The sequence below is a fragment of the Nocardia arthritidis genome (assembly GCF_011801145.1).
Classification (GTDB): domain Bacteria; phylum Actinomycetota; class Actinomycetes; order Mycobacteriales; family Mycobacteriaceae; genus Nocardia; species Nocardia arthritidis_A.
The window spans coordinates 4,473,588-4,702,492 of the sequence record NZ_CP046172.1; the positions used below are offsets into that span (position 1 = coordinate 4,473,588).

Below are 228,905 nucleotides of genomic sequence, written 5' to 3' on the forward strand. Positions count from 1 at the left end.
CGCAGCCGCGGGCGCTCGGGCGGTTCCGCACCGACGCCGTCGCGATTGTGGCGCTGTATGCGGTCGCGTTCGCCTGCTACGGCGGGCGCGGTTGGATGTTGCTCGCGGCGATCGGCGGCCGGGCGCTGATAATTTCCTTGTCCGACAACGCCTATCACTACGGCACCGAACTCGACCGGCCGCTGGAGGCGATGAATCTGCGGCTGCCCCGCGTGCTGGAACGCTTCGCGCTCAGCTTCAACCTGCACGGTGTGCACCACCGGCATCCGGGTCTGCGCTGGTATGAGCTGCGCGCCGCGTTCCGCCGGGAGGGCGGCCGCTATCACCTCGGCTGGTTCACCGCCGCGGCCCGGCAGCTGCGTGGCCCGATCGCGCTGCGCTGATCGCGAAACACGGTAGATGCCAGTATGTTTCGTCGCATGTCCAGATCGAGATACTTGGCCGCGATCCTGGTTGTCATGGCCGTCACCTTCGGCGAGTCCGCCGCACCCACCGCGTCGGCGGCCGCCTCGACCGAGGTCGAGGTGAAATTGAATCTTGTTGCGGCGGCGCTCGATTCGTCGGGCGCGCCGAATGCCGACGTGCGCTCGGCATTCGGCCTCGGCGCCGATTCGCGTGAGCTGTCCTACGAATTCTTCGACACCGATCCGCTGGAGTTGAAGGGCGCGGGCTGGAGTGTGCGGTTGCGGCACAAGGCGGGCGGCAAGCTGGATCTCAACTACAAGAAGCGGTTTCCGATCGATGGCGGCGCGGTCGATGCCGCACTCGCCGCCGCCCGGCAACAGGGTTTCGGCTCACCATTCGAGGCCCAGGTGGACTGGACCTACGACCGGCTGACGCTGAGCATGGCCACCAACGCCACCGAATCCGCGAAACACTATGCGGGGACCACGCTTCCGGACGAACCGGAGGCGCGCACCATGCTGGTGGGCGATATGCCCGGCAAATTGGCCGACTGGACCGCACCGGACTGGGGCCGGAACAAACTCCGCGCCGCGCGCGGGCACGGCCCGGTCACCGCGAAGGAATGGAAGGGCAACTGGCAGGGCGTCGAACTCGGTATCGAGGTGGTTCCGGTGCGCGACAGCTCCGGCGCGGGCACCGAGACCGTCATCGAGCTGTCGTTCAAGACCGATGGCATCGACTCGGCGAAAAGACTTCGCAATCAAGCGATTTCGACCCTCCAGGCGAAAGGGCTGCTCGCGCCGGTGGACATCTTGAAGACGGACCTGATCCTCAGCCGCTACTGATCCGGCATCGGCGGTGAATGATGGTGCGCCGTTTGCCGATTCAGGCGGGCGCGGCCGTCGTTGCGTATGGTGTTGTGGCGGGGATGCCGGGGCCGGTCCGTCCCGGATCGTGCTTTCCGGTCGCCGACCGAACAGAGGGGTGGTCTGGATGGTTGCTCGGAATGCGGATCCTGCCGTCGGGATGGTCCGGAACTCGTTCGTGCGCGGGGAGGTGCTGCCCGCCGGTGACCGATCGGCCGGGAGCTAGCGGTGCGGCCGGACCCGACCGCCGACGCGCTCGCGCGGGAGTGGCAGGCGGCGCTCACCGGAACCAGCTTCGTGCCGCTGCGTCCGGACGAGTTACATGCGCTGCTGGCGGGTTTCGTCGCCGAGCTGAGCGCCGCACTGGCCGCCGAGCCGTTCGATCCATCGGTGGCCGCGCGGGTCGGCGCCGGATTGGTGTCGGCCCATCTCACGAATCCCGATGTGCTGTCGCGCACCACGCCGACGCTGCTGGCGCTGACCTCCGACTCCCGGCGGCTGATCGCGCTGCTCGGCGAGTTGTCCGCCGGTTACACCGCCGCGCTGCTCGCCCAGCGCGAAGCCAGCAAAGAGGCGCTGCAGCTGGCGGTGATCGCCGCGCAGCGCGCCGCCGAGAGCCGGTTCCGCGCGGTCTTCGACAACGCCGGGGTCGCCATCACGGTCGTCGACACGGCGGGCCTGATCGTCGACGCGAACCCGACGCTGGCGCGGATGCTCGATCGGCCGATCGACGCGCTGTACGGCCTGGACCTGCTCGACTTCGCGCATCCGGAGGAGCGCGTCGAGATCCCGGCCCGGGTGCGGAAGGAGATCGCCGCGGGCACGGTCCGGCTGGAGACCCGCTATCGCCGCGGCGACGGCGATTACGGCTTCGCGAGCTGGACGGTCTCGCCGGTCCCGAATACGGTCGCCGCGGGCACGCATCTGCTGGTGGTCGGGGAGGACACCACCGAGCGCCGGGTCTTGCAGGCCAAACTGGACTGGCAGGCCCGCCACGATCCGCTCACCGGTCTGGCCAATCGGGCCGAACTCATCGAGCGGCTGGAGACGATGCTGGAGTCCGGCGATGCGCGATCGCGACTATCCCATGTGCTGTTCGTCGACCTGGACCGCTTCAAACAGATCAACGACAGCCTCGGTCACGCCGCCGGTGACGCGGTGCTGCAGGTGATCGCGCAGCGGTTGCGGCGGGTGCTGCCGCCCGGCGACGCCATCGCCCGGCTCGGCGGCGACGAATTCGCCGTCCTGCTCGGTCCCGGCGCACCGCGACCGGATCTCGGGCAGTTGCTGGGCAGGCTGGAGGATGCCGTCGCCGAACCGGTCGTGCTGGACGGCGGCCACCGGGTGGCGGTGAGCGCGAGCATCGGTGTCACGGCGGTGCGCCCGTTCGAGCGCCGCGGCCCCGAGCAGTTGCTGCACGACGCCGATCTCGCGATGTACCGGACCAAGACCCGCCGTGCCCGCGGGCGGCCGCGGACTTACGCCGAACGCCCACGTTCGTGATCAGGACCGCTTGATGCCAACGGCGCCAACATAATTCGTGCGACGAGCCGCTTCGAAGTCGACCTCGGCGGCGGGACGCCACGCGTCCAGCGGCACGACTCCGGGCTCCAGCAGTGTGTAGCCGTGCATCAGCTCGGTGACGTCGCCGACGGTCTTGAATCCCGCACCCGGCGTATTGGTGCGCCGCATCACCGACAACACCCGCTCCTGTTGTTCGGCGGTGAGCGTGAAGGCGACCGCATGCGAAATCCCCAGTGCGCTACCGGTACTGCACGCGTCACGGTAGGCGGCCACCAGCTCGGCGGGTTCGATGTCCTCCAGCAGGTCGAGCACCGCCATCGCGAGAATCGCGACCGGACGGGCGAAGTCGATGCCGGCGGCGCTCGCCGCGTTCAGCACACCGTCCACATCGCGCAGATCCGCCCGGATCATCGACGCCTGCGGCTCATCGGCCAGCACGATGCGCGCGTATTCGACGGCCACCAACTCCCGCTCCACATACACCACCCGGGCATTCGGGTTGTGCCGCAACGCGATCTCGTGCGGGTTGCCGACCGTCGGTGCGCCGGAACCGAGGTCGAGGAATTGATCGATACCCAGTTCGCACAGCGCGGTGACGGCCCGGCCGACGAAGGCCCGGTTCGCCTGCGCCCACATCCGGCTGCCCGGCATATCGGCGGGTATCGCCTCGGCGGCCTGCCGATCGATCTCGAAATTGGCTCCGCCGCCGAGCACATAGTCGTACATCCGCGCGATATTCGGCGTATCGAGATCCACCGTATCGTCGAGCTCGTACCGCTGACCCATCCTGCGCCTCCTCGAAATATCTTGTCGCATAAGCAGACTGAAGGAGGGCGCGCTCGGCCGCAACCGAGTGGGATGTTCAGCTGCCCGCCGAACCGCTCGCGGGCCCGCCGAGCACGGCGTTGAGCAGCTGCCCGAGACGCTCACCGGCCAAGCGCAATTGAGCCTCGGCCACCGGCAGGAACTGCCGGGTGTACTCGTCCCCGATGGTGGAATCGGCCGGATACACACCGGGACTCGTCGCGATCCGGCAACTGTCCTGCGCCCAGCGCGCGGGATCGGTGTCCGGCCGCGGCGCGGGCAGGTCGGGGGCGGGCAGCGCCAGCAGGCGCCGCACCTCCTCGTCGTCGGTGGACCGGCGGGTGTCGAGCATGCGGCTGTCCCACACCGAATGCAGGTTGGTGTCGCGGCCGAGATAGTTGACGGTGAACTCGTTTCCGCCGCGATCGCCCGCGTATCCGGCGTGCATCGGCTGATGGATATCGCCGACGAAGTGGACGACGAATTTCAGCGCCTGGCCGCGGTCGGCGTCCGGGCGGGCACGGTCGGCCAGGATCGCGGTCTGGGTGCGCAGGGCCTCGATGATGTTCTGGCCGTCGTTGCCGTTCACCGCCGGATCGTATACACAGCCGTTTTCCGCGATATTGACGTAATGCCAAGGCGCCGAGTGCTTTCCGAGTTCCGGATCGTTGGCGCGCAGCTGGTCGGCCCAGTTGGCGACGCCGGCGAGCGTCGGATCCGGCTCGCCCGCGAGCAGCCGATCGACCTCGGCGCGGGCCGCCGCGGTCAATCGCGTATCCGCGATGGCGGCGGAGGTGTTATGGCCTTGTCTGCCCCAGGCATTCGCCGCCGGCGGGGCCACCGACATGGTCGCGGCGAGTGCGCACGCACCGATCACGGCCGCCTTGAATCGCATCGAGAACAACCTCTCCGTTCGCGCGGCGGTCCGTATCCTGTTGCCGCGCTGCGAACCTACCCGGAGATAGTTTCCGAATGGAAGGATATGCGGGTCGAATTCACGACGTTGTCACCTGGGCGACCATCACGGTCGCTACCGTCGGCTCGCACGGCTTGACACGCGAGCGCCGTTGCCCCCGAGAGCGACGGCGGGAAAGTGTCGGCGCGAGTGCGTAGAGTCGGGTGCATGCCCGAAGTTGCGCATCCACCATCAGAGGTGCGTGTCGGAGCGGCCGCAACTCCCGGCCCGGCCGTCGCAACCGCCGGGGGGTCGGACCACGACCTGCTCTCGCTCACCTCGCAGCTGTGTTTCGCCCTGTATTCGACGTCGCGCTCGATGACGGCGGCCTACCGGCCGTTCCTCGACGCGATGGAGATCACCTACCCGCAGTACCTCGCGCTACTAGCGCTATGGGAGCACCCGGGTATGACGATGAAGGAACTCGGCGAACAGCTCCGGCTCGATTACGGTACCGTCTCGCCGCTGATCCAGCGCCTGCAGGCGCACGGGCTGGTGGAGAGCGTGCGCAGCCCGCACGACCGCCGCGCGGTCGAATTGCGGGCCACCGACGCGGGTTTGGCGCTGCGTCAGCGGGCCAGACATATGATCGAGTCGGTGCTCGCCGCCGTCGACTACCCGATCGACACGCTGATCACGTTGCGGGACCAGATAAATGCGCTCGGCGAGCGGCTGGACAGCGTGGTGTCCGAACGAGTCGCGCAACCGTGACCCGCCGGGCTATCAACGTGTTGCCGAAATTGCATGAGTCGGTTGGGTCGTGGCGTGGTACTCCGTGGGGGAATAAGTCGACGCCGAAGTGACGGGAGGGTGCCGGTCCTGATGATCGCGCCGGATCACGTCCGCTCGGTGCTGCCGTCGAAAGACGAGTTGCTGGCCGCATTGCGCGGCCACTATCTGCAGGGGCCGCTGTGCGTGCAGGCGTACGGGCTGTCCGAACTGCATCGGCTGCGGCGCGTCGAACCGACCCGCGCCGCCGAGATCGATTGCTTCCGTAGCGAACTCGTCGCCGAAATCGACGACTGGGTCGGCAGCCAGGTGGCGCCGGGAGCGCGCGGGTGGCCGGAATCGCTCGGCGCCATGTTCGACCGGATGGCCGCGGCCTCCGATCACGCCTTCAATCTGCTGATGACGATCGATCCGGGCAGTCCACGGATGCACGCGGCGTGGACCCGGCTGGCCGAACTCGAAATCGCCTACGGCGAATTGGTGGCCGCGGTGCAGGACGGCCGCAGCCGCCTGCCGGGTTGACTACGCCTCCAGCACCTTCGGTGTGCGGTGCGCGACCGGCGGTTCGGTCGACCACGGGAAGTTGATCCAGCGATCGGTGTGCCGCCAGACGTATTCGCAGTCCACCTCCGAACGCGGCTTCTGATAGATCACCGCGCAGCGGACCTCGGCCACATGCTTCGAACAGAAGTCGCGCACCAGTTTCAGGGTGGCGCCGGTATCGGCGACATCGTCGGCGACCAGTACGGTCGCGCCGGCCAGGTCGACGGCCTGCGGCACCGGCGGCAGCATCACCGGCATGTCGAGGCGCTGATCGATACCGGTATAGAACTCGACGTTCATGACGTGCAGGTTCTTCACGTCCAGCGCGTAGCCGAGCGCGCCGGCCACGAAGAGTCCGCCGCGCGCGATCGATAGGATGAGGTCGGGTTCGAATCCGTCCTCGGCGATGGTCGTCGCCAGCTCCCGGCTCGCCTTGCCGAACAACTCCCAGGTCAGCACTTCCCGATCGGCCACCGGGCCCTCCACTTCTCTCGATACCGCTGCGCACCAGAGCATAGTTACGGGCCGGTTGCCTACTGGACGGTGGTCCCGGGGTGGTCCTGATCACGAATGTCGCGGGCGCGGTGGAGTTGCGTATTCGCGATCCTTTACATTTGCTTTGCCTTTTGGTTCGCGGTGTGCTCGTTTTGTCCGGATAAATCCTTCGGAAGTCGATGGCCGGGTGCGTGCAGGTGCTTTGTAATTCTGAATTCCGCCGGTGTGGTTCAACCAAGATTGAACTGTCTCCGGATTGGGTGGACAGAGAGTTGCCCTCTTTTAGCATCCGGTTTGCCGGACCTACACTCCGGCTATGTCAACTGTCGCATCCCTTCCCGTTGCGCCTGGGGCTCTGCCTTTGATAGGTCACGCGTTCGAGATGATGCGTGATCCGCTGAAGTTCTTGGCCTCACTGCCGAGATATGGGGACCTGGTAGTCATCAGATTGGGTCCTGTTCCGGCCGTGGTCGTCTGCGATCCAGAATTGACGACGAAAATATTCAGAAACGAGAAATATTTCGGCAAAGGGGGATTCGTCTACGAGAAGGTCCGGGAGTTGCTGACCGGAGAGTACGGGCTGGTCACCTGTCCCTACGAAAGTCACATGCGATTGCGTCGCATGATCTCGCCCGTCTTCGGCAGCAAGACGATCGGCTTGTACGAGAGCGCGATGCGGGAGGAGTGGGCAGCCACCTGCGACTCTTGGAGCAACGGTCAAGTGGTCGATCTACTGCACGAGGCCACGCGGACGAATGTCAGAATCGGCGAACGCTCGCTGTTCTCCGGCAGTCTCACTCCAGAGCAGTCCGCGCGGTGGAGCGAAGACCTGTCCACGCTCTTGGACGGGGCCTTCGCCCGGATGATCCTCCCCGATTTCGTTCGGTGGGTTCCCTATCCCGCAAATATCAGATTCAATCGGGCGCGAAAAAGGCTGGACGCTTCGTGCCGTGAGATCATCGCCAATCGAAGGAATTCGGGAAAGTCGTATCATGACCTTCTTGCCGAGTTGATGACCGTTCGAGAGGGTGGTTCCTTAACCGATCAAGAGTTGAAAGATAACATCATGACGTTCTTTTTCGGCGCCACCGATACCGCATCGTCGTCCATCGCCAACACCCTGTATCTCGTATCCGTCGACGCCGCGCTGGAGCGGGATGTGGTGTCGGAGATACGTTCGGTCGCCGATCCGCGGGAACGTAAGTTGGTCTCGCTGGCGTTGACCGAAACGCTCCGCATGTATCCGCCGGTCTATCTGCTCACGAGACAGGCCGAAGGCGATGACGTATATCTGATGAATTGCCATATACCCGCAGGCACCACGTTGGTCGTCAGTCCGTTCGTCCTGCATCATCGTGCCGACCTATTTCCCGAGCCCGAGGTGTACAACCCCGAGCGGTGGGTCGATTGGAAGGAGAAACGTCCGGGTTCCATGGTTCCGTTCGGTGCGGGCGCGCGTAAGTGTCCCGGCGACGACTACGGGATGCTGGATTCGATCATCGCGGTGTCCACGATTCTGTCCCGATTCAGACTCCATCCCGTTTCGGCGTTCAAACAATCGCCACGAACCGTGCTCAACCCGGGAGATCTACGGATGCGGGTCGAGGTGAGATAGCAATGCCGAATCCGATTGACATTCCATTTCCGTGCCGGGCGAACCCCCACGTCGAACGTGTGAAGGCGGCCAACCTTTCGTGGATGATCGGATACGAACTCATCGACCCGAAGATATCTCTGGACCGATACCACTACAGCGACTTCGCCGACCTGTACGGGTACGTCTACCCGGACATCGCCTATGCGGATCTGAAACTTCTCGTCGACTTCGAGATGTTCATGTTCCTCTATGACGACCAATTCTCCGGCGATAAGGGGGCGACACTGGACGGTCCCCTGGAGTCCATGCACGAGGTGCTGACCGTCATGCATTCGATGCGGACCCCGGAACCCGCCACCCCCTTCGGACCCGCCTTCTACGACATTCTCAACCGCATGTCCGAAGGTATGTCGCCGGTGTGGTGCCGTCACTTCAGATGGGATATGCAGCGATTCTTCGCCAGCTACGTGCACGAGGCGGAGAACAGGGCGCGGCGCGACGATCCACTCCCGATAGATCTCTATCTGAAACAGCGGCAGTGGGCGCTGGGGGTGGAACCGTCCATAGACGCGATAGAACGTGGCGGACATTTCGAGATACCGGCAACCATGCGGAGCGACCCATACATTCTGGGGATGCGGGAGGATGTCAACTATTTCATCGCCCTCACCAACGATGTCGACTCCGTGCACAAGGAGCGTCTACTGCGTGATGTGAACAATATCGTGCTGCTGTTGGAGCGGCGGGGGTTCGGCACGGCGGAGGCCATGGACCGGGCCGCGGTGATGGCCGAGGAGACCCTGGTCAGATTCTGCCGACGGGCCACGCTGCTTTCCGATTCACCCGGGTACAGATCGCTGACCCATTCCGAGCGGATCAGCGTGGATCGGTATTTGATCGGCCTCCAGAACTGGATCGCGGGCTATTACGAGTGGACGGGTAAGACCGGCCGCTACGCGCGCCGCAATGCCGAAGCCGAATCGGCGGAGTGGGCCGGCCCGGAGTGACCCGGTCACCTACCGGCGAGCGGGCCCTGGAGTCCGCCGCCCACCGAGGTGATCTTCCAGTCCTGATTCCGGTCGACGGTGATGTCGTATGCCACGGTGTTGCGGCCGCCCTGCGGCGCCTGCGAACTGGTGGACGCCACATCGAGGAAGGCGTCCACCCGGTAGACGCCGCCGGATTCCGAGGCGACCACCGCGCGGATCGGCTTCGCGGTCGATGTCCACTGCAACGGGGTGATCACCTGCTCCAATTGCGGTGCGGTCGCGGCGAATTTGGCGGCGAGCTCCTTGGTGGTGTTCGCCTGCAGCCGGGTGAGCCAGGCCTTCGGGTCCCGATAATCGATCGTCGACGAGCCGACCGCGTAATCGATGGCCACCTGTTCGGCGTGCCGGTCGTCGGCGGCGCGGACGTCGCGGTCGTGCAGCTCGCTGCGGGCCAGCGCCCAGAGCGTCACGAAGGTGACGGTGGTGGCGAGCAGGACGGTGACGGCGAGTGCGGTGAGGATCGTCGAGATCCGGAGGGAGATCTGGCGCGTCATGGGGCCATCCTGCACCGGACGGCATCGGGGCTCACCGGGCGGGGCGGCGGATTACCCTCGACGGCGTGCGTATCTTTCTGGCCGGCGCGACCGGCGTGATCGGAATTCGCTTGGTGCCGCTGCTGATTGCGGCCGGGCACGAGGTCGCGGGTATGACCCGCTCGCCGGATAAGGCGGGCGCGTTGCGGGCCGCCGGGGTCGAGCCGGTGGTCGTCGATGTCTACGATCCGGCGGCGCTGTCCGCCGCGGTGGTCGCCTACGCGCCCGATCTGGTCATGCATCAACTCACCGACCTGCCCAACGATCCGGCGCGGTTGGATGCGGCGCGGGCGAACAACGCGCGCATCCGGACGGAGGGCACCGGGAATCTGATCGCCGCCGCGGTGGCCGCGGGCACGAAACGCTTTCTGGCGCAGAGCGTTGCCTTCGAGCCCGCGGTGAGTAGCCCGGCGGTGCGCGAGCACGAGGCCGCGGTGCTGGCCATCGACGGCGTCGTGGTGCGCTACGGCGAGTTCTACGGTCCGGGGACGTATTACGAGAACGAGCTGCCCGGGCATCCGCGCATCCACGTCGATCAGGCGGCGGCGCGGACCATTCCGCTGCTCGACGTGCCCAGCGGCGTCGTTATCGTCGCCGACGAGCCGTGATCGGCGCGTCTCGCCGATGAAACGGACGCTGCCGTGGAGTCTGGAGAAGCCCGATGGGAACGCGGTGTTCGTCAGCGCGATCGCGGGCGGGCGGTAGCCGTCGCGGTTCAGGCCGAGCGGCCGAGCAGGGCGGCTTGAACCGCGCGCAATCTGTCGATATCGCCGCGGATTCCGGCGACCGAATCGTTGTACAGGAACGCCTCGCACAGCCGGACCAGCGCGTACGCCAACAGCCCTCGGTCCAGCGGCGGCCGGTAGCCATCCTGTTCCTCGGCGCGGGCGATCAGATCCTCCACCGCCGCAACGACTCTCGGCTGCACCGGGCCGTCGCCCGCGGTGAGCACGCGCAGCCCGGAAACCGGTTCGTTGTCGAAGTAGTGCCGGAACGCCTCGCTGGCCACCATCCACCGATCGACCCGGTTGAGCACGTCGACGATGCGTTGCGCGCCCTTGGTACGCCGATGCGCGTCGGCGCGCGCGATCATCGTCTCGTATTCGCCCGCCATGACCGCGCCGAGCAGTCCGTCCCGGGAGCCGAACCAGCGGTAGACCGAGGCGCGGCTGAGCCCGAGTTCGGCCGCGATGGCCTGCACATCGACCCGCTCACCCGCCAGGAACGATCGTCTGGCCAGGTCGAGGACCTGCTCGCGGGTGGCCGATGCGGGCCGCCCCGGCGATCGGGGCGGGTTACGCGGTGCTGCGGGCATCACCGAATGATACGTGCGGTGATAGCTGTCCCGAATTCAGAACCAGGCGTCGCGCATCTCCCGAGTGGTCGAATCCGCGCGGGCCAGCAGATCCAGCGCCGGCCCGGTCTTGGGTAGCTCGTGCCGGTAGAAGTACCGGGCCGCATGGCGTTTGCCCTCGTAGAAATCGCCCGCGCCGGTGCCGGCGGCGAGGAACTGCTCCAGCCAGATCCAGGCCAGCACGATATGCCCGAACGTCTCGAGATAGACCGAGCTGTTGGCCAGCGCCGCCTCGACATCGCCGGTGGACCACAGCGCCGCCGTCACCTCGACCAGCCGCTGCCACGCCGAATCTAGTTGCGCGGCAAGGGCTGCCGCCTCCACGCCGCTGGCCCGCGCGGCCGCGACGGTCGCGGTGACGCGGGCGCCGAGCTCCAGCAGACTCGCCCCGCCCTGCTGGGTGACCTTGCGCCCCAACAGATCCAGGCCCTGGATGCCGTGCGTGCCCTCGTGGATCGGGTTCAGCCGGTTGTCCCGGTAGTGCTGTTCGACATCGTATTCGCGGGTGTAGCCGTAGCCGCCGTGCACCTGGATGGCGAGATCGTTCGCGACGACGCACCACTGCGATGGCCAACTCTTGGCGATGGGGGTCAGCAGGTCGAGCAGCAGTGTGACACGGCGCTTTTCGTCGGCCGACTCGGTGGTGCGCTGTTCGTCCACCAGCCGCGCGCAGAACAGCACCAGTGCCAGCGCGCCCTCGGCATAACTCTTCTGCGCCAACAGCATTCGCTTCACGTCGGGATGTTCGACGATCGGCACCTGCGGTTCGTTCGGATCGCCGAGTGCCTTGGACCGGCCCTGCGGACGGCCGCGCGCGTAGTCGAGCGATTTCAGGTAGCCGGTGTAGCCGAGCGAGGCGGCGCCGAGCCCGACGCCGATCCTGGCCTCGTTCATCATGTGGAACATGTAGCTGAGCCCGCGATGCGCCTCGCCGACAAGGTAACCCACCGCGCCGGGCGCACCGCCGGGAGTGAATTTGCCCTCGCCGAAGTTCAGCAGTGTATTGACCGTGCCGCGGTAGCCCATCTTGTGATTGAGCCCGGCCAGCACCACGTCGTTGCGTTCACCGAGCGCACCGTCCGCGCCGACGAGATAGCGCGGGACGATGAACAGCGATATCCCCTTGGTACCGGCCGGGCCGCCCGGAATCTTCGCCAGCACCAAATGCACTATGTTCTCGCCCATTTCGTGATCGCCGCCGGAAATCCACATCTTGGTGCCGAACAGGCGGTAGGTGCCGTCGGGGCGCGGTTCGGCGCGAGTCACGATATCGGCCAACGAGGATCCGGCCTGCGGCTCGGACAGCGCCATGGTGCCGAAGAACCGGCCATCCAGCATCGGGCGGACATACCGCCGCACATCCTCCGCGGAGCCGTGCGCGACAAGCAGATTCGCGTTGGCGGCGGTGAGGAAGGCGTAGCCGGTGGTGCCCGCGTTGGCCGCGGTGAACCAGGCCGCGCTGGCCTGCGCGACCGTGGTGGGCAGCTGACTGCCGCCCAATTCGTAATCCAGTGTGGCGCCGACGAGTCCGGCCTTGGCGAAAACGTCCAGTGCCACGGCGACCTCCGGGATGATGGTCACCTTGTCGCCGTCGAAGCTGGGCTCCTGCGCGTCGGCCCGTTTATTGTGTGGCGCAAAGTATTTGGTGGCCAGCTGCTCGCTCAGCTCCAGGATGTCGTCGAATGTTTCGCGCGAGTGGTCGGCGAATCTCCCGCGCTTGGTCAGTTCCTCGACATCGAGCCATTCATAGAGCAGGAAATCGAGGTCGCGGCGCGAGAGCAGGGTGGAACGCATCGGGCCGGGTCCTTTCGAGCCAAAGGTCTTCGGTGTTGCGGTACATCGTTGGCGGTGTTGTGGGTTGGCGGTGTTGTGGTGGTCACAGCGGTGCCGAGGATACACGCGCTCGGGCGTGTCTCGATCCGGTGCGGTCGGGCGGTGTCGATCTTGCCGCGCGCGGGTCGCGCGCCCGGTCGGTGAACGGGTAGAACCGTCCAAACCTGTCCCGAGGATCGTCGTTACCGGTGATACTGGCCGTGATTCACCGAAGTCAAGTGAATCACGGTTAGCACGAGCTGCCGGTGGATTCGGCGGAAAGGTAGTACCAAATGGGAACGCTCGACGGCAAGGTGGCCATCGTCTCCGGCTCCGGCCGCGGCATCGGCCGCGAGATCGCGATGAAGCTGGCGGGTGCGGGCGCGCAGGTGGTGGTCAACGACCTGGACGCCGATCCGGCCAAGGAGACCGTCGCCGCCATCGAGGCCGCGGGCGGGCGCGCCCTCTCGTGCGTCGGCAGCGTCACCGCCGAGGGTTTCGCCGAACGCTTCGTGCAGACCGCGGTCGACGGATTCGGCGGACTCGACATCATCGTCAACAACGCGGGCTACACCTGGGATTCGGTGATCCAGAAGATGACCGACGAACAGTGGGACGCCATCCTCGACGTACATCTCAAGGCGCCCTTCCGGATTCTGCGCGCCGCCCAGCCGGTGATCTCGGCGCGGGTGAAGCAGGCGCGCGCGGCGGGCGAGCCGGTGCCGTGCCGCAAGGTGGTGAACGTTTCATCCATGGCGGGCACGGGAGGCAATGCGGGACAGGCGAATTACTCCTCCGCGAAGGCGGGCCTGCTCGGGCTCACCAAGACGCTGTCGAAGGAATGGGGCCGCTACAACGTGACGGTGAACGCCGTCGCATTCGGCTTCATCAGGACCCGGCTCACCGAATCGCCCGCGGGCGGCGGCGACACCATCGATATCGAGGGCCGGGAAATCAAGGTCGGCGTGAACCCGAACCTGTTGAGCGCCATGGAACAAATGATCCCGCTCGGCCGCGCGGGCCTGCCGAGCGAAGCCGCCGGAGCGGTATACCTGTTCTGTATTCCGGAGTCGGACTACGTCAGCGGGCAGACGCTGCTCTGCAACGGCGGCCTGGCGCTGTAGTCGGCGTTATTACATCGCGCCGCCGGGCGGCATTCCGCCCCAAGCATTTTGCGGGCCGGACATACCGGGGGAGCGGTACTCGCGCAAATACTCGGCCTGCCAGCGTGGCCAGTCCAGGTATTGTGCGCCTGCGCTCGCCCGGTATCGGCGGTACTGCGACCGTGCCGTTCGCGTCACAGACCGCCGCGCCTCCCGCGCCGCCCGTCGAGCTCGCGCCAACCCGTGCTCCAATTCCCCCAGCGACAAGGTTACGGGCGGGTCGGTGAACGGCGCCCGCTCCCGGAAAATTCGCATCGAAACCCCCTCGGCTCCAGCCAATTATGTGCAGACCATCCGAAGCCGACAACACCGCGCTTTCCCGGGCACCGGCAGCGGGCAAAGGGGTGGCGTTTTCGGCTCGAGGATGGTCGCTTATCCGGCTCGGTCCGGTTCGAGCAGGCCGTGGGCGGAGGCGATGGCGGCGGCCTCGGTGCGGGAGGCCGCGCCTACCTTGGTGAGGATGCGGGAGACGTGGACGCCCGCGGTGTTGCCGCTGATGAACAGTTCGGTGGCGATCTGGCGGTTGCTCAGGCCGCGGGCGACCAGACGCAGCACGTCGAGTTCGCGGGTGGTGAGCCCGAAAGTTCTTGGTGCCGTGGAGTTATCGGTGTGGTCGGATGCGGCTATGGTGAGCCGGGCCCGGGTGGCCACCTGAGCGATCTCGTCGAGCAGCGGTGCGGCGGCGAGTTCGGTGGCGCGGGTGGCGGCATCGCGCAGTGCGGATTCGGCCGCGGCACGGTTTCCTGAGGCGAGTTCTGCTACGGCGCACGATAATTGGGCTTGGGCGGCATCGTAGGGCCGTCGCAGGTCGTGCCATGCCGTGACGGCCTGCCGCCAAGCATCGGTGTGACCGGACGTCACGGCCGTGAAGGTCGCTCGATAGGCAGCGTCCACGGGCGACGCATAGGGGAGCCCATCCGCGAGATCGCCGGTGTCCGTTGGGATCCGGGCGGCGAGCGTGAGCAGCGGCCAGGCCTCGCGCGGATGCCGGGTCGGCCCGTCGATCGCGAACGCCGCGGCGACGATCTCGGCGGCCCGTTCGAGTTCCCCGTATTTGATGGCCAATCGTGCTCGCAGCCACGCGTTTTCGAGGCGGTACTGGCCCGCCCACGCGGTGTCGCCCAGCACCGCTGCCGCGCTGTCGGCGTCGCTCTGTGCCTCGGCGAACGCGCCACGCGCCAGCATGACCCGGCCGTGGCACAGGCGCAGCGCCGCGGTGCTGAGCGGCGGCAGCGTATCGGTGAGTGCGTCGTCGACGAGTTCGACGGCCTCGGCCCAGCGGCCGAGCGCCTCTAGTGCCTGCGCCCACTTCACCAGCAGGATCGGGCCGCGCTCGGCGAAGTGGAAACTCGCGTGCGCGGCGCGCAGCGCCTCCCGGATCACCTCGATCGACCGTTCGTAGTTTCCCGCGGCGACGAGTGCGGCCGCCTCCCAGGTCAGGACGGTGAGCAAGGTGTCGGGATCGGCGGTCGCCGCCGCGGCGTGCGCGGCGGTGAAATGCTCGTCAGCGGCCGGTGAATCCGCTTGGGATAGAGCAAGATACGCGTGCGCACGGGCCGCGAGCGGAAGCAAATCGAGTTGGTCCGCGATATCCAGTGCGGCTCGGGCGGCAGCCCCGGCCTCCGCGGATCGCCCGGAGAACACCAGCGCGCCCGCGAGTTCCGCATCGAGCTCACCGCGCAACGCGTTGGGCGGATCGATCGGCACCAGCTCGAGCGCGCGATCCAGATCCTCCCTGCCGCCCACACCAGTCTGATTGCGCAGCTGAGCGCGCCGCCGATACAACCGCGCGGCCCGCAGCGGATCATCGACCGTGGAGACCAATTCCACTGCGGCATCCGCGAATTCGATACCGCGCCGAATATCCGCGCCACGGCAGGCGGCGTCGACGGCGGCTTCGAGCACCGTGAGCCGGTCCACCCCGAGCAGGTCGGCCGCGCCGGAAACCTTGTGCCACAGTGCGAGTACCCGCGCCGATTGTTCCAGCCGTTCCGGATGGGCGGCGCTGCGTTCGGCGGCGGTCGCGGCGGACCAGGCGGCGGTCAACGCGAGCCGGAGATCACCCGCCGCCTCGGCATGCCGGGCCAGCTCCGCGCCGAAGCGCTCGGGCGCGACGAGATCCGGTTGCCCCCGCAACACCTCGGCCAGCCTGCGATGCAGTGCGATCCGTTCGGCGGGCAGCAGCTCGCCGGATACGGCCTGCCGAATCAGGATGTGGCGGAACTCGTATCCGGTGTCGACCGCGATCAACAACTGATGATCTATCAGCTGCCGAATCGCGGACCGGCAGGCGGCCGGGGTGAGATCGGTTGCGGCTTGCAGGAGTTCGTGCGGCACCGGGGAGCCCGCGGTCGCGGCGAGCCGGAGCAGGTCGCGCACCTCCTCGGGCAGCCCGTGCTGGGCGGCAAGCAGTAATTCGGGCAACTCGGCGAGCGGTTCGTCCGGGGCCCCGCCGATCGCCTCCACGAAGAGCGGATTGCCCGCACTGCGCTCGAAAACCCTACCGACCGAGCCTGGTTCGGGTTCCCGTCCGAGTAGCGCGGCCAGCTGCCGCCCCACCTCGTGTTTGGTGAGCGGCCCGAGCGCGATGGTCTCGACACCGGGATGACGGCGCAATTCCGCGACCAGCCCGCGGAATTCGGATGCGCCCGCCGGACGATAGGTGCCGACGAGCAGCACATCGTGTTCGGCGAGATTCGCCACCAGGAAGGTGAGCAGTTCGCGGCTGGAGTCGTCGGCCCAGTGCAGATCCTCCAACACCACCACGAGCGGTCCGCGCGCCGCGAATTGTTCCAGCAGCGTGAGGATTTCACCGAACAGCCGCAATCGGTCGGCGGTGCCGGATCCGGTCCTGGCGGCCAACTCGGGCAACCAACCGGCCAGCGCGGGCGCGGTGGACAGCAGCGCGGCCACGTCGTCGATCCCGAACCGGCGCAACAACGCTCGCATGACCGCGACGAATGGCGCGAACGGCACCACACCCGCATTCCCGAATTCCGGGCACCGCCCGCCCAACACGACCGCCGACCCACCCAACCGCCCGGCGAACTCGCCGATCAACCGCGTCTTACCGATCCCGGCCTCGCCAGCCACCAGCACCAAGTGCGTCCGCCCCGCCCCGACCGCCGCCAGCAGCGCCGACAATTCGCCCGCCCGCCCGACGAAGACGCCGCTACTCCTACCCGCTACCACCCGTCTGATCATGCCCGCCTCCGTGCGGCGTGTCCCGCGGCAGCCCGGAGCCCTTCTCTTCGGATACTCGTTCGAGCGGCCGGAGGATCTCGCGCCGCGTGAGATCGTCGGGCAAATCTTCCGATAAAGAAGCGCCGACCGGCGGGAATAACGAATTCTCGTGATTCGGCGGCACCCTCTTTACCCGAAATATCTGTTCCATGACGAACACCGAAATCCGCCCCTTCCGCATCGAGATCCCGCAGGCCGAGCTGGACGATCTGCGCGAGCGGCTGGCCCGCACCCGCTGGATCGACGACCTGCCCGGTACCGGCTGGGAGCGCGGCGTTCCCGGCGCGTACCTGCGCGATTTGGCCGCGTACTGGGCTGAGAAGTTCGACTGGCGCGCGGTGGAGGCGGAACTGAACGCCCACCCGCAGTTCAGCACCACGATCGACGGTCAGGACGTGCACTTCCTGCACATCCGCTCGGCGCGGGCCGAGGCGACGCCGCTGCTGCTCCTGCACGGTTGGCCGAGTTCGATCATCGATTTCCTCGACGTGATCGGTCCGCTCACCGCACCGGAAGATTCCGACGCACCCGCCTTCCACCTGGTGATTCCGTCGCTGCCGGGGCACGGGTTCTCCGGCCCGGTCAGTGCGGCGGGCTGGAATGACGGCCGGGTCGCGGCCGCGCTGGCCGAGCTGATGGCGCGCCTCGGCTACGACCGGTACGGCGTGCAGGGCGGCGATCACGGCGGGTTCATCGCGCAGCGGCTCGGGCAGCTCGATGCCGCGCACGTGCTCGGCCTACACATCAACGCGCTGGTGACTTTCCCGACCGGCGATCCGGCCGACATGGCCGCGCTCACCGAGGGTGAGCGGCAGCGGCTGGCCGCGATGAAGAAGTTCCAGGACGACGGCTCGGCATATATGAACCTGAGCGGCTCCCGGCCGGCCACGCTGGCCCAACTGGTGGCGGATTCGCCTGCGGGACAACTAGGTTGGATCGTGGAGAAGTACAAGGAGTGGGTCGATCAGTCGCATGAGCTGCCCGAACAGGCGATCGCGAAGGACCGCATCCTGGCCAACGTGAGCATCTACTGGTTCACGAATACCGCACGCAGCGTCGCGAATTATTACTACGAGCGGTTCCACGACGCGACCATGTTCGCCCCGAAGCCGAAGGGTACGGTCCCCACTGGTGTGGCGGTGTTCAAGGACGGCGACTACGCCATCCGCCGATTCGCGGAGAAGGCGCACAACATCACCCATTGGTCGGAATTCTTTGCGGGCGGCCACTTTCCGGCCCTGGAGGTGCCCGATCTGCTGGTGGGCGATATCCGTGAATTCTTCCGCGGCCTCGTCTGACCTTCCTCGAAGGGGCCGACAGCTCGTCGCTGTCGGCCCCTTCGGGAGCGGCGTATTCTGCCTGGTCGCAGGCGATTTCGCCGAACAGTGCAATGACTGCCGGTCAGTTCGAATCCAGGTCGAAGGTAGTGCTGGCACTACCGCCGTTCGGGGCGGTAGCAGGCTGCCCGTCGCCGGTCGTTTTCCGTAGTTTGATGCCGCGGGTTGGGATTTCGATGTCCTACGTCGATCCCACTGTGTAGTAACAGGTTTCGGCTGACGGAGGATGCGGAAGGGATGTCGTGGTGAGTGGCAGGGTCGGTGCGGCGGCGTGGTTGGCCGGTGCGGCGCAGTTTCTGGTCGTACAACTGGTTGTCGGAGCGGCGTGGGCGACGCCTTACAGTTGGGCGGACGACAACATCAGCGATCTGGGGAATGTCGGCTGTGGAATGTGGGACGAGTCGCGTCCCCGGTATGTGTGCTCGCCCCTGCACGGGGTCATGAATGCGTCCTTTGTCGCACAAGGAATTCTGTTGCTGGTGGGTGTGGTGCTGACCGGAGCGTACTGGGGGCGGGGCGCATTCGGATGGACTGCGCGCATTCTGCTGATGGTCGCCGCCGCCGGATGGATCGTGGTGGGGCTGACCCCCGCGGATGTCGATGAAAACCTGCATCTGCTGGGAGCGCTGTTCATCATGGGATTGGGCAATATCGGGCTGATCTGTGCGGGATGGCTGCCGCGGACCGCCGCGTTCGGCCGAATGCGGTCGGCGACCCGGGTCCTCGCCGTCGTCGCGGTCCTGTCCGCGGTGCTGTTCTTCGCCCAGCGGGGTCCGGTCATCGGGATGGGTGGGATGGAACGCGTCGCGGCGTTCACGGTCTCGGTGTGGACGGTGCTCGTGGCGGTCACCGTGCTGCGTGCGCGCCGTACCAACTTCGCGTCGATGGCTCGATCCGACGCCGGGTAATCGGCTGTACAGCGGCGCAAAATGTATGCGGCATCGGTGTCGAGCACCCCGTATTCTTCCTGGTCTCAGGCGAGTTCGCCGATCAAGCCGAGGATGGCCGCCGCCATGGCGGCCGGGTCGCCGTCATCGGGGCGCAGGACGATCTCCGGGTGCTCCGGCGCCTCGTATGGGTCGTCGATGCCGGTGAATCCGCGAATCTCGCCCGCCCGGGCCTTGGCGTACATACCTTTCGGATCGCGTGATTCGCAGATCTCCAGCGGCGTATCGACGAAGACTTCCACGAACGGCAGCCCGGCCGTTCGGTGTGCGACCCGGACCTTGTCGCGGTCGCGGCGATAGGGACTGATGAGCGAAACCACCGCCACCACACCGGCTTCGGCGAACAGGCGCGCGACTTCGCCTACCCTGCGCACGTTCTCGACGCGGTCCGCGGCGCTGAAGCCGAGATCGGCATTGAGCCCGTGCCGCAGATTGTCGCCGTCGAGGAGGAAGGCGGGCCGTCCCACCGCCACCAGCCGTCGCTCCAATTCGACTGCGACGGTAGACTTTCCGGAGCCGGAAAGCCCGGTGAGCCATACGGTCAGGCCGCGAGTCGCGCGTTCCTCCCGGCCGACGGCCGTGCTGTGCCAGACCACCCGGGACGACGGCAGGGTAGGTCCGGTGATCATCCCCGCCGCGACGGTGTTGTTGGTGGTGTCGTCGACGAGGATGAAGCTGCCGGTGGCCCGGTTGCGCCGGTAGGGATCGAACAGCAGCGGCTGCCTGGTGCGCAATTGCACGCGCCCGATCTCGTTGAGCGACAACGATTCCGCGTGCTCATCCCGATGTAGCGTATTGACGTCGAGCCGGTAGTCGAGGCTGCGCACCTCGGCGGTCGCGGTGCGGGTGGTGTGCCGCAGCGTATAGGTGGCGCCGGGGGATAGCGCGGAATCGTCGGCGAACCAGCAGACCATCGCGTCGAGGTCGCGCCCGACGTGCGGCCGGTTGTTGGGGCGGCAGATCAGGTCGCCGCGCGAGATATCGATTTCGTCGGCCAGCTGGATGGTGACCGCCTGCGGCGGAAAGGCTTCCGCGACCGGAACCCCGCCGGGGCCCCAGATGGCGGCGACGCTGGTGGTGAATCCGGAAGGCAGCACCGCGACCTCGTCACCCGGCTTGAACACCCCGCCCGCGACCGTACCCGCGTAACCGCGGAAATCATTGGCGTGCCTGCGGATTACGTACTGCACCGGGAAACGCGCGTCGATCAGATTGCGGTCGGAGGCGATGTGCACCTCTTCCAGGTGATGCAGCAGCGGCGTGCCCTCGTACCAGGGCATGCTGGCGCCGCGGTGCACGATATTGTCCCCGTGCAGGGCCGACATCGGCACGAAGGTGAGGTCGGCGACATCGAGTTTGGTGGCGAATCCGGCGAATTCCTCCCGGATTTCGAGGAACCGCTGCCGCGACCAGCCCACCAGATCCATCTTGTTGACGCACAGCACCAGGTGTGGAATGCCGAGCAGCCCGGCCAGGAAGGCATGGCGCCGAGTCTGTTCCACCACGCCCTTGCGCGCGTCCACCAGGATCAGCGCCAGATCGGCGGTGGACGCGCCGGTGACCATATTGCGGGTGTACTGGATGTGCCCCGGGGTGTCGGCGATGATGAATTTCCTTCGCGGCGTTGCGAAGTAGCGATGCGCGACATCGATGGTGATGCCCTGTTCGCGCTCGGCGCGCAGCCCGTCGGTGAGCAGGGCCAGATTCGGGTAGTCGTCGCCGCGGTCGCGGCTGGTCCGTTCCACGGCGGCGAGCTGGTCGGTGAAGATCGTCTTGGAATCGAAGAGCAGCCTGCCGATGAGGGTGGATTTGCCGTCGTCGACGCTGCCCGCGGTGGCCAGGCGCAGCAGGGTGGTCGTCATCAGAAGTAGCCCTCTCGCTTGCGATCCTCCATGCCCGCCTCGGAGATTCGGTCGTCGGCCCTGGTCGCGCCGCGCTCGGTGACGCGGGCCGCGGCGACCTCGGCGACCACCTCGGCGGGGTGGTCGCGGTGGACTGCACGCAGCCGGTGCATGTCGCGTCGCCGACGGTGCGGAAGCGAACGGTGGCCTCGTAGGGCTGTTCACCGTCGAGAAGTTGGAGAAATCTGGTGTGCGCCAACAACATTCCATCTCGTTGCACGACGGGGCGGCGGTGCGCGTAGTACAGTGACGGCATTTCGATGTCCTCGGCGGCGATATAGCTCCAGATATCGAGCTCGGTCCAATTGGAGAGCGGGAAGACCCGGATGTGTTCGCCGGGGCGGTGGCGCCCGTTGTACAGGTTCCACAGTTCGGGGCGCTGGCTGCGCGGTTCCCACTGGCCGTATTCGTCGCGGAAGCTGAATACCCGCTCCTTGGCGCGGGCCTTCTCCTCGTCGCGGCGCGCGCCGCCGAATACCGCGTCGAACCGGCCGTCCGTGATGGCCCGCAGCAGCGTGGTGGTCTGCAGCCGGTTGCGGGAGGCGCGCGGTCCCGTCTCCTCGGTCACCCGTCCCGCGTCGATATCGTCCTGCACCCGGCCGACGATCAACCGCAGGCCCAACCGCCGGACGGTGTCGTCGCGATAGTCCATCACCTCGTCGAAATTGTGCCCGGTGTCGATGTGCAGCACCGGGAACGGCACGGGCGCGGGCCAGAAGGCCTTTGCCGCGAGGTGCAACATCACCACCGAATCCTTGCCGCCGGAGAACAGCAGCACCGGCCGTTCGAAAGTGGCTGCGACTTCACGGAATATGTGCGCCGACTCGGCCTCGAGTGCGTCCAGATGCGCCAGCTCGTAGGTGTTCGCCGTCGACTTCACGTACTGGCTCACGCCCCAAAACTAGAACAAGTTGCTGTCACTGGTCAATGGTGTGTTCCGGTTTCGCACACCGCCCGAATCCGCCGTCACATTATCCGCCGCCGCGACCAATTCCGCACCGCGCCTGGTGATTTCGGCTCCGGTGATGGGTTTGCCGACATACATGGTGAGCACCATGTTCTGCCTGCCGTCGGCGCCGTAGGTCGGCGCGGCCAGCAGGCTCACCGGATGTTCCTTGCGCGGTCGCAGATCGGCGCCCAGATACACACGTTCGCCCAGGCTCGTGACCAGTTCGCCGACGAGTCTGCGCAGCTCATCGGGTAAATCGTGGGCGGCGACGCCGGCCAGCAGCGAATACAGCCTGCGGCCCGCCGCGGTCATGCTCTCGATCAGGTACCCCCGTTCGCGGCATTCGGCGACCACCTGCCGCAGCCGGGATTCGTCCTGGTTCAGCGGCACCGACGGCGGCGTCGCCAGCCAGGCGTCGAGGGCGGCATCGGTATCCCACAGCACGTACATCAGGCCGACGGGCGGCGCGAAATCGTATGTGGCGCCGACCTTTACCATGCCGGGCCCGGTGCTCTCCAACACCACGATCTGCGACCCGACCACCGCCGATGCGGTGCACGTGGTCCGGTACCGCGCGCTGAGCTCCTGCAATCGGGTCCTGGCGAGGGCCGCGACGGTGAACCCGTCCTGGGCCACCCGGCCCGCGGCGATCAGCGCGGGACCCAGGCCGTATGTGCGGGTCTGCTGATCGCGCACGAGGTAGCCGCCGGCGCTGAGCTCGGTGAGTATGCCCAGGCAGGTGGGCTTCGCCATATCCAGTTCGCGGGCCAGTTCGGAGAGGCCGAAGCGTTTGCCGCGGTGCTCGACGAAGTAATCCAGCAGCTGGACGACCCGGGCGGTCGGCGCGGATCTACGGGCGACCATGGACAACTCCTAGAACAGGTTCTAATCTTGCTCGTATCGAAATGTACCAGAGCGGTACATATTTGGAACAGTCGACCGGAGCGCCTCTTGCTGACACAACCGTTCGCGGAAGCCATCGCCGCCGCCGAGCAGATAATCACCGCCGCCCCGCACATCCGGACCGAACAGGATCTCGTCGAGGGTTACGACTATCTGGCGGGCAGCATCCGCGCGGCCATGCAGATGGCATGGGCCTACGAGCGGGACTTCCCGTTCTTCGTGCAGTCCACCGGCCCGTACACAAAGATGGGTCTCGACAATCCGGACACCCTCTACTTCCACTCCTATCTGCGGCCCGACGCCGAATACGTCGTCACCGGAAGGCGGGGCAGCACAAGGGATCTCAGCTTTCAGGTGCTGAACGGCGACTATTCGCCGGTGGACGTGCCGGACAGCCTGACCGCGTTCGACGACCGCGCCGTCGACATCCGCCCGGACGGGACCTACGAAATCCGTTTCGGCCCAGGCGAAGCCGGCCCCGGGTACGTTCCGCTCGCCCCCGATTCCGCCATGCTGGTGGTGCGGGAGGTGTTCAGCGATTGGGGCGCGGAACGCCCGGGCACGATCCGCATCCAACGGGTCGACCGGATCGGTGCCGCGCCACCGCCTTTGAGCAAGGATCTGCTCACCAAGCGCTACGGCGTCGCGGGCAAGATGTTGATCTCCCGGCTGAATACCTTTCTGGCCTTTCCGAAATGGTTCTATCTGAACCTGCCGGTGAACACCATGACCGAACCGCGCTCCACCCCGGGCGGTCTCACCACCCAGTTCTCCTCGGCCGGGCACTACGAACTCGCCGACGATCAGGCGATGATCATCACGGTGCCGAAATCCGATGCGCCGTACCAGGGTTTCCAGCTCGGCAGCATGTGGTATCTGTCGCTGGACTACATCAACCACCAGACCAGCCTCACCGCCGACCAGGCCCGCGTCGATCCGGACGGGATGATCCGGCTGGTGGTGAGCGAACGAGATCCCGGACTGGTCAACTGGATCGAGCGCACCGGGCACGATCGCGGCTACCTCCAGTTCCGCTGGCAGCGGCTGTCCCGCGAGATGAAGCCGGAGGACGGCCCGGCCGTCGAGGTGGTGCCGTTCGGCGAATTGCCGCGACGGCTGGCGTATTACGAACAAGCGCGCATCACGCAGGCGGACTGGCGGGCGCGGATCGCGGCGCGGCAGGCCGCCGTCGCGGAAAGGATGCTCGGCTGATGTTGTTGCGGGACAAGGTGGTCGTGGTTTCCGGGGTCGGCCCCGGGCTGGGCCGGGCGATCGCGGTGCAGAGCGCCCGGGCCGGCGCCGACGTGGTGCTGGCCTCGCGCACCGAGGCGCGACTCACCGAGGTGGCCAAGGAGATCGGCGAGCTGGGGCGGCGCGCGGTGGTGGTGCCCACCGATATCGACGACGAGGCGGCGTCCGCGCACCTGGCGGAATCGGCGGTCAGCGCGTTCGGGCGGGTGGACACGCTGGTGAACAACGCGTTCGCCATACCGCCGATCGTGGATCTCGCCGAGGTCGACCTGGATCAGGTGCGGGCCGGATTCGAGACCAATGTGCTTGCGGCGCTGCGGCTCACCCGGCTGTTCATTCCGGCGCTCACCGAATCGAAGGGTTCGGTGATCATGATCAACTCGGCGGTCTTGCGGCATTCCCGGCGCACCTTCGGTCCGTACAAGATGGCGAAGGCGAGCCTGCTCGCGCTGGCGCAGAGCCTGGCCACCGAGCTCGGGCCGCAGGGTATTCGAGTGAATACCGTTGCGCCCGGCTATATTTGGGCCGACAACCTGAAGTGGTACTTCAATTACCTCGCCCAGCAGCGCGGCATCTCCGCCGACGAGGTCTACGCCGAGACCGCGCGCACCATCGACCTGCGCAAACTACCGGAACCCGACGAGATCGCCGACGCCGTAGTCTTTTTCGCCTCGCATCTGGCGCGGGCGATCACGGGGGCGTGCCTCGACGTCAACGGCGGCGAATACCACCACTAGGAGTAGGACCGTGATCGGTAGGGACGACGTCGGCACCGTCGACGATCTGCACGCCTCGGCGTCGAAATTCATCGGGCTGGACGATTTCGGCGACGACGAGTACCGCGAAGGGCTCGCGGTACTGCTGGACTCCTATGCGAAGGACGCGGAGCTCACGCCGTTCGGGAACAAGGTCAATCGCGCCTTCCTGCGCGGCGCGCTGGTCGCGCGGCTGCTGAGTGAGGCTGCCTGGCAACGGTTTCCGGAATACGCGGCGACGCCGATCGAGCGGCCCATCTTCGTGACCGGGCTGCCGCGATCCGGCACGACGGCCGTGCACCGGCTGCTGAACGCGGATCCGGCCCATCAGGGTTTGGAAATGTGGCTCACCGAGATGCCGCAGCCGCGGCCGCCGCGGGAAACCTGGGGCGCGAATCCGGTGTATCAGCGGATCGCGGCGGCGTACGAGAAGCACCACGTGGAGCATCCGGAATTCATGGGCGTGCACCACATTTCGGCCGACCAGGTGGAGGAGTGCTGGCAACTGCTGCGGCAGTCGGCGAAATCGGTGTCCTATGAATGCCTCGCCTATCTGCCCGGGTACTCGGAGTGGCTGCGCGAGCAGGACTGGACCGGCGCCTATCGCAGGCATCGGCGCAACCTCCAGCTCATCGGGCTGCCCGATGCGAAAAAGCGCTGGGTGCTGAAGAATCCGAGTCATCTGTTCGCACTCGACGCGATCTTCGCGGTCTATCCGGACGCGCTGGTGATCCAGATGCATCGCGATCCGCGCACCATCATCGCATCGGTGTGCAGCCTCAACGAGCAGGCGTCGGCCGGATGGTCGGCGAAGTTCCGCGGCCCGGTCGTCGGCTCGACGCAGCTGGACCTGTGGGCCCGCGGTGCCGCGAGATTCATCGCGGATCGCAAGCGGCACAACCCCGCCCAGTTCTGCGATGTGGATTATGGTGCGTTCGTCCGCGATCCGCTCGGCACGGTGGCATCGATCTACCGACACTTCGGGATTCCGTTCAGCGACGAGGCGCGGGCGGCGATGGAGGAGCTGCACGCCGAAAGCACCTCGGGTGCGGCCCGTCCGGTGCACCGGTACGAGCTGGCGGATTTCGGTTTGAGCGCGGAACAGGTGGACCGGCGTTTCGAGGAGTATCGGGCGGTCTATTTCCCCGAATCGCCTACTGCTGGCCGGGATTGAGCACGATGAACAGCCCGTTGGCTTCGGCGCACAACCGGTCGCCGTCGTGCAGGGTCGCGCGCAGGAAAACCTTTCGCCCCTCTCGGCGTTCGGCCCAAGCCCGCAGCCGCAGCCGGGTATTCAGCGGCGTGATGGATCGGTAGTCGACGGTCAGCGACGCCGTCCTGGTGACCGCGCCCGCGTGCACCGCCGCCGCCATGCCGATCAGTTCGTCGAAGCCGACGGCGATCTGGCCGCCGTGCGCGGCGGAATTACCGCCGAGGTGGTAGTCGCGGAAGGTGATCGTGGCGTCGATGCCGTCCGGGCCGACATGGTGCACGGCGTACGGCGGCACGGTGATATTGCCGCGCGCGGGAACGTCGTAGCGGGTCCAGAGCGGCGTCGACCATTCGTCGACCACCGCGGCGTCGAGCTTGTCGTTGAGCTCCTTCAGCGTCGCGATGGTTTCGAGCGCGAGCTCGTCGGACGGGTTCGCCAGCCGAACCCGGTCCATCAGACCGCGGACCTGCGAGATGAATTGCCGATAGTGCGGTCCGCCGCGCGCGATATCGGCCTCCGGCACCCCGCGCACCTCGTCGGCCAGCTCGGATATCGGCCGGAATCCGCCCTCGTGGTGATCCTCGGTCGGCAGTCGATCACCGCCGGTCTGCTCAGCGCTCATAAGAACAAGTTATCGGTAGCTCGCCGGCAGCCCGATCCGGGAGGTCGCGAAATTGACAGCCGGCGGCGCGGGCGGGCATGTTGGCGAGGGTGCCCCGAGGTGAAAGGCTGACTGGATGGCGATCGCGGCGGTGGTCTTCGATATGGACGGCGTTCTGATCGATTCCGAGCCGGTGTGGGAGCGGGTGCGCCGCGGCTACGTGGCCGAACGCGGCGGCACCTGGCTGCCCGACACGCAGACCCGGCTGATGGGGATGAGCACGGGCGAGTGGTCGGCGTACCTGAGCGCGGATCTGCGGGTCGGCGCCGAACCCGGCCAGGTGGCCGCGGATGTCATCGCGCGCATGGCCGAGCATTACGACACCGAGGTGCCGCTGTTGCCCGGCGCGGTCGACGCGGTGCGCCGCCTGCGCGAACGCTGGCCGCTCGGGCTGGCCAGTTCGTCGCCGCGCACGCTCATCGATGTCGTCCTGAAGCACACCGGGCTGGCCGACTGCTTCGACGTCACCTGTTCGACCGAGGAGGTCGAGCGCGGCAAGCCCGCACCCGACGTCTACCTGACCGTCACCGCCGCCCTCGGCGTGCGCCCGGAAGTCTGTGCCGCCATTGAGGATTCGAGCAACGGCCTGCGCGCCGCACACGCCGCGGGCCTACGGGTGATCGCCGCACCGCGCCCCGAATATCCTGTCGCCGCGGACGCGGCCGATCTCGCCGCGGCCACCATCGGCTCACTCGACGAGCTGACCGCCGAACTGGTCGCCGGGTCGGCCTGAGCGCGGCTGCCTCGGAAGCCGCTGTCGCATGGCAATTCCCTGTCATAGGGGTTGGCTCGGCGCGGTTGCGCTGGTTCGATCGATGTCATTGTCCCCGTTGACATTCTGCGAGGTTGCCATGTTCGACGTCCCCGCTGATCCGATCGAATGGTTCCTGTACTGGTTGCGGGCGATCGCGTGCACGATCTCCTACAGCGACAGGGTCTGCCCGTTCCGGTAGCGACCGCTCAGCGCCGATACGACTCCAGCAGGGTGCGCGCCGCCTCGGGGAGGTCGGTGTCGAGCCAGGCCGGGAGGGTCGGCGCGTGGGCGTGGCGGCGTAGGGCGGCGTAGGGGAGGTCGACCACGGCGCGGCTGACGGCGTCGATGGCGCGCTCGTCGGCGCTGCCGAACAGCGCGTGGGCGATCCGGCGCAGGTGGGCGATGAGCGGCGCGTTCATCAGGTCGAGCCGGGCCCGGAATTCGTCGTCGGGTCCGCCGTCGAGTAGGTCGCGCGGGCGCAGGTTGAGCAGAAGCCTTGCGTCGTCGGGCAGTTCGCGGCCGAAACCGACCGCGGCGGCGGCCATCGCGACGCCCGCCGCCACCGGGTCCGGATCGTCGGCGGCGGCTAGGGTGCGGGCCTGGAATCGTTCCAGCGCGCGCAGCCATGCGGCGGTGAGCACCCCGTTCCGATTGCCGAAGCGGTGGTAGAGGGTGCCGACGGGGGCGCCGCTGGCTTCGGCGATGGCGGCCACCGACGCCGCGCGCGGGCCGTCGGTGAGTACCAGCGTCCGCGCCGCGTCCAGGATCACATCGGTGTCGTGCTTGCGAGGTGGGGCCATGTAATAGTACGTTCCTTCTATATGGAGCGACTGTCCTATATTGACGAGCATGCCAGATGGATCGACTCGGATCGCGAAAGGGTCTGGCGGGCACTGCTTCGAACAATGTGCAAAGACCCCCAGGATCCATCGACCCTGCCGACGGGTTGGTCGCTCGAATCGGCCGAACCACCCGGACGGCTGGCTTTGCAAGGGCACCACTGGTTTTCGCGCTACGCGCTGGTTTTCGAACTCGATGCGGACGGCCCGGGCGCGACCCGTATCCGCGCCAGATCGTGGGCGGACTTTCCTGGCCCGCACGGAAGGATCTACCGTGCGCTGGTCATCGGGTCGGGCGGCCACCGGGTAGTGGTACGCGGACTGCTGCGCAGAATCGCGAACGCGGCGTGAACCCCGGACTGGTCTGGGGTGCCACGCCCGCCGAACGCGCGCGGCGGTTACCGTGCGACGAACTGGAACCCGGTGGGCTGCAAGCGGATAGAGCCATCAGCATCGATGCGGCACCTTACCTCGTATATGCGTGGTTATGTCAATTGCGGGTCGCGCCTTACAGTTACGATCTGATCGACAACCTCGGGCGGCGCAGTCCCAGGACGCGTGATCCCGGGCTGACCACACTCGCGGCGGGGCAGCGGTTCATGTCCGTCTTCGAGCTGGTCGAATTCATTCCAGGCCAGTGCATTACCCTGCGGGCGGACCGGGTATCGGTCACCTACGCGGTGTTTCCGGAAGGGGCGGGTACCCGACTGGTGGTCCGCGTCCGATTCCGGCTCCCGCGCCCGATCGCCCACCCGGTGGCGTTCGGAGATCTGCTCATGACGCGCAAACAGCTGCTGACCCTGAAGGAATTGGCGGAGGCCGAACAGCGCGGGCAATCGACCGAATCGGGCGGTCAGTCCGGATAGCCGAGGCGGTCCACCCTGGCCCGCGCGGTCCAGCGTCCCTGATCGTGGCGCACCTCGACCGGGTGAGCGAAAGCGGCGCTGACGTTCTCGGTGGTGACCACATCGCGGGCCGATCCCGCGGCGACGGTGCGGCCGTCGGCGATGAGCAGCGCATGCGTCGTGGTGCTCGGCAACTCCTCCAGATGGTGGGTGACCAGGATCGATGCGACATCGGGATGGGTTTCGCCGAGTGAGTCGATGGTTTCCAGAAGTTGTTCGCGGGCAGCGAGATCGAGGCCGGTGGACGGCTCGTCGAACAGCAGCAGCCGCGGTTCGGCGATGAGCGCGCGGGCGATCAAGGTGCGGCCACGCTCGCCCTGGGACAGGGTCGGCCAGATCTCGTCGGCCTTACCCTTCAGCCCGAGCGTGTCGATCATCGCGTCGGCGCGGCGGATTTCGTCGGCGGTCGGCGTCCAGCGCATCGGCGTATCGATCGTCGCGGTGATGCCGGTGAGCACCACCTCGCGCACCGTCAGCGAATACCGCAGGGGATGGCGGGGATTCACATGCCCGATGGAGCGGCGCAGCTGGGCCAGGTCCACCCGGCCCATCTGTTCGCCGAGCACCCGGACCGTGCCGGTGGTGGGAAACGTTACGGCGCCGCAGAATCCGAGCAGGGTGCTCTTGCCCGCGCCGTTCGGGCCGAGCAGGGCCCAGTGCTGGTCGGAGCGCACGGTGAGCGAGATGCCGTCGATGATCTGCTTGCCCTCGCGGCGGAAGGTCACCTCGGTGAGTTCGAGCACGGGCCTGCGGTAATCGTTCACGAGAACGCTGCTTTCAGTGAGGTCAGATGGGTTCGGCTGAATTCCGCGGCGGCCGAGGCGTTTTTGGCGACGATGGCGTCGAGCAGCCGCTGGTGGGCGGCGTGGTCGGCGGATTCGGAAGGGACCGGCCGGATTTCGAGCATATCGATCATCGCGAGCCGGAGCCGGGGGAGGAAACTGTCGAAAAGCTGGGTGAGCACCTCGTTGTGCGCCGCGACGATGACGGCGCGGTGGAAGGCCATATCGGCGTCGACGTGTTCGGCGACCGGTTCGCCGTTCGCCTCCCGCGCCGCCAGCGTGCTGCGCAGCACCCGCAGATCGGCGCGGGTGCGGCGATGCGCGGCGAGGGCCGCGGCCTCCGATTCGATGGCGATGCGCGCCTCGATCACCGAAACGATATCGGCCTGGCGCAGCACGACATCCCAGTTCTCGGTGGCCTCCAGCGCGGTGACGTAGACGCCCGCGCCCTGGCGGCTGTCGAGTACACCCTTTCCCGCGAGTTCGCGGACCGCCTCGCGCAGCGTCGAACGGCCGACGCCGAGCTGGGCGGCCAGCGTCGTCTCGCCGGGTAGCCGGTGACCGAGCGGCCATTCACCTGCGCGAATGCGGGTCATCAGCAGTTCGGCGGTTTGCGCGGCGAGCGGGTGCCTGCGAACTTGCGCTGCCATCGAACCTCTCTACTTGTCTGAGGAGTTGTGTATAGTCTAGGACACCATGATCCACTGCCTGCTTCTGCTTAGCCGCCACGGCGGGGCCCGATAAGACCGGCCGCCCGCCGTGGGGCTCCGTCGTGGCCGGTCATCTCGTCATCGAGCAGCCAGGAAGCAGCACATGCGCACCTTTCCGACCATCGACACGCCCGTCGGTGAAATTCCCGCCGCCGCACCGGTATGGAACCGGCAGCGGCATTCCCAGATGCCGTCGCACCGCTACCGCGATATCTACTCCCGCGTGGAAGTACCACTCACCCAGCGGAATTGGCCGGACAACCGGATCACGAAGGCGCCGCTGTGGGTGCCGGTCGATCTGCGCGACGGCAACCAGGCGCTGGCCGAGCCGATGGACCCGGCCCGCAAACGCCGTTTCTTCGAACTCCTGATCGCCATGGGCTACAAGGAGATCGAGGTCGGATACCCGTCGGCGTCGCGAACCGATTACGACTTCGTCCGGCTGCTCGCCGAAACCGGCCTGGCCCCAGCGGATGTCACCATCGTCGTATTCACCCCGGCCCGCAGGGATCTGCTGGAACGCACCGTCGAATCGGTGCGCGGCATCCGCAACGAGGTGGTGGTGCACATGTACACCGCGACCGCGCCCGCCTGGCGGAATATGGTGCTCGGCAAGGATCGCCGGGAACTGCGCGAGCTGATCCTGGACGGCGGCCGGGTGCTGCGTGAGCTCGCGGGCGATCTGCCGAACGTCCGATTCCAGTTCTCCCCAGAGGTTTTCAACCTCACCGAACCCGACTACGTGCTGGAGATCTGCGATGCGATGACCACGCTGTGGGATGCGACGCCGCAGCGGCCGGTGGTGCTGAACCTGCCCGCCACCGTCGAGGTCGCCACCCCCAACGTCTACGCCGACCAGATCGAATACATGCACCGCAACCTGGCCCGCCGGGACAGCGTGATCCTCTCGGTGCATCCGCACAACGACCGCGGCACCGGCATCGCCTGCGCCGAACTGGCGGTGCTCGCCGGGGCCGAGCGGGTCGAGGGCTGCGTCTTCGGCAACGGTGAACGCACCGGGAATGTCGATATCGCGACGCTGGCGTTGAATCTGCATGCGCAGGGCGTGGATCCGATGATCGACTTCTCCGATATCGACGAGATCCGCCGCACCGTCGAATACTGCACCCGGCTGCCGATCCACGAAAGGCACCCGTACGTCGGCGATCTCGTGCACACCGCGTTCTCCGGAACCCACCAGGACGCGATCAAGAAGGGTATGGCCGAACATCGGGCCAGGGCGGCCGAGACGGGGCGCCCGGAACGCGAAATCGACTGGCAGGTACCGTATCTGCCGATCGATCCGGCCGATGTCGGCCGCAGCTACGATGCGGTGATCCGGGTGAATTCGCAATCCGGCAAGGGCGGCATCGCCTACCTGCTGCAGGCGGAATACGGGCTGGACCTGCCGCGCAGGCTGCAGATCGATTTCGCGAAACACGTGCAGCGCCGCGCCGACGACACCGGCCTGGAGATCACCGCGACGGAACTGTACGACCTGTTCGCCGCCACCTACCTCGACGACTCGGAACCGGCTGTGGTGCTGAAGGATTGGCGCACCTCCGGCGACGGCGACGCGGCGTGCACGGAGATCACACTGGTCGTGGACGGCGCCACCGCCGTATCCGAACATCACGGGATCGGGCCGGTGGCGGCGCTCACCGCGGCGCTGGCGAAGACCGGCCGCGCGGTGGAGATTCTGAGCCTCACCCAGCAGTCTATCGGCGGCGGGAACGCGAGCACGGCCATCACCTATCTGGAATACCGGATCGGTGCGCGTACCGGATGGTCTTGCGGCCGTTCCGATTCCGTACTCGCGGCCTCGCTCGCCGCGGTGCTGCGGGCGGCGAACGCTTAGTCCCCGGTCGCCCCGTCGATGCGCTCGCGCAGGAAGTCGGCGTGGCCGTTGTGGCGGGCGTACTCCTCGATCATGTGGATGTATACCCAGCGCAGGCTGTACTCCGATTCGGGCCTGCGCGGATGCTTGAAGGTGGCGTCGAGGGACATATCGGCGACGGCGGCGTCGGCGAGTTCGATCTCACTGCGGAACGCGGCGAAGGTCGCGGCCGGATCGGCATCGGCGATATCGTCGAGGTCGCCGTCCCAGTTGTCCTCGGAGCAGTAGATGTAGTCGATCGACTCGCCGCGCGCGGTCCGCCGGAACCAGCCGCGCTCCACCTCCGTCATATGCCGGACCAGGCCGAGCAGCGACAGCGTCGACGGTGCGACACACCGCTGGCGCAGCTGTTCGGCCTCCAGACCGGAGCATTTCCACAGCAGGGTCTGCCGATGGGTGTCCAGCCAGGCCTGCAGCATCGGGCGTTCGTCGGCGATCAGCGGCGGCGAGGTGCGTTGGATATCGGGTGCGATCCACGTCATCCGGCGACTGTAGCGCCGCCGTGCGGGTGGGGTCGCATGGATTTGCCGGAATCCGACGGGGCGCATGCCGATTCCGTCGGCGTCCACTGAGTGGGACAGTTCCGGAATTCCGCTGACACGGATACGCGATGCCAGTGCACTATTCCCACCTGGCAGGTTTGTGGGAGGCGCCATGCGAATCATGATCACCGGAGCCACCGAGCCGAGCGGGCTGGCGGTGGCGCGGATGCTGACCGCGGCCGGACATGACGTGATCGGGTTCGACAGGCCGGGACGCGGACCCATCGATTCGGAAATACCGCTGCTGACCGGGGATTTCGCGGATCCGGCGGATTGCGCTCGGGCGATGGCGGGCTGCGTGAGCGTGTTGCATCTCGCCGATCGCGGCCTGGCCGGGGTCGCGGCCGCCGCGCGGAAGTCCGGTGCGCGCGTTGTGGTTCCGGTCGTCGCGGGGGCGCGCGTCGCGGGACGCACCGAATCCGGAGTTTCGGCGCTGCTGCGCGGCGTCGACGGCCTGATGCTCCGGATACCCGCCGTCGCCGGGCGTCGCGTCGGCCGGGAGACCTGGCGCGCGCTCGAACCCCTGCTCGGACCCGATACCGCGGAGGGTTTCCAGCTGCTGCACACCGACGATCTGGAACGCTTCCTGGTGGCGGCCGCCGCCTCGCAGCGCACCGGAATCGTCGAACTGACCGCGCCGGGCCTGGTGACACCGACCGAGGTGCGAAAGCTGCTGCGCCGTGCCGGAATTCGGTATTCGGCCTGGGTGCCAGGCTGGTCCGGCCGTGCACCACTGCTGGATCCGACGGCCGCGCAACGGGATTGGGGGTTCCGCTACGGTTGGTCGGCGCGGGAGGTCGTGGAGGACCTGGTGCGCGGACTGCTCGGCCGGAAACCGGACTGTCGCGGATTCCACGCGCGCCTCGGCGCTATCCCGGTGCCGGTACGCGGCAGCCTGTCGTCGCCTGAGCCGCGAGCCGGAGGGCCTGGTGCGGCAGGCGAATTCGCGGATCACTACCCGTCGGCCGCGGCTCGGCACACCCGATACGCCACCCTGCCCGAGTCCCCGACACCACTGACGGCCGACCTACATCTGGGCGCGCTGCGGCTCGCGGACAAGTCGGTGGCTACTTTGCTGGGCCCAGCACTCCGATATCGCCTGTCGGCCCCGAGGCACGGTTGCGGCTGTTTCTCGGTGGCGGCTGAGCGCGACGGCGCGGCGACGGCACGGCATGGTTGCGGCTGTTCTTCGGCGGTAGACGAGCGCGACGGCGCGGCAACCGTGCGGCACGGTTACGGCGGCCTCCCGCTCGCGGGCGAGCGCGGCAGTGCGGCAACCGCTTTCAAGGGCATGGCCCGACTATTGATTGTCGCGCGCAGATACCGGGCCTCGGTCGCGCGGATCGACGCCGCCGCCCGTGCCGAGGCGTTGGATGCCGACGATATCCGTGCGCTCACCGACGCGCAGCTGCATGTGCGCGCGCTGCTGTCGCGGGACCGCCTCGCGCAGGCGTGGCAGGCCGTCGCGGTCGGTGATGTGCTCACCCGATGGGCGGGGCTGGACGATGATGTTTCGGATCCGGCGAAATCCCTACCGGCCGTTGCGCGTTTGGCACGGCAGTGCCGTGCCGATATTGCACTGCATGCCATTGCGCGCCGCGGTGACGTGCGCGCGGCGCGAGCGGCGTGGCCCGCATTCGACTCCGTGATCGACGAGATCGCCCATCGCGGCCCCGACGAATACGAGCTGATGGAGCCGACTTTCGGAGACCGCCCGGACCTCCTCTTGACCGCTGCGGCCGAATTCGCTTCACACACAGCATGTTTGCCGAATATGCAAAGTGGCATCGAATGCATAATTGCCGAGGATGCCATTGCTGACGCGGATCGGCCCGGCGGGCGGCGATACGTCGCCGATCGTGACCGATCCCGCGACGCGGTAGCCCGGATCACCCACTGCCTACGCCTACTGGTGCGGGAACGCGCGACCCGGCTGGTACGGTCCGGCCGACTCGTCGACCCCGATGATGCCTGCTACCTGACCTTCGACGAACTGTTCTGTCCGCCCAGGGATTACGCCGAGCGGATCGTATCCCGCCGCACGGCGGTATCCGCGCCGGGCGCGCAGGCCATCGGGCGAGAAACGGAACCGCGCACCGCCTTCGGGCCCGCGGATCGGCCGTAATCCCGCGGACCCGCACCGCGGCGGTTCAGGCCCCTTCCCGCGCGTTGTGCACATGCGAAGTGCGGGCGGACCATTGACTCGGACACGGCGTTCGGAGCGTGCGGCTACATCGAAAAGCCGCGACGGCGCCGGTCATCCCTGGAGGGAAGTCGCATGGGTTGGCTGCGTCGGCTCGAGAAGAGGCTGGAAAAGCAGAACGAGGAGTATCTGAAGGCTCGCCGGGAACTGTCGGAGGCTCGGCTGCGGGCGGCGCTATCGATGACCGGCGCGGAGCGGGCCGAGGCGAAGCTGCGAGCGGACGACGATTTCGAGCGGCGACGGCGGCGCAGGAATGAGCAGGCGCGGGCAATGAGCCGCAACACGTCCGCCGATACCTCGACGGGCAGTGCCTCGATATGGCGGCGCACGCCGACCAGCCGGGTCGAATACCCCGATAGTGGATGGCATTCACCCGGCAGCGGACTGTGGAGCGATCTGGACCATCGAGATTGATCGCGCCCCAACCCTTGCCAGGCTGAGCGAACCGGGCCGCTCCCGGCCGAACGCCGGGAACTGGGCGCGGCCATGCTCGCCGAAGCGGCCGCCCTCGAACCCGGCTCCGATCGGCGGCGCTGGTTGCGGAATGCCTGCTGGCCGTGCGAATTTCCCAGGAAACCGGATGCTACCGTGCCGCGAGGAAAGAGCCCGCATGCAGCGTGGTGCCGAATCCCGGTGCGAACTCACCGTATTCGTAGAGGATGTGTCCGCCGACGAGGGTGGCGGCGACGGCTCGGTCGTTGCGGTTCACCATGCGCGACAGGCCATCGATACCGGGTACCGGCGCCTCGGCGTATTCCGCGCTGGCGCCGTCGAATCCGGCCGGATCGAGCACCGCGATATCGGCCCGCGCGCCCTCGGCCAACCGGCCCGCGTCCAGCCCGTACCAGTCGGCCAGTTCACCGGTGAGGCGGTGCACCGCCGTTTCCACCGGCATGAACCCGCGCCGGTGCACCCGCTCCAGCATCCGCAGCCCGAAGTTGTAGAAGGCCATATTCCGCAGGTGCGCACCGGAATCCGCGAAGCCGACCTGCATCACCGGCGACCGCTGCAACTCGTCGAGCACGGCCTCGCGATCGTTGGCGATCACCGTGCGCCAGCGCAGGGCCTTGCCGTGCGCGACGGTGAGATCGAGCAGCGCGTCGGCCGGGTGGATACCGCGCTCGTCGGCGACCTGGCCGAAGGATTTCCCGATGACATCGGCGTCCGGGCAGGCCACGATCTGCGCGTCGTAGAGGTCGCGGTGCCAGACCCGAGGCCCGAAACGCTTCGCGAGATCTTTTCGGAACTGCCGCCGATACGTCTCGTCGGCGAGCAGTTCGCCGCGCTTCATGACATCGCGGATGTTCAGCGCCGCGGAGCCGGACCCGAATTCCTCGAACACCACCAGATCGACGCCGTCGGCGTAGAGCTCGAACGGCACCGGTAGGTGTTGCCACCGGAACTGTGCCGCGCCAACGGTATTCGCGATCCGCGCGGCAATGGTCGCGGCGCGGGCGGTGGTGCGGTCGGCCTTCACATCCATACCGGCGATGAGGGTGGTCTTGAGCGGTTTGCGCAACCGCCCCGCGCTCTGTGCGAAATAGCGGGCGATCTCGGCCCGGGCGGTGAGGTTCGGTGTGCTCTGATGGATCCGATTCCGTTGCCGCAGAATGTTGTTCAGCGCCCGGTACTCGGCCCAGGTGGCATATGTCGACGGCAGCTGCCGCGCCGGGAAGCGCGACCCTTCGAGTTTGGAGAACGAGCTGCGGATGGTGGACAGTCCGAGGAAGCCGGCGTCGAGCGCCTCGGTGAGCATGTGCCGCATGCGATTCAGCTCGGCCGGGGTCGGTCGCGTCTGCGCGTCCACCGCGCGGGCCAGGCCCATCACCGCCACCCGGATATCCGAATGGCCGAGCAGCGCGGCGATATTCGCGCCGAGCGGGCGGCCGGCCAGCGAGCGGACGTAGGACCTGGGATCGTCCCAGTCCCGGTGCTCCTTCACGGCCGAATGCACCGCGTCCCACGGCAGCGCCTCGACCCTGGCGAACATGTCGGCGCAGTCCTCGGCGCCGGAGTACACCGTGGACAGCGAGCAGTTCCCGATGACGACGGTGGTGACGCCGTGCCGCACCGATTCGCCGAGTCCGGGATTGCCGAGCACCTCTGCGTCGTAGTGGGTGTGCACGTCGAGCATGCCCGGAATGACCCATTTGCCCGCGGCGTCGATGGTGCGCGCGCCGTCGGGCAGTCCGGTGGCGACGGCGGCGACCCGGCCGTCGGCGATGCCGACATCGGCCGTCCGCGGCCGCGCCCCCGAGCCGTCGAATACGCTTCCGCCCCGGATCACCACGTCGTAGCGCGTCATTGTCGCTCCCTCGGTCCGTCTTGTGCAGTACTGCCGGGGTTCGGCGGGCCGTGGTCGCCACGGCGCGAGGCGACCGCGGTCTGTCCACGGCAGTTATATCTGGTACTGCTGGTATCCACTACATGGTGGCACGAGGTCGCCGCGGTCTCTACCGGTCGAGGAACTCGTCTACCGCCCGCAGTACCGCGGTCGGGTCGGCGAACCAGTCCATATGTCCCTCGTCGGCGATTTCGACGAGGCGGCTGTTCGCGATGGCGGCGTGCAGATCGCGCGAACTCTCGATCGGCACCATATTGTCCCGGCCGAGGCCGATCACCAAGGTGGGCGCCTGAATTCGGGGCAGCAGCGGTCGCAGATCGAGGGCAAGGCCGAGATCCAGTTGCCGGGCGATGCCCGCGGGCGGCCAGTCGTCGGCGAGCGAGGCGGCCAGGCCCGCGTGCCCGAACCGGTCGACGGCGGCCGGGCCGAAGCCGGTGAGCGTCGAGAAGCGCTTGAACATCTCGCGGTCGACGTCCAACAGGTTGCGCCAGGTCTGGAAGTAGAAGTGATCGCGCGGTCCGGTGGTGTGCGCCCACCCGGCGACCAGGATCAACTTGCGCACCAGCTCCGGGTGTTCGGCCGCGACGCCGACCGCGGCGGCAGCGCCGAGCGAGAAGCCGAGCAGGTCGACCGGACCGTCGGTCGCGGTGCGGATGGCGGCGGTGACCTGTTCGGCAATGAGTTCGACGGTGAGCGGGCCGCCGTCGTCGCTGGTCTTGCCGCTGCCGCCGAGGTTGGGCCGCACCACGGTTCGATGTCCGGCGAAATGGTCGACCACGTGGCCGAAGACCTTGTCCGCATCGCCGCCGGTGCCGTGCACCAACGTCAGTCCTGGCCCGTGGCCATCGATCTCGTAGTGCACCTCGGACGCACCGGTCGCCACGAAAGGCATGACTTCCTCCATTGCCTCAGCGCTGATAATCTCAGCGCTCAAATAACTAGCGCTCAGATAAAAGCATCCGAAGAAGCGTCGCGTCAAGGGGGCTTTTAGACTGGGCATTCGTGAGGTGGAGCGCATGACCGACGCGGTGGGCGGGGTAGTCGAACAGTGGCGGCGCGAGCGCCCGGATATCGATCCATGGCCGATCGGCGTTGTCGGGCGGCTCATGCGGCTGTCCCGGTTGTGGGACAAACAGATCAAGGACTACCTGACCGAAAACGGTTTGGAGCCGGGCGAATTCGACGTGCTCACGGTGCTGCGCCGCAGGGGCGAGCCCTACGAGCTCACCGCGGGCGACATCCTCGGCGCCTCGCTGGTCACCTCGGGTGCGATCACCCTGCGCATCGACCGGATGGAGGCCAAGGGGCTGGTCGAACGGATCCGCGACAGCGGCGACCGCCGGGTGGTCCGGGTGCGGCTGACCCGAAAGGGCCTGTCCGCCATCGACAAGATACTGCCCGGCCACCTCGCCAACGAGGCCGCGCTGCTCGACGGCATCGACCGGGAGACCGCCGACCGGCTCGCGGACATCCTCAGCGCGCTGCTCGTCGCCAGGGGTGATATCGGCTGAGCCTCACGCCACCTTCAACACCACATACGTCACCAGCAGCAGCGCGAGAATGAGGGCCGCACCCGCGGGCCCGCCGATCAGCAGCACGCTCAGCCAGCCGAGCCCGGCCAGTGTGCCCGCCGCGAGCCAGGTGCCGATCGGCGCGAATCGCGAGATCATGCCGAAGGTTTCGGTGGGCGTCACGAGATCGGTTTCCGGCGCGCACTTTCCGCTGCGCACATACTCGGCGATGTTCGGAAGCCGTTGCGGCACAAGCGCCGCACCGTGCCCGCCCTGAATCGAGCGCACCTGCACGGCGTTCGGCGGCACCGAGTCGAATCCGGTGAATCCGCCGACCCCGATATCGCGCATGCCGAATCCGCGCAGCGCGCTGCACAGCCAGGCCACCGGCTTGTCCGCGCTCGCGCAGACGTTCACCAGCTCACGGACCTGCCCGCGGTCGGTGGCGCGCAGCCAGTCGTATTCGCGGGGCAGCACGCTGCCCGCCAGGAAGACATGATCGAAGCGCAGCGCCGGAATCTGTTTCAGCGATTGCCCGAACAGATATGTCCCGTTGCTGTGCCCGACGAAGTGGAACGGCTTGCCGGGATGCCTGGCCAGGTAGTAGCTGTACTGGTCGGCGAACCAGCGCAGGTTGCGCCGCCGGGTGAACGGCAGCGCGAAATCGTATGCCGAGAGCCTGCCGTAGGACGGCGTCACCACCAGCGCGGCATGATCGTGATTGGCCAGCTGGTCGGCCAGTTCGGCGGGCCAGTCGCCGCTGCCGGAGCGAATTCCGTGCAGCGCGAACACCACCGACTTCTTCGCCGCCTCGCTCGGCGGCACCGGGGTGGGCTCGGTGGCCTGGATCGGTTCGGTGATGGCCCAGCACAGGATGTCGAACCGCTGGCCGGGATAGTCCTCCCGGACCGAGTCGACGGCGACGATATCGTCGTGGGTGGCCAGCGGCACCACCCGCTGGGTCCCCGTCGGCAGCGCCTCCAGATCCCGGCTGTCCTCGTCGGCCACCGTGACGTCGTCGTCGGCGCGCAGCTGCACGACCTTCGGCGCCCGATGACCGAGCTCGGCGAATTCGCGCATCCACTGGATCCGCAGATTGGTGACGAACGGCGTGCCCATCACGAGTTCGGCGATGGTGTACCGGCGCAGCAGCGGTGCGAACAGCCACAGCAGGATTCGCTGCGGCCAGGCCTGCCGCGCCGGGTCGAAGCCGCGGTTCGGCGTCGCGAGCAGCACGATCCGGGTGACGGCCCGCGCCCAGGACAGTGCGGGTCCGTCGATGCCGCAGCGCGCCTGCAGATACGCGTAGCGCACCAGCAATCCGCCGATGCCGTGCCCGATGAGAACGACCTCGCGGGTGCGCCGCGGACCGATGCGGTAGCTGTCGATGCGGTCGGCCAGATCCCGCGCGTGCGCGGCGAGTCCCGCGCGGGAGAACCGGCGCACCGGATCGGGAAACTCCCAGTAGATGGTCTCGTCGTCGCTGTAACCCGGCACTGTTCGCAGTCGTTCGAACAGGCCGGCGACGGCGCCGGGACGCTCCGACGTGCGTCCGACGTAGATGATGAGTCGCTTGTGGCTGCTTGCGGATGTCACCGCGTCCCCCCGGATCGGCTGCTGTCGATTCTAGGCCCTGCCTTGAAATCCCGTGCGGCGCGCCCCGGCCGTCGCCTCCCACGCGCGACGGACTCATCCGACTGGACTACGAGTCAGAACCTAGGTCCTACCAGCAATATCGATTGCGGCGCGCGGTTCGTTTCGGTGAGTGGGATCGCGGCGTCAGTAGAGCGCCTGCCGGGCTCGGCGATACGCGGCCCGGATGTCGGCGCCGATCGTCGCATCGGCGGGCGCCGGGATCTCGGCCGCGGTGCGCGCGGGCCAGTTCGGCGGATCGGCCTTGCCGGACAGCGCCCACGCCGCCTGCCGCGCCGCGCCGAGCGCGACATATTCCCCGGGTTCGGGCACGGTGACGGTGACGCCGAAGATCTCGGCGGCCAGCCGGGCGACCAGCGGTGAACCGGCCGCACCGCCGATGAGCAGCACCCGGCGCGGCGCGGCGCCGAGCGCGTCGAGCGCATCGGCCATATTGCAGAGCATGCCCTCGTATGCGGCGCGGGCAATGTTGCGGGGGCGCATGGTATCCGGGCGCAAACCGTGCAGGCTGCCCGCGACGTGCGGCAGGTTCGGGGTGCGTTCGCCGGTGAGGTAGGGGAGCAGCACGATCCCGCCCGCGCCCGGATTCGCCTGCGCGGCAAGGTCTTCGAAAGTCCGCTGGTCCACGCCGAGTAGATCGGCGACCGAGCCGAGCACCCGGGCCGCGTTGAGGGTGCACACCAGCGGCAGGAAAGCGCCTGTGGCGTCGGCGAATCCGGCGACAGCGCCGGTGGGGTCCGCGCTCGGCACGGTATTTCTGGCGAAGACGGTGCCGCTGGTGCCGAGGGAGACGACGACATCGCCGGGCCCGATGGCCAAACCCAGTGCGGCCCCGGCATTGTCGCCGGTGCCCGCGGCCACCGGCACCCCGGCCGGGGTCCAGCCGACGATCTCCGCGGGCGCGGCGACCCTGGGCAGCTCGGGCTCGCGTCCCCGGAAGGCAAGCGACAGAATATCTTTGCGGTATTCGCCGGTGACGGGCGACCAGTAGCCGGTGCCCGACGCGTCGCCGCGATCGGTGGTCGGTTCGGCGTCGGCGCCGCGCAACCGCCAGGTCAGGTAGTCGTGCGGCAGCATGATGCGGCGGGTGCGGTCGGCGAGTTCGGGTTCGTGGTCGGCGAACCAGCGCAGCTTGGCGACGGTGAACGCGGCCAGCGGAACGCTGCCGACGGCGTCGGCCCAGGCCCGCGGCCCGCCGAATTCGGTGACGAGCTGTTCGGCGGCGGCCGCGGAGCGGGTGTCGTTCCACAGCAGCGCGTCGCGCACCGGGCGGTGCGTCCCGTCCAGGGCGACCAACCCGTGCTGCTGGCCGGCGATGGCGATCGCGTCGACCCGGTGGAACCGGCCATTGCCGACGGAATGCAGTGCCTGCCACCAGGATTCGGGGGAGACCTCGGTGCCGTCGGGATGTGGGGCGGTGGCCCGGTCCAGGATTTCGCCGGTATCGGCGTCGCAGACGACCACCTTGCACGACTGTGTGGAGCTGTCCACGCCCGCGACGGTCGTCATCGGCGGCCTCGATTCGGATAACGCATGCCACCCACCTTGCACCCCGGCGGGCCGGACCCGGGGTAATTCGGCGTGATCGGTTCCGGGACACTGGGTTCGTGACCGAAGTCGATGTGACCGTCGGCGACGAGCAGCTGCCCGAGCCGATCACCAATGCCCGGCTCACCGAACTCGTCGCGGATCCGGGCTGCCCGTACATCACGGTGAGCCGCGGCGATGACGAGTACATCCAGGCGCGGCTGCTGGACGACGGCGTATACGAACTCGAATACCGCGAGGCCGCGGACCATTTCCAGGTCTACACACCGGATCCGGTGCTGGTGCGCGACACCATGTGGTCGTGGATCGATGGCGACGACCGGTGGCGAAAGACGGTGGCGTGGTACCGAATAGATCCGGCGATACTCGAATTGTCGGCGCTGCGTGGTGAATTGACCGACATGCTGGACGGAATCGCGGCGCTGCGCGATCTTTCGCGCGAGTCGTACGCGTTCGGGGATGCGACCCTGGATGACGCTTTCGCCCGCATAGACGAGATCGCCGCCATGGAGCCCGGTTCGGATGAGGACGACGAGGTGGATTGAGCGCCCGGGGCGGACCGATACCGACCCGGGCGGCCCCTCACGGCATCAGCAACATGTGGAGGAATTGCGAGACGGACCAGATAATCTGTCCGAGGAAATGCGGGATCATCACGGTTCCTTCCTGCTCGGGGCGATTCGGGCGATGTAGGCCCGGACGTTCAGTTATTCGTCGCCGAGCAGGCGGGGGATGGGCACGGACCGTACGGTTGACCGGAAGGCGGTGGAGCCGCTGATGATCCGGCTCCACCGCGTACGGATTACTTCTCGATGTTCTCGAAGTCGAACAGGCCGCTCCAGGACATCTCGGCCTTCTTCACCTTGGTCGAGCGCCCGCCGGGCATGGTGTAGTCCCACAGCGGGATATCGGCCATATCCCTCAGCAGCACCGCCTGTGCCTGCGCGACGAGCTTGTACGACTCCTGCTCGGTCGGCGCGGCATACGCGGCGTTGAGCAGGTTGTCGAACTCCGGGCTCTTGTACTCGACATCATTGCCGTTGGAGAAGCTGTAGTACTGCACGCTCAGGAATTCCAGCATGGTCGGGTAGTCACCCTGCCAGCCGTAGCGGAACGCGGTGCCGATCGTCTTCGAGGTGATCTTGTCGCGAATGTTCTTGAACGTCGGATACGGCGTGCCGATGGCGTCGATGCCGAGGGTGTTCTTGATGCTGTTGGCGGCCGCGTCCACCCAACCCTGGTGATTGCCGTCGGAGTTGTACGCGATCTCGTAGCGGCCCGACCACGGTGAAATGGCGTCGGCCTGCGCCCACAGCTTCTTGGCCTCGGCCGGATTGAACTTCAGCGCATCGACACCCGGCAGGTCGTTGTTGAAGCCGGGCAGCGTTTTCGCGGTGAAATCGCGTGCGGGTTCCCGGGTGCCGTGGAAGATCTTGTCGCAGATGAGGTCTCGATCGATCGCCGCCGAAATGGCCTTGCGCCGCAATACACCTTCTTGGCCGCCCCAATGCGGGGCGCTCTGCTGAATGCCGATGGACTGCTTGTACGCGATGTCCTTGGAGATCGCGCGGTCGCCGAGATCCTTCTTGTAGGTGGTCAGCGCGCTGTCCGGGATGAGGTCGAGCGCGTCGAGATTATCGGCCTGCAGATCCGCGTACGCCGTGTCGTAGGACTGGTACATCACGAAGCGCAGGCCCTTGTTCTTGGCCGGGCGCCCGCCGTGGTACTCCGGATTCGGGACCACCTCGATCTTGACGTTGTGCTCCCAGCTGGTCAGCTTGTACGGTCCGTTGCCCACCGGATGCTCACCGAACGCCTTTATATCCTTGAACGCCACATCGGGCAGCGGATAGAACGGTGCGAAGCCGAGACCGGTGACGAAGTCGATCGACGGCCGCTTGAGATCGACGGTGAAGGTCTTGTCGTCGACGACCTTCAGGCCCGACAACGTCTGTGCCTTCGGCGGATTCGACTGTACGTCTTCGAAGCCGACGATCGGTTCGAAGACGAAGCTCTGCAGCTGGGCGTTGGTGCCGAGGGCGCCGTAGTTCCAGGCGTCGACGAACGACTTGGCCGTCACCGGGGTGCCGTCGGAGAACTTCCAGTCCGGCTTGATGGTGATCTTGTAGTGCTGCCGGTCGTTCGTCTCGATGGACTGCGCCATCTCGTCATGCGCGTTGCCGTTGGCGTCGTAATACTTCAGCCCGGCGAAGAGCCGGTCGACCACCCGGCCGCCCATGTTCTCGTTGGTATTGGTGGGGATCAGCGGATTCTGCGGTTCACCACCGTTGACCTTGACGAGATCGGTGTCGCCGCCGGAATCGGAGGACGAACAGCCGGTCAGGCCGAGGCCCGCGGTGAGCACCGCGGCCGCGACAAGCACCATTGCTTTGGTAAGTCTCAAGAGGCTCTCCCGGGGGTCGAGAAGGTGGCGGCACCCGTGCGGCGGCTCGGGGTCGACCGAACCGCACGCGTCTGATCCCGCCATGGGATGTATTCGGACACTAGCCATTTCGCGCGCCTTTGTCCTGCCATACTGAGTGCGAGTCTTACCAATCCGACCACCCACTACGGGAGGACCGGCATGGCGCGTATCGGTGTCATCAGCATTTCCGACGGCCGCGACTATGTGCACGCGGGGATCGCGGAGTTCATCAACACGACCGAGGACCGCCTGGTCGCCGCGTTGACGGCGGCCGGGCATACGGTCGTCCGGGGTTCGGCGCCGGTCAGCGATAACGCGCTGGCCGGATCGGTGGCGCGGAGTGTGGCCGCGGCGGGCGTGGACCTGACCGTGCTGCACTACGCGGTGTGGGCGTTCCCGCACTTCACCATGCTCGCCGCGGGCGCGACGCCGGGTCCGCTGCTGCTGCTGTCGAATATCGACCCGGTACAGCCGGGCATGGTCGGCATGCTGGCGGCCGGCGGCGCGCTGGATCAGATCGGCCGCGCGCACACCCGGCTCTGGGGCGACCCGGCCGATCCGGCGCTGATCACCGCGATCGGCACGCACGCGACGGCGGCGGCCGCGGTACAGAGCCTGCGCGGCAGTACTTTCGGGCGCTTCGGCGGGCGGCCGATGGGGATGAACACGGCGGTCGCCAACACCGATCAGTGGCAGCGGCTGTTCGGCATCGATGTCGAGGAGATCGACCAGTGGGAGATCGTGCGCCGGGCCGAACTCGCCGATCCGGCCGAGGCCAAGGCCGCGCGCGAATGGCTGGAGCAGCACACGGCGGGCGTGCATTACGACGGCGACAAGCTCACCCCCGAACTGCTCGAACGCCAGATCCGCTCGTATCTCGCGGTGCGCGAACTGATTTCGGAATGGCGGCTGGACTTCTCCGGCATCAAGGGCCAGCCGGAGCTCACCCAGTACTTCGCCACGATGGATATCACCGAGGCGTTCCTGAACGATCCGTACGACTGGAACGGGCCGAAACAGCCGCATATCTGCGCCACCGAGGCCGATATGGACGGCGCGCTCACCATGCAGCTGCTGCACCGGATCGCCGGAACCCCGGTGCTTTTCGCCGATGTGCGGCACTACCACGCCGACCGGGACATATGGGATCTGTGCAACTCCGGCCAGCACGCCACCTGGTTCGCGGCCCGCAGCGCCGATCCGGCGGAGAATCTGGCCAAGGTGCATCTGTATCCGGAGGTGTTCTTCTTCCCGGCGGGCGGCGCCTCGGTGCACCACCTGGCCGCGCCGGGACAGATGACGCTGGCCCGGCTCACCCGGCTGGACGGCGACTACCGAATGCAGTTGATGCTGGGCGAATTCGAGAACTACGACGCGGCCACCAACGAGGCGCTGATGAAGCAGTCCACCTGGGAATGGCCACATGCGTTCGCGCGCTTGGACGCGAAGGCGGAGGATTTCCTTTCCCGGTTCGGCGCGAACCACATTCACGCGGTGCCGGGTGATCACCGAGCGGCGGTGCGGGCCGCGTGTGAACTGCTCGGCGTGCGGCTGGACGAGTTCGCGCGGTGATGTTCCTCGGCATCGATATCGGGACGTCGAGTTCGAAGGGCGTCCTGGTGGCCGAGGACGGCCGTGTTGTCGCGAGAGCCGAACGGGCGCACGGTGTTTCGACGCCGTATCCCGGATGGGTGGAACATGACGCCGAGGCCGTGTGGTGGGCGGATTTCGTCGCGCTGGCCCGCGAGCTGACCGCGGCCGCGGCGGGCGCGCCGCTCACGGCGCTCGCGGTGAGCGGGATCGGGCCGTGCCTGCTGCCCGCCGACGCCTCCGGCGCGCCGCTGCGGCCCGCCATCCTCTACGGCGTCGATACCCGGGCCACCGCCGAAATCGCCGAGCTGAACGCGGAGTTGGGGGCCGAGGCGGTGCTGGGTCGCTGCGGCTCGCCATTGACGAGTCAGGCTGTCGGTCCGAAGCTGCGCTGGCTGGCGCGCCGCGATCCCGGCGTCGCGGCCCGCACCTCGATGCTGCTGATGGCGAGTTCCTTTCTGGTGCACCGGCTCACGGGCCGCTACGTGCTCGACCATCAGTCGGCCAGTCAGTGTGTGCCGATGTACGACCTGCGGGCGCGGGCCTGGGCCGCGGACTGGGCCGCCGCGGTGGCGCCGAAGCTGCCGCTGCCGGAACTGGCCTGGCCCACCGAGATAGTCGGGCGCGTCACCGAAAAGGCGGCCGCGGCAACGGGTTTGCCCGCCGGGCTGCCGGTGACCACCGGAACCATCGACGCGTGGGCGGAGGCCGCGAGCGTCGGCGTGCGGGCGCCCGGCGATGCCATGGTGATGTACGGCACCACCATGTTCCTGGTGCAGGTGCTTACCGATCCACGGCCGCATCCCGGACTGTGGGGCACCTGCGGAACCTGGCCCGGCACATACACTTTGGCCGCCGGAATGGCGACGTCGGGCGCCGTCACCGATTGGCTGCGGACACTGGTGGGCGGCGATTTCGGCGAGCTGGTCGGGGCGGCGGCGCAGGTGCCGCCCGGCAGCAGGGGCCTGCTGGTGCTGCCCTACTTCGCGGGTGAGCGCACGCCGCTGTTCGATCCGGACGCGCGCGGCATCATCGCGGGCCTGACGCTCGGGCACGGCCGCGCGGAACTGTATCGCGCGGTGCTGGAGGGGATCGCGTACGGCGTCCGGCACAACCTCACGGCGATGACCGAGGCGGGCGGCCGGGCACGGCGGCTGGTCGCGGTGGGCGGCGGCACCAAGGGCGGGCTGTGGACCCGGATCGTCTCCGAGGTCACCGGCCTGCCGCAGGAGCTGCCCGCCGATACCGTCGGCGCCTGCCTCGGCGACGCCATGCTGGCCGCCGAGGCCTCCGGGGTGGACACCATGGGCTGGAATCCGGTGATCGCCACCGTGACACCCGATCCCGAGCACGTCGCGCGCTATGAGCCCTACTATCGGCACTATCGGGAGCTGTACGAGCGCACGGTCGGCACCGCGCATTTCCTCGCCGAACAACAGCGGGCCGCCGCGCCTTCCTGAATTCTCCGGGCACATGCGAGGATGCAGGGTTGTATCTCGGGAGGACGACATGGCGACGCAGACACTGACCCAGCACAACTTCAATACCGTCATAAGCAGCAATCGGATCGTCCTGGTGGATTGGTGGGCGAATTGGTGCGGGCCGTGCCATCATTTCGCGCCCGTCTTCGAATCCTCCGCGCAGCAGCATCCGGAAATCGTGTACGGCAAGGTGGATACCGAGGCCGAGCCCGCGCTCACCGGCATGGCCGGGGTGGACAAGTTCCCGACGCTGATGGCGTTCAAGGAGGGCCTGATGGTCTACTCCCATTCCGGGTACATCCCCGGTGACGCGCTGGAAGAGATTGTGCAGCAGGTGCTTTGGCTGGACATGGACGAGGTGCGGCGGGAGATGGCCAAGCAGTCGGGCGACCCGGCGCCGCAACAGTCCGCGCCGAATCCCGCGCCGGCGGCCGCGGCGCCGCAGCGACAGGCGAGCGTGGCCGGTCCGGCCCGATACGGCTGGCCGGGGCTGAATTGATATCGAGATAAAGGAGATATGGGCGATGAGCGAGTTGTGGCGGCTTGATGGAGCGCGGACACGATCGGTCAGCGCCGAGAACCCCACGGGCGCGCCCGGCCAAGGAGGGCGGGCCACGACCGGGACGGGGCATGGGCCGCGCGCTTCCTCGGCGTCGGCTGGAAGATCTCGCCGTCGATCGATCTGGGCTCCGGCGAAAACGCCACCCTCGCCGACATTTCCGGGCCCGGCATCATCCGGCACTTCTGGATCACCACCGATCGCGGCACGCTCGATCAGCTGATGCTGCGCATGTACTGGGACGACGATCCGGTGCCCGCCATCGAGCTCTCGCTCGGCGACTACTTCTGCAACGTCTGGGATCAGCTGGCGCTGATGAATTCGCGGATGATCGTCGTCGCACCGGCGGCGGGCCTGAACAGCTACTGGCCCATGCCATTTCGCGGCAACGCCCGAATCACGCTGGAGAACACCAGCGATCACCAGGTGCCGGTGTACTACCAGTTCACCTACACCGAGGAGGACGTTCCCGATTCGGCGGGCCGGCTGTACACCCAGCGGCGGCAGAGCAATCCGCTCGGCAGCCCGACGATCCACACCCTCGTCGACGGAATCACCGGTCCCGGCCGGTATGTCGGCACCTACCTCGCGATCCAGCCGAACGCGCCCGGCTGGTGGGGTGAGGGCGAGATGAAGTTCTACATGGACGGCGACACCGACTTCCCGACCATCTGCGGCACCGGCACCGAGGACTATTTCGGCGGCGCATGGAATTTCGATATCGACAACCGCTACGTCACCTTCTCCACCAACTACTGCGGCCTGCACCAGGTGCTGCCGCCGGACCAGATCTATGTCGACACACAGCGATTCGGCATGTATCGGTGGCATGTGCCGGACCCGATCTGCTTCGGCAGCGCGCTGCGGGTCACCATTCAGGCGCTCGGCTGGCAGGGCGACGCGTATCTGCCGCTGGAGCACGCGAATATCACCACGACGTCCTGGCTGTACCGCGGCTGAGCCCGGTATCAGCGCGGAACGGACTGTGCCGCAGGCGAATTCGGAAAGGTCAGCGGGGCGATATATACCCCGCCCTGCCCCCAGCCCGCATGGGTGATCCACCAGTCGTCACCGTCGCGGACCACCTCCGCCGCATGCGCGGCAATGTGGCCGACCTTGTCGCCGATGCGGAACCGATACGGGTTGTCGCTGCGGAACACATCGGTGCCGACGTAATCCGGGCGTGGGCCGATGAACAGATACCACCAGCCGCCCTGGCGCACCACGAACGGGGATTCGGTATTGCCGCCGAAGGTTCCGCAGGTGGGATCGATGAAGGCGAACTGCCGGTCGCTCCAGTGCAGTAGATCGCTGCTCACCCGGTATGCCACCACATGATTGCCGTTCTCCGGCGCGGCGGTCGCGCAGTAGTACATCACCCACTTCTCGCCGACCTGCAGCACCATCGGATCGCGGGCGTCGTAGCCGTCGCGGAACAGGGGCCCGTCCGGTATGCGGGTCCACTGACAGAGGTCGGTGGAGGTGGCCAGGTTGATCTCGGCGTCGGTGTGATCCGGGCCGCCGCCCGCGTAGAACATGAAATACGTTCCGCCCGAGGCGATCACGTGCGGCGCCCAGAGGTGGGTTTCGCCGTAGTCCGGATCGACCGTCAGCGCCGGATCGAGGGTGGTCCACGGCCCGAGCAGCGCGGGCGCGGTGGCGTGCGCGAACTCGATCTCGTTGTCCGGGTCCGCGGGTTCGGTGTGCGTGATGCCGAACAGGTGCCAGTTGCCCGCCGTGTCCTGGATCAGGGTGTGGTCGTTGATGTACCACTGCTGGTCTCTGCCGATGCTCGGGTCGTAGATCTTGACGAAATCTCCGGCCTGCACCACGTCTTGCGTGCCCATGACGTTCATGATGCCGCTGAACGCGGCGCCGCCCGCGGCTTTCGGATCATTGCCGGGACCGATCGATCAGGTTCAGTCGCAGGCGGTCCAGTTCGGCCGCGGATAGTCCGTTGAGCCGCAGCCAGCCCGCCGCGCCGCCGTGGCTGTCGTGCAGGCTGCGCAGGAATGCGGCCATCACGCCGGGGTCGACGGACATGATGCCGGTGCCGAGCGGCGGCAGGCGGCGGTAGGCCGTCATGGTGATCAGCCGGGCGCGCACCTGGTCCAGATGTTCCGCGGAGAGCGCGTAGTCGGCGACTATGTGCTCGGTGGGAACGCCGAGCGCGTCCAGCAGCAGCGCGGCGAGCAGACCGGTGCGGTCCTTGCCCGCCGCGCAGTGGAACAGCACCGAGTGGCGTTCCGGCCGGGCCAGCAGGCGCATCGCGGTGATTACGGATGCGCCGCTGCCGGAAAGCAATTCGCGATAGTGCGCGACCATGCCCGCGGCGGACGCGTGCGCGGCCAGCTCGGCCGGATTCGCGGCGGCGTGCCCGGCGACCCGCAGCGGCAGGTTGACCACCCGGACGAGGGTGCCGGACAGTCTGCCGTGGCCCTCCCGCTCGGACTCCGCGCCGGTGCGCAGATCGATGACGCTGCGCAGGCCGAGCGGTCCGGTGAGCAGCCGCAGATCGGCGGGGCCGAGCTGCTGCGGGGTGGCGGAGCGGAAGACGACGCCGCGGCGGGTGCTGCCGCCGGAGGCTACCGGAAGACCGCCCAGATCGCGGGCGTTGTCGATATCGGTGAACCGGAGCAGGCGCCGGTATAGGTCGCCCGGAGCCGGATTCGGGTCGAGCAGGTCGTGCGCCGGAGCGTGCCGGGTGTTCATCTTCCAATGGTGCCCCGAAAGCGTTGGCAATGGCCGTGTTTGGTGACTTCCGCGCCGAAATGCGAATAGCTCCAAGGATGCTCGCGATGGCCGGGCTGCCTGGCCCGGCCGCGCCCATCACGCGGTTTCGGCGAGGCTGCGCCTGAGATATTCGGCGGTGATGGAGCGCCGGTCGTCGCACAGCTGCGCCGGTGTACCCGCGAAGACGATCTCGCCACCGTGTTTGCCGCCGTCGGGTCCGAGATCTATCACCCAATCGGCGCGTTTGACGAGCTCGAGATCGTGTTCGATGACGATGACGGTATTGCCCGCGTCCACCAGCCGATCCAGCAGCGCCACCAGGGTGTCGACATCGGCCATATGCAGTCCGGTGGTCGGTTCGTCCAGCACGTAGATGCCGCCGGTGCGCCGTAGGTTGTCGGCCAGCTTGATGCGTTGCCGCTCACCGCCGGACAGCGAACTCAGCGTCCGGCCCAGCGTGAGATAGCCGAGGCCGACCTCGTGCAGCGCGCGAAGCGGTCGGCGAATCCGGTTGTCGGCGTGCGTATTCCAGAAGTCGAGCGCCTGTTCCACGGTCATCTCCAGCACATCGGCGATGGACGCGCCCTGCACCGTATACGCCAGCACCTCGGGCCGGTAGCGGCGGCCGTGGCAGGTCCGGCAGACGGTGGTGACCGGATCCATATAGGCCAGATCGGTGAATATCACGCCCGCGCCGTCACATTCGGGGCACGCGCCGTCGGAGTTGAAGCTGAACAGGCCCGGCTTCACCCGATGCGTTTTGGCGAACAGTTGCCGCAGCGGATCCATGATGCCGAGGTAGGTCGCGGGGCTGGAGCGGCGCGACGCGGCGATGGCCGATTGGTCGACGGCGATCGCCGCCGGATACGCGGTGACGAAGGCGTCCGACACCAAAGTGCTTTTGCCCGAACCGGCTACGCCGGTGACCGCGGTGAGCACGCCGGTGGGAAACCGCGCGGTGACATTCTTCAGGTTGTGCCGGTCGGCCCCCGTCACGGTGAGCCAACCGGTCGGCGTGCGGGTCCGCGCTTTGAGCGGCTGTCCGCGGCGCAGCCGCTCACCGGTGGATGTGCCGGAGGCGCGCAGCTTTTCGACGGTGCCCTGGAACATCACCTGGCCGCCGTGGCCGCCCGCGCCTGGCCCCATATCGACCACGTGGTCGGCCACCGCGATGACATCCGGCGAATGCTCCACCACCAGCACGGTATTTCCCTTGTCCCGCAACTGGATCAGCAGCCGGTTCAGCCTGCCGACATCGCGCGGGTGCATGCCGACGCTCGGTTCGTCGAAAATGTAGGTCATACCGGTCAAACTCGAACCGAGATGCCGGACGACCTTGAGCCGCTGCGCCTCTCCGCCCGAGAGCGTCGATGTCTCCCGGTCCAGCGCGAGATAGCCGAGCCCGACCTCCTCGATCCGGCGCAGCCGGGCCAGGGCCGCCGCGGCGATCGGTTCGGCCACCGGATCGGTGAGGGCCGCCAAAACCTCGATGAGATCGGTGATTTCGAGCCGCCCGTAGTCGGCGATGCCGAGCCCGTCGATGCGACCGGCCAGCGCCGCCTGATTCAACCGCGCGCCATGACAGAGCGGGCAGACCTCCTCGTGCACCACCGCCTCGGCGGCGGCGCGGTTCTTCTCCGAGAGCGAGCTCAGGTCGCGCTTCAGATACAGGCGGTCGAAACGTTCCAGCAGACCCTCGTAGGCATTGGTGCCGGTGGAGCCGGACCTGCTCGCCCTCGGTACACGGAAACCGTTGCCGCGCAAGAAGAGCTGCCACTCCTCGGGCGTGTAGTCGCGCAGCGGCTTGTCCGGGTCGAACAGCCCGCTGCGGGCGTAGAGCTGCCACTGCCAGGAGCCGACGGCGAAGGGCGCGAAGGTGATCGCGCCCTCGTTGAGCGATTTCGCGGTGTCGAGCAGCTTGTCCAGATCGGCCCGCACCACGTGGCCGAGGCCCGCGCACTCCGGGCACATGCCGAGCGGATCGTTGAACGAATAGTGTGTCGCCCCACCGGCGCTCGGCTCACCGTACCGGGAGAACAGCACCCGCACGATCGACTGGATATCGGTCATGGTGCCGACCGTCGATCGGGAATTTCCGCCGATCGGCCGCTGGTCTACCACGACGGCCGGCGCCAGGTTATCGATGACATCGGCCTCCGGGCGCTCGTATTTCGGCAGCCGGTTGCGGATGAACCAGGTGAAGGTCTCGTTGAGTTGCCGCTGCGACTCCACCGCGACGGTGCCGAAGACGATCGAGGATTTACCCGATCCGGAGACGCCGGTGAAGACGACGATCTTGCCCTTGGGGATCTCCAGCGACACATTGCGCAGGTTGTGCTCGCGGGCCCCGACGATCTTGATGGTGTCTCGAGTGGTCACCTGCGCCACGGTATTGATCAATGAGGTCAGCTTCGGTCCTCATTCCGGTGATACTGGTGTGGTGACCGATACCGCCGCCCGCCTGCTCGCACTGCTCGCCCTGTTGCAGACCCGCCGCGAATGGTCGGGTCCGGAGCTGGCCGAACGGCTCGGCGTCACGGTCCGCACCGTGCGCCGCGATATCGATCGCCTGCGCGAACTGGACTATCCGGTGTCCGCGAACCTCGGCTCGGCCGGCGGATATCGGCTGGCGGCCGGCACCGCGCTGCCGCCGCTGCTGCTCGACGACGAGGAAGCGGTGGCCATCACCCTCGGCCTGCGTGGCGCGGCATACGGCGCGGTCCGCGGCATCGAGGAATCGGCGGCGCGGGCGCTGGTGAAGGTGCAGCAGATCCTGCCCGCGCGGCTGCGTCGCCGGGTGGACGCGGTGGATGCGGCGACATCGTCGCTGGGCGGGCCGCCCGCCGGACCCTTCATCGATCCGGAGACACTGGTGGTGCTGGCCGCGGGCTGTCGCGACCACGAACGAATCCGGTTCCGCTATAAAGCGAAGGACGAATCCGAGTCGAAGCGGTTGGTCGAACCGCACAGCCTGGTCGCGGCCGGGCGGCGTTGGTATCTGGTGGCATGGGATGTCGACCGCGGCGAATGGCGCACCTTCCGGGTCGATCGGATCGGGGAGCCTTTTCCGATCGGGGTGCACTGTGCGCCAAGGGAATTGCCCGACGATGCGGCGCCGACGGAGTATGTCGCGCGACAGTTGGCGGCGGCACGGCCCGCACCGGAGGTGGTCTTCCTGGTGCATGCCTCGGCGCGAGAGTTGGCCGAGGCGTTGAAGGTTCGGGCCGCCGAGGTGGAGCCGATCGACGAGCGCACCTGTCTGCTGCGGACATCCGGCGATTCGCTCGAATGGACGGCGATCCGGATCGCGCACCTGGACAAGGAGTTCCGGGTGCTCGAACCGCCGGAGATGGCGGCGGAGCTGTCTCGCCTGGGGGCGAAATTACAACGGGCGGCTCGAGTTCCGAGAACTCGTCCCTGGCCGAGCTTCAACTCGGGCGATCCGCGATTCGCGGCCGACGCCGAGCAGCTACTCGATGACGCCTACGATCACCGCCGATCCGCGAACCAATCCAGCGACTGACCGTGCGGCCCTGCATATCCCAGCGGAATACCGTCGCGCGCCAGAATGAACTGACGCCCGGGCGGCACATCGGTGTACGGCAGCAGCGCCGGATCATATGGCAGTACTTCGTTGCCCTCGTTGGCGATCCAGGTGCACGGTAGCGCGCGCACCGTGTCGGCGAACCGCGCCCGGTCGCCCCGATCCAGGTACGCCAGCACGGCGCTGCCGAATACGATGATCGGAACATCTTGTGGGGCGGCGTAAACCAGGTCGGCGATGCAGTCGACGATATCGCCCGCGACCAGCTGCGGGGGATGACGCCGGGCGATGGCGACGGCATCGCGCAGCCGGGAGAGCCGGTCGTGCTGCTCCGGCCAGACCAGACATTCCAGCCAGCGCACATCCTCGGGATTGCGGACGTCCAGCGGATGCAGGTCGATACCCGCGCGAAAAACCACCTGCGGCAGGCATTTCGGAATGGGTGGGCGTCCGGATGTGGTGCACGGCAACAATACCGGGGAACGTCCGTCATCCGGATCGATGATGATCTCGTCGTCGTAGCGGTAGCTGAAACGGTCCGGATACAGGCACAGTCCGGCGGACGCGCCGATCTCGATCAGTGCGACGGGCGATCCGGCGAACGGCTCCAGCGCGGGCAGCAGCACCGCGGCCCGCCCGGCCTCGTTGGTCTGGGTGTGGTGGGTCATGGCCACTTCGCGCACCGCGGGCCAGTTCGCGACCAGCCACTCCTTGAATTCGTCCAGCGGCGAGACGGTGACCCCGACATACCGTGCCGCGCCGAGGATCAGATTCGGCTGGCGTTTCGGCGGTGGTAGTTCATCGATGAGGGCCGAGAGGTCCGGATCGTCGGCGATGCCGTGACACCACAGCTCGTAGCAGGGGGAGTAACCGTGGGCCTCGACCTCGGCGAAGCGCCGATATCGCGCGGACGTCTCCATCGCAACCCCTCTGGCCAGGGCCGCACCGCCCACCGGTGCGGGCTGTTCGGCAGACGCTACCAGCCATCCGCCGACCCGCCGATGTCTGAAAAATCACTCTCACAACGGGTTTAGCCGAGCTACCCGCTCGCACGACCGAAAACCCTTGGTGACGGCGCTGTTACGGCCGATCTCGCAGCGGCATTCGGCTCGGGAATTCCATGCCGGAAAATGACGGGCTCGCGGCGGCTCCGGTCGGCTAATCTGCGTCGCAGTATCAGAGAAAGGGGCAGCTGATGGCACTTTCGGTCCCCGATCGGCTCGATATCGCCGAAGTGGTCTCGCTGCACGGCCACCTCACCGACGATGGGGCCTTCGATCGGATGGATGAGGTGTTCGCGCCCGAAATCGTCTATGACGTCCGCGCATTCGGGCTCGGCGAGTTGCACGGACGCGAGGCGCTGCGGGAGGCGGCGCTCGCGCTCGGCGACCGGAATCCGGTGGGCCATCATGTGACGAACATCGTGGTCCGCGAGGACGCCGACGGCACGGTCCGGGTGCGTTCGAAGGGTATCGGGATCAATGCCGACGGTAGTTGCGGCAGCGCGGTATACGACGACATCGTCGTCCGCACGCCGGACGGTTGGCGCATCTCGCACCGCACCATCCGGCGCCGCGAGACGCCGTTGACGCCATGAGGTCATGGCGCGCGCGTGAAGCAACTTCCCGGCTAAGGTGAGTGGGTGTCGCCCGAGTGGTGGGCGACGGACGGTCCGCGCGCGGGTCGGTGGCGGCGGTATGGAGGCGAGATGCGGAGAGTGGCAACGGGTTTCGCCGTTGCGGTGGTGTCGGCCGGACTGGTCACCGGCTGCGGGGACAAGGCGGGCGGGGCCGACGATTGCACCGTGCGCCAGCCTGCCCAGCTCGGGATCGCCTCCGGCAACACCTCCGGCGTGTTCTACACGCTCGGCAAGGCGCTGGCCGAACAGCTTGCTTCGGCGACGGACGGCAAGGTGCGGGCGACCGTCGCCGAAACGGTCGGCTCGCCGCAGAACATCCAGCAACTCGTCGCGGGCGCGTACCAGGTGGCCTTCTCGCAGTCCGATACGGCCGCCGACGCGGCGCTCGGCCGGGAGGAGTTCGCGGGCAAAAGGGAGCCGGTGCGCGCGCTTTCCCGGCTGTACCTGAGCTATATGCACGTCATCGTGCGGGCCGACGCGCATATCGACACCATGTCCGACCTGAAAGGCAAACGGGTGTCGACCGGTTCGGTGAATTCCGGCATCGAGATGGTTGCCCAGCGCATGCTGCGCGCCGCGGGCCTGAATCCGGACAGCGATATCAACGCCCAGCACCTGGATCTCGGCAAGACGGTCGAGGCGATGAAGGACGGCGGCGTCGACGCCATGTTCTTCGTCGGCGGCCTGCCGACACCCGGCGTCACCGACCTGTTCGATTCGCTGCACGACAAGGTGCGGCTCATCGATGTCACCGATGTGCTGCCCGCCCTGCGCACGGTGAGCACGGTGTACGAGGGCGGCGCGATTCCGGCGAACGTATACGGTCAGGCCGCCGACGTCCGCGCCGTCGTCGTGCCCAATGTGCTGCTGGTGCGCGAGGATATGGACACCGGCCTGGCCTGTGCCATCACCAAAACCCTGTTCGACCGGAAAAACCAACTGGAGCAGGTGAATTCATCGGCCAAGGGCATCCTGCGCGGCACCGCGCCGGATACCGATCCGGTGGTGCTGCACCGCGGCGCGAAACGCGCGCTGGGTTAGTCACCAGCCGCAGTTGTAGATGCCCTCGGAGATACGGACGCCGTCGTTCCGCATTTCACCCGTGTGCCGGATTTCAACCGTCGGCCAATGCGGCGGAGAGGTCGCGGGCGGCGTCGACCGTGGCCGCGATGAACGAATCGCGCTCGGATTTACCGGTTTCGGTGCGCAGCGCGCCGAGCTGGATCTCATAGGCCGGTACGCCGGTGCGGTCGAAGACCGGGGCGGCCAGATAGCTCAGCGGCAGCGAAACGTCGGAGTCGAGTTCGGATTTCGTATACGGGCGCGAGGTGAGTTCGGCGAGGCGGCGCAGGGCGCGGGTGCGCAGATGTGGTTGGCGCAGTTCGGAACCCATGGCGGCGAGCAGATCGGCGAGCAGTTCGACGGTGCCCGCGTCGTCGTCGGTGTCGGGCCGGAAGACCGCGATGCCGCGGCGGCGCACCGAATTGAGCAGAACGGTTGCGGTGCGGCGGGTTTCCGGGTCGGCGGTGGCGAGCCAGGCGTTCTGTTCGGCGGCGGGCCGCCACGGCATCACGCTCGCCCCCGCCGGGAATCGCAGCGGAATGCGGTGCCCGACCGGGATTCCGGGGACGATCCGGTCCGGGCCCTGGCGAACGTCGAGCACGGTCAGCTGGTCCGGCTCGATGCGGCTGAGGGTGGCGCCGCAGCCGGTGCGCATGGCGAGGGCGTCCAGTACCTCGCCCGCGGCGCGGGGCAGCGCGGGACCGTGTAGTCGAGCCAGCGCGGGCCCGAGGTGGTAGCCGCCGTCCCCGCGGGAAACCCAACCCGCCGAATCCAATTCGGCCAGAATCGCGGTCGCGGTGGCGCGGGCGATCTCGAGCCGGTCCGCGATGCCCGCGACGGTCACCGGTTCCGGCGCGGCGATCAGCAGCGAGACGATATCGACGACGCGCCGGGTCGGCGGCGACGGGGAGCGATCTGGCACGGCGAACCCCTTGTGCGGCTGGGCGGAACGACTCTAGTATGTCGAATATACGATATTGAGTGTCGAATATTCGACAGCAGATCGCGGAACGTTCGTCGCGGCGAATGTCCGAGGGCGTGCTGAGCCGGAGATATTCGGCGCATTCGGACGCGAAAGCCGCTGGAGCGCGCATGATCCTGGACAGATTCCGCATCGACGGGCAGGTCGCCGTCGTCACCGGCGCCGGCCGCGGCCTCGGTGCCGCCATCGCGATCGGTTTCGCGGAGGCGGGGGCCGATGTCGTCATCGCGGCCCGGACCAAGAGCCAATTGGACGAGGTGGCCGAGCAGGTGGCCGCGACCGGCCGCCGGGCACACGTGGTGGCCGCCGACCTCAGCGATATCGAGGCGACCGCGGCGCTGGCCGCGACCGCGGTGGACCGGTTCGGCCGCCTCGATATCGTTGTGAACAATGTCGGCGGCGCACTGCCCTGCCCGCTCCTGGACACCACGCCCGAAATGCTGGTCCAGGCCTTCGATTTCAATGTCACCAACGCGCACGCACTCGTCCGTGCGGCCGTACCGCACATCCTCGAAACCGCCGGCGGCGGCTCGATTCTCAACATCACCTCGACGATGGGCCGCCTGCCCGGCCGCGCCTTCGCCGCCTACGGCACCGCCAAAGCCGCACTGGCGCACTACACTCGGCTCGCCGCCATGGATCTGAACCCGCGCATCAGGGTGAACGCCATCGCGCCCGGCGCCATCCACACCTCGGCGCTGGACATCGTCGCGAGCAACGATGCGATGCGCACCCAGCTGGAAACCAACACCCCGCTGCACCGCCTCGGCGAGCCCGACGATATCGCCGCCGCCGCACTGTATCTCGTCTCACCCGCGGGTCGCTACGTCACCGGCAAGGTGCTGGAGCCGGACGGCGGGCTGACCGCCCCGAATCTGACCATCCCGATCCCGGATCTGTGACATGACTTATCGCGTAGTGCAATGGGGGACAGGCAATGTCGGCCGCAACGCGCTGGCGGGCATCATCGCCAATCCCGGCCTGGAACTGGCAGGCGTCTGGGTATCTGGACCGGCCAAGGGTGGTGTCGACGCGGGAACCCTTGCCGGACTGGAACATCCGGTCGGCATCCGGGCCAGCACCGATCCGGACGCGATGCTCGCGCTGCGGCCCGATTGCGTCGTCTACTGCGCCATGACCGATAACCGGCTGCTGGAGGCGGTGGAGGATCTGCGGCAGATACTGGCCGCGGGCGTGAATGTCGTCGCCTGCGCGCCCGTCTTCTACCAATATCCGTACGGCGTATTGCCCGACGAACTACTGAAACCGATCGAAGAGGCCGCCGCCCAAGGCAATTCGACGCTGTGGGTGAACGGCATCGATCCCGGCTTCGCCAACGACCTGCTGCCGCTGGCGCTGGCGGGCACCTGCCTGCGCGTCGACCAGCTGCGCTGCCTGGAGATCGTCGACTACGCCAGCTACGACAACCGCGCGGTCATGTTCGACATCATGGGTTTCGGCAAACCGCTCGACGAGATACCGCTGCTGTTGCAGCCGGGAGTGCTGTCGCTGGCCTGGGGCAGCGTGGTCCGGCAGCTGGCGGCGGGCATCGGCGTCACCCTGGACTCCGTCACCCAGACATACGAAAGAGCCGCCGCGCCCGCGGCTTTCGACATCGTCACCGGGCATATCCCCGAAGGAACCGCCGCCGCACTGCGTTTCGAGGTGTGCGGGATGGTCGGTGACCGGCCGGTGACCGTGCTCGAACACGTCACCCGCCTGCGCCCCGACCTCTGCCCCGACTGGCCGCAACCCGCACATCCGCAGGGCTCCTACCGGATCGAACTCACCGGTGAACCCAGCTACACCCTCGACCTGGTGACCTCCAGTCCGAACGGCGACCACAACTACGCCACCGTACTCGCCACCGCCATGCGCATCGTCAACGCGATACCCGCGGTAATCCAGGCCCCCGCAGGCATTCTCACCGCATTGGATATGCCGCTCATCACCTGGCCCGCGGAAGCCGGTTCGCGACTGTCGCATTGATGCCCGTACGGTGCTGGTCTCGTTCGGTTGTTCAGTCGTGGGTCCGTCGATCCGCCAACCAGCGCAACGTGCTCGGCAAGAACGTCAATACCAGCACTGTGATACCGAATACCACGCCGATGGCCGACACTGGAGTGAGATCTGTGGTAACCGAAACGGAGTGATGCCCGCCGGTGACATCCTCGCACTGAGGTATACCACCATTGCCGCAGGTAGGGATTTTGATGACCGATACGGCGAGAGTGCCGATGCCTCCCACTCCGAGCAGAGTATGTGCACCCTTCTGCCGCCGGAAGGTCCGGATCCCACCGACCACCAGCAGCAGCCCGAACGCCAGTAGCAGCAGTTCCAGGAGCTTGCTCAGGAAAACGGGAGGGTCGTCGATATCGGCAGAGTCGAACAGCAAAAGAATCGGCAAATCGGACAGGATGATAATCCCGCCGACGAAGGCCACGACGCCTGCGGGGATCGCGGTGACGGTGCTGGACTGGGGTTGCCGATGGAACCGAGGGTCGATCATCAATGCCTCCGATCCGAGTCATCATTACATGTCCGGCGGCCTCGATGCGGTCGATCGGCACACCCGACGGTCGGGCGCGCGGCCGAAAGACGCTCGCGCAGCAGGCATGTCGATGTCAGGCCGAATCATCCGAGCACGGACCTCTACACAGACGCCCGGTTCTCGCCCATCGCGGTGAGCGCCCGCTCGACATCCGTCTCATCGTTGTAGAGGTGGAACGAGAACCGCAGCCCGCCGTTGCGCGCCGAGGCGATGATTCCGGACTGCTGCAATCGATCCGCGGCCTCGCCCGCGCCCGGCACCGCGACGATCGCCGAATTCTCCTGCACCGGTGCGTAACCCAGATTCACCAAACCGGTGCGGAAGCTGTCGGCCAGTGCGAGGTTGTGTGCGCCGATCTTCTCGACGCCGATCTCCTCGATCAGGTCGAGTCCGCCGAGCGCGGCGTAGACGCCGATGAAGTCGGGGGTGCTGTCGAAGCGGCGGGTGGTTGCGGGCAGCGCCACCGGCCGGTAGAGCTCGGCCCACCGGTCCGCCGCGGCGAACCAGCCGGGTCCGAGCGGGCGGATCAGGTCGGCGGCCTCGGGCGCCGCGGCGAAGAAGGCGACGCTGCGCGCGCCGATCAGCCATTTGAAGGTGGCGCAGACCCAGTAGTCGGCGTCGCTGAAGCGCAGCGGGAACCAGCTGGCGGCCTGGGTGATATCGACGGCGAGCCGCGCCCCGTGCGCCAGGGTCGCCGCGCGCAGCCGCGCCAGATCGGTGACCCGGCCGTCGGCGGACTGCACGGCGCTCACCGCGACGAGCGCGGTCTCCGGCCGCACCTCGTCGGCCAGCCGCTCGAGCGGGACGACGCGCACCGCGAGATCCTGCCGGTGCACGAAAGGCATTGATACCGAGGAGAATTCGTTCTCCGCGAGCAGTACTTCCGCACCCGCGGGCAGCGCCGCCGCCACCGGTGCGAGCAGCGGGGCGACGCCGCTGCCGATGGCGATGTGGTCGGCGCTCGCGCCATCGATGAGCCGGGCGAAGCCGTCGCGTATGCGATCCACGACGGTCTCGTCCGCCATCGGCGCGGTCCGGCCCGCCACCCATTCCGCGTGCAGCCGCTGTACCGCGGCCAGCGAGCGCGCCGCGGGCAGTCCGTAGGAGGCGGTGTTGAGCCAGGTGGTTTCGGGGGAGAACTCGTGCGGAGCCAGCGAAGACATGTCTTCACCCTGCGCCGCCGGGCCGCCGCGCGTCCACAGCCAGTCTGCCGAAACTGGCATATATTCCGCCGATCCCGCTCGCAATAACTTGTTCCAATTCCACCGGTATAGAAAAGTACGTAAGGCTGATCGAATACTTCTAAGCTGAGTGCGCGAGCGCGATGGAGGAACGGATGACGGTCGAGACGATGCCACACCCGGAATCCGAGCGTGCCACACCACGACCGAATCAGCCGCCGGTCTCGATGATCGAACGAATGACGTTGATACTGGACGCATTCGACGCGCATACCCCGACGCTCACACTGCTCGGCCTATCCGAGCGCACCGGGCTGCCGCGTTCCACCGTGCATCGCATCCTCGACCAGATGATCCGCCTGCGCTGGCTCGCGCACGCCCCCGGCGGCTACCGGCTCGGTATGCGTCCCCTGGAACTGGGCGGACTCGCCGCCGACCACAATGAGATTCGCGACGCGGTCAGTCCGCTGCTGCACGACCTGAGCCAGCGCACCGGCATGGTCGGCCACCTCGGCGTGCTCGACGGCCGCGAGGTGCTGTACCTGGACAAGGTCGCGGGCCGCGCCGCCGCCGCGGTGCCGACCCGGCTCGGCGGCCGGATGCCCGCGCACTGCACCGCACTCGGCAAGGCGTTGCTCGCGGCGCTGGAGCCGAGCATCGTGGAAGCCTCGTTCCGCGAACGGCTTCCGCAGCTGACCGCCCGAACCATCGGGGAGACCGGCGAATTGCAGCGGGAGCTGGCGCGGATCAGGAGCAGGCAGGGCGTCGCGGTGGATGTCGAGGAGGCCATTGCCGGAATCTCCTGTGTCGCCGTACCGATTCGCGGGCGCGGCGCCGCGGTGGCCGCGCTCTCGCTGACCACCCAATCCGGTCCGGCGCTCGACACCGCGAAGCTGGCCCGCATGCTCGCCGAGGTCGCGCACGAGGCGGGCGAGGCGCTGCTGCCGCGCAGGCGCTGATCCCGCGGCATGCGAAGATCTCTCGATCGAGATTCGATCGGAGGGGTTGATGGTGCTGACAGTGGCCGGCTTGCTGGTGGAGGGTGTCGTCGACGCGGCGCAGCTGCGACGGCTACCCGGGTCGCCCTGCGTTTCCGGCCGGGTGGCCCCGGGCGCCGAGGTGTTCAGCAAGGGCGCGGGTTTCGACGCCGACTGGGCGATCGCCACCCTCGACGGCTGGACGGTGCTCACCAACTCCACCCTGCGCGGTATGGACAGCGAACAGGTGAGCCGCGACCTGTCCAGGGGCCGAAGGGTTTTCGCATTCGTCGCATACGGCGCGAACGCCACCCACGGCTTCGCCTGGTTCGTCGACGGTGAGTTGTTGCGCGCCATCTTCTACGCCGATTTCGAACTCATCGGCGCCGAGGGCGGCCCGCTGCCCGAGGAGGCGATGCTCGCCGAACCCGGTGACGGCCGCTATGTGTTCGGCATGATGACGCTGCTCACCGGGGTGCGGCTCGGCGATCTGGTCGACGCGCCGTATCAGGTACTCGTGACAACACATCCGAATTGACGGTCGGCCGAACCATTTACGGTGGGGCCGCGGGCGTGTCCAGGAGTGTGCTGGGCAATTGCCCCGGACTTGCCCGAAGTGTGAGTGTTTCACTGCGAAGATTTTACGTTCGGCGGGTACCGCGTCGAATCTGCTGGTTTCCTGGACTGGTCAGGATGGATAGTCCGTGAGGTTGGTGAGCCGGAGTCGGGAGCGATGCACCGGATACCGATACAACAGCGTCATTTTCGGTCTGGTTGGCTGTGGTCAGCGCTCGGTATCGTGCTCGTCGCCGCGGCGGTGGTGTGGCTCACCCGTTCCGAGCCGAACGCCTGCGATACCGGCGTGGTCGCCGACGTATCGGCCACCACGCGAATGCCGTTGCCCGTCACGGCATTTCCGGATACACCGAGTACCGTGCCGGCCCCGGTGACAACGCCGCCGCCGGAACCGCAGCAGGTGGTCGCCGGTGAGGCCCGCTTCTACAATTTCACGCCGAACGTCGCGTGCTCCTTTCCCGGGCTGCCGCTCGACGGTTTCTACGTCGGCATGTCGACACCGGAATACGGGCGGGCCGAACCGTGCGGCGGCTACCTCGATATCCACGGCCCGCTCGGTGACGTCCGCGCCTTCATCGTCGATCGTTGCCCGGGATGTGCTCCGGGACAACTGGATTTGAGTATCGCCGCCTTCGACCAGATCGCGAACCGGGCCGCGGGCGTCGCGAAGGTCACCTACGGGGTGGTGCGGGATCCGCAACCGCCGGAGGAGATCTCGTACGCGGTGAAGCCCGACTCGTCGCCGCAGTGGTTCGCCGTGCTGCTCACCGGAACCGGAAATCCGTTGCGGGAGGTGGCTATCCGGACCGCGAGCGGCGGTGACTGGCGTCCGTTGACCCACGGTATGGACAACTACTGGACCATCTCCCGCCCCGGTCCCGGACCGTTCGCGCTCCAGGTGACCGATATACACGGGCACCGGACCGAGGTGGCGGGCGTCACCCTCGACGCCGGCCTGCGGGTGACCGGCGCGCACCTGTACGACACGCCGCCGCCATCCATCCCGGTCGCGCCGCCGATCACCTCGCCGACGGCCCTCGCCGTGCCGCACCCGCCGTCCGTGGCCCGTTCGCCGAACTGTAAATGATGGGAATGTGTTGAAATCAGCGCGGTTTCGCGGCCAGCGCGCGCCCGGCGGCGCGGCCGGAGAAGATGCAGCCGCCGAGGAAGGTGCCCTCCAGCGCGTTGTATCCGTGCACACCGCCGCCGCCGAAACCGGCGACCTCACCGGCGGCGTACAGCCCGGGCAGCGGCGTGCCGTCCGGACGCATCACCTGGGAGTCCAGATTGGTCTGCAGGCCGCCGAGTGTCTTGCGGGTCAACACATTCAGCCGCACGGCGATGAGCGGGCCGTGCGCCGGATCCAGGATGCGATGCGGTTTGGCCACCCTGGCCGCCTTGTCGCCGAAGTACCTGCGGGCATTGTTGATCGCCATCATCTGCGCATCCTTGGTGTACTTGTTCGCGACTTCCCGGTCCCTGGCGACGATTTGGCGTTCCAATACGTCGAGGCGCAGCTGTGGGCCCCTGGCGATCTTGTTCATGCCGGTGACCAGTTCGGCTAGGGTGTCGGCGACGACGAAATCGGCGCCGTGCCGCTTGAACGCCTCGACGGGTCCGGTGGCCCCCTTGGCGAACCGGCTGGTGATGGCCAACTTCAGATCCTTGCCGGTGATATCCGGGTTCTGCTCGGAGCCCGATAGCGCGAACTCCTTCTCGATGATCGACTGGGTGAGCACGAACCAGGAGTAGTCGTGGCCGGCGGCCAGGATCTCCTTCATCGTCGCATTGGTGTCGAAACCCGGAAAACACGGTGCGGGCAAACGCTTTCCGTTCGCGTCGAACCACATCGACGACGGTCCGGGGATGATCCGGATGGCGTGATCGGGCCAGATCGGAGCCCAGTTCATGATGCCCTCGGTGTAATTCCACATGCGGTCCCGGTTCACGATCGCCGCGCCCGCGCTCTCCGAGATACCGAGCATCCGGCCGTCCACGTGCGCGGGAACGCCGGAAATCATGGTCCGCGGGCACGGCCCCAGCCGTTCGGTGGGCCAGTTGCGCCGGATGAGTTCGTGATTGTGCCCGATACCGCCCGAGGTGACGATCACCGCCTTGGCACGAAATTCGAACTCGCCGACCACATTCCGCGACGATGCCCGGCCGCGCGCCAGATCGGTCGGCTCCAGCACGCCGCCGCGCACCCCGACCACCGCGCCGTCCTCGACGATCAACTCGTCGACGCGATGCCGGAAAGCGAAGCGCACCAGCCCTTTTCGTTCACCCTCCAATACCGGTTCGGCGAATACCCGCACCACCTCGGGCCCGGTGCCCCAGGTCAGGTGGAAGCGCGGCACCGAATTGCCGTGCCCATCGGCGAAACCGCCGCCGCGCTCGGCCCAGCCGACCACCGGCGTCACCCGTAAACCCAACTCGTGCAGGTAATTCCACTTCTCGGTGGCGGCGAACCGGACGTATGCCTCGGCCCACCGGCGGGCCCACAGGTCCTCGCCCTCGTCGCGGTCGAATCCGGCCGATCCGAGCCAGTCCTGCACGGCCAGCTCGTAGGAGTCCTTGATGCCGAGCCTGCGCTGCTCCGGGCTGTCGACGAAGAACAGCCCGCCGAGCGACCAGAAGGCTTGTCCGCCAAGGTTGTTGCGGTTCTCCTGGTCCAGCACGTGCACCGTGCGGCCGGCTTTGACGAGTTCGTGGGTCGCGACCAACCCGGCCAGCCCGGCGCCGACCACGAGAACGTCGGCCTCTCCTGTGAATTCAGCGGACATGGTCATCCTTCTTGTGCGGTGCTGTATGCCAGCACGACGTGGTGGAAGAGTTCGATGCGCCGTTCGCGCACCGTGCGACTGCGCGGTTCCAGCAGCACCTGCACCGCGGTGCCGTCGTGCACCGCGACCAGCGCCTGCCCGAGCGCGACCGGATCGGGGACGGCGCGGCCCCGGCCCGCGAGGGTGGCGACGACCGGCGGCATGAGCGCCTCCAGGATCGCGGCCTCGCGCGCCGCGACGACCCGGCGCAGCTCCGGATCGCGCAGCGCGTGCGCGGTGAATTCGGCGGTGATCCGGAACCATGCCTCGTCCACCGGCACCGCACCGGCCAGCCGCTCGATCATGACGCGCAGTTCGGTGACCCCGTCGGCGGCGATACCGTCCAGCGTCGTGCGCACATCGGCCAGGAGCTGCGCCGAGCGGTGCTCCCACATGGCGAGGAACAACTCGTCCAGCGAGCCGAAGTTCGAGTAGAACGCTCCTCGCGTGAAACCGGCCCGCTCACAGACCTTTTCGACGGTCGAGCGACCGAAGCCCTCGGCGGCGAACACCTCGTAGGCGGCGGCGAGCAGTCGATCGCGGGTCTGGGCGCGGCGGCGGGTGACCCGCTTGGGCGGGACACCGGATGCGGTGGCCGAAGCCATGCGCACCTCCTCGGCTACGGATACATCTGTGTATCGGATACACGAATGTATCAGATGGCAGGCTGCCGCGCGGGTATGGTCTAACGCAGTCGCTGCCGTCGGATGCGGTACGCCTCGCGGCGGCAGTGTTCGGGTTGTGGGCCGATGGGTGACGGAATATTTCGCAGCGGAGATAGGGGACCCGTGACCGGTGAGATGACGGCATGGCGGGTGCGGCGGCCCGGGCCGATCGATTCGGGGCCGCTGGAGCGGGTGCGCGAACCCATACCCGCACCCGGCCCCGGCGAACTGCTCGTTCGCGTGCGAGCCTGCGGTGTGTGCCGCACCGATCTGCACGTCTCCGAGGGTGATCTGCCGGTGCACCGGGCCGGGGTCGTGCCGGGCCACGAGGTGGTCGGCGAGGTCGCCGGGCTCGGCGATGGCGCCGAGGGTTTCGCGGTGGGGGAGTGTGTCGGTATCGCGTGGCTCCGGCACACCTGCGGTAGCTGTCGCTATTGCCTGCGGGGCGCGGAAAACCTGTGCCCCCGTTCGCTTTACACCGGCTGGGATGCCGACGGCGGCTATGCCGAATTCGCCACCGTCCCAGCGGATTACGCACTGCCGCTGCCCGCGGGCTACACCGCCGCGCAGACCGCCCCGCTGCTGTGCGCCGGGATCATCGGCTATCGGGCGCTGCAACGCGCGGCCGTGCCCGAGGGCGGCAGGCTCGGCATCTACGGCTTCGGCGGCAGCGCCCATCTGGCCGCGCAGGTCGCGCTGGCCCGCGGTGCCGAGGTGCATGTCATGACCCGCGGTGCGGCCGCGCGCGAACTGGCCGCGGGACTCGGCGCGGCAAGTGTGCAGGGCGCGGCGGATCGCCCACCCGTCCAACTGGATTCGGCGATCATGTTCGCGCCGGCCGGCGACCTCGTTCCGCCCGCGCTGGAGGCGCTCGATCGCGGCGGGGTGCTGGCGATAGCGGGAATTCATCTGAGTGACATCCCCGCGTTGAACTATCAACGGCACTTGTTCCAGGAGCGCGAAATTCGCTCCGTCACCGCGAATACCCGTGCCGACGCGCACGAATTCCTCGCGCTGGCGGCCGAATATCGCATTCAGGTGACGACGCACGGGTATTCCCTCGATAAGGCGGATCGGGCGCTCGCCGATCTCGCGCACGGACGATTCACCGGCGCAGCGGTTCTCGTGCCGTAGCCCGAAATCGGCAGGACACGATTCGGCGCTGAAGCCATATCACTTGGGTCCAGTTGCTCGACGGCCGCTCACCCCATTCCTATCCTCGCGGATATAGCCGCGTGCGGCTTGTCTCGACAAGCGGCGCGCGGCTTCTCACAACGGCGTGAGCGGGTGATCGCAATGGGCAACCGGAAGGTAAACCTCTTCGAAAAGTGGCGTGCGGCAAGGGTATTGGCCATCCTGCTGCTCATCGGCGCGGCCGGGGCGACCGGTACGGCCGGGCGGGCCACGGCGGATCCCTGTGCGGCGGTGGATATCGTCGTCGCACGCGGTACGTCCGAACCGGGCTGGCTGGGCGCGCAGGTCGGCGATCCGCTGTATGCGGCGCTGCGACAAGCGCTTCCGCTGGATTCCGCGGCCTATCCGGTGCGCTATCCCGCCGATCTGCTCGTCGCCACCTCGGCGAGCGACGGCACCCGGGATATGACCGCGCACCTCGTCCAACAGGCGGCGATGTGCCCGGGACAGCGGTTCATCCTGGTGGGTTACTCGCAGGGCGCCGCGGTGACGGAGGGTGTGCTCGGCACCGGCATAGTCGCGCAGCTGCCCGGAACCTATGTGCTGCCACCCGAATTGGCGCCGAGGATCGCGGCGGTGTTGCTCTTCGGCGATCCGCTGCGCGCCATCGGCTGGAATGTGCCCGCCGCATATCTGTCGCGGACCGCGGACTATTGCGCGGCGGGCGATCCGATATGCGGTGCGGGCGACGATCCGGCGGCGCATACGGAGTACGGCGGATTCGTCTGGGCGGCGGCCGTTTTCGCGGCGAGCCGGATCTGAGATTCGGACCGGGAAATCCGGACGGCGGCGGGGTCCTCGGAAACGTGGATCCCGCCTTTGCTGTGCGAATGCCATAAATTATGCGAGGGAATCGAATCCGGATATCGCGCCCCGTGAGCATCGATCCGGCGAACTGACTCACCGGTTGTGGAAAGCCACTCGGCCAACATTTTCCCCTGAGCGCGTGCTAAGAACTGCGAATGTTCTCCGATTCCGACAAGGCCCAAGCCCTGGTGTTCCTGGACTTGCTGACCGCGCACGCGCGTACGCTGGCCCGGGATATCTACCAGGCGGAAAAGTGTTCGCGGATGGAGTATTCGCAGGCCCTGCGCTACGAGCTGGGCACGGTTCGCGCATGTATCGATCGAATTCACCGCAGGTTTCCGGAGACCGCGCAGCAGTCGGTGCCGGGTTGATCAGAGCTTGCGGACCCAGGTCGCGACGAAGTCGAAGCTGTCCTGTTTGGCGGCGCGATAGCGAAAGCTCACCCGATCGCCCGCCGCGAGCGCGCGGAAACCGGTGCCCTCGATATCGCTGTAATGCACGAAGGCGTCGCGGCCCGGCGGCAGCGCCGGGGAACTGATCGCACCCCAGCCTTTTTCGGATTTGAAGAACTTCACGACACCCTCGGCCGCCTGTTCGGTCATTCCGGTGAGCCCCCTGGTCGTTCGGGCCCGGCGTCCGGATGCCGGGCCCGAACGACATTAGCTCACCAGCGCAGCCCGGGAACCATCCTCGCGACGCGAGCGGCCGGGGTCGGCAGCGCCATCAGCGGGATGACCACCGGGGCCAGCAGATCGAGCGGTCCGCGTGCGGAATCCTGTTCCGGCAGTACGGCATTCGCCTCCGCCGCAACCTTCTTGCCCGCCGCCGCGCGGGATTCCCCGAAGAGGCGGAAACCCTGGTGCATGATGGTCCGCTTCAGCGAAGGCATCAGCAGTTCCACCGCCTGCGCCAGGGTGCCGACCGGTGTATCTATGCGGTCCGGACGCTCCTCGAGCGCGCGAATCACGATGGCGGCGGCCTGTTCCGGGTCCGGCACCGGCAGTGCGCGGTACAGGTCGGTCGGCGCGATCATCGGGGTGCGCACCAGCGGCATCCGCACCGAGGTGAAGGTGATTCCGGCGTCGCGGTTCTCCACGGCCGCGATCTCGCTGAAATTGTCCAGCGCCGACTTGCTCGCCACATAGGCGGCGAACCGGGGCACCTTGGCCTGCACCGCGATCGAGGAGATATTCACGAAATGCCCGAACCGGCGCGCCCGCATCGACGGCAGCAGGGCCAGGATCAGCCGCACCGCGCCGAAGTAGTTCACCGCCATGGTCCGTTCGAAATCGTGCATCCGATCGGTGGAATTGGCGACCGCGCGCCGGATGGACCGGCCCGCGTTGTTCACCACATAGTCGACGTGGCCGTGTTCGCCGAGCACCGTGCGCACCAGCGCGTCCACCGCGTCCGGGTCGGTGATATCGCACGGATACGCCTGTGCCGCACCGCCTTCCGCGCACACCGCGGCGGCGGCCGCGTCCAGGTCCTCCTTGCCGCGCGCGACCATCAGCACGGTGGCGCCCCTGCGGGCGACGGCGTGCGCGGTGGCCAGCCCGATCCCGGACGACGCGCCGGTGATGAGCACCGTACGACCCGCGAGCGGATCGGCGCCGTCGCTCGGCCGTTGCGATTTCGGTGCGGTCACCGGGCGCGGCGCGAGATGGTCGCGCCAGTACTGCCAGAGCCGTTCGGCATAGCTGTCGAACGTGGGCACCTTCAGGCCGCGCAGCTGGGCGCGGGTCGAATCGGAGATGAATTCCGAGGCGAAGGCGACATGCGGGGCCACCTCCGGCGGAATCCCCATCTGTCCCAACAGGAAATCGCGCGCCGCGGGCACGCCGGGCAGGCGGCCGAGTCCGTTCAGCGCGAGTCCGCTGCCGGGCAGCGGGCCGATTCCGGCGGGGGCGCCCGCCGCACGCGCCAGCGCGTTGTACACCTGGGCGAACGGCTGCGGCTCCGGGTTGACGAGGTGGAAGGTGCGCCCGTTCAGGCCCGGCTTGCGCACCAGTTCCACCATCGCGGCGGCGACATAGTCGACGGGAACGATATTGGTGGCGCCCAATTCCGGTAGCGGCATGGGCAATTCGGCGGGCAGCGCGGCCAGCTTGGCGATGGCGGGGAAGAAGTAGTACGGCCCGTCGATCTTGTCCATCTCGCCGGTGCGTGAATCGCCGACCACGATCGCGGGCCGGTACACCCGCCAGCGCACGCCGCGCGATTCCCGCACCAGTTTCTCGGCGGCGAACTTCGTGCGGTGGTACGGCGAGGTGAGCCGCTGACCGAGATCGAAATCCTCCTCGAAGAATTTGCCACGGTGATCGCCCGCCACGGCCACCGACGACACGTGGTGCAGTACCGCGCCCAACTCCTGGGTCAGCGCCAGCACCGCCTTGGTGCCCGCGACATTCGCGGCGTGCGCGGTGTTTTCGTCGGCGGTCATATCGTAGACCGCGCCCAGATGGATGATGTGATCGGCGGCGGGCGCGGCGTCGAGGCCGAGCCGCTCCGCGGTCAGATCGCCGATGAGCGGGTGCACGCGGTCGCCGCCGCGCCAATCCGCCACCAGCGCGGTGAATTTCGCGAGCGAGCTCGCGCGGACGAGGATATGCACTATCGCGTCGGGATCCTTGTCGAGCAGGCCCGCCACGACCCGTCGTCCGATCAGTCCGGTACCGCCCGTCACGATGTAGGTAGCCATCGCCCCTCTCCTGCTGTCTTCGAATCGCGTTGTGGCACAGCGATGCCCGGCATACAGCAGCGGATGCTGGCATCGGATGGATTCGGCGCCGGCGCGGGCAACCTGACGCGGGTGACAGCGGTCGGGCCGAAAAGTAGGAACCCCTTCGTCCTGACTTATAGAAAACAGTAATCGGTGTGAATCAATCCCGGCAACCGATGGGCGCTGTGGGACCGGTCACGGTGTCAAGATCGCGAATAGTGTGTGTGACAACAATTTTCAGGTAGTCGGCTATTTCTTCTCGATGCGCGGCGCGGGCGGCTGCAGCGGCGGGTGCTCCCGCAGATAGGTTTCGAAGGCGTCCAGATCGATCGGGCCCACCGTGAGATCCTTGCCCTCGGTGAAAACCGAGAACCCGTCACCGCCGGAGGCGAGGAAGTTGTTCGTCGTGATCCGGTATGCCGCAGCGGGATTCAGCGGCTGTCCGGCGATGCGAACGCTGTCGGCGATCACCTTGGCGCCCTTCGGCGCGGAATCGGAGTAGCTGTAGGTGATCCCGGCGGGGGAGAGCACGGCCGGTTTGCTGACGTTGTTCCACTGCTGCTCCAGCAGGCGCAGCAGCTGCTGTCCGGTCAAGGTCACCGTGACGACCTGATTGCCGAACGGCTGGACACTGTAGATATCGCCGTAGGTGATGTCCCCGCCCTTGAGGTCGGTGCGCACGCCACCCGGATTCATCAGCGCGGCAACCGCGGCGGCCGGTCCGCCGGTGGTCACCGAGAGCATCGCGTCGGCGATGACATCGCCCAGCGTGGAATCGCCTGCGGGGCCGGGCGCCTGGGGCAGCGGCGCCGTCGCCGTGCCGACCACCCGCTGCGTGCGCGGCTTGGCCTGCTCGCCGTAGAAGTCGACCAGCGCGGTGGTCGGGGTGTCCGGGGTGACATCGCGGGTGACGACGCGGTTCACCGCGGATGCCTGCACGCCGTTGTCGAATTTCAGCGTGATGTCGGTGATCAGGCGGCCATAGCAGGCGGCCTGGGTGACCACCTTCCCGTTGATGGTGCAGTTATATGGCTGATGAGTATGGCCGGTGACCAGCACCTGCACCGCCGGATCGACGCCGTTGGCGAACTTGGTGACCTCCGGGCCGATGTTGTCGCAGCCGTTGTAGTCCGGGATATTGCCCTTCACCTGCTGGGCGCCGCCGTCATGCATCAGCGCGACGATCGCCTCCGCGCCCGCCGCCTTCAGCTCCGGGACATACTTGTTGATCGCGGTGACCTCGTCGCCGAACGAATAGCTCCGAATGCCTTCCGGGAAAACGATATTCGCGGTGTCGGGGGTGACCGTGCCGACCAACCCGATCTTGTGGTTGCCGATCTGCAGCATGGTCCACGGCTTCAGCGCGGGCGGTTGCCGACCCTGCGCGTCGGTCACGTTGGCGGCCAGGTACGGGAATTTGGCCCCGGTGAACGGCGCGCCGGGCGAACAGCCGTCCGGTGCGCAGCCGCCCTGCTGGATCCGCGCCAATTCCTGTACACCATGGTCGAATTCGTGATTGCCCACCGATGATGCCGCGACGCCGACGGAGTTGAGGAAGCTGATCGTCGGCTCGTCGTGGAACAGGCCCGACTGCAGCGGGCTCGCGCCGATATTGTCCCCGGCCAGCACGATCGCGCTGGCCGGATAGGCCGCCTTCAACCGCGCCAGATGAGTGGCCAGGTAGACCGCGCCGCCCGCGTCGACCCCGTTGATCTTGCCGGTGGCGCCGCCGGGCGGCTGCAGATTGCCGTGCAGATCATTGAACGCGAACAGGTGCACCTCGTTCGGGCCCGCGCCCGGCAGGTCGTTGGTGGAGATCAACCCGGTCTCCCTGGTGGTGCTCGGTTTGGAGCCGCCGGAATCGGCGCTCCCGCAGCCGGCGACCAGCAGCACACTCACCAGAGCGGCGATTCCCATGGCGAGGCGGTTCGCAATCATGGTCAGACTCTCGCATGCGCGGCCCGTCCGTGTCACCGCAAACCGGCCGGATTCGGGGTCCGCACAACCTTTTCGGCGACTGTTCAGCGCGTGTTCAGCGTGGGGCGCTCGGCGTGGCGGCTCGCCCGGTCTACCGGACGCACAATGGAGGTATGCCGTTGACATCGTGGCTGGCGCCGGCCGGACTCGCCCTCTGGATCGGGTACGAGGTGCTGCTGCGTCGCCGCGAGGACACGGAGACCGCGAGCTGGTTCGGTACCGGCAGCGACCGCGGCAGCACCCCGATCCTGATCGGCGCGTTCATCGCGAGCGCCGCGGCGGTCACGCTGGCCGCGACCTTCGACATCGGCTCGGTCGGCGGCGGTTGGCGCTGGCTCGGCATCGCGATACTCGCCCTCGGCCTCGGCGTACGAGCTTGGGGGATGGCGGTTTTGGGGCGACAGAACAGCTGCTCGCTTCGGTTTTCGGCTCCGCCTATACCGAATACCGCCGCCGCACAAGCCGTTTGATTCCGTTCGTCTATTGAGCGCCTGGCTGGTGGATCGCTGAAAGATCCACCGCCGACGGATCGGGACCGACAGCCTGTGGTTATCTGTCGTGTCGAGTAATGCGGCGGTTGGCTGCGGCGCGGATACGGGAAGTTACACCTTCCTGGTTCATCGGCGGGTATCGACCATTGCGGCTTCGGATGGCCATCGAGGCTGGACGGAATACGGCAACGGCGTCGAATATCACGACGTGCGTAGGCCCGGAACCGTGGAGTTGCCAGGCCCTGGAGCCGCTCGAATCCCGGTTAGCATGGGCACGTGGCTCGGGAGTGGGACGCAGCAGAGTTGATCGCGGACGGCTTCGAGCGTGTGTACATCGAATTGGATTACTACGACGGAATTCGCGCCGGCCTCGGCGACATCGGCGGCATACTCCATTACTTCGAACGCTCGGATAACGACCGCGGCGACGAACTCGACGAATACCGCGTCTGGCCCCCCAGCGCGGAGGCGGCGGCGTGGGAGCGCGAGCAGTGGGCAATTCTCGTCGACTGGAGCCGGCGCTACGAAGCCGGGAAGGCCGTGATGGACAGCCATCCGGGTCATGGCGGAACCGATGCCCGCTACGACGAATTGACCCTGTTACTGGCGCCGCACCGCCATGCGCCGGACAACGCGCGAAAGCTTATGGGTGAGAAGCGGTTCGACAACAGCGACGACCGCTACCGAATCGAAGGCATCGGCGTCTGGTTCCGATGGCACCCCACCGCGTGAGGTGAGGGGGCCTCTGCGATCAGGTGGTCTGTGCGGTGAGTGCTCGTGTCCAGAAGGCGATTACGGTTTCGACGCGGGCATCGATCGTGTGACCGTCGAGTGGTTCGAGAACGATGCCGTGGATTTGCGCTTCGACGGCTTGGACGAGCAGGGTCGCGGTCAGCGCCGGGTCTGTTCCGTCGACGCCGAGGCGGGTCAGGTGAAAGGCGACTTCGTCGGCCAGTAGCTGTTCGAACTGCTTCAGCTTTTCCGTACTGGCCGGGGTGCGCGGCGCCTGTTCGTAGAGCAGCCGATGCATGTGCGGTTCGGCGGTGTGCAGGTGGGCGACCGCGGTGACCAGCCGCCGTACGGTGTCGGCCAAAGGTGGCTGTTCGCTGCGTAATTGGGCCGCTTCGGCCAGTAGATCCGCTGCGCCGGTGCGGAGGTGGCGTTCGGCGAGTGCGTAGAGCAGCGCGTCCTTGTTGGGTATGTAGTGGTAGAGCGTCCCGATGGACACCCCGGCCAGTTCGGCGACCTTGTTGGTGGTGGTCGCGGCGTAGCCGTGCCGTTGGAAAAGTCGAGCAGCCGCGTCGAGGATGGCGTCGAAGGTGAACTCCGATCGCTGCTGGCGCGGGGTTTTGCGTGGGGTGGACATGGTCTCCCGAAACCGAGTTGTCAGAACCGAGGATTACTCGAATTATTGTGGCATGCACGATTCCTACCTGGCCTTTCTACCCGATGATCTCCGTCCCGATCCTGGGCTACGCCCCGAGTCGACGTGGTGGCGGTGGCGTGGCGGGCGCATTCATATCGAGCGTGTGCCCCGGTCAGATGCCGCGGTGCGGATGTTGCTGGTACACGGTGGCGGCGGGCATGCGGCGATGATGTGGCCGTTCGCGGCTCTGGCGGCACGGCAAGGCTTCGAGGTGTTGGTGCCCGACCTGCCAGGGTATGGCCGCAGCGAGGTGGAATCGGCTGGGGCAGTGCGTTATTCGGACTGGGTCGACTGCGTCGCCGACCTGGTGCGCGCCGAGAAGGCGGCCGATCCGCGCCCACTGGTCGTGTTCGGGGCAAGTATGGGTGGAATGCTCGCCTACGAGGCCGCGGCTCGCACCGGCATGGTCGAGGCGATCGCGGTCACCTGCCTGCTCGACCCGCGATCGCCGCTGGCCCGTCGCCGCATCGGCAGATTTCGCTGGCTCGGGCGGTTCGGCGCACCGCTGCTGGTTCCGGTGGTCGACGGCGTCCGGGTGCCGATGCGGTTGGTGGCCAACATGACTGCGATGTCCAACCTTCCCGGCCTGACCGCCACCGTCATCGCCGATCCGCGGGGTGGAGGTGTTGGATTCCTGCGCACCTATCTGTGCTCGGTGCCGCTGGTCGAGCCGGAGAACTTCACCGCCTGCCCCGTGTGGCTACTGCACCCGGGTGCTGATCGCTGGACGCCGCTGGCGGTCAGCCGGATGTTCTTCGATCGGATCGCCGCACCGAAACACCTTCTCGTACTCGACCGGGCGAGCCACTATCCGGTGGAGGATCCTGGAATCCGCCAATTGACAACGGCATTGGCGGATATTCATCACTGGGTTGCCGGCGGCTGATCGGACTTGCCGACTACTGCGAGCTCGAACCGGCGCTGGCGGTGAGTTCGGCCGGTCGAAAAGTTGGGTGCATGAGCGGAATCGACTGACCGGGATCGGAGATCCGTTGTCGCCCAACCGATCAGCTCGGTCGTTGGAAACCGGGTGAGGCGACCGCGAGACGCAATGTATCCGTTTGGTGGGCGAGGGTGAGTTCGTACCAGTCGGGGGTGCGGGCCTGTGCGACGATGCCGTCCACGTCGGTGGTCAGCGTTACTTCCCAGCCGTGCTGCTCCCAGATCCGGACGATGACGGGTGGATAGATGTCGGTGCGGTCCGGGTCGGGGGGTTCGAGGAAGTAGCGGGTTTCGAGCCGGTCGACGTGATAGATATTGCCCGCGTCGTCGTCGAACGGCAGTATCGTCTCGCCGTTGAGGCCCTCCTGTGTGCGGATGCGCATCTGACCGCCCAGCGCACGCAGTAGCTCGGCGACGAGGTCACGGATGCGGTCGCGGGCGGCGTCCTCGGTAAGTTCGGGATCCCACACCACGGCCCGCGCTATCGGCGGTACGGATCTGAGTGCTTGCCGCCCAAGCGATATCGTCGGTACGGCGGGCTCGGGCACGCGGTCACGGTCGAGCTCGAAGCCGTAGCTCATCAGCTCGTCGAAGGTGTGCGCGAAGTCCAGTGGCCGCTCCAGATGCCCGCCCGCCTCCCAGCCGATGGTGCCGCCGGGCAGATCGGGGGAGACGAAATATCGGGTCCGGCCCAAACCTTCGGCGATGAGCAGCGCCCGATCTCCCGGAATATCTTCGGCCGCTTCCCAATTGCGCACGGATTCGACGATGTTCAAGGTGCGATATGTTTGCATGTCCCGAGGCCGGGTGGGGCCGAAGGAGATTCCGTCGAGATCGGTGAATCCCGCATGCACCGTATCGAGGAACACCCGCAGCGCCTTGGGTAACCTTTCCCAATACGGCGGCAGGTCGGCGCCGAAGGTTCCCGGATCCCACCCGATGCGAAACGCGTACGGCTGAAAAGGCTTACGCAGCGCATAGAGCAGTACCCAGTCGCCACGCAGCAGGCAGACCCGCACGTCGTCGAGGCATTCGTTCAGCACCGCGCCGAATCGAGGCAGCAGCTCGACGAGCATGTCGAGGTTCCATAGTGCGATGGCGGCCGCTCGCCGCGCGCCGGGATCGTCGTGGCCGGCGATCTCGGCCCACGCCGGCGGCACATGTGCGGCCGCCGACGACCCCGGTTCGACGAGCAATGCCGAGCCGGAACGGAATTCCGCTACAACGCGTGCGAAATCAGGATTACCCACGGCACATATCCAACAACATCCCCACGGCTGGTTACCGTCCCCGTCATCCTCCGCCCCGCCGCCCGCACCCCAGCAGCTCGCGCACCGCACGACCGGCGGCGTTGCCGCGCTCGACATCGTCAAGTATCTGCGATGCGCGGCGCGGAATCTCGCCGACCCGGTACTCCGACGGGGTGCCGTCCCACACCTCGGCGATCATCCAACAGCCCCACTCAACCTCGCCCGCAGCGATTTTCGATGCCGCCGCATCCAACCGCAATATCGATTCCCCGACCGGATCCCGCCGACTGAACGGCAATTCGAGTGCTCGCGCCCGCAGTTCATCGGCGTCGGCCCACGCGCCGACCGCGGCCAAGGCGACCGACTGGTGCCAGCGCAGAAAGTATTCGGTGAGGTGGCATCCGTCGGCCACCGTCTCCGCTTCCGGCAACGCGGCGAACATCCGATCGGCTGCCCGCACGACGGCCGAAGTCTCTCGGCGGCAACCCATTCTGGCGTACAGCGACGCCTCCGCCAGACAGCCGAACGCGGCCCCGGCATTCGGCCGACCAGCTCCGGCCGATCGAGCGCCGCGCGCGGCCGCGAGGCCGGATTCGAGAAACCTGCCATACCAGGCACATGAGGTGCCGATATGCCCAGCGATCCAAGCCTGCACGGCACCATCCTCCGCCAATCTGCCTGCCCGCCGCGCAATGCCGAACCATTCGAGGCAGTCGTCCAGACCCGCGATATCGATAATGCGAATAGCGATGAACCCGGCGTTCTTGGCGACCAGACGATACAACCGCCGCCGGACAGCCGTCGATCCCGCCGACAGCGCATATGCCTTGATGCGCGCGAGATCCGCCATCCGTTGCGGGATGTATTCCGTCGGCGCGGCGGTATACAACATGCGACCGGCGGACTCCGTCAGCTCTTCGAGAAGGTCGAGGTACGTCGCCGTGCCGTCGGCCGACATGTCGATCGTCGCGGGAGCCGGAGACGGTGTGTGGTCGACGATTTCGCAGCCGGTCGGTGCGATCGTGTCCGTGCCGGAGTAGTCGTTTCCGAACCCGAGCCGATCCGGCCTGGTGCGATACAAGACGCACAAGGCATTGAGATAGTGCGGCGTCGGCACGTCCCTCCTGTTCTCCCACCGCGAGAGTTGTTGATGCGCTAGCCCTTCGGACGGCTGTCCGCGCGACCGCAGAATCTCCTTCAGCCTCATCGCGGCCTCGGCCAGCGTGTACCCGGCGGCGATGCGATACGCGCGCAGCGGTGATACGGCACAGTGCCGTTGGACGGCGAACGCCGCGTCGTCCGCGAAACCGCCTGCCGCGATGACATTTCGAGCCAGTCGCCGTCCGCAGGAACTGTTGTGCATGGCGACCCCTCCCGCCGGACTCGTGGATCCTGGCATTCGACGCTACCGCCGCGTCGGGCGCGCAGGCCGGTGCCGCAAGAGTTTTCAAGCAGTACGTGCAATCCGCTCCGGAGCAGGTCTCGAGGTGGGTGTCTACGTGCGGATTTGCGGTTCGCTACACTGCGCGGGTTGGTGTAGGTGGTTCTTCAGGGGGGATTGTGTCCAGAGGTGTTCGGATTGTTGTTGGGATTCTGGGTGGGGTTGTCGGTGCGGGGTTGATTGTCGGTGGTGGGATCGGGTTGCGGGGCAGTGGGTCCGCGGAAACCGAGCAGGAGGCGATCCGGGCGCGGTTGCACGAGGAGCAGTTCCAGTTGCAGTCCGGTGCGGATCTCGTATTGCTCGTGAAATCGTCCGGTGGGGCGCTGAATCCGACGGCCGTTGCTTCGATCGCATCGCAGGTGCGGAAATTGCCGAACGTGAGATCGGCCGGGTCGGGCGGCAATCAGGCGCTTATGAACAAGGACAAGAGCGCCGCCGTGATTCCGGTGGAAATAGCGGGTGAGGGCGACGGTTACCGGGCGGCGAAGGCGGCTGTCGCGGATGCCGTGCCGACATTGGATGCGAGCGATGGCGCGACCGTCACGGTGCTCGGCGCCGCCGCCCCGCCGTCTTGGCGCGCGCCGGTGAGCTGGGCCGCGACAGGTGGCGGGGCGGCGATCGTATTCGTCTCTGGCGCACTGGCTTTCGCAGGTTCACGCCGAGGAAGCGGATTCCAGCCCGCCTTTCAGCCACCGATGATGCTCCCGCCGACACAGCAGCCGTTCCACAACCCGATGTACTCCACTCCGGGTGTGGTGCGACCGCCGACTCAGTGAGCCGATCACCGCGACGCCACATCGCCGGATGCGGCGTCCTCGGTCGCGGACGGGTTCTTCGATGCGGCATAGGCGGATTCGATCTGGTGACGCAGGTGCTTCTCGGCATGTTTGACCGTGGGGCCGACGATGGCCTGGATGACGCGATCGAGTGCCCGCCCCGCGATACCGCCGGGCACCCGGTAGTCGAGCACCACGCCGATCCTGCTGTGCCCCGCGTCGATCGGCTCGAATGTCCAGCGCGCGGTACCCTCGACGCCTTTCACCGCGCGCAGCGTGATGACGGCGTTGTCCTCCCATTCGATCACCTCGCCGCGCAGGTGCAGGGTCATCGGTCCCAGGTTGAGCGCGGAATCGAATACCGCGCCGACGCCGCGCGACTGCTCACCCACCGGGGTGTAATGCTTGACGCCGAATACCCAGCGCGGCAGATTCCGGTAGTCCGCGACATATTCGAATGCGAACTCGGCGGGCGCCGCACCTTCCGCGGTGTAACTCACATGTCCCATGCCACAACCCCTTCCGTACCGACTATCCGGTAACCGAGCCTATGCCGCGGGGCCGCGCCGCGCCCGGCAACGCGATCACATACGCAACGTCCGATTCACCACCGCCGCCATCCGGCTGCGAAAGACGCTGGGGGAGAACGTAACCGCATGATCGCGCAGTGCCGCCGCCGAATAACGGCCCGGATCGAACGCGAGCATCGCCTCGGCGAGACCGTCGACGACCGCCTCGTCGGGACCCGGCGGAATGTGTTCGCCGGTGCTGCCGGGCACAACGGTGTCGAGCGCACCGCCCGCACCGACGGCGAGAACGCCCGCGCCGCAGGCCATCGCCTCCACCGGAACGATGCCGAAATCCTCGATACCGGGCATGAGCAGCGCGCGGCAGCGGCGGTACATGGCGAGCAGCGTGGCATGCGCGGTGGCGCCGAGAAAGACGGTTTCGGGTCCGGCCAGGGTTTCGAGATAGGGACGGAAGCGCCCATCACCGAGAATCACCAAGCGGCAACCGGCTTTCCGGGCGGCACGAATGGCCAGGTCGGGCCGCTTGTAAGGCACGAGGCGTCCGGCGCAGAGGAAGAAATCCTCGCGCTCGACGGCCGGATCGGGGGTGAAGCGGGCGATATCGACGGGCGGGTTGATCACCGTCGACGGCAGCCCCCACCAGTCGTGGACGCGATCGGCGACGGCCCGCGAATTGGCGACGATACTGGTGAGCCTTGGCGCGGCACGCAATTCGGCGCGGCGGGCGAGCAGGCCCAGCGCGGCGAGGGCGAGCTGTCCGCCGCGCCCGCCCGCCTCCCGGGCGCGAAAACCCTTGTCCCAGGCCCATCGCGCCGGGCTGTGCACATAGGCGATGGTCGGTGCGTCCGTGGCGAGCGCCGCTTGTACGGCGAAGGCGTGATGGCTGATGAGCACGGCATCGTAGCGTTCACGTAATGGCAGCCGCCGCAACGCACCCGGCACGAGCGGCAGCAGCGGGGCATGCGAGCGGCGCCCGGTGGCGGCGTGCGCGCGACTCAGCCATGAATCGCGCACCGCGTGCACCGGTGCGCGCAGTATCGCCGGATCGACGATCGGCGCGTAAACCGTCGCGTCGGGCCAGGTTTCGACGAATTCGCCGACCACCGCCTCCGATCCGCCGAATTCGGTGAACCGTTCGTGCACGATCGCGACCCGTGGCGCGCTCATCGCCCGGCCTCGCCGGGTTCCGCCTCCGGAAGTCGCCGCGGTTCCGCATGCCTGCGAATGGCCGGGGCTACCGGCCTGCCGATCAGCAACCCGTCGACCGAACCCTGTTCGAGCGCTTTGCGATACACCGCTGCGGCCGCCCGGCAGGCGGTGAGCGTCGCCTCGATATCGGCGTCGGTGTGCGCGGCCGAGGTGACGAAGGATTGCCCGAGCACCCCGCGCTCCAACAACTCCTGGAGGAACAGCGTCCGAAATGGTTGGGACGGTTGGCCGTCCGCGTCGCGGGTGACGAAAATGAGGCAGGACGGCCGCCCGAGCGCCGCCAGCTGCGCGCCGATGCCGAATTCGGCGGTGATCGCATTGAACCCGTCGGCGAGCAGCCGCCCCGCATGCTCCATCCGGGCGACCGGATCGCCGGTGACGTATTCGCGCACGACGGCGCGGAAGGCGGCCAGCGACCCGGATTCGGGACCGTGTGTGGTGGATAGTAGGAACACCCGGTCGCGGTCGGTGCGCAGCCCGCCGAGTTCCATCAGCTCCCGGCGGCCCGCGAGCGCTGAGATGGGAAATCCGTTGCCCATCGCCTTACCCCAGCAGGACAGGTCCGGCCGCACACCGTACACGGCCTGCGCGCCGCCCGCGGACCAGCGGAACCCGGTGATCATCTCGTCGAACACCAGCAGGGTGCCGTACCGGTCGCACAGCTCCCGAACCCCTTGCAGGAAGCCGGGATCCGGTTCGTTCAGCGCCGTCGCCGCCTCCATCACCACCGCCGCGACCCGCCCGTCGCGGAGCACCGCTGCCAGCGATGGCAGGTCGTTGTAGCGGAATTTCACCGTCTGCGCCACGGTTTCGGCGGGGATGCCGCTGTCCATCGCGGTGGTGCCGATGAACCAGTCGTCGACGGAGAAGAACGGTTGATCGCAGACGGCGATGGCGGTGCGTCCGGTGGCGGCCCTGGCCAGCCGCACCGCGGCGGTGGTGGCGTCGGAGCCGTTCTTGGCGAACTTCACCATGTCGGCCGCCGGTACCAGCGACAGGAAATCCTCGGCGGCAAGGATTTCCAGCTCGGTCGGCCTGCTGAAGCTCACACCGTCGGCGATGGCCGCACGCACGGCGGCGACGACCGGCGGATAGCCGTGCCCGAGCGTCACCGAGCGCAAACCCATACCGTATTCGACATAGCAGTTGCCGTCGGCATCCCAGACCCGGCAACCGCTGCCGCGCACCAGGATCGGCGCCATGAATTCCGGATACTGGTCGGCGCCACGGGCATAGGTGTGCGCGCCGCCGGGAACGAGGTCGTGCAACCGGGCCTGTAGCCGGTTGCTGCGCGTGAAATCACGTCTGACGGAGGCTTCTTCCATACTGGGCTCCTGGGGTGCGTTGTGGCACGGCGGGTTTCGGCGTGAACCTGCCGTTCAGTCTTCGGTGTGCGCCGCGACGGCGGCCCACAGGTCGTGGTCGGCACGGCCCTGCTCGGTGCCGACGACCGCGAAGGCTCGCATGGTGCCCTCGCGAATCATGCCGACTCGCGCGGCCAGCTCGGCCGCATCGCTGTTACCGGGTTCGATCGCCATCGCGACCCGCCGCAGCCCGAGCCCGCCGAACGCGTGGTCGAGCAGCATCCGCACCGCGGTCTCGCGGGCCGCCGGATCCGCTCCCCAGACAGCCAGCCTGGCGTTGCCGTCGAACATGTCGAGGTCGAACAGACGGCATTCGCCGGAGTACGACCCGTCCGTCTCGATGGCCAGGATCAGACCCTGTCGTGAGCGTAAACCGGCATGGGCGCAGAGCGATTCGCGCAGCCAGTGGAGGAAGCGGCACCCGGGTCCGGACTGCCGGAGCCAGGCCGCCCGCCATCGAGGCCAGTCCGTCAACTTACGGTTACGAACCGTGATATGCGGTGGCCCTGGGTTTTCCAGCCGTACGCGCGGTGACGACCGGACCGGATCGGCGAGATGTGCCAATCGGCCGAGGGCATATCGCACCGATGCCATGAAAATGGTCGCAGGCGAAAGTGTCTCGTCGTCGACGGCATTTCGGTCGACAGCGGCCGGGGCACCGGCGAGGGCTCCCTGATGACGGGCGATCCACCACGTCACGAATCCGCCTGGGGGAACGTCGCTTTCGGTGATCGCCCAGAGTTCGTGATCCCGCCGCGCCCCGTCGGTGTCGAAGTACTGCCGCATCAGCGCCTCGCGCCGGAACCCCATCTGCGCCGCCCCGCTCGCCGCGGCGATATTGGCGGGCGAGATCGGCGCGGTGATCCTGGCCAGCCCGCCGGGGCCGAAGCCGAAGTCGAGCAGCAGCGCCGCCGCCAAACCGCCGAGCCCGCGCCGCGCGACCTGCGCGTCCACCCAGATACCCATCTCACCGGATCCGGCGGCTCGGTCGAGCGAACCGAGCTCGATCTGTCCGGCGAAGCGGCCGTCCACCTCGATCGCCAGCGCCAGCCTGCGCCCACGCCTGGCATCCGCGCGGATGGTGAGAACCTCACGGACCCAGAGCTTTCCGGTGTGCCGCTCGGACCAGTCGAGCGGCGAGCTGAACCAGAACGGCTCGATGAGCCGCCGGTCCCGCAGCCGGATGCGCCGCCATGCGCCGAAGTCCGCCAGCCGGGGCGGCCGCAGCAGCACCGTATTGCCGTGCAGTGCGGCGGGACCGAGTCTGATGCCGGGCAACGAGATTCGCACCGGCGGCTCACTCGCGCGGTCGCTGGGCGCCCAGCGAACTCGTCTTCAGCGCGCCGTCGGCGCCGACGGTGATCCGCCAGTAGCCGCCCTTCGGATCGCGCAGCATGATCCCGTTCTCGGCGCGATCGGAAACCCAAGTGCCACCGGAGGTTATCGCGCCACGCACCGAACCGTCGGTGGCCCGCGCCTGGAAGATATCGGCGTCGCCGGCCCCGGCCATGGCGATCGTGGTTCCGGTGAGCCGGGTTTCGTGCATGCCGGACCGGTTCAGCACATGCCATTCGTTCGGGAATACGCCCGGCGCGATATCGTCCGCGGCGCTGGAGATCAGGTTGATGGCGGTGCCCTCCGGGCAGCCCTGTGCATCGATCCGCAGCTCGGTGGGCGGGTGGTCCAGATCCCGGTCGAATTGCACATTGGCCAGATAGGGCTGGCGGCAATAGATCAGGTCCAGGCCCATCGTGCGCGCGGCCACCTTGCAGTTGACCATGCCGAATTGCGCCGGGCCACCGCGGTCGCGCGCCCCGACCGAGAGCGCGGTATCGGCGCCTTCGAACCAGACATTGGTGAGCCACCAGTCGTTGGCGGCGCCGTCGACGACGAGGTGTTTGTCGGTGGTCTTCGGATCCTCGTCGGAGACGAATTCCACGTTGGTGAGCGCCAATCCTGCATTGTGATCGTTGCCGGTGCCGAGCACGCCGATGTAGTTGCTGGTGAATTTGGATGAGGTCACATAGTTCTGGATGCAGGAGGTGACCAGTCCGAAGCCGAAGTTGTTGATATCGCAGTCGATGAAGGATGTGCCGCCGGTATTGCCCTGTAGCACAATGCCGCGCTGCTGTGCGAAGCGAGGATAGTTGTCGCTGAGGTGATTTCCGCGGATCACCACGGATTCGAAGGAGCAGCGGAAACATTCGTCGAGCTGTATCGCGGTGGCCTTCGGGCTGGTGAGGTAGAAGCCGAGCCGGGAGAACCGCACCCGGTTGCGCTTGTGCAGGTTGATCAGCGTGGTGTCGCCGGTGCAGAGCACGAGCGACACATCACCGCCGTCGCCGAGCACCGTTGCGAAATCGGGCATATCCGGCCATTTGTCGACCTTGTAGTGGCCCGCGGGCAGGTACAGCACCAGCGGTTTGTCGCCGACATTGGCGGCCGCGGCGATGGCGGCCGTATCGTCGGCGTTGCCGTCGCCCACGGCGCCGAAATCCCGGACGTTGCGGGCCGCGGGCGCGTCGGTGACGTGTGGCGAGCGGAAATCGCTCGCGGGAGAGCCGGATGAGCCGCAGGCGGCCAGGGGCAGCGCCGCGGCGGCGCCGAGCGAGGCGGCGAACAGATGTCTGCGCCCCAATCCTTTTCGGGAATCGCGGCGGCTCATATCCGCAGCCTCCGAATCAGTCGGCGCAGGCCCCTCACCGGCCTGGTGTACGCTACCGCGCCGCTGAGCCGATTGTCCCCGAAAGTGGCCAGGGCGCCCCGCAATTGGGGGATCGTGGTGGCACCGAGGGTGACGACGCCGACCGTGTGATCGCACAGCGGCGCGACCGCGATCGCGTCGGCGGCCGCCACCACCGGCGCGACCTGGACCACCACGTGGTCGTAATCGGTGCGCAGCTTGGCGAGGACGGCGGCGAACCGGTCCGAGGCGAGCAGATCCTGGGTTCGATCGTCGGCCTCGCCGAGCGGCAGCAGGGCGGCGTTCGCGCCGGGCAGGCCGGTGAGTACCTCCGCGATGGGCACCGCGTCGCGCAGGACCGCGACGAGTCCCGCCGTCGGCTCGGAAATCGTCTTGGTCACCGAGCGATTCGAGGTGTCGGCGTCGACCAGCACCACCCGGCTGCCGGTATCGGCGAACGACTTCGCCAGCGCCGCCGCGACTTCGGGTTCCGATCGGCCGGAGAGGCTGGTGGTCAGGATGGTGTCCGACTCCCCGCTGCGGGTGAGTCGCGTTCGCAGCCTTCGGGTTTCGTCGGGCGCACCGGGTCTGCCCGCATCGATGACGCCGAGGACCGGCACTCGTGAGCGATAACCCGCGCCGCCGGGTATCGGGTCGGCGAGTACCGCCGCGAGGTCGGTGGAGGTGCGCAGGGTGCGGTCGGTGCGGTCGCGCACGAATGCGGCGAGCCCGCCGAGTGCCAGCCCGGCGAGCAGGCCGAGCGCGAGTATCCGTTTGGATTGCGGCGCCGTAGGCCCGGACGGCAATTCGGCCTTGTCGACCACCGCGACGCGGGCCGCAGGTGCGGCGTTCTTCTCGATGGTCTCCAATTCCGCAATGAGCTGGCGGAATTGGGCGACCACCGCGTCGGCCAGATCGCGGGCGCCCTGTGCGGTGGCATCGGTGACCGAGATGACCACGATGGTGCTGGCGGGCGGCGAGTCGGCTTTGATTTTGCCGCGCAGCTCGCCGACCGACATCTTCAGGCCGCGGTCGTCGATGGTGCGCTGAGCCACCGTCGCGCTGGTCGCCAGGTCCAGATAGGACCGGATCCGTTGCTGCGCGGCCAGTCCGCCCTGATACGAGTCGTTGACCGAGGTGCCCGTCGCCATCGAGACGTACATGCTGCTCGACGCGGTGTATGTGGCGGGCGTCGTGCGCAGATAACCGAACGCGCCGATCAGGCCGAGCACGACCGCCACGGCGATGATGACCCACCGGCGGCGCGCGATATGCCAGTAATCGATCAAACCCATTGTCCGGAACCCCCTTTCTCGATGGTGACAGCCCCGACCGGAACAATCGCGCCGCGCCGCGTGGCCGGCAACGGTTTGGCGCGCCGACGGAATTCGCGGACCAGCAGATAGATGACCCAGGCCAGCACGCAGGCCTGCAGGAATTTGCCGAGATTCTCCATGCTGCCGAGGATTCCGCGCTCGAACAGCGCCGAGGCGCCGGTCATCGCCAGGCCGAGCACGACGATCGGAAAGTACTTGGCGTGCAAGGCCTTTGCCCAGGCGAGCAGCAGTCCGAAGGTGAACAGCGCGCCGACGAAGACACCCGGATATCCGCCGAAGACATAGCCCTCGTTGATATTTCCCTCGGCCAGCGAAACCGAGACCCGGCTCAGATCCACCGACGCGCCGCGGATATCGGTTGCCCACGCGGTGCCGGACTGGAATTTCGTGGCCCCGAGCAACTGGGTCGGGATCAGACTCTGCAGCGCGTGCGTGACGACTTCGTCAGGGGTGAGCCAGGATCCGGGTCCGTGATAGTAGGCGTCGGTCGCCGCCTCCAACAGGTCGAAGCGCCGCAGCATGCTCAGGAACGGCTGCACCACTGTCGGGTACTCCGAATTGACCAGCGCGGTTCGGCTTTTCGCCTCGGTCGTGGATTTGAGCGACTGGAGCCAGCCGAATCCGCCGATGGCGAGCACGCCGATCAGGGCGACGCCGATCGCGTTGCGCTTGGTCCAGCCGAGGATCGCGAACCGCAGGGCCACCGCCAGCGCCGCGCCCAGCACGGGGGTCTTCGACTGCACCACCGCGGTCCACAGCAGTTCGACCCCCATCAGCCCGCCGATGATCAGCACGGTGGTCCGCTGCCGCGCGGGCCGGATGAAGATGATCAGCCCGAGCGCGGCGATGCCGGCGAGGATGGCGACGAAGTTCAGTATCGGGTTGGCGCTCTCCACATCGCCCGCATGACCGACGGATCCGGTGGCCACCGAGGCGGCGCGCCCGAACAGGCCGACCGCGTACATCGCGCCGAGCGTCGGCACCAGGTCGGGTTCGGCGAGCAGCGCGGGCGGCGGGACCGTCCGGCGGCGACGCCAAAAGGCATACGCCACAACGAGTCCCGCATACACCCAGAGTCCGGACAGCACATGCTGCAGCACCAGCGCGATACTGCGGTCGTAGCCGAGATCGGCCAGGCGCGGATCGGGAATGTTGTCACCGAATTCGGGCACCGGCCGCACCCACAGCAGCACCACCGGCCGCGCCACGTAGGACACCGACCAGAACGCCGCCTGCGCCACCAGGAAGACCCGCGCGACCCCCGGTACGAAAAACGCCGCGACCGCGATGGTGAGCAGTGCGCAGGCGATGAGGAAGACCTCCGTCTGCGCGGTCATGTGATTCGGGCTTCCGCGCGGGTCGAAGCCACCTCAGGCGAGCGCATCGACGATCTCCCTGGCCCGGTCGACATACCGGTGCCCGCCCCCGGTGATCCTGCGATAGCCGGATTCCGCTACCGCGGCGGCCTTTTCGGGATGCGCCGCGCACCAGTCGATGATCTCGCGCAGTTCGGTCCTGCTGCCGAAGAGGAAGCAGTCGACGGCGTCGTCGAGCAGTTCCGCGTGCTCGTCGGTGCGTTCGCCGACGAACAGGCCGCCCGCGGCGGGCACCTCGAAGGTGCGGCAGGTGTGGGTGTCGCGGTTGTCGGAGTTGAGCAGCACCAGATTGGCCGTGACGGCGGCGACCGCCTGCGAATACTGCTCCCCGTAGACCGGTCCGGCGACAGTCGTTCCGGTGGCCCGCAATTCGGGGACCCGGCGCCAGCCGGGGCCGCGCACCAGCAGCCGCGCGCCGTACGTGCGGCCGAGCGCGACCATATCGGTGCGCCGGTCCGGGCGGCAGACGCCGATGAAGCCGACGAGATAGCGCGTGCCGCCGCGGCGCGCGGTGGGATGGTGCCATGCGGGATCGTAAGCGCTGCGCACGAACCGGACCTCGCGGGCGCCGCGGGCACGCAGCTCGGCGACGTTGTGCCGTTTGGTGGTCACGATCAGGTCCCAATCCCGTTCGTGCGCAAGGTACTCCGGAGAGGTGTTCACCGGATTGGCGACATCGTCCGGGCTGTAGTGCACACGCATCGCGGCGGGCACGCTCAGCAGCCTGCGCTGGTCCAGGTGCACGCCCTTGAATACGAAAAGCAGATCCGGACGGAAATCCGCTGCGGCGCGGTCGATTTCGGCGTGGATCGCGGCCACCCGCCACGGCGCGCGGCGCCCGGTGACCTTGGCGTATACCCACGGCGGGGACAGCCGTGCCGGTAGCGTCACGGCGGTGGAATCGATCACCACCACCTCGTGCCCGGCCTGACGGAAGCCGTCCGCCAGCGAGCGGGCATTGCTGCCGACCCAATCATCACCGACGTACAGGATTTTCACGCCGCACCCTCCTCGCGCATGAGGACTATCGCCGGAGCCCCGGTGAACGGTACGGTCCGCTCCCGCACGATCAGCCTGCGCACTCGGACGAGATACCAGGTGGCGACGGTGCATTCGGTGAATACGCTGCCGTAGACCAGCGTCCACACCGAATGGGTGCGGAAGGCGATGCCGAGCGCGACAGCCGCGACACAGGTTCCGATGATCGCGCCGATCAGCACCCCGACGGTGTCCTGGCGCACCGGGAGGATGGCCGTCGTGACGAACGAGGTGACGGTCGTCGCGGGCAGCATGAAGATCTCCACCCGCAAAAGCCCGATGGCGCCGGTGAATTGGGCGCCGAAGATGAGATGGATGAGCAGCGGCGCCACCGCCCACACCACCGCGGTGGCCGCGGTGGCCAGGCAGACGCACGCGATGAGGGCCTGCAGGCTCTTGCGCCAGAATCCGTCCTCGGTGCTGCGCCGGGCCATCCGCGGCAGCAGCGCGAAACCGATCGGGTCCAGCGTCGATTGGATGGCGCGCACCAGCCGGTCGCCGGCCGAGTACAGGCCCAGCGCGGCCGGGTTGAGTACCGCGGAGTAGACCGCGGCCGCGCCTTGGCCGTACACGGTGACCAGCAGCCGTGAGGCGAGAACCGGTGCGCCCGTGCGGAATACGGAGCGAAGCCCGGCCGGCCTGGCCGGCCTGCCGAAGGTGCGGAAGGAGTCCCACCAGGTGAGCGCCACCGTTGGCACCGACGACACCAGCAGGCACAGCACCGCCACTTGCGGGCTGGGTAGCCGCGGCAGGAATGCGACCAGCAGCGCGAGGTAGACGATCCGGCCGATGCCCTGATACGCCGTCGAGGTGCCGAATCGCCCCTGGCCTATGAGCAGCCAGTCCTCCGAGATGGACCAGAAACCACCGGAGAACAGACCGAGCAGGATCATCTCCAGCTGCACCGGCGCGCCCACCGCGTAGCTGCCGAGCAGCGCGATGCCCATCACGCCGAGCGTCGTCGCCCGGATGGCGAAGTAGTTGCCGCGCAACTGATTCAACTGCCGGTGGTCGCCCGGTTCGCCGGTGTCGTGGACCCGGGCCGCGAGGAACGAGGTGATCCCCAGATCGACCATCAGCGAGCCGATGAAATACGACGACATGCCGATGGCGAGCAGGCCGAGACCGCTGGCGCCGAGCGTGCGGGCGATGAGCGGCACGGTGACGATCGTGATGACGTACTGCCCGTACTTGCCGAACATCACGTACCCGATATCGCGGATGATGGCGAGCAGGCCGTGCCGCTGGTGCGCGCCGCCGCCGTTGCGCCCGCGGGCGCTGTCGGTGCGGCGATGCGCGCCGTGCGCGACGGGCGGGTGATATTCGTGATCAGCCATGGGTTTTCGCTTCCGCGGTGCGCCGTCGTGCGCAGGTGGTGAGGAAATCGGCGACGATGCCTGCTGATTCGGCGATTCCGAAATCCTCGGCCCTCGCACGCCCTGCCGCGGCGATGCGGGCGCGACGCTCCGGATCGGCGACGAGGGCGTCCAGCGCGGCGGCCAGCCGCACGGGATCGCCTGGCTCGACCAGTAGACCGTCGACTCCGTCGGTGATGATTTCGGCGGGACCGCCTGGGCGGGTGGCGATTACGGCGCAGCCCGCGCGCATGCCCTCGACGACGACCTGACCGAACGGTTCGGGCAGCACCGAGCAGTGCACCAGGATATCGGCGGCGCGCAGGTAGGTCTCCGGATCGTCGACGTGCCCGGTGAAGGTGACGGGGAGCGCGAGTCCGGCGGCCATGCGTTCCAGGCGCGCACGGTAGGGCTCCTCGTCGAAGAAGCTGCCGCCCACCAGAAAGACTTGGCGCGGACGGACTTTCATCATCGCGACCGCGCGAAGCAGCACATCCTGACCCTTCCACGGGGTGAGGCGGCCGAGTGCGGCGATGACGGTGTCCGCGGGCGGATGTTGTTCGCGCGGTGGGGGATCGGCGCCGAATTCGACGCCGGGATAGGCGATCACGGCCGGTTTGCGCCCGGTGCGCAAGGTGCGCAGGGTGGTTCGGCTGTTGGCGAGGTAGCCGTCCGCGCAATGGCCGAGCAGCCGGATCGCGAGCACCGGCAGCCTGCCGAAGTAGTCCACCGAAATCCGGTCGTGCACCTGCCAGATCAGCGGTATCCGCGCCCGCCGGGCCCCGACCAGGCCCATCACCAGTGCCTTCGTGCTCTGCGCGACCAAGACGTCGGCGGACAGTTCGCGGGCCAGCGCGCCGAGCCGCCAGCCGAGCCGGAGCAATCCGAGGAATCCGGCGGCCAGTCGCAGCGGGCCCGACCCGATGGTCATCGCGCGACTGTCGAATCCGCTTCGCAATACCCGGGTTTCGATCCCGCGCGCCCGCGTGCGTCCGACCATCGGACCGTCCTCCGTATAGGCCATCGCGACCTCGGCCCCGCCGCCGGCGCGCAGCGCCGTCAGCAGCCGCAGGGTGGCCAGCTCGGCCCCGGACGGCGCCGCGGTGTGCGTGAGGAACAGTGCCCGAGTCATCGCGTGATTTCCCGGTACATCGTCAGATGGCGGGCCGCTGTGACATCCCACGAAAAGGTGGCGGCGTGCGCCCGGCATTCGGCCGGTGTCGGCAGTGCGCCGTTCAGCGCGGCCACGAGGCGGGCGCCGAGCGCGTCGGCGTCCTTGGCGGGCACGATCAGCGACGGGTCGAGTCCGCGAACCGAATCCGGCAATCCGCCGCAATCGGTGACGATGGGCGCCCGGCCCGCGGCGAGTGATTCCAGCGCGATAAGCCCGAAACCCTCCAGTGCGACGGTCGGCGCCACCGTGCACACCGACCCCGCGTAGAGCTCGGCCAGGCCGGCGTCGTCGACCCGTCCGGCGAATTCGACACGATCGTCGAGCCCGGCCGCCAGCGAACGCAATTCGCGTTCCGCGGTGCCGGTGCCGACGATCACCAGTCGGGCGTCGGGGTGCACCCGGCGCACGCCGGGCCAGCAGCGTAGCAGCACATCGATACCCATCCGGCGCTCCAGCCTGCGCACGCACAGCACCGTCCGCGACGATTCCGGAATCGGTTCGGCCCGAAAGCGGTCCAGATCGACGCCCGGCGGCAGCACCGCGATCCGCTGCGCGGGAATTCCGTACTCGTCGCTCAGTAGCCGCCCGAAGTGGTTGGACAGCACCACGATTCGCGCGGCGCCCGCATACCTGAGCCGTTCCAGGAAGTATTTGGCCTTGACCGCGAGCGGCCCCTGTCCGGTGATTCGGCTCTCCGCCGCCCAAGGCCCGTGGAAATGCACGACGAGCGGGATGCGCCCGCGCGGACCGAGCGCCGGGGGACCGTAGAGACAGAAGTGCCGATCGAGAATGTCCGCATCGCGTAAGGCATGGCGGGCGAGAAATGCCGTTCGCGCCCGGCGCGCGGTGGATCCGCCGATATCGCCCCACGAACCGCCGCCGTCCGCGGGCGGCCCGAACGCCGCCGCCGACACCGTGACCTCGGGATTGCGGGCGAGTGCCGCATAAAGATCGGTGAAATACCGATTGAGCCCGCCCGGCGCCGCCCCGAACCATTCGGAACCCGTCATATGCACCCGGAGAGTCTCGGGCCCTTTCGTCACCGCGGCCCCCTACTCCAGGCAATGCTGCGTCGAACCAGGCGGGGCCGCGGCGAACCGGTCGGGTCGAACTCGCTTCCCGCGCAATAGTCTATGGGACGCGCGGAATTTTTCACGCGGTCCGCGAAATGCCGAATCCCATTCGCCCACAACGGACTAGCCGGTATTTTCCCGAACTGCACAAGTGGCCGATTCTCAGGAACGTACGGTAGATTCACTCCCGAGTTCGTGCTCGGCACGGGCGACCCGCGGGGGCTGGCGGGAGGACTGACAGTGGGCATCCACGGTTCCGTGGCCGAGCAGGCCCGGCTCGACGAGGGCGAGTTGCGGGTCCTCGTGGAAAACGGTGAGTACTGGCTGCGCAATCGCGGCGATATCGCGATGATGGTGATGACCGTCGAACGGCTGCGCGCCCGCTGGCCGCGGGCCCGGATCGGGGTGCTCACCCATCAACCGGCCATCCTGCGCGCCCTGCTGCCGACGGTCGAACCGATCTCCGGGCCGGACTGGGACTGGCCCGCCGACGATCTGCGCGGCCGGGTGACCCGAACGGCCGCAACGAAATTGGTCGCTCCGCTGGCGCTGCGCTGGCGTGCGGCCACCGACGGCCCCAAGGATCGCGTCCGGGCCGCGCTCGCCGACCGGCGCGAGCGCGCGGACGCCGGACCGGGGGATACGGATGTCTTCCCGGTCCGGATCCCACCCGCCGCCGAACGGGCATCGCTGGTGTTGGCGCTCGGCGGCGGCTACCTCACCGATGTGGACCGGTACCAGGCGCATCGCACCCTGGATCTGCTCGATTACGCTGCCGCACAGGGCATTCCGACCGCCCTGCTCGGTCAGGGCATCGGTCCGCTGCACGATTCCGGTCTGCTCGACCACGCCAGGAAGGTGCTGCCCTCGGTCGATCTCGTCGCCGTGCGCGAGAGCAGGCGCGGGCCCGGACTGCTGACCGGCCTCGGCGTCGATCCGGAGCGCGTCATCGTGACCGGTGACGACGCGGTCGAATTCGGCTACCGGCTGCGCGACGCCAGAATCGGCGCGAATCTGGGCCTGTGCCTGCGGGTCGCGGATTACGCACGGGTGAGCGACGCGGCGCGGGCCATGCTCGGCACCGTGGTGCGGCGGATGGCGAGCGAACTCGACGCGGGCATCGTCCCGCTCATCATCTCCGAATACGCCTCGGAGGACCGGCGCTGCACGCTGCCGCTGCTGGACGGCTCGGTGCGCGCGCTGCCCGCCGTCGGGCGCGGCGGCACCGCGCGCGATGTCGCCCGCCAGGTGGCCGACTGCCGCCTGCTGGTCACCAGCGCGTATCACCTCGCGGTTTTCGCGCTCTCCCAAGGGATTCCGGCGGTCGGCATCACGGTCTCGGAGTACTACGACGACAAATTCCACGGCCTCGCGCAGATGTTCGGCGCCGGGCTGCGGGTGGTGCATCTCGATTCCGCCGCATTGGAATCGGAGCTGTCCGCCGCCGTATCGGCGGTGTGGGACGAGGCGCCCGCGGTGCGGGATGCATTGCAGCAGAAGGCTCTCGAGCAAATCGAGGCCAGCCGCGCCACACTGGCCAGGGTGTGCGGGCTCGTCGAGGAGCGGGCCGGGAACAAACCTTGCGGCCCGCGTAACGAAGGGCCCGCGAACGCCGCTAATTGAACATACGGCTCGCGGCGAGAAATACCGAGGCTAAGGGGCTGACCGTGACCACACTGTCGGTGTGCGTACCCGCGTACAACGCCGAGCGGACCCTGGAGACCACGCTGCGCTCGATGCTCGACCAGGACGCGGATTTCGAACTGCTGGTCTTGGACAATGCCAGCTCCGACGCCACCGGCGAGATCGCCCGCTCGGTCGCGGATCCACGAATCCGGGTGCTGCGCAACGATATCGTGCTGACCATCGGCGACAACTGGAACAGGGCGATCGCCGCGAGCACCGGCGAGCTGGTGAAGGTGGTGTGCGCCGACGATGTGCTGCGCCCCGGCGCGCTGGCGGCGCAGCTGGCGGTGATGGCCGATGATTCGATCGCCATCTCGGCGGGCCGGTTCGAGGTGATCGGCGAGTCGGACGAACTACTGGAGACCGGGCTCGGCCTGGCCGGCCTGCTCGGCATGCGGACCCCGAAGACGTTGGCGCGCACCATCGTCCGGCGCGGACCGGCCGAATTCGGCCCGACGGCCGCCGCCATGTTCTATCGCGAGCACTTCGACAAGGTCGGTGGCCTGCGCGGCGATCTGGTGTTCCCGATGGATGTCGACCTCTTCGCCAGGGTCGCATCCTTCGGCATGTTCTACGGTATGACGGAAATCCTTGCCGCATGGCGTAATTCGTCGTTCAACCTGTGCAGCCGGACCTCCACCGTCAGCAAGCTGACCGATATGCTGCGCTTCCACCACCGCATCGCGGCGGACTATCCGGAGCTGGTCGGCCGGGGCGACGTGCTGGCGGGCGACGCCCGGCTGGTCGGCGCCGCACTGCATCGGCTGCGGGTGCGCACCATCGCCACCGTGCGCAACCGCCCCGATCTGCTGTGAAGCGAATTACCCTGTGACTCTTAGATACTCCAGAGCGGCCCGTACGTCATCACGGTGTCGCCGGTCGAGCCGACCACCCGGACCCACGGTCGGATGGTGGTCCGGCCGAGCACACCGCTGACGGTGCCGTGGAAACCGGACATCCGGATGAACCCCTCGGCGCCGGAGACATCGCCGCCCGCGCACTCGATATCCTTGATGCCGGGCCCGAAGCCGACCTGCAACTGAACGCCGAGCGTCGGAATGACATTGGTGAGATCGGCCTTCAAACCGTCGGCGCCGCCGAGTTCGAACTCCAGACCCGGCGTCGACCAGTTGAAGGTGAGGTTGCCGTTGAGCGTCGCCGGATAGCCGACCTCGTAGCCGATGGTGATGTGCCCGGCCCAATCGTCCGCGCGCGGCCCGGTGATGTGGAATGCGGCCTTGCCGCTGTGAAACCACTCGCGGGTCAACGGGTTTCCGTCCAGCGGCGGCACGAAATCGATGCGGGTGTCCTGCTGGACCGCCTCGATGGTGCGCTCGCCGTGATCGACGACGATGTTGCTGCTGTCGATGGCCGCGTTCGCGGTTGCGTTGCCGAATCCGATATCACCGCCGAATCCGATGCCGCCGCCGAGGGCGATGCCGGACGCCACGATCGAGGCCAGCGCGGCCATCCGCATCGCCGTCGGCCGGTGCCCGCCCGCCCGGTCGTCCGCCGCCCACCGGTGACGGAGTTGATCGGTATCCCTCATCAAATAACCCCTGTCGTGAATGTGCCGAACCCTTGTGTGCCGGGCGCGATTCGCGCGCTCGACGCCCGCTCCCCTTCGAATTTCCGAGGGCACCAAGCATTTCCATGGTTGACGACAATGCGGTATCCGGTAAATGAACAATGTCACGTCAAGTAATGATCGGTTTGCTGGTTAATTCCCGGCCGGTCGGAATGGTGAATCACCCGCAACTACGTTTCTGATTTCGGCCCCGCCGCGTCATCGATCAGCCAGCGGCCGTGTAGCCCCGGAAAGTCCGCGCGCACCTCCTCCAGTAGATCGGGCAAGGTCAACAGGACGAGATCCGGTGTGGCGGCCAGGAGCTCGTCCGGTCCGATGATGGGGATATCGGTGCCCGGCATACGCCGTCCCCGTTTTGCTGGTGCGGCGTCGGCGACCGCCCCGATCAATCCCCGATGAATTCCCGCACGGCTGAATACCGCGACCGCGCGCGAGGCGGCGCCGTACGCGTAAACGCGGTTTCCGCGCGCTTTTTCATATTCCAGGCGCTCGCGCAATGCGGTCGCGTGCATATCGGCGGCGCATTGGAGTTCGCGCGCGGCGGCCGGCTGGGTGAACGGCGCCTCGGCGGCGCGAATCGCGCGGACCGATTCGTCGGATTCGTGTGCGCCGTGCCTGGCGGCGACGAGCACCGTCCCGCCGTACAGATCGAAGGTCCACCCGGTGACGACGGTCATTCCGGCAACCATCAGCAATCGCTGCAGCGCATCCAGCGAATAGTAAGCAAAGTGCCCGTGCCGCAATGCGTTCCACTGCCGTGCCGCGACGATGGTGGCAAACGAGTGGTATTGGATGAGTAGCAGCCCGCCGGGCGCGGTCGCCTCTGCCCGCGCCGCCACCGCCGCGCGCTGGTCAGCGTGGTGCATGAGGCCGAAGCAATCGATGACGACATCCGCATCGCGAGCCGTCGTCGCGAAGCCGCGCCGGGTCAGCAACGGCAGCCAGCTGCCGCCGTGCGGGCTGCCGAACTCGCGCACCGAGCCGCCGCGCAGCAAACCCGAGGCGGCGACCCGGCCCACCGCGTCGGCCGCCTGATCCCGCAGCGCCCGCGGTTCGACCCCGCGCGGCTCACGGGTGACGGTGTCGTCCTCGGCCAGCTGGGCCAGCCCGCATCCGGCACATAGCCGCATCCGCAACGGATGCGCCGTCTCATCGGGGTGAACGGCCGTCGCCGCAGGCGGAAAATGGTCTGCCGCCGGCACTTTCCCGAGATCGAGCACCGTATGCAGTTCGGCGGAGCCGCAGGCGCGGCAGGTCGGCGCGGACACGACGCGGGCCGCTCAGTACGCGCCCTCGCCGCGGGCCACCGCGCCGATGGTCTTGGCGATGAGGAGCAGGTCCAGCACCATCGACCAGTTCTCGACATAGGAGAGATCGAGTCGCACGGAATCTTCCAGCGACAGGTCGGATCGTCCGCTCACCTGCCACAGCCCCGTGACGCCCGGCTTCACCAGCAGTCTGCGCCGCATCTCGCCGTCGTAGCTGGCCACCTCGCGCCGCACCTGCGGGCGCGGGCCGACGACGCTCATCTCACCGCGCAGCACGTTGATGAACTGGGGTAGCTCGTCGAGGCTGAACTTGCGGATGATCCGCCCTACCCGGGTGACCCGCGGGTCATCCTTCACTTTGAAGAAGAGCGGATTGCCGCCGTTGGTCTCGATCAGCGAGTTGATGTAGCGGTCCGCGTCGACGTACATGCTGCGGAACTTGATCATGCGGAACGGCTTGCCGCCCAAGCCGATTCGCTCGGATAGGTAGAACACCGGGCCGGGGCTGGTGAGTTTGACCGCCAGCGCGATGCCCGCGAGGGTGGGTGCGATGGCGAGCAGTACGAGCGCCGCGAAGCAGATGTCGAACAGCGCTTTGCCGGTCGACTTGGCCCGGTCGTACTGCGGTTTCGCGATGTGCAGCATGGGCATTCCGGCGACCACCCGATTGGTGAGCCGGGTGCCCGCGACATCGATGACGCCGGGCGCGACGATCAGTTCGACCCCGAGTGGATCGAGTTCCCATGCCATTCGCCGGAATTCGACGGGACCGAGGTGTTCGGTCGCGGTCACCGCCACGGTGTCGGCCCCGCTGCGGCGTACCGCGTCGAGCACCGAGCGGTCGTCACCGACCACCGAGAAGGTGTGGCCTGAAGCCTGGAATTCGTATTGCGCTGTGCCGCCGGGCGCTTCGGGAATGCAGACGCCGACCACCCGGTAACCGGAGGCGGGATCGCGGGAGAAGGCCGTCGCCATGGCGTGCGCCGCCTCCGGACTGCCGACCACCAGCACCGAGCTGCGGTATTCGCCGCGGCCGCGCCGGGACCGCGCGTGCAGCCGCCAGGCGAAGCGGCTACACATCAGGCCGAGCAGGCCGAGCGGCAGCGCGATCGCCAAATATCCACGGGCGAACTCGATCTGGAAGATCAGCGAGAGGATGGCGATGAGGCCGAACAGTCGCATGGTGGCGGCGACGAGGCGGCGGTATTCCTCGGCCCCCGAGCCGACCACCTGGGGGGAGCGGGTGCTGCCCGCGGCGAGGAAGGCCGACCAGGTGAGCGCGAGCGCGAGCGACACCACCGTGTAGCCGACCTCGTAAGGTAGGTGCCAGGCCAGTGGCGGCGCCGCGGGCCCGCCGAACCTGATCAGCTGTGCGAGCCCGACCGCCAGCGCTATCACGACGAAATCGGTTGCGGCCAAGCGCTTTACATACTCGGTCTGCCATCGTTCCCGCGCGGGACGCGGCAGCACCCGCGGTGGTCGCGCGATATCCAGATCGTCGTTGTCGGCGAGCTCGAAGCTCATTGCACACGCACCTCCCCCTATGGAAAGTGATTCCTCTCCCGATCCCCATCGACCGGACCCGCGGCCTGCGTTCGGCCGCCCGGGGTGCTCGTAGTTTCGGCGGCCAGAACGCGATTGTTACAGAACACAATGGGTTTCACATGCGGAATCGCAAGGTACACAAGGTATTCCATGTGATAACCGATAAAGGGGCGGTCGGTTTTGAACCGGTCTCGCCCCCATTGTCGCGGCGGTGTCGGTCCAGGTCGGCGGGTGCGGCGGCGGGCGATGGCCGATGCGCGCCACCAACGGCATGATTTGCCGCCGAAATGCTACCAACCGGAATTCGTTGAAAGTGGTCCGAAAATGTCTCCCGGGCAGGGGATTTCACCTACCCGACAGGTAGCCGTAGTTGTAACGTCTCACTGGGTCGGGCCGAACTCTCCAGCATCGGCGGGCAATAAGCCGCCGATCGTCTTCACGGCAGAAGGTGGGGCCATTCGTGCGATGTCGACTGTGTGAATCCGAGCGGTTGGCGAGCGTTCTCGATCTCGGTGCGACGCCGCCATGCGAGAAGTTCCTCGGGGCGGACGAGCTGGACCGTCCCGAGACGACTTTTCCGCTGCACTTGCAGGTGTGCCAGGACTGTCTGCTGCTACAGATTCCGGCATTGATCACCCCGGAGGAAACTTTCACCGAATACGCCTATTTCTCGTCGTATTCGGATAGCTGGGTGCGGCATGCGGAAACCTTCGTCGGGCAGGCGGTCCGGCGGCTCGGATTGGACGGTGACTCGTTCGTCGTCGAGGTGGCCAGTAATGACGGCTATCTGCTACGGCATGTGGTCGCGGCCGGAATTCCCTGCCTCGGCATCGAACCTTCGGTGAACGTCGGCGAGGCCGCGCGGGCGGCGGGCGTGCCGACCGAGACCGTCTTCCTCACCGAGGAGACCGCGCGCCGGATCCGCAGCGCGCACGGCGCGGCCGACCTGGTGGTGGCCAACAATGTCTACGCCCACGTACCCGACCTGCGCGGCTTCACCCGCGCGCTGCGCACCCTACTGGCCGATGACGGCTGGCTCTCGATCGAGGTGCATCATGCGCTGAATCTGTTGCGGCTCGGGCAATTCGACACCATCTACCACGAGCACTTCCAGTACTACACGGTGCTGGCCGCGCAACGCGCCTTGGCCACCGCGGGTTTGACGGTCGTCGACGTGGAACAGCTGCCGACACACGGCGGTTCGCTGCGCCTGTGGGCCCGGCCCGATCCGGTGGCGAGCGCGCCGAGCACCCAGGTGTGGGCGGTGCTGGAGTTGGAGGCGCAGGCCGGATTGCACCGCGCCGACGGCTATCTCGAGCTGCGCCCGCGCGCCGAGGCGGTGCGCCACGAACTGCTGCGCTTTCTGCTCGACTGCAAGGCGAAGGGTAAGCGGGTGGTCGGTTACGGCGCGCCGGGCAAGGGCAATACGCTGCTCAACTACTGCGGTATCCGGCCGGATCTGCTCGAATACACGGTCGACCGAAACCCCTATAAACACGGAAAGTTCACACCGGGCGCCAGGATTCCGATCCATCCGGTAGAGCGGATCGATCTGGACCGGCCCGATGTCGTGCTGGTGCTGCCCTGGAATCTGGAGCGGGAGATCACCGCGCAATTGCGGCATATCGGTGAGTGGGGCGCGGAACTGGTGTATCCACTGCCCGCCCTGCATCGCGCCGAATGGCCGGACAACGCGCCGATCGAAATTATCACGGGGAGACACGCACGATGAAAGTTGTCCTGTTCTGCGGCGGTTACGGCATGCGGATGCGCGACGGCACCGACGATATGATTCCGAAACCGATGCAGCTGGTGGGGCCGCGGCCCCTGCTATGGCATGTGATGCGGTATTACGCGCATTACGGTCACAAGGATTTCATCCTATGCCTCGGGCACGGCGCCGAGCACATCAAGAACTTTTTCCTCACCTACGAGGAATCGGTCTCCAACGATTTCGTGATCCGGGACGGCCGGGTCGAATTGTTGCGCACCGATATCAGCGACTGGTCGATCACCTTCGTCGACACCGGCGTGGAATCGCCGATCGGCGAGCGGCTACGCCGGGTGCGCCCGCATCTGGCCGGCCAGCGGTACTTCCTGGCCAACTACGCCGATGTGCTCACCGACGCGCCCCTGGACGAGATGATCGCGAAATTCACCGCCTCCGGTATGGCCGCATCGATGATGGTGGTGCCGCCGCAATCCTCGTTCCACTGCGTGGACCTCACCCCGGCGGGCGAGGTGAAGGAGATCTTACCGGTCGCGCGAATGCCGTTGTGGGAGAACGGCGGATACTTCGTGCTCACCCAGGAGGTATTCGATCTGCTGCCGCCCGGCGGCGATCTGGTCGCCGACGCCTGCGGTGTACTCGCCGGGCAGGGCCGGTTGTTCGGATACCGGCACCTGGGCTTCTGGAAACCCGCGGACACCTTCAAGGAACGCGCCGAACTCGATATGGGCTACCGGACCGGTCAGCGGCCCTGGATGGTTTGGGAGCGGGTGTGATTCGGCTGACCACCGGGCGCGTCACCGAGATCGCCGCGCTCGGCGCGCACTGCGACGATATCGCGATCGGCATGGGCGGCACCCTGCTCACCCTGGCCAGGGCGCATCCGCGGCTGCGGGTTCGGGCGCTGGTGCTGTGCGGCGCGGGCACCGAGCGGGAGAACGAGGAGTGGGCGGCGCTGGAGGCGTTCTGCCCGGGCGCGCACGTCGAACTGACGGTGCTCGACCTGCCGGACGGCCACACCCCGGCGCACTGGGACCGGGTCAAGCGCGCGCTGAATACCTTTCGGCGCCAGACCAATCCGGATCTGGTGTTCATGCCGCAACCCGGTGACGCACACCAGGACCACCGCCTGCTCGCCGAGCTGGTACCCACCGAATTCCGCGATGAGCTCACCCTCGGTTACGAAATACTCAAATGGGAGACCGATACTCCCGCGCCGACCGTATTCCAGCCGCTTCCCGTCGATCTGGCCGAGGAGAAGGCCAGGCTGCTGCTGAAACACTATCCGTCCCAAGCAGATCGGGCGTGGTTCGACGCCCAGTCCTTCCTGGGGCTGTCGCGGCTGCGCGGGGTGCAGTGCCGCGCGCCGCACGCCGAGGCGTTCGTACTCGCCAAGGCCACCGTCGATTTCGGAGGAAAGTGAGATGCGGGTTCTCGTCACCGGACATCAGGGTTATCTAGGCACCGTCATGGTTCCGGTGCTGCGCGCGAGCGGGCACGAGGTGGTCGGCCTGGACAGCGGATTCTTCGCCGAGTGCGTGCTGGGGGCGTTACCTGGTGAGCCGCCGGGGCTCGCGGTCGACCTGCGTGATGTCACCGCCGAACAGCTCACCGGATTCGACGCGGTGGTGCATCTGGCGGCGTTGTCCAACGATCCGCTCGGCGCGCTCGCGCCCGAAATCACGTATGAGATAAACCATCACGCCTCGGTGCGGCTGGCCCGGCTGGCGAAGGCGGCCGGGGTCCGGCGCTTCCTGTACGCCTCGACGTGTTCGGTCTACGGCGCGGCGGGGGATGGGCTGGTCACCGAATCGGCTCCGCTGCGCCCGATCACACCGTACGCCGAGAGCAAGGTCCGGGTGGAGGACGATGTCGCGGCGCTCGCGGATGCCGATTTCTCGCCCGTATTCCTGCGCAACGCAACGGCTTTCGGATTCTCGCCGCGGCTGCGCGCGGATATCGTGCTGAACAACCTGGTCGGTTACGCGGTGCTCACCGGCGAGGTGAAGGTGCTGTCCGACGGCACGCCGTGGCGGCCGCTGGTGCATGCCCGCGATATCGCCGCCGCCTTCGCGGCCTGCCTGTCGGCCCCGGCGGAGGCGATTCACTGCCGCGCCTTCAATATCGGCACCGAGCACAACAATCTCACCGTCGCCCAGATCGCGCTCGCGGTGGTGGACGCGGTGCCCGGCGCCAAATTGGTGATCACCGGCGAAACCGGCGCCGACCCGCGCTCATACCGAGTCGACTTCACTGCTGCCAGAAAGGCTTTGGGCTTCCGCGCGCACTGGACCGTCGCGCAGGGCGCGGCCGAGCTCTACTCGGAATACCGGGCCCGCGGCCTGACCGCCGCCGACTTCTTCCATCGCTTCACCCGGCTGGCGCATCTACAGAGCCTGCGCGACACCGGTGTGCTCGACGCGCGAATGCGCCGGGTCACGGCGGATCCGGCGGTACCGGCCAGGAGTTGACGCGCACGCGAAGCGACTTCGCCCGGGCGGCAATCCGCGGCGTGCGGATGCTCGCCACGGATTGTGCCCGCTGCCATGGGATTACGCCGCGAGCGGCGGGTAAAGCGCTGTGAGTTCCTGGAATACGGCGGCGTTGAACGCGAAGGCGCGCTGCGCCTCCTCGAGTACCCGGCCCTGTTCGGCGGCGTCGAAGCGGAGGTTGTCCAGCGCCTCGCGGTATTCGCGTTTGAAAGCCGCCGGGTTGCCGATATTTTCGAAGACGTAGAAGCGCACACCGTCGCCGCGCTTGGGCAGGTTCCACTGCTTCTCGGCGGAACCGCGGATGATCTGCCCGCCCGACAGATCGCCGAGGTAGCGGGTGTAGTGGTGCGCGATGAACCCGGCGGGCCAGTCGCGGGCGCATTCCTCGATGCGGGCGGCATATGCCGCGGTCGCCGGGAGCGGCGTCAGCTCGGCGCGCCAATCCGGGCCCGCGAGGTGGGCGAGATCGCGCTCGAGCTCCGGGGTGCGGGCGAGTTCGGCGCGGATGAACGGGGCCGCGACGGTGTTCGCCGCGAGGCGCGCGGAGTTCGCCTCGAGCGCGCGGTACACGAACCACAGCTGACCACTGAGCGCGATATAGGCGTCGATGCCCAGCTTCCCGCCGAGCAGATCGCCGACGAAGCTGGAGTTCTCGGCGTCGGAGTGCTGCTGTTCGGTGGCGGTGCGCAGGAGCGTGGAGAACGGAACCGTCTCCGTAAGCGTGTCCGACATTTTCGACTACCACCTCACCTGAATCGCCACTGCTGAATCACCATCGCCACCCGGGCAGCCCGACAACTTTGGCTACCCTAATCAGCTACTGACGACGATACGGTCGCGGTCGGGACCGGGCATCCATCAAAAGGTGTAAAAGCCGGTCCACCCTTCGATCAAAACCGGCTTCTACGTGCGCATTTGGCTTTGTGAGGCCGATCACCGAGTGTGCGGAGGTCCACCGTGTGCGGGCTCGTGCGCCGGAACGCGCCCTTGGTCCCGCCAGGTCGGCCGTGGTAGAACTCGTTCTAATTCTGCCGATGGGAGTGTCCGGTGCGCTACGGAATCGTCTTGTTCACCAGCGATCGGGGCATTACGCCCGCCGATGCGGCGTTGGCCGCCGAACGGGCCGGATTCCACACCTTCTACGTACCCGAACACACCCACATTCCGGTCGTGCGGGCGGCGGCGCACCCGCGCACCGGCGACGCCACCCTGCCCGACGATCGCTACCTGCGCACCCTCGACCCGTGGGTCGCGCTGTCCACCGCCGCCGCGGTCACCGACCGGATCGGCCTGTCCACCGCCGTCGCGCTGCCCGCCGAACACCACCCGATCACGCTGGCGAAGACCATCGCCAGCCTCGATCACCTGTCCGGCGGCCGGGTAAGTCTCGGCGTCGGATTCGGTTGGAACACCGATGAACTCGCCCATCACGGGGTGCCCGCGGGCCGCAAGCGCGCGGTCCTGCGCGAACACCTCGATGCCATGCGGGCCATCTGGACCGACGAACAGGCTTGCTACGCGGGCGAATTCGTGACCTTCGGCAAGAGCTGGTCCTGGCCGAAACCGATCCAGAAGCGGATCCCGGTGCTGCTGGGCTGCGCGGGCACCGAAAAATCCTTCGCCTGGCTGGCCCGCAACGCCGACGGTTGGATCACCACACCCGCCGAAACCGGACTCGATACGAAAACCGAACTGCTGTACCGAGTCTGGCGCGAGCACGGGCGAACGGGCACACCGGAGGTGATCGCGCTGGCCGGACGCCACGATGCGAACCAGCTCGCGCAGTGGGCCGAATGCGGCGTCACCGAAGCGGTTTTCGGACTACCGGACCGCTCACCCGGAGACGTCCAGGGTTATCTGACTCGCCTCGCGGGCAAACTCGGCCTGGACGGCTCGTAGTCCACGCACAGCAGTCGGCTTCCTGCGCAGCGGTTGGCTTTCCACACGGAAGTCGTCTTCACACACAGCAGTCGGCTTCCCGCGCAGACAATTCAGAGATGACTGCCAGCGCGGGAAGCCGAAGCTCCGCAAACACACTCAGCGCAGGTCGCGCCTGCGGAAGGCGACTGCGCCCACCGCGATCAATCCAGCTGCGACAGCCAGCAACCAAAGCTCCGGCGCCGCGGTGAATTCCGCGCCGGGCAACTTCGGCGGATGGTTGTACGGCACCAGATCGGCGGTCCAGTGCGGCAGCCCGTTCACAGCGCCGAGCAACCAGACGATGAGGAGTGTGCTGAAGACGCCCCAGGCGACCGGCGTTAACCGCGGCGCTATTCCGTAGAGCGCCACCGTGATGCCGGTGAGCACCCAGGCGGCGGGCACCTGGACGAGCGCGGCGCCCAGCGTATCGGACAGCTTGCCCGGGACATCATCGGCCGCGATCCCGTAGACGAGTCCGAACACGGTAGCGGCGAGCAGCACCAGGAACGCCGCACCGAGCAATGCGAAACTGATATGGCTCGCGACGTATCGTGGCCTGCTCACCGCGCCGGAGAGGGTGGATTCCACCCGTTGGCTGGCCTCCTCGTCGTGCAAGCGCAGCGTCGCGGAGATCGTGTATGCGCCTGCGGCCATGGCGAGCGTGGTCATGCCGGCGGTGACGAAGGCGTCCTCCAGTGCATGCGTGCCGCCTATCCGCGTGACGACATCGCCTACGTTGGAACCCTTGTTGATCATGTCGCCGATGCTGCGGACGATCCCGCCCATCAGCGCGCCGTACAGCGCGAAGCCGATCGCCCAGACCAGCAGCGTGCCACGCTGCAACCGCCAGGCCAGCCCGGCCGGACCGGACAGCGCCGCTGCCGCCGCCGCTGGACCCGGCCGTTCGGCGACGAGCCCCGCCCCGGTATCGCGCAGGCGCAGCAGCGAATACGCACCGGCCCAAGCGATCACCGTCAGCGCGAGTAGCGGAATCAGCGTCCACCAACGGATTTCGGCCATCGGCCGCATCAGCACACACCAGCCGACCGGTGAGAACCAGGACAGCACACCGTTACCCGCGTCGCCGATGGCCCGCAGTGCGAAGGCCGCGGCCAGCGCGCCGAAGGCCATGCCGCGGGCCACCCGCGCGGTGCTGCCCGCCTGCGCGGCCACCGCGGCCACCCCGCCCCAGAGCAGACCCGATGCCGCCAGCGCCGCGCCGAATGCGAGCGCATGCGCCCCGGACACCTCGGATTTCAGCGTCACCGCGCACACGAGCCCGGTGATCAGGCAGCCCGCACCGGTCAGGATCAGTGCCGCGGTGAGTCCGGCGTAGCGGCCGATGCTGGTCGCGCCGACGAGTTCGGCGCGACCGGTGTCCTCCTCGACCCGGGTGTGCCGGATAACGGTGAGGATGGTCGCGACGGCGATCAACGTGAAGAACGGACCACCTTTCCACAGCGCCACCGCGGGCAGGTCGGTGGCGTAGAGCCGCCCGTACATCATGTGCAACGCCGGACTGTCCTGAATGGTCTTGGCGTACTGGGCGAGTTCGGCGGGTTTCCCGTCGTAGAGCTTCTTGGTGCTGGACAGATACATGATCGGCACCAGCCCGAACAGCAACGACCAGAGCGGCAACACGATTCGATCGCGGCGCAGGTAGAGCCGCAGCAGCCGACCGGTTCCGGCGAAATCGGCGGCCGTGCGCGCGGCGGGCGCGGCATAGTGCCGCCCGGCGACGGCGGTGGTCATGCCCGCACCCCCGTCGCGGAAGCCGCTGCGGCGGAACGGGTTCCGTCACCATCGCGGTCGATGTGGTAGTGCCGCAGGAACAGCTCCTCCAGAGTGGGCGGCGCGCTGGTGAGGCTGCTGACCCCGGCGTCGCCGAGCACCCGGATCAACTGGCCGAGATGTTCGCCGTCCACCTGGCAGCGCACCGTCGAGCCGTCCCGCTCGATATCCTCGACCCCCGGAATGCGCGCGAGATCGCCTGGGTCGCCGATCAATTCGGCGGTGATATTGGTGCGCGAGAGGTGCCGCATATCCGACAGCGACCCGCTCTCGACGGTGCGGCCCTCCCGGATGATGGTCACCCGGTCGCACAGCACCTCCACCTCGGAGAGGATGTGACTGGACAGCAGCACGGTGGTGCCGCGATCCTGCGCCTCCTTCACACATTCCCGGAATACCTGCTCCATCAACGGATCCAGGCCCGAGGTCGGCTCGTCGAGCAGCAGCAGCCGCACGTCGGAGGCCAGCGCGGAGATCAGCGCCACCTTCTGCCGGTTGCCCTTGGAATAGGTGCGCGCCTTCTTGCGCGGATCCAGATCGAATCGTTCGATGAGCTCGGCGCGCCGCCGCGTATTGATGCCGCCGCGCATCCGGGCGAGCAGATCGATCGTCTCGCCGCCGGAAAGCGACGGCCACAGCGTGACATCGCCTGGTACATAAGCCAATTCGTGATGCAGGCCGACCGCGTCGGACCACGGGTCGCGGCCGAGCAGCCGGGCGGTGCCGGAGGTCGCCCGCAGGATGCCGAGCAGGATCCGGATGGTGGTGGACTTACCCGCGCCGTTGGGCCCGAGGAAGCCGTGGATCTCGCCTTCGGACACCGCGAGATTCAACCCGTCGAGTGCCGTCACATGGCCGAAGGTCTTTCGGAGATCCTTGATTTCGATGACGCCGGACATTCACTCCTCCTTGGTGAGTGCGTCGAAAAGCGTTGAGTCGGTGAACATGCCCTGGGTGTACAGCTCCACTGCGGGCATGGTGAGGTCGTCGGTGACGTCGCGAATGGCCTTGCGGAAATCGATCTTTTCGCCGTTCGGGCAATGCAGTTGCATCCAGAGCAGCATCGCGCCGACATTTATCATGGTCAGATATCGTGCGCGCGCGTATTCGTCGCGGCTAGGCCTGATGGTCCCCGCATCGAGACCCATTCGGATGTAGCTCAGCGAATCGTCGACCAGGTGGTCGAAGAACGAGATCGCCGCGGGCCCACCCGCCTGCAGCGCGCGCAGCAGGTAGGCCACCATCGGTCCGTACACCTCTACCTCGGCCATCGAGGAGAGGAGGCCCTTGGTGCGATTGAGCTCGTTCATCGCCTTGAGTTTCTCGTCGCGAATCAGTTGGAGCACTCGCTCGTCGCAGGCGGCCCGCAGGCCGTCCTTGGACCCGAAGTGGTGGTTGACCAATCCGGGCGAGACCTCGGCCGCCTTCGCGATGGCGCGCACGCCGACCTGGAATCCCTGCTCGCCGAAGACCTCGATCGCGGCATCGCGTATGCGCGCCGCGGTATTCAGATCGTCGGCGGATCCTTGCGATAGGGGCTCTCGGTTAAACACACGTTCAGTATATTAAACACCCGTTCAAACGCCAGCAAGAGGGTTGTCCGATTCGTGTCCTGGCGAAGTCGGCCAGATATCTCCCGGCTATGGTCGAGGACATGGCCGAAGACATCGCGACCCGGACATCGACGACGGCAGATCACCTTCGCGCGGCACTCGACGGACCATGGGCGGCGGTCCGCGAGGAGGCCAGGACCCAGCTCGCGGGCGACCGGTTCATCGGCGATCCCTACCTCGACTACCGGGCCGCACGTGCCCGGGTGCTGGAACAGATGCGGGCCGTCGCGACGCTCGGCTACGCCGAACGCGGCTTCCGGCGCGAGCATGGCGGTACCGGCGAACCCGGCGCCGCGGTGGTCGCATTGGAGATGCTGGCCTACTGCGACCTCTCGCTGTGGGTGAAATGCGGTGTGCAATGGGGACTTTTCGGCGGCGCGGTGGAAAATCTCGGCACCGAGCGGCATGCCGATTACGTCAAGCGGCTCATCTCACTCGACCTGCTCGGCTGCTTCGCGATGACCGAATCCGGGCACGGCAGCGATGTGGCGAATCTGGAGACCACCGCCACCTACGACCCGCAGGCCGGGGAGTTCGTCATCCACACGCCGACACCGTCCGCGCGCAAGGATTACATCGGCGGCGCGGCCGAACACGCAAGGATGGCAGCGGTTTTCGCGCAGCTCATCACCCAGGGCGAGCGGCGCGGCGTGCACTGTCTGCTGGTGCCGATCCGCGACGAGCACGGCGCCGACCTGCCCGGCGTCACGACCTCCGACGACGGTCTCAAGGGCGGCCTGCCCGGTGTCGACAACGGGCGCATCGTCTTCGACAACGTCCGGGTGCCGCGGGAGAACCTGCTCAACCGCTACGCCGATGTGGCGCCCGACGGCACGTACAGCTCGGCCATCGAGAACCCGAGCCGCCGATTCTTCACCACCCTGGGCACTTTGGTGCGCGGCCGGGTCAGCGTCGGCGGCGCGGCGGCCGCGGGGGCGCGGGTGGCGCTGAGCATCGCGGTCCGCTACGCGCTGAAGCGCCGCCAGTTCGCCGATCCCGATACCGGGGCCGAGACGCTGCTGCTGGATTACCGCAGTCATCAGCGCAGGTTGTTGCCGCTGGTGGCCAAGTCGTACGCGTACGCCTTCGCGCAGAACGATCTGGTGCGCCGCATGCACCTCGTGCAGACCGGACAGGATCTCGATCCGGGCGCGCAGCGCGCGCTGGAGAAGCGGGCCGCCGGGTTGAAGGCCGCGCAGACACGGCATGCGACCCGGGCCATTCAGGAATGCCGCGAAGCCTGCGGCGGCGCGGGCTATTTGACGGAGAACCGGCTGGTGACGCTGAAGGCCGACACCGATGTGTTCACCACCTTCGAGGGCGACAACGTGGTGCTCACCCAGTTGGTGGCCAAGGAGCTGCTCACCGCGTACTCCGACGAGGTCCGCGATCTCGACGCGCTCGGCTGGGTGCGGTTCGCCGCGACCATGGCCGGTGATGTGGTGCGCAAGCGGTCCGGCGTGCGTCAGCTCATCCAGACCATGCGCGACGGCGCGAAGGACACCGTCGACGAGGGCGATCTGTCCCGCCGGCCGGTGCAGTTGCAGCTGTTCGCCGACCGGGAGGACTACCTGCTGCGCACCGCCGCGCACCGGCTGCGCGCCCGCGCGAAAGACACCGGACCTTTCGAGGCGTTCGACAACGCGCAGGACCACATCCTCGCCGCGGGCGCCGCGCACATCGATCGACTGGTGCTGGAAGCCTTCGTCGAGGGTATCGCCGGCATCGCCGACCCGGCCGCCCGCGACCTCGCCGAAACGGTGTGCGATCTGTTCGTTTACACACTGCTGGAAGAGAATTCGGCCTGGTACATCATGCACCGGTTCATGTCGGTCGAGCGGGCCAAGGCGGTGCGCCGCGGCGTCAACGAACTGGTGGACCGGTTGCGTCCCGACGCGCTGACCCTCGTCGAGGGACTCGGCGTGCCCGAATACATGCTGCGCGCGGCCATGCTCGACGACGCGAGCGTCTACGAGCGCAGCTGAAGCCGCTTCTCCCGACGTGCTGTCGCTCGTCGACGGGAAGACCGTGCCGCGCGGCTACGGTCGCGAGTGAGCAACCCGGCCCTTGTCGACAGCCGTGTGGAGCACCCCGGCCAGCCAGCACAGCGCGGTGGTCAGCGCGATGGCCGCGGCCGCGCCGCCGACGATATCGGTGGGCAGGTGGTATCCGAGCCCGATCATGCCGATAGCGACGAGCGCCAACGCCACCACAGTGAGCCCGAGCGCCGCCAACCCGGCCCGCGCTGAATCCGTCAATAGCACGAATGCCGTTGCGACGGCGACCAATTGGACGGTGTGCCCGCTCGGGTACGCGAGGTAGTCGTGCAGCGGCCGCACCCAGAGCGGTTTGAGCAGGAAGGTATTGATCGCCACGGTCAGCTCCGGCGCGATCAGCATGGTCGCCGCAGCCCACCACCGGCCGCGATAAGCGAACCACGCCGCCGCGGCGACGAGCAGCGGCAGCACGATATAGCCGTCGCTCGGGATCACCAGCGCGTGCAGTACGCCGGGATGCGCGTCGAGCGCCGAGTGCACCGGCTCGGTGACCGCGCGATCGGCCGCGGTCGGGCCGCCGTCGGCGGGGAAGGTGGCCGGTAACGCGACCGTCACCGCGGCGCCGGCCGCGACCGTCCCGGCCGCGACCACCGGGGTCGGCTGTCGCTGTTTCACCGGACGACCATAGCGTTTCCTGTCATGCCCGCAGAATTACGGGCGCGATTACCGAAACCGCGGTCGCCGGACGCGCAGCTCTACCAATTGCTCCGAATATCGCGTCGCCGCAATGCTTTTCTACTCAGATTTCACGAAAGCGCCTGTATGGCAAGTATTTGCTATACCGACGGCCGCCGACTCGAACGAGAAGTGCCTGCGCCGACCGGGAAAACGAGCCTGCATCGATTCCGCTGCCGGGGCCGTGTGGCTTGGTATTGTCGTTCTGGAGCGATCGCGCGGTGAACCGCGCGAATCGAAGGTTCGGCTCGCGCCCGGATGCAGTTGATGCATGGGATGTTTCGCGGCGACCGGGCGCGTGGGTGCAGTGAGAGGGACAGCGATGGTTGATCGGAATTACGGATTGCAGCTGCCCGTGATATCCCGAAATACTCAGCCCGGTAGTGCCGCCCACCATTTGCCCGTGCTCGTCGGACGCGACGGCGAATTGGCCGAGCTGGCCGAACTGCTTGCCGGATCCGGTCCCCGGCTGCTCACCGTGACCGGCACGGCGGGCGTCGGCAAGAGCAGGCTGGCGCGAGCCGCCTTGTGCGGCAAGGAATTCGATGGCGCTCGGAATACTCCCGTCGACCTCGCCGAGTGCGCCGATCGCGCCGCGGCCTGGAATGCGGTGCTCGCGGCGGCGGGCGGCCGCCCACTCGGCATCGTGCGGCCGGTGGCCGGTGTTGACTCGACCCTGGCGCTGCTGGCCGCCCGGCTCCGGGACGCACCGGCAATCCTGTTGCTGGACAACTGCGATCGCCTGATCGAAGCGATCTCGGCCGATGTGGCCGCCCTACTCGACCGCTGCCCGCGCCTGGTGATCGTCGCGACCAGCCGGGCGCCGCTGCACCTGCGCGGGGAACATATAGTCCGGGTGCGGCCGCTGCCCGGCGAAAGCGGCGACGGCGACTACTACCCGGCCGCCTCACCCGCCGCGCGGCTGCTGCTGGACAGCATCGACAGCCACTATCGCGGGCTCGCCGCACTGGCCGACCGTCTGGTGCTCGACGATATCGTCCGCGAATTGGACGGTGTGCCACTGGCTTTGGAGCTCGCCGCGGGCGCGATCGCGCGCCTCGGGCCGGTGCGCACCCTGCACCGCATCAAGGCGGGCGCCGACCTTCAGTCACCCTTTTTCGTCGACGTGCCCGCCCGGCACCGCGGCATGGACGCCGCGGTGGGCTGGGGCGTCAGCGGCCTGGATCCGGACGTTCTCGAACTGCTGCTGCGTCTTTCGCTGTTCGAGGCGCCATTCGATCTCGAGGCGGCCTGCCTGGTGAGCGTCATCGACGAGGAGCGCACCGGCGCGGCCATCGCCGAGCTGGTGGATCGCAGTCTGCTGGAAGACGATTCGGCGGCGCCCGCCACCGCCGCCTATCGCCTCTTCGCCACCGTACGCGCCTGGTGCCGCCGCGTGCTGGCCGCGGAACCCGAACGCGCGGAACGGATTCGGTGGGCACACGTGGACCGCCTCTGCCGGCTGGCCACCGTGCTCGGCCCGGCGCTGCGGCGCGACGGCGAGCGTGCGGGGGCGATGGCGAAGGCGGGCGCACGAATCGCCGACCTGCTCGCGGCGCTGCATCACCTGCTGGAAACCGGCCAGCCCGAGCGCGCCGTCGCGGCCGCCGCCCGGCTGGAACCGGTGTGGGTGGCGCACGGCTATCTGGCCGAGGTGGAATCGCTGCTGGCGCGCACCCTGCGCACGGACGAACTCGGCGGCGCGTCGGCCGCGCTGTGCCGTCAGGTGCTCGGGATCTGGGCGCTGCGCACCGCGCGGCTGCATCGCTCGGTCGAACTGCTCACCGATGCCGTTGCCGGACACCGGAATTCGGGTGACCCGGTAGGCGCGGCCGGATGCGCGGTCGTCCTGGGTACCGCGCTGTGCATGCTCGGCGACGATGACGGCGCGCGCAGGCATCTGCGATCGGCCGCCCTGCGGGCCGACCGGCTGTCCGAGGAACTCGTAGGCTGGCTGGAGGTGGCGCAGGCGATGACGGAGATCCCGCTCCCGGCCCGCCGCGACGGGACCGGATGGGCGACAGTGCGCGACCGGGTGCGCGAATTCGAGCTGCCGATCCGGCTGCCCGCGCTGTACATGCTGGCCCGCACGCAGCTCGGGCCGGAAACCCTCGACCGGGCGCTGCTGCTGTTCCGCGAGGTGCTCGGCGCCGAAGGTATCGAAGCGCATCTGCTGCCCGCGATCAACGCGCTGGAAGGTTGTGCGCTGGCCTATTTCGCCGCCGGCGGCGACTATCGGGAGGTTGCCGCGACGCTGTCCATGGCCGCACGGCACCTGCGCGAGGTGCACGCCATCCCGCCACTGGCCGCCGAGGACTGTTCGATGGCCGAACCGGATTACCGGAATGCCGTGGGGGAGGAGCGTTTCCGTGCGGTCGCCCGGCGCGGCTCGGAAATGGATCTGGCCGCCGCCATCACCTACGCGCGCTCCGCTCCGCTGCTGCGGGCACCCGACGAGTCACCGCTGGCGGCGCTCACCAACCGGCAGCGCGAGATCGCCAGGCTGGTGGCCACCGGGATGACGAACCGGATGATCGCGACCCACCTGCGCATCTCGGAATGGACCGTGGTCAATCATGTGCGCCAGGTGATGTTCAAACTCGACTGCCCGTCCCGCCTGCATGTCGCGCTGCTGGTGGAACGGGAGAGTCAACCGTTCGCCGAAACCGATCCGGCGGCGACGCCGACCGCGTGACTAGCCGGGACCGTACGTCAGCACCAGCGAGATGACGAACCACAGCACCCAGACGAACGCGACGATCATGCCGGTGGCGAGCAGGATGCGCATGAACGCCCGGCCCATATCCATATCGCCGGGCACCCGGGGGTAGAGCTTCCACGGGCTGTACCACGGCGACTCGATACGCAGCCGCGGGCTCACCTGCGCCTCGCGCTCCTTGGCCAGCCGCATCTCCTCGACATACGCCTCGGCCTGCGCCTGGTTCGGGCCGCCGTGCCACAGCGTGATGTCGATCGGGCCGAGGAAGCCCTCGTTGATCAGATCCTGCGGGGCGGGCAGATACGGCAGGATGCCGAGCCCGCGGAAGGCGACGGCGATATCGTTCGCGGTCCACAGGAACTGCTCTTCCTCGGCCAACTGCTCGAAGTACGAGCGCAACCGCGACGGATCGTCGCCGAGCACGACGTCGAAACTCGGGTCGCTCCAGGCCTGTTGGATGGTGAGCTCCGCGCCGCGCAGCGGCACCACCAGCACGATGCCGTGCACCACCCGCTGGCCGAGCCCGCGCGCGGCGAGCCAGTTGTAGAGCGCGTAGGTGTGCTCGCGGGATTTCTCCAGCGGTGTGCGCCGGTCCCGTCCCTCCAGCGCGGCCGGCTCGCCCGAGATGGTCCACGGGCCGTTCAGCGGAATCTCCAGCACGCCGTCCTGCCGCGCGACCAGCGCCTCGGCCTCGATGATCACACAGCTCGACGGCGTCCAGACGATCGCGTCGAACTGGTGCAGCCGATCCTGGTGGAACAGGCTCGCGTTGATGGTGGCGACGCCGTGCGGACTGGACGGATCCTTCCAGGTGCGCAACCAGTCGATCAGCGCCCGCTCGGCGTTGGTCCCTGCGGGGTTCTGCACTCGCACGAGCATTGTGACAGCTTATATGGGAGTCTCGCGTCTCAGCGGTCGAGACTCGCGCCTGCGGCGCATGCGCTTCGACCGCTGAGACGCGAGACGGGCCGCGAACGTCGCTCGTAAGACTCGCTCCCGGGTGGTTCGGTCGGTCGCGATCTTGCGAGGCAGTTTTACTTGGCTGCCAGCGGATCTTCGACGGCCGTCGCCGTATCGACGGGCGTGATCGGCAGTATCAGTGCGCCCGGTGCGGTGTCGGGAACCACTGGCCGGTTCGGCTTCACCGGTGAGATCCGCTGATACCCAGCGCCCAACTCCGGTCGAGGGTCAGCCTCGTTCTTGTTGGGCCAGAACGCCATTGCCCGCTCCGCCTGTGCCGTGATGGTGAGCGAGGGGTTCACGCCGAGGTTGGCCGTCACCGCCGAACCGTCCGCGACGTGCAGCCCCGGATACCCGTAGACCCGCTGATACGGGTTGACGACTCCGGTGTCGGCGCTGTCGCCGATCACGCAGCCGCCGATGTAGTGCGCGGTGGCCGGAATGTTGAACACGTCCATCACCAGCCCGTGCACATCGCCCTTCACCTTGGCGCCGAATCGCCGTCCGACGTCGTGCGCCAACGGAATCCAGGTCGGATTCGGTTCGCCGGTGCCCTGTCTGGTCTTGAGTCGCCCGCGCTTGCGGTAGGAGGTGAGCGAGTTGTCCAGCGACTGCATCACCAGCAGGATCACCGACTTCTCCGAGGCCCGGTGGGCATTGAGGCTGCGCAGGAAGACCAAGGGGTGCAACAGCATTGCCAGCAGGAAGCGCAGGAACCGGTACGCCCCGCCGTCCACGATCGGGGCCGAGAGCGGGAAGAGCGCGTTCTGGCCCGCCCCGTAGTGACAGACCTCGATATGGGTGTCGGACTCGGGATGGATCGACGAGGTGATCGCGATGCCCTCCGCGAAATCCGTACGGGTCCTGCTGACCACGTTCAAGATCGCCTCGGAGTTGCTGCGCGTCAATTCGCCGAGCCTGGGCGACAATTCGGGCAGTACCCGCTCGTCGCGCATCTTGTGCAGCAGCTTCTGGGTGCCGAGCGCGGCCCCGGCGAACACCACCTGTTGCGCGGTGAACGTCTTGCGCTGCTTGCGAATCCAGCGATCCGATCGCTCGGTGTCGATTGCGTAGCCGCCGCCAGACAGCGGCCGCACCGCGACCGCCGTGGTCAGCGGATGCACCTCTGCCCCGGCCTGTTCGGCGAGGTACAGGTAATTGGTCGTGGTGGTGTTCTTCGCGTTGTGCGGGCAGCCGGTGAAGCAGCGCGCGCAGTGCACACAGCCGCGCCTGCGCGGGCCGGCGCCGCCGAAGTACGGATCGTCCACCTCGGCGCCGGGATCGGATTCGTTGAAGAACACGCCGACATTGGTCGGGTGGAAGGTGTCGCCGACGCCGAGATCGTCGGCGATCTCCTTGATGACCTGGTCGGCCGGGGTCATCCGGGGGTTCGGCGCCACGCCGAGCATCCGTTTCGCCTGGTCGTAGTACGGCGCCAGCTCGGACTTCCAGTCGGTGATGTGCGCCCACTGCTTATCGGTGTAGAAGTTCGGCAGCGGTTCGTAGAGGGTGTTGCCGTAGATCAGCGATCCGCCGCCGACGCCCGCGCCGGAGAACACCGCGCACTTGCCGAGCACGCTGATCCGCTGGGGTCCGGTGAGTCCCAGCCGCGGCGCCCAAATCGATTTGCGCACATTCCAATTCGTGCGCGGTATGGCCTCGGCGGGCCAGCGCCTGCCCGCCTCGAGCACGCCGACCCGGTACCCCTTCTCGGTGAGCCGCAGCGCGCTGACGCTGCCGCCGAATCCGGAGCCGATCACCACCACGTCGTAGTCGAATTCGGGCATGCCTTCTCCCTCGGTCCAACGGCTCGCTTCGATTCGGGCCGATTTGGTGAGATGATTTCACACTCATTCTGTCATCTCGCCAAATGCGACAGAATTCATTTCACAACAGGGTCTACGGCGCGCGCCAGCCCTCGGCATGGACGAATTCGGCGAGTTGTTCGACGGCGAAGCGGCGTTTCGGTAGCGGCCCGCCGGGGAGCCGCCGGCCCCGAACACGGAAAAAGGCAGTGCCGCTGTGGCGGGCGATGAGCTGGTGCGGTAAGACCGGGGCTGTGCCGACCGAATCCGGGAGCGTCTTCGCCGACCGCATCCTCACCGTGCCGAACGTGCTGAGCGTGCTGCGGCTGCTCGGCGTGCCGCTTTTCCTGTGGTTGCTGCTGGTCGAGCACGCCGACGGCTGGGCGTTCACGCTGCTGGTGCTCAGCGGCGTCACCGATTTCCTCGACGGCAAGCTGGCGAGGCTGCTCGATCAGTCGTCCCGGCTCGGCGCGCTGCTCGACCCGTTCGTCGACCGGCTGTACCTGGTGACGACGCTGGCGGCGTTCGTCATTCGCGGGCTGCTGCCGTGGTGGGTCGCGGTGATCCTGGTCGGCCGCGACGCGGTGCTCACCCTCACCCTGTCGATCTATCGGCGCCGCGAGCTGTCCCCGCCCGAGGTGATCTACCTCGGCAAGGCGGCGACCTTCGCGCTGATGTCCGCCCTGCCGTGGCTGCTGGCGGGCCAGATGGATTGGGCCGCAGCGGGTTTCGGACGCGCCTTCGGCGGGGCGTTGCTGGTCTGGGGTACCGCGGTGTACGTCTGGACCGGCGCCCTCTATCTGTGGAAGGCGCTGGCGGTCGCGCGAGCGATACCGCCTGTGCCACACCACACCCGGTAATGATTAGAGTTGCGTGCAACGTTCACAACGCGAAAGGACGGCCTGTGACCCAGACCCCCGAGGATCTGCGCTACACCGAGGAACATGAATGGGTGCAGCGGATCGCCCCGAACCGGGTTCGTGTCGGCATCACCGATTACGCCCAGTCCCAGCTCGGTGACGTTGTGTTCGTGCAGCTGCCCGATGTGGACAGGGACGTGAAGGTCGGCGAGAGCATCGCCGAGGTGGAATCCACCAAGAGCGTCTCCGACATCTACGCGCCGTTGACCGCGAAAGTCGTTGCGGTGAACGAGGATCTGACCTCCGGGCCGGAGACGCTGAACACCGATCCGTACCGCGATGGCTGGCTGTTCGAACTCGAGGTGGCGGACGCCGCCGGGCTCGATGCCACACTCGGTGAACTGCTGGATGCGGCAGGTTATCAAGGAGTTATCGGGGGCTGAATCGGCCTTCCCTGTTCTACCTGCACGGGTACGCCCTGGCAGGGTACGGTCAATGCCAACAGATGTGCCGGCAGTCAGGGGCCGGAATCTAGCGACACGACAGGTCGTGTCGGCGAAGGCATCACCTGCTTGCATGGATAATCAGGTTCGAGGAGGAGAGAAACGGTGAGCGAGAACAAAGACCCGGGTTACCAGGAGACCGCGGCCGAGACGACGTCGGTCTTCCGCGCGGATTTCCTGAACGAGGTCGACGCGTCGCGCTCCGGAGAGCAGGCCGGCGAACAGCCGGTCCAAGGGGTCGAGGGTCTGCCCGTCGGCGCTGCCCTCTTGGTCGTCAAGCGGGGCCCGAACGCGGGCTCGCGCTTCCTGCTGGACCAGCCGACCACGTCGGCGGGCCGCCACCCCGACAGTGACATCTTTCTCGACGACGTCACGGTCAGCCGCAGGCATGCCGAATTCCGGCAGGACGACGATTCGTTCCAGGTTGTCGATGTGGGCAGCCTGAACGGCACCTACGTCAACCGGGAACCGGTGGACTCCTCGGAGCTGCAGAACGGGGACGAGGTGCAGATCGGCAAGTTCCGGTTGGTGTTCCTGACCGGACCGAAGGCGTCGGCGTCCGATTCGGCAGCGGGTGCGGGCGGCCTATGAGCACGCCGGCGCTGGGGCTGATGACGAATATGACCGTCAGTAAAGGCTCAGTGCTGTGACCGGTGCGGCGCAGTGGGCGCGCGGGGGCATGTCGATCGGCTCCGTGCTCGACCTGCTGCGACCTGATTTTCCGGATATCACCATCTCCAAGATCCGATTCCTGGAATCGGAGGGGCTGATCCGGCCGGAGCGCACGCCGTCGGGGTACCGCCGTTTCTCGGTGGCCGACTGCGAGCGGCTCCGGTTCGTGCTGACCGCACAGCGCGATCAGTACCTGCCGTTGAAGGTGATCAAGGAACAGTTGGAGGCGATCGACAGCGGCGCCGCGACGCTCGGGGTGCGGGAAGCCCGTGCCCGAGCGCATTCCGGCCGCGTCGGGGTGCCGGAATCCGGTCTGGCAACGGATTCCGGGCACACCGATACCGAGCCGAATGGGCGAGTTCCGCGTAGGCTCGGCGTCGTGCCGGGTGAGATCTCGCCGGATGAGCTCCGTTTCGATCATGAAATCCGGCTCACCCGTGCGGATTTGCTGGCGCAGGCCGAGATCGATGAGAAGTTCCTCAACGACCTGATCCGGGCGAATCTGATCACGCCGGGCGCCGCGGGCTTCTTCGACGCCGATGCGGTGACGCTGGCGAAGACCGCCCGGTCGATGTCCGAATTCGGTTTGGAGGCAAGGCATTTGCGTGCCTTCAAACTCGCCGCCGATCGGGAGGCCGCGCTGGTCGCGCAGATCGCCGCCCCGATCGCGAAGAGCCGCGACGCCGACGCGCGGGCCAGGGCCGAGGAGACGGTGCGTGAATTGGCCGCGCTGTCGCTGAACCTGCACGCCGCACTGGTGAAGGCTTCGGTGCGCGCCGCGCTCGGCGGCTGAGGTAAGGCCGACATCCGAACGGCTATGCGGTGCCCGGAATTCCGGACTCGAGGCGCTCGGAATTCCGGCCTCGGATAACCCCTCGACAACACGCCGGTTTCGGGGATGTACACGGATCGCTGCACCCATCCGAGTTCGCCTAGACTCGTGGTACGGCGAGCCCAGCAGGCGGTGATGCCGGGCGGCTGGTGAGGATTGGGAGGCATGGCGATGAGTGAGATGCGCGTTATCGGCATTCGTGTCGAGCAGCCACAGAACCAGCCCGTGCTGTTGCTCCGTGAGGTGGCAGGTGATCGGTATCTGCCGATCTGGATCGGGCAGGCCGAGGCGACCGCGATCGTGCTCGAGCAGGAGGGGGTGACCCCCATCCGCCCGCTGACCCACGACCTGATCAAGATCCTGATCACCGAGCTGGGGCACACCCTCAAGGAGGTGCGGATCGTCGATCTGCAAGAGGGCACCTTCTACGCGGATCTGGTTTTCGAGAACGATCTGCATGTCTCGGCGCGGCCGTCGGATTCGGTAGCGATCGCCTTGCGGGTCGGTTGCCCGATCTATGCCGAGGAGCCGGTGCTGGAGGAGGCCGGGCTGGTGATGCCGGACGAGCGCGAGGACGAGGTGGAGAAGTTCAAGGAGTTCCTGGAATCGGTCTCCCCGGACGACTTCAAGGCGACCGACAGTTAGTCCGCCGCCACACCGCATCCCGGCCACCGTGCCGGGATGCGGTGCTGTTTACGGCTCCGCGCTCGCCCGATTCCGGTCCGGTGCGCGGGCTCCAGGCGAAATGCACAAGCTCTCAAGCAAGGGTCTAGACTTTTACCGCGCGTCGCGTTTGGTCGGATGATGCCGCTCCCAGGACAATCGAGGGGAGTAATCTCGACAGTTGGGCCACGTCCGTTTTCGACTACCGATACGTGGTCGGCACGGAGCCGGGTCATCGATGAGGCTAGGCGTCGGCGAAGCAAGGGAGTGGTCAGTGGCAGAGCAATCGCAGGGCTTTGAGGTACAGCCAGGCCTGTTCCCGGACGACTCGGTGCCCGACGATCTGGTCGGCTACCGCGTCCCAAGCGCATGCCAGGTGGCCGGGATCACCTACCGGCAACTCGATTATTGGGCGCGTACCGGTCTGGTGGTGCCGTCGATCCGCGGGGCCGCGGGTTCGGGCAGCCAGCGGCTGTACTCGTTCAAGGACATCCTGGTGCTGAAGATCGTGAAAAGGCTGCTGGACGCGGGCATTTCACTGCAGAACATCCGCATCGCGGTGGACCATCTGCGCAGCCGCGGCGTACAGGATCTGGCGGGTATCACGCTGTTCTCGGACGGCACCTCGGTGTACGAGTGCACCTCGCCAGAGGAGGTCGTCGATTTACTGCAGGGCGGGCAGGGCGTCTTCGGTATCGCGGTCAGCGGTGCGATGCGCGAATTGACCGGCGCCATCGCCAATTTCCCGGCCGAGCGGGCCTCCGTGGCCACCGAGCGCCCGGAGGACGAGCTGGCCTACCGGCGCAAGGCGCGGATGAACCGTAAGACGGGCTAACTGCGCTGGGCACAAGATAATGGGCACAAGGGAATTCAGTCGATGAGCGCGGTCAGTGCGACCGCGCTCTCTGCTGCGTAGTCGTGGTCGATTTCGGAGCGCGTGACGATGCAGTGCTGCGCGAAGCCGGATAGTAGCGCCTGAACCGCCGCCGCCAGCCGCGCGGCCTGCTCGGGGGTGGTGTGCGCATCCGTCGGCGTGGCGCCGGAATCGATGACGCGATCGGTGAGCAGTCGGGTCAGCGCCGGAATCGCCTGCGGCGACTGGGATTCCAGCTCGGCGCGCAACTCGTCGTCGCGCAGCGCGGCGGTCAGCGATTCGAGTTCGAAGGTGAAGCGCTTCCTGGCGCGGCTCGTTCCGGTGTGCCCGAGCATCGCGGCCGCGTAGCCGCGCAGCACCTCGGTGAGCGAGAGCGCCGGATCGGCGAGCGGTTCGAGGGTCGCGTGGAATTCGGTCACCAGCTGCCTGGTCGCGGCCACCAGCAGGGCCCGTTTGCTGCCGAAGATCGAATAGACCGCGCCGGTGGTGAGACCCGCGTGCTCGGCCAGCGCGCCCAGCCGCGCCGCCTGGTAGCCGTGTTCGGCGATGTCGGCGATTGCCGCGTCTATCAACGCTTTTCGATTCTTCTCCGTTATCTCGGCACGTCGCATCGAGTTATGATAACGCGATTATTCAAGTAATCACATTATCCGTTGATGCGCCCTGTTCGCCGGTGCGCTCGAGCGAAGCGTGATAACGTCATTATTAAAATAACAGAATTATCTGAAGGGTCGAGATGACCGGGTTGGACGAAGTCGGCAGGATCGCCGGATCGGTGGACCGCATCGGATCGTTTCCCACGGTGGACGAGCTGAATGCCTACATCGACCAGCTGGCGCTCGCGTATCCGGGCCGGGTGGCGGTCGCCGAGATCGGCACGTCCCGCAACGGTGATCCGATCCGCTCGGTCCGCGTCGGCTCGGGGGAGCGCCGGATCGCGGTCTTCGGCAATCCGCATCCGAACGAGCCGATCGGCATGGCCACCATCCGGCATCTGCTCGGCAGAATGATCGCCGACGAGGCGCTGACGCTCGGTGCCACCTGGTATTTCGTACCGTGCGTCGATCCGGATGGCACCCGGCTGAACGAGGGCTGGTTCGCGGGGCCGCTCACCCGCACCCGGCTGGCGCGCGAGTTCTACCGGCCCCCGGTGACCGAACAGCCCGAATGGGCGTTCCCGGTGGTCTGGCGGGGTGCGACGATCGGTGCGCCGCTGCCCGAGACCAGGGCGCTGATGACGCTGATCGACGAGGTCCGGCCCGCGCTGATCGCCTCGCTGCACAATTCCGATTTCGGTGGCGGCTTCTTCTACACCTCGGGCGGGGACGAGTCGTACTGGGCCGAGCTCACCGAACTGCTGACCGCGTCCGGGATTCCGGTGCACGGCGGCGATCCTGACGCGCCAGGCGCCAAACGGTGGACCACCGGCGTCTACCAGGTGCCGACCTTCGAAACCATGGCCGAGACGCTGGTCGCCGCCGGAGTGGAGCCGGTGGCCGCGCTCGGTGGCGGCGGCTGCCGCGACTACGGCGCGAAATACGGTGCGGCCGTGCTGGTTTGCGAGGTGCCGCTATTCCTGGACGCACGGATCACCGATGACACCCCAACCGATCGGGTGCTGCGCGAGGTCAATGCCGAATGCGCCGCCGCGTATCGCGAGCTGGCCCGGGTCGGCGGCGCGGTGCTGGTGGGCGTCGCCGCGGAACTGACCGGCGCCAGCCCGTTCGAGCGCGCGGCGCGCGCCATGGTGACCGCGCTGCCCGGCATCGCCGAGGTGAAAGAGGCCGCGCCGGACCAGGATCGGTTCGCGACCCGCGGCGAGGCATTCACCGAGGAGTACTCCTGGCTCGGCATGTTCCGGTTGCGGCTCGGCGGCCTGCTGCTACGCCTGCTCGACGGGTTGATCGCCGAGGGCAGCACCGCGGCGGTCACGGAGCGCGCGCGATTCGGGGCTATCTTCGACGGCTGGTGCGCCGAGATCGAGCGGCGCGCGCCGGGCGAGCCGGTGCCGGTGGAGCGGCTGGTCGCGATCCAGGCAAGTGCGATCGTCACGGCGGCACTGCGCCTGCGCGACGGTCTGCCGATTTGAATCGCTGTCTCGGCGTCGTTGGAATGGCGGGTGAACGGCGTGGGAGGTGCTGCGGCGCTTCGGGCGGACCTCGGCATCCGACGGAAAAATACAGTGACGCACGCGACACAGGTTGCCCCGAGCGAGTGGAATTCCGGACGCTCGGCATAAACTGGCGGTGCGTCGTACGTCGCGCGGGAGAGTTCCGGACCTCCACAAGAAGTCCGGGCGCCGAAGGAGCAGCACCTCCCCGTCAATCTCTCAGGCAACAGGGACCGTGCGGACTTCGACGCCTCTGGAAAGCGGTGGCCCGCAAGCATATGCGGAGTCGCCCGCCCATGGGGAAAGGGATAGCTCCCGAATCTCTCAGGCGCCCACGACAGAGGGGGAGGGCTGGTACCCGTCGACCCCTGCGGTCGACCCGCCCGACCATTGGGAGCTGCCGTGACCCGTTCCTTCGCCGACCGCCACATCGGACCCGACCGGTCCGAACTCGACACGATGCTGCCCGTGGTCGGCGTCGGCTCGCTCGACGAGCTGGCCGCCGCCGCGCTGCCCGCCACCATCCTGGACGGCTCCGGACTCGCCGCGCTGCCACCCGCGGCGACCGAACACGAGGTGCTCGCCGAACTCGCCGGCCTCGCACACGCCAATACCGTCGCCACCTCGATGATCGGGCTCGGCTACTACGACACCCTCACCCCGCCGGTGCTGGTGCGCAACCTGCTGGAGAATCCGGCCTGGTACACCGCTTACACCCCGTACCAGCCGGAGATCAGCCAGGGCAGGTTGGAGGCGCTGCTCAACTTCCAGACCATGGTCTCGGACCTGACCGGTATGGACGTGGCGAACGCGTCCATGCTCGACGAGGCCACCGCGGCCGCCGAGGCGATGACGCTGCTGCGGCGGGCCGGGCGATCCAAGTCGGCGCGGCTGGTGATCGACACCGACCTGTTCCCGCAGACCAAAACGGTGCTGTACACCAGGGCCGAACCGCTCGGCATCGAAATCGTCGAGGCCGAGCTGGCCGATGGCGGCCTGCCGGACGGTGAATTCTTCGGTGTGCTGGTGCAGACGCCGGGCGCGTCCGGCCGCGTCGTCGACTGGACCGCGGTGATCGCGGCGGCGCACGAGCGCGGCGCGCTGGTGGCGGTGGGCGCGGATCTGCTTGCGATGACGCTGATCACGCCGCCGGGTGAACAGGGCGCCGACGTATGTTTCGGCACCACACAGCGTTTCGGTGTGCCGCTCGGCTTCGGCGGCCCGCACGCCGGTTATCTCGCGGTGCGCCAGGCGCATGCGCGGCAGCTGCCCGGCCGCCTGGTCGGCGTTTCGGTGGACGCCGACGGCGATGTGGCCTACCGCCTCGCGCTACAGACCCGTGAGCAGCACATCCGGCGCGAGAAGGCCACCTCGAATATCTGTACCGCACAGGTACTTCTGGCCATCGTCGCCGCCATGTACGCGAGCTACCACGGCGCCGACGGGTTGCGTGCCATCGCGCGCCGGGTGCACGGGCACGCCGCGGCCATCGCGAGCGGACTCGGCGAGGCGGTGCGGCACGACAACTTCTTCGACACGGTGCTGGTCCAGGTGCCGGGCGTGGCGGAAGCCGTTGTCGCCAAGGCGAAGTCGCGCGGCATCAACCTGCGGCTGGTGGACGCCGATCACGTCGGCGTCGCCTGCGACGAGGCGACCACCGCGGCGCATGTCGCGGCCGTACTCGAATCCTTCGGCGCGACAGTGCCTTCCGGCCCGCCGGAGGCCGGCGCGGTGGTCGAGACCCGGACCTCGGAATTCCTGACCCATCCGGCGTTCACCCGGTATCACACCGAGACCGCGATGCTGCGCTATCTGCGTTCGCTCTCGGACAAGGATATCGCCTTGGACCGCAGCATGATTCCGCTCGGTTCCTGCACGATGAAGCTGAACGCCACGGCGGAGATGGAGGCCATCACCTGGCCCGGCTTCGCGCGGGTGCATCCGTACGCGCCGGTCGACGACGCCCCCGGCCTGCTGAAAGTCATTGCGGACCTGGAGAATTGGCTTTCGGCCATCACCGGCTACGATTCGGTGAGCCTGCAGCCGAACGCGGGCAGCCAGGGCGAGTACGCGGGCCTGCTTGCCATCCGCCGCTACCACCTGGATCGCGGTGACGCGCACCGCGACACCTGCCTCATCCCGTCCAGCGCACACGGCACCAACGCGGCGTCGGCGGCGATGGCCGGTCTGCGGGTGGAGGTGGTGAAGTGCCGCGACAACGGCGATGTCGACCTCGACGACCTGCGCGCCAAGATCGCCGACCACGCCGACCGGCTGGCCTGCATCATGATCACCTACCCGTCCACCCACGGCGTGTACGAGCACGAGGTGGCCGAGCTGTGCGCGCTGGTGCACGAGGCGGGCGGCCAGGTGTACGTCGACGGCGCGAATCTGAACGCCCTTGTCGGACTTGCCCGTCCGGGTAAATTCGGCGGCGACGTCAGCCACCTGAACCTGCACAAGACCTTCTGCATCCCGCACGGCGGCGGCGGGCCCGGCGTCGGCCCGGTGGCGGTGCGCGCGCATCTGGCGCCGTACCTGCCCGGCGATCCGCTGGAGCGGGATTCGCACGCGGTCTCGGCGGCGAAGTACGGTTCGGCCTCGATCCTGCCGATCACCTGGGCCTACATCCGGATGATGGGCGCCGACGGCCTGCGCAGGGCCAGCCTCTCGGCGATCGCCTCGGCCAACTACATCGCGCGCAGGCTCGACGAGCACTTCCCGGTGCTGTACACCGGCGAGAACGGGATGGTCGCGCACGAGTGCATCCTGGATCTGCGCGAGATCACCAAGCAGACCGGCGTCACCGTCGACGATGTGGCAAAGCGCTTGGCCGACTACGGATTCCACGCGCCCACCATGAGCTTCCCGGTGGCGGGCACCCTGATGGTCGAGCCCACCGAGAGCGAAAACCTGGCCGAGCTGGACGATTTCATCGATGCGATGATCGCGATCCGCAAGGAGATCGATCAGGTTGGCACCGGTGTCTGGCCGGCGGAGGACAACCCGCTGCGCGGCGCGCCGCACACCGCGGCCTGCCTGGTGGGTGAATGGGACCACCCGTACAGCCGCGAAACCGCCGTCTACCCAAGGGGTCTCGGGCACGCGCGGGCCAAGGTGTGGCCCGCGGTGCGCCGGATCGACGGCGCGTACGGCGACCGGAACCTGGTCTGCTCCTGCCCGCCGCTGGACGCCTACACGGAGTGAATCGTGTTCCGGCGCGCGGCTTCCCTTCCGTGCGCCGGAACGCTCACGTTCAGGCGGCCACCGCCTCGGCGTAGGTGTTCGCCATACCGGGCCAACCGCCCTCGCCGCCGACGCTGTCGCGCATGGCCTCCCAGCCCTTGCCGTGGTTCTCGAATTCCGAATGGACCAGCGTCACCGCGGTGCGGCCGGGCTCGAGCGGTTCGAAGGTGACATCGACCCGGCTGGCCCGTGCCGGATCCGGATCGTGCTGCCAATCCAGGCCGATCTCCCAGGAGAAGGCGAAGTGGCGCGGCGGATCCCACACCAGCACGGTGCCCCATGCGCATTCGGTGCCGTCGGCCTCGCGGCCGAAACACCGCCCGCCCGCGCGCGGTTCGACGACCTCCTCGGCGAGCTGTCCCTTGCCGATGTGATGGCCGCGGGGCCACCAGCTGTCGATGCCCGTGGTGAACACCTCGTATGCCCGTTCGGGCGGAGCGTCGACGGTGAGTTCGACGCGAATCTCCTTGTCGCTCAACTGCTGTGTCATTGCTGGTCCTTTTCTCGCTGGTTCACCTGTTGCTGAAAGGCCGACATGGCCGTCGACCAGAACTGCGTGAAGTACGCCCGGAGCGCGTCGATGCCCTGCGGATTCAGCCGGTACACCCGCCTGGTGCCGATCGCCTCGTCGATCACCAAACCGGCCTCCTTGAGCACCTTGAGGTGCTGCGATACCGCCGGTCTGCTCACCGGCAGTTCGCTCGCCAGTTCGCCGACCGCGCACGCGCCCTTGCCGAGCCGCTCGAAGATCGCCCGCCGGGTCGGGTCGCCCAGCGCGTCGAGCGCCTTGTCTCGGTAAGCCTCCACGAACCGTAAGTGTAGACTTACGGATATGGGTTGTCCAGGGCGCGCGGCGGGTGTGTGCGCGGTTTACGGCTTGGTCAGCGCGTTGACCACGGCGGTGCCGAACGCGATGTCGTCGGAGGAGGCCAGACGGGTGTATGCGCCATGGGTCCGCTGGGCGAGCGTCTGGAGCGTGTCGGTGCCCTGGCCGCCGATCACGATGACGTCCACCCGCACCGGATGGGCCGGATCGGTGGACGCGGCGATATCGGCGAGCAGTTTGGCGCCGGTGACGGGGGAGTCGTCGTTCGGGCCGTCGGTGATGAGCAGGATCGAATTCGTCCGTCCCGCCGTGTAATTGGTGATCGCGCTACGATACGCGGCGACCAGCGTCGGATACGCCTGATCCCCCTTGAGTTCGGCGGCGTGCACGGCGTTGAGCGCGGTGGTGATGGATGCGCGCTGCTCCGCGGTGAGCGGCGCGGTGGCCACCTGCACCTTGTACGGCGTGGTGCCGTCGAGGTTCTTGCCGTAGGTCCAGATGCCGAGGCCGAAATCCGGCGGCATCACGTTGATCGTGGAATGCAGTGCGCCGATGACGTTGGCGAGTTTGGTGGCCGAGCCGTCGGTGGCGGACATCGATGCGGAGACGTCGAGCAGCACCGTCGACTGCACGCCGAGCACCGGGTTGGCCAGGGTGGCGCGCACCTTGTCCAGCGCGGGGCGCGGCGGCACCGGGACATTCGGCGCGGGCGCCGCGAATCCGGCGGCGGTGAAGGCCTGCGCCTGTTCGGGGGCGCGCAAATAGTCGGCGAATACGCCCGCGATGAGGTTCTGCGTCTTGTCCACCCACGGGCCCGACATCACCGCGGCCGGGTAGTCGGCGACCGGCGCGGCGCCCGCCGGTTTGAATTCCGCCGGTCCGGCAAGGGCCTTCACCTGCTGCTCGGTGGCGGCGACGGCGTGGATCGGGGCGTTCTGCGGTTGGCCGCCGCCGGCGAGCGCGATGAGCGCGCCGGAGGTGTCGGTCGAATCGGGTGCGTTCGCGGCCAGCCCGGAAATGGCGGACACCACCTGCCCGGACTGCGCGGCCGCCTCGGACAGCGGATCGGCCCCGGACACCGCGGAGCCCACCGCGGCGAGCGCGGCGACGGTGGCGTCGCCCTGCGGCAGCGCCAGCCGCAGCCCGGACCAGCCGGGCAGGCCGATATCGCTCAGCGACCCCTGTTGCAGCCTCGGCAGATCCGACCAGGTGATCTTGGCCTGCTCCAACGCCTTTCGGAGATCATCGGGGACCGCGATGACGATCGGGCTCGACGCCACGGAGGCCGGGGCGCCCTCGATGAGCCCGGGCACCCGCATCGATTCGATCGAGCGGCCGGAGTCGGCGATCCACAGCGCGGGTTCGGGTCCGAGCGCGGGATCCCACGGCTTGCCGGAGGTGAAGGCGGCGACCATACCGGCGGACGGTCGAGCCGTCACCTGTACCTGCGCGCAATGGTCGCGGACCTTCGGCTTGGTCGCGTTGTATTTGTCCGCGGCGGCGCGCACCGGACCCGCGATATCCGGATCGACGGTGACGTACAGCGTCGCGGGCCCCTCGACGCATTCGGCCGCGGCCGACCGGTCGTTGTTCGCCGCCTGGTCCCGCAACCAGAACCAGCCGAAAACCGCCACCGCGAGTAGCAGAATGGCCACCACTGCGATAACCGGACCTTTGCTGATACCTCGGGACCTGGCTCCGCTGCGATGTGTGCCCACGGTGCAACAGTGTAGGTTCACCCACCATTAGCGGATCGGCCGAGTGGCCCGTGCCGAGCGGATCCTCGGCGCGCCGCCCCCCGAATCGCCGGATGGCGCGCCGCGCTCATTCGCGGATCATCTTCCCTCGGTCGAATTCGTGCCCGCCCCACACACCGGACTGGCCGGTGCGCGCGGCGAATTCGAAACATCCGGTGCGGATCGGGCAATCCGCGCAGATCTTCCTGGCGTACGCGAAATCCTGCGACGGATACGGGAACCAGGCCTCGTGGTTCGGGTCGCCCCGGCAGGCCGCGCGATGCCAGCCGCCGCTGTCGGAGAGCGGGAGCAGGTCGGTCAGTGCCGGTTCGGCGAGGGTGGTTGTCGGTGCGGAGATCATGGCGTACCTCTCCTTTCTCCGGTTCAAGTGGCCGCGGCGAGCTGTTTCCAGATGCGCCGCTGGGTCTTCGCGAGGTGATTGGGTGCCTTCGGTTCCCAGAGCAGCCGCATCCCGGCCTCCTCCGGGGTGCGGTCGGCCTTGGCCGTATTGCACGGCGCGCAGCAGGCGACCAGGTTGCTCCAGGTGTTGGGGCCGCCCCGGCTGCGCGGCCGGACGTGGTCGACCGTGCGGGCCCAGCCCGCGCAGTAACCGCACCGGTGGTTGTCCCGGCGCAGCACGCCGGCCAGGGTGGCCCGGCTTTCGTCGTGCGGGCGCACCACATGCTTCAGGTAGACGTAGCGCAGCAGCCGGATGGTCTCCGGCAACACCAGCTCGAGGTGCTGGGAACGGATCGGGAAGCGCGGCTCGCGTTCGGCGATGGTTTCGGCGGCCCCGGCCAGCAGCAGCACGATGGCGCGTTCGGCCGGAATCTCGTCCAGCGCTTCGTAACTGGCGTTGAGCACCAGCACCGGGGTGTTTATCCAATTGTCGACGGTCAGCACCGCGGGTGCGGCGGCACGATGAAAGATCATGGGAATCACCATGTTTCGAAGAGAATTGAGCGAAAGTGGGTGTCGGGCCGGTCAGTTATCGGCGAAGCCGAGATCGGGCCGGCGGTCGCGGCATGAGTCGTTCATCGATTGCCGCGACGCGATACGCTCTCGGGCAATGTTTTTCACTGGTTTCAAAACCGCTTCCTCCTTCCCGGTGCTCGGCATTTCCGGAAAACCCTCTGCTCAGCGACCACCGCGCGACGCGGTGATCTTCGTCGAAACCCATGGTGGCACAGCGGCCCGCCGTTGTCGGGTCATTTTTTGACCGGCCCGTGACCTGGTCCGGAACGCGTCGAGGCCCCCTTCGGAAAGGGGGCCTCGATGGTGAACGCTCAGTCGACGAACGCGACGACGCGGGCGGGCGCCGCGCTGGTGCCGATCAGTTTGATCGGGAAGAAGCCGACGGTGAATCCGGTCGGCGGCAGCTCGGCCAGGTTGTCCATCTGCTGGACGATGAACGCCTCCTTGTCCCGGATGGCGTAGTGGCCGTCCCAGATGTGGCTCGGGTCACCGGTTTTCCGGTAGGCCTCGACCATGGCCGGGATCGGCCGGTCCCAGCCGATCGCGTCGGTGCCCAGGATCTTCGCGCCCCGGCCGGTGAGGAAGCGGGTGCCGTCGCCGGACATCCCAGGGTAGTCGAAGTACGCGGGATCGCTGATAGCGAATCGCTCCTGCCCGGTGCGGATGAGCACCGCGTCGCCGGGACGGATATCGCGCCCGGTCGCGTCGATCGCGGCCGCGAGCGCGTCGACCGGAATCGCCTCGCCCGGCCTGGCCCACTCGCGGACATCCAAAACCATGCCGGGTGCGAGGAGTTCGGACAGCTCGATCTGGTCGATGGTGCGGGCCGGGCGACCCTCGCTGACGCTGCCGGAATGCCATGGCGCGTCGACGTGTGTGCCGCAGTGGGTGCCGAATTGGTTGAGCATCTCGCCCGCGCTGCCCTCGCCGCCGGGCAGATCCTCGGGACCGCAGCCGAAATACCGCATGAGCATGTCGCGCCCGGCTCCGGTGTGGGTGTACCACTCGACGGTCGGACCGACGATCATGGCCAGCTCGGGTGTCGGCACCGCATCGCGGAAGGCGGGGTCGATGGGGTAGGTGAGATCGATGAGGCGCGTCATTGCGGACCTTTCTGTGTTGAAATGCGGGCCCTGAGTTCGGTTTTCAGGACCTTGCCGTATCCGTTGCGCGGCAGGCCGGTGACGAAGTGGTAGTCCCGCGGGCGCTTGTAGCGGGCCACCCGGGCCAGACAGAACGAATCGAGTTGAGCGGCCGTGACTTCGGCGGCCGCGACGATGAAAGCGACCGGTAGTTCACCCCATTCGGGATCGGGGCGGCCGACCACCGCTACCTCGGCGACGGCCGGATGGGTGAGCAGCGCCTCCTCCAGCTCGCGCGGATAGATATTGGAGCCGCCCGAGATGATCAGGTCCTTGGCGCGGTCGACGAGGGTGAGCCTGCCCGCGGCGTCGAACAGGCCGAGATCGCCGGTGTGCAGCCAGCCGTCGCGCAACGCCGCCGCGGTGGCCTCCGGGTTACGCCAGTAGCCCGCCATCACCGTGTCGCCGCGCACCACGACCTCGCCCACCTCGCCGGGCGACAGGAATGCGCCGGAGGCGTCGACGATTTCGACCTGCACGCCGGTGCGGGCCCGGCCCACCGGCATGAGCTCGCCGCCCGGCGGGATATCGCGGTGCTCCTCCGGGGTGAGATGGGTGATGGTGCACGGTGATTCACCCTGCCCGAAGGCCTGCCAGAGTCGTTGCGGGCCGAAGCGTTCGACCACCCGGCGCAGATCGTCCGCATAGGTCGGCGCGCCGCCGTAGAAGATGCGCCGGATCCGTGGGATCAGCTCGTCGGCGAGCAGATCCGGATCGAGCAGGCGGCGCAGAATGGTCGGCACGGCGAAGAAGGTCGCCGGGCCGAATGCCGTCAACGCCTCGGAAAGTGTTACGGCATCGACGATTCCGTCGCGGGGGAGCACGTTGGGGCGGCCGCGGGCGACGGTGACGATGCCGAACAGCCCGCCCGCGTGCGACATCGGGGTCAGATGCAGCAGCGCGGCCTCGCTCGCATCGCCGAGATCGGCGAGTGCGCTGAGCGTCGCGGCGACGAGATTGCGGTGGGTCAGGATGGCGCCCTTGGACTTTCCGGTGGTGCCGCTGGTGTAGAAGAGCCAGGCCGGATCGCCGGGCGCGACCGATGCCGGAGGCTGTCCATCGCCGTATTCGGCCGCGTCCGCGCACAGTTGGTCGATGTCTACGCAGGTCACCCGCTCGGGCGGGGCGATATCCCGTGTGGTGACGCAGAGTTCGGCGCCGCTGTCGGCGATGAGCTGTTCGAATTCGCGCGGGTGCAGCCTCGGGTTCATCGGAACCACCACAAGCCCGGACCACCACGCGCCGAACAGAACCGCGAGATAGTGCGGCGTATTGGACATGGCGAGCGCGACGCGGTCGCCGGGTCCGAGATGGTGCGCCTCGGCGAGGTAGCGCCCGATGCCGCGGGCGGTCGCGGCCAGTTCGGCATAGCTGTACACCACATCGCCGCCGTGGCAGATCGCGGCCGCCTCGGGCGTGCGAGTGGCCGAATTATGCAGTAGCACTGCGATATTCATGGTGCCTCCAGAATCGTGACCGCGGCCGCGGCCTCCTCGACGCCGAGGAAGCCGCCGCCGTTCTCGGCGAGCCCGATGCGCGCGCCCGCGACCTGGCGGGCGCCTGCCTCACCGCGCAATTGGGTGACGAGCTCGTAGAGCTGGCCGAGTCCGGTCGCGCCGATCGGATGGCCGTTGCATTCCAGGCCGCCGGAGGTGTTGACCGGCAGCCGCCCGCCGAGCGCGGTCTCGCCGCGGGCGGCGGCGTCCGGATCGGCCAGGCCGAGGAAACCCGTCTGCAGGATTTCGCCCGCCGCGGTGGCATCGTGCACCTCGGCCAGCGCGATATCCGCCGGCCCGATTCCGGCCTGCGCGTAAGCGATTCGGGCCAGCCTGCGGCCGATATGGTCCGCGTCGTCGCCGGGCTCACGTTCGGTGGCCGAGGCGACGACGCTGGCCCGCACCCGCACCGCCCGCTCGTTGTCGAAGCGGGAACCCTTGCGGCACAGCAGGATCGCGGCCGCACCGTCGCCGATCGGCGCGCACATCGGCTTGGTCAGCGGCGCCGCGATCACCCGGTCGGCGAGGATTTCCGCGACGGTGAGCGGCTTGCGGTAGGTGGCAAGCGGATTCAGCGCGGCATGGCCACGATTCTTGGCGGCGACCGCGGCTAATTGTCGCGGTTCGAGGCCGTGATCGCGGGCGAGGGCCGCATAGATCGCCATGAAGACGGTTCCGTCGCCGAGCCGGACGCCGAGCCTCTCCAGATCCCGGTCGCGGTTCGCCACATCGATACCACCGTCGAAAAGGTGTGCGGCGGTGGAGCGATCGGCGATGGAGAGCTGTTCGACGCCGATGGCCAGCGCGACGTCGACCTGACCGGCGCGGATCGCGGTGTGGGCCAGATGGAATGCGGACGCGCCACTGGCACACGCGTTTTCGACATTGAACACCGGAACCCCGGCCAATCCGGTATCCCGTAGCGCGACCTGTCCGCGGATGGTGTGCTGCCCGGTGGTCGCGCCCTGGCCTGCGTTGGCGAAATACACCGCGCCGATATCGGTGGGGTCCGCACCCGCATCGCGCAGGCAGGCGGTGAGCGCTTGCCGGGTCAGCTCGCCGAAACTCCGGTCCGGGAAACGCCCGTACGCGGTGCGCGCGGCACCGGCGATGCGCACCTCGGTCACGACGCGTCCTCGCTGGCGCTCGGCCGCGTCGCGACCGCTGGTGCTGTGCCCATGGTTCCCTCGCTTCGCTCGGTCACAGCGCGTCCTCGCTGGCGCTCGGCCGCGTCGCGACCGCTGGTGCTGTGCCCATGGTTCCCTCGCTTCGCTCGGTCACAGCGCGTCCTCGCTGGCGCTCGGCCGCGTCGCGACCGCTGGTGCTGTGCCCATGGTTCCCTCGCTTCGCTCGGTCACGGATTCACCTCGCGCGCAACACCGACCCGATTGCGCAGCACGCCGATGCCATCGATCTCCAATTCGACTGTGTCACCCGGCGACAGTCGTCGTCCGGCATCGAATCCGGTGCCGGAGGCCACGGTTCCCGATACGATGACCTCCCCGGCGACCACGCCCCGGCCGATCCGACTGAACTGGGCGACGGCCTCGGCGAAGGTATGCGTCATCGACGCGGTGCTACCGAAGGACACCTGCTCACCCTCGACGCGGGCCCGCATGGTGAGCGCGTACGGATCGGCGAACTCGTCCGCGGTGACCAGACAGGGTCCGAGCGTGGTCGAAAAGTCTTTGGACTCACCGGCTCCCACGCCGGTCCGCATCAGCCTCAGCTGAAGATCCCGCGCGCTCCAGTCATTGCAGATCGTGTAGCCGAAGATGTACCCGGCCGCGTCCTCGGGTGCGATATCGCGCCCGCCGCGGCCGATTACGGCGGCGAGTTCGAGCTCGTAGTCGAGTTCCGTTGCGCCATCGGGTGGTTCGATCACCTCCTCCGGCCCGGTGATGGACAGCGGATCCACCTGGTAGTACAGCACCCGTTGCGCGAACAGCGGATCGAGCGTGAATCGGCCGCTGGCGAGCAGTTCGTCCAGCGCCGCCGCCGGATCTTCCGCGGCCGCGGCCTGTCGCCGGGCCATCTCGCGCAGCGCGGCCGAGAGATGTTCGGTGAACAGCGCGCAGTCGCGCACCCGCGGCGGTCGCGGCAGCGGCGCGCACCATCGCACATCGCTCGCATCGCGAATGGCCTGGGCGGGTCGTTCGGCGACGATGTCGGCGGCCCGCGCCAAGCCGTCGGCGCCCGACTCGATCAGGGCGAGCATCGATCCGAATTCCGGTCGGCCGGGCGCGGCGGCGGCCAGGTCCAGGACGGTTTTGTCCGCGTCGAGCAGGACCGCGAGGTGTTCGCGGCCGTCGGCGCGATAGGTGATGAGGCGCATATGACTCTCCAGTGAGTTGCTTGGACTGCGAGCATATGATTGGACGTGCAACATAGGCAAGGATGTTCAGCATAGGATTTCGGGCATGAGAGAATCCCGGGCATGGCCGGTCGTAGGGAGGAATCATCCGCGGAGAGCCGACGTCGCCTGCTCGACGCGGCCACCGAATTGGTCGCCGAGGTGGGCCCGCGCGGCACCTCCGTACAGGCGGTCGCCGAGCGGGCCGGAATCAGCCGTGGCTCGATCGCCTGGCATTTCGGTTCGAAAGACGGGCTGATCGTCGAGGTGGTGACGCATGCCTTCGCCGCGGCCGAAGCGGAGTACCGCGGGCGCATCGCGGCGGCGGATCCGGCCACGCTCGGCGTACTGCTCGATGCGCATGTGGCCGTTGTCAATTCGCCGATCGGGCGCACCTTCGCCACCGTGCTGCCCGAGGTGCTGCTCGCCCCCGGCCCGATCCGCGACGCATATGTGGCGGGCTACCGGAACAGCAGGCGCTTCTGGATCGATGCGCTCCGGCGGATCGTGGCGGAAAATCCGGGCATGCCCGAGCCGGAGACGCTCGCGGATGTGTTGTTCGGCAGTGCCATCGGCGTCAACGTCATGCACCGGCTGGACGCGGGGGTGGACCCCGGCACCGGCCTCGGCGCACTGCGGCAGATCTTCGAACTAGCGCGCGAACACGCGTAAACCCCTGCGGTAACGCCTATTTCAGCTGCGCCGCCCCGAAGGAGACGTGGAATCGCTGGCACCAGATGGTCGTAGCGGTGAGCTTCGCCAAATCGGCATCGGATGGGATGGCGTAGTTCTGGCTGCCTTTATTGCCCTTCAAGCTGCCCAGGTCTACGTGCGCGGCATCGCCGAAGACGAACCAGCCCGATTTGCCGGGGAGTACGGGTGCGGCGGCCAGCCACACATGCAGATCGGGACCGTCGGAGGTGTCCAGGTTCTCCAGCCGCAATACCCTGCTGCCGTCGGCCAATTGGAGTATCACCGCGGTGCCGGAGGTGCCGTGCTCGTGCGAGACGAACTCACCGCGGGCCAGCGTCTTCGGCTCCGGCGGCGGTTGGGCGCCGCCCGGAGCGCTGGAGATGGTCGGAACCGCCTCCACGACAGTGGTATTCGTGAACAGCCGCCAGGGCTGGAACAGTGCCAGCGCCACCGCCACCCCGGCGACGACCAGCACGGTGAGCGCCCATGCGACCGGTGAACGGAAGATCCTGCGTGCCGAACTCATGCCTCGCCTCTCCGAGTGCGGTCCCTGCTCGGTCATCCGCGCGGTGGGTCGGCACGTTAACGAAAAACCCCCGACACGGTGGTCGGGGGTTCGTTCGGCTCGGCGCGCTCAGCAGTTCTTGGCGGCCAGGGCCTTCGCCTCGCGGCGGCGGCGGTGCAGGATCGGCTCGGTGTAGCCGTTCGGCTGCTTGGTGCCCTCGAGCACCAGTTCCTTGGCGGCCTGGAAGGCGATGCTGCTCGCGAAATCCGGTGCCATGGGGCGGTAGTTCGGGTCGCCCGTGTTCTGCCGGTCGACCACCGGAGCCATCCGCTCCAGGCTGGCCACCACCTCGTCGGCGGTGATCACCTTGTGGCGCAGCCAGTTCGCCATCAGCTGGCTCGAAATGCGCAGCGTCGCACGGTCTTCCATCAGTGCGACATCCTTGATGTCGGGCACCTTGGAACAGCCGACGCCCTGATCGATCCAGCGCACCACGTAGCCGAGGATGGACTGGGAGTTGTTGTCCAGCTCCTGGCGCTTCTCCTCGGCGGACCAGTTCGGCTCGGCCGCCAACGGGATCTCCAGGATCTGGTCGACGCTCGCGCGCGGGCCGCCCTTGGCGATTTCGCGCTGCCGGGCGAACACGTCCACCTGGTGGTAGTGGGTGGCGTGCAGGGTGGCGGCAGTGGGCGATGGCACCCAGGCGGTGTTGGCGCCGGCCTTCGGGTGGCCGATCTTCTGGGTCAGCATGTCGGCCATCAGGTCCGGCATGGCCCACATGCCCTTGCCGATCTGCGCCTTGCCGGGCAGGCCGGTGGCCAGACCGGTGTCGACGTTCCAGTCCTCGTAGGACAGGATCCACTGCTGGGTCTTCATCTCGGCCTTGCGGACCATCGGCCCGGCCTCCATGGAGGTGTGGATCTCGTCGCCGGTGCGGTCGAGGAAGCCGGTGTTGATGAAGACGACCCGCTCCTTGGCGGCCAGGATGCTGGCCTTCAGATTGACCGTGGTGCGGCGCTCCTCGTCCATGATGCCGACCTTGAGCGTGTTGCGGTCGAGGCCGAGCACGTCCTCGATCCGGCCGAACAGCTCGTTGGTGAAGGCCACCTCGTCCGGGCCGTGCATCTTCGGCTTCACGATGTAGACCGAACCGGTGCGGCTGTTGGTGAGTTTCGCGTCGCCGCGCAGCGAGTGGGTGGCGATCAGCGAGGTGACCAGGCCGTCCATGATGCCTTCGGGCACCTCGTTGCCGTCCTTGTCGAGGATGGCGTCGGAGGTCATCAGGTGGCCGACATTGCGCACGAACAGCAGCGAACGGCCGTGCAGCACCAGCTCACCGCCGTCGAGCGCGGTGTACACCCGGTCCGGGTTCATGGTGCGGGTGAAGGTCTTGCCGCCCTTGCTGACCGTCTCGGCGAGATCGCCCTTCATCAGGCCGAGCCAGTTGTGGTAGCAGAGCACCTTGTCCTCGGCGTCGACCGCGGCGACCGAATCCTCGAAGTCCATGATCGTGGTGACCGCGGATTCCAGCACGATGTCCTTGACGCCCGCGTTGTCGGTGCTGCCGATCGGGGAGGCCGGATCGATCTGGATATCGATATGCAAACCGTTGTGCTTCAACAGGATCGAGCTCGGGTTCGCCGGATCGCCCAGGTAGCCGACGAGTAGCGACGGGTCGGCCAGGCCGATGGTGGTGCCGTCCTCCAGGGTGACCTCGAGTTCACCGTCGACGATCTTGTAGGCCCGCGAGCCCACATGCGAGCCGGTGATCAGGGTGGCCGCGTCGTCGAGGAAGTTGCGGCCCCACTCGATGACCTTGTCGCCGCGAATCTTGTTGTAGCCGCTGCCCTTTTCGGCGCCGTTGGCCTCGGAGATGGCGTCGGTGCCGTAGAGCGCGTCGTAGAGCGAGCCCCACCGCGCGTTGGCCGCGTTGATGGCGAAGCGCGCGTTCATCACCGGCACCACCAGCTGCGGGCCCGCGGTGGTCGCGATCTCCTCGTCCACGTTCTGGGTGGCGATGTGGAAGTCGGCCGGTTCCTCGCGCAGGTAGCCGATCTCGGTGAGGTACGACTTGTACGCGGCCTTGTCGTAGCCGGCGCCGGGATGTTCGGCATGCCAGGCGTCGAGCTTGCCCTGGATCGCGTCGCGCTCGGCCAGCAGGGCGCGGTTGCGCGGGGCGAGTTCGTCGATGACCCGCTCGGCCCCTGCCCAGAACGCGGCGGAATCTACGCCGGAGCCGGGCAGCGCCTCGTTCTCGATGAATTCATGGAGAACGCCGGCCACCTGGAGCCCGCCGACCTGAATCCGCTCTGTCATCTATTGCCTCACTTTGCGAAAGGTGGGAAAGACGCAGTCATGTTACCCGTCGGTAGTAGTACCGGGCTGTGTCGGGGGCCACGGCCGCGTCGTGCTGCTTCGTTCGCTCACACGCCGATGCCAACGGATCGATCGGTCGGCGTGTCGCACGATGTCGGCGGTCGGCCGGACAACTCCTTGATTGTATCGTCCGGTCGATTTAATGTACTGATCGGAACATTTAGAACTACGTCGCCCCGGTGGAACGGGATCCGGGGCAGGTAGGAGTGCGGGTGTCGCACACGGACAAAGTCGTCGTGGTCACCGGGGGCAGTCGCGGCCTCGGCCGGGAAATGGTGCTGGCCTTCGCGGCCGCGGGCGCCGATGTCGTCATCGCCAGCCGGAAATCGGCCGCCTGCATCGCGCTGGCCGAGGAGGTGAAGAGCGCGCACGGCAGGCGGGCATTGCCGGTGGCGTGCAACGTCAGCGAGTGGGCGCAGTGCGATGCGCTGGTCGAGACGGTTTACGCCGAATTCGGCCGGGTGGACGTGCTGGTCAACAATGCCGGGCTGTCGCCGCTCTACCCGAGCCTGGACCAGGTGACCGAGGCGCTCTTCGACAAGGTCATCGGCGTGAATCTCAAAGGGCCGTTCCGGCTTTCGGCGCTCATCGGCACGCGGATGGCGGCCGGGGACGGCGGCTCGATCATCAACATCTCCTCGACCGAGGCGGTGCATCCGGATGTGTTCTCCGTGCCGTACGCGACGGCCAAGGCGGGTTTGAACGCGCTCACCCTCGGCCTCGCGCAGACCTTCGCGCCGAAGGTGCGGGTCAATACGATTCAGTGCGGGCCGTTCGGCACCGATATCTCGAAGGCGTGGCCCGAGGAGTTCCGGGACGCGGCCGCCGCGCAGACCATGCTCGGCCGGATCGGCGAACCGAACGAAATCGTCGGCGCCGCACTGTTCTTGAGCTCCGAGGCCGCCTCCTTCTGCACCGCGGCGACGCTGGAACTGCACGGAGGCAGACGATGAAGGCACTGACCTATGAAGGGCCGCGGCGGATCTCGTATTCGGAGGTCCCCGATCCCGCGCTACCGGGACCGGATGGCGCGATCGTCGCGGTGAGCGCGGCCGGAATCTGCGGCAGCGATCTGCATATCTTCGGCGGGCACGGATTCGCCGAGGGAACCGGATACTGCGTCGGACACGAGGCGGTGGGGGAGATCGTCGAAATCGGCCCGGCGGCAGTCGGGTTCGCGGTCGGCGACCGGGTGCTGGTACCCGCCTCGGCGGGCTGCGGACATTGCGTACCGTGCCGCGGCGGCCTGATCGCCATGTGCGAGAAGGTCCGTCGGCCGATCGACGCGTGCTACGGGCTGGGCGGTGCGTTGCAGGGCGGGCAGGCCCAGCTGTTGCCGGTGCCGCATGCCGAGACCAATCTGGTCCGGGTGCCGGACGAGGTGAGCGACGACGCGGCGGTGGTATTGACCGACAACGCCCCGACGGCCTGGTACGGCGCGCGGCGGGCCCGCATCGCGCCGGGCGATTCCGTCGTGGTGATCGGGCTGGGGCCGGTGGGACTGATGGCCGTGCAATCGGCGTTCGTGCTGGGCGCGTCCCGGGTCCTCGCCGTTGATCTGGTTCCCGAGCGCCGCGAGCACGCCCGGCGGCTCGGCGCCGAACCCGTCGAATCCGAGCAGCCGAAGCGGGCGATACGCGAAATGCTCGGCGGCGGCGCGGATGTGGTGCTGGAGGCGGTCGGCGCGGACGCCACCATCGCGCTGGCGCTCGCGGTGGCCGGACGGCGCGGCCGGGTGAGTGTGGTCGGCGTGAGCGCGAATACGGCCTTCCCCGTCAATATGGTGCTGGCCCAGGTGAAGGAGCTCGAGTTCCACATCGGCCTGTGCTCGGTGCAGTACGAGCTGCCGACGCTGCTGCGACTCACCGCCGCCGGGCGGCTGCGGCCGGAAGCCGTTGTGTCCCATCATCTCGGACTGTCCGAGGGCGCGGATGCGTACCGGCTCTTCGCGAGTCGCGATGACGGCGTCTCGAAGATCGTCCTGGATCCGGCGGGATGATGCGGCGCCGGGGCCGCCCGCCCGCCGCGGAATCGTCCGCGGCCGATACCCGGGAGCGGATCGTCGAAGCGGCGGTGGAGCTGTTCGCGGAGAAGGGATTCCACGGCACCGGCGTGGCCGAGATCGGCGAGCGGGCGGATGTGCAGCGCGGCGCGCTCTACTATCACATCGGGTCCAAGGAGGAGCTGCTCTGGCAGATCCTGCGGGATTACATCGAACGCATGCGTGCCGACGCCGAACGGATCGAGCGGACCGCGGAGGACCCGGTTACCAAGCTGCGCAAGCTGATTCACAGTCACGTCGGGCTCATCATCCGGTATCGGCGCGAGGTGGTCATCCAGTTGCGCGACGGCGGCGCGCTCACCGGTGCACGCGCCGCACAGCTGCAGGAACTGCGGGACGAGGTGCAGCGGTGCTGGCAGCGGGTGATCGACGCGGGCCACGCGGCCGGTCTGCTGCGCACCGGCGAACATGTGGTGACCAACAGCGTGCTCGGCATGCTCAACGCGGTTATCTACTGGTATCGCCCGCACGGCGGGCACACACCCGACGAGATCGCCGCGATACTCGCCGACACCGTACTCGACGGTGTCATCGCAACCCATACGAAAGGCTGATCATGGCTTGGGATTTCGAAACCGACCCGGAATACCAGCGGAAGCTGGACTGGGCGGCGGAATTCGTGCGGACCGAGGTGGAACCGCTCGACCTGGTCTATCCGAATCCCTACGACCGCACCAACAAAGAGGCGATGGCGCTCATGCGCCCGCTCAAGGAACAGGTGAAGGAACAGGGGTTGTGGGCCTGCCACCTCGGCCCCGAACTCGGCGGGCCGGGATATGGTCAGCTGAAATTGGCGCTGCTGAACGAGGTGCTCGGCACCTCGGTGTGGGCGCCGTCGGTATTCGGTTGTCAGGCACCGGATTCCGGTAACGCGGAGATCCTGGCGCACTACGGCACGCCGGAACAGAAGGCCAAATATCTCCAACCGCTGCTGGATGGGGAGATCGGCTCCTGCTACGTGATGACCGAACCCACCGGCGGATCGGATCCGACGCTGTTCAAGGCCCGCGCGGTGCGCGACGGCGACCACTGGGTGATCAACGGCGAGAAGTGGTTCAACTCCAACGCCGAATTCGCGAGCTTCCACATCGTGATGGTGGTGACGAATCCGGATGTCAGTCCGTACCAGGGCATGTCGATGTTCATCGTGCCCGCCGACACGCCGGGTCTGGAGATCGTGAAGAACTTCCACGTGCACGGTTTCAGCGAGCACGAGGGGCATCTGCGGTTCACCGACGTCCGGGTGCCCGCGGATCATCTGCTCGGCGCGGAGGGGCAGGGCTTCATCGTGGCGCAGACCCGGCTCGGCGGCGGGCGCGTACATCACGCGATGCGCACGGTCGCGTTGGTGCGCAGGGCATTCGACATGATGTGCGAGCGCGCGGTGTCGCGGCCGATGCGCAAGGGCCCGCTGGCCGGACTGCAGATGACGCAGGAGCGCGTCGCCGACAGCTGGATCGAAATGGAGCAGTTCCGGTTGCTGGTGCTGCGCACCGCGTGGCGCATCGACAGGGAACAGGATTATCTGAAGGTGCGCAAGGATATTGCCGCCATCAAGGTGGCCATGCCGAAGGTGATGCACGATATCGCGCAGCGGGCACTGCATCTGCACGGCGCGATCGGCGTCAGCCAGGATCTGCCGTTCGTCGACATGCTCAGCTATGCCGAGGTGATGGGCATCGCCGACGGGCCGACCGAGGTGCACAAGATCACCCTCGCGAAGGAGGTTCTGAAGAATTACGCACCGGGAGATCCGGTGTACCCCAGCGGATATCGTCCCGCGCTACGGGAGCGAGCGCTGGAGTCGGTGGCCCGGCGGCTCGAACACGTCGTCGGGAATCTCTGAGACAATCGCCCGCTAAGGGGTGTCGTTGAACTGACGAGCGGTGGTAATCGTAGACCCCTGTTATGAGCATTGTCGCCGATAGCTCCATAGACCGTATCGGGTTGGCCCGCCGCATAGCCGCCACCTTCCGCCGCGGCGTCGCCCAGCGCGACCGGTCCGGCGAAATCTCCGTCGCCGCATTCGATCTACTACGGGCGACCGGGCTCACCGCGGCGCTGGTGCCCGCGGAATTCGGTGGCGGTGCGGCGACGCACCGGGAGATGGGCGCGATCCTGCGCGAAATCGGTGCGCATGATCCGTCGACGGCGGTCGCCTTCGCGCGGCACTGTCAGCTGGTGGCGACCCAGGTGTGGCGGCATCGGCACGGGTTGGACGCGCGTGCCCTGTTCGAGAAGGTGGTCGACGGCGCGATTCTGGTCGGCACCTACGCGGCGGACTGGGTGGAGTCGAACGGGCGCGCCGAGCGCGACGCGGGCGGATACCGGGTGAGCGCGCGCAAGGAGCGGGTCGGCGGTTGCGAGGTCGGTTCGATACTGGTCACCAGCATCCGGCACGGTGACGCGCCCGGCGGACCCGAGGTGCTGCACTGCTCGATTCCGCTCGGCTCGACCGGCATGCGAATCGAAAAGACCGGTGACGCGGTGGGTTTGCGGGCCAGCGGCGGGCACACCGTGGTGCTCGACGAGGTCTACGTGCCGGATTCGGCGATCGAGTCGGCCCGCCCGGCAGGCGAGTGGCCCGCGCTGCTGAACGTCGTCGTCGGCTCGGGCACTCCGCTCGTGCTGTCGGCTTATCTCGGAATCGCCGACAGCGCAATCGATCTCGCGACCGCGCTGATCGCGGAGGAGTCCGCCGCGCACACCTTCCAGCTGGCGGGGGAGATGCTCAACGCGCACACCACCGCGGCCGACCTCATCGCCGCGATGTTCACCGACTCCGACGATCTGACCTTCGACGCGAGCGACGCGCACGCCGGCCGCACGCTGTCCCGCAAGACGGTCGCGGCCGACGCCCTGGTGAATACGGTCCGCCTCGCGATCGAGGCGACGGGCGGCACCGGTTATTCGCGCGGCTGCGATCTGGAGATGTGGTACCGCGATATGCACGGCTGTCTGTTCGACCCGCTGCCCCGCGCCGAACAGACCCGCTTCGCGGGCCGAACCCTCTTGGGCCACAGCCCAATCGGCTGAGATTTCCGCGGAGGGATGGCATGGGCACGCCGCGATGGTTCATCGTGGCCGACTTCGGCTGACCGGGCGGGCCCACCCGAACGAATTTCGGGCGGGCCCGGGCGAGGTCAGGCGGCGAGGCGGCCGCCGTCCATGGTGATGATTTCGCCGGTGATCCAGGAGCTGGCGGGTTCGGCCAGACGGGTGATCCAGGGGACGACGTCGTCGACCTCGCCGATCCGGCCCGCGGGCACTCGGTCGGCGTATGTGGTTCGGAACGTGTCGATTTCGGTGTTCGCCAGCCCGCCGATGGCCAGGATGGAGGTGCGGACGTTGCCGGGGGCCACGCCGTTCACCCGAATTCCCTTGGGGCCCAGTTCGACCGCCCAGCTGCGGATGAGGCTGTCGACCGCCGCCTTGGTCGCCGAGTACACCGAGGCCCCCGGTCCGGCGAGTCGCGCCGAAATACTGGACACCACAACGATATTGCCGCCCGGCGAGCGCAACAGCGGCAGCAGGCGCGCGGTGAGCAGGGTCGGTCCGACGACGTTGATCTCGAATTGTCGCCGCACCTCCGCCGGATCGAGTGCGTCCAGCGGGGTGGGGGCCCAAACACCGGCATTGTGCACGAGCACATCGAGCCGACCGCGCTCCCGCACGGCCTCCGCGATCGCCTCGGCGCCCTCCTCGGTGGCGACATCGGCGACCACCGCCGTGATGGCCGGATGTTCGGCCGCGACCTCGGCCAGCGGTTCCGGCCGCCGCCCGGTGACGAGCACCGAGGCCGCACCCTGTTCGGCGAAGGCGAGCGCGGCCGCCCGCCCGATCCCGGTGCCTCCGCCGGTGACGACCACATTCTGATCGGCAAAAGTCTTCTCGCCCAACGGTCCCTCTCCTGGTTCGATGTAAGTCGTACCTCCTGGGCAACTCGGCCGCCTTCGCGAGTATTCCTGGCCGTTCAGGGGAGGGGGTGGCCGCCGAGCTGATTCAGCAGCACGCCGATGACGCCCACCTCCTGCCCCTGCTGCTGGATCATCGATCGGGCGAGTTCCTTGACCGGTCCGGAGCTCAGCAGACCGTCCACCGCCTGGGCCATCGCGATACCGCCCTGATGGTGGCGCAGCATCAATTGCAGGAACAGCACGTCGGCATCGTGCCCGCGGGCGGCGGCGAGCGCGTCGAGTTCGGCGTTGGTCGCCATACCCGGCATGGTCCGCGGCGCGGCCGAATGCTGGTGTGCCGCAGGGTTATCCATCGGCATCCAGGCCATCGGATGCGGTGAGTCGGGTGCGGCGTTCGCCAGACGCAGCCAGCCGAGCATGGTGCCGAGCTCCAGCCGCTGCGTCTGGTCCAGCTGTGCCGCCAGCCGCCGCACCGCGGGCCCCGCGCTCGGATCCAGTCGCTGCACCATGATCAGCGCCTGTTCGTGATGGGCGGTCATATCCTGGGAGAAGCCGATCTCCGCCGGGTTCAGCACCGAGGCGACCGTCTGGTTCTCGGGTATCACGAGCGGCCGCAACGCCGCACCGAGCACCAGCAGGATGAGGGCGAGCGCGCTGTAGGCGGCGGGGCGAATCCAGTTGCGCATCATCAGGATCCGACGATCGACTGCTGATCGGCCGGCGGGGTGTACACGTCGTTGTCCAACTGCAACACCATGAATCCGTTGTCCGAGCACGCCACGTACAGCTGGTCGCCGCGCCACTCCGGCGGCGAGAAGCACCAGTCGGTGGACACATCGCCGAAGGCGAGGCGCCCGGTGCGCGGGGTCAGCGCGTCGTACGGGTTGAATTTGCCCTCCAGCACCGCGCGCACCGCGGCGGGCGCGCTCATCACCGGCACCCCGATGATGGAGGCGAGCGCGTGCGGTGAATTCCACAGGCTCAGGTTCTGGCCGGTCCGCGCCGGTGGGTTGAAGTAGGCGATCTCGTGGATGTTCCCGGGGTCACGCACATCGAAAACCCTTATGCCGGAAGAGATCCAACCGCAGGCGAGCGCGGTGGGGTTGTCCTGCCGGTCGGCCGCGCAGTAGTGCGATTCGTAGGCGAAGGCCGAGCCGCCCATCGAGGAGCCGATGTTCTTGTCGAGATTCTGCGGCAGGTTGATCTCCAGCTTGATCTTGGCCGCCACCTTCGGGTTGGTGTCGTCGGAGATATCGATGAGTTTCACGCCGCCGGAGCCGCCCTCGTCGACGGTGTAGAGATACGGCTTGCCGTCATAGGTCACCGGGACGCTGTGCTGGGTAGCCCAGCCGTCGGTCCAGAACACCCGGCCCAGGTGTGTCACTTGGGGATTCGGATCGCGCCGCTGCACCGCGCTGATATCGAGCACGGTGAAACCGCCGAGCGCGGAGATGTACATCCGGTTGCCGTCCGCGCTGATGCCGAAGCCGTGTGCCTCGATGCCGGTGAGCCCCTGCCACACCACATGCGGGTTCGCCGGATCGGAAAGGTCTACGGCACTGACGAATCCGGGCGCGATGCCCGAGGCCCAATAGGTGTTGCCGTCGGGGGAGAAGCCGCCCTCGTGCGTGGTGATCGGCAGTGGCATCAGCAGATTCGTGCCCGGCCCCTGGTTCAGCAGGCGCGGATGCGCGCAGTCGGAGATATCGTAGACGGATAGGTAGCCGACGCCTTCGGCGACCGGAACGCCGGTGCCCACCAACAGTTTTCGCTTGGCGTTGACCTTCAGGCTCTCCCAGGTGCCCGCCATCATGGCCGGTTCGGTGAGGTTCGCCGTCGGGCGCGGGTTGGCCGGATCGGATACGTCGAGCACCTGCACGCCGCGTCCCTCGCTGAGCAGATCGCCCGGGAAGAACGAACCCATATACGCACAGTGCTCGAAGCTGGTGGAGGTGATGCCCGCACCGCGTCCCGGAAAATTGCCGACCATCGACATATTGCAGCGGTAACCCTGCGTGCTGCGGCCACTGTCCCGGTCGGCCGCCGGAACATCGCCCTGCAGACCGGGTTCCGGCATCGATCCCGGCCCGCAGTCGGCACGCGGCACGGCCGTGCGGCCGACATCGAGAAATTGCTGCACCTGCGTGGCGATATCGGATTGCAGATCCGCGTTGGCGCTGCTCGGCAGCATCATCACGGCCAGCACGCCGATGGCTAGCAGTGCCAATGGTTTAGCGCGGCGCCCGCGCACGACCGACCTCATCGTCGTTGCCCCCAACCTTCTTTACTCAGTCAGGGCCGACTGGGACAGCCCCGAACTGACTGAATAGTAGTAACAGCCGGTAACTTACGCGGGGGTTTCGGCCGAATTCATTTGTTCGCCGAGATTTCCGGGAACGGTGAGGTGGGTGCGTCCAACAGCGGTACGGACCGATTGCGCAGGTAGCGATCGAACATGGCGGTCACGTAGGTGCGAATCACGGTGTGCGCGCGATCCGCCGGGATGGTGCCGAGCAGACCGGAAAGCAGCGGTGCTTCGGCGACTTGTCTGGGCAGATATCCGAGGTCGGAGAACGACCAGTGCCCGGCGCCGGCCAGCACGAGCTCGCGGGTCCAGCCGACGCGGCCCGCGCACATGCGATCCACGGTGCGGCGGCGGATATCCGGGTCGGCCCAGCTGCCGAAGATGAACAGCATCGGCCGGCGCGGCTCGGCCACGAGACCGGCGGCCAGATCCGACGGATCGGCGTAGCCGTCGAGATCGACACCGGCCCGGATTCGCGGATCGGCGAACACCGCCATGGTGCCGCCGAGCGAATGTCCGTACATGCCAACGTTTGTCAGGTCGAGCGCCGGACCCATGGGTAGTTCGGGGTCGCTGCCCCGCGCGAATGCCGTCAGCTTGTCGAGCACGAATCGAATATCTGCGGCCCGGGCCTGCGAGGACATCCGCATGATGTCTCCGACAGGATTGGTCAGGTTGCGGGAGTCGTACAGTTCGACGTGCCCGTCGGGAAATACGGTGCCCGGGAACGCGCCATGGGTATCGGTGATCGACACAACGGCATAGCCGCTGTCGGCCAGATCCTCGGCCAGCGAGGTGCCCGCCTGGGCCGGAAAGCTCGCGGCGGGCGAGTACAGCAGCACCGGCAGCGTTGCGGGGCGGCGTGCACCGGGGCGCCGACGTGCGCGCGGGCCGCCAGGACGGTGCTCGGCAGGCCCGGCAGAATGTGATCGGCCAGCGGATAGGACTCGGCATGCGTGGCCGGATAGTGGATCGTGACAACGAGTTCACGCGGTGTCGACGGCTGCCAGGGATCGGCGCGATCCGCATCGATCAGATGAAGTGTCGTGACACCGACCTGCAGCACCGGCGGCGCCGAAATCGGCTCGGCCGCAGCCGATCCGAACGGGCACATCGCCATCAGCGATACCGCTGCCACCCCGATGACCTTGCCCTTGCCCAACACTCGGCGACGGTGCCGAGGCATTCGAGTAAACACACACGCCCCCATAGAGATCCAACGACAGCAGCCTAATGGACGCTGTCGACGAAGTCGTCCGCAGACCCGCGCATTGCCGCAGCGTTGGCGGAGGTACGCCTAACCTGGCTACGCGGTCGCGAGGTAAGTGAGGTGGCAGGGGTGGTCGGGATCGATGAGGATCGACTGGCCGCTGATCCTGCGGCGCAGCGCGGGTCCGAACATGTGGCGGGGGAAGCTGTTTCGGCTCACGGCGACGCGCAGGCGATGACCGGTGCGGATGACCGCCTCGGTGACGTTGATGTCGATATCGATGTCGAATGGTTCGCCGGGCCGGACGGGTAGCACCGATTCGGCGGTGCACGGATGTTCGGCGACGAGCAGATGTTCGCCGGAACGAATGCACGCGGACTCGTCGACGGCGCGCAGCGAGGACAGCAGCGCGCCGCGGGTGATCGCGGCCGAGACGCCGTCGGGGGCGACGTCGGTGACGACGACGGACCAAAAGGCATCGCACCCATCGACTTCCGCGCGCAGACGCAGATTCATCGGTCCGGAGACGACCGTGTCGGCGTCGAACGGCGGTGTGGTGAAGGTGGCGGCGGCCACCTCCGCCCGGCGGTCGTCGGATCCGAAGCGTTTGCCGAACAGGGTGGCGATCCCCATCGTGAGGATCGCGGTGTTGTTGGACGCGATCGCCGCCCGCCGGGTCGGTAGCGGTATCCGCTCGTGCGTGTTCGGCGGTTCGGTGCGCAGTGCGCCGTCGCGGCCGGAATGTGGTGCGGAACCGCTGGTTTCGGCAGTCAGGTACAGGCGGCGCGGCTGCGCGAGCGGGTCGGGATAGCGGTCGCGGGAGATCCAGCCGTCGCCGAGCCTGCGCAGGGTGATCGGGCCGTAGCGGTCGATGCCGTTCCGAATTCCTTTGAGCCAGCGGTCGAACCACGCGCATTGCAGTTCGTCGAGCCGCTGCGGGCCGCCGGGTACGCCGAATCCGGACCCCGGCGTCAGGTGGTAACTGTCGTCCACCACAACCTGTTTGGCGCCGGGCGCGGTGGCGATGCGGTCGTACATCCGGAAATTGGATCTGTTGTAGACGTCGTGCCAGCCGCCGTGGATCCAGGTCGGAACGGTGATATCGGTGAAGCGCGCCAACCGCCGATCCCATGCCTGGTTCAAGAATCCGTCGGGATGGTTCTCGATCAGCGCGATATCGATGGCGCGGCGCGCCCAGCTGGCAGGATCCGACAGCCGGTCGCGCAGATACCGCCGCAACATGCCGGTGCGGATCAGACCGCCGAGGGAGGGAATCCACTTGGCCGCGTTGATCGCGGCGATCCAGACGATCATGCCCGGGGTCGGTACGCCGCCGGTGAGGCCGAGCTCCCGGATCGGGTTCTCACCCGCCTCGATGGCGAACACCGCTTCGAGCCCGTCCGGTCGCAGGCCCGCGGTGATCAGCGCGGCGATCGCGTCGTAGGAGATGCCGGTGAGCCCGAGTTTGCCGTCGCACCAAGGTTGTTCGCGAATCCACCCGAGTACCTCCAGATAGTCCCGCTGTTCGGTCTCGCTGAAGAAATCCCATGTCCCTGTGGAGGTTCCGGTGCCCCGCACATCGACCATGACGTAGGCGTAACCGCGCTTTACCAGCGTCGGGTTGACGCCGAGTGATTCGAGTGCGCCGCCGGCCAGCGCGTGGAGCGTATCGCGTCCGGTGAAGGTGCGCCGGTCCGACGCACCGACCCACTGTCCGACCAGCCGCGCCAACCGATACGGGATCCGCCGGTGAAACATCTTGTTGTACGGGGTGAAATTGACCACCGCCGGCAGCGCCGTCGCCGTCGGCCCGCTGCGATCGCCCGGCCGGAAGACATCCGCCGAAAGCACCACCCCGTCACGCATCCGAATCGGCAGATCGGACATCCGGTGCATGCGCTCGTAACGCTGCGGCCCGATATCGAAACGGGCATCGGCGGACAGCGAGCCGGCGGAAGTTGGCATCGGAACGGTCATCGAGGACCTCGCTTCGAACGAAATACCAAATCGTCTCAGACGGTACGGCTTTCACCGGCGCTGTGTCCACCCAAGATGCCGGGCGAACGCGCGGTGACTCCATTCACACCGGCTATACGGCACCGTATAGCGGGACTAACGTCTTGAACGCAACGGTATGGCGCGGGCTCGTGCAAATGGGAGGTCTGGTGGTCGAGGGGTCGGTGCGGGGCGAAAGCTCCGACGTGCACGCGATTTTCGGGAAGATCGCCGGTTACTACGACCGGATGAATATCGTCCTGACGCTCGGTGGTCACAGTCGATGGTGTCGTGAGGTGGTGGAGCGGGCCGCGCCGCCCGCGGGTGGGCAGCTGCTGGACCTCGCCACCGGGACCGGCGCGATCGCGTTGGCGGCGGCGCGCGGATATCCCGCCGTCACAGTGACCGGTGCCGACTTCTCCGAGGAAATGCTGGCTCGCGCACGAACCAAGCCCGGGGCGGACGCGGTTCGTTGGCGTCATGCGGATGCCATGCGCCTGCCGTTCGAGGATGAATCGTTCGACGCGATCACCGAAGGCTATCTGCTCCGGAATGTCGACGACCCGGCCGGTGCGCTGACCGAACAGTGGCGGGTGCTCAGGCCCGGCGGCAGGCTCGTCGTCCTGGAAACCTGCCCGCCGAGCGGTCCGGCCCGACCGGTCATGCGGTGGGGGATGCGGATTATCGTTCCCCTACTGGGCCGGATCGTGGCGCGCGACCGGTCCTCGTACACCTACCTCGAATCCAGCACACTCGCCTTCCAGCCGCCGGAGCGCATCGCGGAGACGCTGAGCCGGCTCGGTTTTCGGGATATCGGTTGGCGTAAGAGGTTCTTCGGCACGAATGTCATCCTCTGGGCCACCAAGCCGTGACGATATGGCAGCCGGTCACTGGGCGGCGGTGGTCTCGTGGACGGTGCGCCAGCGCAGACCGTTGCGGGCCGCATCGTCGGGGAGCAGCACGGCGGTGGTGAGGCGGGCGGCGGGACCCTCTGGGCGGTGATGGATTTCGCGGAATCGCGCGACCGCGCATTCGGCCGACAGATGCAGGACATCGATATCGACGATGTCGATCGTCAGACCGGGCGTTGAATGTCCGACACCGTCGAGTCCCGCGAGCAGTTGCTCGCGGGTGACGACCACACCCTGCATGACGACCATCGAGAATTCGGGATGCAGTTGCGCCGCGAACCGCTCGACGGCGTCGGGTGCGTCCGGAGTGCCCAGCCAGCGGGCCAAATCGGCGTGCAGCGTCCGGATCTCGGTTACCAGAATGTCGTAATCGATGGTCACCTTCATGATCGACACGCTACCCACCCCGAGCCACGGCCGACCGCCGTGACATGCGGGCTCACCAGGCTGACCCGCGATGATGCCGCCCATGCCCGCCGGTGCTCCGCGCCCGGCGGATACCGCCGCCGAGCTGGCATTCGCCGAGGCGCTGCGCGATCTGCGCTGGCTGCTGCTCGTTGCGATGCCCATCGCCTCCGGCGCGGCACAGAGTGAACTGCTTGCCTTCAGCGAAGTGCGTTATGGCGCATGGCTTTCCGTGCGATCCATCGGTTCGGTGGAACAATTGAACTTAGACCAATTACATATCTAGTACCGTACTAATAGTGGTATGGTTACTTTATGAGTATCAACCAACCACAATCCTCGGAAGACACCATCGGAACCCGGCACGACCGGCGCCGTCGCGAGACCAGGGAACGAATTGCCCAGGCCGCATTGGCCCTGTTCGGCGCGCGCGGCTACGACGACGTGACCATCGCCGAGATCGCCGAGGCCGCGGACGTCGCGAAACAGACCGTGGTCAACCACTTCCCGGCGAAGGAAGATCTCCTGCTCGCCTGGCATCGGCCGGTCGAGGCCGACGTGATCGACCTGATCGACCAACTGCCGCTGAGCGTTTCGCTGCCGCAATTCCTCGCGGAGGAGTTGCCGAACCTGTTCGCCGCCCTGCCGGAGGTATCGGAGAGCGGCGGGCGGGCCGCGGGCGATGACCGGATGGCCGCCGTATTCGCCATCATCCAGCGCAGTCCGGCGCTGCTCGACGCGTTGCGGCGGCGCGGCGGCCGCTATCAGGAAGACCTGGCGGCCATCCTGGTCGACCGCGTGCCCGCGAGTCTCGGTCCCGTCGCCGCGCGGGCGACCGCGGCCTACATCATGACCACCGTCTCCGCCATGATCGAGGAGGCGAACCGGATGCGCGGCGAAGGCAAGTCGCCGCAGGAGATCAGCGCCGCGCTGACCGACGCGGTCGGCCGAGCGCTGGCCATCTTGCGAAACGGCATGGTGGATCCGGACGGTTCGCCATCCGAGTAGGTTGCTCACCCGGTGGTGCCGCGTGGTGTGCGGCCGCCGCTGGTCGGGCGTGTCTGGGAGTCGGGTGGCACCAGGACGTACGTTTCGACACCGCCGGAAAGTGGCCGACCGACGCGGTGGCGAACATCCGCCCATTGCAGGTCAGCAGCGATGCGCCGGAGGGTATTTACTGAACGTCGGCGCCGGTGAGTTATCGGTCCAGCGCACCGGTGATCGCCTGTGCCGCTTTCGTTTCGGTGTCACCGACTCGGGTCGGCAGCTGCTGGATGCGGCTCGGGTGAGTTCATCTCCTTGTTCACGTCGGTGGCCGGGCGATCGACCCGGTCGGTGAGCGTATTGCATTGCGTGTCAAGGTGTTCGGGCTCTGATCAAGGCGAATTCGCTTGCGGCGCAATCCGATTCGAAGCAGTCGCCGCGCTCTGCGCACCAACCCTTCAGCCGCCGATGTCGAACGGGATTCGAATCTCCATTGACAATCGGAAAATCTGTCTTATCATTTTGCTGTGTAGTTGCTGATCGGATTGCGCAGAGATCGGAAAGTTGCTTGGTCAGGAGTCGCCATGTCTCATTCGGAAAAAGTAATCGAACAACGCCGCACAGTGGGAACGCCGTCATCGCGCGTCGGATATGTATTTCGGCGAACCGTGACCGGAACCCTCTTGATAGTCGCGGCCACCGGCGTGCTTGCGGCATGCGGTAAAGATTCCAGCTCACCCGGTCCGGATACCTCGAGTAGTAGCCCGATTCCGTCGACTGTCGCAACGCCCGCCCCCGCACCGGCCACCTCCGCGCCCGCCGCCCCTGCTCCGCCCGCGACCAGTGCCGTAGAACCCGTCCCCACGGAGGACAACGTCGTTCCGGCTCCGGTTCAGGCGACCGAAGTTCCGCAGCCGCCGCGGGCCGAAACGCCGCCGGAGCTGCCGAAAACCACCTTCATGCCGAAGCCCGGATATTGATTCGGCTGTGGCCGCCACGTCGAGACGGGAGAGCCATGAAATTGTTGTTTCGGTCGATGGCGGTGTGCGCAACCATTTCTGCCTTCGTCATTATTTCGGTGACCTGCATATCGGTCGCGGGAGCGGCGCCCGCCGGAAGTGGGGGTGTCCCGGTGATAGTGCTCGGCGATTCGTATGCGTCCAATTCGATGGAGATCCAGGCCCAGGGCGCGGATCGGTGCAGTCACGGCGCCGACTCATGGCCGAGTCAACTGGCCCGATCGATCAACCGCGGCCTGCTCGACCTTTCCTGCTCAGGCGCCGTGATCGACAGCGGCCAGAACTGGAATCTGGCTTATGAAGCCGGGCAGGCCGCGGATGCCGGAGCTTTCGGCTCCGATACCGAGGCGGTGCTGCTGCAATTCGGCCTCAACGACAGTTGGGGTAACAGCCTCGACGCCATCGACACGGTCATGTTCTGCGTCGTCCGAGGCTGTGAACGAGACGCCGTCGCGCCGTATCGCCTGCCCGACCCGAACCAGATCACCGCGGAACATTATGCGGATCGAATCGCGCAGGTGGTGAAGTACATTCGGTATTACGCGCCCCGGGCGCGAATCATGCTGATCGGCTATCCGGAGTTGCTGGATCCGGCCGGAACGGCGGCGTGTATCGACCTGTTCGGTGTCCCGGTCGCCCAGCCGCGGGCCACCGCACTGATCGACTTGCTCAACGGTCTGCGAAATGCGCAGGCCGGCGCGGCCGACCTACTGGGGATCGATTTCCTCGATACCGGCGCGCTGACCCATGGTCACGGACTGTGCACTCCCGACCCATGGGTCAATGGAATCGGCGACCCGCGAGCGGATGTCTTCGGTATTCCCGGGCACCCTTCGGCGCGTGGTGATGCGGTGACGGCGGCGGCGATCAAACGCCAACTGAACCTCTAGCCGACGATGGAAGCGGTGCCGATGGCGATTCGAACCGTGCGGCGGGAGGTGAAGCTGCCGTCCTTGACCGGAATGCGTTGGTGGGCCGCCGCCGCTGTATTCGTACTGCACGCGGTGGTCTTCATACCGGCGTACCCGTTCCAGAAGAGCCCGCTCTTCCAGAAGATTCACGAATTCATACCGATGCAGCTCGGCGCTGCCGGGGTGGCATTCTTCTTCGTGCTCTCGGGATTTATTCTCTACTGGATACGACGACCTGGAGACACCTATTGGAGTTTTCTGAAGCGCCGAGTCCGGAAGATCTACCCTTCGCATATCGTGGCGGTGCTGTTGCTGATTGCCGTGGCACCCGTTCCGCTTTCGCGTCCCGTGGTATGGCTGCCCGACCTTTTGCTGATACACACCTGGGTCTCGCATTGGAGCTCGCTGGGCGGGCTGAATGTTCCATCGTGGTCGTTGGTATCGGAGATGCTGTTCTACCTCACGTTTCCGCTGCTGGCCCCGTTGGTGGATCGGCTACCGGGAAAATATGTCCTATGGGCGATAGGGGTGGTATTTCTGGCCATTGCCGGTCTGCATACCATTTACTATCTCGTCGCTGACGGGCCGAAAGGCATCGAGAACATATTCCTGCCGCGACTACAACCGGGGAACACGACACCAGAATACGAGATCCATGCTTCGCCGATATGGTTCGCACAGTCCGATATACCGGTCTCGCCCTCGTACTGGCTGAGCTACAATTTTCCACCGAGTCGATTGCCGGAATTCTATATCGGGGTGCTCACCGCGAAATACGTCATGACCGGCGGGTGGACGAATACTCGACTGCGGTATCCACTGCTGGCCCTCGCAGGCAGCTACGGCCTCACCTGGTTCGTGCCGATCAACTACAAGCTGTCCGTGCTCATACTGTTGCCGACCGCGGCGGTAATCGCCACCGCATGCGCCCGCGATGTATCCGGGATGCGAACCGTGAACTCGAGACCGGGAATGATATGGCTCGGCAACATCTCGTACGCCTTCTACCTGATCCAGTACCCGGTGATGGTGGCGGTAACCAGATACTGTCTCAGCGGTAAGAGCTACGACGTGCGGGGTTGGCTTCTCGGGACCCTCGTTTGCCTGGTGTTGTCGATCGGTCTCGGCGCGGCGATATACGTCTGCATCGATCTTCCGATCACGAAGCGGAAGGCGCGTGCCACATCTGTCGCCGCACGGGAACCGGTGCGAGTCGTCGGTAGTGCGCGAAATCCGAAACCCATTGTGGCAGCGGTAGATACGACTTGAACGGCTATAGAGGGTCGGATAGGTGTGCGAGCAGTTCCTGGCACACGTCGAGAAGGCGGGCGCGCAGACCACTCGCGCGCTCGGCGACCTCCGACTGACGGCGGACGTAATCGGCTCGCCCGGAAGGCGTTTCGATGCGCACGGGCTCGTACCCGTACTCGGAGAGGTCGTACGGGCTCGCCTTCATATCGAGTTCTCTTGCGGTGCACGCCAATTCGAAGCAGTCGAACAGCAGGTCGGACGAAATCAGCGGGGTGAGCTTGAAACCCCACTTGTAGAGGTCCATATTCGCGTGCAGGCAGCCGGGTTGTTCGCGGCGGAGCTGATCGGCGCGGGTGAGTTGTTCGGCGTTGCGGCCCACCGCGTCGGGGGTGAAGAAGCGGAAGGCGTCGAAGTGGGTGCAGCGCAACTGCATCGACTCGACGACGGCATCGGTGCCGTGGTGGCCGAGGCGCAGCGGCACCTGCCGGTGGCGCACCTCCTCGGAGCGGTACACCATGGCCCATTCGTGCAGGCCGAAGCAGGACAGCTGCGCGGGCCGGGATGCGGTGGCCCGCAACAGGTTCGCGACGAATTCCACGGTGTCGCGACGGCGCGCGAGATAGGCCGGGTCGGCGGTATGGCCGCCGTCGACCGCGTGATAGCCGCGCGCGCCGTCGTATTCGCGGGCGTCGGCGAGGATCACCCCGAATCCGGGATGCCAGCGCGCGAGCTGCGCGGGCTTGTTCCCGTAGTAGGTGAACAGGAAGTCGAGCACCGGATGTTTGGAACCCGCCCGCCGCTGCCGCAGATACGGCCCGACGAGCGCGTCCACCCGGTCCCGGTGCGCGGCGGCGAGCGCCCGCCACCGCGCCTCGGGCAGCACCGTCATTCGATCACCCGGTGGGTGGTGTCGCGCACGGTGCCGACGAATTCCTCGACCAGATCCTCCAGCGCGACGATGCCGATGGTGTTGCCGTGGTTGTCGACGACCCGGCCGAGGTGGCTGTTGGTGCGCCGCAGCCGGGCCAGCGCCTCGTACAGCGTCGTGCCCGCGCGCACCGTCGGCAGCGGCCGGATATCGGTGCGCGGGATGGGCGTCGCCGGGCCCGCGCTCTCGTCGGCGACCTTGTCCAGCACGTCCTTGACATGCAGGTAGCCGACCAGCGACCCGTCACCGGCGCGCACCGGGTAACGCGAGAAACCCGTTTCGGCGACGGCGGTTTCGATATCGCCGAGCGTGGTTCCGTTGCCGCGCAACGGAACCGATCGGGTGGTGGTCAGCGGCACCAGCACATCGGCGACGGTGCGGTCGCTGGTGCCCAGCGCCTGGGTGAGCCGCCGGTGCTCCTCCTCGTCGAGCAGGCCCTCGGACCGGGATTCGCCGATCATCTCGGCCAGCTCCACCGACGAAACGGTGGCCTGCAGTTCGTCTTTCGGCTCCACCCGCAGCATCCGCAGCGAAAGATTGGCCGCCAGGTTGTACAGCGCGATGAGCGGGCGGGCCAGCCGCAGCCACATCAGGTGGATCGGAACCAGCAGCAGCGCACTGCGTTCCGGACCGGCCAGCGCGATATTCTTCGGAATCATCTCGCCGAACAGGATGTGCAGGATCACCACGACGGCCAGCGCGAGCGTGAACGCCACCGGATGCAGCAATTGGTCCGGCAGGCCGAGCAATTCGAACGGGCCCCGCAGCAGGTGCGCGACGGCGGGTTCGGCGATCCGGCCGAGCAGGATCGAGCAGATGGTGATGCCGAGCTGTGCCGCGGCGAGCATCATGGACAGGTTCTCACCCGCCCGGATCACCGTGTTGGCCTTGCGCTTGCCTTGTGCGGCAAGGGCTTCCAGCCGGTCGCGGCGCGCGGAGATGAGCGCGAATTCGGCGCCGACGAAGAAGGCGTTGCCCGCGAGCAGCACCACCGTCAGCAGCACACCGAGCAGATCACCCATGGTGGTACTCACCCGCCGCCATACTCGAATGTTCCTTGGCCATCAGCACATCCGCGGTGACCGGGATCAACCGCACCCGATCGATGCGCCTGCCGTCCATCCGCTCGACCAACGCGAGCCAGCCGCCCTCGCTCAGATCGTCCGGGTGGGCGGGCGAACCCCATTGGTGTGCGACGGAATTCGGCAGAACCACCTCATCGCCCGCGACGGGTATGCGGCCGAGCCGGGTGAGCACCAGCCCGCCGAGGGTTTCGTATTCGCCCTCCGGCGCCTCGTAACCCGTCGCGCGCGAGACCTCGTCGATGCGTAGCAGGCCGGAGCAGTCCCAGCCGTCGGCGACCCGGCGCACATCGAGTTCCTCCTCGTCGTGCTCGTCGCGGACATCGCCGAGGATCTCCTCGATCAGGTCCTCCATCGTCACCATGCCCGCGGTGCCGCCGTATTCGTCGACGACCAGCGCTACCTGCATACCGTCGGCGCGCACCCGTTCCAGCACCTCGTCGCCGTCGAGGCTGGCGGGCACGATCGGCACCGGACGGGCCAGCAGACGCAGCGGGATGGTGCGGCGCACGTTGGCGGCATGGGTGAACGCCTGTTTGACGTGCACGACGCCCAACGTGTTGTCGAGATCACCGTCGATGACGGGGAAACGCGAATAGCCGGTGCGGCTCGCGGCGGCGATCAGATCGGCGATGGTGTCGTCCTGATCCAGGGCTTCGATCTTGACCCGCGGCGTCATCAGCTCCTCCGCGCTGCGCTCACCGAATTCCAGTGAGCGGTCGATGACCTGGGCCGTGCGCTGATCCAGCGCGCCGCGCACCGCCGAGGTGCGCACCAGCGAACCGAGTTCCTGCGGCGAGCGCGCCGAACGCAGCTCCTCCGCCGGTTCGATCCCGAGGGCGCGCACCACCCAGTTGGCGGTGTTGTTGAGGAATTTGATCATCCACCGGAACACCGAGGAGAACGCGATGATCGCCGGGGCGGTGGTGCGCGCGGTGGCCAGCGGTTTGGCGATGGCGATGTTCTTGGGCACCAGCTCGCCGTAGATCATCGACAGCGAGGTGGCCAGCACCAGCGCGAGCGCGAGCGAAATGCCCTGTGCGGCACCGTCGGTCAGCCCCATCGCGGAGAACGCCGGGCGCAGCAGGCGCGCGAGCACGGGTTCGGCGATATAACCGGTGATCAGCGTGGTGATGGTGATGCCGAGCTGGGCGCCGGACAGCTGGAACGAGAGCGTGCGGTGCGCCTGGCGCACCATCCGCGACCGCACGTCGCCGACGGTGCGGGCATGGGATTCGACGGTGCTGCGCTCCAGCGCGGTGAGGGAGAATTCGGCGGCGACGAAGAGGGCCGTGCCCGCCGTCAAAGCGATGAAACCGACCAGGCTCAGCACGGTCAGCGCGACGGACATCGTCAGCACCACCTGGACCGTACGGTGATCGGGAATGCCGGGGGAGATATGCGGGCCGCTGTGGGAAGGAGAGCGCCGGGTTGGTCACCCGGCTCGATAGAGGAGCCCTCCTGTGCGGCGCCCTCGGACGCGGGTGACAACTGGTTCCTTTCGCATGGACTCGAGACTGTGGACACCAATGCTACCGGCCGACACGAGTGAACGTGTCGGCCGGTGCCTGGCGCGTCTCGAAATCACGCGGTGCGCATTGCCGCTATGACGGCCGGGCTCACCAACCGCTCGGCAGCGGCCGCCCCTCCGCGAAACCGGCCGCCGACTGCACACCGAGCACGGCCTTCTCGTGGAATTCGGTCAGGGTCCTGGCGCCCGCGTAGGTGCAGGCGCTGCGGACGCCGGAGGTGATGTGGTCGATCAGATCCTCGACGCCGGGACGCTCCGGATCCAACCGCATGCGCGAGCTGGAGATACCCTCCTCGAACAGCGCCTTGCGGGCCCGGTCGAAGCCGGAATCGGAGGCGGTGCGGGCGGCGACGGCGCGCTTGGACGCCATGCCGAAGCTCTCCTTGTACGCATTGCCGTCGCGGTCGACGCGCAGGTCGCCGGGCGATTCGTAGGTGCCGGCGAACCAGGAGCCGATCATCACGTTGGACGCGCCCGCGGCCAGCGCGAGCGCGACGTCGCGCGGGTGCCGCACGCCGCCGTCGGCCCATACGTGCACGCCGATTTCCTTTGCGGCGGCGGCGCATTCGGCGACCGCGGAGAACTGCGGGCGGCCGACGCCGGTCATCATGCGGGTGGTGCACATGGCGCCGGGGCCGACACCGACCTTGATGATGTCGGCGCCCGCGGCGGCCAGATCGCGGGTGCCCTGCGCGGACACCACATTGCCGGCGACCAGCGGCACGCCGAGCGCGAGATCCTTTACCGCGCGCAGGGTTTCGAGCATCTTGGCCTGGTGGCCGTGCGCGGTGTCGATGACGAGCAGATCGGCGCCCGCGTCGACGAGCGCCTTGGCCTTGGCCGCGACATCGCCGTTGATACCGACCGCGGCGGCCACCCGCAGCTGGCCCTTGGCGTCGACGGCGGGGGCGTAGATGCCGGTGCGGATGGACCCGGTTCGGGTGAGCACGCCGGCCAGCGCGCCGTCGGCGGTGGTGAGCACCGCGAGGTGCGCATGCTTCGCCTCGAGCAGATCGAAGATCTCGCGCGGCGAGGTGTCGGCGGGCGCCTGCACGAAATCGGTGACGGCGACATCCCGCAACCGGGCGAAGCGATCGACATCGGTGCAGGTCGCCTCGGTGACAACGCCGACGGGCCGTCCGCCGTCGACCACGACCACCGCGCCGTGCGCCCGCTTGTGCATCAGCGCGACGGCCTCCGACACCGAACGCTCCGGATCCAGGGTGACCGGGGTGTCGGCGGTGAGCGAACGGCTCTTGACGAATGCGATCGTGTCGGCGGCCGCGCTGATCGGAAGATCCTGCGGTAGGACGACGATGCCGCCGCGGCGGGCGACGGTCTCGGCCATCCGGCGGCCCGCGACCGCGGTCATATTGGCCACGACGATCGGGATGGTGGTGCCGGACCCGTCGACCGTCGAGAGATCGACGTCGAACCGTGACGCGACATCGGTCCTGTTGGGGACGAGGAAGATGTCGTCGTAGGTCAGGTCGTACGGCGGCTGATGACCAGGGAGAAACTGCACTTACACGATGATAATCGCGGGTGCGCCCCATCGCGCAATTCACGGGCACTCGTTATCGGGGAGATGCCCCTCACAGGTCCGGTCGTGACCACGGGATATCGCGGATTTCGCGGTGTGCGTCACAGCGAACGGCAGGCGTCCGGTCAGCCCACGTCCGGAATCCAGTGGCCGTGGTAGCCGTACGGGACGCGGCGGGGCAGGTGAACGGTGGCGATCGGGGGTCTGCCCGGATCGCTCGCGTCGAGGATGAGCAGCGCGGCCTGGTCGCGGGTGCGGTGGTGCGCGATCGACATCAGGTAGCCGTCGTCCTCGTTGCGCGCATTCCGTGCGGCGACGAAAACCGTTTCACCCGAGACGATTTCGGGATCGAGTCGATGGACGGTGCGCGCGCCGGTCGCGAGATCGTGCTTGGTGACCAGATTGTCGCCGACCGGTGCGAGCGGGGTGGTCGGGCTGTAGAGGTAGCGGTGCGGCCGTCCGACGTTGGCGTCGTTGACGGTTGGGAATTCGGTCGCGATGTCGTCGAGCTGCTGTTCGGTCGCCTGGCCGGTGGCCGGATCGAGGGTCCAGCGGTAGAGGTGGCCGACGCCGCGCGGATCGCCGGTGCCGCGGAAGATGGCCGTCATCCCGGCCCAGCCCGCCGCGTCGCCGCTGATGCCGTCGACGACGATGCGGCCCGCGGCGTCCTCGTACGCGTTGCCGATATGCCAGGCCCACCTGGGTCGCACCGGGAACCAACGGATTTCGCGGTCGGAGGCGGCGTCGCGCGGCATCACCCCGATGCGCGGCTGGTGGGCCTCGCTCCAGTTCGGGAAGCCGGTGCGCTGCGATTCCCGATCCCACACCACCGAAAGATCCAGCCAGACAATGTGATTGGTGGTGACCGCGAAATCGTGCATCATCGGCATCTCCTGGTCGGTGAGCGCGATGGGCAGGCTGTGGGTGAGTTCGCCGGTCGCGGCGACGCGGTGGTAGGTGAGCTGCGTTTGCCGCATGGGGGCACCGAAGAAGTGCATTTCGCCGGTGACCGGATCGATCTTCGGATGCGCGGTCATCGGGGTGCAGGCGGCCGTCGAAGTCGTGCGGCCCGACGGTGTCCAGATCGGGGGTGAGTTGGTAGGGGTACTGCACCTCGTAGAGGGCGAGAATGCGCCCGGCATGTCCGATCACATTGGTGTTGGACGCGCCCCTGCGCAGATCGCGGCCGGGTTCGACGGCGGGGCCGTCCGAGGTTCTGACCCAGCGGTTGCGATACCACTCGGCGCGCCCGCCATGCAGGCGGATGCCGTGGATCATCCCCGCGCCGCTCCACCACAGGCCGGGATCGGTGCCCGGCTTCGGATTCGGCCCGTTGCGCAGGTAGCGGCCCGACAGTTCGGGCGGGATGGCGCCGTCGACGGTCAGGTTGTCGATCGATATTTCGGTGTCGACGGGTGCGAACAGGCCGGTGAGATAGCTCGGCTTCGGTGGCGCGGGCGGCGGCGGTGGGGCCGGGTCGGCGCATCCGGCCGCGGTCTCGGCCAATCCGGCGGCCGCGATTACGGCGACTCCGGAAATGGTGTGGCGCAACAGGGTTCGACGGTCCATGCTCGGCTCCTCGGTAGTGGGACTGTCCCACCGCCGATCTCACCAATGCTTACGGATGCCCACATCCCTCGGACGGCCGACGCGCCTCCTCCCTGCGGAGGAGGCGCGTCGTATGCCTATGTGGCGGTAGCGGTTCGCTCCGCCGGGTTCCGGTCGCCGAGCAGCCGCGGTGCCAGCCAGGCGAATCCGACGCCGATCACGGCCCACATGATCAGCTGTGCGGCAAAGGAATACAGCCGGAAGTGGTACAGATCGTCGGCGGGGAAGCCGGGATAGACGATCTTGCCGGACGGGTCGGTCAGCGGCCCCGGCGTTTCGGTGGCGAAATCGCCGTACGCGTGATTGGCCGACAGATGCCCGAGCGACGGCAGCAGCGCGAGCACCACGCCCATCACCACGACGAAGCCCGCGGCGGCCGCCATGGTCGCGGTCCAATTGCCAAGGCGCGCGGCCAGTTTCCGACCCGCCCAGATGGCGGCGAGCAGGGCGACCGCACCGATTACGATCACGCCGAGGTACAGCGCGGTGCGTTCCTTGATGGTCTCCGGATGCCCGATCGATGGCGGGTTCGCCGGATATTTCAGGAACGGCAGCGCATAGACGACGAGGAACATCCCGCCCGCGACGAGCAGCGCGAGATTGCGCGGCGTGATCTTGCCCGCCCGCCGCAGCGCCAGGTAGTAGACGACGGCGAACAGCGCGCCGAACGCCGCGCCGAAGACGACCACACCGAGACCGAATCCGGCATTGGCCTGCTCACCGCGGGTGAACAGCTCGGGGGCGTCCATATCGGGCATCGGCAGCCCGGCCGCCTTGTCCAGCGCCATCCGGGCGTCGTCGCGGCCGGATTCGTAGTCGATGGCGCGGCCGATGATCGGCTCGGCCAATATCCTGGCGAAGACGAACGCCAGCAATCCGCCGAGCGCGCCGAGCAGCACACCGCGGCCGATGATCCGCTTTTCCATTGTCGGGACTCGATTCCCGCCGTCAGTGGCAGGGGAATCCGAGGAAATGCCTACCGTCGTGGACGAATTCGTGCACGTGCATATCGCTGCCGAATACCGAGACCGCGCCCTGGTCGATGCCGATGAAGTAGATCGCCAACAGCGCGAGCACCGTGGTGCCGATCAGCCACAGGGCCGTGGTCGGAATCGAGATGGCGCCGATGCGCTGGCCGGAGCGGGGAGCGTAGGACGTGGCCACGGAAACTCCTTGCGTAGGAGGGGATTTCGCGTCCCCATGATCGTTACGACAGCACGGCGCCGAGGTCTGACTCGCATCCTGGCGGATGCTCACAGTGGCGCGACCGTTCCGGATTCACACCGGATTCCACGAATCGCCGATCGGTCAACCATACGAAACCCCGGACCAACAGGTCAAACGGTTGCCGCGCTACAGATCGCCGATGATCGCCGCGACATCGCGGGCACAGCCGTAGCCGATCGTGACCCCGGAGCCGCCGTGCCCGTAGTTGTGCACCACCGGGATACCGGGCAGGACCGAGCGGTCGAGTTCGAGTCGCACCTGCTCGCGTCCGGGGCGCAGGCCCACCAGTGTCTCGATGACGGTGCTTTCGGCCAGCAGCGGCACCAGATCGCGGCAGCGTTCCAGGATCGATCGCGTCAGTTCGGGATCCGGCGCGACGTCCCACCGGCCCGCGTCGAGCGATCCGCCGAGTATGCAATCGTGTTGCCTGGGATGGACGTACGCGCGGCCGAGCGGATGTGCCTCGTCACGCACCGAGATCGAGATGCCCGGATTGACCACGCGCACGATCTGGCCGCGGATGGGTACCAGCGTCGGATCGCCGACCAGATCACCCGCGCGCAGTCCGGCGCAGTTGACCACCGCGTCGGGTGCCAGGTCGGCGATATCGGCGAGGCTGTCCACGGTGCGCCGAACCCAATGCGCCCCGGCCGCCGCGACCGAATCCCGCAGCCACGGCAGGAAGACCGGCATCTCGACCAGTGGAACGGCATACCGATAGCCCATCGGGTAGCCCGGCGGCAGCTCGCCGGGCCGGGCCACCCGGAACCCGCGCACCGACCGCGACCAGTCCGGCGTCGCCGGTTCGGCGCGGTAGAGCGCAAGCGATTCACACATGCGCACCCCGGGGACACCGTCGCCGGCGAGACGTTCGAGGTAGGCGAAAGTCGTTTCACCCCAAGCGTTCACGCGATCCTTCGGGCCGACGGCGGTCGGGAACCAGACCGCGGCGGCCAGATACGACGTGGTGCGCGCGATCGGCTCGGCGCTGATGATCGTGACGTCGTGCCCGTCCGCGAGCAGCTGCGCGGCCACCGAAAGTCCGGATATCCCTGAGCCGACGACAACCACCCGCATGCCGCTGATCATAGTTGTCAGCGCGCTGTCGGCGGGCTGTCGGCGGCCCCGGGCACCGTTATCGGCAGATCGGATGCGGCCCGCAGGGGGCCGGATCCGCCTAGGTCGAAAGGGTTACGAGATGTCCGATATCGCACTCACCGAATTCGTCGGCGCCACCGCGGCGAAATTCGGGATTCCCGGCGTCGCCGTCGGGATCTATGCCGGCGGGGAGGCGGTGTTCGCCTGCCACGGGGTGACCAGCGTCGAGAATCCGCTGCCGGTCGACGAGGACACGGTTTTCGCGCTCGGCTCGGTGAGCAAAACGTTCACCGCGACCGCGGTGCTGTGCCTGGCCGCGCGGGGGAAGGTGGAGCTGGACGCGCCCGTGCGGCGGTACGTGCCGGAACTGGTACTCGCCGACGAGCGGGTCGCGGCGCGAATCACCGTGCGGCAGTTGCTGAATCACACCTCCGGGCTGGGCAACGGGGAGGTCGTCGAGAGCGGGTCCGGTGACGACGCGCTGGCCCGTTACGTGGCGACGCTGGCCACCCTGGACCTGATCGGCGAACCCGGCGAACGGGCGTCCTACAGTCAGGCCGGATACAACGTGCTCGGCCGGATGATCGAACACGTCACCGGACTGACCTTCGAAAAAGCGATTGCCACAATGCTTTTCGAACCACTGGAGCTAGAGCACAGCCTGTACTCCGCCGACGAGCTGCTGACCAGGCGCTTCGCCGTCGGGCACAACCGCGCCGAGGACGGCACGATGTCGGTGGCGCGGCTGCGCAAGCGGGCGCGCGGCGACAACGCCGGTGGCGGGCTGGAATCCTCCGTCTCGGATCTGTTGCGCTGGAGCCGTTTTCACCTCGGCGACATCGATGCCCAGGTCGTGCCCGCCGAACTGCTGCGCGAAATGCGGGATCCCACGGTTGCGCTACGGGCCAGCACCCTCGGCGATGACATCGGACTGTGCTGGTTCCTGCGCGACGTCGACGGTGTGCGCACCGTCGGGCACGGCGGCTCTACCAACGGCCAGTTCACCGAACTGCTCACCGTGCCGGAACGCGACTTCGCGGTGGTCTCGCTGGCGAATGCGGGCCCGGACGGAATCCAGTTCAACCAGGCCGTCGTTCGCTGGGCGCTCGAACACTACCTCGGGGTGATCGACCGCGACCCGGAGCCGCTGCCGTTCGACGCGGCACGGGCACGAGAAATCGTCGGCCTCTACGATCTGGGCTCGATGCGGTTGATCATCGAATCGTCCGGCGCCGAACTGCGTCTCGACGTCGACATCAAACCGGAGATCCGAGCCGCCGCCGACCAGGAACTGCCACCCGGCCACACCGGCGGCGTCGGCCTGCTGCCCCGCGACGAGTACATCATCACGAGCGGCGGTATGCAGGGCCAGCGCGGGTATTTCACCAGGGATGCGAGCGGCGCGGTGATCGGTATCGATATCGCCGGGCGGTTGGCGAATCGAGTTGCGGCACAAGGATAATCGCGGGTTCTCGGTTTTGTGCTCAGTCGGGCACCGATAGTTCAGCGAGTTGGTGCAGTGCGTCCGGGCGGGGTAGGTCGAGACCGCGCCGGAATGCCTCGGCGAAACCGGTGGCGCCGAGGTTTTCGGTGAGTTGGCTACGGAGTGTGCGCAATTCGGGTTCGCCCTCGTCGAACGCACCGCGAATGATCTGGCTCAGGCCGAGTGCGTTCGCGGCGCCGGTGGGATCGTTCTCCAGGGCGAGCAATCCGGCCAGCAGCTCGGCGATCCGCGCGATGGCGTCCGCGCCGCGGGCGAATGCGCCGCGGACGGCGGCGGGCAACAGGGTTCTCGCCGCGGCGGCGTCGTGTTCGGTGAGGTGCAGCGACATTCGCGCGGCCGCCACTTGGTCGCGGGCGATCTGCTCCGGGAAGGGCAGGTGGCGAACGTTTTTCAGCACCCGATCGAGGGTTTGTCCGGCGTGGGCCGAATCGCCGCGGCGGCGGTGCGATTCGGCGAGGTCGAGCAGGATGGCCGCGGCGACACGGGTGTAACCGCGCTCGGCGGCCAGGCGCCGGGTGGTATCGATATCCCGTGCGGCGCCTGCGAAATCACCTGCCCGGAGGCGTTCCCGCACCAGCCTGGTGTGGCTTTGCAGCACATCGTCCTCGGTGCCGAGTTCGGTGGCGTAGGCGGCGGCCCGCTCGAAGGCGGCGATGGCGGTGGGGTGCTCGCCGCGCAGCGCGTGATCGTTGCCGAGTGCCAGCAGGGCGAAACCCGAACCCCAACGGTCGCCGACGATTTCGAATTCGCGCAGGGCCGCCCGCCTGGCTTCGGCGCCCGCCGGTTGCTGCCCGCCTTCGGTGAGCGCGAGATCCTGTGCGAGGTGGGCGCTGCCGCGGACCCACGGATCGGGCGAGGTGAGCGCCTCCGCGAGTTGGCGTTCGGCCAGATCCGGATTCCCGGTGCGGAAGGCCTGTACCGCGATCCACAGCGGGACGGTGGGGTGGAAGTCCGCCGCCCCCGCGTGGACGGCTTCCTCGAGTAGTGAACGCGCCTGTGCGCGTTGCGAATCGGGATCAGCGACGGCGGGTTCGATGACCGGGCCGCCCGCCATGAGCCGTATCACCTGGAATGCCGCCCTGGTGGCCGCCGGTAGTGCGTCGCCGAGGCGGAGCACATCGGCGATGGCCGAAGCGAATTGGGCGCTCATTCCGCGAATGCCCCAGTACCAGAACAGCGAACGCGCGAAGCGGGCGGTGGTGGGCGCGTCCTCGGCGTATCGGAGTGCGGCCACCATGTTCTCGTGTTCGGTGTCGAATACGGCCATCGCGTCCAATTGGTCGCGGGTGCGCAGCAGCGGTTCGTGCTCCTCGGCGACGGTCAGCAGATGGTCGATGAAACGCGTTGTGAGCGGGGCTGTCTCGCTGCCGATCCGGGTCGCGGCATATGCGCGGACGGTTTCGAGCATCCGGTATCGCGGTGGTTCGGCGGCGACCTGGACGATCGACTTCTCGACGAGGCCGTCCAGCACGTACGGAATATCGTCGGCGACCAGCTCCGCGTCCGCGCAAACAGCTTGCAGCGCTTCGATATTCGCGCCGCCGGAGAATATCGACATGCGGCCCGCGAGTATCCGTTCCGGATCGTCGAGGAGATCCCAGCTCCATTCGACCAGCGCGAGCAGTGTGCGCTGCCGGGGCAGCGCCGTGCGGCTGCCGGAGGTGAGCAGCCGGAACCGGTCGTCCAGACGGCGGGCGATCTGATCGGCGGTCATCGAACGGAGTTTGGCGGCGGCGAGTTCCAGCGCCAGCGGTAGACCGTCGAGGTGGGCGCAGATCTCGCGCACCGGGCCGAGGGTGTGCTCGTCGAGCCGGAAACCCGGGCGCACGGCGGTGGCCCGGTCCAGGAAGAGCCGGATCGCGGGATAATCCGCCGCCTGCTCGGGTTCCGCGGTCGGCGGCGGCAGTGCGAGCGAATCCAGGTGGCACAGCGCCTCACCGGTGACGGCAAGCGGTTCACGGCTCGTCGCAAGGATTTTCAGCTCGGGTAGCCGCATGAGCAGCCGATCCGCGAGTGCCGCCGCCGTCTCGATCAGGTGTTCACAGTTGTCGAGCACGAGCAGCGCCGCACCGGTATCGAGCATCTCGACGAGTCGATCGATCGGCGTACGGTCCGGACCGGTTGCGCCGGAAAGGGATTCGAGCGCACCCACGACCGCGTCGAACAACTGGTCCGGCGCGCCCGCCTCGGCCAGCGGAACGAACCACACCCGCTCGGCCGGATACCGGCCCGCCGCCTCGATCGACAGCCTGGTCTTACCCGCACCGCCCGGGCCGACGATGGTGACGAACCGCGAGCTCGCCAAAAGCCCTGTCACGAGGGCAAGTTCGCGATCCCGGCCGACGAAGCTGGTCAGCTGCGCGGGCAGCCGGGGCGCGGTCCGCGGCGGTGGGGGCGCGAGTTCTCCACGCAGCAGCGCGAGCTGGATGCCCTGCAGTTCGGCGGACGGATCGATACCGAGTTCGTCGCCCAACCGCGCCCGAATCTCCTCGAAGGCCGCTAGCGCATCCGGCTGCCGCCCGGCCGCCGCCAACGCGCGAATCCGCAACCCCGCCAAGCGCTCCCGCATCGGATACTCCGCCACCATCGCTGTGAGCTCCGACAACACCTCGGCCTGCCTACCCAGCCGCAGTTCGGCATCGAACCGATCCTCCGCCGCACCGATCCGCAATTCGGCCAACCGCGCCGCCGCAGGCCCCGCGAACGGCGCCTCGAGCACATCCGCGAGCGCGGGCCCCCGCCAAAGCCCCAGCGCCGCACCGAGTGTCGCCGCCGAACCGGCCTGCCCGGCCGCCAACTCGGAGCGGCCCGCGCGGCCAGTTCCTCGAAGCGCTCGGCATCGACCTCGAAGGCCGCCGATTGGGCGGCATCGACTGCGGTGTTTTTATGACGGTTCGCTCTGGTGTCGGCCGGTGTTTCGGCGTCGGGGAAATGGTTTGCCGGGATGCGGGTCGTTGCGGTGGTACCGAATTCGGCACTCGTGTGACGACGCGCTTCGAGATCAGCCAGTTCGGCGGCGCCAAGCCGAGCGTTCGGAGGGTGGTCCGTCGCGGTGTCGGCCGACTCGTCGGCATCGACCTCGGTTCCAGGTCTCGTCACTCGGGTGGGCGCGACGGCCGCGAGCCGATATCCGCCCGCTACCAAGTCGACCGCGCCGACCCCGCGCAACGCCCGCCGCAACCGCGAGACCAGCGCCTGCAACGCGCCACCCGCGTCCGCGGGGACGTCTTCGCCCCACAACGCGTCGATCAGAACCTCCACGGGCACCGGCCGCCCCGCCGCCAGCGCCAGCCGCGCCACCAGCATCCGCACCCGAACCCCGCCGATCGGCACCGGCACTCCCGCCGCGTCCCGGACCTCGACGGGCCCCAAAACACCAACCCACACCCGACGAGTCTCGCAGAACCGCCGCCCCGTCGAGTTCGGTCGGTCGGCCGACCGCGCCCAAGCCATGCGCTTGCCGCCCAGCAATAGCGCCCTGATCTCGGTTTCGCCGCGGCGTCGAGGACTCCCGACAGCACGTCGAACCAAGAGCATCGAGCAGCAGGACGCATCGTCGAAGCAGCGAACGGCCGTCGAACCGATGGACGAATACGGTCGACAAATCCGCGCTACGGCATGAACTGGGCGGGTGCGCGTCCGAAGGCGTGGCGGCGCGAAAGACCCGGTCGTCGGCCGTAATTCAATGGTTTCGCGGGTCGGCCTGTAGCAATTGCGGTGAGGCGGTGAACCCACTGCGGGTGTAGGCGCGGACCGCCCGTTCACTCGAGTGGACGGTGACCCGTTTCAGACCGAGGCTCTCGGCGAGGGCGAGAATCCCGTCGACGAGCCGGCCGCCGATCCCGCTGTTGCGATATTCGGGGCACACGTAAACGCATTGCACGTCGCCGCTGGCCCGCACCAGTGCGAGCGGGCTCGGTACTCGGGGAGTGGTCGCCAACCAGGCCATGCCGAGGACGGTTTCGTCGCGCACCGCGACCAGACAGCGGTGTCCCTCCGTGTTGCGCTGCGCCCACTCGACGAACCACTGGATGAATTCGTCATACGTGGTGGCGGGCCTACCCTGATTCTCTGCGGCCCAACGCCACCGCAGATCGGCGACGGCCGGGAGTTCGGCATCGGAGGCGGGCCGGACTTCGATCGTGTTCATGCTCGAATTCTGCCGTGCCCGGACCGCCGAACCGGCGAGGTAACCTGCCGGATCGGCATCGTGGTGCGAATTACGATGCGTACCAGCCGGTTTCGGAAGCAAGCGGCCGCTTGGGCTCAGTGGGTCGGATTGTGATGGCGCACATGACGATAACGGTGCGCGAGCCGATGCTATTGATTTGGAAGCGTTCGTCGAGCACGGTGATGCCGTACCGGAACGGGATAGCGGTTATTGGAAGTTCACGTCCACGCGCGAAGGGCCATTCATGCCGCCCATGAACCAGGGAAACGGCGATCAGGCGGCGGCCTGGGCTCGGGAGAGCCGGATTGTGGCGGCACACATGACGATTACGGCGACGGCGGTGCCGACGAGGCCGAGGCTATTGGTTTGGAAACGCTCGTCGAGCACGGTGATGCCGATGTAGGCGGCGGCGAGCGGTTCGGCGATGGTGACCGCGGGCAGCGAGGCGGCCAGCGGCCCGGCCTGGAAACCCTTCTGCTGCAAGAAGAATCCGGTGATGCCCGCGACGATCAGCGCCCAGGTCTGCCAGCTGCCGAGCACGTGGACCACGCCGTGTTCGAACAGTCCGGAAACGTATTCGGTGAGTGCGGCGGCCAGCCCGTACAGCGAACCGCTCGCCGCGCCGAGCAGCAGCGCCCGGCGGTTCGGGTCACCGCCGGTCAACCCGAAAACGGCTGCGGCGGTGACCAGTCCGACCAGAATGCCGAGCGGCAACACCCAGGCACTCAGCGGCGCGGTCGTTTTGCCCTCACTCGGATCGCCGATGATCAGGAAGCAGGCGAGCGCGGCCGCGAGCGCGACGGCGGTCGCCCAGGTGCGTGCCGTGATGCGCCTGCCGTTGAGCCGCGCGGCCAGCGGCAGCGCGAAAACCAGCGCGCTCACCAGGATCGGCTGCACCAACAGCACCGCACCCAGCGCCAACGCGACCACCTGCATGCCGTAGCCGCCGATATCGCCGATGATTCCGGCCCACCAGCGCGGGTTGCGCAGCAGCGCGCCGACGAGCGGTTTGTCCTCGGGCACCGCCGCCGCCGCGGTCTGCTGTGCGACGGCCGCGAGGGCGAATAGCAGCGCGGCGATCAACGCGCAGATGATCGCCGCGGGCGGATTTGCGGTCACAATTAGTTTGCCCCTCGGTTGCGGTGTGCGGGCGCCCCGGCGCGTCGCCGTCCCCGCCCGGGCGTGTCGCCCCTGGTCGCGTGGTTCGCGCCGAAGCCGCCCGAGCGGGCCGCCTTGGCTGCGGCGCCGCCGCGCCCGGCCGAACCACCAACGGCGCGACCGGTTTTCGGCGCGTCGGTGGTGCGGGCCACGGAACCGGACCGATTGGTCTCGCCCGCACCGCGGGAGCCGCCCGCGGCGGATCGAGCGCCACCCGTTGCGCGCGTGGGTCCCGACGCCATCGTCTCGCGCGCGGTCCTGCCGGCGCGCGCGGTGCCACGCGCCGCCGGATCACGCACGACAGCAGTACCCGCTGCGCGCTCGCTCACTCGCCTACGGGATTTCTTGGGTGCGCCGACGGTGCGGGTGGGCTCGGCGGGTGCGGCGGCCGCGGCCACCGCGATCCCGCTCGGCTGCCGCGCACCGGTGATCTCGACGAGCTTGCGGTCACCCGGCCGCACCGCGATGCCCTCGATATCGACACCGGCCTTGCGGGTCATCTTCTCGACGTCGCCGCGTTCCTCGTCGGTGACGAGCGTGACGACGACGCCTTCCTCACCCGCCCGTGCGGTGCGCCCCGCGCGATGCAGGTAGGCCTTCGGCTCGGCGGGCGGATCGACGTGCACCACCAGGGAAATCCCGTCGACATGGATGCCGCGCGCGGCCACATCGGTGGTGACCAGCACCGGCGTGACACCCTCCGCGAACGCGGCCAGGGTCCGGGTGCGATTGTTCTGTGCCTTGCCGCCGTGCAGCGCGCCGGCGGAAATCCCCGCGGCCCGAAGCTGTTTGGCGAGCCGGTCGGCACCGTACTTGGTGCGGACGAACATGATGGTCAGCCCGTCGCGCGCGGCGATCTCCGCGGTCACCGCCCGCTTGTCGGCCTTGTGCAGGTACAGCAGGTGATGCGACATGGTGGTCACCGATGCCGCCGCGGGCGCGGTCGAATGGGTCACCGGATCGCGCAGGTACCGCTTGACCAGCTTGTCCACCTCGCCGTCGAGGGTGGCCGAGAACAGCAGGCGCTGACCGTCTTTCGGTGTGCGGTCGAGCAGCTTGGTCACCTGCGGGAGGAATCCCATATCGGCCATGTGGTCGGCCTCGTCGAGGGCGGTGATCCGCACCTCGGACAGGTCCGCCGCGCCCTGGGTGAGCAGGTCGGCGAGGCGTCCCGGGGTGGCGATGAGCAGGTCGACGCCGCGGTTGAGCCGGTCGGCCTGGCGCTTGATCGGCGCGCCGCCGACCACGGCGGCCACCCGCAGGCCGAGCGCGAGCGCGGGTTCGTCGAGCGCGCGTTCGATCTGCAGCACCAGCTCGCGCGTCGGCGCGAGCACCAGCCCGCGCGGGCGCAGTGGCTTCGCGGCCGAACCGGTGAGCCGGGCGAGCATCGGCAGGCCGAAGGCGAGGGTTTTACCCGATCCGGTCGGGCCGCGGCCGAGCACATCCTTGCCGCGAGCGCGTCGGCGATGGTGGCCGCCTGGATCGGGAACGGGGTTTCGATGCCGTCGCGGCGCAATGCCTGGACGAGCACGGCGGGCAGGCCGAGCTCGGCGAAGGTCGGAACGGGCGTCGAAGTCACAGGGGGTGGTGCCTTTCGTTGCCTCGGCGCGGCGGAGTACCGGAACTCGTTAGGTTCAGCCGAGCGGTTCGGCCCGGCAGGGGATGCAAAACCGGGGTGAGTAGGGGTGGAATCGGCGATCGGGCATGAACGGGCCGATCGGATTCGATCACTCAGCGTACCGCTCACCCTGGTCCTGGGACGAATCCGGCGAGTGGGGAAGTTCGTGGGGAAGTTTCCGGATTCAGGTCCGGAACAGGCGGCCGAGCTCCTCGAGCCAGGGGATCGCGACGGCCAGCGTCGGCACCACCAGAATGGCGGCGGAGGCGAGATAGGCGGCGATGGAAAGGCGCACACCGCCGAGTGGGCCGGACAGCCGCTGGATCCGGATGAGCGTGCTCGGCCCGCCGACGGCCAGCGCGCCCTGCGGTGCGATCGACTTGGAACAGGCGACCAAGGCGCGAGCCAGCGGACGCGGACCGGTGACCTTCACCGCGGAATCGTCGGCGAGCAGTTCGATGAGCAACTTCACCGAATCCAGCGCCGACTTACTGCGCACCCAGCGGGGAAATGCCTCGTGCGCGGCGGTGAACGCCTCGAGCACCAGATCGTGGCGGGCGCGCAGATGGGAGCGCTCGTGGCTGATGATCGCGGCGAGCTCTTTCTCGTCGAGGTTGTCCAGGGTGCCCGCGCTCACCACGACCCGCCTGCGCAGCCCGGGTAGGCAGTAGGCGATGGGCTCGGGCGCGGCCAGCACCCGGATATCGGCGGCGCGGCGCGCGGGACCGCCCTGATCGAGCAGGTCGACGAGCATGCGGTGCTTGGCGCGTCGCCTGCGGGTGTGCACGCCGACCCGCACCACCGACCAGATCAGGCGCGCGCCGACCAGCAGGGTGAGCGCGAAGACCAGGACGTAGGCCAGCCAGAGCGGCAGCCCGAGCACGTCGATCTCCCGGGTGGGTGAGGTGGTCGGCCGTCCGTCGGGTCCGGGCACCAGCAGCTGGGCCGCGATGGCGAGTCCGGAACCGAAGGCGCTGAGCACGGCGGCCAGCGCGATGGCCTGCCACAGAACAAGTGCTGCCCGGGGCGTCCGGTACGGCCAGGTCGCCCGGGCCAGCAGAGCTGGGGCAGGCCCCGCGAGAAGCAAAGCGAGACCGGCGAATACCGGCGCGGTTGCGTTCATCGACTCAGCTCACTGCGTTGTGGGGCCTGGGTCCGAGGAGTCTACTGCGGCGGCTTCGCCTCGTCCTCGGTGGCTTCGAGCTTAGCGAGTGCCTCCCGCAACGCGGCAGCCTCATCCTTACCGACCTGTTCGACGAAGTGCACCAGCGCGGCGGCGCGGCTGCCCGCCTCCTCCGCCTGTTGCAGCGCGTCCACCATCAAGCTGGCGACCAGTTCGTCGCGGGTGTGTACCGGGGCGTAGCGGTGGGCGCGGTCGTCGCGCCGCTGTACCACCAGATTCTTCTTCGCCAGACGCTGCAGCACCGTCATCACCGTGGTGTACGCGAGCTCGCGGCGGGCGGCCAAGGCCTCGTGCACCTGCCGGACGGTTTGTGGTTCGTCACTCGACCACAACTGGTCCATGACCGCTTTCTCGAGTTCACCAAGTCCTGCCATCCCACAAGTTTACGGACTCAACGACGCGATTGCGTACTACACCCTGTCGTAACTGGCCGGTTGCTATGTGGTATTGGTCACGGCCGACGAAAGTACGTGCCTGGCGCCGATCGGAATCACCATCGGGCGGCCGGATACCGGGTCGTCGATCACCGAGGCGTCCAGCCCGAATACCGCGCGCAGCAGGTCGGCGTCGATGATATCGGCGGGTGCGCCCTGCGCGACGACTCGACCCCGCGACATCACGATCAACTGGTCGCTGTAGCGGATGGCCAGGTTCAGATCGTGCAGCACCATCACCACGGTGCGCCCGTAATCGTCGTGCAACCGGTCCACCAGATCCAGCACCTCCACCGAATGCGCCAGATCAAGGTAGGTGGTCGGCTCGTCGAGCAGCAGGATGTCGGTGCCCTGTGCCAAAGCCATGGAAATCCAGGCGCGTTGGCGCTGGCCGCCGGACAGCTCGTCCAGGGTGCGGTCGGCCAGATCGGCGATGCCGGTCTGCTCGAGCGCGGTCAGCACGGAATCCGCGTCGGTGGCCGACCATTGCCGCAGCCAGGACTGATGCGGATGGCGGCCACGCGCGACCAGATCGGCGACGGTGAGCCCCTCCGGCGCGACCGGTGACTGCGGCAGCAGGCCGATCACCCTGGCCACATCCCTGGTCTTCATCGATGAAATGGCCTTGCCGTCCAACACGATCCGGCCCTGGCTCGGTCGCAGCAGGCGGCCGAGCGCGCGCAGCAGGGTGGATTTCCCGCAGCCGTTCGGTCCGATGACGGTGGTGATCACGCCGGGCGTGATATCGAGCGAGAGGCCGTCGGCGATGACCCGATCGCCGTAGCCGAGGGTGACGGCCTCGGCGGTGAGCCGGTGATCGTTCATCGGAGTGTCGCCTTCCGGTTCGTTCGGACGAGCAGATAGAGCAGGAACGGGCCGCCGAACGCGGCGGTCACCACGCCGACCGGCAGTTCGACCGGGAGCGTTCGGGACAGCGCGTCGGCGCCGAGTACCAGCAGGGCTCCGGTGAGCGCGGATCCGATGAGGGGTTCGCCCGGCGTGCGCAGCAGCCTCCGGGCCACCTGCGGCGCGGCGAGCGCGACGAATCCGACGGGGCCCACCGCCGCCGTCGCCACCGCGGCGGCGATGACCGCGGCGCCGATGAGCACCGCCTGCTGGGTCTGTATGCGGACACCGAGCCCGCGGGTGGTTTCCGCGCCGAGCCGCAGCGCCGCGAGCGTGCGCGCCGAGCCGAGCGCGACCAGCGCGACGACGCCGAACGCGACCGCGGCCGGGACCAGCCGCGAGGTATCGGCGGAATTCAGTGATCCGTTGAGCCACAACTGCACTCGCGCCGCATCATCGATGCTCGCCCGCGTCAGCAGCCAGTTGATGCCGGCGACGAGCAATGCGTTCACGCCGATGCCGATGAGCACCAGCTTCAGCCCGGCGACCCCGCGCTCGCCGGATGCGCCGCGGCCGAACGCGAGCAGATAGATCGCGACCGCGGTGAGCAGTCCGCCCGCGAGTGCGGCCAGCGGTGTCCCCAGCATCGAATCCGTTGCGCCGCTACCGAATGCGACGGCGCCGAGGCTCGCACCCGAGGTGATGCCGAGCACGTCCGGGCTCGCGAGCGGGTTGTGCAGGATCGATTGCGTGATGGCCCCGGCCAGTCCGAGTGCCGCGCCGACCACGAGTGCCGTGAGTGCCCGTGGCATGCGGGAATCCAGGATGATGAACCGCTGTGCCCGGGTGCCGCCACCGCTGAGGACATCGAGCACCTGGCCGAGCGGAATATGCGTCCGCCCGGTCGTGATATCCAGGCAGAACAATGCGAAAAGCGCTGCGGCCATGGCGATTACGATCGCGACCTGCCGTGGCCGCAGCACCAACGACAGCGGGCCGACGCGCAGTGCGCCGGGTAGTCGAACGGCGGCTCGGGATACCGGACCGGCTTTCGTATCGGTCACAGGTTCACCAGCCGCCTGCGGCGGACGAGCAGGATGAAGCAGGGCGCGCCGAATGCGGCGAGCACGACGCCGACCTGGAGTTCGCCTGGGCGGGCGACGATTCGGCCGACGGTATCGGCGACGAGCAGCGAAAGCGCGCCGAGCAGACCGGAATACGGAATGAGCCTGCGGTAGTCGGGTCCGGTGATCGCCCTGGCGATATGCGGCACAACCAATCCCAGGAAGGCGATCGGGCCGATGGCGGCGGTCGACGCGCCGCAGAGCAGGACGACCGCCGTCAAGCCGAGTGCGCGGCTGCGTCCGACATCGACGCCGAGCCCCCGGGCCACATCATCACCGAGCCCGAGCAGATTGAGGCTCGGCGCGGCCGCGACCGCCAACGCGATGCCGATCACCAGGAATGGCAGCACCTGCCAGAACACGTCCGCGCCGCGCCCGCCGACCGCGCCGACCACCCAGAACCGGTAGCTGTCGAGCGCGGTCTTGTCCAGCAGCACAACGGCATTCGTCATCGCCTGGAGGAATGCCGTCACCGCGGCGCCCGCGAGTACCAGCGCGAGCGGACTCGCCTTGCCCGCGCCGAGCGCCGACACCCCGAACACCACCAGCCCCGCGACGGCCGCTCCGGCGAAGGCGAACCACACATACTGCGCCGGTGCGGTGAAGCCGAACAGGTAGGTGCTCAATGCCGCGAAAAAGGCCGCGCCGGAATTGATTCCGAGCAGACCGGCATCGGCGAGCGGATTGCGCGTGTACCCCTGGACCAGCGCTCCGGCGATGCCGAGCGCCGATCCGGTGACCGCGGCGAGTGCGGTGCGCGGCAGGCGAAGTCCGCGCACGATCTCGGCGGCGGCCGACGGCGCGGGGCAGCGGAACGGCCCGCCGGGACAGGTGAGCGCCTGATGCAGCGCGTCGTAAACCGTCACGGGGGAGAGGTTCTTGGCGCCGATCGCGATGCTGCCGATCGCCGCCATCGCGACCAGCGCCGCGAGCGCGATGGTGAACCGTGCCGATCGCACGGACGGAGTTTCGCTCCGTGATCTGGTGCCTGATGCGGTCACGGCGACGAATTACTCCTGACTCGTGTGGTGTGGCGCTCTGCTTGGACTTGAGCACTTGCTAGGTCTGGTAAGCCTAACCTATGTTCCTACCGCAACTGTCCGACGAGGAGGTCCGATGCCCGAGCTCATGACGCCATGCGCAACTCGCCGCGCGCGGGAGGTGTTCGGCCGGACGGGTGCCCGGCTGCGCGCGCTGCAACCGGAACATCCGCGGGTGTATGCCGTCGCCGCCATGGCCGATCAGGGCAAACGTCGTTGGTGGCGGCTGTCGGACGGCGTGCGCGAGGGGCGGATCGAGCTGATGTACCGCCGCCACGCCGCGGAGATGACCAGCCCGGCCGTCGCCGCCGAGGTGGTGGCGACGGCGCTGATCCACGCGGTGGTCGGCCGGGTCGCGGCCCTGCTGGTGGCCGAGGGGCAGGCGTGGGATCCGGGCCTGGAGAACCTGTGGGTGCACACCGACAACGACGGCGGCATCGACTGGGCGGGCTTGGCGGACACCACGATTCGCGTACTGCCGGGCGACCGGCTGGCGGGCGAGCCCGGTGCGCTCGTGCTGCCGTGTGAGCGGGCGATGTACGTCTGGCTGGCGCAGCGCTGCGAATCCTCGCTGACGCTGGTGCAGGCCGGCCTCGAGCGCTGCGCCGGTTTGAGCGCGCGCCGGTTCTGGGCGTTGGTCGGCGAATCCATTGTCGGCGCGGCCACTTACGTGCCGGAGCTGGCGCGCACCGATGCCGCGGCCGGTGCGCGTCGCGGGCAGGGTCTGCTCGCCGCGCTGGAACATCGCGGACTCGCGGCCCGAAGGGTTGCGTAGTTAGGTTCGCCTAACCTATACTGATCACGGCGTAAGGATCGCAGGCGAGTCCCGAGGGCTGCGGTGACCCCCGATCCAGTGCCGCGACGGGCTCCGCGTACTCCCACCGCGCGGAGCCCGTCGCTCTAGTTCTCAGGCGAATGATGCCGCGGTGATCGAAAACTGACCGTCCGGTCTGGTGAATTCGAACCGTACGGTCATACTCTGTTCACGATCCGGCCGCGGCACGTGTATCACACTGGCTCCCTTGGAGTTTCGTGCCGCGGCCGGATCGGCTCCGGCGGTGTCGCGCCCGGATGACGCCGGGCCGCGGGCGGGGACGGTCCGGCCCTCTGTCACGCTGATCGCATGACACAACAATCCGCCGATCGGCCGTTCGCCTCGCTGGCCGAGGTGACGCCGGATGCGATGAATCAGCTCAGCGCGGGCACGTTCACCGACGAAATCGGGCTGAAATTCACCGAACTCAGCCCGGACGCGGTGCGCGGCGAGCTGATCGTCGGCCCGAAACTGCTGCAGCTGGCCGGGATCGTCAACGGCGGCGTCTACTGCACGATCGTCGAATCGCTCGCCAGCGTCGGCGCGGGCATCTGGTACAACGCGAACGGCTACGCCGGCACCGTCGTCGGCGTCAACAACAACACCGATTTCCTGCGCTCGGTGCGCGCGGGCAAGGTGCACGGCGAGGCGACGCCGCTGCATCGCGGCAGACTGCAGCAGCTGTGGCAGGTCGTGCTCACCGACGACGACGGCCGCACCATCGCGCGCGGACAGGTCCGGCTGCAGAACCTGCCGCACCGCGACTGAGACCCGCCTCGTCCGGCGTTTGCCGGACGGTCGTGCCAGAATGTCCGTCACCCCATATCGACCCGGTGAGGAGCCCCGATGCGACTGTCGCCGCACGAGCAGGAGCGGCTGCTGTTGAGTTACGCGGCCGAGCTGGCCAGACGCAGGCAGGCCCGCGGGCTCCGGCTGAACCATCCGGAGGCCGTCGCGCTGATCACCGATCACGTGCTGGAGGGCGCCAGGGACGGGCGTTCGGTCGCGGAGTTGATGTCTTCGGGCAGAACGGTTCTCACCCGGGAGGATGTGATGGAAGGTGTTCCGGAGATGATCCACGATGTCCAGGTCGAGGCCACGTTCCCGGACGGGACGAAGTTGGTCACCGTGCACCATCCGATCGGCTGAGCGCATGATCCCCGGCGAATACCTCTGTGCCGAAGGCACGATCGAACTGAACGTGGGCGCGGACCGCATCGAGCTGGACGTGGTGAACACCGGTGACCGTCCCGTGCAGGTCGGCAGTCATGTGCACTTTCCGCAGGCGAACGCGGCGCTGCGGTTCGACCGCGCGGCCGCCCACGGGCGGCGGCTCGACATTCCGGCGGGCACCGCCGTGCGTTTCGAACCCGGTCTCGGACAGCGGGTTTCGCTCGTGCCGTTGGGTGGCGCCCGCGAGGTGCACGGTATAAGCCTGCGGCCGCCAGGGCGGCTGGACGCCGAGTGAACACCTGTTCTTCTGTTCTCCCGCAACCGAATTCGGAAATACCCTGCGGGATTGGGGTATTCGTGGAAGGAACGCGATGACCGAGCTGAGCCGGGCGCGCTACGCCGAGCTGTTCGGGCCCACCACCGGCGACCGGATTCGCTTGGCGGACACCGATCTGCTGATCGAGATCACCGAGGACCGCTGCGGCGGACCGGGACTCGCCGGTGACGAGGCGGTGTTCGGCGGCGGCAAGGTCTTGCGCGAATCGATGGGCCAGGCCCGCGCCACCCGGGCCGACGGCACACCCGACACCGTGATCACCGGTGTGGTGATCGTCGACCACTGGGGAATCATCAAGGCGGACGTCGGAATTCGGGACGGCCGCATCAGCGCCATCGGCAAGGCGGGCAACCCCGACACCATGAACGGGGTGCATCCGGATCTGGTGGTCGGCCCGTCCACCGAGATCATCGCGGGTAACGGGCGCATACTCACCGCGGGCGCCATCGACTGCCACGTGCACTTCATCTGTCCGCAGCTGATGGACGAGGCGCTCGGCGGCGGTATCACCACGCTCATCGGCGGCGGCACCGGCCCGGCCGAGGGCAGCAAGGCGACCACCGTGACACCCGGATCATGGCATCTGGCAAGGATGTTGGAGGCCACCGACGGCTGGCCGCTCAATATCGTGCTGCTGGGCAAGGGAAATACGGTCAGCCCCGAGGCGATGATCGAGCAATTGCGCGGCGGCGCGGCGGGTTTCAAACTGCACGAGGACTGGGGCTCGACACCGGCGGCGATCGACGCCTGTCTCACCGTCGCCGACCGCACCGGCGTGCAGGTCGCGCTGCACTCGGACACCCTGAACGAGGCCGGATTCGTCGAGGACACCCTCGGCGCCATCGCGGGCCGCGGCATCCACGCCTATCACACCGAGGGCGCGGGCGGCGGGCACGCGCCCGACATCATCACCGTCGCATCGCATCCCAACGTGCTGCCCAGCTCGACCAACCCCACCCGGCCGCATACGGTCAACACCCTCGACGAGCACCTCGACATGCTCATGGTGTGCCACCACCTGAGCGCGTCAATCCCGGAGGATCTCGCCTTCGCGGAGAGCCGGATCCGGCCGTCGACCATCGCCGCCGAGGACCTGCTGCACGATCTGGGCGCGATCTCCATGATCGGCAGCGATTCGCAGGCCATGGGCCGCATCGGCGAGGTGGTGATGCGCACGTGGCAGACCGCGCACGTGATGAAGCGCCGCCGCGGCGCGCTGCCCGGCGACGGCGCGGCCGATAACGCCCGGGTCCAGCGCTACATCGCGAAATACACCATCTGCCCGGCCGTCGCGCACGGACTCGACCACGAGATCGGCTCGGTGGAGGTCGGTAAGCTGGCCGATCTCGTGTTGTGGGAGCCCGCGTTCTTCGGCGTCCGGCCGCACGCGGTGCTGAAGGGCGGCGCGATCGCCTGGGCCGCGATGGGCGACGCCAACGCGTCGATTCCCACACCGCAACCCGTGCTGCCGCGGCCGATGTTCGGCGCGTCGCCGCTCGTCGCCGCCGCGACCTCGCTGCACTTCGTCTCCGAGCAGGCCATCGAATCCAGGCTCGCCGAACGGCTGAACGTGCGCCGGAAACTGGTGCCGGTCAAGAACGTTCGCAGACTCACCAAAGCCGATATGCCGCGCAACGACGCGCTGCCGCGGATCGAGGTGGATCCGGACACCTTCACCGTGCGCGTCGACGGCGAGGTGTGGACCGAACAGCCGGCCACCGAACTGCCGATGGCCCAGCGGTATTTCCTCTTCTGAGTTTGCCGGGCGTATCGACCATCCGTAATGTGTCCTGCACATCGGGGGTGGTCAGACCTCTGCGCGGAAAGGGATGGCGGTGTCGTTCGAAGATCCGGGCCAGGCCGCGGACCAGTTGGCGAACTGGGCCGAGGATCTCCAGCGCAAGGCGCAGCGCTATCAGGGCCTGCACGGCAGGATGGCCGGGCTGACGGTCACCGAGACCTCCGACGACAACCGCGTCACCGTCACCGTGGACAACACCGGTGTGCCCACCGATATCCGCCTCGCCGAACAGACCCGCGGCATGGACCCGTCCGCCGTGGCCGCGGAACTGATGTCCTGTCTGCGCAAGGCCCAGGCGACGCTGCGCCGGGAGGTCACCTCGATGGTCCAGGACACCGTCGGCGACGACGACGCGGGCGCCGCCATCATCAACCAATACGCCGAGCGTTTCCCGAATCCGGAAGAGGCGCAGGAGGATTCGGACAAGCCGAAGGGTCCGGTCGACGAGGACGAATACTATCGGCGCGATTCCTGGTTGCAGTAAAGGCGATCGTGGCTAGGGGGATAGGTCGACGGTGAGTTCGGCCAGCGCGTAGGCGGTGGCGCAGGGATCGAGTGCCGCTGTGTGCGAATGGTTTTGGATCCGCCAGGTGAGCGAGGTGCCGTTGTCGGAGGCGACGACGGCGCAGTCGCCGGGATCCTTGGTGTTGTGGATGTAGAAGCCCGCGGCGGTGGTCTTGGTGCCGAGGACGTCCTGTTCGATCGTGAGGTGTTCGAGGCGGTTGCCGTCTTTGTCGGCCAGATTCCACGCCTGCTGCAGGGACTGCTTCTGGACGGCGGTGAAGGTGACGTCCGAATCCTCGGTGCCGCGCGCCGCCGCCCACGCGCACACCGGCGGATGACTGTGCGCGGTGAGCGTCGTCGCGTTGAGGGTCTGCGTGAGCTGGGCGACCGTGATCGGGTTGCAATCGGCGTATGGGGTGGTGGTCGGCCCGGACGGCCCGGCATTCGAGTCCGAATTCCCGGACGAACACCCGGCGATCAGCCCGGCGACGGCGACAACGGCCAGCCCGCCGCCGCGAATACGCGATGCGGTCACGGGCCTCTCCCTTCCCTGATCCACGGCACTGCCTACCCGGCCAAGGCTACCGGCCCGATCCGCTACCCGGCGACGCGGTGACCGACGCCTCCGGCCACGGATATTCGGGCGTCGACCGGCCGCGCGTGGTTTGCGAAGAACGCGTCGTCCTTGGCACGATGGCACCGGTATGTCATCGATTTCCGATGCCGCTCGGGACAGCCTCGATGGTCTGTCCGTCGGCGACGCGCTGGGCGCTCAGTTCTTCGTGCCCGGTCGCTCACTGCCCGAACTGCGCGCGGGGCGACCGCCCGCGGCACCGTGGCCATGGACCGACGACACCGAGATGGCCTGTTCGGTATACGCGGAAATCCGCGGCCGGGGATATATCGATCGCGACGCGCTGGCCGCGGCATTCGCGGATCGCTGCGAACCGTATCGCGGCTACGGCGGCGGCACAGTCGTTGTGCTGCACGAGATCCGCGACGGGCGTCCGTGGGCCGATGCGGCGGCGGCCGCGTTCGGCGGGCGTGGTTCCTGGGGTAACGGGGCCGCGATGCGGGTCGCGCCGCTCGGAGCGCACTTCGCCGGAGATCCGGACCGGGCGGCGGCCCAGGCCGCCATGTCCGCGGAGGTGACGCATCGGCATCCGGAGGCCATCGTGGGCGCCATGGCGGTATCGGTCGCGGCGTGCCGCGCCGCCGCGAGTCGCGGAATGCGTTGCGCGCCAGAAGAATTGCTGGACGCGGTCGAACCGTACCTGGTCGCGGGGCGGACCGCGGATGGTATCCGCCGCGCCAGGACATTGCTCGGCCGATCGGTGGCCGAAGCGGCATACGAGCTCGGCAACGGCGCGTCGGTGAGCGCGCAGGAGACGGTGCCGTTCACGCTGTGGGTCGCCGCGACCTTCCTGACCGACTATCCCGCCGCCGTCACGGCGTGCGTCGAGGCCGGTGGTGATGTGGACACCACCGCCGCGATAGCGGGTGGAATCGTGGCGGCGCATACCGGAATCGGGGACCGAGGTGACGTGCGCGGGGTACCCGGGGCGTGGCTGGCGGCGCGGGAGCCGCTGCCGGAGTGGGGGACGTGCGGGCGTCCGGTCGGTTATCGGCCCGGCGGATAGCGTTTCGGTGTAAGTCGGGATATCCGAGCGTCTTGTTCGGTTGATCGGCGCTACGATTCTGGCGCAACGACTTTCATGTCCGCCGCGCGGGGGCGGGGAGGGTTGGTACCGTCATGGCGCTGGAACCGGGGGCGATTTTCGCTGGTTATACGGTTGTCCGCCAGATCGGTGTCGGCGGTATGGGCCGGGTGTATCTGATGCGGCATCCGCGGCTGCCGATGAATGTGGCGGTAAAGGTGCTGGACAGTCAGTTCAGCAGCGACGCCAAGGCGCGGGCGCGCTTCGAACGCGAGGCCGATATCGCCGCGGGTTTGCACCACCGCAATATCGTGCGCGTGCACGACCGCGGCATCGAAAACGAAAACCTGTGGATAGCCATGGATTTCGTGGACGGCCCGGATGCCGCCGAACTCATCGGCCGCGGACGGCTGCCGCTGGAGCGGGCGGTGGATATCGTCGCGCAGGCGGCCGCCGGGCTGGATTACGCACATCAGCGCGGCGTGCTGCACCGGGATGTGAAACCGGGCAATCTGCTCATCGGGCAGGAGGACGGCAAGGATCACGTGCAGATCGCCGATTTCGGCATAGCGCGCGGTTTGGACAATACGGTCACCGTCACCACATCGGTCACCGCGACCTTCGCCTATGCCGCGCCGGAACTGCTGAGCGGTGCGCCGGTGGATCACCGCGCCGATGTCTACGCGCTGGGATGCACGCTCTACCATCTGCTTTCGGGATCCGCGCCGTTCCCGAGCGGCAACCTGAGCGCGGTGATGTACAGCCACCTCAATATGCCGCCGCCGCGGCTCACCGCGACGCGATCCGACGCGCCCGCCGCGCTGGACGAGGTGATCGCCCGGTCGATGGCGAAGGATCCGGACCAGCGCTACCCGAACTGCACCGCGCTGGCCGAGGCGGCAAGGGCGGCGTTGGCGACGGCGCCGGAGAGCCACGAGGGGCCGACGCTGATCCGCCCGCCCGCGTTCCCGCCGCCCACACCGCCCAAATCGCTGCCGAACATTCCGATCCCGCAGCATTTCCACACCCCGCCGCCCTATATATTCCAGCCGAATCCGACTCCGCCGCACTCGATTCCGACGGTTCCGCCGCGAAAATCGAAGACCGGCTGGGTGATCGGCGGTGTTATCGCGGCGGTTGTCGTGGTGGCCGCCGCCGTCGGCATCGTGGCATGGCCGCGCACGGACAACTCCGATCACGCGAAGAATACGACCACCGTCACCACGACGACGGTGCCGCGGACAACGACAACGCCGCCGCCGAACCCGCTCAGCCCGGCCGAAGCCGGACTCGTGCAGGTGCTTTCGCCGAGTCTGTTGACCACGAGCAGCTGCGCCGCCGACCCGAAATTCGAATCCACCTCCGGCGCGACGGCCGCCGTCGACTGCGATGTGCCCGGCCTGAACCGGCAGGCCCGCATCGCCACCTTCACCGATGCGAAAGGGCTGGCGAGCGCGCTGGACAATCAGGCGAATCACCAGAGCGGCAACGGCACCTGCTCCGACGGCGGTTTCTACACCGGCACCTGGCGCGACGGCAACAACATCGTGCGCGGCAACACCGTATGCATCCGGATCGACCGCGACTACTACATCGCGACGGGTTTCGACGCGACCCGGCGGTTCGTGCTGATCGGCGATACCAGCGTGTCGGCCGTCTACGACTGGTGGGCGAAGAAGGTGCACCTGGTGTTCACCGATCAGTGAGCGCTCAGCGCAGCCAACCTTTCCGCTTCAGGTAGACCAGCGGGATCACCGCGGCGAGCAGCATCAGTATGGTTGCGGAAAAGCCGTATTCCCAATGTGTTTCGGGGATATGGGTGAAGTTCATGCCGCATACGGTCGCGATGAGCGTCGGCGGCAGGAACACCGCGGTGACGATGGTGAACACCTTGAGGATCTGGTTCTGCTCGATATCCAGCCAGGTGGTCACCGTATGTTGCAGGTAGCGCAGCTTGTCGTGCGCGGCGGCCGCGAGCTGTCGCACGCCGTCGATATCGGCGACGAGTACCGCGATCGGATCGGCCAATTCCCTGGTGTGGAACGGGAGTTCGGCGGCCAGGTGCCGGGCGGCGCGGGCCAGGTGCAGTTGGGTCTGCTGGGTGTGCGCGACGGTCTGTTCGGCCGCGTTCATCCGGCCCATGATCGCCCGCAGCTCCGACCCCTTTGTCGCCGTATCGATTTCGACGTCGACGGCGGCCAGTGCCGCGCCCGCGTGCTGGACGGCGCGCTCGGCGGCCGCGTTGAGCGACCAGAGCAGCGCGTACATCACCCCGTGCGGGGAATCGGTGAGCGTCCGGTTGCGGCGCATCTTCGCGACGGCCTTGTCGAACGGGGCGAAATGGTCGGTGGGCTGCAGGGTGACCAGGAATTCGCCGCCGAGCGCGAAAACGATGGTCTCGCGTTCCACGCCGTCGGCGCGCCGATAGTTCGCGACCACCGGGAAGTAGAGGAAATCGTCGGTCTCCCAGAGCCGGTTGCCCGCGGCGACGAAATCGACGCCGAGGCGTTCGCGCAGTACGGCGGCGGTCTCCTCGTCGTCGCGGGCGAGCGGAATCCAATGCCGGTGCAGCACTTCGGTGTCGAAGCGTCCGTTGGTGGCGGGCAGGACGTCGGTGGTGGGGAAGATCGGCGCGGTCATCGGGCTACCGCGGCCTCGGTGCGTGGTGGACCATGGCGAAACTCCAATACATGGGTGCCGGGCGGCGGTGTACCGCCCCGTTGGTGCGCGCAGTGTGTACGGCCGGAATCTATTGGGACACCGACCATTCGGATCGAGGAAAGATGGAACTAGGTGCCGTGGCGGCGATCCGTAGGCGCCGATCGCCGCGTACGGGTCAACAACGCACCGGCGCAACCAGTTTCGCGAAAGCGGACCGATCGTGGACGTCGATAGTGTCATCCGGCATCTGCCGCTCACCCCGCTTCGTAGTGGTTGCTGCTCGGTAGACCAGACTGCTACCGCGGCACGAAATGCGCCATCCATCATTAGAGACCGCCGGCTACCGTCGCGTCAATCGCCCGGCGCAACCGTTCGCACTCCGGTCATCCGACCGTCAGGTACGGGTCACGAAACAAACCGCCCGGGCAGTGGAAAACGGGGCGCGTCAACACTTTCGGTCGTTACTGGTCGAACGCGATATGCACCCGCTGCGTCTCCGGCAGGGTCTGGCAGGCGAGGGTGAGCCCGGCGGCGATCTCCGTATCGAGCAGCGCCTCGTGCTGGACCATTCGGGTGCGCCCGCGCCGGACGGAACAGACGCAGGTGCCGCAGGCGGATTCGCGGCAGACGTACGGCGCGTCGATTCCGCTGTCCAGCAGCACATCCAGCAGGCGTCGGTGTTTGGGCCAGTCCAGCGTATGCGTCGCGCCGTCGATCTCGATATCCACCGTCGCGGCGGCGCCGACCGGCGCGTCGAAGCCACCGGCAGGCACCGTCGGCAGGGCGGCCGTGGCCGGAACCACCTCCTGGAAGGGATTGCCGTCCAGCGACCGGAACTCCTCGCGATACACCCGCCGCACCCGCAGCCGCAGCGCCGCGGCATCGAGCACGCTCAGGAAACCCGTTGGGCCGCAGGCATACCAGTTGAGCGCGGTGTACGGCCGCAGCACGTTGGCCAGACCGGGCGCGGTCGGCAGCCCCCGCTCGGACTCCAACCAGTGCAGTATCCGCAGCCGCCGTGGGTGCCGGGTTTCCAGATCGGCGAGCTGCCGCGCGAAGATCACGGACGGCCGGTCCCGGTTCGCGTAGAGCAGTACGATCCGGCCCCGCCCGACGGCCAGCATCGATTTGACGATCGAGAAGACGGGTGTGATGCCGCTGCCGCCCGCGCACAGCAGCACGTCGGCGGCGAGATCGCGCGGGCCGAAGACGCCGCCCGGTTCGAGCATCGTCATGGTGTCGCCCGCGGATACGGTGTCGCACAACAGGTTCGACGCGTAGCCGCCCGCCGTCCGCTTGACCGTCACCGCGGGCCGCGGATCCAGGTGCGGGCTGCTGCACAGCGAATAGCAGCGCGCCACCGACCCGGTCCGCGCGCTCGGCACCCGCAGCGTGAGGAATTGTCCTGGGCGGTAAGCGAAATGCTCGGCGAGGCCGCTGGGGACCGCGAAGACGAACGTCTTCGCCTCGGCTGTCTCCGCGATCACCTCGGCGATCCGCACCGCGTGTGCGCGCGGGTTCATGGCTCGATCGGAACCCGCGAATCATCCGGTGCGGCAATGCGATCTCCGACTTGCCGATCGAGCAGCCGCAGCCCGGCCTCGGCCAGCCAGGCGAACCGCTCGACCGAGAAGGGCTGGGCGATGCGCCGGTTCACGCCCGGCGCGATCCGCCCGAGGAAGTATCCGAGCCAGGCCTCGGCGCGCACCGGAACCACCGCGAGATCGAACCGCACCGCCCGCTCGACCGCCCGCGCCACCAGCTCGGCGCTGAGCGGCGCGAACGGCAGCCGCTCCGCGAATTCCTGTGCCATGCGCGCGAATTCCTTTCCGCGCCGGACCAATTCGGGATCGACGCCGACCGTGATCGCGTGCTCGCCGATATTGGTGTTGATCACGCCGGGGCAGATGGCGCTGACGCCGATACCCTTGGGCCCGAGTTCGAGCCGCAGGCATTCGGTGAGCATTTTCACCCCGGCCTTGGATACCGCGTACGCGGACCCGAGCGGTATCGGCGTGAAGGCGGCGGCGGAGGCGATATTGACGATCTGCCCCCGCTTGCCGTAATCGACCATCTGCCTGCCGAATACGCGACAGCCGTGCACAACGCCGAGCAGATTCACGCCGAGCTGTTTGTCCCAGTCGGCGGGAGAGAGATCGAGAAACGCGCCGCCGACCAGCATCCCGGCATTGTTCACCAGCACATCCGGCACGCCGAATTCGGTGCGGACGCGCTGCGCGAACGTCTCCCACGCATCCGGATCGGTCACATCCAACCATTCGGCCGTCGCGCCATCGCCGGCGATCGCCACCGTCTCCTTGGCCGCGGCCAGGTCGATATCCGCGACGATAACGTGGGATCCGTTGCGCGCGAAGCGGGTAGCGATTGCTCGCCCGATCCCGCTGCCCGCGCCGGTGACGACGACGAGGTCCGGTCGTATGCCGTTGAATTTCATCGGTGCCTCACCGCACTCGATCGGTGAGGGTGCCTTCGGCGCCGAAAAGCTCATCCTGCCAACGCCGCAGCAGCGCGACGGTATCGACATCGTCGGGATGGAATCCGGGGCGCAGATACACCCGAATCTCGCGCATCAGCCCGCGCACGATCGGTCCGCGATACAGGTGATAGGACTCGCGGGCGACCGTGATCGGTTGCCACGCGGCGGGATCCAGCAGTATCGATGCCGCGACCGCCACTGATACGCCGGGAATGGTGAAGAGGTAGAGGAATGTCATCACCAGGATGCGCAGCCATTCCGGATTGCCGGTCGCGCGGTACACGTCGAAGGCCACCGACTTGTGCTCCAACTCCTCCAACGCGTGCCAGTTCAACAGGTTTCGCACCTCGTCGTCGCCGGCCAGCGCCTGGATCTCCGGACTGGACAGCACCCGTTGCGCCAGCACGGCCGTGTAGTGCTCGGCCGCGGCCACCGCGGCGAGATGCGCGGCGGCGGGTGCGTACCGGTCGAGCCTGGGCAGGATCCATTCGTAGCGGGCGATGAGCCGGGGCAGCCGGTATCCGAGGGCGCAGAGCTGCTCGTTGAGGCGGCCGTGCTGCTGGCCGTGCACCGCCTCCTGCCCGATGAACGACGCCATCCGCTTCTTGAGCACCGGATCGGTGACCTGATCGGTGAAGCGGCGCACGGCTCTGATGAACGACTCCTCGCCGGGCGGGAACGCGGCCGAGAGCAGCGCGACGAAATGGCTCAGGACGATATCGTCGTCGGCGAAGTATTTCGTCATCGGTTCGGGTTCGCCGAACCGGAAACGCATCCGGCGCACGCGCGGATAGGCTGTTGCCACGCTTGTCATGTGAATCTCCGTTGATCCGAACTCATCTGAGGTGGCCGACGAGCATGCCTTCGGTGCCGAAGAGCTCGGTTTGCCAGCGCCGCAAGAGGTCTCGGGTGTCCACGTCGTCGGGGTGGAACCCCGGCCGCAGATACACCACGAGTTCGCGGCCCATACCGCGGAAGATGGGTCCGCGGAAGAGTTCATAGGATTCGCGCAGCAGTGCGAACGGATGCCTGCGCGCATAACCGTCCCTGGCCAGCGAGACCGTGAGGGCGAGCACGGTGAACGGCACGGTGAGCGCGACCATCGCCGCCATGGTCGCGATGCGCATGGTCTCGGTACCGCCGACGGACCGGTAGACGTCGAAGGCCACCGACTTGTGCTCGAGTTCCTCGAAAGCGTGCCAGTTCAACAGGTTTCGCACCTCTTCGTCCCCGGCGAGCGCCTGGATCTCGGGGCTTTCGAGCGTGCGCCGGGCCAGCACCGCGGTGTAGTGCTCGGCCGCGGCGGTGGCCGCCAGGTGCAGATGGGCGGGCAGACGCTGTTCCAGCCGCAGGGCGCGCCGCTCGGCCTCGGGCGTGTCCAGCCACGCGATGGGATAGCCCATATCGATGAGCTTGTCGTTGAGCAGCCGGTGCTGCCGACCGTGCGTGGCCTCCTGGCCGATGAATCCGGCGACCCGCTTCTTGAGCACCGGATCGGTGATGTGGTCCGCGAAGCGGCGCACGGATCTGATGAACGACTCCTCGCCGGGTGGGAATCCGGCGGACAGCCCGGCGATGAAATGGCTGAAGACCATATCCCCGCCCGCGTAGTACTTCGTCATCGGTTCGGGTTCGCCGAACCGGAAGGTGATGCGCCGCGCCTTCGGATATCCGTTTGTCGCGCGCACATGCTGTTCGGTCATGATGCACCTCATTGGGCTGGTACCGCAGGTATCGGGTACCTAGTAGTACGGTAGCGTCTCAGACGGATAATTCCTAGGCCTTCGCCGCCGATATCGGGCAGCGATTCGGATCGGCGACCGGTAATCGGCGGTGCTGTAGTTCGCCGTTCGGTTCTTTGTCCCAGACGCGCCATTGCGCCCACGGCGAACGCGATGGGCAAGCGGGCGCGCCCGGCGCATCCTGGTGAGGTACGGATGTAATCATGTAAGCAAGGGGGCCGCCGTGGACGACGATTCGGTCCTGTCGAAAAACGATGCGGAACAGGCCGATCGCGATGCGGCCGCACTGGATGCGTACTCGCGCACCGTGATCGCGGTGGCCGCATCGGTGACGCCGCACGTGGCCAGCGTGCGCACCCGGCGCGGCAGCGGCTCCGCCGTGGTCTTCACCGACGACGGATTCCTGCTCACCAATGCGCACGTGGTCGGCGCGGCTAGCGGCGGCGAGGTGACCTTCGCCGACGGCGTCGAATCGAGATTCGATGTGATCGGCGTCGATCCGCTGTCGGATCTGGCGGTGCTGCGGGCCCGTGGCGGCGGGCCGGGCGCGGTGCGGTTGGGGGATGCGGACCGGTTGGTGGTCGGGCAACTCGTTGTGGCCGTTGGCAGTCCGCTCGGGTTGGCCGGATCGGTGACGGCGGGTGTGGTGAGCGCGCTCGGGCGGGCGGTGCCGGTCGCCTCGAATCGCGCCGGGCGGGTGATCGAGGATGTCATCCAGACCGACGCCGCGCTGAATCCGGGGAATTCCGGTGGTGCGCTGGCGGATTCGGCCGGGCGGGTGGTCGGCATCAATACCGCTGTCGCGGGAATCGGCCTGGGCCTTGCCATTCCGATGAACGCCACCACGCAGCGCATCGTGAGCACCCTGCTGCGCGACGGCCGGGTCCGCCGCGCCTACCTCGGGCTGGTCGGGGTGCCCGCGCCGCTGCCGGACGCGCTGGCCGCGCGCACCGGTCAGGCGGCGGGGGTGCGGATCATGGAGGTGGTGCGCGGCGGCCCCGCCGATCGCGCCGGAATCCGCCGCGGCGACCTGGTACTCAGCGTGGCACGCGCGGAAGTCCGTGACGCGCAGGGCATTCAGCGACAGCTCTTCGCCGAGGCCATCGGCAGATCACTGCCGGTCACCGTGCTGCGCAACGGCGCGATGGTCGACGTGATCGCCGTGCCGACCGAACTCACCGTCGACTGAGTGATCGGATTCCGGTACGCGCCAGCGCATGTCGACCAGCAGCCCGACCAGGCCGACGGCGAGGCAGGTCACGGTGACGACGAGGGAGGTGGTGCTCACGTGGCCGGTGAGCCCGTCCCCGAGCAGGACCGTGCCGACGGTGCCGGGCAGGATGCCGACGACGGTGGCCACCAGATACGGCGTGAACCGGACCGCAGAAAGGGCGCTGCAGTAGTTCACCACCGAGAACGGCGCGAAGCTGATGAGCCGCAGCGAACCGACGGCGAGCCAACCCCGCATGGCCAGCCGCCGGTTGATGGCGTGCACCGCGGGATGGGTGAGCCGCCCGCGCACACGGTCCCGGTCCAGGGCGCGGATCAGCAGCAGCGTCAGCACCGCGCTGACCGTGGTCGCGCCGACCGCGATGAAAATGCCGAGCCACGGCCCGAAGAGCAGTCCGGCGCTGAGGGTGAATACGGTGCGCGGGAACGGCGCCATGGTGACCAGCACGTGTGCGATGAAGAACAGCAGCACGAACGAGGGGCCGACCGCATGCGCCCACTCCTGAATCCGGTGCGGGCCCGGCAGCGGAACCAGCAGCGCCACGACGAACAGCGCGACACCGCCCGCGAGCAGCGCGACGGTCCGTGGGTTCCGCAACAGCCTTTGCACCCGACAAGGTTACCGGCCGCCGCCCGGCGGGCCGTGCCACCGCTGGTGGGTTCGCGGCTAGCATCGGAATTGGCGCCGACCCACCGGCGTGCCCGCTGAGCTGGGTGAACGAACTCCTGATCGCGATGTGAACGGGTCACACAGCCCCATGTGAATATCGTGCGAAGGCTTGGGCGCACGCCCGGGTATCCAGTAATCCTGGAGTGAGCAAGTGTTTACAAGGGCCGCCGCGCGCGGTCACCGGAGTGCGTGATCCCATCCGGAAGCGGTAGCTTGCCTACCGTCGGAGGTTCGCGCATGCCGGGCCGGGCGTCGATTCGAATGGAACAGGAAGCAGCAGCGATGCCAAAAGGTTCAGCGCCGGGCATTGACCCGGTGCCCGATTACGCCGCGTGGCGTAAGGGGGTGGCCGGTGTGCTCGCCAAGGCGCGCCGGGTCGATATCGGCGAACTCCCGGACGATCCGGAGCGGCTTCTCGACGAGACCACCTACGACGGCCTGACCATCGCACCGCTGTACACCCGCCGCGACGAGCGGCCCGAACAGCCGCTGCCCGGCGCCTACCCCTTCGTCCGCGGTCGCGACGCGACCCGCGACGTGCACCGCGGCTGGTTCGTCTGCGCGCGGATAGCCGAATCCGACGCGGCGGCGGCGAATCGGGCGATCCTGTCCGGGCTGGAGAACGGCGTCGGCGCGATCTGGCTGCCGGTGGGCGCGAGCGGTATTCCGGTGGCCGGGCTCGGCGCGGCGCTCTCGGGCCTGCTGTTCGAACTCGCGCCGCTGACCATCGAGGCCGGGATCGCGACCGACGAGGCCGCGGCACAGGTCTTCTCGATCCTCGACGGCTATTCCGCCCAGCGCCGCGCCGATATTCGGCTCACCCTGGGCGCTGCGCCGCTCACCGGCGCATTCGGCGGCGTTGCCGATATCGGCCTCGACGCGACCGTGGAATTAGCGCGACGGGCGATCGCCCGGCCGGAGACGGTACGCGCGATCGTGGTGTGCGGGAACAACTTTCACAATGCGGGTGCGTCGGACGCGCAGGAGCTCGGCGCGGCCGTCGCCGCCGGCCTGGAATATCTGCGCGCGCTCACCGACGCCGGCGTCGATCTCGCGGACGCGCTCGGCCAGCTGACCTTCCGGCTGGCGGCCACCGATGACCAATTCGCCACGATCGCGAAATTCCGTGCCGCACGCCAACTCTGGGCCCGGGTGGCGCACGTGTGCGGGGCGCCGGGCTTCGGCGGCGCGCCGCAGCACGCGGTCACCTCGGCGGCCATGCTGAGTCAACGCGATCCATGGGTGAATATGCTGCGCACCACGCTGGCCGCCTTCGGGGCGGGCGTCGGCGGTGCGGACACCGTCACCGTGCTGCCGTTCGATTCCGCGCTGCCGCCAGGCGAATTGGGGGTTTCGCGGGCGTTCGCCGAGCGGATGGCCCGCAACATCCAGCTGCTGCTGCTGGAGGAATCGCACCTTGGTCATGTCCAGGACCCGGCCGCCGGATCCTGGTATGTCGAGGACTACACCGCCGAATTGGCCGCCAAGGCATGGGAATTCATGCAGGAGCTGGAGGCGTCGGGTGGTTACCGCGCCGCGCTGGACTCCGGCCTGCTCGCCGAGCGCATCGCGGCGACCAGGGCGCGGCGGGATGCCGATGTCGCGCACCGGAAGACGTCGGTCACCGGCGTCAACGAATTCCCGAACCTGGCCGAGCCCGCGCTGTCCGAGGCGGCGCGGCAGCCCGGTTCGGTCGCCCGCTACGGCGCGGCCTTCGAGGCGCTGCGCGACCGGTCGGATGTCCACCTCGCGGCGCACGGCGCGCGACCGAAAGCGCTGCTGGTGCCGCTCGGTTCGGTGGCCGAGCACAATGTGCGGGTCACCTGGATCGCGAACCTGCTGGCCTCCGGCGGTATCGAGGCGATCAATCCGGGTCCGCTCACCGTCGACGGGATCGCCACGGCGGCCAGCGAATCCGGTGCGCCGATCGCGGTGCTCTGCGGTTCGGACGCACGCTACGGTGCGGAGGCGGGCGCGGCGGTCGAGCGGCTGCGCGCGGCCGGTGTCGGGACGGTGCTGCTCGCCGGTTCGGCGAAAGCGGTTTCGGCGCTCGATGATTCGCAGCGCCCGGACGGATATCTGGCCGCGCGGATCGACGCGGTCGCCGCACTCTCCGAGCTGTTGGAAAAGGTGGGAGCCTGATGACCACTGGGGAGATGAAACATCTCATCGGCAATTTCGCCGAGGTGCCGCTGGCCGATCGGGCGCCCGAACCCGCCGCGGTGGACGCCGCACAGGTCGACGCGTTCGTCGCGGGCGCGGCCGCCGCCAACGGCTACGCACCCGAGCAACTGGTGTGGGCGACGCCCGAAGGTATCGACGTGCCACCGGTTTTCACCAAGGCGGACCGGGACGCGGTCGCGGCCGAAGGGTATCCGCTCGACAGCGTGCCGGGTATCGCGCCGTTCGTGCGCGGTCCCTACCCGACCATGTATGTCAACCAGCCGTGGACGATCCGCCAGTACGCGGGGTTCTCGACGGCCGCCGATTCGAACGCCTTCTACCGCCGCAATCTCGCCGCCGGGCAGAAGGGGCTTTCGGTGGCCTTCGACCTGGCCACCCATCGCGGCTACGACTCCGATCATCCGCGGGTGCAGGGCGATGTCGGAATGGCCGGTGTCGCCATCGATTCCATCCTCGATATGCGTCAGCTCTTCGACCACATCCCGCTGGATCAGGTGAGCGTGTCGATGACGATGAACGGCGCGGTGCTGCCCATCCTGGCGCTGTACGTCGTCGCGGCGGAGGAGCAGGGCGTCGCGCCCGAACAGCTGGCCGGAACCATTCAGAACGACATTCTGAAGGAGTTCATGGTCCGCAACACCTACATCTATCCGCCCAAGCCGTCGATGCGGATCATCTCCGATATCTTCGCCTACACCAGCGCGAAGATGCCGAAGTTCAATTCGATCTCCATCTCCGGCTACCACATCCAAGAGGCCGGTGCGACAGCCGATCTGGAGTTGGCGTACACCCTCGCCGACGGCGTCGAATATATTCGCGCCGGCATCGACGCCGGGATGGAAGTCGATAAATTCGCGCCGCGCCTGTCGTTCTTCTGGGCCATCGGCATGAACTTCTTCATGGAGGTCGCCAAGCTGCGGGCCGGGCGGCTGCTGTGGAGCGAGCTGGTCGCGAAATTCGACCCGAAGAGCCCGAAATCGCTGTCGCTGCGCACCCATTCGCAGACCTCCGGCTGGTCGCTCACCGCGCAGGACGCCTACAACAATGTCGCGCGCACCTGCATCGAGGCGATGGCCGCCACCCAGGGGCACACCCAGTCGCTGCACACCAACGCGCTGGACGAGGCGCTCGCGCTGCCCACCGACTTCTCGGCCCGCATCGCGCGCAACACCCAGCTGCTGATCCAGCAGGAGTCCAACACCACCCGGCCGATCGACCCGTGGGGCGGCTCGTACTACGTCGAATGGCTCACCCACCAGCTGGCGAACCGGGCCAGGGCGCATATCGCCGAGGTGGAGGCGCACGGCGGTATGGCGCAGGCGATTTCGGAGGGCATCCCGAAACTGCGGATCGAGGAGGCGGCCGCGCGCACCCAGGCGCGCATCGACACCGGCCAGCAGCCGGTGATCGGCGTCAACAAATACCAGGTCGACGAGGATCAGCAGGTGGAGGTCCTCAAGGTCGAGAACTCCAGGGTGCGTGCCGAACAGCTGGAGAAGCTGGAAAGGCTGCGCGCGCAACGGGATCCGGCCGCGGTGGAACGCGCGCTCGCCGAATTGACCAGGGCCGCGGGCTCTTCCGAGGGCGGTATGGCGAACAACCTACTGGCCCTGGCGATCGACGCGGCGCGGGCGAAGGCCACCGTCGGTGAGATCTCCGATGCGCTGGAAAAGGTGTACGGACGGCATCAGGCCGAAATCCGAACGCTCTCGGGCGTTTACCGCGACGAGGCAGGAAAGGTCACCAATATCAGCAGGGCGAGCGAGCTGGTCGAGGAATTCGCCGAGGCCGAGGGACGCAGGCCGCGCATCCTCGTCGCCAAGATGGGCCAGGACGGACACGATCGCGGGCAGAAGGTGATCGCCACCGCCTTCGCCGACCTCGGTTTCGACGTCGACGTGGGCCCGCTGTTCCAGACACCGGAGGAGGTGGCCCAGCAGGCGGCCGACAACGACGTGCACGTCGTCGGCGTATCCTCGCTTGCCGCAGGCCATCTCACGCTGGTGCCCGCGCTGCGGCGGGCACTGGCCGAGGTCGGGCGGCCCGACATCATGGTGATCGTCGGCGGCGTCATCCCACCCGGTGATTTCGACGAGCTGTACGCGGCGGGCGCGGCCGCGATCTTCCCGCCCGGCACGGTGATCGCCGACGCGGCCATCGACCTGCTGAAGAAGCTGGCCGCCGAGCTGGGGCACGAGATCGGCACTGCCGCAGAATGATCGGGCATCGCGCAGCGATTCGATGGGGGGTGGTGGTCGGGTGACGGGCGGGCACCCGCGCGTGATCGATGTGGACGCGCTCGCGGAGGCGGTGCGCTCCGGTGAGCGCGCCGCCCTGGCGCGGGCGATCACCCTCGTCGAATCCACCAGGGCCGATCATCGCCGCCAGGCTCAGCAACTGCTGCTGCGGGTGACGCCCGCGGCGGATGCCGTTGTGTCGAATCGCGTTGGCATCACTGGTGTTCCGGGTGTCGGCAAGTCGACGTTCATCGATGCGCTCGGTATGGACCTGATCGCCGAGGGGCACCGGGTCGCGGTGCTGGCGGTGGATCCGTCGTCCACCAGAACCGGCGGCTCGATCCTCGGCGACAAAACCCGGATGGCGCGACTCGCGGTGGAACGCAACGCCTTCATCCGCCCGTCGCCCACCGCGGGCACGCTCGGCGGCGTCGCGAAGGCGACGCGGGAGACCATCGTGCTGCTCGAGGCGGCCGGATACGACGTGATCCTGGTGGAGACGGTCGGCGTCGGCCAGTCCGAGGTGACCGTCGCGAATATGGTCGATGTATTCTGCTTCCTGACCCTGGCCCGCACCGGAGATCAGTTGCAGGGCATCAAGAAGGGCGTGCTGGAGCTCGCCGACCTGGTCGCGGTGAACAAGGCCGACGGCAAGCACGAGGTGGAGGCGAAGGCGGCGGCCCGCGAGCTGGCGGGCGCGCTGCGCCTGATCCATCCGCACGACGCCCTGTGGCGGCCACCGGTACTCACCATGAGCGGCCTGGAAGGCGTCGGCCTCGGCAAGTTCTGGGATACCGTGCTGGAACATCGCCGGGTGCTCACCGAGGCGGGCGAATTCGCGGAGAAGCGCCGCCGCCAACAGGTCGACTGGATGTGGACCATGGTGCACGACCAGTTGCTGCGGCGGTTGTCGGAGCATCCGGGCGTGAAAGCCGTTCGCGCACAGGTGGAAAAGCAGGTGCGGGCGGGCACGTTGACGGCCGCGCTGGCCGCCGAGGAGATTCTGGACGCCTTCGACGGCTGACGGTTTCGACCGGGCGCGTCGCGCGGTCATCGCACGGGCTGGAATGCTGTGCGATATGAGCACACCCTCGCTGCGCCTACGATTCGATCGCTTCTTCCACCGGCTGGTGAACCCGAGCGCCATCCGCAATCCGGAGCAAATGCTGCTCGAGACCATCGGCCGCAAATCCGGGCAACCCCGGATCACGCCGATCGGCGGCGCCCGGGTCGGCGACGAGTTCTGGCTGGTGTCCGAGCACGGCACCGACTCCGATTACGTGCGGAACCTCATGGCGAATCCCGCTGTGCGCGTGCGCATCGCGGGGGAGTGGCACACCGGTAAGGCACATCCGCTGCCCGACGACGATCCGCGGGCGCGGCTGGCGACGCTGCCGCGCTTCAACAGCACCGTCGTGCGTGCCCTCGGCACGAACCTGCTGACGATCCGGATCGATCTGGGCTGACGGGTATGTCATACTTCGGGCGCAAGTAACAAGTTCGTCAGCGCCAGGTCGGTCGGTGGAGCGCGTTGGCGTGCTCGCGTGATCGCGGGCACGGCCGACCACGCCCATCGGGTTGTCGCGGCTGTGCTTTCGGGATCGGCGAGCCTTCCCGAAAGGAAACAGCATGAACACCGACCCCTTCGACATCTCCGGCGCCCACTACACGCCCGATCCGGAACGCGACACCGCGCTGCTCATCGACGGCTTCTTCGCGCAGATCGCCGTGACGTTGCGGGAAAATGACCTTCCCGCAACGGTTCTCGACGAGATGCGGGCCAGACATGCCGAATTGACGGCGGCCAACGCGCATCTCGTGATCGACGAGCCGTCCCGGTGGAACGCGGCGATGGCACTGGCGCTCGTCGCGGCGCACGAATACCTCGTGCCGCGGCTCGGGTGCGCGGAATCCATTGCGGCGGTTCAGGTCGCATTCGTCGAACCGCTCGGCGATCAAGTGCGCGCCGCCACCAGGCAGCTGCTCGACGCCGCGCCCGACCCGTTCGCCGCCATGGTCGAGCTGACCAGGGCGAGGGAGCGGGACGCCTTCGGGCCGACCTTCACCTTCGACCATCCGGCCGACGACGAGCGAAGCTACCACTGCGATGTCGTGCGCTGCTTCTATCACGAAGTGCTGGTTGCCAATTCGGCGCCGGAGCTCACCACCGTGATGTGTGAGTTCGACGCCAACTGGATCGGCGCGATTGATCCGGCGGTCGACGGGTTCCGCTTCGAACGGGCGACCACCATCGGCCGTGGCGGGACGCACTGCCCGTTCAACTTCGACCGCGTCTGAGGCCGAGGCCGAGACGGTGGTCGTCCGCCGTCTCGGCCTTGCCCATTCACGCGGAAGCGCAACGCAGGATGCGCAACTGGCCGATCTCGGCGGCGTTCTTCATGAGTTCGGCATTGACCCAGGCAAGCAGGTGGCCGACGGTCCGCTCCGGGTTGTCGCGCCACGGGAACGTCGCGGGCGCGTCGAGTGTGGTTTCGGTGCAATCGTTAAGTGCCGCAACCCATTCGGAACTCATCCCGCGCAACCACGCGACCGCTTCATCCGGGCCGGGCCAGCGCACATCCGCGCGCTCGCGTGGCGCACGTCCGCGCAGGTGATCCGTCGCGACCGACCACCACCAGCCGATATGCCAGGTGAGCCAGGCGATGGTCGGTGCGGGCAGCGGGTCCGGCTCGGTGTCGGCCCAGTCGGGCACCCAGGAACCGTCCGGATCGCGCCGGACGGTCCACACCCGCGGCGCGGGCTCCCAGAGGTGGTCGGCGGGCCGCAACGCGCTCAGGTGGAGTTCGAACAGCGACCAGGTGAGGTCGAATTGCCAGCGCAGCAGGCCGAGTCGCGATCCGGGCATCGCGCGATGATGTCACGGGTGCGCGGGTTCGGCATCGCATTCACCGCCGGAACCAGATCGTGTCGCCGCCGAATCAGGCGGTGTCGCTGAGCGATTCGTGCCGAGGCCGACCGAATCATCCCCGCACCCGCTGGACTCTAGGTGGAATCCACGAGGATCCGCCAGGTGCGGTCGGCCTGACGGCGCAGCACGAGGGTCGCGACGCCCTCGAACGAATCACTGCCGTCCATCGTGCCGTTGCGCAGCCGGGTCGACCACACGTTCGTGACGAGCGCGATATCGCCCGCCTCGATGATTTTCGCTGCGCGCGTGGTGATCTCGGGCCGGAGTGCGAGCCGCTGCCGGTACATCGCCAGCAACTGCGCGTGCCCGCGCACGAGCGTGCCGTCGGGCATGGCGAAACATGCCTCTTCGTCGAAGAACCGAACCACCTCGCCGGGATCGCCGCCGTTGATGGCGGCGGTGATCCCGGGTAGCAGTTCGGCGGGTGTCCGCGCGGTCATCCTGTTACTCCGCAGGCCAGGGGGCTGTGCCGCCCTCGACGAACAGCAAGCGCACATCGAGGGCGCCCTCGCGGGCCCGCTTGGCCTTCTGATACTCCTCGGAGTGGTACCACCGCCGGACCTGCGCCATATCCGGGAATTCGATCATGGTGAGTACCCGGTCCGCGGGCCAGGCGCCCTCGGCGGATTCCGGTGTGGCGCCTTGGATTCGGTACCGGCCGCCGAAATGTTCGATGGTGGGTTCGGCGAGTTTGCGGTATTCGAGAGCGCGCTGCGCGTCGATGACGGTCGAGTCGACGACCACGTAGACAGACATTGATTCCCCTTCCGGCCCCCTGTCGACGGTATCACCGTGACAATTGGAAACGCCGTGTAGTTTTGATACGCCGAATCATACGGAAGCGGCGTAGGGTGTCAACCGTGCCAGCGATATCCGAACAGCCGACGCGGCGGGAGCGCCTGCGGGAGCAGACATCCCGCGAGATCATGTCGATCGCCCTGCGACAACTGGTCGCAGACGGCGCGGGCGGTATCTCGCTGCGGGGTATCGCGCGGGAGATGGGGATGACGGCGCGCGCGATCTACACCTATTTCGCCACCCGCGACGAGCTGATCACCGCGCTGACCGACGAGATGACCACCTCGCTCGCCGACACCCTGGAGCGCGCCCGCGACACCGCCCCGACGATCCGGGAGCTCGGTTGATCGCCTGGGGCAGCGCCCTTCGCGAATGGGCGCTGGCCAATCCGGAAGGTTTCCGGCTCATCTACGGCGATCCGATCCCGGGCTATGAGCAGCCCGTCGACGGGCCGACCGACCGTGCGGCGCGCCGGGTGTGCGGTGGGCTGAATCGCCTTGTGGCGGAGGTAAATCCGGCAGGTAGGCCGGGCGCCGAATGGTCCGATTTCCCGGGCGACTACGTGACGAAGATCCGCACCGAAGCGCCCGATATCGCGCCGGGGACGGCGGGGCTGGCGCTGCGTGTGTGGGGCCGCATCCACGGTCTGGTGACGCTCGAGATCTACGGCCACCTGCGCTCGGTCTCGAACGATCCGGCGGCCCTACAGCGCGCGGATCTGCTCGAACTCGTCGAACAGCTCCGCGCTAGCTGAGTTCGAACAGCTCGGAAGCGTTCTGGTAGAACACCTTTCGCAGCCAGTCGTCCCCGAGTTCCAAACGCTCCAGCGCCTGCACCGCATGACTGTAGCTGTACGGGATATTGGGGAAATCGCTGCCGAAGAGGATGCGGTCGCCGAATTCGGCGAGGCGGCCGCGCTCGCCGTCCGGGAACGGATCGGCCGCCTCGAAGAAATCGGTGAAGGTCATGGTGGTGTCCAGGCGCAGCAGCGGATACCGCTCGACCAGATCGAGGAACTCACGGTATTCCGGCGCGCCCAGATGCGCGATGATCAGGCGCAGCCGCGGAAACCGTCGCAGCAGCCCGGCGATCGGCTCCGGTCCGGTGAATTCGGTGGCGACCGGGCCGGATCCGCAGTGGATGAGCACCGGTACCTCGGCGTCCTGGATCATGCCCCACACCGGGTTCAGCAGCGGGTCGCCGGGGTGGAATCGCCCGACCTGGATGTGCACCTTGAAGATTCGGGCGCCGCGTTCTATCGCGGTCTGCACGTAACCGGCGGCGTGGTGTTCCGGGTAGAAGGTCGCGGTGTGCAGGCAATCCGGTGTGCGGGCGGCGAATTCGGCGGTCCACTCGTTGAGCCAGGCCGCCATATCCGGTTTGTGTGGGTAGACCAGCGAGGTGAAGGCGCGAACGCCGAAGCCGCGCAGGGTTTTCAGCCGCACCTGCTCATCGTCGCGGTAGGCGATCGGCCACTGCCGCGCCACCAGCGGACCGGCCGCGTCGAAGTACTCCCACACCTTGCGCAGCACCTGCTCCGGCATGAAATGCGTGTGCACGTCGACGATTCCGGGTAGGCCGAGCCGTCGCCGGAATTCCGTCAGGTAGGTGACATCGTCGTCCACCGAACCTCCTAGTATGGGTTCAAGACCGTCGGCCGGGCCGAGCCCCATTGCGAGACAACGGACTAGAAACCTTCGGGCGGGTATACCGCTCGGGCGAAATCGCCCACCCGGCTGATCAGTCGCTCGAAGAACTCGGCCGGATCGGTGCCGATCACGATATCCGCGTTGGGTTCGCGGCCCCACATACCCGACCAGTCGGCCACCGTCGTCGCGCGGGTGATGGTGCCCGCCAGCTCGACATCCACCGTCGCGGGGCGCAGCACCGCGAGTTCGTGGTCGAGCGCGACGGCCGCGGCGAACGGGTCGTGCATATGCGCGAGATAGCCGAGGTCGTAGGAGGCGTGGAAGTCGAAGTAGAAGCGGACCGCGTCGGTGACGTACCGCACGATCGGATTGCTCGCGGCCGAACGGGCTTCCGGGGGATCGAGCGGTGAAACCGTCTCCACCGGAAGGCTGCCCGCACGCTCGGCGAGCAATTCCAGGTGCTTGGGCTGCATTTCGATGGTCTCGGTGATATCGAGCGCGCAGATGATCGGCCGGGCGGGCGCGGCGCAGAAGGCGTCGTAGACCTCCTTCGCCGCCTCCGGGTCCACGTGCACGTTCCACTCGTTGGTGGGCGTCGTATTGCCGGGGTGATTGAAGGCGCCACCCATGATCACCAAGCGCCGCAACAACTTCGGCAGCTCGGGTTCGAGCCGCAGCGCCAGCGCCAGATTGGTCAGCGGCCCGGTGCACAGGCCGACGATCTCGCCGGGATGTGCGCGCACCCGATCCACCCAGAGCTCGGCGGCGGTGCGCGGGGAAAGGGTCCGGCTCGACGCGGGCAGTTCGGCGTAGCCGATGCCCTGCGGTCCGTGCGTATCCTCGGTGGTGCGCAGCGGGACCGCGAGCGGTTCGGCCGCGCCGAGCGCGACCTCGATGTTCGGTGCCCGGCACAGGTCGAGCAGCGCCAGATTATTGGCCGCCACCCGGAGTGCGGGCACATTGCCCGCCGTGGAGGCGATACCGACGATCTCGGCCTCGGGGAGGCGAGCAGGTAGAGCAGTTCCAGCGAGTCATCGATGCCGGTGTCGATGTCCATCATGATCTTCTGCCGCACGATCCCGAGCGTAGGCCCACCCGCCGCCCGACCACCACCCGCCCATCGAATCGCCGCGCGCCCGTGGCCGCGAACCATTCGCGGCCATCGGGATTCGCGGATCAGTAGGTGGGCAGCTGGTACTCCTCGTGATGGCCGAAGAAGATCTTCTTGGTGATCGGGCGCATCGGACGGGAGAACATGATCCGGTTGGTCGTCTTCATCAGCGCGGTGCTGACCTTGGAGTTCGGCACCATCATCTTGATGCCGCCGCCCGGGATCTCCTGCGCCTTGTCCAGGAACGGCCGCACCTTCTCCTCGTATCGCGCCAGCGCGCCGGGCAGATCCGCCGGCGTCGAGACGATCTCCGCCGCAAGAACATACGCGCCGACGACGGCCATCGCGGTACCCATACCGGTCAGCGGCGAGCCGCAATAACCCGCGTCGCCGACCAGCGTTACCCGGCCCGCCGCCAGCGTCGGCATATCGATGCGCTCGAGTACGTCGAAGTAGAAGTCGGGCGCGGTCGTCATCGCGGCGAGAATCTCCGGTGCGCGCCAGCCACCGTCGACGATGTGCCGGTGGATGAGCCGCTGCTGCGCGGTGACATCGCGGCGCAGCGCCGGATCCTCGTCGGTGCGAATCATGATGATGGCCTTGGACGTCGCCGGTTCGCGGTCGGCCCGGATGCCGAAGGACGCGCCGGGCACGAACCGCATGGTGAACCAACCGGGACGGCTGTCGGCCGGGGTCGGCATGGTGAAGTACGAGACGTAACCACCCAGGTAGCCGCTGAACTGCTCCTCCGGACCGAAGGCGAGCCGCCGCGTCGCCGAATGTACGCCGTCGGCCCCGACCACCAGGTCGTAGCGCTCGACCTTGCCGGAGGCGAAGGTCACGGTGACGCCGCTGTCGTCCTGGTTCAGTGCCTCGATCCAGTCCCCGTAGCGGTAGTCGAGGTTGCCGCCGTCCGCGGCCTCGACCTCGTCCAGCAGCACCTGGTTCAGGTCGCCGCGGGTGATCTCGATCTCGGCGATCAGCGCCTTGCCGTCGAAATCCTCCATCGCGGCGGTCGCGTACGCGCTGCCGTCCGCGTTGACGAAGGACATGCCGCGCTCGTCGAGCTGGACCTTGCGGATACCGGGCATGAGGCCCATCCGCTCGGCCGCGTCCCGGCTGGGGCCGCGCAGGTCGACGGCCTGGCCGCCGGGGCGCGGGGCGGCGGCCCGCTCGACGACTGTGGTCCGGATACCGGCCCGAAGTAGTTGCAGCGCAACGGCATTGCCCGCGATGCCGCCGCCGGAAACCAGGATGGTGGGGGTGGTGCTCATTTGGAGTGTCCTTGCCGTTTGATCGAATGTCTTAGACAAATGTGTCACACGATTGGCACGTTTGTCTAGCACGAATGTCTAAGACGTTGTAACCTGGGCTTATGGGAAATCGAGAGGATCTACTTGCGGGGGCGCGCAAGGTCATCGTCGAACGCGGTGTCGCGAAGGCGACGGCCCGCGATATCGCCTCCGCCGCCGGGGTGAGCCTGGCCGCGATCGGCTACCACTTCGGGTCGAAGGAGGCGCTGATCACCGAGGCGCTCGCGGAATCGCTCGGCAATTCCATCGGCGACGGGATGGACGCGCTGATCCGGGAATCGACAGGGACGCCGCTCCTGCGGGCGTTCGCGCACCTGTGGAACGAGATGCCGAAGGTTTTCCAGGAGAACCGCGACTACATGACGGCGAGCCTGGAGAATATGGTGCGCGTCGTCCGCTCACCGAGGGACCAGCAGTTCTACGCCGACCAGATGCCCGGCATGTACCGCGAAATGGTTGCCCTGCTACGGGATACGCATCCGCAGCTGAACGAGGAGCAGGCATACGCGATCGCGCAGCTGAACTGGGTGCTGGTGCAGGGGCTGGGGATGCTGTCGGTGGTCATGCCGGACGCCGAGTTGCCGGACGGCGACCGGCTCGCCGAAGCGGTCGCCGTGCTCGCGGGATACTCAGGGGCGCAGACGAATACCTCTGATACCTGAGCGCCGATTGTCGGCGGTCTGCCATTCCGGCGTCGTGCGCCATCGCTGCGGCTCCGCCGTCGGTGATTCCGGTGAACGCCGGAATCACTTGCAGCCGTGCAGGTTCCGCGTGCAGGGACGACGAGGAAGGTCCGGTCGAGAACCCGGCGGCGGTCGAGCATCGCGCCGCCCGTGTCGAATGGCCTGCGACCGCGGTGGTTCGGCGCCGACTCGCCGCTACCGGATCGGCACCGGCCAGGCGGGACTGTCCGAGCCGTACGGCGGTGCGGGCCAGGCATAGTCCGGGTATTCGGCGAGTGCGGGCGCGGCGGTGACGGTGCTGCCGTGCGCCACCGCGGCGGCCGGATCGGGCAGCGCCGCGCGCGGATGCCGGGCCGACCGGTGCGGCGCGTTCAGCAGCCAGGATGCGGTGCGCGCCAAGGAGACTCGCACATCGCGTCCGTGGCCGTCGCGCGCCCGCGCGACGAGCGCGTCGAGTACGCCCGCCGCGAGCAGATATCCGGTGGCGTGGTCGAGCGCCTGCGCGGGCAGGGTGCCGGGTACCGCGGGCGCGCCCTCGACGATCGAAATGCCGGTGGCCGCCTGCACGATGCTGTCGAAACCGCGCCGCCCGCCCCACGGCCCGACCTCACCCCACGCACTCACCCTGGCGTGGATGAGACCCGGATGCGCCGAGGCGCTGATACCCGCCAGCGCACCGGGCCGATAGCCGGTGACCAGCACATCCGCGGCGGCAAGCAGTTCGTTGAAGGCGGGCCACTGCGCGTAGACGTCCAGCAGCGTCGACCGCTTGCCCTGGCAGGTGTCGAGGTAATGCCACGGAATCTCCGGCAGCCGTGGCGGATCCACCCGCAGCACATCGGCGCCGAGCAGCGCGAGCGTTCTGGTGGCCACCGGGCCGGAGATCACCCGGGTGAGATCGAGCACCCGGATCCGGCGCAGCGGCTGCAAAGGCGATGCGTCCAAGGACAATCCGGCGGTGGTGCGGTCGGCGCGCGGGTGGATGGCGACGATGGGCCCGGATGCGGCCGCCTGCCCCTCCGGGCTGAGCGCCCACTCCTGCTCGGTGCGCACCCGGACCGCGATGGCGCCGTTGGCGGCCGCGCTGTCCTCGATGTCGGCGGCCCGGCGCATGGCCATCTCCGCCTCGGCGTGCTCCATCGGTGCGTCGGCCGAAAGTCCCAGTGAGGCAAGGAGTCTGGCGCGGTGGTGCGGGTAGTTGGCGTGGGTGCGGACCCAGCCGTCGAAGGTGGGGAAGAAGCCGGACAGGTCGGCGAATGTCGCGGGCGGCCTGCCGTCGGCGCGCAGCAGTTTCTCGCTGGAGAAGGCCGCCGTGATGCGGGCCGGGTCGATGCGATGCTGCACCGGATGCAGTCCGCGCGCGGTACGCAGCCGGTTGCTCGCCGCCGTCACCGCCGCGACCGCCCCGGAGGCCAACGCCCAAACGGGCAGCGTCGCAGCCAAATTGGCACCCGGGTCCGTCCAACCCGCCGGATCCGGATCCTGCGGCCCCAGAGGAGCGGAGGTAATACTCGTTGAGCCGATACCGATTCCCGCTTCGTAGTCGTGGACCAGCCACTGGTGGGTGTTCACTCGAACGAGCGTAGTTGCTCATGCGGAAAGGAGTCGTCTATGACCGTCATCGGGAGCACCGACTGGCTGCGGGTGTTGCGGGAGGCCGCGGCGCCGCGGCATCAGCTGGTGTGTTTTCCGCCGGGCGGCGGTTCGGTGACGGCCTATCGGGCACTTGCGACTCGCTTCGGCGCCGGGACGGCCGTTGCGGCGGTGCAATATCCGGGGCGGCAGGACCGCCTCGGTGAGGCGCCGCTGCGCGACCTCGAGGGTATGGCCGAACATATCGCGGCGGAAATCCTGCGCCAGCCCGGCGTGGAACGGCTCGCGCTCTTCGGCCACAGCATGGGCGCGACAGTGGCTTTCGAAACGGCGCGGCGGCTGGAGCTGGCCGGGCAGCCGGTGACGGTGCTGTTCGCATCGGGCCGGGTGTCGCCGCTGGTGCGTAACACCGGACGGCTCCATCTGGGCTCCGACGCCGGTCTGATCGACGAATTGGCCAGGCTGGCAACCGATCCCGCGTCGGTGCAGGTGATTCGCGATGAGCCGGGCCTGGCCGAACTGGTGCTGCCCGCCCTGCGCGCGGACTACCACGCGGTGGAAACCTATGTCTACCAACCGGGTAAGCCGCTGGATTGCCCGATCGCGGTGCTGGCCGGTACCGATGATCCGACCATGTCGGCCGCCGATATCGAACAGTGGCGCCCGCTCACCTCGGGCGGCTTCGACTCGCGGATCTTCGCGGGCGGGCATTTCTTCCTCGACGAAAAACCGGACGAGGTGGTCGATTTCGTCGAGCGGAAGCTGAAAGAACTTTAGCCCTGGGCGGGAAGCGCTTTTGCCGCACGGCGATGGCGCAACCACAGATACCCCACCCAGGATGCCGCGACGACCAGCGCCACCAATACCCGGATCAGCCCGAGTGCCCGCTCCGGATAGAGCACCCCGGTGATGTAGTGCGCGATGAATCCGCTGGGTGGCAGCCCGGCCTCACCGGCCCGGCGCCGCGCCCAGCTCTCCAGGTAGGTGAGCGGACATTCCAGTCCGAACAGCACCGTGCTGAACCCCCACCCGAAGGCGAGTAGGTGCAGCCAGATCGTGCGCGGCCAGCGCCACGCCACGAATCCGCCGACGACAACGTATGCCACGAAGGCGAAGTGCACCGCGGCGACCGCGTCGGCCAGCAGCCGGAAGAACACACTACGAGGGTAGGCCCGCCGCCGCGGCCCGCGCGAATATCCGGCTCAGCAGATGGCGGAACAGCACGACGGTGTCGCCGGCGAATTCGCGTCGGCCCACACCGAGGAAGCGCAGCGCGGCGCGCTGTTCGACGGCCGTGACGGTGAGCGCGCGGCCCAGCCGCGCCCAGCACAGTGCGCGCGCCGCCGTCCGGCGCAGCGGGCCGCGGTGCGCGTATTCGGTGCGTAGCTGGGATTTATGGAATTCCAGGTGGCGCATCTGGTCTGCGTGGATGCGCCGGGCCACCTCGGTGAGCACCGGATCGATGGTGCCGTCGCGCAGCGCGCGGAAGTAGCGCGCCGCGATCACGTCGGACACGAGACGGGCCCGCAGCTCGGCGCACAGGTCACGGCCGTGCCGCGCCGGCCGCACCTCGGCGGTGGCCGCCAGGATCTGGTCGATCAGCCGGGCGTGCTCCACCTTCTCCGCGAGGTAGAGCCGAACGGCCGCAACATAATCCGGATCCCCGGAGCCGGTGCTGCACGCGAGCAGCGTGCTGTCGCGCCAGCGACCCGGGAAACGGGCCAAACCCGTGGTGAGCTCGGATGGCAACGGCCGCAACCGATTCCACTCCGGCGGCGGCTGCCGGGCGCGGTGCGCGGCCGCCAGTAGGAAATCGGTGAGCCAGTCCGTCCGTGCCTGCCCGCCCCGTCTCCTACCATCCCCGAATGCTCGCATGATCGGTAATCTCGGCGGCGGGCCGGAACGCAACACTCACCAGGGGGCGGGTTCGTAGTCCTTGAGGAAGCAGCCGTACAGGTCGGTTCCATTCTCGCCCTGGACAATTGGGTCGTATACCCGGGCGGCGCCGTCCACCAGGTCCAGCGGCGCGTGGAAGCCCTCCTCGGCGAGGCGGATCTTCGTGTAATGCGGGCGCTCGTCGGTGATCCACCCGGTGTCAACCGCCGTCATCAGGATGCCGTCGGCCTCGAACATCTCCCTGGCGCTGGTGCGCGTCAACATATTCAGCGCCGCCTTGGCCATATTCGTATGCGGATGGCCGGGACCCTTGTAGGCGCGGGAGAATTGGCCTTCCATGGCCGAGACGTTGACGATGTACTTGCGCCGGGCGTTCGCCGCCGCCATGACCGGTCGCAACCGCGACACCAGGATGAACGGCGCCACCGAATTGCACAGCTGCACCTCGAGCAGTTCGGTCGGATCCACCTCGGCCACCGTCTGCACCCAGCTGTTGGTGTGCGCCAGATCCGGCACCAGGCCGCCTGCGTCGATCGCGATGCCGCGCGAAATCCGTTCCGGCGTGGCGGATCCCGCGACCAGCGCGAGTTCGGCGACATCCGCGGCGGACAGCGTCGGGGCAAGCGACGCGGTGAGCGCGGTCGGATGCGCCTGCATGGTCTTGCCGAAGGTGACCACCTCGGGCAGCGCGCCCGCGGGCAGCGGGCCCGATTCCGCGTCGACGAGCGCGCTGTACGCGCCGGGGGAGCGGCGCACGGTCTGTGCCGCGTTGTTGATGAGAATGTCCAGCGGCCCCTGGGCCGCGATATCGTCGGCGAGCGCGACCACCTGCGCCGGATCGCGCAGATCGATTCCGACGACGCGCAGCCGGTGCAGCCAGTCGGCGCTGTCGTCCATGGCGGCGAAGCGCCGGATGGCGTCGTTGGGGAAGCGGGTGGTGATGGTGGTGTGCGCGCCGTCGCGCAGCAGCCGCAGCGCGATGTACATGCCGATCTTGGCGCGGCCGCCGGTGAGCAGCGCCCGCTTGCCGGTCAGATCGGTACGGGCGTCCCGTTTCGCGTGGCTGCGCGCCGCGCAGTCCGGGCACAGCTGGTGATAGAACGCGTCCACCTGGGTGTAGCGCTGCTTGCAGATATAGCAGGGCCGCGGCCGGATCAGCGTGCCCGCGCTCGCCCCCGCGGCATTCGAGGTGAGCGGGATGCCCGCCGTCTCGTCGTCGATCCGGTTGGGCGAACCGGTCGCGGTGGCCGCGACCACGGCACGGTCCGCCTCCGACACCCGGTCCCTGGCCTCGATGCGCTTGCGCTGCTTGAGCTTCTTGAACATGTGGCCGACGGCGCGCTGCACGGTGACCGAGTCGGGATGATCCTTCTCGAGCCGTGCGGCCTGGTCGAGCACGCGCAGACAGGTGGCGAGCTCGTCGGGATCAATGGTGCTTTCGGCCATCGGAACGGGGGTCATCCTTTGCTGAACTGGGCGATCGACCCGTTCATTGTGTCAAACCCGCCGCCGCGGTTGCCCGGTGGTTACCCGCGCAGCTTCGGCATCGACGCGGCGGCCGCCTTCCTCAGCAGATCCTTGATATCGGATTCGCTCGGATACTGGCCCGAAGTCTTGTTGCCGTAGTCGGATTGATACCAGCTGAGGCCGTAGGTGAACCAGCCGTCGCGCACCGAGAGCGATACGTCGACGCCGCTCGAACCCGATGACGGCTTCTTGATCCTCAGATATGCGGCGTCGCCGATGCCGGAGACCTTCTCGATCGTCGAATCCTTACCGAATTCGGTATCGGTGTAGGTGTCGCGGTAGGCGTCGAATTCCGGTCCCGGATTGGTCTGCTTGTGCACGGTCGCGTCGACATACAGCGAGGCGTAGCTGTACTTGTCCGTCGACCCGGGTGGCGCGAAATGGAACCCGCAGGACATCGTGTCGAGCGCGGCGTGCTGGTGACCCTCATGCGTCGGAAATGCCTTACCGCTGCTGTCGGTGCTCTGGGTCTTCAGGTTGCGGCCGGTGAACAACGAGGTGTCGGTGGCGTCGCAGAGATTGCCGACGAAGTGGTAGCCGCGCAGGTCGGCGTCCTTGCTGATCTGCGGTCCGTCGCTGAAGCCACCGGCGGCGAATACGCCGCCCGCCCAGATCGCCGAGGTCACGACGACCGCGCCGAGCGCCCAGAGCCAGCCATTACCACGGCCGCCCGGGGCCTGCGGGTGGCCGGGCGGCTGGTTGAGCGGCGGCTGCCCCGGTGTGAACGGCTGTCCTGGAATCTGTTGGTAGCCGGGTGGATACGTGGGCTGCTGCGGAATCTGTTGCGCGGGATCCGGGTACGTGGGCTGCTGCGCCTGTTGTGCGGGAGCAGAATACGCTGATGGCTGCGGAACCTGCTGCGCGGGAGCAGAATACGCTGATGGCTGCGGAACCTGCTGCGCGGGAGCGGAATACGCGGGGTGCTGCGCGAACTGCTGCCCGGGAGCCGGATACCCGGGCTGCTGCGGAACCTGTTGCGCCGGATCCGGATACGCGGACTGCGGGATCGAAGGCTGACTCTGCTGGAACTGGGTCGGCGCGCCCTGCGGATATCCCGACTGCTGCGGTATGGACGGCTGACTCTGCTGGAACTGGGTCGGCGCGCCCTGCGGATACGGTTGCTGCGGACCGGCAGGATAACCCGCCTGCTGCGGACCGCCGGATTGATAACCCGCCTGCTGCGGATCAACAGGCGGATATCCCGGCTGCTGCGGGATCGCCGGACTGCTCGGCTGGCGCAGGATCGTCGGATCGGCCTGCTGGACGGCATACGGCTGGGCAGGCGGCTGGGCCTGGCCGACCGCATGCTGCTCGGATCCGGTCGAGTACTGCGGCGCTGGACCGCTCGGCGCGCGCACCATGGTCGGATCCGCCACCGCCTGCGGCTGGCCCGGCTGTTGCAGCTCGGTCCACCACTCGTCGTCCGGCTTGCGGTGTTTCGCATCCCCCGATTCGGTCATGGGCGCAGGCTACTCGACCCGCAACCGGTCGGCGACTTCGGTCCGGCCGCAGGACGCGGCGCGGTCGGCGATGGCCGCCAGCAGGTTGCCCGGAATTTCGGCACGCACCTCGATCAGGCCGTGCCAGACGGAATCGGGCGTATCGGTGCTGAGCGCGGCGAGGAATTCGTCGAGTCCGTCCATGCCGTCGACGAGCTCGAGTATCCGCGCCCGCCCGGCCGCGTCCTGGGCGAGCGCGATCTCGACGAGGGTGTCGACCGTTTCGCCGCGTGCGGCGGCGTGCACCGCCGCGAGCAGCTGTTCGCGAGTGAGTTCCGCGATATGGGTGGCCAGCCGGGTCTTCGCCGTCTCGGGCAGCGCGTCCACCAAAGGCAGTGCCTCCGGCCACAATTCGTGCTCGGCGGTGGTTTCGATAATCCGTCGCAGCACCGCGGGCTCCGCCATGACCGGCAGCGCGGCCATCCGCCTGCGGTCGGCCGCGGTCATGGCCAGCGCGATCGGCAGCATGGCCGCCCAGCGTCCGGCCGAATCCGCTTGGCGGACAAGCTCGCCCAGTTCGTCGTCGGATTTTTCGGCCACCAGGCCCGCGAGAAATCCGAGCTGTTCCGGCGCGAGCTGCCTGGCCAGCGGCAGCAGCTCCAGCCAGAGGTCGTGATCCAGCGCGACGGTCAAAATCCGTGCCAGCACCGCCTCGTCGCGCATCGCGGGGCGAACGACGAAGGCGCGCAGGCTTTCCTCGCTCATCGCGCCGGTGACCGGCAGCAGCATGGCCCAGGCGTCCAGCTCGTGCACCGCGGCGATCAGACCGTCGAGCAGTTCGCCGTCGAGTCCGGCGGCCAGGTCGCCGAGCCGCGCCCGGTTCTCGGCGCCGACGCCGCCGAGCAGATCGATGCCCTCGGCCCACATCTCCTGTTCGGCGGCCGCCCTGATCACCCCGGCGAGCCGGTCCTCGACCAGTCCGATCAGCCGGTCGACCGAATCCTTGTTCTCCATCACGAAACCGATGCGCAGCAGATCCGCGTCGTCCATCATCGCCGCGACGGCGAGCATGATCTCGTCGGGCACCGCGCCGACGAATCGGCCCATGGTCAAATGGTCACCGCGGGAAAGCAATTCGCGCGCCACCGGCACCACCAGCTGCTGCGGCACCTCGGCGAGCAATGCCGCGGTGCGGCGCGGGTCCAGCTGGGTCGCGGCCTCGGCCAAGAACTTCGGCGGCAGCGCCCGCGCGATCTCCACCGCCCGCGCGATCTCCACCGATCCGGCGACGGCGGCGCACAGCAGCGGCCCGAAGGCGTGCTCGGCGGCCTTGGCGCCGATCGCGGTCGGCACGATACGGGCCGCCGCGGCAATGCGTTTCATGCGCGCGGCCTCGCCGTCGAACAACAGATCGGTGGCTCGTTCGCGGAAGACGCGGATCGCCTCCGGCGGCAGCGCGGTGAGGAATTCGAGTGCGGTGGGATCGGAAAGTTCCAGCAGCCGAGCGAGTTTGATGGTCTCGGCCCGGGCGAGCAAGGTTGTCACAGGCCGAGTGCCCGCTTCACCGCCGGACGCATGAGGCGTGGGATCAGCCGCAGTCCGGAATCGATGGCGGCGCCCAGGCGCTCGGCGCGCCGCTGTTCGGCGGCCCGCAACAGTCGATCCAGTTGCGCCAGTTCGGCTTCGGAGAGCCGGTCGAATTCGGCTGGCAGCGGCGCCGAGAGGGTTCTGCTCAGCAGTTCGGCGGCATCGGACATCGATAATCTCCTGTAGTACCCGTTCAGGCGCGGCGGCGCGGGGAGATCGCGGCCCGGTCGGCGCGCAGATCGTCGATGAAATTCGCCAGCGCCTCGGCCACCAGCAGCGGTTCGGTCACCGGCAGCCAGTGGTCGGCCGGAACCGCGTTGCGCCACAGCCGATCCACCCAGCGGTCCGAGCAGTCGTACGCGGCGGGCGGTACCAGGATGTCGGTGGTGTTCACCAGCAGCTGGACCGGAACCGCGGTGCGCCGCAACCGAGGATGCCCCAGATGGTGGGTGAGGTTGGCGTGCGCGATCCTGGCGCCCGCGACGGCATCGGCGTACCAGGTGGGGGCGATGCGCGCGGGTACCGGGGAGATACCGCCGAGCCGCTCGACCAGCCAGGTGCGCACCCGAGGCGTGTAGAAGCGCCGCAGCACAACGGGTTTCGGAGTCAATGCCCATTTGGCCAGGCCGAGCCAGGCGGCCGGATCGCCGACGACGCGGCGCGCCCGCGGCAGCGCGGCGCGCAGCCACAGCCCGAGGTGGTCGAGGTTCGGCCCGGAAATCGCGGTGTACGAGGCGATCCGGGTATTGGCGCGCGGATCGCACACCGCCTCCCACAGCTGTACCGCACCCCAGCCGTGACCGCAGGCGTGTACCGGGCGGCGCGGGCTGGCCGCATCGATGACGGTGAAGAAATCGGTGGCCAGATGGTCGAGCCGATACGCCGCCGGGTCCGGCGACCCGGCCGAACGTCCGTGCCCGCGCACGTCATAGGTGATCACCCGGAATCCGTCGGACAGCAGCGCCGCGACGGTGGCCCAGACCCGGTGGGTGTCGGTGAGCCCGTGCACCAGCACCAGCGGTTCGGCGGCGGCCTCGCCCCATTCGAAGACGGCCAGCTCACCGCCTGCGCCCTGAACCGTCCAGCGCCGGTCCGGGCGCGGCGTCTCGCGGGCCGGATCGTGCGGCGCGGTGCTCGCGCCGGGCGCCCGGTCACCGCCGGTCGGGGAATCGCTGTGCGATGCTGCGTTCATCGGATGCCTCGGTCGTGCGGATGCGGCCGCGCTGCGTACCGCCGGTACGTTTTCCGATACTGACAGTACGATCATCCGGGTGCAATGGCGGCGGCCGACACGAAAATATGGCGTAGCTCACGCCATTCGCCGCGAGCCGACCGTACCGGCGGTACGTGTAAGCTGCGGACGTGTCCCGCGTCAATGCCAGATCCGCGACGATCACCCGTGCGGAGATCGTCGACGCGGCGATCCGCGTGATCGACCGCGACGGCCCGCGGCCGAGCATGGACGATATCGCCCGCGAGGCGCGCATCACCAAGCCGCGCCTCTACCGGCAGTTCACCGACAAGGCCGATCTCTACACCGAAATCGGCCGCCGCATGGGCGAACTGGTCACCGCCGCCGCCGATCTCACGCTCGTGCTGCAGCCGCCGCGCGCCGCGCTGCGCCGGGTGCTCAGCGGGTACGCGGATAGCATTCTGCTGCATCCCAACGTTTTCCGCTTCCTGGCCCAGGCGCAGATGACGCCGAGGGCGGATGGTTCGCTGCCGCAGTTCGATGTGGGCCGCGCGGCCGCTGGCCGTTTCGCGAAACAGGCGCGCGAGGTGGCCGCCGCCGTCGCCATCGACAGCGACGGCATCGATTATCTGTCCAGGGCGGTGGTCGGCGTGGTCGTCTCGATCACCGATCTGTGGCTCGGTGAGCCGGAGCATCGGCGCAGCGCGGGTGAATTCGTGGACCGCGCAACGGAATTCGTTTGGGGGCTGGTGGACGGTTTCCTGCGCGGGCAGGGCATAGCCGCCGACCCGGACACCCCGATCCTCACCTCGCTGGCCGCGGTGAACCGAGCCGAATCCGCGAGCTGACCCGCCGGGAACCGGTCGCGGCGCCGACGTGTCGCGCGGTTGTTGACATGCTGCCAATAGTGCGCGAATCTGATGATGGAACCGGCGTCGATGCCGGGCGTCGAACAGAAGGAACGGGCAGATGGCACGCGCCGCGTGGAGTGACGACGAGGTCGAGGCAGTACGCAAGCTGGCGCGGACGTTCTTCGAAAAGGAAGTCGTCCCGCACGAGGAGAAATTCGTCGCACAGGGGCATCCGGATCGCGCACTGTACAACCGCGCGGGCGAACTCGGCCTGCTGTGCGCCGCGATCCCGGCCGAATACGGCGGCGGTGGCGGCACTTTCGCGCACGAGGCGGCCATCATCGAGGAACAGTCCCTGGCCGGCGACGGTTCGCTCGGTATGCCCGTGCACAGCGCGATCATCGCGCCCTACCTCAACGAGTTCGGCTCCGAGGAACTCAAGCGGCGGGTGCTGCCGAAGGCGGCCAGCGGCGAGATGGTGCTATCGATCGGGATGACCGAGCCGGGTACCGGATCCGATCTGCAGAACATCAAGACCCGCGCGGTGCGCGAAGGCGACGAGTACGTGATCACCGGCTCGAAGATCTTCATCACCAACGGCTGGCTCTGCGACGGCATCATCATCGCCGCGAAGACCGATCCGACGAAGGGCGCGGCGGGCGTCTCGCTCATCTTCGCCGAAGTGGGCGACGACACACCGGGTTTCACCCGCGGCCGGATCCTGAACAAGATCGGTGGCAAGGCGCAGGACACCGCCGAACTGTTCTTCGACGGCCTGCGGGTGCCCGCGAGCAACCTGCTCGGCGCGGCGGAGGGCCAGGGCTTCTATCAGATGATGCAGCTGCTGGCGCAGGAGCGCCTGGTCACCGCGATCATCGCGGTGGCGATGACCGAGCAGGCGGTGCGGCTCACCGTCGAATACACCAAGGGCCGCGAGGCATTCGGCAAACCGCTGTTCGCCATGCAGAACACCAAATTCGAACTCGCCGAATGCGCGACGATCGCGAAGGTCGGCCGCATCTTCCTCGACGATTGCATCGGTAAACACCTGCGCGGCGAGCTCGATATTCCCACGGCCGCGATGTCGAAGTACTGGCTCACCGATCAACTGGGTATTGTTGTCGATCGCTGCCTACAACTGTTCGGCGGCTACGGCTACATGACGGAGTACCCGATTTCTCAGCTCTACACCGGCGCCCGCGTCCTGCGCATCCTGGCGGGCAGCAACGAGGTGATGAAGGATCTCATTGCCCGCTCCCTCTGAAACCAACGGCGCGCGCAGGCGCAGGCTCGAACCCGACGAGCGCCGCGCGCAGATCCTCGCCTGCGCCATCGACATGTTCGGCGAACGACCGTATGCCGCGGTCTCGACCGCCGAACTCGCCCAGCGGGCGGGTGTCGCGCGCGGCCTGATCAACCACTACTTCGGCAATAAACGCGACCTCTACCTGGCTGTGGTGCGCCGCATGGTGACGCTGCCCAGGCTCGACGACATGATCGTGCCGACCGGCACCGACCGCGAACGAGTCGACGCAAGTGTGCACTGGCTGCTGGACACCATCGCCGAACACGGCAGCACCTGGGTGAAGGTGACCAGTCACGAGGGCGTCGGCGACGATCCGGAGGTGCAGCAGATCCTGGACGCGGCCGACGACGCGGCCGCCGAACGTCTGCTGCTGATGGTCGGCCGGGCGGATTCGGCACACGGCGCGCAATTGCGCGCGCTGGTCCGCGCCTACGGCGGATTGGTGAAAGTGGCCGGGCGGGAATGGATCACCCGCCGCACCCTGACCAGGGAACAGGTGCACGAACTGCTCGCCGACATGTTGATGACGCTGGTGACCCAATCGCTGCCGAAGGTCGACCGCGGGCGCTGAACGCCCGCGGCCGATGCGTTCGGTGCGGAATCAGATCAGTTCGCGGGCATGCTTTCCGGGCGGTTCGGCGCTGTAGCGAACCGGCTGCAAATGTCCGGGCGCATGCCCCTGCCTGCCGTACCGGCGCTCGATGAGCTCCTCGCGGCGATGCTCGACGAGCAGTGCGCCGATGCCCGCGATCCACAGCGCCGCGGTGAGGATCGCGCCGACCTGGGTCCAGCCGTCGAATCCGTATCCGGCGGCGGTGAGCGTGCACGCCATGCCGACGACGCCGAGCGCGCACAGCACGAGCCCGGGGACGTTGTAATTGTCATTGAGCAGGTCGCCGGCTTGGGCGTGCCAGGCGTCGGACTCCGCGGCCGAATTGGTGTTACCGAGCATGGATCCTCCTGTATCGGATTCGCGGCGCTCCGGCTTACCGATCCGGCGCACGCGCGGCACATGATCAGTTATTCCTCTTCGACATCAGAATGGCTCGTCGGCGAGAAATTCGCGAGCAATTGTTCAGGGTTCGTTATTTTCACCGCTGATATGTGCGATTCGCCCCTATTGTGGGTCGGGAAGCGGGGCGGGGTTCGGTCGAGTCCGAGGTTCCTGCGTGTGTTGGTGATGTGAGAGGGACCTGGCATGACACGGACCGAACGCTGGGACAGTGACCGCTGGCCGGAGGTCGAGCGCGAATCCGAGCGCCGTGACCGGGCGCGCTATGAAGAGGACGGCGCGCCGATCGTGAACCCCTACGCGATCGTCGCGCTGGTCGGGGCCCTGCTCGGCCTGTTCCCGGTGGCGATCGTGTTCGGCATGATCGCCTTCGGTCATCCACGCGGGCGCGCGATGGCGTCCTTCGCACTGCTGATCGGGTTGATGGAGGTGGGCGCAATTGTCTCGCTCGTCATGTTCGGCGGTACCGCGCTGCGCGATTTCCTGCATCGCGCCGACAGATCGGCCGCGGTCTCGGAGACCGTCCAGCCGACGGTGCGCGCCACCCCGGCCACGACGACGGCGTCGGCCGCCGCCACCCCGACCCCGACCCCGGCGACGACGACGGCCGCGGCCACCGGAACGCCGGTGAAGGGACAGACCTGCACCGAGGCACAGGTCGGCCTGATCGGCACCGCCGCCGACGGCTCGACCCTGCTATGCCTGTTCAGCTCCGGGGTGAACGGCGGCTACAAGTGGGCGGGCCCGTACGCCGTGGCCAGCGGCGTGCAGCAGACCGGGACCAGCTGCGATCCCTCCGCGCAGAAATCGGCCCGCACCACCGACGGCCGCGCCCTGGTCTGCGAGGGGCAGGGCCGCAATGCCATGTGGGTGCCGTGGACCGAACTCTAGCCCTTCTTCGCCCGGCTCGGCTGCACCCGCGGCGGCTCGTTCGGCATTTTCGGATATTGCGGCGGCCACGGCGCGTCCATGAGTCCGGCGGCCATATCGCGTTCCGACATTTCCAGTAGCGGCGCGATCGATTGCGGCGGGCGATCGGCCCACGGATCGCCGAGTTCGGCCAGCCGCGCCGGAACCGTCGCGATGGTCAAATCCTCCGGAACAATGGCATCCAAATCGTCCCAGGAAATGGGTGTCGACACCTGCGCACCGATCTTCGGCCGCACACACCACGCGCCGAAAACCGTTTTGTGCGGGGCATTCTGGTTGAAATCGATGAAGACGCGGGCACCGCGCTCCTCTTTCCACCATTGCGCGGTGATCCGGTCCGGATGCCTGCGCTCCAGCTCCCTGGCCAATGCCACCGCCGCCGCGCGGACCTGATAACCATCCCAATTCGGCTCCAGCGCGACATAAATGTGCAGGCCACGGGATCCGGAGGTTTTGATCCGCGAATCGATGCCCAACTCCGCGAACAATTCCCGGGTGAGCACCGCCGCGTGTTTCAGGTCGTCGAAGGAGATGCCGGGGGAGGGGTCCAGGTCTATGCGCAGTTCGTCGGCGATCTTCAGATCCTGAATTCGATTGGGCCACACGTGAAATCCCAGACAGCCTTGATTGACCGCCCACAGGATGTGCGCCAGATCGTGCGCGACGAGCGCATCGCTGGTGGTGCCGTTGGGGGTGGATACCTCGACGGTGTGCAGCCACTCCGGCGCCGATTTCGGAACCCGTTTCTGGAACCACGATTTACCGGACGCGCCATCGGGATAGCGCTCCAGCAGCAGCGGCCGGTCCCGAACCACGCCGAGGAACGGTTCCGCGACCGCTTGGTAGTAGCGCACCAAATCGAGTTTGGTTTCGCCGCGCTTGGTGAAGTAAATCTTGTCCGGATTGCTGATCGAGACGACGCGGCCGTCGGTCTCGATATCGATCGATTCGGTCATCGCCGGGCCACCGCATCGGCGCGCGCCTCGGCGAAGATAGTGGCCAGCTCGGCGGGCGCGACCTCATCCAGCTGCGCGTAGGTGCAGGACTCCGGCGTGCGGTCGGTGCGGAAGCGGACCAGCCTGCCGCCGTGGCGCAGCCGCCCCGACTGCACATGTTCGTAGCGGACCTCGACCACGAGCTCCGGGCGCAGCGCCTCCCAGGACAGATCCTTGCCGCCGGTCCACCGGCTGACCCCGCCCGGCATCTTGCCGTCGGCCTTCGCCTGCGCGGCCGCGTCGGCCCAGTCGCGCCACGGATGATTGTCGAGCGCGTTCTCCCGCAACGGTTTCAGCTCCTCGACCAACTCCTTGCGGCGGGCCGCCGTGAAACTGCTCGCCACCCCGACGTGATGCAGATTGCCCTCGTCGTCGAACAGGCCGAGCAACAGCGAACCGACGCCCTCGCCGTCCTTGTGCCAGCGGAAACCCGCGACGACGCAGTCGGCGGTGCGCTCGTGTTTGACCTTCAGCATCACCCGCTTGTCCTGCAGGTACTCCAGGTCGTTCGCCTTGACCATCACACCGTCGAAGCCCGCGCCCTCGAAGCGGGTGAACCAGTCCTCGGCCACATCGGGGTCCTGGGTGATGGGCGTGAGATGTACGCGGGCCAGTTCGGTGTCGAGAATGGTCTCGAGCAGCCGCCTGCGCTCGCTGAACGGCGCACCGGTGAGGTCCTGGTCGCCGAGGGCGAGCAGATCGAAGGCTACGAAGCTGGCCGGCGTCTCCTTGGCCAGCTTGTTCACCCTGGACGCGGCCGGATGCAGCCGATTCTGCAGCGTGTCGAAATCCAGGCCCTGTTCGGTGACGACCACGATTTCCCCATCGACAACGCATTTCTCCGGCAGCGCCTGCTTCAGCAGTTCGGCGACCTCCGGGAAATACCTGGTGAGCGGGCGATCGTTGCGGGAACCGAGTTCGACCTCGTCGCCGTCGCGGAAGACGACACAGCGGAAACCATCCCACTTCGGCTCGTAGCTCAGCCCCGGCTCCCGCGGCACCGCGGGCGCGGATTTGGCCAGCATCGGCCGGACGGGCGGCTGCACCGGTAGATCCACGGATCCTCCTTCGGAATTGTCCTCACCAGGAAAGACGGCGTGCGTGCTGCCGATTCATCGGTGGGCTCCGAGCTGGTCCGCCTCTCCGCGGTTTCAGGCCAGGCTCGTGTGCCGCGAGAATATCGCGGGCGGCCGACAGATTCGCGGTGGTCGGGTCAGCCCGTCCCCGATGAGTTACCCATGTGCTCACGAAATCGGTTGTCGACTCGGCATGCACGTGGCTGGTCGAGTTGGTCGGTTGCGGACTACCCGTCGAGCCAGCCGTGCTGGTCGGCGAAGGCGGTGAGCCGGTCGCGGATGGTGAGGATCTCGCCGGCCGTCAGGGCCGGGCTGGCATCCAGCAGCAGTTCGGTGATGAGCCGCTTGTGCTCGGTCGCCGAGAGCTGACCGGAATTCTTGTCCTTCTTGTGGCGCGTAAGGGGGATGGCCGGTTGACCGCCGACAATGCTGAGGTTGATCGCCTTCGGCCCGCGATCGCCCTCGGTGACATCGAATTCGAACACTCTGCCCTGGCGTAGTTCGTCCTCGTCCAACCCGATGTCGTTGACGTGTACGAACACATCGGGCCCGCCATCCTCGGGCCGAATGAATCCGAATCCCCGAGAGCTGTCGAACGACACCAATTTCCCGATGGACACCAACACCCGCTCCTCGTCGCCGTCGCGCTACTGGGTCACTTTAACCCTCGTTATCGCATCCGTTGCGGGAAAACGTCTTTTGCCGGGCGGCCGCGGCGGCGGTATCACCGCCTGCGCGTTGAAATCGCAACGGATCGAATGGAACCGGTCCGAAATCGCGACGATCCCCGGTTCAAGACGCCCACTTGCCGCGCACCGCCTCGAACACATTCGCGGCGGGATCGGCGGTGATCTGATCGGAATCGGTGTCGTAGTCGTACAACTCGGCGTAGCGGCCCCAGTCGATGGCCAGGTCGAGCTGGCGGCGTGCGTCGTCGGGCGAGAAGCCGCGGCGCAGCAGGTCGAGGAAGAAGGAGGCGCGCAGCGAGCCGTCGCGGGATCCGGTGAGCCCCTTGCAGATGGTGCGGACCAGGGGCGCGCGGTGGCGGGCCTGTTCGGCGAAGATCTGCTTGGATTCCTGAATATCGGCGGTGACGAAGCGGGCGCCGATATCGGTGAGGATCAGGTCGCCGGATTCGACGGTGATGAAATCGAGCATGGCGGCGGCGTCGACGAGCGGCAGCAGATCGTCGATCTCGAAATTCAGCTCGTCGGCGATATCCGGCAGATCGGCGCGACCGCCCTTGGCGTACACCAGCTCGACCAGACCCGCCAGCCCGCCGACCGAGGCCTCCGGCAGCGGCTGCGCGGTGGGGGTGGCCTTATCCGGTTCCGGCACAACGGGTTCGGTATCGCGACCGGTGAGCAGTCCGTAGATCTGATCGACCAGCGATTCGAACCAGGGCGCCCGCCGGTCGCGCGGACGCGCGTGCGGCACCGGCACTTCGGCGATGATGCGGCCGGGATTCGAGCCGAGCACCAGCACTCGGTCGGCGAGCAGCACGGCCTCCTCGATATTGTGCGTGACGATGCACACCGATTTGGTCGGGAAATCGTCGGTGGCCCACAGGTTCACCAGCTCGGTGCGCAGATTCTCGGCGGTGAGCACGTCGAGCGCGGAGAACGGCTCGTCCATCAGCAGCAGATCCGGCTCGAGCACCAGCGCCCGCGCGAATCCGACCCGCTGCCGCATACCGCCGGAAAGCTCCTTGGGATAAGCGGTTTCGAAGCCGTCGAGGCCGATCATGTCGATCGCGGCCAGCGCCCGCCTGCGCCGCTCGGCGGGCGGCACGTTGCGTGCGGCCAGCCCGAGCTCCACATTGTCCTGGACGGTCAGCCACGGCATCAGCGCGAAGGACTGGAATACCAGCGCCGCACCGGGATTGGCGCCGTTGAGCAGTCCGCCGCGGTAGCGCACCTGTCCGTCGGAGGGTGCGATGAGCCCGGCGATGATGCGCAGCAGGGTCGACTTGCCGGAGCCGGAACGCCCGAGCAGCGCGACGATTTCACCGCTGCGCAGCTGCAGATCGATACCGTCGAGCACGCGCAGCTCATCGCCCGCCGCGCCGGTGAACCGCTTGCCGACGCCCGCGATATCGAGCAACACCTCGCCGGTGGTGGTCGTTGCCGTCATGTGAGACCTCCTGTCGAACGAAAATGCTTGGCGAACAGCCCGATTCGCGCGGTCACAGCGAGTACCGCCGCTGTGCGAGCGCGTAGAGCCTGCGCCAGAAGACCCGGTTGATGACGACGACGAAGATGCTCATGACGAGCACCCCGATGAGGATGCGCGGCGAATCACCGGCCGTGGTGGCCTGTTTGATATAGGAGCCGAGTCCGGCGGCGACCAGCGTGGTCGACCCGTACTCCACCACCTCGGCCACGATGGACGCGTTCCACGCCCCACCGGCGGCGGTGATGCCGCCGGTGACGTAGCTGGGGAAGATGGCGGGCAGAATCAGCCTGCGCCACCACAGTTTTCGTGGCAGCTGCAGGTTGGCGGCGGCCTCGCGCAGATCGTTGGGCACCGCGCTGGCGCCGGCGATGACGTTGAACAGGATGTACCACTGCGCGCCGAGCGCCATGAGCAGCACACAGGCCCAGTTCAAACTCGCGCCGCTCCACACCAGAACGGCCGCGACGAGTGGGAACAGGAAGTTGGCCGGGAAGCTGGCCAGCACCTGAACCACGGGCTGCGCGAGCCGGGACACCTTGGGGTTCAACCCGATCCAAACGCCGATCGGCACCCAGACCGCGGTCGCGAAGATCAGCAGCACCACCACCCGCAGCAGGGTGATGAAGCCGAGCCCGAAGGCGTGCAGCACCTCGCCGAAGCCCGCGGTCGACGCGATATAGGTGACGACCCGGTATGCGCCCCAGACGATTCCGGCCGCGATCACCGCCGCGAAGACCATATCGCCCGCCCTGCGGCGCGCCGGTGAGGTGCGCAGCGGATGTTCGGCCAGCCCGAAGACGCTCATCACCCGGTCCACCGGCGCGACGACCGGGCCGAGCACCCGGCCGAGCAGCGTCGGAATGGTGGAGCGGCGCAACAGGTTCAGCACCAGGCTGCGCGGCGCCTCGGCCGCCTCCGACTCCTCGACCCGGAACCGCTCGGCCCATGCGGTGAGCGGGCGCCAGAAGAAGAAGTTCACCCCGACGACCATGACGATCATCACGCCGATCGCGATGAACACCTTGCCGAGATCCTTGTCGGCGCTGGCCGTCGCCACGAAGGAGCCGATGCCGGGCAGCGCGAAATTATTGTTGTTCACGCTGATCGCCTCGGAGGCGACGAGGAAGAACCAGCCGCCGCCGAAGCTCATCATGCCGTTCCAAACCAGCGGGATCATCCCGCTCGGCGCGTCCACCCGCCAGAATCGTTGCCAGCGCGACAATCTCAGGTTGCGCGCGGCCTCGTCGAGTTCGCGCGGCTGGGCGATGAGACTGTAGTAGAAGGCGAAGGTCATATTCCACGCCTGCGCGGTGAAGATCGCGAAGATCGACGCGCATTCCAGGCCCAGCTGCGATCCGGGGAACAGCGCGATGAACCCGGAGACGGTGATGGACAGGAAGCCGAGCACCGGCACCGACTGCAGAATGTCCAAGGCGGGCAACATGATCAGCCGCGCCCGCCGCAGCCGGGCGGCGGCCGTCGCGTAGACGAAGGTGAATACGATCGAGAGCGCGAGCGCCGCGAACATCCGCAGCAGCGAGCGCGCCGCATAGTAGGGCAGCTCCGAGATATCGGTGGAAACCGTTGCGGGAGCGGTGTTCGCGTCGAACGGCACGGCGGCGCCCGCGGACAGTCGCACGATCACATAGACGAGCACCGCGGCGCCGGTGAACACCACGGCATCGGCGATCCTGGCGCGCGGGCGGTCGAGCGCGTCGCGGGAGGGGTAGGAGCGCAGCAGCGTCATGCCTGGGACCCGCCCGCCTTCTCGTTCACCGAGGTGTGCCAGCCGACGCTGGTCACCGACGGTTCCAGGCTGAGCCTGCTCACCGCGGATTCCATCTGCCGGTCGTCGCGCTGATCGCCGACCAGTTCGGCGCGCACCTCCACCCGGCCGGGTTTATCGGTATTCGCGCTCGACACCGAGACCAGGCGGAAATCGGTGCGGGTCAACGCCTGTACCAGCAATGCGCGCACATGTGCCTCGTTGTCGTCGTTGGTCACCGCGACGAATACATAGCTGGCGGCCTGCTCCTCGGTGGATACCGGATTGCGGTCGACGGCCCGGCCCGCGGCCCGCAGCGCGATATTCACCGCGACCACCGCGACGGTGCCCGCGAGCGCGGTGCTGTACATGCCCGCACCGGCCAACGCGCCGACCGCGGCCGAACACCACAGTGTGGCAGCGGTATTCAGCCCGCGCACGTTGAGCCCGTCGCGGATGATCACACCGGCGCCGAGAAAGCCGATGCCGGAGACGATTTGGGCGGCCACCCGGGTGGGGTCCGCATCGTTGCCCTGGAAACCGTTGGCGGACAACAACACGAACAGGGTGGCGCCGGCGGCCACCAGGGCATTGGTACGCAGTCCGGCACCGCGGGCGCGGTACTGGCGTTCGAAACCGATCGCGGTACCGAGGCCGACGCCGGTGAGCAGCCGCAGCACCATTTCGACTGTTGACATGACGCTTTCTCCCGAATGATGTGCGCACCGTCGAAACAGCAGATTACGGGCGGGTATGCGCCCCGTCGCGAGCTACGAAGGTGTCGCCAGGTGAATTGTTGGCAAACAGGGATCTGGGACTATCACCGCCGGTCATCCGGCTCACCTCCTCAAAAACTTCCGATCGTGCCGCGCGCTTGTCGATCATGGTGGTCGCGTGCGCCTACCGTATCCGAGGAACGGGAAATCTCGACGAACGCTTGACGGCTTCCTCGTAAGACCTTTGGCACTGCACGGCGTGAACCCGGGGATGGGAGCCAATCGGAGTCACCCCTTAGGCCGGGGAGACCTGTCCTGACCCGGGGCGTCTCTCGACGTTCGGGGTCGCTGGCCTGTATCCGTGCAGGAGCCTCAGCGAACGATGAGCACCTTGCGTCAGCGAGTAAACACCCCGCCGCGTGTCATGGCAAATCGGGGGCCTGGTCCTGGTACAGAGCGCGATAGATGGTGAGCGTCGCGACGTAGTGGTCGACGATCTGATCCCGGCTCGCCCGCAGCGAGCCGTTCAGCCAGGCCGAGAACATGCCGGCATTGCCGCTTGCCATGGTGACCGCGGCCAGCCTGCGCCGCACCGGATCCTGGATGTGCGCGAACAGGTGGTCCTGCATCAACCGGGTGAATACCGGCATCACCGCGATGGTCGTCTGCCCGAGCCCGGTGCTGGAATAGGGCTCGACCAGGAACAGTCGGGATTTGCGCGGGTCGGCCAGCACCTTGTCGACCAGGATCTCCGAGAGCTGCCGGTCCCGCGCCGGATCGTCGGTGGCCGCGAAGGCCGTCATCGGCGCCAGGAACTCGTCGGCGACCTGCCGGTACAGCACGTCGAGCAGTTCGTCGCGGCTGGCGAAGCTCTCGTAGAAATAGCGGTCGGTCAGGTTGGATCTGCGGCAGACCGCGCGCATGGTGACCCCGCTCGCGCCGGATTCCCCGATCAGGTCGAGCGCGGCCTCCAGCAGCGCGGCCCGGCGGGCCTCCCTGCGCTCGGTGAGCGTGGTCCCACCCCAGATGCGGGGACCCCCGTCGGCTGAATCCTGACCTGTCTGCACTCGCCTACATTAAGGCCCTGTATCGACCGGACTTCGAGACAGGGCCTGGCGCGCCGACCGAACCTCTCGTCAGGACGGCACCACGCAGGCGGGGCCGAGGTTGATGCCGGTGCCGACGGCCACGCTGGTCTGCACGTATTCGCCGGTGCTGCGGACCGCGTAGAGGGTGTGGTTGCCGGGGACGGCGGGCCGCCAGGTGGCGGTGACCGAACCGGAGTCGGAGACGGTGACCCAGCCGGACGGGTCGAAACTGCCGGTGGGGTCGAAGAATCCGATGACGTCACCCGGTGTCGCGTTGGCGGTGGCGGTGTAGCTGCAGCCGGTGCCGTACTGCGACGAGCTGCCGAAGCTCATCCCGGGGGTGATGGTGATCGAGGTGACGGCGGCGGGCGCGGCGGGTGCGGTACACACCAGCGCGGCGCCGACAGCGCCGACGGTGGTCAGGGTGGCGGCGACGGTCTTCTTCGACGGAAGCAGCATGGTGCATCATCTCTTTCGAGTCCGATGGAGCGAATACCCGCGCATGACATCCTGCGCTAGTGCGCCAGTCTGCGCGAGCCGTGGCCGGGACACGCGCGGAATGACATTTCCCGTACCCGTCGACTCATGTCCCGCTCTCCATCGGCAAACCGGCGTCGCGCCAGGCGACGACGCCGCCGGACAGGCTGGCCGCGTCGTATCCCGCCCGCCGGGCCAGTGCGGCGTAGCGCGTCGAGAGCTCGCCCACCGGGCAGACGAAGACCACCGGCCGCGATTTCGGGAACGGGATGCCCTGGACGAACATTTCGTCGAGCTGATCGTCGCGGATGTTCACCGCGCCGGGCACATGCGCGATCCGGTAGGCCATGGCGCCGCGGGTGTCCACGATCGTCGGCCTGCCGATGCGGTCCAGCTCGGCCAGTTCGACGGGCGAAAGTGCCGGTGTCGCGGCCAGTTCCGCGGTGGTGGGCACCGCGCGGCGGTCGGCCCGGCCGAACAGTTCCGGCCTGCGCTTCTTGATATAGGACAGGTACGGTTCCAGCCGGTCGCACACGATGAATACCGCGACCACCGGATCGTCGGCGGAGCGTCCCGAAAGATCCAGTGCGCCAAGGTAATCCAATGCGGCGGCATAGCTGGCGCCGCTGGTGGGCCCGGCCAGGACGCCGTAGCCGGTGGCGAGCGCGAGCGTCGCGTCGATGGCGCGGCCCGCCTCCACCGTGACGATCCGGTCGTAGAAATCGGGCTGGAAAAGCCCGACCTCCCACATCTCGTTCTCCGTCCGGATGCCGGGTATGAAGTCGGCCCGCTCGGAAACCACCGCGACGGTGCGCAATTCGGGATTGTGCTTGCGCAGGTAGGTGGCGGCGCCGCGGGTGGACCCGGTGGTGCCGAGACCGCCGA

Annotated in this window: 211 protein-coding genes, 4 pseudogenes and 2 riboswitches (2 of these 217 cut by a window edge); of the genes and pseudogenes, 93 read left to right on the forward strand and 122 right to left on the reverse strand. The window is 67.7% G+C overall.

Going from position 1 to position 228,905, the window contains the following annotated elements; translation table 11 throughout:
* From F5544_RS20165 to F5544_RS20175, 3 genes are all read left to right on the forward strand, one after another.
* A protein-coding gene (locus tag F5544_RS20165; RefSeq protein WP_238847348.1) for a fatty acid desaturase family protein crosses the window boundary here: on the forward strand, positions 1-383 show its end. It extends 469 nt beyond the left edge of the window; 383 of the gene's 852 nt are visible here — the last part of the coding sequence; its start codon lies beyond the left edge, outside the window; its stop codon occupies positions 381-383.
* Between the two features lie 36 nt (positions 384-419).
* Positions 420-1,250, forward strand: coding sequence for a hypothetical protein (locus F5544_RS20170; RefSeq protein WP_167474625.1), 831 nt, complete (start codon positions 420-422; stop codon positions 1,248-1,250).
* Between the two features lie 249 nt (positions 1,251-1,499).
* Positions 1,500-2,774 carry a sensor domain-containing diguanylate cyclase gene (locus F5544_RS20175; protein ID WP_167474626.1) on the forward strand — a complete coding sequence of 425 codons (1,275 nt, stop codon included), beginning with the start codon at positions 1,500-1,502 and terminating at the stop codon, positions 2,772-2,774.
* On the opposite strand, the gene F5544_RS20180 is transcribed toward F5544_RS20175, so the two are convergent.
* Positions 2,775-3,581 (reverse strand): SAM-dependent methyltransferase, encoded by an 807-nt coding sequence (locus tag F5544_RS20180; protein WP_167474627.1) that lies wholly within the window; start codon positions 3,579-3,581, stop codon positions 2,775-2,777. It abuts the gene before it with no gap.
* Between the two features lie 76 nt (positions 3,582-3,657).
* Positions 3,658-4,494 (reverse strand): S1/P1 nuclease, encoded by an 837-nt coding sequence (locus F5544_RS20185; protein ID WP_167474628.1) that lies wholly within the window; start codon positions 4,492-4,494, stop codon positions 3,658-3,660.
* Between the two features lie 228 nt (positions 4,495-4,722).
* On the opposite strand from F5544_RS20185, the gene F5544_RS20190 reads away from it, so the two are divergent.
* Entirely contained in the window at positions 4,723-5,265 is a 543-nt protein-coding gene (locus tag F5544_RS20190) for a MarR family winged helix-turn-helix transcriptional regulator (protein WP_167474629.1), read from the forward strand.
* A gap of 111 nt (positions 5,266-5,376) precedes the next feature.
* Positions 5,377-5,805, forward strand: a complete 429-nt coding sequence (locus F5544_RS20195; RefSeq protein ID WP_167474630.1) for a DUF4254 domain-containing protein — start codon at positions 5,377-5,379, stop codon at positions 5,803-5,805.
* On the opposite strand, the gene F5544_RS20200 is transcribed toward F5544_RS20195, so the two are convergent.
* A complete protein-coding gene (locus F5544_RS20200; RefSeq protein ID WP_238847349.1) occupies positions 5,806-6,300 on the reverse strand; it encodes a phosphoribosyltransferase in 495 nt (164 codons plus the stop codon). It abuts the gene before it with no gap.
* 337 nt (positions 6,301-6,637) lie between these two features.
* Between F5544_RS20200 and F5544_RS20205 the strand changes: the two genes are divergently transcribed.
* Both F5544_RS20205 and F5544_RS20210 read left to right on the forward strand, forming a co-directional pair.
* The gene (locus F5544_RS20205) at positions 6,638-7,936 is read left to right on the forward strand and encodes a cytochrome P450 (protein ID WP_167474632.1); all 1,299 of its coding nucleotides are present in this window, start codon (positions 6,638-6,640) and stop codon (positions 7,934-7,936) included.
* An 83-nt stretch (positions 7,937-8,019) separates the two neighbouring features.
* On the forward strand, positions 8,020-8,925 hold the full coding sequence (locus F5544_RS20210; RefSeq protein WP_167474633.1) for a terpene synthase family protein: 906 nt from the start codon (positions 8,020-8,022) through the stop codon (positions 8,923-8,925).
* Positions 8,926-8,930: 5 nt separating this feature from the next.
* On the opposite strand, the gene F5544_RS20215 is transcribed toward F5544_RS20210, so the two are convergent.
* Complete coding sequence (locus tag F5544_RS20215) at positions 8,931-9,461, reverse strand: hypothetical protein (protein WP_238847350.1); 531 nt, start codon at positions 9,459-9,461, stop codon at positions 8,931-8,933.
* Between the two features lie 65 nt (positions 9,462-9,526).
* On the opposite strand from F5544_RS20215, the gene F5544_RS20220 reads away from it, so the two are divergent.
* Positions 9,527-10,108, forward strand: a complete 582-nt coding sequence (locus tag F5544_RS20220) for an NAD-dependent epimerase/dehydratase family protein (protein ID WP_167474634.1) — start codon at positions 9,527-9,529, stop codon at positions 10,106-10,108.
* A 107-nt stretch (positions 10,109-10,215) separates the two neighbouring features.
* Here the strand turns inward: F5544_RS20220 and F5544_RS20225 are convergent, their stop codons facing one another.
* Positions 10,216-10,815, reverse strand: coding sequence for a QsdR family transcriptional regulator (locus F5544_RS20225; RefSeq protein ID WP_167474635.1), 600 nt, complete (start codon positions 10,813-10,815; stop codon positions 10,216-10,218).
* 36 nt (positions 10,816-10,851) lie between these two features.
* Positions 10,852-12,648, reverse strand: coding sequence for an acyl-CoA dehydrogenase (locus F5544_RS20230; RefSeq protein ID WP_167474636.1), 1,797 nt, complete (start codon positions 12,646-12,648; stop codon positions 10,852-10,854).
* Positions 12,649-12,959: 311 nt separating this feature from the next.
* On the opposite strand from F5544_RS20230, the gene F5544_RS20235 reads away from it, so the two are divergent.
* Positions 12,960-13,790: an SDR family NAD(P)-dependent oxidoreductase gene (locus tag F5544_RS20235; protein WP_167474637.1), complete on the forward strand. Its 831-nt coding sequence runs from the start codon at positions 12,960-12,962 to the stop codon at positions 13,788-13,790.
* A gap of 411 nt (positions 13,791-14,201) precedes the next feature.
* Here F5544_RS20235 and F5544_RS20240 read toward each other — a convergent pair whose 3' ends face one another.
* A complete protein-coding gene (locus F5544_RS20240; RefSeq protein WP_167474638.1) occupies positions 14,202-17,033 on the reverse strand; it encodes a helix-turn-helix transcriptional regulator in 2,832 nt (943 codons plus the stop codon).
* A gap of 188 nt (positions 17,034-17,221) precedes the next feature.
* Here F5544_RS20240 and F5544_RS20245 point away from each other — a divergent pair, with 188 nt between their 5' ends.
* Together F5544_RS20245 and F5544_RS20250 are read left to right on the forward strand one after the other, a co-directional pair.
* The gene (locus F5544_RS20245) at positions 17,222-18,370 is read left to right on the forward strand and encodes an epoxide hydrolase family protein (protein WP_167474639.1); all 1,149 of its coding nucleotides are present in this window, start codon (positions 17,222-17,224) and stop codon (positions 18,368-18,370) included.
* A 284-nt stretch (positions 18,371-18,654) separates the two neighbouring features.
* A complete protein-coding gene (locus tag F5544_RS20250) occupies positions 18,655-19,317 on the forward strand; it encodes a DUF998 domain-containing protein (protein ID WP_167474640.1) in 663 nt (220 codons plus the stop codon).
* Positions 19,318-19,382: 65 nt separating this feature from the next.
* On the opposite strand, the gene cysC is transcribed toward F5544_RS20250, so the two are convergent.
* The 3 genes and pseudogenes from cysC to F5544_RS20265 form a co-directional block, all read right to left on the reverse strand.
* The gene (gene cysC / locus F5544_RS20255; protein WP_167474641.1) at positions 19,383-21,218 is read right to left on the reverse strand and encodes an adenylyl-sulfate kinase; all 1,836 of its coding nucleotides are present in this window, start codon (positions 21,216-21,218) and stop codon (positions 19,383-19,385) included.
* Positions 21,218-22,149, reverse strand: a pseudogene (gene cysD / locus F5544_RS20260) (sulfate adenylyltransferase subunit CysD). Before cysD ends, cysC begins: the two are co-directional and overlap by 1 nt.
* Before the next feature lie 9 nt (positions 22,150-22,158).
* Positions 22,159-23,070, reverse strand: coding sequence for a helix-turn-helix domain-containing protein (locus F5544_RS20265; RefSeq protein WP_167474642.1), 912 nt, complete (start codon positions 23,068-23,070; stop codon positions 22,159-22,161).
* Positions 23,071-23,157: 87 nt separating this feature from the next.
* Here F5544_RS20265 and F5544_RS20270 point away from each other — a divergent pair, with 87 nt between their 5' ends.
* From F5544_RS20270 to F5544_RS20280, 3 genes are read left to right on the forward strand one after another with little or no spacing between them, the layout of a single operon-like run.
* The gene (locus F5544_RS20270; RefSeq protein WP_167474643.1) at positions 23,158-24,321 is read left to right on the forward strand and encodes a hypothetical protein; all 1,164 of its coding nucleotides are present in this window, start codon (positions 23,158-23,160) and stop codon (positions 24,319-24,321) included.
* On the forward strand, positions 24,321-25,097 hold the full coding sequence (locus F5544_RS20275) for an SDR family oxidoreductase (protein WP_167474644.1): 777 nt from the start codon (positions 24,321-24,323) through the stop codon (positions 25,095-25,097). Before F5544_RS20270 ends, F5544_RS20275 begins: the two co-directional genes overlap by 1 nt.
* A gap of 10 nt (positions 25,098-25,107) precedes the next feature.
* On the forward strand, positions 25,108-26,289 hold the full coding sequence (locus F5544_RS20280) for a sulfotransferase family protein (protein ID WP_167474645.1): 1,182 nt from the start codon (positions 25,108-25,110) through the stop codon (positions 26,287-26,289).
* On the opposite strand, the gene F5544_RS20285 is transcribed toward F5544_RS20280, so the two are convergent.
* On the reverse strand, positions 26,270-26,950 hold the full coding sequence (locus F5544_RS20285) for a PaaI family thioesterase (RefSeq protein WP_167474646.1): 681 nt from the start codon (positions 26,948-26,950) through the stop codon (positions 26,270-26,272). The genes F5544_RS20280 and F5544_RS20285 overlap by 20 nt on opposite strands.
* Before the next feature lie 115 nt (positions 26,951-27,065).
* On the opposite strand from F5544_RS20285, the gene F5544_RS20290 reads away from it, so the two are divergent.
* Entirely contained in the window at positions 27,066-27,722 is a 657-nt protein-coding gene (locus F5544_RS20290; protein ID WP_167474647.1) for an HAD family hydrolase, read from the forward strand.
* A 227-nt stretch (positions 27,723-27,949) separates the two neighbouring features.
* Here the strand turns inward: F5544_RS20290 and F5544_RS20295 are convergent, their stop codons facing one another.
* Positions 27,950-28,543: a TetR/AcrR family transcriptional regulator gene (locus tag F5544_RS20295; protein ID WP_167474648.1), complete on the reverse strand. Its 594-nt coding sequence runs from the start codon at positions 28,541-28,543 to the stop codon at positions 27,950-27,952.
* 105 nt (positions 28,544-28,648) lie between these two features.
* On the opposite strand from F5544_RS20295, the gene F5544_RS20300 reads away from it, so the two are divergent.
* On the forward strand, positions 28,649-28,933 hold the full coding sequence (locus F5544_RS20300) for a hypothetical protein (RefSeq protein WP_342760424.1): 285 nt from the start codon (positions 28,649-28,651) through the stop codon (positions 28,931-28,933).
* Positions 28,930-29,448, forward strand: coding sequence for a hypothetical protein (locus F5544_RS20305; protein ID WP_167474650.1), 519 nt, complete (start codon positions 28,930-28,932; stop codon positions 29,446-29,448). Before F5544_RS20300 ends, F5544_RS20305 begins: the two co-directional genes overlap by 4 nt.
* On the opposite strand, the gene F5544_RS20310 is transcribed toward F5544_RS20305, so the two are convergent.
* Together F5544_RS20310 and F5544_RS20315 are read right to left on the reverse strand one after the other, a co-directional pair.
* Complete coding sequence (locus F5544_RS20310) at positions 29,436-30,251, reverse strand: ABC transporter ATP-binding protein (RefSeq protein WP_174867374.1); 816 nt, start codon at positions 30,249-30,251, stop codon at positions 29,436-29,438. The genes F5544_RS20305 and F5544_RS20310 overlap by 13 nt on opposite strands.
* On the reverse strand, positions 30,248-30,919 hold the full coding sequence (locus F5544_RS20315) for a FadR/GntR family transcriptional regulator (protein WP_167474651.1): 672 nt from the start codon (positions 30,917-30,919) through the stop codon (positions 30,248-30,250). The genes F5544_RS20310 and F5544_RS20315 overlap by 4 nt, the downstream gene beginning before the upstream one ends.
* 247 nt (positions 30,920-31,166) lie before the next feature.
* On the opposite strand from F5544_RS20315, the gene F5544_RS20320 reads away from it, so the two are divergent.
* Positions 31,167-32,837, forward strand: coding sequence for a 2-isopropylmalate synthase (locus tag F5544_RS20320; RefSeq protein ID WP_203217673.1), 1,671 nt, complete (start codon positions 31,167-31,169; stop codon positions 32,835-32,837).
* On the opposite strand, the gene F5544_RS20325 is transcribed toward F5544_RS20320, so the two are convergent.
* On the reverse strand, positions 32,834-33,358 hold the full coding sequence (locus F5544_RS20325; RefSeq protein ID WP_167474653.1) for a DinB family protein: 525 nt from the start codon (positions 33,356-33,358) through the stop codon (positions 32,834-32,836). The genes F5544_RS20320 and F5544_RS20325 overlap by 4 nt on opposite strands.
* A 172-nt stretch (positions 33,359-33,530) precedes the next feature.
* Here F5544_RS20325 and F5544_RS20330 point away from each other — a divergent pair, with 172 nt between their 5' ends.
* Together F5544_RS20330 and F5544_RS20335 are read left to right on the forward strand one after the other, a co-directional pair.
* On the forward strand, positions 33,531-35,543 hold the full coding sequence (locus F5544_RS20330; protein WP_167474654.1) for an NAD-dependent epimerase/dehydratase family protein: 2,013 nt from the start codon (positions 33,531-33,533) through the stop codon (positions 35,541-35,543).
* A 153-nt stretch (positions 35,544-35,696) separates the two neighbouring features.
* Positions 35,697-36,035, forward strand: coding sequence for a hypothetical protein (locus tag F5544_RS20335; RefSeq protein WP_167474655.1), 339 nt, complete (start codon positions 35,697-35,699; stop codon positions 36,033-36,035).
* A 169-nt stretch (positions 36,036-36,204) separates the two neighbouring features.
* Here F5544_RS20335 and F5544_RS20340 read toward each other — a convergent pair whose 3' ends face one another.
* Together F5544_RS20340 and F5544_RS20345 are read right to left on the reverse strand one after the other, a co-directional pair.
* A complete protein-coding gene (locus F5544_RS20340) occupies positions 36,205-37,926 on the reverse strand; it encodes an N-acyl-D-amino-acid deacylase family protein (RefSeq protein WP_167474656.1) in 1,722 nt (573 codons plus the stop codon).
* A 148-nt stretch (positions 37,927-38,074) separates the two neighbouring features.
* Positions 38,075-38,857: an alpha/beta fold hydrolase gene (locus F5544_RS20345; RefSeq protein ID WP_167474657.1), complete on the reverse strand. Its 783-nt coding sequence runs from the start codon at positions 38,855-38,857 to the stop codon at positions 38,075-38,077.
* A gap of 124 nt (positions 38,858-38,981) precedes the next feature.
* Between F5544_RS20345 and F5544_RS20350 the strand changes: the two genes are divergently transcribed.
* The gene (locus F5544_RS20350; protein WP_167474658.1) at positions 38,982-39,476 is read left to right on the forward strand and encodes a MarR family winged helix-turn-helix transcriptional regulator; all 495 of its coding nucleotides are present in this window, start codon (positions 38,982-38,984) and stop codon (positions 39,474-39,476) included.
* A 3-nt stretch (positions 39,477-39,479) separates the two neighbouring features.
* Here the strand turns inward: F5544_RS20350 and F5544_RS20355 are convergent, their stop codons facing one another.
* On the reverse strand, positions 39,480-41,072 hold the full coding sequence (locus F5544_RS20355; RefSeq protein ID WP_167474659.1) for a hypothetical protein: 1,593 nt from the start codon (positions 41,070-41,072) through the stop codon (positions 39,480-39,482).
* Between the two features lie 183 nt (positions 41,073-41,255).
* Entirely contained in the window at positions 41,256-42,638 is a 1,383-nt protein-coding gene (xylB, locus tag F5544_RS20360; protein WP_167474660.1) for a xylulokinase, read from the reverse strand.
* 98 nt (positions 42,639-42,736) lie between these two features.
* Here xylB and F5544_RS20365 point away from each other — a divergent pair, with 98 nt between their 5' ends.
* Positions 42,737-43,222, forward strand: a complete 486-nt coding sequence (locus tag F5544_RS20365; RefSeq protein WP_167474661.1) for a hypothetical protein — start codon at positions 42,737-42,739, stop codon at positions 43,220-43,222.
* A 257-nt stretch (positions 43,223-43,479) separates the two neighbouring features.
* Here F5544_RS20365 and F5544_RS20370 read toward each other — a convergent pair whose 3' ends face one another.
* Positions 43,480-45,063 (reverse strand): peptide ABC transporter substrate-binding protein, encoded by a 1,584-nt coding sequence (locus F5544_RS20370; RefSeq protein ID WP_167479352.1) that lies wholly within the window; start codon positions 45,061-45,063, stop codon positions 43,480-43,482.
* Positions 45,064-45,261: 198 nt separating this feature from the next.
* On the opposite strand from F5544_RS20370, the gene F5544_RS20375 reads away from it, so the two are divergent.
* The 4 genes from F5544_RS20375 to F5544_RS20390 all read left to right on the forward strand — a co-directional run bounded on the left by F5544_RS20375 (position 45,262) and on the right by F5544_RS20390 (position 49,692).
* Complete coding sequence (locus tag F5544_RS20375) at positions 45,262-46,674, forward strand: L-fucose/L-arabinose isomerase family protein (protein WP_167474662.1); 1,413 nt, start codon at positions 45,262-45,264, stop codon at positions 46,672-46,674.
* On the forward strand, positions 46,674-48,152 hold the full coding sequence (locus tag F5544_RS20380) for an FGGY-family carbohydrate kinase (protein WP_167474663.1): 1,479 nt from the start codon (positions 46,674-46,676) through the stop codon (positions 48,150-48,152). Before F5544_RS20375 ends, F5544_RS20380 begins: the two co-directional genes overlap by 1 nt.
* A 49-nt stretch (positions 48,153-48,201) precedes the next feature.
* Positions 48,202-48,672 (forward strand): thioredoxin domain-containing protein, encoded by a 471-nt coding sequence (locus F5544_RS20385; RefSeq protein WP_167474664.1) that lies wholly within the window; start codon positions 48,202-48,204, stop codon positions 48,670-48,672.
* 282 nt (positions 48,673-48,954) lie between these two features.
* Positions 48,955-49,692 carry a glycoside hydrolase family 172 protein gene (locus F5544_RS20390; RefSeq protein WP_238847351.1) on the forward strand — a complete coding sequence of 246 codons (738 nt, stop codon included), beginning with the start codon at positions 48,955-48,957 and terminating at the stop codon, positions 49,690-49,692.
* An 8-nt stretch (positions 49,693-49,700) separates the two neighbouring features.
* On the opposite strand, the gene F5544_RS20395 is transcribed toward F5544_RS20390, so the two are convergent.
* The 3 genes from F5544_RS20395 to F5544_RS20405 all read right to left on the reverse strand — a co-directional run bounded on the left by F5544_RS20395 (position 49,701) and on the right by F5544_RS20405 (position 53,844).
* Positions 49,701-50,579: a family 43 glycosylhydrolase gene (locus F5544_RS20395; protein ID WP_167474665.1), complete on the reverse strand. Its 879-nt coding sequence runs from the start codon at positions 50,577-50,579 to the stop codon at positions 49,701-49,703.
* 46 nt (positions 50,580-50,625) lie between these two features.
* Positions 50,626-51,444: a tyrosine-protein phosphatase gene (locus F5544_RS20400; RefSeq protein WP_167474666.1), complete on the reverse strand. Its 819-nt coding sequence runs from the start codon at positions 51,442-51,444 to the stop codon at positions 50,626-50,628.
* A 117-nt stretch (positions 51,445-51,561) separates the two neighbouring features.
* Complete coding sequence (locus F5544_RS20405) at positions 51,562-53,844, reverse strand: ATP-binding cassette domain-containing protein (protein ID WP_238847352.1); 2,283 nt, start codon at positions 53,842-53,844, stop codon at positions 51,562-51,564.
* A gap of 61 nt (positions 53,845-53,905) precedes the next feature.
* Between F5544_RS20405 and F5544_RS20410 the strand changes: the two genes are divergently transcribed.
* Positions 53,906-54,988 carry a helix-turn-helix transcriptional regulator gene (locus F5544_RS20410; protein WP_167474668.1) on the forward strand — a complete coding sequence of 361 codons (1,083 nt, stop codon included), beginning with the start codon at positions 53,906-53,908 and terminating at the stop codon, positions 54,986-54,988.
* On the opposite strand, the gene F5544_RS20415 is transcribed toward F5544_RS20410, so the two are convergent.
* Complete coding sequence (locus F5544_RS20415; RefSeq protein WP_167474669.1) at positions 54,955-55,929, reverse strand: DUF2332 domain-containing protein; 975 nt, start codon at positions 55,927-55,929, stop codon at positions 54,955-54,957. The two genes, F5544_RS20410 and F5544_RS20415, sit on opposite strands and share 34 nt — an antisense overlap.
* A gap of 275 nt (positions 55,930-56,204) precedes the next feature.
* On the opposite strand from F5544_RS20415, the gene F5544_RS20420 reads away from it, so the two are divergent.
* Positions 56,205-56,606, forward strand: a complete 402-nt coding sequence (locus tag F5544_RS20420; RefSeq protein WP_167474670.1) for a nuclear transport factor 2 family protein — start codon at positions 56,205-56,207, stop codon at positions 56,604-56,606.
* A 111-nt stretch (positions 56,607-56,717) separates the two neighbouring features.
* A complete protein-coding gene (locus F5544_RS20425) occupies positions 56,718-57,689 on the forward strand; it encodes a TAXI family TRAP transporter solute-binding subunit (RefSeq protein WP_167474671.1) in 972 nt (323 codons plus the stop codon).
* A 73-nt stretch (positions 57,690-57,762) separates the two neighbouring features.
* Here F5544_RS20425 and F5544_RS20430 read toward each other — a convergent pair whose 3' ends face one another.
* Entirely contained in the window at positions 57,763-58,632 is an 870-nt protein-coding gene (locus F5544_RS20430; protein WP_167474672.1) for a MarR family transcriptional regulator, read from the reverse strand.
* A gap of 170 nt (positions 58,633-58,802) precedes the next feature.
* Between F5544_RS20430 and F5544_RS20435 the strand changes: the two genes are divergently transcribed.
* Together F5544_RS20435 and F5544_RS20440 are read left to right on the forward strand one after the other, a co-directional pair.
* Complete coding sequence (locus F5544_RS20435) at positions 58,803-59,594, forward strand: SDR family oxidoreductase (RefSeq protein WP_167479353.1); 792 nt, start codon at positions 58,803-58,805, stop codon at positions 59,592-59,594.
* Position 59,595: 1 nt separating this feature from the next.
* Positions 59,596-60,681, forward strand: coding sequence for an NAD(P)H-dependent amine dehydrogenase family protein (locus F5544_RS20440; protein WP_167474673.1), 1,086 nt, complete (start codon positions 59,596-59,598; stop codon positions 60,679-60,681).
* A gap of 31 nt (positions 60,682-60,712) precedes the next feature.
* Here F5544_RS20440 and F5544_RS20445 read toward each other — a convergent pair whose 3' ends face one another.
* Both F5544_RS20445 and F5544_RS20450 read right to left on the reverse strand, forming a co-directional pair.
* Positions 60,713-61,201 (reverse strand): hypothetical protein, encoded by a 489-nt coding sequence (locus F5544_RS20445; RefSeq protein ID WP_167474674.1) that lies wholly within the window; start codon positions 61,199-61,201, stop codon positions 60,713-60,715.
* Between the two features lie 143 nt (positions 61,202-61,344).
* Complete coding sequence (locus F5544_RS20450; protein ID WP_167474675.1) at positions 61,345-62,406, reverse strand: aminotransferase class V-fold PLP-dependent enzyme; 1,062 nt, start codon at positions 62,404-62,406, stop codon at positions 61,345-61,347.
* A gap of 257 nt (positions 62,407-62,663) precedes the next feature.
* Here F5544_RS20450 and F5544_RS20455 point away from each other — a divergent pair, with 257 nt between their 5' ends.
* From F5544_RS20455 to F5544_RS20465, 3 genes are all read left to right on the forward strand, one after another.
* Positions 62,664-63,383 (forward strand): IclR family transcriptional regulator, encoded by a 720-nt coding sequence (locus F5544_RS20455; RefSeq protein ID WP_238847353.1) that lies wholly within the window; start codon positions 62,664-62,666, stop codon positions 63,381-63,383.
* Positions 63,384-63,432: 49 nt separating this feature from the next.
* The gene (locus F5544_RS20460; RefSeq protein ID WP_167474677.1) at positions 63,433-63,939 is read left to right on the forward strand and encodes a DUF6461 domain-containing protein; all 507 of its coding nucleotides are present in this window, start codon (positions 63,433-63,435) and stop codon (positions 63,937-63,939) included.
* A gap of 261 nt (positions 63,940-64,200) precedes the next feature.
* Positions 64,201-65,064, forward strand: coding sequence for an expansin EXLX1 family cellulose-binding protein (locus F5544_RS20465; protein ID WP_167474678.1), 864 nt, complete (start codon positions 64,201-64,203; stop codon positions 65,062-65,064).
* A 16-nt stretch (positions 65,065-65,080) separates the two neighbouring features.
* On the opposite strand, the gene F5544_RS20470 is transcribed toward F5544_RS20465, so the two are convergent.
* Together F5544_RS20470 and F5544_RS20475 are read right to left on the reverse strand one after the other, a co-directional pair.
* Positions 65,081-66,766 carry an FAD-binding dehydrogenase gene (locus tag F5544_RS20470; RefSeq protein WP_428847152.1) on the reverse strand — a complete coding sequence of 562 codons (1,686 nt, stop codon included), beginning with the start codon at positions 66,764-66,766 and terminating at the stop codon, positions 65,081-65,083.
* Positions 66,763-67,404 carry a TetR/AcrR family transcriptional regulator gene (locus F5544_RS20475; RefSeq protein WP_167474680.1) on the reverse strand — a complete coding sequence of 214 codons (642 nt, stop codon included), beginning with the start codon at positions 67,402-67,404 and terminating at the stop codon, positions 66,763-66,765. Before F5544_RS20475 ends, F5544_RS20470 begins: the two co-directional genes overlap by 4 nt.
* Positions 67,405-67,599: 195 nt before the next feature.
* Between F5544_RS20475 and F5544_RS20480 the strand changes: the two genes are divergently transcribed.
* The 3 genes from F5544_RS20480 (at position 67,600) to F5544_RS20490 (ending at position 69,836) form a co-directional block, all read left to right on the forward strand.
* Positions 67,600-68,598, forward strand: a complete 999-nt coding sequence (locus F5544_RS20480; RefSeq protein ID WP_167479354.1) for a zinc-binding alcohol dehydrogenase family protein — start codon at positions 67,600-67,602, stop codon at positions 68,596-68,598.
* A gap of 162 nt (positions 68,599-68,760) precedes the next feature.
* On the forward strand, positions 68,761-69,420 hold the full coding sequence (locus F5544_RS20485) for a cutinase family protein (protein ID WP_167474681.1): 660 nt from the start codon (positions 68,761-68,763) through the stop codon (positions 69,418-69,420).
* Between the two features lie 200 nt (positions 69,421-69,620).
* A complete protein-coding gene (locus tag F5544_RS20490; RefSeq protein WP_167474682.1) occupies positions 69,621-69,836 on the forward strand; it encodes a hypothetical protein in 216 nt (71 codons plus the stop codon).
* Here the strand turns inward: F5544_RS20490 and F5544_RS20495 are convergent, their stop codons facing one another.
* From F5544_RS20495 to F5544_RS20505, 3 genes are all read right to left on the reverse strand, one after another.
* A complete protein-coding gene (locus F5544_RS20495) occupies positions 69,837-70,067 on the reverse strand; it encodes a cold-shock protein (RefSeq protein WP_167474683.1) in 231 nt (76 codons plus the stop codon).
* Positions 70,068-70,129: 62 nt separating this feature from the next.
* Positions 70,130-72,166, reverse strand: coding sequence for an SDR family oxidoreductase (locus tag F5544_RS20500; RefSeq protein ID WP_167474684.1), 2,037 nt, complete (start codon positions 72,164-72,166; stop codon positions 70,130-70,132).
* A gap of 270 nt (positions 72,167-72,436) precedes the next feature.
* Positions 72,437-74,125: a bifunctional metallophosphatase/5'-nucleotidase gene (locus tag F5544_RS20505; RefSeq protein ID WP_167474685.1), complete on the reverse strand. Its 1,689-nt coding sequence runs from the start codon at positions 74,123-74,125 to the stop codon at positions 72,437-72,439.
* 152 nt (positions 74,126-74,277) lie between these two features.
* On the opposite strand from F5544_RS20505, the gene F5544_RS20510 reads away from it, so the two are divergent.
* Both F5544_RS20510 and F5544_RS20515 read left to right on the forward strand, forming a co-directional pair.
* A complete protein-coding gene (locus F5544_RS20510) occupies positions 74,278-74,634 on the forward strand; it encodes a hypothetical protein (protein ID WP_167474686.1) in 357 nt (118 codons plus the stop codon).
* Between the two features lie 297 nt (positions 74,635-74,931).
* Positions 74,932-75,387 (forward strand): hypothetical protein, encoded by a 456-nt coding sequence (locus F5544_RS20515; RefSeq protein WP_167474687.1) that lies wholly within the window; start codon positions 74,932-74,934, stop codon positions 75,385-75,387.
* Between the two features lie 19 nt (positions 75,388-75,406).
* On the opposite strand, the gene F5544_RS20520 is transcribed toward F5544_RS20515, so the two are convergent.
* The gene (locus F5544_RS20520) at positions 75,407-76,021 is read right to left on the reverse strand and encodes a TetR/AcrR family transcriptional regulator (RefSeq protein WP_167474688.1); all 615 of its coding nucleotides are present in this window, start codon (positions 76,019-76,021) and stop codon (positions 75,407-75,409) included.
* 52 nt (positions 76,022-76,073) lie between these two features.
* Between F5544_RS20520 and F5544_RS20525 the strand changes: the two genes are divergently transcribed.
* On the forward strand, positions 76,074-76,967 hold the full coding sequence (locus F5544_RS20525; RefSeq protein ID WP_167474689.1) for an alpha/beta hydrolase: 894 nt from the start codon (positions 76,074-76,076) through the stop codon (positions 76,965-76,967).
* 121 nt (positions 76,968-77,088) lie between these two features.
* On the opposite strand, the gene F5544_RS20530 is transcribed toward F5544_RS20525, so the two are convergent.
* Both F5544_RS20530 and F5544_RS20535 read right to left on the reverse strand, forming a co-directional pair.
* A complete protein-coding gene (locus F5544_RS20530; protein ID WP_167474690.1) occupies positions 77,089-78,273 on the reverse strand; it encodes a hypothetical protein in 1,185 nt (394 codons plus the stop codon).
* Positions 78,274-78,316: 43 nt separating this feature from the next.
* Positions 78,317-79,636, reverse strand: a complete 1,320-nt coding sequence (locus tag F5544_RS20535; RefSeq protein WP_167474691.1) for a helix-turn-helix domain-containing protein — start codon at positions 79,634-79,636, stop codon at positions 78,317-78,319.
* Positions 79,637-79,914: 278 nt separating this feature from the next.
* Here F5544_RS20535 and F5544_RS20540 point away from each other — a divergent pair, with 278 nt between their 5' ends.
* A complete protein-coding gene (locus tag F5544_RS20540; RefSeq protein WP_167474692.1) occupies positions 79,915-80,490 on the forward strand; it encodes a hypothetical protein in 576 nt (191 codons plus the stop codon).
* Positions 80,491-80,495: 5 nt separating this feature from the next.
* Here F5544_RS20540 and F5544_RS20545 read toward each other — a convergent pair whose 3' ends face one another.
* The 11 genes from F5544_RS20545 to F5544_RS20595 all read right to left on the reverse strand — a co-directional run bounded on the left by F5544_RS20545 (position 80,496) and on the right by F5544_RS20595 (position 93,566).
* Complete coding sequence (locus tag F5544_RS20545) at positions 80,496-80,999, reverse strand: SRPBCC family protein (RefSeq protein WP_167474693.1); 504 nt, start codon at positions 80,997-80,999, stop codon at positions 80,496-80,498.
* A 75-nt stretch (positions 81,000-81,074) separates the two neighbouring features.
* The gene (locus F5544_RS20550) at positions 81,075-82,187 is read right to left on the reverse strand and encodes a glycosyltransferase (RefSeq protein ID WP_167474694.1); all 1,113 of its coding nucleotides are present in this window, start codon (positions 82,185-82,187) and stop codon (positions 81,075-81,077) included.
* Entirely contained in the window at positions 82,184-83,554 is a 1,371-nt protein-coding gene (locus F5544_RS20555; RefSeq protein ID WP_167474695.1) for a glutamate-1-semialdehyde 2,1-aminomutase, read from the reverse strand. Before F5544_RS20555 ends, F5544_RS20550 begins: the two co-directional genes overlap by 4 nt.
* Positions 83,555-83,608: 54 nt before the next feature.
* Positions 83,609-84,883: a GNAT family N-acetyltransferase gene (locus F5544_RS20560; RefSeq protein ID WP_167474696.1), complete on the reverse strand. Its 1,275-nt coding sequence runs from the start codon at positions 84,881-84,883 to the stop codon at positions 83,609-83,611.
* Positions 84,884-84,890: 7 nt separating this feature from the next.
* Entirely contained in the window at positions 84,891-86,258 is a 1,368-nt protein-coding gene (locus F5544_RS20565) for a glycosyl hydrolase family 28-related protein (RefSeq protein ID WP_167474697.1), read from the reverse strand.
* Positions 86,255-87,571 carry a GNVR domain-containing protein gene (locus F5544_RS20570; protein WP_167474698.1) on the reverse strand — a complete coding sequence of 439 codons (1,317 nt, stop codon included), beginning with the start codon at positions 87,569-87,571 and terminating at the stop codon, positions 86,255-86,257. Before F5544_RS20570 ends, F5544_RS20565 begins: the two co-directional genes overlap by 4 nt.
* A complete protein-coding gene (locus tag F5544_RS20575; protein WP_174867376.1) occupies positions 87,562-88,950 on the reverse strand; it encodes a hypothetical protein in 1,389 nt (462 codons plus the stop codon). Before F5544_RS20575 ends, F5544_RS20570 begins: the two co-directional genes overlap by 10 nt.
* A gap of 33 nt (positions 88,951-88,983) precedes the next feature.
* Complete coding sequence (locus F5544_RS20580) at positions 88,984-89,988, reverse strand: CgeB family protein (RefSeq protein ID WP_167474699.1); 1,005 nt, start codon at positions 89,986-89,988, stop codon at positions 88,984-88,986.
* Entirely contained in the window at positions 89,985-91,364 is a 1,380-nt protein-coding gene (locus F5544_RS20585; RefSeq protein ID WP_167474700.1) for a lipopolysaccharide biosynthesis protein, read from the reverse strand. Before F5544_RS20585 ends, F5544_RS20580 begins: the two co-directional genes overlap by 4 nt.
* Positions 91,357-92,514: a glycosyltransferase family 4 protein gene (locus F5544_RS20590; RefSeq protein WP_167474701.1), complete on the reverse strand. Its 1,158-nt coding sequence runs from the start codon at positions 92,512-92,514 to the stop codon at positions 91,357-91,359. The genes F5544_RS20585 and F5544_RS20590 overlap by 8 nt, the downstream gene beginning before the upstream one ends.
* Positions 92,511-93,566 carry a glycosyltransferase family 4 protein gene (locus F5544_RS20595; RefSeq protein WP_167479355.1) on the reverse strand — a complete coding sequence of 352 codons (1,056 nt, stop codon included), beginning with the start codon at positions 93,564-93,566 and terminating at the stop codon, positions 92,511-92,513. Before F5544_RS20595 ends, F5544_RS20590 begins: the two co-directional genes overlap by 4 nt.
* Positions 93,567-93,869: 303 nt before the next feature.
* Between F5544_RS20595 and F5544_RS20600 the strand changes: the two genes are divergently transcribed.
* Together F5544_RS20600 and F5544_RS20605 are read left to right on the forward strand one after the other, a co-directional pair.
* Positions 93,870-95,252 carry a polysaccharide pyruvyl transferase family protein gene (locus F5544_RS20600; protein ID WP_167474702.1) on the forward strand — a complete coding sequence of 461 codons (1,383 nt, stop codon included), beginning with the start codon at positions 93,870-93,872 and terminating at the stop codon, positions 95,250-95,252.
* Positions 95,253-95,290: 38 nt separating this feature from the next.
* A complete protein-coding gene (locus F5544_RS20605) occupies positions 95,291-96,130 on the forward strand; it encodes a glycosyltransferase family 2 protein (RefSeq protein WP_167479356.1) in 840 nt (279 codons plus the stop codon).
* Positions 96,131-96,150: 20 nt separating this feature from the next.
* Here the strand turns inward: F5544_RS20605 and F5544_RS20610 are convergent, their stop codons facing one another.
* From F5544_RS20610 to F5544_RS20620, 3 genes are all read right to left on the reverse strand, one after another.
* The gene (locus F5544_RS20610) at positions 96,151-96,864 is read right to left on the reverse strand and encodes an MspA family porin (protein WP_238847354.1); all 714 of its coding nucleotides are present in this window, start codon (positions 96,862-96,864) and stop codon (positions 96,151-96,153) included.
* Between the two features lie 209 nt (positions 96,865-97,073).
* Complete coding sequence (locus F5544_RS20615; RefSeq protein WP_167474703.1) at positions 97,074-98,171, reverse strand: class I SAM-dependent methyltransferase; 1,098 nt, start codon at positions 98,169-98,171, stop codon at positions 97,074-97,076.
* Between the two features lie 12 nt (positions 98,172-98,183).
* Positions 98,184-99,695, reverse strand: coding sequence for a sugar transferase (locus F5544_RS20620; protein ID WP_167474704.1), 1,512 nt, complete (start codon positions 99,693-99,695; stop codon positions 98,184-98,186).
* Positions 99,696-100,176: 481 nt separating this feature from the next.
* Here F5544_RS20620 and F5544_RS20625 point away from each other — a divergent pair, with 481 nt between their 5' ends.
* Genes F5544_RS20625 through F5544_RS20640 form a run of 4 tightly spaced genes read left to right on the forward strand, consistent with a single transcriptional unit; the run spans position 100,177 to position 103,916 of the window.
* A complete protein-coding gene (locus tag F5544_RS20625; RefSeq protein WP_167474705.1) occupies positions 100,177-101,448 on the forward strand; it encodes a class I SAM-dependent methyltransferase in 1,272 nt (423 codons plus the stop codon).
* Positions 101,445-102,221 carry a glucose-1-phosphate cytidylyltransferase gene (locus F5544_RS20630; protein WP_167474706.1) on the forward strand — a complete coding sequence of 259 codons (777 nt, stop codon included), beginning with the start codon at positions 101,445-101,447 and terminating at the stop codon, positions 102,219-102,221. The genes F5544_RS20625 and F5544_RS20630 overlap by 4 nt, the downstream gene beginning before the upstream one ends.
* Positions 102,218-102,868 carry a PIG-L deacetylase family protein gene (locus F5544_RS20635; RefSeq protein WP_167474707.1) on the forward strand — a complete coding sequence of 217 codons (651 nt, stop codon included), beginning with the start codon at positions 102,218-102,220 and terminating at the stop codon, positions 102,866-102,868. The genes F5544_RS20630 and F5544_RS20635 overlap by 4 nt, the downstream gene beginning before the upstream one ends.
* 1 nt (position 102,869) lies before the next feature.
* Entirely contained in the window at positions 102,870-103,916 is a 1,047-nt protein-coding gene (locus tag F5544_RS20640; protein WP_167474708.1) for an NAD-dependent epimerase/dehydratase family protein, read from the forward strand.
* An 81-nt stretch (positions 103,917-103,997) separates the two neighbouring features.
* Here F5544_RS20640 and F5544_RS20645 read toward each other — a convergent pair whose 3' ends face one another.
* Positions 103,998-104,669 carry a heme oxygenase (biliverdin-producing) gene (locus F5544_RS20645; protein WP_167474709.1) on the reverse strand — a complete coding sequence of 224 codons (672 nt, stop codon included), beginning with the start codon at positions 104,667-104,669 and terminating at the stop codon, positions 103,998-104,000.
* A gap of 315 nt (positions 104,670-104,984) precedes the next feature.
* Between F5544_RS20645 and F5544_RS20650 the strand changes: the two genes are divergently transcribed.
* Positions 104,985-105,836 carry an LLM class F420-dependent oxidoreductase gene (locus tag F5544_RS20650; protein ID WP_167474710.1) on the forward strand — a complete coding sequence of 284 codons (852 nt, stop codon included), beginning with the start codon at positions 104,985-104,987 and terminating at the stop codon, positions 105,834-105,836.
* A gap of 138 nt (positions 105,837-105,974) precedes the next feature.
* On the opposite strand, the gene F5544_RS20655 is transcribed toward F5544_RS20650, so the two are convergent.
* The 3 genes from F5544_RS20655 to F5544_RS20665 are packed head-to-tail and all read right to left on the reverse strand — an operon-like array spanning position 105,975 to position 109,201.
* Positions 105,975-107,609, reverse strand: coding sequence for an ABC transporter permease (locus F5544_RS20655; protein WP_167474711.1), 1,635 nt, complete (start codon positions 107,607-107,609; stop codon positions 105,975-105,977).
* On the reverse strand, positions 107,606-108,547 hold the full coding sequence (locus F5544_RS20660; RefSeq protein WP_167474712.1) for an ABC transporter ATP-binding protein: 942 nt from the start codon (positions 108,545-108,547) through the stop codon (positions 107,606-107,608). Before F5544_RS20660 ends, F5544_RS20655 begins: the two co-directional genes overlap by 4 nt.
* Positions 108,548-109,201 carry a TetR/AcrR family transcriptional regulator gene (locus tag F5544_RS20665; RefSeq protein WP_167474713.1) on the reverse strand — a complete coding sequence of 218 codons (654 nt, stop codon included), beginning with the start codon at positions 109,199-109,201 and terminating at the stop codon, positions 108,548-108,550.
* A gap of 101 nt (positions 109,202-109,302) precedes the next feature.
* Between F5544_RS20665 and F5544_RS20670 the strand changes: the two genes are divergently transcribed.
* Positions 109,303-111,246 carry an acyl-CoA dehydrogenase gene (locus F5544_RS20670; protein WP_167474714.1) on the forward strand — a complete coding sequence of 648 codons (1,944 nt, stop codon included), beginning with the start codon at positions 109,303-109,305 and terminating at the stop codon, positions 111,244-111,246.
* A gap of 54 nt (positions 111,247-111,300) precedes the next feature.
* Here the strand turns inward: F5544_RS20670 and F5544_RS20675 are convergent, their stop codons facing one another.
* A complete protein-coding gene (locus tag F5544_RS20675) occupies positions 111,301-111,933 on the reverse strand; it encodes a phosphatase PAP2 family protein (RefSeq protein WP_238847355.1) in 633 nt (210 codons plus the stop codon).
* A gap of 463 nt (positions 111,934-112,396) precedes the next feature.
* On the opposite strand from F5544_RS20675, the gene F5544_RS20680 reads away from it, so the two are divergent.
* Positions 112,397-114,688 carry a LuxR C-terminal-related transcriptional regulator gene (locus tag F5544_RS20680; protein WP_167474715.1) on the forward strand — a complete coding sequence of 764 codons (2,292 nt, stop codon included), beginning with the start codon at positions 112,397-112,399 and terminating at the stop codon, positions 114,686-114,688.
* Here F5544_RS20680 and F5544_RS20685 read toward each other — a convergent pair whose 3' ends face one another.
* Entirely contained in the window at positions 114,689-115,591 is a 903-nt protein-coding gene (locus F5544_RS20685) for a nuclease-related domain-containing protein (protein WP_167474716.1), read from the reverse strand.
* Between the two features lie 155 nt (positions 115,592-115,746).
* The gene (locus F5544_RS20690) at positions 115,747-117,459 is read right to left on the reverse strand and encodes a GMC oxidoreductase (protein ID WP_167474717.1); all 1,713 of its coding nucleotides are present in this window, start codon (positions 117,457-117,459) and stop codon (positions 115,747-115,749) included.
* Positions 117,460-117,704: 245 nt separating this feature from the next.
* Between F5544_RS20690 and F5544_RS20695 the strand changes: the two genes are divergently transcribed.
* The 6 genes from F5544_RS20695 to F5544_RS20720 all read left to right on the forward strand — a co-directional run bounded on the left by F5544_RS20695 (position 117,705) and on the right by F5544_RS20720 (position 121,842).
* Positions 117,705-118,337: a CDP-alcohol phosphatidyltransferase family protein gene (locus F5544_RS20695; protein WP_167479359.1), complete on the forward strand. Its 633-nt coding sequence runs from the start codon at positions 117,705-117,707 to the stop codon at positions 118,335-118,337.
* Between the two features lie 44 nt (positions 118,338-118,381).
* Positions 118,382-118,780: a glycine cleavage system protein GcvH gene (gene gcvH, locus F5544_RS20700; protein WP_167474718.1), complete on the forward strand. Its 399-nt coding sequence runs from the start codon at positions 118,382-118,384 to the stop codon at positions 118,778-118,780.
* 165 nt (positions 118,781-118,945) lie between these two features.
* Entirely contained in the window at positions 118,946-119,431 is a 486-nt protein-coding gene (gene garA / locus F5544_RS20705) for a glycogen accumulation regulator GarA (protein ID WP_167474719.1), read from the forward strand.
* 88 nt (positions 119,432-119,519) lie between these two features.
* Positions 119,520-120,305: a MerR family transcriptional regulator gene (locus tag F5544_RS20710; RefSeq protein WP_167479360.1), complete on the forward strand. Its 786-nt coding sequence runs from the start codon at positions 119,520-119,522 to the stop codon at positions 120,303-120,305.
* A 210-nt stretch (positions 120,306-120,515) separates the two neighbouring features.
* On the forward strand, positions 120,516-120,989 hold the full coding sequence (locus tag F5544_RS20715) for a bifunctional nuclease family protein (RefSeq protein ID WP_167474720.1): 474 nt from the start codon (positions 120,516-120,518) through the stop codon (positions 120,987-120,989).
* A 256-nt stretch (positions 120,990-121,245) separates the two neighbouring features.
* Entirely contained in the window at positions 121,246-121,842 is a 597-nt protein-coding gene (locus F5544_RS20720) for a MerR family transcriptional regulator (protein WP_167474721.1), read from the forward strand.
* A gap of 35 nt (positions 121,843-121,877) precedes the next feature.
* Here the strand turns inward: F5544_RS20720 and F5544_RS20725 are convergent, their stop codons facing one another.
* Entirely contained in the window at positions 121,878-122,492 is a 615-nt protein-coding gene (locus F5544_RS20725) for a TetR/AcrR family transcriptional regulator (RefSeq protein WP_167474722.1), read from the reverse strand.
* Between the two features lie 125 nt (positions 122,493-122,617).
* Here F5544_RS20725 and F5544_RS20730 point away from each other — a divergent pair, with 125 nt between their 5' ends.
* On the forward strand, positions 122,618-123,970 hold the full coding sequence (locus F5544_RS20730; protein WP_167474723.1) for a M14 family zinc carboxypeptidase: 1,353 nt from the start codon (positions 122,618-122,620) through the stop codon (positions 123,968-123,970).
* 164 nt (positions 123,971-124,134) lie between these two features.
* Positions 124,135-124,237: riboswitch (glycine riboswitch) on the forward strand.
* A 213-nt stretch (positions 124,238-124,450) separates the two neighbouring features.
* Entirely contained in the window at positions 124,451-127,198 is a 2,748-nt protein-coding gene (gene gcvP / locus F5544_RS20735) for an aminomethyl-transferring glycine dehydrogenase (protein ID WP_428847177.1), read from the forward strand.
* Between the two features lie 49 nt (positions 127,199-127,247).
* On the opposite strand, the gene F5544_RS20740 is transcribed toward gcvP, so the two are convergent.
* The 9 genes from F5544_RS20740 to F5544_RS20780 form a co-directional block, all read right to left on the reverse strand.
* Entirely contained in the window at positions 127,248-127,727 is a 480-nt protein-coding gene (locus F5544_RS20740; RefSeq protein WP_167474725.1) for an SRPBCC family protein, read from the reverse strand.
* Entirely contained in the window at positions 127,724-128,044 is a 321-nt protein-coding gene (locus F5544_RS20745; RefSeq protein ID WP_167474726.1) for an ArsR/SmtB family transcription factor, read from the reverse strand. The genes F5544_RS20740 and F5544_RS20745 overlap by 4 nt, the downstream gene beginning before the upstream one ends.
* 63 nt (positions 128,045-128,107) lie before the next feature.
* Positions 128,108-129,718, reverse strand: coding sequence for a VWA domain-containing protein (locus tag F5544_RS20750; RefSeq protein WP_167474727.1), 1,611 nt, complete (start codon positions 129,716-129,718; stop codon positions 128,108-128,110).
* Positions 129,719-129,887: 169 nt separating this feature from the next.
* On the reverse strand, positions 129,888-130,160 hold the full coding sequence (locus F5544_RS20755) for a WhiB family transcriptional regulator (RefSeq protein ID WP_167474728.1): 273 nt from the start codon (positions 130,158-130,160) through the stop codon (positions 129,888-129,890).
* A gap of 23 nt (positions 130,161-130,183) precedes the next feature.
* On the reverse strand, positions 130,184-130,732 hold the full coding sequence (locus tag F5544_RS20760; protein WP_167474729.1) for an HNH endonuclease: 549 nt from the start codon (positions 130,730-130,732) through the stop codon (positions 130,184-130,186).
* A gap of 353 nt (positions 130,733-131,085) precedes the next feature.
* A complete protein-coding gene (locus F5544_RS20765; protein ID WP_167474730.1) occupies positions 131,086-131,877 on the reverse strand; it encodes a cyclase family protein in 792 nt (263 codons plus the stop codon).
* Positions 131,874-133,373, reverse strand: coding sequence for a class I adenylate-forming enzyme family protein (locus F5544_RS20770; protein ID WP_167474731.1), 1,500 nt, complete (start codon positions 133,371-133,373; stop codon positions 131,874-131,876). The genes F5544_RS20765 and F5544_RS20770 overlap by 4 nt, the downstream gene beginning before the upstream one ends.
* Complete coding sequence (locus tag F5544_RS20775) at positions 133,370-134,539, reverse strand: thiolase family protein (RefSeq protein ID WP_167474732.1); 1,170 nt, start codon at positions 134,537-134,539, stop codon at positions 133,370-133,372. The genes F5544_RS20770 and F5544_RS20775 overlap by 4 nt, the downstream gene beginning before the upstream one ends.
* Positions 134,540-134,766: 227 nt before the next feature.
* On the reverse strand, positions 134,767-135,747 hold the full coding sequence (locus F5544_RS20780) for a fumarylacetoacetate hydrolase family protein (protein WP_167474733.1): 981 nt from the start codon (positions 135,745-135,747) through the stop codon (positions 134,767-134,769).
* 102 nt (positions 135,748-135,849) lie between these two features.
* Here F5544_RS20780 and F5544_RS20785 point away from each other — a divergent pair, with 102 nt between their 5' ends.
* Positions 135,850-136,437, forward strand: a complete 588-nt coding sequence (locus F5544_RS20785; protein ID WP_167474734.1) for a TetR/AcrR family transcriptional regulator — start codon at positions 135,850-135,852, stop codon at positions 136,435-136,437.
* Positions 136,438-136,453: 16 nt separating this feature from the next.
* Here the strand turns inward: F5544_RS20785 and F5544_RS20790 are convergent, their stop codons facing one another.
* Both F5544_RS20790 and F5544_RS20795 read right to left on the reverse strand, forming a co-directional pair.
* Positions 136,454-136,984: a DM13 domain-containing protein gene (locus tag F5544_RS20790; RefSeq protein WP_167474735.1), complete on the reverse strand. Its 531-nt coding sequence runs from the start codon at positions 136,982-136,984 to the stop codon at positions 136,454-136,456.
* A gap of 108 nt (positions 136,985-137,092) precedes the next feature.
* The gene (locus tag F5544_RS20795; protein ID WP_167474736.1) at positions 137,093-139,279 is read right to left on the reverse strand and encodes a malate synthase G; all 2,187 of its coding nucleotides are present in this window, start codon (positions 139,277-139,279) and stop codon (positions 137,093-137,095) included.
* Between the two features lie 272 nt (positions 139,280-139,551).
* Between F5544_RS20795 and F5544_RS20800 the strand changes: the two genes are divergently transcribed.
* The 5 genes from F5544_RS20800 to F5544_RS20820 all read left to right on the forward strand — a co-directional run bounded on the left by F5544_RS20800 (position 139,552) and on the right by F5544_RS20820 (position 144,437).
* Positions 139,552-140,292, forward strand: a complete 741-nt coding sequence (locus tag F5544_RS20800) for an SDR family NAD(P)-dependent oxidoreductase (protein ID WP_167474737.1) — start codon at positions 139,552-139,554, stop codon at positions 140,290-140,292.
* Positions 140,289-141,338, forward strand: a complete 1,050-nt coding sequence (locus F5544_RS20805) for a zinc-binding dehydrogenase (protein WP_167474738.1) — start codon at positions 140,289-140,291, stop codon at positions 141,336-141,338. Before F5544_RS20800 ends, F5544_RS20805 begins: the two co-directional genes overlap by 4 nt.
* The gene (locus tag F5544_RS20810; protein WP_167474739.1) at positions 141,335-141,955 is read left to right on the forward strand and encodes a TetR/AcrR family transcriptional regulator; all 621 of its coding nucleotides are present in this window, start codon (positions 141,335-141,337) and stop codon (positions 141,953-141,955) included. The genes F5544_RS20805 and F5544_RS20810 overlap by 4 nt, the downstream gene beginning before the upstream one ends.
* 2 nt (positions 141,956-141,957) lie before the next feature.
* The gene (locus F5544_RS20815) at positions 141,958-143,247 is read left to right on the forward strand and encodes an acyl-CoA dehydrogenase family protein (protein ID WP_167474740.1); all 1,290 of its coding nucleotides are present in this window, start codon (positions 141,958-141,960) and stop codon (positions 143,245-143,247) included.
* Between the two features lie 62 nt (positions 143,248-143,309).
* Positions 143,310-144,437, forward strand: a complete 1,128-nt coding sequence (locus F5544_RS20820; protein ID WP_167474741.1) for an acyl-CoA dehydrogenase family protein — start codon at positions 143,310-143,312, stop codon at positions 144,435-144,437.
* 107 nt (positions 144,438-144,544) lie between these two features.
* Here the strand turns inward: F5544_RS20820 and F5544_RS20825 are convergent, their stop codons facing one another.
* The 5 genes from F5544_RS20825 to F5544_RS20845 form a co-directional block, all read right to left on the reverse strand.
* Positions 144,545-145,300 (reverse strand): SDR family NAD(P)-dependent oxidoreductase, encoded by a 756-nt coding sequence (locus F5544_RS20825; RefSeq protein ID WP_167474742.1) that lies wholly within the window; start codon positions 145,298-145,300, stop codon positions 144,545-144,547.
* Between the two features lie 74 nt (positions 145,301-145,374).
* Positions 145,375-146,004 carry a DUF305 domain-containing protein gene (locus F5544_RS20830; protein ID WP_167479361.1) on the reverse strand — a complete coding sequence of 210 codons (630 nt, stop codon included), beginning with the start codon at positions 146,002-146,004 and terminating at the stop codon, positions 145,375-145,377.
* A gap of 2 nt (positions 146,005-146,006) precedes the next feature.
* The gene (locus tag F5544_RS20835; protein ID WP_167474743.1) at positions 146,007-147,581 is read right to left on the reverse strand and encodes an LVIVD repeat-containing protein; all 1,575 of its coding nucleotides are present in this window, start codon (positions 147,579-147,581) and stop codon (positions 146,007-146,009) included.
* A gap of 107 nt (positions 147,582-147,688) precedes the next feature.
* Positions 147,689-148,465, reverse strand: a complete 777-nt coding sequence (locus F5544_RS20840) for an alpha/beta hydrolase family protein (protein WP_167474744.1) — start codon at positions 148,463-148,465, stop codon at positions 147,689-147,691.
* Positions 148,466-148,929: 464 nt separating this feature from the next.
* Complete coding sequence (locus F5544_RS20845) at positions 148,930-150,798, reverse strand: CocE/NonD family hydrolase (RefSeq protein WP_167474745.1); 1,869 nt, start codon at positions 150,796-150,798, stop codon at positions 148,930-148,932.
* Between the two features lie 155 nt (positions 150,799-150,953).
* Between F5544_RS20845 and F5544_RS20850 the strand changes: the two genes are divergently transcribed.
* Positions 150,954-151,700: a ubiquinone/menaquinone biosynthesis methyltransferase gene (locus F5544_RS20850; RefSeq protein WP_203217613.1), complete on the forward strand. Its 747-nt coding sequence runs from the start codon at positions 150,954-150,956 to the stop codon at positions 151,698-151,700.
* Positions 151,701-151,715: 15 nt separating this feature from the next.
* Here F5544_RS20850 and F5544_RS20855 read toward each other — a convergent pair whose 3' ends face one another.
* Positions 151,716-152,126, reverse strand: coding sequence for a DUF4440 domain-containing protein (locus tag F5544_RS20855; protein WP_167474746.1), 411 nt, complete (start codon positions 152,124-152,126; stop codon positions 151,716-151,718).
* Positions 152,127-152,208: 82 nt separating this feature from the next.
* Between F5544_RS20855 and F5544_RS20860 the strand changes: the two genes are divergently transcribed.
* The 5 genes from F5544_RS20860 (at position 152,209) to F5544_RS20880 (ending at position 156,327) form a co-directional block, all read left to right on the forward strand.
* Positions 152,209-152,430: a hypothetical protein gene (locus F5544_RS20860; protein ID WP_167474747.1), complete on the forward strand. Its 222-nt coding sequence runs from the start codon at positions 152,209-152,211 to the stop codon at positions 152,428-152,430.
* Positions 152,431-152,459: 29 nt separating this feature from the next.
* Positions 152,460-153,152 carry a TetR/AcrR family transcriptional regulator gene (locus F5544_RS20865; protein ID WP_167474748.1) on the forward strand — a complete coding sequence of 231 codons (693 nt, stop codon included), beginning with the start codon at positions 152,460-152,462 and terminating at the stop codon, positions 153,150-153,152.
* A 644-nt stretch (positions 153,153-153,796) separates the two neighbouring features.
* A complete protein-coding gene (locus F5544_RS20870) occupies positions 153,797-154,108 on the forward strand; it encodes a hypothetical protein (protein ID WP_167474749.1) in 312 nt (103 codons plus the stop codon).
* A gap of 98 nt (positions 154,109-154,206) precedes the next feature.
* Complete coding sequence (locus tag F5544_RS20875; RefSeq protein ID WP_167474750.1) at positions 154,207-155,037, forward strand: SGNH/GDSL hydrolase family protein; 831 nt, start codon at positions 154,207-154,209, stop codon at positions 155,035-155,037.
* A gap of 6 nt (positions 155,038-155,043) precedes the next feature.
* Complete coding sequence (locus F5544_RS20880) at positions 155,044-156,327, forward strand: acyltransferase family protein (protein WP_167474751.1); 1,284 nt, start codon at positions 155,044-155,046, stop codon at positions 156,325-156,327.
* Between the two features lie 4 nt (positions 156,328-156,331).
* Here F5544_RS20880 and F5544_RS20885 read toward each other — a convergent pair whose 3' ends face one another.
* The 8 genes and pseudogenes from F5544_RS20885 to F5544_RS20920 form a co-directional block, all read right to left on the reverse strand.
* Entirely contained in the window at positions 156,332-157,198 is an 867-nt protein-coding gene (locus F5544_RS20885) for a 3-methyladenine DNA glycosylase (RefSeq protein WP_167474752.1), read from the reverse strand.
* Positions 157,195-158,259, reverse strand: coding sequence for a hemolysin family protein (locus tag F5544_RS20890; protein WP_167479363.1), 1,065 nt, complete (start codon positions 158,257-158,259; stop codon positions 157,195-157,197). Before F5544_RS20890 ends, F5544_RS20885 begins: the two co-directional genes overlap by 4 nt.
* A complete protein-coding gene (locus tag F5544_RS20895; RefSeq protein WP_167479364.1) occupies positions 158,252-159,670 on the reverse strand; it encodes a hemolysin family protein in 1,419 nt (472 codons plus the stop codon). Before F5544_RS20895 ends, F5544_RS20890 begins: the two co-directional genes overlap by 8 nt.
* A gap of 268 nt (positions 159,671-159,938) precedes the next feature.
* Positions 159,939-161,375, reverse strand: coding sequence for a GuaB1 family IMP dehydrogenase-related protein (locus F5544_RS20900; protein ID WP_167474753.1), 1,437 nt, complete (start codon positions 161,373-161,375; stop codon positions 159,939-159,941).
* Between the two features lie 143 nt (positions 161,376-161,518).
* Positions 161,519-162,962: pseudogene (locus tag F5544_RS47570) on the reverse strand (carotenoid oxygenase family protein).
* A 116-nt stretch (positions 162,963-163,078) separates the two neighbouring features.
* Entirely contained in the window at positions 163,079-163,927 is an 849-nt protein-coding gene (locus tag F5544_RS20910; RefSeq protein WP_167474754.1) for a CbtA family protein, read from the reverse strand.
* Positions 163,928-163,949: 22 nt separating this feature from the next.
* Entirely contained in the window at positions 163,950-164,165 is a 216-nt protein-coding gene (locus F5544_RS20915) for a CbtB domain-containing protein (protein WP_308103017.1), read from the reverse strand.
* Positions 164,166-164,354: 189 nt separating this feature from the next.
* Positions 164,355-165,305, reverse strand: coding sequence for an FAD-dependent oxidoreductase (locus F5544_RS20920; RefSeq protein WP_167474755.1), 951 nt, complete (start codon positions 165,303-165,305; stop codon positions 164,355-164,357).
* A 121-nt stretch (positions 165,306-165,426) separates the two neighbouring features.
* Between F5544_RS20920 and F5544_RS20925 the strand changes: the two genes are divergently transcribed.
* A complete protein-coding gene (locus F5544_RS20925) occupies positions 165,427-166,788 on the forward strand; it encodes a serine hydrolase domain-containing protein (RefSeq protein ID WP_167474756.1) in 1,362 nt (453 codons plus the stop codon).
* Between the two features lie 22 nt (positions 166,789-166,810).
* Here the strand turns inward: F5544_RS20925 and F5544_RS20930 are convergent, their stop codons facing one another.
* The 9 genes and pseudogenes from F5544_RS20930 to F5544_RS20970 form a co-directional block, all read right to left on the reverse strand.
* Positions 166,811-169,690 (reverse strand): ATP-binding protein, encoded by a 2,880-nt coding sequence (locus F5544_RS20930; protein ID WP_275107062.1) that lies wholly within the window; start codon positions 169,688-169,690, stop codon positions 166,811-166,813.
* 822 nt (positions 169,691-170,512) lie between these two features.
* The gene (locus F5544_RS20935) at positions 170,513-170,980 is read right to left on the reverse strand and encodes a GNAT family N-acetyltransferase (RefSeq protein WP_167474758.1); all 468 of its coding nucleotides are present in this window, start codon (positions 170,978-170,980) and stop codon (positions 170,513-170,515) included.
* A 294-nt stretch (positions 170,981-171,274) separates the two neighbouring features.
* The gene (locus tag F5544_RS20940; protein ID WP_167474759.1) at positions 171,275-172,120 is read right to left on the reverse strand and encodes a DMT family transporter; all 846 of its coding nucleotides are present in this window, start codon (positions 172,118-172,120) and stop codon (positions 171,275-171,277) included.
* A gap of 227 nt (positions 172,121-172,347) precedes the next feature.
* Positions 172,348-173,738: pseudogene (locus tag F5544_RS20945) on the reverse strand (DEAD/DEAH box helicase); the annotation flags it as partial.
* A 223-nt stretch (positions 173,739-173,961) separates the two neighbouring features.
* Entirely contained in the window at positions 173,962-174,900 is a 939-nt protein-coding gene (locus tag F5544_RS20950) for a M56 family metallopeptidase (protein WP_167474760.1), read from the reverse strand.
* Positions 174,901-174,941: 41 nt separating this feature from the next.
* Positions 174,942-175,334, reverse strand: a complete 393-nt coding sequence (locus F5544_RS20955) for a BlaI/MecI/CopY family transcriptional regulator (protein WP_167474761.1) — start codon at positions 175,332-175,334, stop codon at positions 174,942-174,944.
* A gap of 63 nt (positions 175,335-175,397) precedes the next feature.
* Positions 175,398-176,219, reverse strand: a complete 822-nt coding sequence (locus F5544_RS20960) for an ABC transporter ATP-binding protein (protein WP_167474762.1) — start codon at positions 176,217-176,219, stop codon at positions 175,398-175,400.
* Positions 176,216-177,304 (reverse strand): FecCD family ABC transporter permease, encoded by a 1,089-nt coding sequence (locus F5544_RS20965; protein WP_238847357.1) that lies wholly within the window; start codon positions 177,302-177,304, stop codon positions 176,216-176,218. The genes F5544_RS20960 and F5544_RS20965 overlap by 4 nt, the downstream gene beginning before the upstream one ends.
* Positions 177,301-178,278 (reverse strand): FecCD family ABC transporter permease, encoded by a 978-nt coding sequence (locus F5544_RS20970; protein WP_167479366.1) that lies wholly within the window; start codon positions 178,276-178,278, stop codon positions 177,301-177,303. The genes F5544_RS20965 and F5544_RS20970 overlap by 4 nt, the downstream gene beginning before the upstream one ends.
* 202 nt (positions 178,279-178,480) lie before the next feature.
* Between F5544_RS20970 and F5544_RS20975 the strand changes: the two genes are divergently transcribed.
* The 6 genes from F5544_RS20975 to F5544_RS21000 all read left to right on the forward strand — a co-directional run bounded on the left by F5544_RS20975 (position 178,481) and on the right by F5544_RS21000 (position 183,013).
* A complete protein-coding gene (locus F5544_RS20975) occupies positions 178,481-179,179 on the forward strand; it encodes a hypothetical protein (protein ID WP_167474763.1) in 699 nt (232 codons plus the stop codon).
* A gap of 348 nt (positions 179,180-179,527) precedes the next feature.
* Positions 179,528-179,986 (forward strand): PaaI family thioesterase, encoded by a 459-nt coding sequence (locus F5544_RS20980; RefSeq protein ID WP_167474764.1) that lies wholly within the window; start codon positions 179,528-179,530, stop codon positions 179,984-179,986.
* Between the two features lie 78 nt (positions 179,987-180,064).
* Positions 180,065-180,367, forward strand: coding sequence for an urease subunit gamma (locus F5544_RS20985; RefSeq protein ID WP_167474765.1), 303 nt, complete (start codon positions 180,065-180,067; stop codon positions 180,365-180,367).
* A gap of 4 nt (positions 180,368-180,371) precedes the next feature.
* On the forward strand, positions 180,372-180,686 hold the full coding sequence (locus F5544_RS20990) for an urease subunit beta (protein WP_167474766.1): 315 nt from the start codon (positions 180,372-180,374) through the stop codon (positions 180,684-180,686).
* A 76-nt stretch (positions 180,687-180,762) separates the two neighbouring features.
* A complete protein-coding gene (locus F5544_RS20995; protein WP_167474767.1) occupies positions 180,763-182,484 on the forward strand; it encodes an urease subunit alpha in 1,722 nt (573 codons plus the stop codon).
* A gap of 79 nt (positions 182,485-182,563) precedes the next feature.
* Entirely contained in the window at positions 182,564-183,013 is a 450-nt protein-coding gene (locus F5544_RS21000) for a YbaB/EbfC family nucleoid-associated protein (RefSeq protein ID WP_167474768.1), read from the forward strand.
* 12 nt (positions 183,014-183,025) lie between these two features.
* On the opposite strand, the gene F5544_RS21005 is transcribed toward F5544_RS21000, so the two are convergent.
* Positions 183,026-183,568 carry a DUF3558 family protein gene (locus tag F5544_RS21005; RefSeq protein ID WP_167474769.1) on the reverse strand — a complete coding sequence of 181 codons (543 nt, stop codon included), beginning with the start codon at positions 183,566-183,568 and terminating at the stop codon, positions 183,026-183,028.
* Between the two features lie 169 nt (positions 183,569-183,737).
* Between F5544_RS21005 and F5544_RS21010 the strand changes: the two genes are divergently transcribed.
* Together F5544_RS21010 and F5544_RS21015 are read left to right on the forward strand one after the other, a co-directional pair.
* The gene (locus F5544_RS21010) at positions 183,738-184,673 is read left to right on the forward strand and encodes an ADP-ribosylglycohydrolase family protein (RefSeq protein WP_167474770.1); all 936 of its coding nucleotides are present in this window, start codon (positions 183,738-183,740) and stop codon (positions 184,671-184,673) included.
* 113 nt (positions 184,674-184,786) lie between these two features.
* Positions 184,787-186,397 (forward strand): serine/threonine-protein kinase, encoded by a 1,611-nt coding sequence (locus tag F5544_RS21015; RefSeq protein ID WP_167474771.1) that lies wholly within the window; start codon positions 184,787-184,789, stop codon positions 186,395-186,397.
* Positions 186,398-186,401: 4 nt separating this feature from the next.
* Here F5544_RS21015 and F5544_RS21020 read toward each other — a convergent pair whose 3' ends face one another.
* The 5 genes from F5544_RS21020 to F5544_RS21040 form a co-directional block, all read right to left on the reverse strand.
* The gene (locus F5544_RS21020) at positions 186,402-187,331 is read right to left on the reverse strand and encodes a magnesium transporter CorA family protein (RefSeq protein ID WP_167474772.1); all 930 of its coding nucleotides are present in this window, start codon (positions 187,329-187,331) and stop codon (positions 186,402-186,404) included.
* A 482-nt stretch (positions 187,332-187,813) separates the two neighbouring features.
* On the reverse strand, positions 187,814-188,875 hold the full coding sequence (locus F5544_RS21025) for a ferredoxin--NADP reductase (protein ID WP_167474773.1): 1,062 nt from the start codon (positions 188,873-188,875) through the stop codon (positions 187,814-187,816).
* On the reverse strand, positions 188,872-189,807 hold the full coding sequence (locus tag F5544_RS21030) for an SDR family NAD(P)-dependent oxidoreductase (protein ID WP_167474774.1): 936 nt from the start codon (positions 189,805-189,807) through the stop codon (positions 188,872-188,874). The genes F5544_RS21025 and F5544_RS21030 overlap by 4 nt, the downstream gene beginning before the upstream one ends.
* A gap of 7 nt (positions 189,808-189,814) precedes the next feature.
* Positions 189,815-190,663, reverse strand: a complete 849-nt coding sequence (locus tag F5544_RS21035) for a metal-dependent hydrolase (RefSeq protein WP_167474775.1) — start codon at positions 190,661-190,663, stop codon at positions 189,815-189,817.
* Between the two features lie 22 nt (positions 190,664-190,685).
* Positions 190,686-191,552 (reverse strand): metal-dependent hydrolase, encoded by an 867-nt coding sequence (locus tag F5544_RS21040; RefSeq protein ID WP_167474776.1) that lies wholly within the window; start codon positions 191,550-191,552, stop codon positions 190,686-190,688.
* A 280-nt stretch (positions 191,553-191,832) separates the two neighbouring features.
* Between F5544_RS21040 and F5544_RS21045 the strand changes: the two genes are divergently transcribed.
* Entirely contained in the window at positions 191,833-192,780 is a 948-nt protein-coding gene (locus F5544_RS21045; RefSeq protein ID WP_167479368.1) for a S1C family serine protease, read from the forward strand.
* Here F5544_RS21045 and F5544_RS21050 read toward each other — a convergent pair.
* Entirely contained in the window at positions 192,703-193,431 is a 729-nt protein-coding gene (locus F5544_RS21050; protein ID WP_167474777.1) for a TVP38/TMEM64 family protein, read from the reverse strand. The genes F5544_RS21045 and F5544_RS21050 overlap by 78 nt on opposite strands.
* A gap of 342 nt (positions 193,432-193,773) precedes the next feature.
* Here F5544_RS21050 and F5544_RS21055 point away from each other — a divergent pair, with 342 nt between their 5' ends.
* From F5544_RS21055 to F5544_RS21075, 5 genes are all read left to right on the forward strand, one after another.
* Positions 193,774-195,633 carry a methylmalonyl-CoA mutase family protein gene (locus F5544_RS21055; protein WP_167474778.1) on the forward strand — a complete coding sequence of 620 codons (1,860 nt, stop codon included), beginning with the start codon at positions 193,774-193,776 and terminating at the stop codon, positions 195,631-195,633.
* Positions 195,633-197,894 carry a methylmalonyl-CoA mutase gene (gene scpA / locus F5544_RS21060; RefSeq protein ID WP_167474779.1) on the forward strand — a complete coding sequence of 754 codons (2,262 nt, stop codon included), beginning with the start codon at positions 195,633-195,635 and terminating at the stop codon, positions 197,892-197,894. Before F5544_RS21055 ends, scpA begins: the two co-directional genes overlap by 1 nt.
* Before the next feature lie 22 nt (positions 197,895-197,916).
* Complete coding sequence (gene meaB / locus F5544_RS21065; RefSeq protein ID WP_167474780.1) at positions 197,917-198,936, forward strand: methylmalonyl Co-A mutase-associated GTPase MeaB; 1,020 nt, start codon at positions 197,917-197,919, stop codon at positions 198,934-198,936.
* Positions 198,937-198,991: 55 nt separating this feature from the next.
* Positions 198,992-199,378, forward strand: coding sequence for a nitroreductase/quinone reductase family protein (locus F5544_RS21070; protein WP_167474781.1), 387 nt, complete (start codon positions 198,992-198,994; stop codon positions 199,376-199,378).
* A gap of 163 nt (positions 199,379-199,541) precedes the next feature.
* The gene (locus tag F5544_RS21075; RefSeq protein ID WP_167474782.1) at positions 199,542-200,210 is read left to right on the forward strand and encodes an L-2-amino-thiazoline-4-carboxylic acid hydrolase; all 669 of its coding nucleotides are present in this window, start codon (positions 199,542-199,544) and stop codon (positions 200,208-200,210) included.
* Positions 200,211-200,256: 46 nt separating this feature from the next.
* Here the strand turns inward: F5544_RS21075 and F5544_RS21080 are convergent, their stop codons facing one another.
* From F5544_RS21080 to F5544_RS21090, 3 genes are all read right to left on the reverse strand, one after another.
* Positions 200,257-200,778, reverse strand: coding sequence for a DinB family protein (locus F5544_RS21080; protein ID WP_167474783.1), 522 nt, complete (start codon positions 200,776-200,778; stop codon positions 200,257-200,259).
* A 137-nt stretch (positions 200,779-200,915) separates the two neighbouring features.
* Positions 200,916-201,281: a YybH family protein gene (locus F5544_RS21085; protein WP_167474784.1), complete on the reverse strand. Its 366-nt coding sequence runs from the start codon at positions 201,279-201,281 to the stop codon at positions 200,916-200,918.
* A gap of 4 nt (positions 201,282-201,285) precedes the next feature.
* Positions 201,286-201,597 carry a DUF1330 domain-containing protein gene (locus F5544_RS21090; RefSeq protein ID WP_167474785.1) on the reverse strand — a complete coding sequence of 104 codons (312 nt, stop codon included), beginning with the start codon at positions 201,595-201,597 and terminating at the stop codon, positions 201,286-201,288.
* A gap of 104 nt (positions 201,598-201,701) precedes the next feature.
* Between F5544_RS21090 and F5544_RS45985 the strand changes: the two genes are divergently transcribed.
* On the forward strand, positions 201,702-201,986 hold the full coding sequence (locus F5544_RS45985) for a TetR/AcrR family transcriptional regulator (RefSeq protein ID WP_203217614.1): 285 nt from the start codon (positions 201,702-201,704) through the stop codon (positions 201,984-201,986).
* Complete coding sequence (locus F5544_RS21095; RefSeq protein WP_203217615.1) at positions 201,983-202,393, forward strand: TetR-like C-terminal domain-containing protein; 411 nt, start codon at positions 201,983-201,985, stop codon at positions 202,391-202,393. Before F5544_RS45985 ends, F5544_RS21095 begins: the two co-directional genes overlap by 4 nt.
* Here F5544_RS21095 and F5544_RS21100 read toward each other — a convergent pair.
* The 3 genes and pseudogenes from F5544_RS21100 to F5544_RS21110 all read right to left on the reverse strand — a co-directional run bounded on the left by F5544_RS21100 (position 202,386) and on the right by F5544_RS21110 (position 205,673).
* Positions 202,386-203,312: an amidohydrolase family protein gene (locus F5544_RS21100; RefSeq protein ID WP_167474786.1), complete on the reverse strand. Its 927-nt coding sequence runs from the start codon at positions 203,310-203,312 to the stop codon at positions 202,386-202,388. The genes F5544_RS21095 and F5544_RS21100 overlap by 8 nt on opposite strands.
* A gap of 14 nt (positions 203,313-203,326) precedes the next feature.
* Positions 203,327-204,348: pseudogene (locus tag F5544_RS21105) on the reverse strand (nucleoside hydrolase).
* A gap of 116 nt (positions 204,349-204,464) precedes the next feature.
* Positions 204,465-205,673: an FAD-dependent monooxygenase gene (locus F5544_RS21110; protein WP_167474787.1), complete on the reverse strand. Its 1,209-nt coding sequence runs from the start codon at positions 205,671-205,673 to the stop codon at positions 204,465-204,467.
* 101 nt (positions 205,674-205,774) lie between these two features.
* On the opposite strand from F5544_RS21110, the gene F5544_RS21115 reads away from it, so the two are divergent.
* On the forward strand, positions 205,775-206,374 hold the full coding sequence (locus tag F5544_RS21115) for a TetR/AcrR family transcriptional regulator (RefSeq protein WP_167474788.1): 600 nt from the start codon (positions 205,775-205,777) through the stop codon (positions 206,372-206,374).
* Between the two features lie 216 nt (positions 206,375-206,590).
* Here the strand turns inward: F5544_RS21115 and F5544_RS21120 are convergent, their stop codons facing one another.
* On the reverse strand, positions 206,591-207,967 hold the full coding sequence (locus tag F5544_RS21120; protein ID WP_167474789.1) for a CoA transferase: 1,377 nt from the start codon (positions 207,965-207,967) through the stop codon (positions 206,591-206,593).
* A 39-nt stretch (positions 207,968-208,006) separates the two neighbouring features.
* On the opposite strand from F5544_RS21120, the gene F5544_RS21125 reads away from it, so the two are divergent.
* Positions 208,007-208,765 carry a thioesterase II family protein gene (locus F5544_RS21125; RefSeq protein ID WP_167474790.1) on the forward strand — a complete coding sequence of 253 codons (759 nt, stop codon included), beginning with the start codon at positions 208,007-208,009 and terminating at the stop codon, positions 208,763-208,765.
* Here the strand turns inward: F5544_RS21125 and F5544_RS21130 are convergent.
* The 7 genes from F5544_RS21130 to F5544_RS21160 form a co-directional block, all read right to left on the reverse strand.
* Complete coding sequence (locus tag F5544_RS21130) at positions 208,762-209,145, reverse strand: DUF2784 domain-containing protein (RefSeq protein ID WP_167474791.1); 384 nt, start codon at positions 209,143-209,145, stop codon at positions 208,762-208,764. The two genes, F5544_RS21125 and F5544_RS21130, sit on opposite strands and share 4 nt — an antisense overlap.
* Position 209,146: 1 nt before the next feature.
* On the reverse strand, positions 209,147-209,863 hold the full coding sequence (locus F5544_RS21135) for a hypothetical protein (protein WP_167474792.1): 717 nt from the start codon (positions 209,861-209,863) through the stop codon (positions 209,147-209,149).
* A 36-nt stretch (positions 209,864-209,899) separates the two neighbouring features.
* Positions 209,900-211,330 carry an SDR family NAD(P)-dependent oxidoreductase gene (locus F5544_RS21140; RefSeq protein ID WP_167474793.1) on the reverse strand — a complete coding sequence of 477 codons (1,431 nt, stop codon included), beginning with the start codon at positions 211,328-211,330 and terminating at the stop codon, positions 209,900-209,902.
* An 80-nt stretch (positions 211,331-211,410) separates the two neighbouring features.
* Entirely contained in the window at positions 211,411-212,871 is a 1,461-nt protein-coding gene (locus F5544_RS21145; RefSeq protein ID WP_167474794.1) for a hypothetical protein, read from the reverse strand.
* Positions 212,872-212,880: 9 nt separating this feature from the next.
* Positions 212,881-214,395: a hypothetical protein gene (locus F5544_RS21150; protein ID WP_167474795.1), complete on the reverse strand. Its 1,515-nt coding sequence runs from the start codon at positions 214,393-214,395 to the stop codon at positions 212,881-212,883.
* The gene (locus tag F5544_RS21155) at positions 214,392-214,607 is read right to left on the reverse strand and encodes a hypothetical protein (RefSeq protein WP_167474796.1); all 216 of its coding nucleotides are present in this window, start codon (positions 214,605-214,607) and stop codon (positions 214,392-214,394) included. The genes F5544_RS21150 and F5544_RS21155 overlap by 4 nt, the downstream gene beginning before the upstream one ends.
* A gap of 23 nt (positions 214,608-214,630) precedes the next feature.
* Positions 214,631-215,629 (reverse strand): alpha/beta fold hydrolase, encoded by a 999-nt coding sequence (locus tag F5544_RS21160; RefSeq protein ID WP_167474797.1) that lies wholly within the window; start codon positions 215,627-215,629, stop codon positions 214,631-214,633.
* Positions 215,630-215,799: 170 nt separating this feature from the next.
* On the opposite strand from F5544_RS21160, the gene F5544_RS21165 reads away from it, so the two are divergent.
* From F5544_RS21165 to F5544_RS21175, 3 genes are all read left to right on the forward strand, one after another.
* The gene (locus F5544_RS21165) at positions 215,800-216,477 is read left to right on the forward strand and encodes a TetR/AcrR family transcriptional regulator (protein WP_167474798.1); all 678 of its coding nucleotides are present in this window, start codon (positions 215,800-215,802) and stop codon (positions 216,475-216,477) included.
* 121 nt (positions 216,478-216,598) lie between these two features.
* Positions 216,599-217,744, forward strand: a complete 1,146-nt coding sequence (locus F5544_RS21170) for an acyl-CoA dehydrogenase family protein (RefSeq protein WP_167474799.1) — start codon at positions 216,599-216,601, stop codon at positions 217,742-217,744.
* Positions 217,728-218,357: a TetR/AcrR family transcriptional regulator gene (locus F5544_RS21175; protein ID WP_167474800.1), complete on the forward strand. Its 630-nt coding sequence runs from the start codon at positions 217,728-217,730 to the stop codon at positions 218,355-218,357. Before F5544_RS21170 ends, F5544_RS21175 begins: the two co-directional genes overlap by 17 nt.
* A gap of 30 nt (positions 218,358-218,387) precedes the next feature.
* Here F5544_RS21175 and F5544_RS21180 read toward each other — a convergent pair whose 3' ends face one another.
* Positions 218,388-218,738, reverse strand: coding sequence for a hypothetical protein (locus tag F5544_RS21180; protein ID WP_167474801.1), 351 nt, complete (start codon positions 218,736-218,738; stop codon positions 218,388-218,390).
* Between the two features lie 246 nt (positions 218,739-218,984).
* Between F5544_RS21180 and F5544_RS21185 the strand changes: the two genes are divergently transcribed.
* Positions 218,985-219,689 carry a hypothetical protein gene (locus tag F5544_RS21185; RefSeq protein ID WP_167474802.1) on the forward strand — a complete coding sequence of 235 codons (705 nt, stop codon included), beginning with the start codon at positions 218,985-218,987 and terminating at the stop codon, positions 219,687-219,689.
* Here F5544_RS21185 and ligD read toward each other — a convergent pair.
* The 9 genes from ligD to F5544_RS21230 form a co-directional block, all read right to left on the reverse strand.
* Positions 219,686-220,684, reverse strand: a complete 999-nt coding sequence (ligD, locus tag F5544_RS21190) for a non-homologous end-joining DNA ligase (RefSeq protein WP_167474803.1) — start codon at positions 220,682-220,684, stop codon at positions 219,686-219,688. The two genes, F5544_RS21185 and ligD, sit on opposite strands and share 4 nt — an antisense overlap.
* The gene (locus F5544_RS21195; RefSeq protein WP_167474804.1) at positions 220,681-221,781 is read right to left on the reverse strand and encodes an ATP-dependent DNA ligase; all 1,101 of its coding nucleotides are present in this window, start codon (positions 221,779-221,781) and stop codon (positions 220,681-220,683) included. Before F5544_RS21195 ends, ligD begins: the two co-directional genes overlap by 4 nt.
* 245 nt (positions 221,782-222,026) lie before the next feature.
* The gene (locus tag F5544_RS21200) at positions 222,027-222,425 is read right to left on the reverse strand and encodes a cold-shock protein (RefSeq protein ID WP_167474805.1); all 399 of its coding nucleotides are present in this window, start codon (positions 222,423-222,425) and stop codon (positions 222,027-222,029) included.
* A gap of 166 nt (positions 222,426-222,591) precedes the next feature.
* On the reverse strand, positions 222,592-223,932 hold the full coding sequence (locus F5544_RS21205; RefSeq protein ID WP_167474806.1) for an AAA-associated domain-containing protein: 1,341 nt from the start codon (positions 223,930-223,932) through the stop codon (positions 222,592-222,594).
* A 52-nt stretch (positions 223,933-223,984) separates the two neighbouring features.
* Positions 223,985-225,721, reverse strand: a complete 1,737-nt coding sequence (locus F5544_RS21210) for an ABC transporter permease (RefSeq protein ID WP_167474807.1) — start codon at positions 225,719-225,721, stop codon at positions 223,985-223,987.
* Positions 225,718-226,437, reverse strand: a complete 720-nt coding sequence (locus F5544_RS21215; RefSeq protein WP_167474808.1) for an MgtC/SapB family protein — start codon at positions 226,435-226,437, stop codon at positions 225,718-225,720. The genes F5544_RS21210 and F5544_RS21215 overlap by 4 nt, the downstream gene beginning before the upstream one ends.
* A gap of 240 nt (positions 226,438-226,677) precedes the next feature.
* Positions 226,678-226,846: riboswitch (M-box (ykoK) riboswitch) on the reverse strand.
* Between the two features lie 31 nt (positions 226,847-226,877).
* Entirely contained in the window at positions 226,878-227,522 is a 645-nt protein-coding gene (locus F5544_RS21220) for a TetR/AcrR family transcriptional regulator (RefSeq protein WP_167474809.1), read from the reverse strand.
* Positions 227,523-227,591: 69 nt separating this feature from the next.
* On the reverse strand, positions 227,592-228,002 hold the full coding sequence (locus F5544_RS21225; RefSeq protein ID WP_167474810.1) for a hypothetical protein: 411 nt from the start codon (positions 228,000-228,002) through the stop codon (positions 227,592-227,594).
* A gap of 124 nt (positions 228,003-228,126) precedes the next feature.
* Positions 228,127-228,905 carry the 3' portion of a pyridoxal-phosphate dependent enzyme gene (locus F5544_RS21230; protein ID WP_167474811.1) on the reverse strand. 553 nt of this gene lie beyond the right edge of the window, so the window shows 779 of its 1,332 coding nt (coding positions 554-1,332); the start codon falls outside the window, past its right edge — the gene reads right to left on this strand; its stop codon occupies positions 228,127-228,129.

What these genes read in the sequence shown, in the direction of transcription:
- F5544_RS20170 (WP_167474625.1), top strand. Translation starts at nt 420, where the DNA reads ATGTCCAGATCGAGATACTTGGCCGCGATCCTGGTTGTCATGGCCGTC.
- F5544_RS20180 (WP_167474627.1), bottom strand. Translation starts at nt 3,581, where the DNA reads ATGGGTCAGCGGTACGAGCTCGACGATACGGTGGATCTCGATACGCCG.
- F5544_RS20185 (WP_167474628.1), bottom strand. Translation starts at nt 4,494, where the DNA reads ATGCGATTCAAGGCGGCCGTGATCGGTGCGTGCGCACTCGCCGCGACC.
- F5544_RS20190 (WP_167474629.1), top strand. Translation starts at nt 4,723, where the DNA reads ATGCCCGAAGTTGCGCATCCACCATCAGAGGTGCGTGTCGGAGCGGCC.
- F5544_RS20195 (WP_167474630.1), top strand. Translation starts at nt 5,377, where the DNA reads ATGATCGCGCCGGATCACGTCCGCTCGGTGCTGCCGTCGAAAGACGAG.
- F5544_RS20205 (WP_167474632.1), top strand. Translation starts at nt 6,638, where the DNA reads ATGTCAACTGTCGCATCCCTTCCCGTTGCGCCTGGGGCTCTGCCTTTG.
- F5544_RS20210 (WP_167474633.1), top strand. Translation starts at nt 8,020, where the DNA reads ATGATCGGATACGAACTCATCGACCCGAAGATATCTCTGGACCGATAC.
- F5544_RS20215 (WP_238847350.1), bottom strand. Translation starts at nt 9,461, where the DNA reads ATGACGCGCCAGATCTCCCTCCGGATCTCGACGATCCTCACCGCACTC.
- F5544_RS20225 (WP_167474635.1), bottom strand. Translation starts at nt 10,815, where the DNA reads ATGCCCGCAGCACCGCGTAACCCGCCCCGATCGCCGGGGCGGCCCGCA.
- F5544_RS20230 (WP_167474636.1), bottom strand. Translation starts at nt 12,648, where the DNA reads ATGCGTTCCACCCTGCTCTCGCGCCGCGACCTCGATTTCCTGCTCTAT.
- F5544_RS20235 (WP_167474637.1), top strand. Translation starts at nt 12,960, where the DNA reads ATGGGAACGCTCGACGGCAAGGTGGCCATCGTCTCCGGCTCCGGCCGC.
- F5544_RS20240 (WP_167474638.1), bottom strand. Translation starts at nt 17,033, where the DNA reads ATGATCAGACGGGTGGTAGCGGGTAGGAGTAGCGGCGTCTTCGTCGGG.
- F5544_RS20245 (WP_167474639.1), top strand. Translation starts at nt 17,222, where the DNA reads ATGACGAACACCGAAATCCGCCCCTTCCGCATCGAGATCCCGCAGGCC.
- cysC (WP_167474641.1), bottom strand. Translation starts at nt 21,218, where the DNA reads ATGACGACCACCCTGCTGCGCCTGGCCACCGCGGGCAGCGTCGACGAC.
- F5544_RS20265 (WP_167474642.1), bottom strand. Translation starts at nt 23,070, where the DNA reads ATGGTCGCCCGTAGATCCGCGCCGACCGCCCGGGTCGTCCAGCTGCTG.
- F5544_RS20275 (WP_167474644.1), top strand. Translation starts at nt 24,321, where the DNA reads ATGTTGTTGCGGGACAAGGTGGTCGTGGTTTCCGGGGTCGGCCCCGGG.
- F5544_RS20285 (WP_167474646.1), bottom strand. Translation starts at nt 26,950, where the DNA reads ATGAGCGCTGAGCAGACCGGCGGTGATCGACTGCCGACCGAGGATCAC.
- F5544_RS20290 (WP_167474647.1), top strand. Translation starts at nt 27,066, where the DNA reads ATGGCGATCGCGGCGGTGGTCTTCGATATGGACGGCGTTCTGATCGAT.
- F5544_RS20295 (WP_167474648.1), bottom strand. Translation starts at nt 28,543, where the DNA reads ATGGCCCCACCTCGCAAGCACGACACCGATGTGATCCTGGACGCGGCG.
- F5544_RS20300 (WP_342760424.1), top strand. Translation starts at nt 28,649, where the DNA reads ATGTGCAAAGACCCCCAGGATCCATCGACCCTGCCGACGGGTTGGTCG.
- F5544_RS20315 (WP_167474651.1), bottom strand. Translation starts at nt 30,919, where the DNA reads ATGGCAGCGCAAGTTCGCAGGCACCCGCTCGCCGCGCAAACCGCCGAA.
- F5544_RS20320 (WP_203217673.1), top strand. Translation starts at nt 31,167, where the DNA reads ATGCCGTCGCACCGCTACCGCGATATCTACTCCCGCGTGGAAGTACCA.
- F5544_RS20325 (WP_167474653.1), bottom strand. Translation starts at nt 33,358, where the DNA reads ATGACGTGGATCGCACCCGATATCCAACGCACCTCGCCGCCGCTGATC.
- F5544_RS20330 (WP_167474654.1), top strand. Translation starts at nt 33,531, where the DNA reads ATGCGAATCATGATCACCGGAGCCACCGAGCCGAGCGGGCTGGCGGTG.
- F5544_RS20335 (WP_167474655.1), top strand. Translation starts at nt 35,697, where the DNA reads ATGGGTTGGCTGCGTCGGCTCGAGAAGAGGCTGGAAAAGCAGAACGAG.
- F5544_RS20340 (WP_167474656.1), bottom strand. Translation starts at nt 37,926, where the DNA reads ATGACGCGCTACGACGTGGTGATCCGGGGCGGAAGCGTATTCGACGGC.
- F5544_RS20345 (WP_167474657.1), bottom strand. Translation starts at nt 38,857, where the DNA reads ATGCCTTTCGTGGCGACCGGTGCGTCCGAGGTGCACTACGAGATCGAT.
- F5544_RS20350 (WP_167474658.1), top strand. Translation starts at nt 38,982, where the DNA reads ATGACCGACGCGGTGGGCGGGGTAGTCGAACAGTGGCGGCGCGAGCGC.
- xylB (WP_167474660.1), bottom strand. Translation starts at nt 42,638, where the DNA reads ATGACGACCGTCGCGGGCGTGGACAGCTCCACACAGTCGTGCAAGGTG.
- F5544_RS20370 (WP_167479352.1), bottom strand. Translation starts at nt 45,063, where the DNA reads ATGGTGCTTGTCGCGGCCGCGGTGCTCACCGCGGGCCTCGGCCTGACC.
- F5544_RS20375 (WP_167474662.1), top strand. Translation starts at nt 45,262, where the DNA reads ATGGCGCGTATCGGTGTCATCAGCATTTCCGACGGCCGCGACTATGTG.
- F5544_RS20380 (WP_167474663.1), top strand. Translation starts at nt 46,674, where the DNA reads ATGTTCCTCGGCATCGATATCGGGACGTCGAGTTCGAAGGGCGTCCTG.
- F5544_RS20385 (WP_167474664.1), top strand. Translation starts at nt 48,202, where the DNA reads ATGGCGACGCAGACACTGACCCAGCACAACTTCAATACCGTCATAAGC.
- F5544_RS20390 (WP_238847351.1), top strand. Translation starts at nt 48,955, where the DNA reads ATGCTGCGCATGTACTGGGACGACGATCCGGTGCCCGCCATCGAGCTC.
- F5544_RS20395 (WP_167474665.1), bottom strand. Translation starts at nt 50,579, where the DNA reads ATGGGCACGCAAGACGTGGTGCAGGCCGGAGATTTCGTCAAGATCTAC.
- F5544_RS20400 (WP_167474666.1), bottom strand. Translation starts at nt 51,444, where the DNA reads ATGAACACCCGGCACGCTCCGGCGCACGACCTGCTCGACCCGAATCCG.
- F5544_RS20415 (WP_167474669.1), bottom strand. Translation starts at nt 55,929, where the DNA reads ATGGAGACGTCCGCGCGATATCGGCGCTTCGCCGAGGTCGAGGCCCAC.
- F5544_RS20420 (WP_167474670.1), top strand. Translation starts at nt 56,205, where the DNA reads ATGGCACTTTCGGTCCCCGATCGGCTCGATATCGCCGAAGTGGTCTCG.
- F5544_RS20425 (WP_167474671.1), top strand. Translation starts at nt 56,718, where the DNA reads ATGCGGAGAGTGGCAACGGGTTTCGCCGTTGCGGTGGTGTCGGCCGGA.
- F5544_RS20435 (WP_167479353.1), top strand. Translation starts at nt 58,803, where the DNA reads ATGATCCTGGACAGATTCCGCATCGACGGGCAGGTCGCCGTCGTCACC.
- F5544_RS20440 (WP_167474673.1), top strand. Translation starts at nt 59,596, where the DNA reads ATGACTTATCGCGTAGTGCAATGGGGGACAGGCAATGTCGGCCGCAAC.
- F5544_RS20445 (WP_167474674.1), bottom strand. Translation starts at nt 61,201, where the DNA reads ATGATCGACCCTCGGTTCCATCGGCAACCCCAGTCCAGCACCGTCACC.
- F5544_RS20450 (WP_167474675.1), bottom strand. Translation starts at nt 62,406, where the DNA reads ATGTCTTCGCTGGCTCCGCACGAGTTCTCCCCCGAAACCACCTGGCTC.
- F5544_RS20455 (WP_238847353.1), top strand. Translation starts at nt 62,664, where the DNA reads ATGACGTTGATACTGGACGCATTCGACGCGCATACCCCGACGCTCACA.
- F5544_RS20460 (WP_167474677.1), top strand. Translation starts at nt 63,433, where the DNA reads ATGGTGCTGACAGTGGCCGGCTTGCTGGTGGAGGGTGTCGTCGACGCG.
- F5544_RS20470 (WP_428847152.1), bottom strand. Translation starts at nt 66,766, where the DNA reads ATGACCATGTCCGCTGAATTCACAGGAGAGGCCGACGTTCTCGTGGTC.
- F5544_RS20475 (WP_167474680.1), bottom strand. Translation starts at nt 67,404, where the DNA reads ATGGCTTCGGCCACCGCATCCGGTGTCCCGCCCAAGCGGGTCACCCGC.
- F5544_RS20480 (WP_167479354.1), top strand. Translation starts at nt 67,600, where the DNA reads ATGACGGCATGGCGGGTGCGGCGGCCCGGGCCGATCGATTCGGGGCCG.
- F5544_RS20485 (WP_167474681.1), top strand. Translation starts at nt 68,761, where the DNA reads ATGGGCAACCGGAAGGTAAACCTCTTCGAAAAGTGGCGTGCGGCAAGG.
- F5544_RS20490 (WP_167474682.1), top strand. Translation starts at nt 69,621, where the DNA reads ATGTTCTCCGATTCCGACAAGGCCCAAGCCCTGGTGTTCCTGGACTTG.
- F5544_RS20495 (WP_167474683.1), bottom strand. Translation starts at nt 70,067, where the DNA reads ATGACCGAACAGGCGGCCGAGGGTGTCGTGAAGTTCTTCAAATCCGAA.
- F5544_RS20500 (WP_167474684.1), bottom strand. Translation starts at nt 72,166, where the DNA reads ATGGCTACCTACATCGTGACGGGCGGTACCGGACTGATCGGACGACGG.
- F5544_RS20505 (WP_167474685.1), bottom strand. Translation starts at nt 74,125, where the DNA reads ATGATTGCGAACCGCCTCGCCATGGGAATCGCCGCTCTGGTGAGTGTG.
- F5544_RS20510 (WP_167474686.1), top strand. Translation starts at nt 74,278, where the DNA reads ATGCCGTTGACATCGTGGCTGGCGCCGGCCGGACTCGCCCTCTGGATC.
- F5544_RS20520 (WP_167474688.1), bottom strand. Translation starts at nt 76,021, where the DNA reads ATGTCCACCCCACGCAAAACCCCGCGCCAGCAGCGATCGGAGTTCACC.
- F5544_RS20525 (WP_167474689.1), top strand. Translation starts at nt 76,074, where the DNA reads ATGCACGATTCCTACCTGGCCTTTCTACCCGATGATCTCCGTCCCGAT.
- F5544_RS20535 (WP_167474691.1), bottom strand. Translation starts at nt 79,636, where the DNA reads ATGCACAACAGTTCCTGCGGACGGCGACTGGCTCGAAATGTCATCGCG.
- F5544_RS20545 (WP_167474693.1), bottom strand. Translation starts at nt 80,999, where the DNA reads ATGGGACATGTGAGTTACACCGCGGAAGGTGCGGCGCCCGCCGAGTTC.
- F5544_RS20550 (WP_167474694.1), bottom strand. Translation starts at nt 82,187, where the DNA reads ATGAGCGCGCCACGGGTCGCGATCGTGCACGAACGGTTCACCGAATTC.
- F5544_RS20555 (WP_167474695.1), bottom strand. Translation starts at nt 83,554, where the DNA reads ATGGAAGAAGCCTCCGTCAGACGTGATTTCACGCGCAGCAACCGGCTA.
- F5544_RS20565 (WP_167474697.1), bottom strand. Translation starts at nt 86,258, where the DNA reads ATGAGCCGCCGCGATTCCCGAAAAGGATTGGGGCGCAGACATCTGTTC.
- F5544_RS20570 (WP_167474698.1), bottom strand. Translation starts at nt 87,571, where the DNA reads ATGGGTTTGATCGATTACTGGCATATCGCGCGCCGCCGGTGGGTCATC.
- F5544_RS20575 (WP_174867376.1), bottom strand. Translation starts at nt 88,950, where the DNA reads ATGACCGCGCAGACGGAGGTCTTCCTCATCGCCTGCGCACTGCTCACC.
- F5544_RS20585 (WP_167474700.1), bottom strand. Translation starts at nt 91,364, where the DNA reads ATGGCTGATCACGAATATCACCCGCCCGTCGCGCACGGCGCGCATCGC.
- F5544_RS20590 (WP_167474701.1), bottom strand. Translation starts at nt 92,514, where the DNA reads ATGACTCGGGCACTGTTCCTCACGCACACCGCGGCGCCGTCCGGGGCC.
- F5544_RS20595 (WP_167479355.1), bottom strand. Translation starts at nt 93,566, where the DNA reads ATGACGGGTTCCGAATGGTTCGGGGCGGCGCCGGGCGGGCTCAATCGG.
- F5544_RS20610 (WP_238847354.1), bottom strand. Translation starts at nt 96,864, where the DNA reads ATGAGGGATACCGATCAACTCCGTCACCGGTGGGCGGCGGACGACCGG.
- F5544_RS20620 (WP_167474704.1), bottom strand. Translation starts at nt 99,695, where the DNA reads ATGAGCTTCGAGCTCGCCGACAACGACGATCTGGATATCGCGCGACCA.
- F5544_RS20630 (WP_167474706.1), top strand. Translation starts at nt 101,445, where the DNA reads ATGAAAGTTGTCCTGTTCTGCGGCGGTTACGGCATGCGGATGCGCGAC.
- F5544_RS20640 (WP_167474708.1), top strand. Translation starts at nt 102,870, where the DNA reads ATGCGGGTTCTCGTCACCGGACATCAGGGTTATCTAGGCACCGTCATG.
- F5544_RS20645 (WP_167474709.1), bottom strand. Translation starts at nt 104,669, where the DNA reads ATGTCGGACACGCTTACGGAGACGGTTCCGTTCTCCACGCTCCTGCGC.
- F5544_RS20655 (WP_167474711.1), bottom strand. Translation starts at nt 107,609, where the DNA reads ATGACCACCGCCGTCGCCGGGCGGCACTATGCCGCGCCCGCCGCGCGC.
- F5544_RS20660 (WP_167474712.1), bottom strand. Translation starts at nt 108,547, where the DNA reads ATGTCCGGCGTCATCGAAATCAAGGATCTCCGAAAGACCTTCGGCCAT.
- F5544_RS20670 (WP_167474714.1), top strand. Translation starts at nt 109,303, where the DNA reads ATGGCCGAAGACATCGCGACCCGGACATCGACGACGGCAGATCACCTT.
- F5544_RS20685 (WP_167474716.1), bottom strand. Translation starts at nt 115,591, where the DNA reads ATGCTCGTGCGAGTGCAGAACCCCGCAGGGACCAACGCCGAGCGGGCG.
- F5544_RS20690 (WP_167474717.1), bottom strand. Translation starts at nt 117,459, where the DNA reads ATGCCCGAATTCGACTACGACGTGGTGGTGATCGGCTCCGGATTCGGC.
- F5544_RS20695 (WP_167479359.1), top strand. Translation starts at nt 117,705, where the DNA reads ATGAGCTGGTGCGGTAAGACCGGGGCTGTGCCGACCGAATCCGGGAGC.
- F5544_RS20710 (WP_167479360.1), top strand. Translation starts at nt 119,520, where the DNA reads ATGTCGATCGGCTCCGTGCTCGACCTGCTGCGACCTGATTTTCCGGAT.
- F5544_RS20715 (WP_167474720.1), top strand. Translation starts at nt 120,516, where the DNA reads ATGAGTGAGATGCGCGTTATCGGCATTCGTGTCGAGCAGCCACAGAAC.
- F5544_RS20720 (WP_167474721.1), top strand. Translation starts at nt 121,246, where the DNA reads ATGAGGCTAGGCGTCGGCGAAGCAAGGGAGTGGTCAGTGGCAGAGCAA.
- F5544_RS20725 (WP_167474722.1), bottom strand. Translation starts at nt 122,492, where the DNA reads ATGCGACGTGCCGAGATAACGGAGAAGAATCGAAAAGCGTTGATAGAC.
- F5544_RS20730 (WP_167474723.1), top strand. Translation starts at nt 122,618, where the DNA reads ATGACCGGGTTGGACGAAGTCGGCAGGATCGCCGGATCGGTGGACCGC.
- gcvP (WP_428847177.1), top strand. Translation starts at nt 124,451, where the DNA reads ATGCTGCCCGTGGTCGGCGTCGGCTCGCTCGACGAGCTGGCCGCCGCC.
- F5544_RS20740 (WP_167474725.1), bottom strand. Translation starts at nt 127,727, where the DNA reads ATGACACAGCAGTTGAGCGACAAGGAGATTCGCGTCGAACTCACCGTC.
- F5544_RS20755 (WP_167474728.1), bottom strand. Translation starts at nt 130,160, where the DNA reads ATGATCTCCGCACCGACAACCACCCTCGCCGAACCGGCACTGACCGAC.
- F5544_RS20760 (WP_167474729.1), bottom strand. Translation starts at nt 130,732, where the DNA reads ATGATCTTTCATCGTGCCGCCGCACCCGCGGTGCTGACCGTCGACAAT.
- F5544_RS20765 (WP_167474730.1), bottom strand. Translation starts at nt 131,877, where the DNA reads ATGACGCGCCTCATCGATCTCACCTACCCCATCGACCCCGCCTTCCGC.
- F5544_RS20770 (WP_167474731.1), bottom strand. Translation starts at nt 133,373, where the DNA reads ATGAATATCGCAGTGCTACTGCATAATTCGGCCACTCGCACGCCCGAG.
- F5544_RS20780 (WP_167474733.1), bottom strand. Translation starts at nt 135,747, where the DNA reads ATGCGCCTCATCACCTATCGCGCCGACGGCCGCGAACACCTCGCGGTC.
- F5544_RS20785 (WP_167474734.1), top strand. Translation starts at nt 135,850, where the DNA reads ATGGCCGGTCGTAGGGAGGAATCATCCGCGGAGAGCCGACGTCGCCTG.
- F5544_RS20790 (WP_167474735.1), bottom strand. Translation starts at nt 136,984, where the DNA reads ATGAGTTCGGCACGCAGGATCTTCCGTTCACCGGTCGCATGGGCGCTC.
- F5544_RS20795 (WP_167474736.1), bottom strand. Translation starts at nt 139,279, where the DNA reads ATGACAGAGCGGATTCAGGTCGGCGGGCTCCAGGTGGCCGGCGTTCTC.
- F5544_RS20805 (WP_167474738.1), top strand. Translation starts at nt 140,289, where the DNA reads ATGAAGGCACTGACCTATGAAGGGCCGCGGCGGATCTCGTATTCGGAG.
- F5544_RS20810 (WP_167474739.1), top strand. Translation starts at nt 141,335, where the DNA reads ATGATGCGGCGCCGGGGCCGCCCGCCCGCCGCGGAATCGTCCGCGGCC.
- F5544_RS20815 (WP_167474740.1), top strand. Translation starts at nt 141,958, where the DNA reads ATGGCTTGGGATTTCGAAACCGACCCGGAATACCAGCGGAAGCTGGAC.
- F5544_RS20820 (WP_167474741.1), top strand. Translation starts at nt 143,310, where the DNA reads ATGAGCATTGTCGCCGATAGCTCCATAGACCGTATCGGGTTGGCCCGC.
- F5544_RS20830 (WP_167479361.1), bottom strand. Translation starts at nt 146,004, where the DNA reads ATGCGCAACTGGATTCGCCCCGCCGCCTACAGCGCGCTCGCCCTCATC.
- F5544_RS20835 (WP_167474743.1), bottom strand. Translation starts at nt 147,581, where the DNA reads ATGAGGTCGGTCGTGCGCGGGCGCCGCGCTAAACCATTGGCACTGCTA.
- F5544_RS20845 (WP_167474745.1), bottom strand. Translation starts at nt 150,798, where the DNA reads ATGCCAACTTCCGCCGGCTCGCTGTCCGCCGATGCCCGTTTCGATATC.
- F5544_RS20855 (WP_167474746.1), bottom strand. Translation starts at nt 152,126, where the DNA reads ATGAAGGTGACCATCGATTACGACATTCTGGTAACCGAGATCCGGACG.
- F5544_RS20860 (WP_167474747.1), top strand. Translation starts at nt 152,209, where the DNA reads ATGCCCGCCGGTGCTCCGCGCCCGGCGGATACCGCCGCCGAGCTGGCA.
- F5544_RS20865 (WP_167474748.1), top strand. Translation starts at nt 152,460, where the DNA reads ATGAGTATCAACCAACCACAATCCTCGGAAGACACCATCGGAACCCGG.
- F5544_RS20880 (WP_167474751.1), top strand. Translation starts at nt 155,044, where the DNA reads ATGGAAGCGGTGCCGATGGCGATTCGAACCGTGCGGCGGGAGGTGAAG.
- F5544_RS20885 (WP_167474752.1), bottom strand. Translation starts at nt 157,198, where the DNA reads ATGACGGTGCTGCCCGAGGCGCGGTGGCGGGCGCTCGCCGCCGCGCAC.
- F5544_RS20890 (WP_167479363.1), bottom strand. Translation starts at nt 158,259, where the DNA reads ATGGGTGATCTGCTCGGTGTGCTGCTGACGGTGGTGCTGCTCGCGGGC.
- F5544_RS20895 (WP_167479364.1), bottom strand. Translation starts at nt 159,670, where the DNA reads ATGTCCGTCGCGCTGACCGTGCTGAGCCTGGTCGGTTTCATCGCTTTG.
- F5544_RS20910 (WP_167474754.1), bottom strand. Translation starts at nt 163,927, where the DNA reads ATGGAAAAGCGGATCATCGGCCGCGGTGTGCTGCTCGGCGCGCTCGGC.
- F5544_RS20920 (WP_167474755.1), bottom strand. Translation starts at nt 165,305, where the DNA reads ATGCGGGTGGTTGTCGTCGGCTCAGGGATATCCGGACTTTCGGTGGCC.
- F5544_RS20925 (WP_167474756.1), top strand. Translation starts at nt 165,427, where the DNA reads ATGTCCGATATCGCACTCACCGAATTCGTCGGCGCCACCGCGGCGAAA.
- F5544_RS20935 (WP_167474758.1), bottom strand. Translation starts at nt 170,980, where the DNA reads ATGAACACGATCGAAGTCCGGCCCGCCTCCGATGCCGAACTCCCGGCC.
- F5544_RS20950 (WP_167474760.1), bottom strand. Translation starts at nt 174,900, where the DNA reads ATGAACGCAACCGCGCCGGTATTCGCCGGTCTCGCTTTGCTTCTCGCG.
- F5544_RS20955 (WP_167474761.1), bottom strand. Translation starts at nt 175,334, where the DNA reads ATGGCAGGACTTGGTGAACTCGAGAAAGCGGTCATGGACCAGTTGTGG.
- F5544_RS20960 (WP_167474762.1), bottom strand. Translation starts at nt 176,219, where the DNA reads ATGAACGATCACCGGCTCACCGCCGAGGCCGTCACCCTCGGCTACGGC.
- F5544_RS20970 (WP_167479366.1), bottom strand. Translation starts at nt 178,278, where the DNA reads ATGGCGGCGATCGGCAGCATCGCGATCGGCGCCAAGAACCTCTCCCCC.
- F5544_RS20975 (WP_167474763.1), top strand. Translation starts at nt 178,481, where the DNA reads ATGCCCGAGCTCATGACGCCATGCGCAACTCGCCGCGCGCGGGAGGTG.
- F5544_RS20980 (WP_167474764.1), top strand. Translation starts at nt 179,528, where the DNA reads ATGACACAACAATCCGCCGATCGGCCGTTCGCCTCGCTGGCCGAGGTG.
- F5544_RS20985 (WP_167474765.1), top strand. Translation starts at nt 180,065, where the DNA reads ATGCGACTGTCGCCGCACGAGCAGGAGCGGCTGCTGTTGAGTTACGCG.
- F5544_RS20990 (WP_167474766.1), top strand. Translation starts at nt 180,372, where the DNA reads ATGATCCCCGGCGAATACCTCTGTGCCGAAGGCACGATCGAACTGAAC.
- F5544_RS20995 (WP_167474767.1), top strand. Translation starts at nt 180,763, where the DNA reads ATGACCGAGCTGAGCCGGGCGCGCTACGCCGAGCTGTTCGGGCCCACC.
- F5544_RS21010 (WP_167474770.1), top strand. Translation starts at nt 183,738, where the DNA reads ATGTCATCGATTTCCGATGCCGCTCGGGACAGCCTCGATGGTCTGTCC.
- F5544_RS21015 (WP_167474771.1), top strand. Translation starts at nt 184,787, where the DNA reads ATGGCGCTGGAACCGGGGGCGATTTTCGCTGGTTATACGGTTGTCCGC.
- F5544_RS21020 (WP_167474772.1), bottom strand. Translation starts at nt 187,331, where the DNA reads ATGACCGCGCCGATCTTCCCCACCACCGACGTCCTGCCCGCCACCAAC.
- F5544_RS21025 (WP_167474773.1), bottom strand. Translation starts at nt 188,875, where the DNA reads ATGAACCCGCGCGCACACGCGGTGCGGATCGCCGAGGTGATCGCGGAG.
- F5544_RS21030 (WP_167474774.1), bottom strand. Translation starts at nt 189,807, where the DNA reads ATGAAATTCAACGGCATACGACCGGACCTCGTCGTCGTCACCGGCGCG.
- F5544_RS21035 (WP_167474775.1), bottom strand. Translation starts at nt 190,663, where the DNA reads ATGACAAGCGTGGCAACAGCCTATCCGCGCGTGCGCCGGATGCGTTTC.
- F5544_RS21040 (WP_167474776.1), bottom strand. Translation starts at nt 191,552, where the DNA reads ATGACCGAACAGCATGTGCGCGCGACAAACGGATATCCGAAGGCGCGG.
- F5544_RS21055 (WP_167474778.1), top strand. Translation starts at nt 193,774, where the DNA reads ATGCCAAAAGGTTCAGCGCCGGGCATTGACCCGGTGCCCGATTACGCC.
- scpA (WP_167474779.1), top strand. Translation starts at nt 195,633, where the DNA reads ATGACCACTGGGGAGATGAAACATCTCATCGGCAATTTCGCCGAGGTG.
- meaB (WP_167474780.1), top strand. Translation starts at nt 197,917, where the DNA reads ATGGGGGGTGGTGGTCGGGTGACGGGCGGGCACCCGCGCGTGATCGAT.
- F5544_RS21070 (WP_167474781.1), top strand. Translation starts at nt 198,992, where the DNA reads ATGAGCACACCCTCGCTGCGCCTACGATTCGATCGCTTCTTCCACCGG.
- F5544_RS21075 (WP_167474782.1), top strand. Translation starts at nt 199,542, where the DNA reads ATGAACACCGACCCCTTCGACATCTCCGGCGCCCACTACACGCCCGAT.
- F5544_RS21080 (WP_167474783.1), bottom strand. Translation starts at nt 200,778, where the DNA reads ATGCCCGGATCGCGACTCGGCCTGCTGCGCTGGCAATTCGACCTCACC.
- F5544_RS21085 (WP_167474784.1), bottom strand. Translation starts at nt 201,281, where the DNA reads ATGACCGCGCGGACACCCGCCGAACTGCTACCCGGGATCACCGCCGCC.
- F5544_RS21090 (WP_167474785.1), bottom strand. Translation starts at nt 201,597, where the DNA reads ATGTCTGTCTACGTGGTCGTCGACTCGACCGTCATCGACGCGCAGCGC.
- F5544_RS21100 (WP_167474786.1), bottom strand. Translation starts at nt 203,312, where the DNA reads ATGGGGCTCGGCCCGGCCGACGGTCTTGAACCCATACTAGGAGGTTCG.
- F5544_RS21110 (WP_167474787.1), bottom strand. Translation starts at nt 205,673, where the DNA reads ATGAGCACCACCCCCACCATCCTGGTTTCCGGCGGCGGCATCGCGGGC.
- F5544_RS21115 (WP_167474788.1), top strand. Translation starts at nt 205,775, where the DNA reads ATGGGAAATCGAGAGGATCTACTTGCGGGGGCGCGCAAGGTCATCGTC.
- F5544_RS21125 (WP_167474790.1), top strand. Translation starts at nt 208,007, where the DNA reads ATGACCGTCATCGGGAGCACCGACTGGCTGCGGGTGTTGCGGGAGGCC.
- F5544_RS21135 (WP_167474792.1), bottom strand. Translation starts at nt 209,863, where the DNA reads ATGCGAGCATTCGGGGATGGTAGGAGACGGGGCGGGCAGGCACGGACG.
- F5544_RS21140 (WP_167474793.1), bottom strand. Translation starts at nt 211,330, where the DNA reads ATGGCCGAAAGCACCATTGATCCCGACGAGCTCGCCACCTGTCTGCGC.
- F5544_RS21145 (WP_167474794.1), bottom strand. Translation starts at nt 212,871, where the DNA reads ATGACCGAATCGGGGGATGCGAAACACCGCAAGCCGGACGACGAGTGG.
- F5544_RS21155 (WP_167474796.1), bottom strand. Translation starts at nt 214,607, where the DNA reads ATGTCCGATGCCGCCGAACTGCTGAGCAGAACCCTCTCGGCGCCGCTG.
- F5544_RS21160 (WP_167474797.1), bottom strand. Translation starts at nt 215,629, where the DNA reads ATGAACGCAGCATCGCACAGCGATTCCCCGACCGGCGGTGACCGGGCG.
- F5544_RS21170 (WP_167474799.1), top strand. Translation starts at nt 216,599, where the DNA reads ATGGCACGCGCCGCGTGGAGTGACGACGAGGTCGAGGCAGTACGCAAG.
- F5544_RS21180 (WP_167474801.1), bottom strand. Translation starts at nt 218,738, where the DNA reads ATGCTCGGTAACACCAATTCGGCCGCGGAGTCCGACGCCTGGCACGCC.
- F5544_RS21185 (WP_167474802.1), top strand. Translation starts at nt 218,985, where the DNA reads ATGACACGGACCGAACGCTGGGACAGTGACCGCTGGCCGGAGGTCGAG.
- ligD (WP_167474803.1), bottom strand. Translation starts at nt 220,684, where the DNA reads ATGACCGAATCGATCGATATCGAGACCGACGGCCGCGTCGTCTCGATC.
- F5544_RS21205 (WP_167474806.1), bottom strand. Translation starts at nt 223,932, where the DNA reads ATGACGGCAACGACCACCACCGGCGAGGTGTTGCTCGATATCGCGGGC.
- F5544_RS21210 (WP_167474807.1), bottom strand. Translation starts at nt 225,721, where the DNA reads ATGACGCTGCTGCGCTCCTACCCCTCCCGCGACGCGCTCGACCGCCCG.
- F5544_RS21215 (WP_167474808.1), bottom strand. Translation starts at nt 226,437, where the DNA reads ATGTCAACAGTCGAAATGGTGCTGCGGCTGCTCACCGGCGTCGGCCTC.
- F5544_RS21225 (WP_167474810.1), bottom strand. Translation starts at nt 228,002, where the DNA reads ATGCTGCTTCCGTCGAAGAAGACCGTCGCCGCCACCCTGACCACCGTC.